Consider the following 230,686-nt stretch of genomic DNA (forward strand, 5'->3'; position numbering starts at 1 on the left):
CCTGCTCGCCGCAGGAGATGCCGTGGGCGCAGACGCACGCCTGCTGGAGGTGGCGGCGCTTGAAGTGTCCGAGGCTGCCCTGACCGGAGAGTCACTCCCCGTCGCCAAGCAAACCGCCCCCCTACCCAGAGCTACTGGCCTGGCAGACCGGACCAACATGGTCAGCTCCGCCACCCATGTCACCGCCGGTCGCGCCCGGGCCCTGGTCGTCGCCACCGGGCAGCACACCGAGGTGGGCAAGATCGCGCACATGACCCTGCAGGGGACCGAGCCGCAGACCCCGCTGGAACAGCGGCTCGCCAGCTTTGGCCAATGGTTGACGGCCAGCGCCCTGATTCTGTTCGCTCTGATCCTGGTGCTGGGAAGTGCCCGTGGCCTCCCGCTTGGACAGCTGTTCATGGTGGCTGTCAGTCAGATGGTCTCCGTCGTGCCGGAGGGCTTGCAGGTTGCCATGACCGTTGGCCTCGCCGTCGGCATGCAACGAATGGCCCGCCGCCACGCCCTCGTTCGCCGTCTCGCCGCAGTGGAAACCCTGGGGTCCACGACGGTCATCTGCACGGACAAGACGGGCACCCTGACCAAAAACGAAATGACTGTCACACGGGTCCATCTGCCCGCAGGACGTGACCTTGAAGTAACCGGTACTGGATATCATCCGGAAGGTGATCTTCTGGAGAGGGGCCACCCTCTCTCCTCGACAGACCGTGCGGCTCAGAGCCTCCTCAAGGCCGTCGCGTTATGCAACGATGCCCAACTGGTGCCGCCTGACAGCCACGACCTCCGCTGGAGGATCGCAGGAGACCCCACCGAGGCAGCGCTCCTGGTGCTGACTTACAAAGGCGGCCTGAACCCAGATGCCCTGCGTCGCCAGTTCCCCCGCGTGGGTGAGATCCCCTTTGATCCCGCCACGAAGCTCATGGTCACCCGGCATCGCACGCCCGCCGGGACCCTCACCGTGGTGAAGGGAGCGCCCGAGTCTGTGCTGCACCTCTGCGATCCTGCCTCATTCGACGCACAGCTCGTCAAGAACGCCGTGGAAACCCTCGCCGCCCAGTCCCTGCGGCTCCTCGCCGTGGCCTCGATGGAAAATGGACGGCTTGAGGAGACAACCGACAATTTCCCCCTTCAAGGTAAAGTTCATTTCCTCGGCCTGGTGGGGCAGATGGACCCGCCCCGTGCGGAGATAGCCTCCGCCGTGGCGAAATGCCGCGCCGCTGGCATCCGCACGGTGATGGTGACAGGTGACCACAAGGCGACCGGGCTGGCCATCGCCCGCACTCTCGGCATCACCCTGGCGGGTGAGATGGCAGTGGACGGCACTGAGCTGGACCTCATGCCAGAACAGGACCTCCGCGCCGTGCTGGACCGCATTTCCGTTTTTGCCAGGGTGCACCCGGCGCAAAAACTTCGTATCGTGGAGGCCTTCCAGTCTCAGGGCCAGGTCGTGGCCATGACCGGGGACGGCGTCAATGACGCCCCGGCGCTCGCCGTGGCAGATGTGGGCGTGGCCATGGGTATCACCGGCACAGAGGTGGCCAAGAGCGCCGCCAAACTGGTCATCATGGACGACAACTTCGCCACCATCGTACGCGCCGTGGAGGAGGGTCGGCTCGTCGCCCAGAATCTGCGCAAGGTCGTCCTCTTCCTCTTTGCCACCTCTCTGGACGAGGTTCTCGTCCTCCTCCTCGCCCTGCTATGCGGTCTCCCCCTGCCCCTTGCCGCCGTTCAGATCCTGTGGATCAACATCGTCACGGAAGGCACCGTCACCGTGAACCTCATCATGGAAGGGCTGGAAGGCGATGAAATGTCCCGCCGGCCACTCACCCGCTCCGAGCCTCTGCTCAACCGCTCCATGGTCGCACGCCTGCTCATCATGGCCGGCGTCTCCGTGGCCGCCACCTTCGGCTTCTATCTTTGGAGATTGTCCACCGGGGTCAGCTTCGAGCTCGTTCAGACGGAGACCTTCACCCTGCTGGCCCTCTGCCAGTGGTTCAATGTGCTAAATTGCCGCAGCGCCCGCCAGTCCGCCCTGAATCTGGGAGTCTTCCGCAACCCCTGGCTGGCGGGCGGCCTGCTTCTGGGCAATCTCCTCCACCTCCTGGTCGTCTATGCCCCGCCCATGAACCGCATCTTTCACACCGTCCCCATTCCTCTGGCCGACTTCTTCCTCATTGGCCTTCTCGGCAGTCTCGTCCTCTGGGCAGAGGAGATACGTAAGTTCTTCGCGCGTAGAGACCTCTCCAACCCCGGCCTCCGCTGAACCGGCTTCCGCCCGGGCCCGAAGCGCTCACTCATCAGCGCGGGAATGTGATCGGTTTGTTTTACGACTGCACTGCACCGCTTCAGCAGGTAGTACGGAGACCTCACGGTTTGCTGCTCCATGGCTCCGAAAAACAATCGATGCTAAAAGACGCCCCCTTAGAACCCTTTTGGATAAAAACGCCTCACAACCTACCGGGGTGGACCGTCATCCCGACAAAGTCGCACTGGTCATGTTCCCTTTAAGCAACCTGCCGCACCCGGGTGTTTTTATTCCAACAGGTTCTTAGTCTTTGAGCTCCATGTCATACTTCGCCTTGTTGCCGAAATACATATCGCCTGGAATGGTGGAGCCGTCGTTCTTCACGATGGTAAACCGGCCCCCGGTCTTGTCGGCGATCTCATTCATGAGTGGCGCGCCGGCACTGGTATGCATGAGGAAGGTGTTGAGCCTCGCCTTGGCCTTCTTTTTGTTGTAGTCAAGAATGAGCTCCACGTTTGAGCCGCCCAATCCGTCCGTCATGAAATAGACGACCTTGGGTGGCGGCTGCATGTTCAATGCCGTCTTGAACGCCCAGCGCCAGTCGGTGCCGCTCCAGGTTTCCTTCTTGTCCAGTTCCTCCTTGGTGCGCCCGACATTTACGGGGTTGGCGTTCAGCCAGTCGTCTTTGGGCAGTTCGTCGTCCCTTCCGTCGAAGGCATAGTCTGTATGGGACTTCGTCGGCGAGAAGAAGCGATACTTTGTCTTCCCACGGTGCACCATGACGCGCTCAAACGTCCCCGGTTGCTCAACCTTCCAGCTCCGGTCCGCAAACTTCGCACCGCCCGCAAACTGTATCACTTGGTATTGAGCCCTCATTGGCAGCATCTTGAGCGTCCTGCCCATTTCATTCACCACCAGTTCCACCTGGTTCTTTTTCATTGAAGCCGAGAAATCAAGCACGAACACCACCCGGTCCAGGGGCGAGGCCATGCCGAAGAACGTCACCCCCTTCATGCCGCCGGTGCCGATCCCTGCACCAAATCCACCGCCCGCACCTTGGCTGCTAAATCCTGCACTCCCAGACATCCCGCCCATCACGCTGCTCATCTCCGGCATCTCCATGCTCTCCATGGGTAGATCCGAGAGTGCGATCGCCGCATTGCTGCTGGTGCTTACCACCTTCTGCATCGGCACCGTCTTGCTCAGCGTGGATCGCTTTTTCTGCTGCATTTGATGCGCAAGATCGCGCGAAGCTTCCTGGCCTGCCTTGCTCCCGCCTCCCGACAGGAAGTCCACTTTTTTCTCCAGCACAATCGTCTCCACCAGAAAGTACGCCGCGACCAGAATCCCCGCGTGAATGAGCAGGCTCACCACCAGTGACCCACCACCGGCTTTACGCCAGTACCTCACCAGCATATTGGGCTCGAGGACGGCAGCATCTGTGGCCAGCGCCTGGGGGACAAGCGATGAGACTTGCGCCAGCAGCGGGTCCGGGGAGTCAGCAGAAGTTCCATCCACCAGCGGCACAGAGGCGGTTTGTCGCATGCTCATTTTTAAGGTCTAGTCCAGGACAATTAGGAGATGCTTGCAGAACCCGCACAGCATTACCCGGGTCCAAAGTCACCTATGTCAGATGCGGCTCGTGGCACTTTAGTTACAACGAATGCCAACTTTTCCCGCGTCATGGGCAAGGGCTGGCACGAAAGGCCACCACCCTGCCCATCAAGGATCCCCCGTCCGTTCCTCAAAAGAAAGCTGCTCGTAGTTTCCAAACCACAATGAGGTGCACACGGCTTTCGTGACGAGCTCCGCCGCCCGGCTGAAGAACACTGGCCAACCTGAAGCAAGCTTCAAACCGCACCGCCGTCACCAGGGCTGCGACAGCTATTCAGCGTTTATATTGCTTCCTGAATTGTAGCGGAGTCATACCCATCCGTTTGCGAAAGTGCTGCGCAAAGGTGCTCTGATCGCAAAAGCCATGGCGAATAGAGTAACGCCGCAAACGATCTGAGAAAGAATTGCAGCGATCTGAGAAACTTTCACGTCGCGACTCCACTTTCGTAGCCATCACCCACCCACCTTGCAAGGCCCTTGCAAGCCGTCACGGCGGGGTCGGTGGGCGGCCGAAGAACTTCCCATTGGACTTCGGGCGGCCGTAGATGTGTGCAGGCTCATAGGCACCAGGAATGAAGCCTGGCGCGAACAGGGACTCCATCCCGTCGAAGGGGTACTGCGGGTAAAGAGCCAGCAAGGTCTTGTGAGGCCACACCCAGTCCATGAAGGTCTGGCCCTCATTGGTATTGGTGATCCCCACTCCCGGATCGGCAGGCTCAGGGACTGAGGGCAGTGGCGTCTCCTCCCAGTCCGTGCCTGGCCAGGTCGCGTCGTCGCCAGGATCATAATCCTCGGGCACAGCGCCCTTCCACCAGTGTTCGTTGGTGCCACCCCAGGTGGTGCTCGGCACACCATTCTCCGTCAGCCGTTCCTCATAGCGCCAGCGGATGTGCACCATGCGCCAGGCCATGGGATGATCATCGATCTCCCAGATCCAGCGCCAGCGCACCTGCTCTCGCTGGGTGGTGGTGACGATATCGCTCTCCTCACTGAGCTTCTGCTTGCGCCAAAGCAGCCGCCCCAGCCGGAACGTGATCAGCGGGAAGATATCGGTCACCGTGACGTCGAGCGTATCCCATGCCGGTGGCGTCTCATCGTCTTCCCAGTTGCGGATCTGGTAGACAAAGATCATTCGCGCATAGCGGGCGCGCCATTCCCCCGTGGCCAGGGGCACCGTCAGCGGCGGCGGCGGGTACCACTCCCGCAGCAGGTCCACCGCCGTCATCTCCGTGTAGAGCAGCTCGTCCAGCATGGGCGTCAGGGATCAGGCTCGCACGCGGATCAGGCCACCTGGCGGGATGAGGAGCATCACCACGTTGCCATCGTTCTCAGGGTTCACCGTGGGGGCATCATCTTCGACCGACCAGGTCGCACTGCCGATGGCCAGCGCCAGCTTGAGTGTCAGGTTCACCTCGCCCGTCTCATAGTCGAGGTCCCACATCTGCTCGTCTGGCATGACGTTGCGAATGCGGCATTGGTCGAACGTGATGGGCGTGGTGGGCCTGAACTCCACCACCTCCGCCCCCTCGGCATCCGTGAAGGTGAACTCTGTCATCGTGGGCGTGATCTCCAGCTCCAGCCACACCGTCACCGTCCCGCCTTTGCCCAGGGCAATGTAGGGCGGCGGGACAAAGTCGAGGTCCGTGGTGTCCAGCGTAGGGGGCACCTCGTCCTCTGTGGTTCCCAGGTGAGAGGCCGAGACCCACCCGGGCGTCACGCGGATCTCACAGGTGCCAGCCTCAGGATCCACGGCCGCTGCATACAGCGTCAGGGCGGTGGGCGGCACTGCATCGGTGATCTCCTCTGGCGCATACTCCTGCACCTCCCCGCTGTCCACCGTGTCCACCCGCTGGTCCTCATGCTGGCGGCGGGTGATGGTCCACATCGTGGGCTTGTAGCCGCAGTACTGGGGCAGGCCCAGGGCCAGGTTGACGAAGCCATTGTCCAGGGACTCCTGCACCGTCTGCACCATCGCCCCCATGCTGGCCCAGCTCGCCTGGTCGCTGGTGATGTTGAGGCTCTGGCCCGGGTGCAGGCCCGTCACGCCATCAGCCGCCCAGAGCTGCACGCCGCCCTCCCAGGGCATCACTGCGAAGGCATCATAGAGCCTCCGCGCATAGCCTGGCACGGCGTGCTCACCCTTCTTCAGGGTGATCGTCATGGCGATTGCATCCAGCACGTCTGGCTCAGATCCGGGCGGGTAGGCATCCACCAGCGCAGCAGGCCGCATCCCGTCCGTGCTCACGGCCGTGCCACTGCGCTCATAGCGCACCACCACGCCGCTGGGCACCAGATCCGGGCGGGGTTGCAAGTTCACGGCACGGAGTGGCGGTGTGCCCTTGGTGAAGGTGACAGTTGTTCCCTCGTCCCCACGCGTGGTGAGTTTGAAGGTTGGCGGCTCGGTCGAGTAGTCGAACCACACGGCCGCATCCGGGTGCGCCGTCAGGGCGCTGCGGATCAGCTCGTCACATCGGCGGTCCTGCTTGGTCAGGCGCGGCGGGGTGAACTCTGGGAGCACATACGGCTCCGCCTGGAGCTGGAAGCCCAGGCCCTTGCCCACTGCATAGGTCAGTACGATTTGCAGCATCTCCAGGCTGGTCAGATCTGCCCCGTCCACCACAGAGTATCGGTATCGGTAGGTCTTCTCCGCCTCCAGCGTCAGCTTCACATACGGCATCCGGCTCAGCTCCCACCAGGGGCCGCCCACTTCGATTGCCATCGTGTCCCCCGCCGCCTCCCCCCGCACCACGCGGCTCATCACCCGCCCGCGGAAGTACGGCTCGCCATCGCGTTTCAGCGTGATGACCTGGTCGTAGTCGAAAGGGACCACCGCATCGGCCGCCCGATTGATGGGCAGGGACAGCACGTCCACCGCCTGGTTGTTGCGGGTCAGGGTGCCCAGCGTCACCCCCCAGTGTTCTGGGGTCTCGTCATTGATGAGCCATTCGATTGCCATGGTGCTGAGGTGTGTTTACCGTTGGGCGTCGTTGGCGGCTCGGATCTGCTCCACCTGACGCTTGGCCGCCTCTGCTGTTTGCATGGAGCCTTGAGCGATCTGTGCGGCGGAGACCACTGCGCTCGCTAGGTCCCTCACGGCTTGATTGACGGAGTGAATCAGATTCTGTTGTGCGTTAGCGATGGCTTTCAACTCGCCGGGATCGACACCGTCATTGAGGGAGTCTCGCAGCTCTTGCAGCTTCGCTGCCGTCTCTTCGTTTCGGCCCTTTGACATGGCGATCTGCTGATCGAGCGCCTTCTTGATGACGTCTGTCTGCTTCTCCAGGTCGCCTGTTGACTCCTGCACCTTTGTCTGTGCATCGGCCAAGTCCTCTTTACCCTTCTGCTGCTCAGCCTGCTGCGCCGCCTTGTCATCTTCCATGCCCGACCTCTCCTGCCACTGCTCTCCCTCGTTGGCCCGGTCCTGCACATTGCGGTCCACGGTCTTCTGCCATTCGTCGCCCACTTTTTGCGCATCTTCCTTGGCCTTCTTGGCCGCCTGGTGCAGCTGTTCCAGGACCTTGCGGTATTCCTCCATCGCATCCTTCAGGGGCAGTTTTCCATCGCTTACCTGTGCGTCGATGCTCCTCAGCTCATCCTTTACCTCATCGGGGAGATTCGGATCGGCGAAGAGGCCCTTGGCTTTGTCATTCACCTGTTTGAGCCTCTCCTGGCCCTGCGCAATCTGCTTCTTCACTTCCTGTTTCGCAGCCGCCACGCCCCCAGGCTGCGCCGCGTCTGTGATGCTCGGCGGGGCGAAGAGAGTCGCTCTGTCCGCAGTAATGCCACCCTCCACGATGCGCTTGAGTTCCAGTTGCCGGACCAGCGCCTGGGCCTGCTGCAGCCGGTATTCCGCTTCTGCCTGGCTCTCCCCGGCCTGGGTCGCTTTGGCCGTGACTTTCTCCTCATCACGGTTCCTTGCCGCATCGTTGATTTGCAGCTCATCCCAGCCCGCATCACGCTGGAGCTGGCGGCGTTTTGCCGTCTTCTCACTCTCTGGCAGGTCTGCCTTTTCCAGGTCGGACAGGTCTTGCTGGAGCATGAGCTTCCTCATCTCTTTGGCGTGCTCCAGCTCCCGCTTCAGGTAGTCGGTGCGCTCATCCATCTTGCCCTTCCACCTGTCGATCGCGTCGGACTCCTGTTGCAGCACTTCAGCAAAGGTGGTCTCGCGGACGGTGGCCGAGGCCGTGCCCATGGCCTCCACCACATCAGCGGCGCCCGTCATCATTTTGGAGAAGCTCTCCAGTTTGCTCACGGCGTTCGCACCGAAGGCCCACTCCACCGCCGTGGTGAACTTCTGCCCCAGCTCCGTCTGGGCCACGGCCGCGAGGCGGCTGATGCTCTTCTCCACCTCTGGGTTCTGATCCAGAAACCCCCGGAAGGCGGACCTCGCCACCGCACCGGCGGCGAAGACGGCCGTGCCCCATGCGGCCATGCGCATGGCCCCGGACTTCATGGCCTCATCTGCCGCCTGCTGCTCCTCCGCCATCCGGCGTTGCCGCCGCTCGGCCAGGGCTTCTTCCGTCTTTTCCTTGGCCGCTGCGATGGCCTCTGCGGCCCGCTGCATGGCATCCTGCCTGGCCGTCTCCCGGTTGACCTTCAGCTCAGCATTCCGCTCCGCGGCAGAGACGTCACCCTCGCCCCCGTTCATCCCCTCCAGGAAGCTGTCGAGGTCATCCTCATCATCCCCCGCAGCCCTGGCCAGGGGCGACCCGGCCACTGCTCCCATTTCTTTGGCCAGCTGGTTCCAGTCCTTGGTCGCCTTGGCCGCCCGCTGGATCGCGCCCTCCGCCTCCGTGGCCTTGTCACCCACCTTCTCCATCCCATCTGCCGCCGCCTCAGCGGCCTTGGCAGATTCCTCCAGGCCCTGCGTCACCTGTTTCAGGGCGGCAGTGTCGGCTTGAGTGGTGAGCTTGATGACGTAGGGCACGGGGTGTGGAGCAATTCGGAATTGGGAATGAGGAATGAGGAATTAACAACGCTACGGAGCCAGATAAGTGGTGATGACGACGATGCCGTTGCCCCCGTTGCCTCCAGCGCCTGAGAGGAGGTCATTGAGGCCAGCGCCACCGCCACCACCGCCGGAACCGCGCTGGCCGTTCCCGCCAGCTCCAGCCGCTGCGGTCGTAGATGATGCGCCGCCACCACCACCAGAGCCGACGCCAAAAGCATGTAGTCCACCATTGGTGCCTGACGCGCCAGTGGCGCCCCCCGCGCCCCCTGTGACGCCACCAGTGAGAGCATAGGATGTAGATGGGACACCAGTAGCGCCCGAGAATGCGACACCACCAGAACTGATCCCGCCGCCACCACCACCGCCGCTGGGCACGCATGTGTTAGTCGTGGAACCTGCCGCTGCGGCAGTGCCTGCTACACCTGTCCCGCCAGCCGTGCCTGCGATGGTCGCTGTCGCAGTCCCACCTGGGGTGACAATTGATGCTGATCCGGTGACAGAACCGCCGCTGCCGCCGCTTCCGGTTCCTCCGCTACCACCATTCCCACCAACTGCCACAATTGCGCCAAATGAGGATTGTGTGCCAGCACTTCCGGGATTGCCATTGGTGGTGTTGGCTCCAGGTTCCGGGCCGCCTGTACCGCCTGTACCCACGACGACCGCCACCGTGTCAGAGAGAATGGATGCGTCAATGGGCAGAGACACAACCCCCCCGCCTGCGCCCCCACCGCCCCCGCCAATCGTCACTCCAGCGACGCCGCGTCTTCCACTGCCACCGCCACCGCCACCACCAACCACAAAGATATGTGCCCTGGAAGCATTGGCAGGCTTGGTCCAGGTGCCGTCCGCAGTAAATACTTGCACATCCACCTGTTGAGCAGGGGCGCTATGGTACCCCTTCACCCCGGAGCCATCTGTCCCATAGACCTTATTGTTACCCGGGCTCGCCGAGTCTCCACTTAGGCGCAAGCCATCGGCATCCTGCACAATGGATTGCTGCACCTCCAGCTTGGTCCCATCGATCACCGAGCCCTGCCACACCCCGGTGGAGATCGTGCCCAGCGTGGTGATGTTGTCTGTGCCCGCCCAGGTGCTCAGCGCGGTATTTTCCACGTTGCCCAGTCCCGCCGCCGTCCTCAGTGCGGCCGCATCTGCCTGGGTCAGCAGCCCTCGGCCAAAGCTGGTCGTGGTCAGCGCTGCAATGGCAGTGAGATCAGAGTCCAGGTCCTGCTTGGCCGCCAGGTCACTCACCAGGTTGGTGATGGATGATTGACCGATGTTGGACAGCGTGTTGCTGCCGCCATCGATGGTCTTGCCAGTGAGCGTCATCGTCACGCTGTCCAGCCATTCACCGATCTGCGTGATCGTCGCCTTGCGGCTTGCGGGGGTGCCGTCTGGGTCAACCGTGACCTCGAAGATATCAGTGCCTGCCAGCGAGCTGGCGGCCGTCAGGTCCCTGATCTTCTTGGGGGTTTGGGCATGGGCATCAGGGGCGACGAACGAAAACGCCAGAGCCAGGCTGGCGGCCAGCAGGGTGGGTTTGAGGAGGTGTTTCATCATGGGTTTCTCAGGTTGGGTTGGCTTGTGGTTATGGGTGGAAACTTGCTGTGGGTGGAGCTGCTCGGGCCAGGTCAGGCTTCGTCCTCCTGCACGCGGATGCCGCCGTCCTCGGTCTCGCGCTCCTCGTCGCCCTCAGTGATGCGGGCTCCCCAGACGCCGGTGCGGTTGGGAGAGATGGCCCCGCCCAGGATGCTGTAGTGCAGTCGCAGGCTCACTCCCATCGGGTACATCACCGGCGGGGTGATGATGCAGTTGGCAATGTCGAACTCCGTCCAGGTGCCAGGCATGGGACCGTCTTCGCGAAAGGTCACGGTGCCCTCCCAGGCATGGGCCGTCGAGATCGACCGCATGAACTCATGGACCTCGGCGAAGCTGTCGAAACGGCGGATGGTGTCGAACTCCACCTGCTGGGCCAGGTTGCCCCGGTCCGCGAACTGGGGCACCTCCCAGTTCCAGCCTTCCACCTGCTGCTGGATTCTGCGGGGAGTCATGTTGAACTCCCCACAGGAGGAGCTCCGGTGCTCTCCCAGGACGGGATCGCCAGCGAGGTAGAATGAGCCAATGTAAACGCGCATAGAGTGAGGTGGTGTGGGTGGTGATGAAGGGGTGGGTTGCTAACGAGGAAATTACCGTGGGGCATTGATGCGGACCTGCTGCATCTGATGCTGTGCGGCACTGGTCGTCTGGCGGGTCCGCGCCTGGCTGGCCCGCATCTGGGCCATGGGCATCGTGTGGAGATTGCGGGGGCGTCGTGAGCGGCCGACCGGCAGGGCCTTGCCCCGGTCTGCGGCCGCACTTTGCTGTTGGGATCTGCGGACGAACTCAGCCCCGGGAGCTTGCCGATCCATCCGCTCCCCCTGCGCCTGGGACCGGGCCACGAAGCGGCTGCTCTGGGCCTGGGATGCCTGCTGGAATGCCGCGCCTGGCGAACGCTTCACAAACTCCGCAGACTGCTCCCTCGAGGCCTCTACAAACCCCCGGCCTGGCGAGCGGCGGAGCAGCTCGGCCGACTGCCTGCGGGAGGCCTCCAGGAAGCGGTTGCTCTGGGCCTGGCTCGCTTCCTGGAAGCGGTTGCCAGGGGACCGTCGCACCATCTCCGCAGAGGCCCGCTGGGATGCCGCGATGAAGGCATCACTCTGGCGCTGCGACGCCTGGCGGAAGAGCCCCCCCGGTGACCGCCGCGCCATCTCAGCGCTCTGCCTCCGCGAGGCCTCAAGATACAACCCGCTCTGCCGCTGGCTCGCCCGGGCGAAGGCACGCCCCGCATCCTTCTGTTTCCAGGTCGCCGTGCGACGTGCACTGGCGGCCTGGAACTTGGAGGAGCTGCGGGCGCTGTAGTCGGAGAGGGATGCCATGGGAGGTCATTGCAGGGGCCTTGCAAGAGGCGTTGCGTCAGGGCCTGTCAGGCCTCTTCATCGGGGTCTTCCGTCCCCACCACAAAGAGCGGATCCACCACACCGCCAGTGAAGGTGCGGGTGGCCCGGAACTCCATCTGCCCCACCCGGCGCACACTCGGACCATAGGCCTCGTTGCCCAGGATCGGAGCTGTTCCACTGAGGGAGACGAACACACCCGTGCCTGCGATCTTGAGCTTGTTGGTGGTCGCGGTACTCCGGCCACGCACGGCACCAGCGCCCTGGTGCTTCAGCAGGGCCAGCACCTGTGCGGGGGTGACACCTTCTGGGATCAGCTTGGCCGAGACGTCCAGGGACTGGAAGGTGTAGTCGAACAGCCCCTTGTGGTCATTGGTCTCCGGGTTGAGCTGGAGGTTGAACTCCACGGCAATGCCTTCCTTCGTCTGGAAGGCATCCCACGGTGCATCTCCACCCCATGCACAGGTATAGGGCTGGGTGATGATCTGGGCCGCGTTGAAGGCGGCATCGCCCGGGTAGGCCTCGGCCGAGTCCGTGAACAGCGAGTTGGCGTCAGCCCAGGCGCTGGCCTCCGCATGCAGGCAGGTGAACTGCACATCGCCAAACAGCGTCTTCGTGGCCGCCAGCATGATGTTCGGCATCTTGGTCACCGCGCCTGCTTTGTACACGCGCTTCTTGCCGTCGATGGTCCAGATGGTGATCGTCTTGTCTGCGCCAAAGACGCTGGACCCAATGAGCGCCGATGCATAGGGGAAGAGCACGCCCAGGGCCGCCCACTGGCCCGCAGGGGTGAAGCTGATCTGGTGCATGACCTGGTCAACACGGTCGTCGACCTTGCCGAAGTTGGCCACGTTCACAGCGAAGGTCTCCTGGCCCAGCGTGACCGTGATGTCGCCCTGGGAGTAGAAGGTCTGGGCCTGGTACTGGATGATCGCGGGGCCGCGCAAGATATCGGTTCTAGACATAACTTTTTAGTAGGTGGGAGGTGGGTGGTTGGGGTGGGCTTATTCGTCAGCGATGGGGGCCCAGTTGCAGTCGGAGGGGATCATCCCTTCCAGGTAGGCCACAGTCTGGAAATCGACGGGAAACACCGTCTCAGGGGGCAGCGTGATCGGGCCGGTATAGAGCGTGGCCGTGGCGTTGGCCGGGCCGGGGTAGCTGCCGTCCGCCGTCCAGTAGATCTCAGCTCCACCAGTGCCACAAGTGAGAGTGATGGTGTCGCCCGGAGTGATCTGCGGCTCCAGCACCTTTCTCACGCGGTCCAGCCCCGTGAGCAGTCGCAGCACCACCAGGTAGTGCACCTCCCCTTGGACTGGGGCTTGCAGTGGCCGCATCGGCTTATTGTCGGCCATGAGGACGTTGCCCACTCTCCGCGCCACGTAACGGTGCAGCAGGTTGAGCACATTCACGCCGATCTGTTCGGCGTTCTTCCCCACGCCCCCGCTGGCGGTGTCATCAGCGATGAGCGGTCGCACAATGACCTGGAAGGACTGCACCACCTCAATGACCGGGCCGGGGGATTGTCCCTCTGGCGCATCCACCTCGGGCATCAGCACGATCACGCAGGAGCCTGCCTTGCCATCCTTCTCATTGAGCCCGCTCAGGGCCAGTTCGACGTCACTGTCCACCAGCCCCTTGCGGGCCAGCAGCACAGGGATGTCGCGGAAGAACGCATCATTGGCCAGGCGGCCGTACACGTCCTCTTGCAGGAGGCGGATCACATCGTCGTTCCAGGTGGTGCTCATGATCAAGATTCAAGATTGCAGTTGAGCGAGGTCCTCTCGCAGCATGTCAGCCGCCGCCCCCTCAGCGGCCACCGTGTATTGCTCTTCGCTCGGCAGCAGGCCCCGGTCCTGGGGCAGCGTGACCGATTCCTTGAGCCAGTAGTGCACCACGATCTTGCGGCCAGACTTGTCGCCTTTGATGGGGCGTCCGCTGTCGCTCTCCTCCACCAGGGCCAGGTGGCGTCCCAGGCGGATCGGCTTCAGCCCCTGCATCTCGCGGGCGCGACGGCCGTAGGCCTGGGCACTGGCGGGAATGGTCAGGTACTGGGAGTTAACAGGCTTGATGGTCACAGGCCCTTCCACCCGGGCGAAGATCTCAGGCGCACCGCCCAGGGTGACCGTGGCCCCCTCCGCATTGCTCGCACTCTCTATCGCGTTGCCCCTGCGTGTAAGGTACCCCGTGGGCTGTGCTCCCAGCCGGTCGGCAGTCGTATGGCGGGTGGGGGCAGCACGAAAGAGGATGTGCTCACGAGTCACCACCTCAGCAGCATCCGCGATCCTCTTGTTCAGCGGCTTCAAATCCGTCAGATCCCCCAGGAGGAACTTCAGGGCCTGCGTGACCGTGTCATCGATCTTGATGGTGATTTCAAGCATCGACTGGCCCTCCCATGGAAAAGACGGTCGCAGAGGTGATCACCCCATGCCTTGCCTCACTCTTGCGCAGAGCCGCTGCCAGCCGGGCGCGACGGTCATCATCCAGACCCCGCACACTGAACTTGCTCTTCGGGATCGCTGCCTCTGGCTTGGTGGCTGGCACCTTCTGTGCCTGCTCAGGCTGGCGGGCCACCTGGCTGGGTGCGGGCGTATCGAGCAGCTCACGAGCCTCTCGCCAGTGGATCTCACGCCAGCCCATGCCGCTGTTGAAGGCGAAGGGCGGGTGCGAGACATCCAAGGCGTCACTGAAGGTGGAGCTATCACCCAGGGCATCCCAGACCGGGTCCGTCTTGAGCGCGATCATGCGACCCTTGCGGAGCTCGCCACCGGCCTCGACCCACCGCTGGGGCCAGCCTTTCGTGCGACTGTCACGGGACCCACGGGGCACCTGCCTGGGGATCAGTCGCACCAGTTCCCACGCTGGGAACTGGTCAACCCTCGAACCATCCAGACCACGGGCGCGGAGAGCTGCTCCACGCATGAGCTCCTCCTGCGTCTTGAGGATCAGATTGAGGCGCAGGTCAGAGGAGAGGTCACGCAGGCTGCCAGGCTCGGCAGGAGGCACGCCCCGGGCGGCATCGCCAGGGAATCCTTTCTCCGGGGTGTAGCCCAGTCGTTGTAGGAGCATCCGCAGCTCCAGCCGGATCTGCGGCCAGTCATTACCTCGACCCCCTTGCAGGAGCCTTTCCACCGCCGCCTTCAGAAACTGCACGTAGAAGGCATTGGTCGTCCGGGCGGAGAACACCGCATTGCGCACGATCTGCTGGGCCACCTGGTCCCGGATCTGGGCCGTCCCCAGGGCAGTCGGCATCAGGCCACGCTCTGCGGCGCGGGCCAGTGCCTGGCTGATGGGTTGGGCTTTGATGGAGAGGGCCATTTGTTTAGAGGAGACCGTGGGTGTCTTTGCGGCTGGCGATGGTGGGCCGGCTCTTCACCAACTGGATGGCAGGGCCGCCCGCCTGCTCGGCGTCCGGCGTCTGGGGCGCGACAATGGCCAGCTTGCTGGCCGCCACATCGCGGAGTTCATCCACCGCACGTTCTGTTTCCTTCTGGCGTAGGTCATCGTTGAGGGACCGCATCCCAGGGAGGCGGGTAAAGAGGTAGTCACGCACCAGGGCCAGGGCGCTGGCCTTCAGTTCGGAGGGGATGGTCTGGCCATCGCCCAGGGTATTCTTCTGGCAGGCTGCCACGTAGCCACGCACTTTGCCGGTGATCTCCGCGAGGGCCTCGGCCACCAGATCTGCGGGATCCTGGCTGGCCTGCTTGGCCGCATTGAGCAGCGCCGTGTACTCCGCCGCGGCCAGGCGGCGTTTCAAGTCTTCATCAGTGAGAGTGATCCAGGCCATGATATCAGATGGTGGAGAGCTGCACGGGCTGCATGAGCGTTGACCAGGCCAGATGCCCTGGAGCCACCTCTGCGGCTGGGATGCGGGCCAGCAAATCCACCCCGGCATGGTGCAGGGCGGCGAAGACGAGCTCGGAGCAGAACCAGCGCTCATTCTCCCGGGCGGAGACCCGCGAGACAAAGCGGGCCACGGACCGGTAGTCATACCCCATGCCGATCTGCGCCTCGGCAAACCGGAAGGCGTCACGCCACTGGGCCTCGGTCATGCCAGGCACGATGAAGGCATCCACGCCTTCCCAGTCGGTGATGGTTTTCTTACGCACCCCCGCGCCCTGCCAGCTCTCAATGAGGGTGTGGGTGTCGGGGTAAAGCAGGGCCGCGTGGCTGTACACGCTACGGGTCTGCAGCCGGATCAGGCCACTCACAATGCCCCGCCCTTTGAAGAGCAGGATCACACCTGGTGAAGAGATCTTGAGTGACATGGTCAGGATGCAGTTCAGGAATCAACAGTTGAAGAGAAGACAAGGGGCGCGGAGCAGCCACGCCCCTTGTCGGTGTCAGCAAGCCCGATGATCGGGCGGAACAGGCTTAGGCGGCCGGACTGAAGGATACGGTCGCTTTGCGGATGCCAAGGTCGCTGGTCAGCACAATCCGGCTCTGGTGCCAGACGGTGATGACGGTGCGCATGGGCTTCTGCTCGATAAAGACCTGGAGCCCACCACCAGCCGCAGTGTTGACGAAGCGCTTCAGGTTGGACGGGTCATCCGTGGTGGCACTCCGGCTGTTGTAGAACGAGTACACCACATCGTTGAGCACCTTGGCTTTGGCGTTCTTGGCCGACTGGCGGCGGGCGCTGGCCTTCACCACCTTCTCGACACCGAAGAGGTCCTTCAGCTGATCAGGAGTCATCATGGAGCTGGTGAACCGGCCCGCGTTGTCGCCCGTACGGAAAGACCGGAACCGCTTGAGCCACGCACCTCCCCCATAGATGACCGTGTTGGCGTCGATGCCACGTGCATCGCCACCAAGGTCGATATCCTCAGCGATATCGGCGTCTGGGTCAGCATCGGGATCCAGCGGCCCCCACTCCTTGGCATCGTTGGTGGCCGCCCCGTCGATGATGGCCAGGGCACGCATCATCTCCGTCCGGAAGAGCCGGTTCTTAAGGTGCTTTACCCAGTCACGCTGCACGGTGGGATTGTCACCACCACGGCTGTTGAGCAGAACCACACAGAGGGCCTTGTTGTCCACAGAGCCGTCCGTGCGGGTGCCCTTGCTTTGCACCTTGGCAGGATCCCCACCTTCAGCGATCAGGTCGCCGCCGTCACCGTAGTCGTCCATGAACCCATTGCGTTCATTGTGGACCAGATAGTTGAAGGTCTCCCCTCCGACGTTCACCGGAGAGCAAAGGGAGTTGAGCAGCTCCTCCAGGTTCTCACCGTCACTCACGCCAGTGGCGTAGGTGGTGAGGTCCTGGTTGAGGGAGTCGGTGCCAAAGGCCGCCGCGTTGGCAGCCATGATTCTGCCCGCCTGGGCACCGTCAGCATGGCCGTTGTAGGCCGGAAAGAACGCAGAATTGTCCAAAGCGATGGTCTTCATAGAAAAAAGATATGGGGATGAAAGTGCGTGTGTGCCCCACACGCGAGGTTGTTAAGATCGTGAACCCGTAAGGGTGGGTGGGTTAGGCGATGACCAGCTTCTGTGGCACGCAGTCATTGCCCTCAATGAGGTCTCCGTCTGCACCGGCAGCGCTGATTGCCACGCCGAGGTACCAGTAGGTGCCAGCACCTGCTGGCCGGTTCTGCACCTTGCCGTTGGCCGCCGTGAAGAGTTCCTCCCCGATGGCGATGGCTTCGCTCGCGACGAACTTTTTGGTAGGGCCACGGCCCAGCAGGTTGATGGTCACACGGTCACCGATGGCCACGGCCGTCTTGCCAGCCGGGGCTTCGGGATCCAGCACGCCCAGTGGGCAATCCGCAGCTCCAGCCAGAGCCACATGATTGTCAGAGCTGCCTTTCTTCAAGTTCAGCCAGGCGGTGGCGAAGGCGGCATCAGCAAGCTTCGTGATGGCACGATCATGCTGCTTGACGGCTTCTTCGTAGGTGTTGGCAACAGCCACCCGGCGAGGGCGGCCAAAGATGGGGGCGAGGCCGGAGACCAGGGCGGTCAACACAGCCACGAATCGGGAGGGACGATGTGTTTTCATGGGTGGGGTACTTGGGGTGTGGGTGGGTTGGTCCGGAGCTGACCGCTCTGGAAAAAGCCAGGTCGTCCAATCAGGCGACCTTGGTGAAGAGCTCGGGCTTGGTGGCCTGGAGATTGGTCCAGGCCAGGTCGTAGTTTTCAGGGCGTTGGCCGAAGAGGCCGTCGAGACGCTGCCGCTCAGTGGCCACGGCATTCTCCAAGGCCACGCGCTGCGCATCCTGCGCCTGCAACTGTGGGGACTTGGCCGCCGCCTGGTGGCCCGCAGGGTTGCCGATGGAGGAGGTCGTCTTCACCAGCGGGGTGCGGGCATGGAGCTTGCCCAGTTCTGTGGTGACGTCTGCTTCGTTGGCCAGGGCCAGCAGGCGAGTTGTTTCCGCAGGCCGGTCAGCGATCACCACTCGACCAGTGGCCACCAGGCTGTCCATGGCCATCTCCACGCGGGAGGACCGGGCAGCAGCTGCTGCTGCATTGGCAGTCTTCACAGCGTTTTCCGCCTGTGTCTTGGCAGCCTCCGCATCCATCTTGGCCTGCTCCGCACCAGTCTGGGCAGACTTCAGGTTCTTTACTTCGTTCTCCATGCTGGTGCATTTTTCCTTCATGGAGGTGATTGCCTGGATCACGGCCGCTTCATCAGCGGTCTCGGTCAGGCCCAGTAGGGCGAGGAGCTGTGGGCTCGGTTTCATGGGATCTTCAGTGGGTGGGTCGGGGTTGGTGGGCGCGGAGTTGGCCAGCGGTGGCACAGGGATGTTGCTGCGGTTGGTCAAACCAAAGGAAATAACGCTGGCGGGGTGCAGGCCATCATTGCGCTGCTCGCAGTTCCAGTGGGGCGAGTAGAAGCGGTACTTGGCATTCGCCACCAGGGCGGCCCCTTCAGGCCCCCACTTCACCTGGAACCGCGCTCCGTCATTTTCGGCGGTGATGTTCTGGATCCAGCCATAAGCGGACTTGTCGGGGTACTCCGCCTCAAGGCCCGGCACGTCGGGATGGCCGATGTAGACCGGGCAATCCTCAAACCAGCGGCGGGCGCGGCCAATGACCGAGTTCCATGCCCTGGCCATGGCTTCAGCCTCTGCCCGGTCAAAGATCTGCATCCCCAGCCGGTGCGGATACTTGCCATAGGGCACGAACATGGACTCGGCTTGCAGCACCTCGAAAGGACCCGCCAACACGGAGTTGGCCACAGCCGCATTGGCCACGGCCACCCGGATGGGTGCAAAAGGCTTGCAAGCCCCTTTCAGGAGGCGCATAATGAGGGAGCCAGTCTGGCTTGCGTCGGAGCCCTTTGGGGCTGCCGTGATGATCCCGCTCACTCTCGCAAGAGGTGTTCGCAGAGTTCGCGCAGGCAGACTGGTTTCTTTGTTCATGGGGAGCGGCATGGTTATTTGCGAAACATGGAAAGGAGGGACAGGGTCTTGCGGCCAGTGCGCAGCTCCTCGACGACGTAGAGCTCTCCTTTGTCGTCGATGGTGGTCTCCAGGATGGGAGGCTTGACCCCGTGGCGGGTGATCCACTTCTGGGCCTTGGGTTTGGCCAGAAGTTCTGGCAGCTTGTCGAAGTCACTGGGACGAACGGGGCGTGGATCTTTCCAGTGCTTGCCGATGATGTGGCGCGCCTCGCCCGCCGTGACCACCCGCTTCCAACCAGCTTCAATGGGCAGATCAGCCGGGGCACCAGGCAAAGCCTTTAGCTTGGCAGCCTCGATGTCATCGATCTGCGAGTACTCCACGTAGTCCCGGCTGTCCGGCTCATCCATGGCCGATTGCAGCACCTCGGAGATGGAAGTGCGGAGGGACGCGGGCGTCTTTTGATGTGGCTGGCCCGTCTTGGTCGGTCCACGCATGAAGCGCCCGGTGGACGAATCGTGGTACGGGTTGGCGTTGGCAGCAGCCAGAGAATCCCGCGCGATCCGCTCAAGGTTCAAGCCCCCAACAAATGCCTCACCCAGGATGCGGGTCATCGCAGCTTCGACAGCCTCACCTGCCAGCACAGCATCGGTGATCTCGGCCCAGTTGCCGTTCAGTTCACGGAGCCTCCCAAAGGACACCTCGTCATCGTCTTCATCCTCATCCTCTTCATCCAAGACTTTGGCGATGGCCTCATAGATGGGGGCCAGATCTGCGACCACGGCCTCACGCAGTGCCTCGTCTTCTGCCGTGGCCTCATTGGCCAGACTGGTTGCCGGAGATGACGCTGTCGCACTCTCAGCCGCCCGGGTCGCCGCCTGGGCCTTGCCAGCCTCGCCGACCAGGTCTTCCCCGGCCTCCGGAAGCGGACGGCCATAGCGCTCAGCAATGGCGGCCTTTGACTGCGGGATCCCGAGCTTCTCGAAGTGGTTGTCCACCTCCATCTCCAACTTGATGTCCTGGTTCGGAGTGGGCTGGATTTCGATATAGACCAGCGGCTCGACTTGCGACCCAAAGGTCATCGCAATGACCTTGCGCACCAAGTGCACCTGGAGATGGGAGCTGATGAGTTTGCAGTCGTCCTGCTCCAGGATGTCGGTCTCATCTCCCTGGAGGCTGGCCCCGACGCCGTCCTTCTTGCTGATGGTGGAGAGGTCCCCACCACGCACCAACCGGGCAATGGCCGCATCCATGCGGTCCACCATCGGCTGGAACGGAGCTTCCCCCGTCTTGCCTGCCTCAATGAGCTTGATCTCATCCCCCTTGGCCGAGGCCATGATCCAGTCGTTGGCAAACTTGGAAAGCGCCTCGATGAAGTTGTCCCACTCAGGCGTGCCCATCTGGGCTGACGTCATGCCGTGGATTCCCGGGATCCCAAATCGTTCGGAGAAGTTCAGCCAGTCGGACAGGGAAAGCTTCTTGAACATCCAGCAAACGCTGATGGCCTGCATGAGGCAATCGCCCACGGTAACCATCCAGTCGTCGTCGAGATCTACACCACAGATGCCCCCAGCGGGACCCGTGTAGCGCAGCTTCCCCGTCGTGTTCTCGAACAGGTAGAGCTGCACAAACTTCAGCTCTGCCCGCAGCTGCTTTCCTGGCTTCCAGATGATCTCATGAGCGGCATACCCTTTGAACTGGGCATCCATCATCTGCCGGATCAGCAGCGAGAAATCGCCGCGCACATTCAGATCCAGAGCGTCCGTGACGGTGAGGTGGTTGAAGAACGCCTCCACCGCCGCGAACTGGGCATCGGCAGCTGGAGACTGGTCCAGCTTCACCACTGCCCAGGGGCGGTGGCTGACCGCTTTCTTCCGCTTCGGAATGACGGTGGACGCCATGTCATCCCGCTTCTCGATGAACTCCCACGCGAGAGCCGCATTGCGCACCCAGCCGATGTCATACTCATCCAGCCACTGGGCGAGACGCTGCGGGGTGCAGTTGCGCAGCGGGTTCCACCGCATCTGCCGCCAGATCTGCGCGACATCGGTGGTGATGCCTTTGATCAAGGCAGAGAGATTGGAACGGCGGTCAGACATGGCTATTGGCCCCCTTTCGGATCACGAGTTGCCCTGGTCGATGGGCTGACCGTTCATACGGCCTTGCATTCGCTTGCAAGGACCTTGCATTTTGGCGCAGGACAAAGCGCCCGGTCTTCGGGCGGGGATTCGCCCCGACGCAGCAGCGGCCGTTTCTGTGGCTGGAAATGTGCGATGAAACAATCATGCTACCAACCTCCTGCCCCGGGGGCGTTCAGACTTCACCGAGCGCAGGCCACCAGCAGCCCCGCCAATGCCCGCAGCGCGATTGCAGAGTGCCAGGCCCGTGCAGCGGTCCGCGTGACCGTTGGGCGAGTGCGGAGCGCGGTAGGTCACATTGCCCGCCGCTGTCACCACCCGGTACATGGAGTGCAGGTCCTCGCGGATCTCGCGGGTGGCAGGTACAAGGAACTCACGCTGCTCCAGGGCCACCTTCAGACTGGGGAAGATGTCGCGCTTCAGGCTGTCGGTGAAGGTGCACAGCTCCACCTTGCCAAACTGGTGTTTGTCGAAGTTCCATTCGCCAAACTTCTCCACCAGGAGATCGCCAGCGCCCACACCCGCTCCGGTGTAGTCCAGGCACAGGCGGGTGATGTGCTTGAGCCGGTGGCTCACCAGCTCCACCTGGGCAGGCGTGCTCATACCACGCATGATCAGGACTTCCTTGGTCACCTTGATCGGGCCGACCTTCTGGGCCGTCCACAGGACGGAGAGATCCTTCTTGCGGGCGAAGTCCCAACCCGCATACAGCGGGAACTGCTGACGGGCATTCCAAAACGCATCAGCCTGCGTGGTGGTGGCCTCGGCTGCTTCACAGGTGGCAATCAGCTCATACGGGAGAAGCACCCCGGCAGAGTCAAGGAACTCGCACTCGTACTCCTGGGCCCAGCCCTCTGGATCATCCAGCATGGCCCGCAGCTCCTCGGGGTCCACAGGCAGGCCCGCTGCGACAGCGTCATGGATGGTGACCTTGTGCTTGCTCCACTTGTGCTTGGTGGAGTTCTCCTTGGTCCACAGGTCGTGCGCCTTGTTGCCCTGGCCATTGGGCGTGGTGATGAGGCGCACCTTCTTCTCGCCGCCACGCAGCGGGTTGGTGATGGAAGGCAGGATCGCACGCCAGGTCGCGTCGGGATCTTCGAAGAACGCAAACTCCGTCATCAGCACATTGGCGCTGAATCCACGCACCGTGTCCGGCCGGCCCGGCACCGCGATCACACGGGAGCCGTTGGCAAACTTGATCTCGCCCTGCTTGAGCAAGGCCTCGGGGCCGTCACGCTCTTCACGGATGCCTTCACTGGCCAGGTCGAACGCCTCAGACCACTCACCGCACTTTGCCAGCGTCTCCAGGGACTGCCGCTCAGACGGGGCAGCGATCATCCAGGTCGTCTTGTCCCGCAGCTTGCAGTCACGCACGATCTCAGCCGCAGAGCTGAAGTCCTTGCCCGTCTGACGGGACCACAGCCCATACTTGAACCGCGATTCATCATCCACCCACTTCCGCTGGTAGGGCAGCAAGAGATCTATGGGAGACATGCTCATGACGAGATTCCAAACACCGCCTTCATCTTCCGATCCCGCTCCTCGGGAGTGAGCGCCTTGTCGCCGAGCAGCTCCTTGGCCTTGTCGGCCTGGGCCGCCTTCTGCTCCAGGATCGCCACCTTGCGCTCCTCCACCGCCACCTTGCGGGACTTCAGGAGCAGCTCCACGGCCGCCTTGTGTTGTTTCCAATCCCCGCTGCTCCGAGCCTTGAGAAGGAACAGCGTGTTGCCCAGGGATTCGAGCTGCTGCGTATCGAGGCTGTACTCGCCCTCCTTGATGAGCTGCATCAGGGAGGTCACCTCGGAGTCGGCCTCCTGGAGATCCCGCCGCAACCCATACCAGGAGTAAAACTCCGACAAGGCCCCCAGCGAGGTGGCAATATCCATCTCCTGCTGAAGCCACTTGCGCACCGCCGCATGGGTGCCCTTGCCAAGGCGCTCCCAGATCTCCTCCTGGAGCTCCTCTGGCAGCGTCTTGAGTTTTGCGTCTCCGCGTGGTTTCCGTGATGCAGACATGATTCATGCCAATCCCTCGTGTTTGCGGCCGCGTTCAGTGAGACTCCATTCGTCCACAGCCATCTCCTCGTTGTGCTGGTAGGTGACCAGGCCCTTGCCCTGGTTGTAGATCAGCGCGGCATTGACCAGATCCACATCCGCCACCAGGGGCGTGTCGGCATTGATCTTGGATGCCAGCCACTCACCAGTCGCCCGTCTGCCATCAGGCAGGGCACTCAGGATCCTGCGCACTTCGCGGATCAGCTCACCCGATGCTCTCGCAGTGTTGCTCATGACGAACGGGCTCCTTTCTGCTTCATCATCTCCACCGCGCCCGCCGTCCGGTTGGCCTGGTCAGACACTTCATTGATCCGGTCGAACGCCGTCTTGATGGAATCCTGGTGCAAGCGGGAAATTTCCTTCGTGTGTTCCTCCACAGACTTCGCCACCGAATCCATGTGGCGGTGAAGGTTCTGAATGTCCTCGCTCCGTGACTTTTTTAGATCATCGAACGCCTTGCCAATGGTGGTCTCGAACCGGTCCATCCGCTCCACCAGGTCAGCGTGCTGCTGGGCCGTGGCAAAGGCCGGGGCGGTCTGCACCTGCACCTGCACCGGATTGGGCTCCACGCTCACCTTGCGACTGGCAAAGCGGCCGTAGATGGCGAGAGCAAGCCCCCCGACAAACACCGCCATGGAGATCCAGTCTTTGAAAAAGCCTGAATCTACAGGGGGCGTCTGCGGCAAGGCCTCAGCGAGCAGCGGGAATAGCATAGATGGGAGTGGGAGTCGTGTTGAGGAGAGGTCAGTGTTGGAGTCCCGCCTTTCGGCGGTCAGTCCTTGTAGCCCCGGCGTGGGATCAGGCGGGCCAGCGCATCCAGGATGATCGCCACCAGGGCGCACAGGCAGGCCACCGCGAAGAGCAGGGCCATCTGGAGCCACTGGGGAAGCAGCAGCCAGAGCAGCATCAGGCCACCAGGTGTCACTTCACCCAGCCCATACGGCGGGCTGTTGTCATGAGCGTACATGGGGCGGCACTCCCAGACGGAGATGGCGAAGAGGGCCACCAGCACGATGGCCACGACAGCAAAGAGGGTGTTGAACACTTTCATGATGGATCAGAATCAGGGTTGGAGTTCCGCCTTTAGGCGGCTTCACTTACTTTCCTTGAACCGCCTCACCCCCACCACATCCTTGCGGGAGTACGGGGCGATGCTGACGGCGTTGCCCTGGTTGCCGCCCAGGACCCAGACCTTGCCGTCTTCGTGACGGTTGAAGAGGGCCACGTGGTAGCCGCCCGCGCGCTTGAACACGACGGTGTCGCCTTCGATGGCATCATCGAGATTCACCACCACACCCCAGTTGAGCCAGCTTGCGGCCCGGTAGTGCTGGGGCGGGATCCCAGTGGCCGTGAGGTGGCCCACCGTGCCCCGGAAGATCCCGCACCAGGCGGTGAGGCTGTCGTCCTGGTCGAGCCAGGAGGGGGCCAGGCGAAACATCGCCGCAATCTCCGGGTTGCTCTTCGGCCCGGGCCATTCCTTGATGCCAAGATATTTCCTGGCCTCAGCAAGGAGGCGTTGATTGGCGGTGGGAGTAGGCATGGCTCAGGGCAGCGGGGTGGAGGTGGTGACAGGGGTCAGGGCCATGCGCTCCTTGCTGGCCAGCTCGGCCATCTGGAGGGCATGCATCTGGCTCTGGGCCTGCTGCTTCGTGAGCTGTCCCGCCTGGTACTGGGCGGAGATCTCCTTGGCCTTGGCAATGGCGGTCTGTGACCAGGCGGCCACCGAAACGCCCACCATGGCGAGGAAGTCCTGGAAGGACTTTTGCAGGTCTGCGGTCACCGTGGTGCCAGTTGAGCTCGTGCTAGTCGCCGCCCCGCCCACCTGCCCATAGAAGTAGGTGTAGGTGGAGCCATCGGGCCGGGTCATGCGCTCGCCCTGGGTCACACAGGACGCCAGCAGGACAGGCAGACAGAGAGAGGAAACAACACCTTTCACGGCTGCACCCCCTGGCTGGCATTGCCTGGGCTTTGCAAGGGCGCTGCAAAGAACGATTGAAAGGCCGTGGTGGGCACTGCGCCACCCAAGGCCCTGGCACCAATGCCGCCCACGAGCCCCGACTCTGGCACCACCAGGGCTCCCCGGATGCGATCCGCGATGGCCTGTTGAATGGGCGAGTTCTGCGTGGCGCAGCTGCTCAGCAAGCAGCTTGCCAGCAGGAGCGCGGCGACGGTGCGCGCCACGCCTGGCCCACCGTCCGCCGCCGCGCTTTTCCCGCTGATGTCCGCAGGGGAACCTTGTGAGGCCCGGCCTTCCTCCACATAGGGGTCGATGCCAGGCTCGATGATTTGAGCGAGATTGTCCTGACGCCAGTTGCGCCGGATCTTGCCGTAGGCCGCCAGGGCCAGACCGACGAGCGTGCCGATCACCTCCCAGTTGTCAGAGGCCGTCTGGGCCAGGGCCTTCAACTCCTCAGCCGGGACCACAATCCCAAAGAGGCCGCCGATCAAACTCAGACCCGTGAGCACCAGGCCAAGCTTGGTCATGTGCCCCTGGAGGAACTGGGGCTTCTGGATGGCCACCTGCTCAAGGGTGGCAAAGGAAGGCTCAGGAGCCGGGGCGTCCTGACGACGGCGCGGAAACGAATCAAGGTTGGGCGGCATGGGCGGCGTGGGTTGAAGTGGGACGTTCGGTGGAACGCCCGCCTCTTAAACCCACTTGGTACGAGGGTCTAACAACCCCGCCAATGCCGCATGATCCGCAAAAGAAATCTACACTTCGGCGCGCCTTTCGTAGGACTCGCCTGTAGTCGCGGCGTCCTTATCGCACGCTTTTGAAGGCTTTGCAATCCCGCCTACGTCGCCCATATCGAAGACGGTTTTAGCTGTGATACGACCATACAAAGCTTCACTTTTACGGAGCGCTTCTCTCAGCCTCTCTGTACGCCTTTCAATGTCTGAATCCTTCCACTTCAGGTTCTTACTCACGGCTTCCACTCCTTTAACCTGGTGGTCAAGTGCCCAACATTCGCCACCACCGGGCTGACCGTGGCCTTCCACTCCGCCCTGGCGTCAGCTTCAGGCTTTTTGCTTTTTAGATGGCTTTCATATTGAGCGCTCGCATGCGCGAGCGGGGCAATTATCCCGTCCACTTCCTCCATCAGATTCAGTAGCGACTGATGTCGCGCTGTGTACTTGGCCATAGTGAGCTCCACACCAAAGTCGTAAAGATCCTTGCTTGGCGGAACCACCAACATAGAGGCACAAGCCGACGATGCACCATCAAGGGCGGCTAACGCCTTCTGACGGCCCTCCTCTTCCGACGCGGCCTTTGCCCAGTCATCAGGCTGGAAGACTTCTGTAGGCGATGGCACGAGAATACGAGGAGGCAACTCCCTCTTGCAACTGGTTGCAAAACTAGTGGCGATGAACAGGGCGACAACGATTGCAGGTCTCATGGTCTTCTGAATTTCTTGGTTACAGAGTCAACAGGGTACAGCCACACAAAATCCTCACGCCTGAACTCAAGCGGAGGATGCACGGCGGAATTGTAGCTGGTAAGTACAACCTTGGCCCCTGCGTCTTTGGGGGTGTAAACCTTGCACATCACCCCGCCACCAGCCTCCTCAGAGAGGCGAGCAACCACCACCTCTCCCCCTCGGGGAGCACTGCTAGGCACCAGGATGGCTACATCCCCGTCATTGATCACCGGGACCATGCTGTCCCCTCGAATGGTGACGCCAAACGCCTTGGGATCTGTCATATCGAAGGCGATGTGGCCAGTGTATTCGTAGGCGGCGTCCTCCCAGGAGCCCATCTTGCCAGCCTGTGCAAAGCTGATAAGCGGCACATACCGGGCAGTTTTGATGCCAGGGCCAAGCTCGACATTGGGTGAGGCTCCCAATGTCCCGGTAAGCCCCGACTCATCGATAAACCCGGGCTCGACGCCCTGCATAAGGTCCTCGAACGGGACATCCAGTGCCGTTGCAACCTTCTTAATCTGTCTTTCACTGCCTCTTCCATTGCCTTCTTCGAGTGCTTGAAGCACACCAATCGAATAACCCGTGGCCTTGGCAAGGTCTTTGATGCTCCATCCCTTAGCCTCCCGGGCTTTCCGCATCGTGGCCCTAGCATCACCCGTGCTCTTGCGACCATCCTTGGCCTGCTCTTCGAGGTCTTCGATCAGCAGCACAAGTGAGCGGGATGGAGGGCGACCGCCCTCCATCATGCTCACATAGTTACGTGAGACCCCTAGCCGTTCGGCTAATTCCGCCTGTGTGAGCCGCAACTTGTGTCGCAGGTGCATGAGCCGCTGAGCAATAGTGAGTGAAGTTGTCATTTTTTTCTTGCCACATGTTGCTCACAATAGTAACAAGTGAGCACCTGCCAATGACAACTGTTAATCACAGCAACCACAAAGCGCAAACGGATTTCACTGTTCGGGCGAAAGTCCGCCTAGTGGAACTCGGTTGGTCCGTCACTGAGTTGGCACGTCGCGTGTCCCGGTCCCGCACTGCTGTTAGCATTGCGATTAACCACCCGACGATGTTCCCCAGAATCCAGCAACTGATTAAGGGGGAGCTAGGCCTGTGAACCTCGCTGTCAAAAAACGGGAGCTACTTGGCCCGCTGATCCGGGCGGCCGTGGCCAATGCCGCCGAGCAGCCACCCGCCACCCGCGCCGACATCTACGACGGCATCGCTGAGATCACCAGGGCCTGTGACCCGAGGCTCTCAGGACAGGCCCGGGACTACGCCTCCGCCCTCCGAGAATCCGAGACCCTACAACTTCATTTTCGCAACCTCTTCATTGAACGCTCATGACCACCTCACTTACCACCCAGCCCGCCGTCACTCCACCTGCATCAGCATCGTCCACTGATCCCGCAGGACGTCCCGCCACGTGTCATTCAGCAATTCTTGAATCCCTGAGGGAGGGAGGTCGGGGGCGGGTCTTTCGGGATCATCTACGCAGGTCCTTAGCGCAACAGCAAGGCTCAGGCACCTCACCACTCACCCCTGATGACATTCAAATTGAGACCATCGGCGTCACCCTCGTGGATGCGATCCTCTATGATCTGGCCACGCGCCACGAACTGGGCCAGCTCCTCGCATCCTGCGATGACCTCACTCTCGGCGAGATGACGGAGACGCTTGAACTCATGGCCCTAGTCGCCCTGCGTCAGGCCCAATCGTCTCCCACACAGCCAGCAGCCATCTCAGACTTTGGGCGGCGGCTGCATGATGACGGGTTCCATCATCCTCACGCTCCAGACTGCGAAGCTGCTGCAAGACAGCGGCATGCAGCCCTGGCGGCACGTCGGGAAACACTCGGCTGCCCGCTGACCTTCCCCGCACGAGTGGCGGCTCTACGAAAGGACCCTGCTTCGCCAGTTCCAGCAACTCCCTGGCCAGATCAGGTGCCCCAGGTGCCAGCAGCAAAATGATTTTCCCAAGCACATCCGCATTCATGAAGACCACCTTAGCCACCACCCAGAGCCCCACGCAAGACCTGACCGAGGGGCAATCCGAGCACTTCACCTACGCTCGTAAGCTCCAGACCAATGTCCGCCTCCACCTGATCGCCGCCAGCGGCTTCATGGTGCTTATGGGGCTGGAGTTGAAGCGCCTCAAAAAGGCCCTCGGGGAGACCCGGGGCCGAAAAACCCAAGACGGTTTGGGTATTTCCTGGGAGGCCACCGTAAAAGCCAACCTCGGCATCAGCGACGAGACCGCCACCAAATACATCGCCATGGCTGATGGGGTAAAAACGAGGGTCGCCATCCTCCAGGAGCTGGAAGCCAAACTGCTCGCCGCGCCGCTCTCGGATCTCAGCGATCAGGAGCAGGAGCAGGTCTTCGCCGCCGTCAAGGACTCCACCGATGGCAAGACGGCCAAGGAGTTGATGCAGGAGTACGGCATCGCCCGCAAGGACGCAGGAGCCAACCTGGACAAGGACCGCAACAAAGGGGGCAACTCCACCAAGCCCGTAGAGACACCGGAGCAGCAGGCCCAGGGCTGGTTTGGCAGCGTCACTGAAACCATGATCGGGCTGCGGGCTGCGGATGCCACCAAGTGGCACACCCTGATCTACAGCCTGCCCCTGACCCGCGAAGAGGGCAAGGAACTCACCGGGAACGTCTCCATCGAAGACCTGGAAGACGAGCTCACCCACTGGATGGAGGTCGTCCAGCAGGCCAAGGCCCGCATGGCCAAGGCCATGCACGCCTCCAAGCTCAAGGACGCCAAGGCCCGGGAGGAAGAAGCCCGCAAGAAGATTCTGGAGGGCAAAGCCATCGACGCCGCCACGGAGGTGATCGCCAGCACGGAGCAGTATGACACCGAAGCCGAGGCCGTTGAGGCCGCCAACATGCACGGCAAGGAGGAACTCCAGATCGCGCAGTTCAATAGCTTCCCCCACTTCCACATCCTGGTGACAGCCGAGGAGCGGGCTGCTGCCGCGCTGCTCTACGCGGACGCAACCCAGGTCATCTACAGCGGCCCGGGCAAGGGAGCCGGAGTCAAGCTTACCCATGTCCTTGCCAAACCCACCAAGAAAGGAACAGGGAAATAACATGATCACCGATCCCATCTGGTCCCAGTCCCGCATCTGCCGCGAGGCGGAGTCCGCCGCCCAGGCGGCCATTGCCCAGGCACCCCGCCGCGCCTTGCAGAGCATGTCCCACGGAGCGGCCCCGCGCAAAAAGCAGCTCTGTGAACCGAGAGGGCTCTCTGGCCAGGTGCTCCAGATGATCCAGGATTCGCCCCTGCCCATTTGTTCGCAGGACGTGGCCAGGCTCTTCGGCATCAACAAAGTCCGGGCCAGCAACCTCCTCCAGAACCTCTACCTGCACGGGCACATCAACCGCACGGGTCGCGGCCACTACGTCGCCGCCGAGGACTGAGCCGATCCCCACCACTCAACCACCCACTTGCAAACGCCATGCAAAGCCACGCCAAAACCATGAACCACCACGTCCGCATCCTCCATGACAACGAGGAGTACTTCGTCTGCCTGCACAACTCAGAAGGCCCCACCGGGGAAGACATGATCCAGTTTCAGGCATGGGCTCCCACCCTCCAGGAGGCGATGCAGCGCCTCTCGCAGAAGCTCGAAGCCTGTGACCAGCCCTGGAAGCCTGAGATTCATGTTGGCTCCTATGCCGCCATCATCCTCTCCCGGGATGACGCCGCCAGGTTCTACCTCAAGTCCCTCAGCGTGCCTGTGTTCTATGAGCCAGCGGACAGCGCACCGCCCGCCGAGCTGGTGGACCTGGGAAACCTCAGCAGCGAGGACTACATCACCACGCTCTGCCACCTCAGCGACGCCCACATCCACCGCCTGCTGGCCAAGGCCGCCGTCAGTCGCGGTCGCGGTGCCTGGGCCACCCTCCACCGCCGCTGCCGCTCCATGGCCGTGCAAGCCGCACGCCAGAAGTCAATCGCCTGCGCTGCCTGATCGCATCGCCTCAACCGCTTCCACTCCCATGCTCTCCACCATCACCGCTTCATGCCTCCCCCCCGAGGCCCGCACCCATGTCCAGCTCTGGACCGCCCGCATGGAGCAGCTCACAGCCATTGGGCGCGGATGGACCAAGCAATCCCGCACCCTCGCCCAGGCCTGGGGCGTGAGCCAGGCCACGCTGACCCGCTTCTTCTATGCCTATCAAAAGGAGGGCGTGCTCGGCCTCATCGACAAGCGCAAGTACGCCAAGTACCTGGGGCAGGGTGATGTGCGCGGGTTGCCCCCGGCCTTCATCAGCTACTGGCAGGGCGAGTACGAGCGCTTCCAGCGCAATGGCGGAGCCAAGCAGACCTACCGCGTCCTGATGGACCGTCTGCGCCAGTGGCGTCGAGGAAATACCGCCTCGGTCATCCCTGGCTACAGCGAGCCCCCGGCCAACCAGCCCGGATGCCTGCACCCTCGCGGGTGGAGCTATGAGAACCTGACCAAGCACCTCCCTGACCAGGTGGAGCGCACCCTGGCCCGCCAGGGGCGCAGCAAGGCCAAGGCTCTGCTCTCCAAGGTGTACACCACCCGCGTCGGCCTGGACGTCGGCCAGGTCCTCATGATTGATGACCAGTACCACGACATCAATGTCGCCTGGTCCAACGGCCAGGTGGCCCGCCCCCAGTCCTTCAACCTGCTCGACTTCTTCAGCGGCTACGAGATCATGGATGGATTCCAGCCCCGTCTGGAAAAGGAGGACGGCTCCAAACTCGGCCTCAAGGAAGAGGACGCGTTCTGGATGATCCTCACCCACTTTTCCACCAACGGCTACCGGGCCGACCTCGGCACCCATGTCATTGTCGAGCGTGGGACCGCCACGGTCCGCAATGAGCTGGCCGAGGGATTCCTGGCCGCGACCGATAAGAAGATCATCATCGACAAGGGCGGCATGGACAACCGCGCCCTCAAAGGCCTCATCTACGACGGTCCTGCCAAGGGCAACTTCAGGTTCAAGGCATCACGTGAATCGGTCTTCAACCTCTGGCGAAACATGATCGCCGCCCTTCCCGGTGCCACGGGCCGCAACCGCGAGGAATCCCCGGAGGAGCAGAAGGCCATCATCTCCTACGTGGAACGGCTGCTCAAGAAGGTGCCCCAGGACCGCTGGCACCTGCTCAAGCTGCCCCTGCTCGCCGAGGACCAGTTCATGGCCATCATGGCCGACTTGAAAGAGGCCCTCCGCGACCGCCACTGGCACACGCTGGAGGGCTGGAAGACCCTCGGCCATACCAAGACCCTCTACCGTCTGCCGGAGTGGGGAGACGACCAGTTCATCCCCATTGAGGAAATGCAGCAGCAGATGCTCATGCTCCCGCCCGAGCGGGCCGAGCTGCTCAGCCTCGCCTTTGCCAGCCAGGCGCAGAAGGACAAGCTCATTGAAGTGCGCAACCTCAGCCCCCGGGAGGTGTGGGATCGCGGAAAGCACAAGCTCACCCGCCTCACCCCCTGGACCTGGAACCAGATCCTCCCCGGCCGCATGGCGCATGTCCGCCATGTGGAGGACCGCGAGATCCGCGTCTATGGCGGCGGCGAGATCCTGCGCTACGACGCCCACGCCAAGACCGCCACGGGCCGCGATATCATGCTCCGCCCAGGTGAGCAGTTCTTGGTCTTCTCCAATCCGCTCTCTCCTGATATCGCCCTCTGCTGCGACACTACGGGCGCGGCCATCGGCCTGCTCCACCGCATCGCCGTCAGCACCCGCATTGACCACGCCGCCGTCATCAGCCGCATGGGCCGCGTCAGCCAGATGAATGCCGACGTCGAGGCTCCCGTCGCCCACCGTGCCGAGGCCCTGGCCGCCGAGCGTGCCGAGCAGCAGGAGCACAACGCTCGCGTCATCAAGGGTCTGCCTGTCACGCCCCAGGAGCACGAGGCCCGCACCAAGCGCAAGGCCGTCGCCCGCCAGGCCGCCAGTATCCTCGACGAGGAGCCGGTGCTGGAACCCCCCGCCTTGCAAGCCCTGTCCTCTGACGACGGGTGCAGCTTCTTCGACATGTGATTTCCTCAACCCATACGCCACGCCACGCCATGACACCGCCCACCGCCACGCCCGCCAACGACCGCGTCAAGCCCATCGACCAACAGCTCCGCCAGCAGCTCCAGAAGTACAAGGACCGCGAGAGCCTTTCCCTGAAGGATCTCGGCAAACGCATTGACGCCTCTGAGGCCATGGTCAGCCGCTACCTCAGCGACCGTTTCGAGGGGGACGTCGGCGGCATTGAGCTCAAGATCCGCGACCTCATCAAGCTCGATGAAATGCGCGCCCTGGTCATCCAGGAGATCGAGACCTTTCCCACGCTGGTCACCAAGCAGGTCCACAACGCCTTGGAGCTCATCCGCAAGAACTCCCATGTCGGCCTCATCTTCGGCGACGCGGGTGTGGGCAAGAGCCGCGCCATCCAGCTCTACACCAGCAAGAACCCGCTGAGCCTCCAGATCACATTGAGCCGGTTCAGTGGCTCAGATACCAACGGCATCATCACCGCCATCTGGCGTCAGATCGACACCAGCGCCTACCGCCGCAAGCGTGATGGAAATCGCGGCTCGTTCCTCGTGGAACGTCTCAAGGGGTCGGGCCGCATGCTGATCATCGACAACGCCCACCGTCTCACCAGGGTGGGCCGTGAGGCTCTCTTCGATTTCCATGATGCCACCGGGTGCCCCATTGCCCTGATCGGCAATCCCGAGCTGCTCGATGCCATTGAGGAGAATGACCAGCAGTTTAGCCGCGTCGGTGTGCGCATAAAGGCCGACCTCAAGGACAAGGCCGGAGAGGCCGCTGGCGAGTTGCTCACCCGCGTCTGGCCCGAGGCCGCCACCGACCTGCTCGACTTGGCCACCACCGTCGTCACCCACCACGGCCGCCTGCGTGCCCTGTGGCACCAGATCCGCATTGCCCGCGAGCTGATGACCAAAGGGGCAGCCAAGACCCCGAACAAAGCCTTCCAGCTCGCCCACGAGCACCTGGTGCGGAACTACCGTCTCCTGGAAGACCCGTCCTAAGACTCCTCGAACCCATCACCACCCACACCTCCACGCCATGTCAAAGCGCCCAGCCATGAACGTCACCGAGGCTCTCGGTATCACCCTCGCCGTCGCCGAGACCGTCCTCAGCGACATGAATAAGGATTGCGAGCTTCGCCCCACGCTCCATCGGGCCATCAAACTCCACCGCGCCCGCTTCTACCGCATGAACGCCCGGCTCCAGTCCCGTCGCCGTCGTGATGCCTCCCGTCCCAAGTGCCTCCGCTAACCCTCAGCCCATAGAACGCCACCCCATGCCCATCGAATACGACATCAATGAAATGCCCGGGGCTGAACAAGTCCTCAACGGCACCCGTACGCTGCTGCAATACTTGCACGGCTCCAAGGTCACCGTCGCCACGGCCCTGGTGCTCGTGGCCCTGGCTCAGAACGTCCTGCGCATGAGTGAGGACCGCCTGCGTGAGGACCTCGGCATGAGTGAGGCCGAGCTCAACGGCGTCCTGCAATCCCTGCACCGCCGCCAGCTCATCGTCTCCAGCAGGGGATCCCACATCATCACCGATGAAGGCCGAATCCGCGTCACCGCCCTGATCCAGGCCGTCCTCATGACCGCCGAGTAACTCGCCACCACCAAACCCATACCACGCCACGCCATGACCCTCACCGAAATCCAAGTCGTTCAGAACCTCCTCTATTGGGCCAAGTTGACCTGCGAAGAGGTAGAGGCTCAAACCCGCAATCAGGACGAGCCACCCTCCTGGTTGCCCGAGCTGCGGGCAGCATGTGATGCAGCGGAAACCGAGCAGTTCGAGGCTCTCGCACTGGACGGACAGCGCATCTAAAACCCACCACCATTCACCCTATAACGCCACATACCACATGAGCACCCGCACCACATCCAAGCCCGTCACGATTCCCGCCCCGACCGAAGCCCAGGCCCGCGCCGCCCTGGCGACCTACATCGAGTCCCACCTCCAGGCCGAGGCCATCCACAACCAGGCCAAGCAGGAGATCGAGCGCATCAAGAAGGAGGCTGATGACAAGGCCCGCGCCTTCGAGGACACCAAGGCGCTTCAGGAAACCACCCTGATGCGCTTCGCCGAGGCGCACCCCGAGCTCTTCCAGAAGCGCCAGAAGTCCGAGCTCTATGGCGGCCACAAGATCGGCTGGCAGATCTCGCCGCCCGCCGTGGTCCTCATGCGCGCCACGGGGGAGAAGAAGAAGCAGACCTGGGATGGCTTCGTGGACGCCTGCCGTCGCGCTGGCGGCTGGGCCATGGAGTTCATCCGCACCAAGGAGGAGCCCGACAAGGAGTCCATCCTCGTCTCCCACCGCACGGCTGTGGAGCACTCGCAGCAGACTGGCGATGCCAGCAACACCACGGAGCTCACGGCCTATCTCGCCCGCCTCGGTGTCCAGGTCGCCCAGGAGGAGCGCTTCGTCATCGATCTCAACCTCCAGCCCGAGACCGTCCAGCAGACCGCCTGATCACCCGCAACCTCAACGCACCCGCCTTGCAAGCCCTATGAAAACACTGCTCTTGCTCGCTCTCATCGCCTTCGGTGGCGACAACGCAACCGGCACCATGCCGCCAATGGATGTCGCAGAGGAACCCCTCTACGTCATCATGGACGCACCACCGCCCAACCTCAGCGCAGCCGCCGTGCCCCCTGAGGTCCCGCAGGCCGACAGCCTGTGGGAATGGCCCCGCCAGTTCTGCGGCCTCCTCTCCGAGGCTCCTGCGGGCATGACCTGGGGATTCATCGCCCTGGTTGTCTCCCACTGGGCCGCCCTTACGTGGGTGGTGACTTCTCGAACCCGTCTCCGCGCCCTCTATGACGGCCGTTCCGAGGTCCTTGAGGAGCAGCACCATCACCGTTGCACCGCTCCCTTGCGCCTCGTCGGCGGAGACGCTGAAAAGGCGGCTTGGGATCGTTTCGGCGGAAAAGTCAAAACCCCCAACGCCCTCTGATCTATGACCAGCAAAGAAGCCTCTCTCGGAGCCATCCGCATCATGATCGAGCAAATGCCAAAAGCCCAGCAGAAGCGCATTCAAAAGGCAGCGGAGGACATCAAGGCCACCCTCAAAAAACACGGCCCCGATGGCCTCCGCGCCCTCGCCCTGGTCGGGGCAGAGCTCACCGAGCTGGAGATCCCCGGCTGACCCTTCACCGGAGCAGCTCCCCGGAGCTGCTCCATCACTCATTCACCACCACCAACGCCACGCCATGCCACTTACCCTTACCTGGATCCCTGTCAGTGAATCCGTGCCGGACGACAACACCAGCGTCCTCGGCACCTCACCCCTGTGGGACTCAGAGCCCGTCTGGCCCTGCTACCTCGAAGAGGGGGACTGGTACAGCGTCGACGGCTCGCTCCTCTCCAGCCCCGACCTGCTGGCCGGCACACCGCCCACTCACTGGATGCACTTTCCTGAACCTCCCACCGCCTGAGTTATGCCCAAACCCATCCCCACGCTGAGCAAGCCTCTCAGCAATCTCCAAAAGGCCACACTCTCGCAGTGGGCCAAGAAGGGCTACACCCGCGCCAGGGATCTCGACCTCACTGACGAGAAGGAAGCCGACTGGCGCGGCCAGGAGTCCATTGCCGCCTGTGGCCGCCGCATCAGCGAGGCCACCAACGGCGACTACCTCGTCTTGCTGGCCCATTTCAAGAACCTTGCAGGCGACAGCGGCGGTGCCTTCCAGGCCACCATGCGTGCCCAGAGCGACCCCAAGCGTCAAGCCCTTCACAAGCTCGACACCGAGCTCACCAAGGCCGGTCTCGACCGAGCCTATGCCGAGAAGATCTGCATGGACACCTACAAGTGCACCATCGCCCAGGCCACCGCCAAGCAGATCTGGAATCTCATGTACACCATCAGAAACAGGAGGAACTCCACCCATGGCCAAGCCTAAGCCTATCAAGCAGTACGACTGCATCCATTGGTTCTGCAATGGATGCAAGTCAGACCTCTACGTGCCCAAAGTCTTCCCAGATCACAAGCCGCCCGTGTGCTGCGGATCTCGGGCGGCCTTCCTGGGCCACGAGTTCACCGAGCCTCGGCAATGCCGCGTCTGCCACTGCACCGACATGGATTGCCACGGCTGCACCGACCGCACCGGCAAGGCATGCCATTGGGTCGCGGCAGATCTCTGCTCGGCTTGTGTGCTTTCGTTGGAGGGCACACGCACTGCCGACATGCTCGTCAACACCAGCGTCGACGACTGCCGTTCCAGCCTCGTCCACACCCACGACCCCGCCACCATCGTTGAGGCCATCCGCTTGGCCAACGCCAAAACCGCCAACCAGAAGAGCCGCATCAAGCTCCTGGAGGCAAAGCTCAAACAACTCCGCAAGTAGACCGCCATGCCACACCGCGCCTATACCAATCTCATGAGCACCGATTGCCTCGGCTGTGGTGGCTCCAAGAAACGCCGCATGAGCTTCTGTGCCCCGTGTTTTCGCTCACTGCCTCCAATGGCCAAGAACGCCCTCTATCGCAAAGACGGCTACCCTGAAACCTTCGAGACCACGCTCCGCTACCTCGAAAAGCAGAAAGGGAAAAACTGACCATGCCCCGTCCACCCCTAGAACCCATTCCGCTGGCCGAGGAGCTACGCCGGAATCGTGTCTCGCTCTACTGGGGCGACTTCCGTCTCCGCGTCGATGTCGATATCGCTGCTGCCCATGGTCACGTTCCAGCTGCGGACCTCACCTGGGACCAGGCTCTCACCGTCCTCCGTGCCCAGTACGCCCGGGCCGTTGAAGAGTTCGAGAAGGTGACAGCAGCCAACCGCAAAGCCAAGGAGGCACTCAAGCCATGAATCGAATGTCCTTTGCCCTCACGACGCCACAGTTTAGGGCGCGTACCAAAGACGTCACCCGCCGCCTCGGATGGCTTACCCTCAAGGCGGGTGATATCGTCATGGCCATCGAGAAGGGCATGGGTCTCAAAAAGGGCGAGAAACACGTGCAGCTCGGCCGGATCCAGATCGTCAGCGTCATCCGGGAACCACTCGACAAGCTGCGGACCCGACCGAACGAAACCGCCCGTGAAGGTTTCCCAGACATGACACCAGACGAGTTCATCGCCTTTTTCTGCAAGACCCACAAGGGCTGCCGGCCTCAAACCACCATCACCCGCATCGAGTTCGAATACCTCGACTCCTGCTTCAAATACCACGACCTCTGATATGGACACCGCCATCGACTACTCAATCGAAACGTGGGAGAGCCTCCAGTCTCGCCTCAGTGAGCTGCGGTTGGCGGTCTATGAGGCGTGGAAACAACACGGCCCCGGCACGACCCGTCAGATCGCGGCCAAAGCCAACATGGATATCCTCACGTTTCGCCCCCGCACCACAGAATTGCTCCAGCTCGGCTTTATCACGATGTGGCACGGTGCGGGCGATCAGCGCGGCCGTGAGGGTGTCTATCGTGCGTACAGCTATCAAGAGGCGCTTGCACACTTTACGGAGCAACAGCGCAAAGCCCTTGACCCACAGTTGACCTTGCTCTGATGCCCGTCCCCGGATCACAGCTTGAATTTCAGTTTCCCACCATCGCCCTTCAGCGGAGCGATGGTGCCTGGGTGATCAAGGCCGGAAAGCCCGTCCCCAAGCTGCCCCAGATCTCGGCCAAAGAGGCCGCCGTGATCCTGGGCTGCTCCCAGTTCAGCGTCTACCGCTACGTGAAGGAAGGACTCCTCACAGCCAAGCAGACCAAGCCCAAGGCCCGCCTCCGCCTCGACCGCTCCGAGGTCGAAGCCCTCGCCACGAAGACCACGGCGGAGTAAAGGTTTGGATATTGAACAGGTGGTATTGGTGTCAGTCAGTCGCTTCAATGACGACTCCAAGAACCAAACCGCTCATCCGTTGGGCGGGCGGAAAATCCCGCTTGCTCAAGCACCTTTTACCACTGCCAGAGCACACCGCCTACGTCGAACCGTTCGCCGGTGGCCTCGCAGTACTCCTCGCAAAATCAAGGTCCACCGTCGAGGTGGTCAATGACCTGAATGGCGACTTGGTCACGCTATACCGCTGCGTCCAGTTCCACCCCGAGGCCCTGATCGGCGAGATCCAGTGGACGCTCAACGCCCGCCAGAATCTCAAGGACTTCATGGCCCAGCCAGGCCTCACGGATCTCCAGCGCTCGGCTCGCTGGCTCATCCGCAACAAGATCGGCTTCGGGACATCCATGACCAGCTACGGCGTTTCCCGCACCAGCGGCGGGGCCGCCACAGGATCCCGCGAAAACGTGCAGCAGGCCATCAGAGACCTCAGCGCCCGCCTGGACAAGGTCAGCGTCGAGAACCTGTCCTACGAGCGCATGCTACGCCTGTACGACGCCCCAGGCACCCTGTTCTTCATGGACCCGCCGTACTATCAGTCCAAGGCCGACTGCTACGATGGGTGGAACGAGGCCCAGATGACCGAGTTCGCCACCCGGGTGCAGCAGCTCAAGGGCGACTGGATCGTCACCGTTGACGACTCCGACCTCAACCGCCGCCTCTTCCATGGCTGGCACACCACGGCCGTGAAGACACGTAACGGAGCGCTCAACCAGGCCCAGGCCAAAGGCAAGCAGACCTTTGGAGAGATCATCATCCGCAAGACGCCTGCACCTGCCACCTCGGAGCGCACCAAGTTGGTCCAGCTCGCCGCCGCCTGCACCGTGTAGGCCCTCAATGCACGGTCGCTGCAAGAGGCTTGCAAAGCCCATGCAGCGGCCCTTAGAATCGCCCCATGTCCACGCCATCCATCGCCACCTACATCGACGCCAAAATGGCCAGCACAATCATCAAGGCGGTGCAGGAGGCAGGGCTCACGGCCGCGCATGAAACGTTCGCGACCGCCGTCACCTGGCCGTTCGTCCCTCTTGAACAAGCGCAGTATCCCATCACGGTCACACCCGAGGTGACCGCCGCCATGATCGAAGTGGCCACCGCAGGTCAGCTCTTCGCCTTCGCCATGTCAGGTGTGTCGGCCCAAGAAATCCAGACCCAGGCCGTCGAGTGGCAGGCCGATCTGAGTGGCCCCGGCACAGACACCGGGTGGCGCTGAAAGTTTCTCAGATCGCTGCAATTCCATGCAAACCGCCCCAAAGTTTCTCAGAATTGCCCCGGGCGGTCGTCCTCGCCGGATCGTGCTGATCTTCAGCGTTTTTCACCCTCTATCGGGGTTTTAGGGTCTCGTGCTAAACCTCTATAGCCAGATCGATGATTTGAAGCTTGGACTTTACAAGTGCCTCTGCCGCCATCTGAATGCGGACGCGGATCATTAGCTCATGTGGGCTCACCCCCAGCCGTTGACGCACGCGGCGGTGAAGAGTGCGTTCCGACATGGAGCACGCCCGCGCCAGCTCCGCTGTGCTCATGGCACGATCCACGTTGTTTTTCAGATAGGTGAGGATCACTCCAACCTCCGAGTCCGGATGGGCACCAACGTTGCTGGCTTCCCGTTGGGTGATGCCCATCAACCCCACGACTGAACCATCAAGGCCCACGAGAGGAATCTTGGTTGTCAGGTACCACTCATGGCGGTGTTGGTCGTCGGACCACATCTCCAACCGGTTCACGAGCGGCCTTCCGCTGGCAAACACCAGTTGGTCGTCCTCTCGAAACAAGTTTGAAGTCTGCGGATCAAAGAAATCCTCGTCCACCCTGCCCACGATTTCGGACTCCTGCTTGAGCCCAAGCCTGATCAGCATGCTGCTGCTCGCGGCCATCAGCCGGCTTTGACGATCTTTGGCAAAGTAATAGACCTCCGGCAGGTGCTCAAACAACTGCCGCGCCGCCTGCCCGTCCGCGATGCTCGCGAAGAACCTGTATTGCAACGACTTTTCCATCATGGCGGATCAATCACATTGAATCGCAGTTTTGAGACAAATCCAAGCGACCCAAGGGGGCTTATTTCTTCACCTCCCCCGCAGCTCCAGCGAATCCACTCCGGCGAGGATGCCGTGCCACCTTTTAAACACTTTCACAAAGTCTTCCAGGTCGGTGTGGCCACAACGATGCGCAACATCTTTATCGGAGAACAAGGCACAATCTTCCCATGCGCTCCTTCATCAGTTCATTGCTCACAGTGGTCGTTGCATTCAGAAGACCTGAGACGATAACTTCGAGAATCTGTGGAGCACAACGTTGCTGGAAGTTCTGCTTCAGAATCTCATCAAAGCAATCTTCCGCAGTCATCACGTCGATAAAGCAAATCACCACGACCGACCATGCGGCAAAGACCTTTCACGGGGTGGAAACCCTTGTCAGGGCGGAAGTGCGCAGAGCTTCATCTGTGATACCTTCTGCGTAGAGGCGAGCAATGCTCCGGTCGGTATCCGCCAAGATCCCCGCCATTGCTACGGCCGCTTCATCGCGAAAACTGCCTGCAGGCTCGCGCAACCACCATTGGTAGAGCGTTCCCGCATTCTGCTGCGCCCACACCCGTAACATCGCGTCCAACCCCTGAGTCCGCAGCTCTGCATCTGGAATACCTGCAACCCATGCTGCGGCCGCCACTGGGTCCCGCTGAGCCCACCGTTGGAGGATCGCTGGCACCACCGCCATCTGCAGGCCTGGCTGGTCGATCTGCTCCGCCACATAGGTGGCGGCCAGCACTGGGTCTCGGGAAGCGATCGCGGGGAGAAGTCGCTGTTCGGCCGCCATCCGCAGTCCGGCATCATTCAATTCCGATGTCCATTGCAGCATTTCCCCCGGATTGCCGGCTGCCCACTGCGTCATCACAAAAGCAGCAGTCTCGTTCCGCGTCACGCCCGTCTCCATGGCGAGCGCGAGCTTCAAAGCATACTGTGGATCCTCCGAGACGAGTTCCACGGCCAGTGTTGCCAAACCGGCCTCGCGCAAACTCCCCTGCAAGGACAGCACCCAGCGAACCGCGGCATCGGCATCCCATTCTACCCAGGCCGCCGAGAGCGAAGCGACCGCTGCGCTTCCCAGCTTGAGCGCCTCCTGACACGCCCTCTCCGGATCGTGCAAGACAAGAGCACGAAGGGCCTGGATATCTGCTGCCAACTCCAGCTCCTCGACATCGGGCGCGGTCTTGAAGCTGGGCAGTTTCCGAACGGAAACCGGGCGGGAGGAAAACGCTTCAGCCCCCGCACCGCGCCCCTCTGGGGGAGGAGATCCCCCCCCTGACCAACGGAACACGATGACTCCGCCCACTGCCAGCGCCCAGAGAGCCAGAGCCGTCAGTTGCGGGCGCTTCACGTTCATGGGACCACCGTGACATTGTCAAAGACTGCAGTAGTCGCCGCCGTAGCGTGCCGGCTTGTTGTCATCAGCCCGACGGTAATTTCTCCCGTCATCGAGATCGTCTGAGAAGAGGCGCCAGTCCAGGTTGTTCCGTCCGTGCTTTTGTAAGCGGTCAGTACATTGCCCACCCGGGCAATCCTGACCCACGTCGGTGCTGCTGAGGTCCCGAGAATCGTCGTGGAGACTCCTCCGCCGGTACTGGCCCGGTGTTTGGTGTTCATCACTCCTCCGATATTGCGGCCAAAGAAGTGATACTTCGAACCCGCGGCTGCGGTTTCCCGCACCATGATGCCCGCTAGTGGATTGCCATGGTTGCTCATGCTGACAAGCCGCGCCGTGATCTCACCATCGCCGCTCAGGGTCTGCAAAGCATACCGGAACCCATCGCTGGTGGAGTCAACCCCCATGCCCGAGCCTCTGAGGGTAAACACGCTTCCAATGGCCGTGGCGTAGCCCGGTGCCCCCACACTCCCAACGTTTCGCGTGCTCCAGCCAGCGGGCAACATGATGGACGGATCCGCCTCGGCAAAGGTCGCCCCCACCTTGATATTATCATGGTAAATCACTCGTTTCGAGCTGCCAGTCGGGTTTGTCCAGTTAGCCTTGTACATTCCCCATTTCCAATAACCATCTTTGTTCATGGACAGTGTGGGTCCGATCCATTGCAGTCGTTTGACATAGGTGCTCTCGCTCGCTTTTTTGCAATAGAGACGGATCTCGCCACTCCCCATGTAGGAGGGAAGATGTTCAAAAACGAAATCATACCATATCCCTCTCTGGAAGGTCATGATGTTGGTGCGCCGGCGCACACCATCATGATTTTGCGTCCAACATTTGAACCAGTTTTCATCGGTAAGCAGTTGGAACACGGCACCACCGTTTGCATGCTTCTGCTGCATGATCACTTCACTCGTGCTGTCGTACTCGTAGTTGCCCGGCTGCGGGTCAAGCAGGACAGAGAACCCGTAAAAGCGGCGCACTCCCCTTTGAACCATGGGGATGGTGCTTCCAGCACTGCTCCTCAACAAGCGCTGGTTGCATTCCGCACGGATGCCAACGTCCGTCGTCTCTCCATAGTTCAACTCCGATCTCAAGGACCACATTCCCCAACGCGCGTAGTTCTGGCTGGCCACAACGCTCTCAGGTCTGGGCTCAACCACACCGATATATATGTCATTGTCATTCTGTTGCCCGGTCTCGTATCCGGTGACTGATTCCGTCTCAGCCATCGCGCTGATGGACGCAAGTCCCCAGATTCCCAAGGTACCCCAGCCGGGCGCTCCCCGTCGCAGCATGTTGATCGCTGTGGCAAACGGCGTCAGGACCTTGCTTTGGAGTTTGGCAATGCAATTTCGGGTCAGATGCAGGATCCATGTGCCTTTCCCGCGGCAGGCACCGGAGGTGTGGTCTTGAAAAAGGCGCATCGGATCACTAACGCTCATGCATGCCATGAGATTCCTGAGTACAATCGCTTTTTTTCATAGGTCGCATCGGTTGTGGCTCGTGGACGATGGCACATGGATGCTGTCATGGGAGGTGCTGTAGCCATTCACTGCCCCTCTCGCAACGCATCAACCGCGGTACGAATACAGCGAGAGTCTCGGAGTATGACGTGCAGGTGGAAAAAGGTTTCAAAAAAAACGAGAAAAAATTGCCCTTTTTTTTCATGGAGTGTGGGCACGTTGGAAAAAGAACGGAAGGCCAATTTAGCACCGTTCGAAGATACGATCAGAGGAGTCCGCTGAATGTTTGCCCGTCCCCCAGGGCATGACGCTGCCGGCCGGTCCGCAATGCACGATCCCGACATATTTCATAAATTTTCGCACAATAAAACGGGATGCGACATATCAAGGGGCGTGATCTTCGAGAGCCTTCCATACTTCACAACTATTATAGACATCGCCTTCTCGTGCCCGATTGCTTCCATTTACGCGTATGAAAGTGAAAAATCTCCACCCGGCCATCAGAAGGGATGGAGGAGTGGCAATTGCATCTCCCGCCACTCAACACTCTGCTCAAGAGAAAATTCATTATTGCGATAGTCCAGGCGTCTCCTGAGTGACCTGCCGGCCAATCCATTTCTTCATCATTGAAAACATTTATGCCGACTATGACACCAAACAAACAGGAGACCTCTTCATTAGCGACCGCTCCCGGGGATAGCTCCCTTAGCGGGCAATGGAGAGAGTGGCCTCGGAGGTCCCGACAATGGTCAGCCAAAGCGATCTTGCTCACGGCATGCGTGGGCAGCATGGCTCTAGGCAGTGAGCCGCTGAACATTAGCGGGGTGTATCCGGGACTTGCGATGTTCAACAATGAGGGGGAGTGCGGCACGGGCGCTGTGGTGCCTTGGGCAGGGAGACTTTGGGCGATTACCTACGGTCCGCACATGCCTTACGGCTCTTCAGACAAGCTGTATGAAATCACGCCTGACCTGCAACAAATCGTGCGGACAGAGAGCATCGGCGGTACTCCGGCGAATCGCATGATCCACCGGGAGTCCAACCAACTCATCGTTGGGCCATACTTTATCGATGCGGAACGCAACGTCAGGGTAGTGCCATGGCAGCAAATGCCCGGCCGATTGACTGGCACGGCACGCCATTTGACGGCTCCTGGGGACAAAATCTACTTTGCCACGATGGAGGCCGGACTCTACGAGGTGGATGTCCACACTCTTGAGGTGGGCGAGATCATGACGGACCGGAATAAGAAAGTGCCAGGGCTTGAGCAGAGCAAGGCAGATCGCCCTGCCCCCATCACGACGAAGCTTCCAGGCTGGCACGGGAAAGGCCTGTACAGCGGCCAGGGGAAACTTGTGTTCTCCAACAACGGGGACCACGGAAGACAACCGCAGAGTGATCCAGACGCAGTAAGTGGGGCGCTCGGAGAGTGGAATGGGACAGGTGACTACAAACTTGTCAGCCGCAATCAGTTCACTGAAGTGACAGGGCCTGGCGGGATATACGGCAATGAACACCCCCATTCGGATCCCATTTGGGCGACTGGATGGGACAAGCGCTCCCTTATCCTCATGTGCCTGGATCAGGGTAAGTGGCACACTTATCGCCTTCCAAAAGCTTCGCACACCTATGACGGTGGCCATGGCTGGTACACCGAATGGCCTCGCATACGGGAAATCGGCGAGGAAGATCTTCTCATGTCCATGCACGGCACCCTGTGGCGCTTCCCCAAGGCCTTCTCGCCACGTAATTCTGCGGGCATCGTACCCCGGTCAACTTTGCTCAACATCGTAGGGGATTTTTGCCGCTGGAATGACCGTATTGTCTTTGGCTGTGACGTCACTGACGTCAACGTGGTCAAGGAGTGGGGTGGAGCAAGCAACAAAATCCTCCGGCCGGGTCAGTCTCAAACCAATTTATGGTTTGTCGATCCTCAAAAGCTCGATGATATGGGCGTCCCCCTCGGCGAGGGGGCGGTGTGGTTGGATGACAGCATAAAGGCCCATACGCCCAGTGACCCAATCCTCTTCAGCGGCTACGCGCAGCGGGGCCTTTGGATCCACCATGAAGCGGCTTCACCTGTCACGTTTACACTTGAGGTGGACGCAAAAGGCGATGGCCAATGGACGCGGCTTCGTGAGATCGAACTGCCTGCAAAGGCGGCAAAGCAGCTCGTCTTCGAGCCTTCAGAGTCAGGCGTGTGGTTGCGGGTGAGCGCGAATATCGATTGCTCAAGCGTGACAGCGCTCATGAACTATCGCAACGCAGACAACCGGAGTGATGTCCCATCGTCTGCCTTTGACGGCATCGCAACGCCCAAGGATGCTGATGTGTCTGGAGGTCTTCTTTACGCCCGCGGCGGTAACAAACGCACGATGAGTTTCGTAACGGCGGATGCCCTCTATGAACTCAATGGCGACCTGAAGCTGACGCGCGTGGAGGATCCAGCTTCTGCTGCTGCACTGCGCAAAGGTCTGGCCGTCGCACCGGGTGCGCTCACATTTGATGCAGCTTCAGTGATCTACATGAGCTCGACAAACCAGCGCTGGCGGCTGCCCAGAGGCGGTGCAGCGTTCGACACAGCCAGCGTGTTGGGCGATGAGCGGACCAACCGCATGGTCGTGACGGAACGCAGCTTGTTCAACTGTGCAGGCACCTTCTACGAACTGCCCGCTGCAAGCGCTGGCGGATTTGGGAAAATTCGGCCCATCGCAACCCACAACCGGCGCATCAAAGACTTTGCCACCTACCGCGGTCTGCTGGTGCTCAGCGGCATAAACGCCCAAGCGAAGGGTAAGCACATCATCCGGAGTGAAGATGGCAAGGTGGCTCTCTGGGCGGGCGCGATCGATGACCTATGGCAGTTTGGCAAACCTCGGGGCGAGGGGGGTCCCTGGAAGGACGCCCCAGTACAAGCCGGCGTGGCAAGCGACCCCTATCTCATGTGGGGCTACGAGGAGCGCGAGTTGAAGCTACACCACAAGGAATCAAAACCCATCACGATACGCATTGAAGTTGACCCCCTGGGCACGGGAAAATGGGTGACGCACGATTCCGTAACGGTACCCCCAGGGGAGGCAGGCTTGGTGATGCGCTTTGACCCGCTCATGCAGGCCCACTGGCTGCGCGTGGTTGCTGCTGAGAATTGTACTGCAACCGCATGGCTGAGTTACCGTTGAATATTGCTGCCGGGTAATCTGCCCGGAGAACCGCCCATTCACCGGCTGCCGGGAAGTCCGGCAGCCGCCCTCAAAATCATCTAGAACCGGCACCTGCTGCTCACTCCAGACCCGGATACCCCCAATGAGTTGCATTGCGCCCCTCCTACTACCGTAGATCGTGAAATTCTTCCTTCCATTGTTGCCCCTGCTCGCAGGTGGATTGCTGCATGCAGATGTCCAATCAGATGCGGGCGGTGCAATACCAACGACTGCTGCTAACGCTGATCGCCCACTGGCGTCAGCAGTGGGGCGATGATTAAAGGGATGTCAAACTGGAAGCTCCCCAGCTGGAAGCTGCACGGTGCTTTTTGGAAACTCTCCGTGCGGGCTCTGGCAGGGCATGCTGTGTGCCGGGCTTGATCTTTAGCGTGACGTGAAACGCAAAATGTAAGCACTGCCGCCCGGTGTCACCGGAGACCCCCTCATCAAGTCCACCCTCTCCGAAGGACAGCTCTCACCGTCGCAGATGTTGCTCAATGTTGCGCGCCAAAGTTGTACGAAGACGAAAAAGGCGGGAACGGAGGACGGTGACAGGGAGACCATTCGCAGCGGCATATTTCTGAAGTGAGCTGCCGTTGAAGTATCTGGCCTGGAGGAGCAGTTGGTCTTCCTTCCCCAACTGTTGGATACAAAAAGCCAGGGCCGAAAGATCATCATCAATGTTGGGCACCGGTTCCTGCTTCCAACATTCGTCGATGTGATCTGTCATTTCCTCGTCCAACACGGTGGTGCGAGATCTCGCCAGCCGGCGCTGTTGATTTTTCACCAGAAAACGGGCGATCTGAAAAGCCCAGGCCTTGAAGTTAGTCCCTGGACTGAACTCTGCCCGCTTTTGCCAGATCTTGAGAAGGGTTTCCTGAGCCACGTCATCAGCACCATCATATCCAGGCATAAGCGACCTCACATAGGTCCGGATACGGGAAGCGTGCCGGGCAATTTCATCATTGATGTGCTGCTCATTGGCCAGATGTGGCGGAAGGCCCTCATTGAAGGGACGGGGAGAAATCGAGTGCGAGGGGGCTTCACGAACGTTCAGCGGATTGCCGAAAGTGCTGACTGCCGGCTGGGAGGTAGAGGGACGCGGTGGAGATGGGTGCACGAGGAGCATGACGAAAGAACGCCCCTCCGTCACAAGGATTTATTGCCCGACTGCCAAAAATTGTTCCAATTCGGCCATCCAGCCTCTTGTTTTGCGACCAGTTTGGTGCCGACGGATCTCAGCGTTGGCCGTAGAAGCAGGAATCCTCATCGCCTAATCACCAAGGCCCCCCCTCGAAGTGGCGTTTATGCCAGTCGGGACTTTGGGTCGGCGTTGAGATCGCAGGTCCGTCAAATTCGCGCGACGGCACAGTCCCATCTTGGGGGCCCACGAATTTGTTCACAGTCCTGCTATGGTTGCTGAGTACCGGGGTCTTGTGGCGGCCAGTGAGGCCCAATGTTTACCTTCTCCCCAGGATAGTCTGACTGCTTGTTTTCCGCCTCAAGCTCAATGAGCATCAACACTCTTGCCACCGCCTCCTTTACATAGGAACCAACCTTCCATCCGGGGGCGAGGTTATCTGTAGGTGTGTTTAATGCCACACTGTCTGGCAAACCCCTGCGTCGTGCCATGTAGAGCGCCCGCTCATTGTGCAGCCCATGGGACACGATGGTCATGTCCCTTTGACCAAAGACTTTGCGAGCCCGCACGACACTGTCCAGCGTGCGCCCCCCACCGAAGTCACAGTAAACCCTGTCGGCGGGAACTCCGCCCGCCACCAGCGCCGCCTTCATCGCCAGTGGTTCATTGCAGCCATCGCGATCAGGATCTCCGCTGACAAGAAGGAACTGCACCTTCCCGGCTTCCAACAAGGCCTGTGCGGATTTCACTCTCTCCACAAAAAAGGCGTTGTCCTCTGTGCCCACCTTCTCAGGACATCCCAGAACCAGTCCAACATACTTGACGGGCACGTCATTCACCGAGTCATAAACCTGCTTCTCAGCCAGCGCCCAGACCAAGGCATAACATGCAACCAAACCTGGTATCAGGAACATGGCAAGCTTGAGGAGTCTTACCAGCCACCTTCGAGTGAACTCATCCGCCCAACGCCACTCTCGACGCACAACTTCACGGAGTGAGACTGCACTATTGCAGACATCCTCAGGAATCTGATCCTCGTTTTGCAGTGCGTGTTGAAACATTCGGTTTAAGTGGTTAAAACGTTACCTCGAAGAGCTGGAGAGGGATGCCGTCGCACCCCCACTGCCGCCAAGGTCGGCGATTCTGGCAGTGATGGAAAACTGCTCATTGGTGCATTCAACTTGGTTCATCTTGATCTGAATGCCCCCCCCTGGCGAACCTGTATGGATAAAAACTACCTGGACGCACAAGATTGCGAGGCCCGTGATGAAACTCGCTCCTGATGGTCATCATTTTGAAACAGTCGAAAAACTTCATAGCGCACCCAGCCTGACAAACAGGCTCCGCTCTTCCTGCCTGGACCAGATATTCTGTGACATGACGGGACCCTTTCGTAGGACGAATTGCGCCCCGCCCTGGCAAGACCGCGTCATTTTCAGCACAAAAGCCCGTCATTCCGCACACTCCTAGAACGCCCCGAATCACATCTGTGCGGCATCTGGCAATCGGGCCGCCCTGCCCGTCCCTAGGGAGACAGCATCCCCCCCTAACTCACTCAAGGCAGGGCTTTGACAACAATGCCGTACATGGCGGGCTTGTTCTTTGATCCAGCGTATTGGGGTTCACCGAGTTCCACTGTGCCAGCCCGGTCAATCCGTCGCTTCCACACACCGTAGATCACGTAGAAGGACACCAAGTCCTCATTTTCCTCGCTGCCCTTCCACCACGGTCCCGACTGCACCGTTAGACCGGTATTGGTGAACTGGGACTTCAACCATTCAGGCGCAGGGGCACTGACATCCGCCAACACGTACAAATTACAAGGTCGGTTAATCAACATCTTGAGACGCAGTTCCGGTTTGGTCCGGTAGCTGGGGATGGTGCAGATTTGATCAGCACCTTCCAATTCCTTGGGAAAGATATTGCCGGGGGATGCCCCCCAGACGCGATTGGACCTGGTGGTATAAGCCCTGGCACCAATACCCATACCCCCTTGCACAATGCCGTAAAAGCGGTTCCCCCCTCCAATGCCTCGGTTGTCCCAAACGTCCGACACCAGGTCAATGTCTGAACCATCGCGCAAAGTGCGGGCATTGCTGTTCAGGCGCACCATTCCGAGCCGCTGCGGCTTCTTGAGAGTATCGATGCGGATGCCCTCACCCTCATTCAAAGTGACCTGGGGCCCGCTGTCTTTGTGATCCCCAGACGATTCATAGACCTCCACCTTCCCATCGAGCACTGCCACTTGCGTCCCATTTGCCCCCCCTGCCGAGACGGCAAAACGGGTGCCCAGGTCCACGACCCGCGCCTCGGGGGTGTCTATGACAAAACCCTTCAGCCCGTCACCGATGTCTGCAGTGACGGAACCACGGAGCACACGCAAGTGCATGGGCGTGAACAGATCCAGCTCGGCGGGCCCCGTGACTTCCACGACGGCACCCGCCGTGGTGCGAAAGCTCATCGAACCTTCCGTCAAGACCAGCGATTGGTCGAAACGCGATTCCCCGGGTCTGAAATTGACGTTGTCAGAGGCAATGACATGTATCTCCACCCCTTCCTTATCGGGTCCCACAAGCCACCATGCCATGAGCCCCACCATCACCAGGGCCAGAGCCCCGGCCAGAACCAGCCTCCACCGCGCATGGCGCAGAACCTTGTCAGTGGCATGGGGCACCACTGATGCGCACTGTGAACGCCCATGCTGCCATGTGAGCAGGGCATGCACCCGCATTTGCTCAACATAGAGGTGCCGCAACAAGTCGTGCTGACGCAGCGCTTCGAGCAGTTCAGCGCGCTCGGCATCGCTAGCATGGCCCTCTATCTGTGCATGACACAGACTCCTGAAGCGGTCCTCTGCAATCATGATGCGGCCTCGCTTCCCAGAGTGGAGGCCATACAGTCCGCAAGCCCTTTGCGGAGGCGGTAAAACAAAGCAGCTGCCGCATTCTCAGACAGCTGCAGCCGGGCTGCGATATCCTGAACGGCTTCCCCAGCACCGTAGCGGGCAGCGACGAGCTCTCGTTGCTTGGGTGGCAGTCTATCCACACATTTCTCCAGTGCGACCAGCTCCTGCTCAGAGGTGACTTCCGCCGAGTCAAAGCACCCCGCAATCTGCTCGACCAGTTCATCATCAAAGATCAGGTGTGATCGCGCCTGCCTCGTCCGCCACGCCATCACTTCGTTCTTGGCAAAGGCAAAAGCCCACCGCAAAAACGGCTGCTCAGGGTCATACTCCGCCGCCTTCCGGCAGAGTTTGAGATTCGTCTCCTGCAAGACGTCATGCGCCGAATCCAGCCTCCCCATGAGCGAGGCGATAAAGCCATAAAGCGCCCCCTGGCTGGCAATCAGCCTGGTGCCAAACTCCATGGGCAGAGTGTCTGGACTCGTTGGCAGAAGTGGTTTCACAAATGGTAGGTCCACGTAAATTTGCCAATATGACGGAAATTTCCAAAAAAAAGACAGCGACAGCCTGTCACAAAAAAACAGATGCCTGCGATCCGCTGGAGGCAACGAATCGCAGGCATTGAGGCCGGGGTGAGATCTCGCAGGAAGCTCGCATCCCCTGTCAGGGTTTCCTCAGAAATAGCGGTTACCGAATTTCAGGGAGTCCGGCAGTTCATCTGTCTTTTCCTGGAACACCTCCCCTTTGGCTGTCTTGGTTTCCCAGAGCAGAGTGCTGCCCGGCTTGGCGGCGGGACGGCGGTTCCCTCCCAGCAAGATCTCCTGGGCGGCCTGGCCTGTGACCAGAGCGCATGTTCCGCCGATGTCGTTGGCAGACAAATAGGACGGTTTGGTGGGATCCAGCTCCACGGAGACGAGGTAATCACCCACCTTAATTCTGGTGCGGCCATCCGCACCAGCCGTGGCGACCGGCTCTGGCACTTTCATCTCCAGGCTTTTACCCGGGGCCACACTCAACACAGTCAAGAAACGAGTAGCAGGCAGCGCCTCCTGCGTGGTCATCTTGCCATGCCAGTTAGGTGGATTTTGGCCCTTTCGCTTGTTCTCATCGTCCCTGGCCTCACCCATGAATTTGTCTGTGAGGGAGCCCTTCATCGAAGCCATACAGTAGAGTTTGGCCGTTCCCAGCCCATGACCGTTGGCCGTCGCAAAGCTGGAGTCGCTTAGCATTTTCATCTCCTGGCGGGCTCCGAGCTGAAAGGTCCATGTAATGGGCTTCTTAGCCTCCAGCTCATCATAGATCAGCACATGATGAGGACGCAGCATTACCATGTGCCGACGGAAGCGGGTGACTCCTGGATCACCAAATCCGTTCTCACGGGTGCCTATGCGGTAATTTCGGCGCAATTCGACCTTGTTCCCGGTCTTGTTCGGGTCATAAGGGATGCTGAAGAGGTGATGCTTCGCATTGTAGGCGTCTGAGGCATCCCCCACCGTATAGCTGATCCGTTCACCATCTGCGAAACGGGCGATCCAAGCATAGGCACTTTGATGAAAGCCCTGCACCAGACCGTCCGCCATGATGGTGTTATGTGCACGGGAGCATTTGTAGCTAAGTATATTGTGCTCGGGTCCGCCATTGTAGTACCCAGTGCGCCAGAACAAAGGCTCGCCTCCATAGGCAAGAGTGAACGCATTTTGTGCCGGATGCGTGTGCCCCTCTGATCCATAAGGACCGGCACGGAAGTTTAGCATCATATTGTTGGATGCATTCTCAAGATCCGTGTGCATGCAGACCAGGCCCACATCTTTGAAGGCGGCCGATTTTTCGACAGGCAGCTTCACTTTTGACAGATCCGGGGCGGGGAACTTTTTCCACACGGAAAACATGTCCCAGGCTTTGGCACCTTTGCCCAAGTCAGCCGCAAAGTGCAACGGACTCCTTCTACCGACCGTCTTGTTGCGCCAGAGATTGAAATCGTTCTCCGGACACATGCGAGACATGATCTCGGTCAAGTAGGGCACACTTGTCCCCCCATCGTCACCTGCATCTTCAAATGAAATCCCAGGATTTCCCGGCGGGCTGGAATAGGTCATGAAACGACCGAGGTTCCGGAACCAGGGCTTTTCATTGTAGAAATTGAATCCGGTCAGTTTATAAAGCACCCAGGGCACATGGACCATCTGTTCCTCATGCACTCCAAAGTAGCCATTGCCTTCACTGCTCCCACCATCGGTGCGACTAAAGGCGGGGCAACGGTATAAGAACAATTCATAGGCATACTTCACCCAATCATCCATTTCCGGCTTGTGCCGGCACAGGATGATTGAGCCCATCAACAATCCCGGAAAGCGCCCTTGCCACGCATGGTTGTCGTACAACGCATGCTCCAGGTACTCGTGCAGCTCAGGGCTGACCCCTTCATCTGCACACATGGGCATGTACACCGCCTGAAGATACTTCTCCTGCAGGTTCTTCGGCAGGTCGTCATAGAAGGCGTCCACCAGCAAAAACTGATGCTCCCCCGCTGCAGGCTTTCCCGGTGCCGGTCCTTGAGGCTCTGTCGGCTTGGGCTTTGAATTTCGTCTGGCGCTATGCAAACGCTCCAGTTCGATCTCACGCTTGATCGCCAGGTCCTTGTATTTGGTATCGCCCGTCATCAAGTAGCCCCGCAGCAACCGGACGTTCATCCGTGCCTCCACAAGGGGATCGTCGATTTTCCCGTCCGCTCCTTTTCCCATGCTCTTTTCGAGATCTTCCTTGATCTGCGCAGCCAAAGCAGGTGCTTCTGAGGTGGGCAGCATGTTGCCTACCTCATCAAGTGAGCAAGTCACCAAGGGGCCTGTTTTCCGGGCCTTGACGGCTGCCAGCAAAACCTCCGGTGTTGGAGGAATTTTCCCGGAAAATTCGTCACCGCGAATGCGGAACGAATAAGTGGTGCCGATCCACCTGGGCTTGTCCGGCGCCTCAGCGTCCGCCACGCCGTACGTCCAGTACCAGGTTCCTGGTGCCAACTTACGGTAGGGATTGAAGAACGACCACCGCTTGGGGCCGCTTTCCATCACGCTCTTCTGCAACTGAGGATCCTGGGAAAGTTTGAAGTAGAATCGACGGTTCCACTTCTGGCTGGAGATGCGAGCCCTCTTCTCAGACTTGGCCTGTTCGTTTCCCGTCAGGATTGGCACCACGACATGCAGCCAGGGTGGATTGTTGTCCACCTCCCCCTGCGGTGCTGGCTTGTCCAGCCATCCGGGTGTGATGAAATCACGATCAACCCGCAATTCGGACGGGGTGACACGGGTCACCCCTGCGGGCAACTTCTCCACCCCGTGAACGGGTGAAGCCACCTGTGCAAATGTGGTCGATGACAAGAGCAATAGAGCCATGGTGCTCCCTATTTTGGCAAGAAGCTTGGGTATCATTTAGGAAATGGAGAATGAGACTGCTGAGGGGTATCCACGCCGAACCGAAAATATGACGAAGATTTTTCACCCTCCTTCTTTCACCCCACGTCCTGGTTGATTCTCCGCGAGCACGAGGCAATCTAAAAGTAAATGCTTTGCCTGCGCAATATGCCTGCAACGCAAAGCTTCACGCAACTGGACGCATTCCGTCATTGAGGTGCAGCTCAGCTTTCTATTATACTCGCTAATTAGGACTCTGTGGCAATCTCAAAAAGAGACTGCTGCTGCCACAGAATTCCAAGAACACCCTGCCAGTGCCAAGTTCCTGCATCCTCAGGAGCCTGGGGTGCGACGTTGATTCACCATCCACGTGACGGTCACGGTTCCGGGTCCATCGGCCTGGCTTCGTCATGCGCCACGCAGTTCAGGGGGGTGGACAGCGCCAGCATGCTCCTACCGTCCCGGCCTTCATGTGGCCTCCACATCCATTCAGTAAAACATCTATGAAACAATCCACTCAACATTCCACCCCTGTGCACCGCAGAAGGCGGGGCATGGCACTGGTGATGGTTCTGGTGATCGTCTCACTCCTCATGACCCTGGTGTTGGCGATGCTCACCATGGGCTCCTCAGAGGCTCGTTCCGCAGCCGCGTTCAGTCAGACCAACCATGTGCGAAGTTTGGGCGAGATGCCTTCCACGATCGTCATGGGGCAGATTCGGGAGGCAACCTCCAAGCTGGAGATGACACACACCTGGGCCTCGCAGCCCGGCATGATCCGCGTCTTTGGCACCGATGAAACCCCAATTCCAGGAAGGGCGGCTTTGAAAAAAGTCTGGCGTCTCTACTCCTCCCCCAAGATGACGGAGGATGGCACAGCATTTGACGCGACGATGGAGGCAGGCACCCTTTCTTCCTGGAGCACAAACCCGGCGCTTTTCACCGACCTCAACGAACCCGTCGCCACGATTCGTGCCGATGGATCCGTCAGAAAGGTCTATCCCATTCTCGACGAAAATGCCCTGACCACCACAGACGGTGTTACGAAAGGGAAGATGGCAGGCTTTGGGCTGGCCTCCAATGCCGGACCACCGGGCGCATCTGAGTTGCATCCATTGCCGATGCCCGTCAGTTGGCTTTACGTCTTGCAGGACGGGAAGATGATCGCTCCTGTCAGCGGAACCGGATCCACCGCAAAATTCAAATCTGGCGACGTCACTGCCACCAACCCCATTGTGGGCCGAATCGCCTTTTGGGCGGATGATGAGACCTGCAAAGTCAACATCAACACCGCGAGCGAGGGGACCGGATGGGACGTGCCGCGAACCACGAGTTGGACGGACCGCACCTTTGCCTTTTACCCGCCGGGCTTCAATGAGTTTCAACGGTTTCCAGGCCATCCGGCCATGACCTGCCTGAGCACCGTCCTGCAGGCATTTGACACCAAGTACGATTATCAGTTTCCGAGAACCCAGGCGGGTGGGACCGTCTCCAACAAGGATGCCTACCAGTCCTGGCTCAAGAGCATCTACAGCCTCACTCCCAGAATCAACCTCGGCAATGAGAACGTGAGTTCCATGGGAGGCACAGTGCCCTACAAGAGCCTTGCGGGCATTCCACTCAAGAGAGAGCGCCTCTTCAGCTCGATTGATGAATTTTTCTATGGCTCCGGTTATGACGCTCCCAGTCAGCAAAGACTCCCCATCTCCAACGATAGCACCATCAATTCCCAGGACCTGGAGATGGGGCGCTTCTTCCTCACCGCCCACAGCCGGGCTCCTGAAGTCAACCTCTACAACCGTCCGCGCATCTCTCTCTGGCCCGTCCAGAATGAAACAGGCAAGCGCACAGCCAAGGACAAGCTGATGGTCTATTGCGCCACAACATCCAATCAACTGGGTGCATTCCAGCGGGCGACCACCTGGGACAAAACCTCCAGCGACACCAAACCGTGGTCTGCTCTGAGCCCTACTGAAGACTTCCAGATCCAGGGCAACCAGACGATCTTCTGCTATTTGCAGGAACTCACCAAGGCAGGAGCGCCTGGGTTTGGCTCCAGCAGTTTCGACGGCAAATACGGGGCACTCAATCGAAACCAGATTCTGCTGAATATGTTCGACCTTCTGCGCTGGGGGGTGAACACCCGAAACAAAAGGGATACGCCGGAGTACTTTTACCTTACTCCCGATAACTATCCAGGCGTCAAGGGAGAGCCAGCAGGTCAGGGATCGGCCGCGCCGGTTGTTGCAGCGAGCACTTCTGTAGAAACTTTCAGCCACAAGCTCAAGACGTTTGGCCGTTTCCCCTCAGTTGTGGAGGCATCAATCGTATTCATGGCCACGGACATCAAGAAAAAAGCGACTGACCCAAGTGTTCCACTCCCTCCTTCAGACGGGGACACCAACGGAGCACAAGCCAATAAAATGCGCGCTTTTTTGATCCTTCAGCCTTTCGCCCCTGTGGCCGGCCTGCCCAGCTACACCCCCTTGCTGCGCTACCGCATCAAGGGTTTGGATTCATGGAAAGTAAACGGTCAGGAGATGGGGTTCCCCGCAGACGCCGTCAATCGTTGTTGGACTCCTGGTGCCAAAGATAATGGGCGGTCATCTCCCTATTCCGGCCTGGTCGAACAGTTCCACGGGAAAACCATGGCCCCCAGCAGTGGGGGTGATGAAACTGCAAATTTCCCATTTTTCAGCGAGGAGATCGACCTCTCCTCCACGACCAAGGAGACGTTCGATTTCACAGGTGGACCCATCACGATTGAAACGCACATCGTCACCGGGCCGTCGGGCGCGGTGGGCGAGTCCACGCTGGTCCAAACCTCAACCATGGACTTTCCCAGCGCCTCTGGCTGGCCCTCACCTTCGCTCAGGTGGAACTTGAGCAAGATGCCCGCCAACACCTCTCTCGATGTTGCCAAGATGTACATGGACCTTGACCGGCGATTGAGGAGGACAAGCGCGGATACAGAGGTGTCGGCCGCGTGGATTTCAGAATATGTGATCGTCAAGGGTGACACTGTCCGCTCTGTCGTCGTCTCAGCCGCCTCTGATTCGACAACCAAAGGTGACTACCGCATGCTCTGTGCCCTGCGGGAAGTTCCCTCCCAGGCCTTTACTCACCACCCTGATTACTTCAGCACCACCAAAGCTGAGGCTCAATCCCTCAGGAATGGCGCAAAGACATCAGCCCCTCACTTTGGCCGGAGTTACGTAGGGCCAGGGACTATTTTCGGCCAGCAGCACGCTTGGCAGATTGCAGGCTACGACTTTGATTCGAAGAACAAGGTCACAAAAACCTACGGATTGCTCAAGGATGTGCAATACAGTGACGTCTGCCAGTCAGTCGGACCGATCAAACTGGATGGGGCGTTCAATGCGTTCGATCTGCCTGGTGACTGGGATACAGGAAGTGGCGGCTTCGAAGATGGGCCGTATGTCAACAAGCCGGATGACAACGGCATGACCACAGTGGGAAAGAACGGTGCAGGGTATTATGGCCGCATGGCCGGCCTAGGCCAAGATTACACCGAAGCCTCCTCGTTCTCCCCAAACCGTCAGATATGCTCGGCAGTGGCATTTGGATCCTTGCCGTCAGGGGTTTACTCCATGCCCTCCCCCGTGAATAAGGCGGTCCCATGGCAAACGCTCTTGTTTTGCCCCAACCCACCATCTCGCTCCACAGGAGCGGGGCAGGAACCGTCGGAAGCGGACCATTGGGGATTTAAACCGCCACGCGACCACTTGTTTCTCGATCTATTCTGGATGCCCGTGGTGGAGCCCTATGCGATCAGCGAGCCTTTCTCAACTGCCGGAAAGGTCAATCTCAACACCCAGATCATGCCCTTTTCATACATTCGCCGGGACACGGGACTGTGTGCCACGCTGCGAAGCCTGAGAATCACCGCTTTAACCCCCGACCTCGCATATGGAGGTGGCACACCTGCAAAGTGCTATAAGGATGTCAACTCGAGTCTGAGCTATGAAACAGCGCACGAGGTCAACATGGACGAAACGCTCAAAGGGCTCGCCCGGCGCTTTGACGCCGGAGACATCTATAGAAGTGCTTCGGAGATCTGCGACATCTTCCTTGTCCCCAGAAAAATCATTGGCCGAGACTATCCGCCTCATGACCAAACAGCTGCAAATCCCACCTATGCACAGATGGTCAACTGGTGGAACGGCTCCCTCGACAACCAGAAAGATGCGCACGAGCTCACGGGTGACAACCTGCGTGAATCGCCCTACAACCAGATCTACGCACGCCTCACGACGAAATCGAACACCTTCACCGTCCACCATCGTGTCCAAGTGCTGAAGAAGGCCCGCTCAACGGCGGCTGACGAGTGGGATGAGAGCATGGACCGGATGGTCGCGGAAACCCGCGGCTCCACCCTCATCGAGCGATACATTGATCCCAACGACTCCCAGGTCCCCAACTTTGTCGCCAATCCCAAGCAAAGCGGTGCCCTCGACGACTACTATCGCTTCCGCGTCATTCTCAGAAAAACGTTCGCCCCGTAGAATTTCCGTCACCTGCGGGTGTCGCGCGACATTTCAAGCCCGGAACCCTGTGGAGCCAGAGTTGGTCTCCACAGGGTTCCTCCTGTCCGGGCGCGCATCGCCGCTCGGGTCGCACACACTCCGTCTATGAAACACTGGTTACTCCCCATCGTTGCCGCATTCGTGGCGTCACTGCCCCTAAGAGCGGATCCGCTCGTCTATCAAGGGACCGAAGGGCCGGGCAAAGGAAAACACATTGTTTTCCTCGCCGGCGACCACGAATACCGGTCAGAGGAAACTGCACCCGCCCTGGCGCGGCTGCTGGCCAAGCACGAGGGCTTCAAGTGCACGGTCTTGTTCAACCTCAACCCCACGGATGGAACCATTGCCGCTGGCAAGTCGAACATGCCGGGCATGGAAGCGCTGGGCACCGCCGATCTGGCGGTGGTGTTCCTCCGGTTCCAAGTATTTCCCGACGAGCAGATGAAGCACTTGGACGACTACCTGAACCGTGGTGGGGCGGTGGTCGGCCTGCGCACCTCCACCCATGCGTTCAAGTCCGAAAAGGGCGGCGTCTTTGAAAAGTACAGCACCAACAGCAAAATCAAAGACTATGAGGGCGGATTTGGCCATCAGGTGCTCGGGCAGACTTGGGTCGGCCACTATGGCAAAAATCATGAACAAAGCACGCGGATCACGGTGATCCCTGACAAGTCTGCGCACCCCATCCTGCGCGGTGTCAAAGACGTCTGGGTACACGCCGGTGCCTATGTCGGCAAACCGGCAAGTGGTGAGGTGTTGACCATGGCACAGCCCCTCAACGGCATGACGCCAGACTCTGCGGCGGACACGACCAAGGCTCCAATGCCTTCGGAATGGACTCGCACCTACACATCTCCCTCCGGCAAAGTCGGAAGGGTCTTCACCTCCCTTTACGGTGCCTCTGAGGACCTGACCAACGAAGGGTACCGTAGGTTGCTTGTCAACGGATGCCTCTGGGCGGTCGGTCTGGAAGCAGACATCAAGCCTGACCTCAACGTTGCGCTGGTCGGCCCCTTCAACCCCAGCCCCTTTGGCATGAATTCTCACGTCCGCGGCGTCAAACCCGCGATGTATGAAGGCTTCTCCAGCCCCATCCCTGCGGCAGGCCCCAAACGCGACAGCGCGACCAGCAAAAGCGAAGAACTCAAGGGCGCATTGCCCATTCTCAATGTCGCCTTGAAAGCAGAGGCTCCCGCCAAGACCAAGGGAAAAGGAAAACAAAAGCCCGCAGCCGCTCCCGAGCTGCCGCCCGCTAGTGTGCCCGAGGGTTATCGCGACCCCCTCCCATTCACGTTTCAGCAAAACGATGTGGTCGCCATTCTGGGCAACGGCCTCGCCGACCGGATGCAGCATGATGGATGGACGGAGACTCTCTTGTACAGTCAGCTTCCGGGCCTGGATTTGCGCTTCCGCAACATGAGCACCAGCGGTGACCGGCCCGAGCGGCAGCCACGCAGTAAAGGCCAGATCTCCATGCCAGCCTACCTGCGCAAGGTCCAGCCCACGGTGGTCTTCGCCTTCTTCGGCTACAACGAGTCCTTTGACGGTGCCGGCAAGACAGACAAATACCGCCAGCAACTGTCTGACTTTGTCAAAACCACACGAAGCGCGCGGGCAGAGGGTGCCAAGGTGCCCCGAATTGTTTTATTCAGCCCCATCGCCGCAGAAGACACCAAAGATCCCAACCTGCCGGACAACAAAGCTCTGAATCGCCAGCTTGAGATTTATGCAAAAGCCACAGAAGATGCTGCCCGGGAGTCGGGTGTCGCCTATGTGGATCTGTATCACCCTTCCCTGGAGCTTTATCAGAAAGCATCCTCACGCCTCACGATCAACGGGGTGCACCTCAGCAGCGAGGGCAATCGCCAGCTCGCAGAAGTCATTGCCAAAGCTCTGCTTGGCAAGGTGACAGCGGCTCCCGCATCTCTCGAAAAACTGCGTCAGGTCGTGCTTGAGAAAAGCCTCTTCTGGCACAACCGCTATCATGCCTCCAATGGGAACGATGTCTGGGGCAGCAGGTCCACCCTTGCCTTCGTGGACGGCCAGACCAACGCAGAAGTCCTGCAGCACGAACTCAACATGCTGGATGTGATGACATCGAACCGCGATGAACGCATCTGGGCCTGTGCGAAGGGCAAGGACAAGCCCGTGAGCGACAGCAATGTACCGGCCCCGGTGCCCGTCATCTCCAACCTTGGCGGGAGAAAAAGTGCCAAGACTGCTGGCGCAGACCCCACCTATCTCAGCGGCGAACAAACCGCGAAGTCCATCGCGGTGGCAAAGGGCTTTGAGGTCAATCTCTTCGCAGACGAGGCGAAATTCCCCCAACTGGCCAACCCCGTGCAGATGCAGGTGGACACCCGCGGCCGGCTCTGGGCGGCCGTCTGGCCCACCTATCCCACTTGGGAACCTCTCAAACCCATGAAGGACGCCCTGATCATCTTCCATGATGACAATGCGGATGGGAAGGCGGACCGGGCGACCGAGTTTGCCAGGGTGCAAAACCCGCTGGGTTTTGAGTTCTGGAATGGCGGAGTGATCGTCACCTGCCGGTCAGAACTGCTCTTCCTGAAAGACACCAACGGGGACGACATCGCCGACAGCCGCACCATTCTCCTTCAGGGATTCGACACGTCTGACACCCACCATGGTGCCAACAATCTCACCCTCGGCCCGGACGGTGGCATCTATTGGCAGAGCGGCGTCTTCATGGTGCACAACTTCGAGCAGCCCTGGGCCTCCTCGCTGCAGACCTCAGCCTCGGCCATGTATCGGTTCAATCCTCGTCGCTTCAGCGTTGATGTGGTCGCCACCAACGCCCCCAACCCTCACGGCACGGCATTCGACTATTGGGGCTATCAGTACGCCACGGACGGCACCACCGGCCGCGCCTACCAGGTGCGCCCCAACGGCGGCAAGTTCAAGATGTTTGAACTGCTGAAGAAGGAAGTGAGGCCGGTGGCGGCCTGCGAGGTCGTTTCCAGCACCCAATTCCCGGATTCCATGCAGGGCGATTTCCTGATCTGCAACGTGATTGGGTTTCTGGGCCTCAAACACTACCACCTGGAGCGCAATGCCACTGAAGGCACGGTGTGGGGCGAACCTGCAGGCGACGAACTCACCATCCAAAGCAGCGGGCCCAATGGAGAAGTGCTCCAGGAGAAGTCCCGCGGCTTCCTCATGAGCAGTGACAAAAACTTCCGCCCCTCCGACGCCATCTTTGGAGCGGACGGCGCCCTCTATGTGAGCGACTGGCACAACACCATCATCGGTCACATGCAGCACAACGTGCGTGACCCCAACCGCGATCAGATTCACGGTCGCATCTACCGCATCACTGCAACAGGCCGCCCGCTGCAAAAGCCCGTGGCCATCGCGGGACAGCCCCTGACGGCACTGCTGGAAAACCTGAAGAATCCCGTGGACGGCATCCGCCACCGCACCCGGATCGAATTGAGCGGGCGCGATTCCAAAGAAGTGATCGCGGCGGTGCAAAAATGGACACAGCAGTTTGACCCCAACAAGGCTGAAGACGCCCACCCCCTCCTGGAGGCCCTGTGGTTGCACCAGCAGCACAACGTCCAGAATCCAACACTGCTTGGGCAATTGCTCAAGTCTCCGGAGTTGCATGCCCGCAACGCTGCCCAAGTGGCGCAAACCCTCTGGTCCAACGCGGGAAGCGCCCAGAAGGGCGGCACCATCCCCGAGGTGGAAGAGGAGGCACCGGTCAAAAAGTCAGGCGTTATTTCCGATGGCCCAGAGCTGACGGAAGTTCGCGTCGGCACCATTCGTGAAAAGCTGATGTTCGACATCAAGGAATTCACCGTGAAAGCCGGCAAAAAAGTCCGCCTCACTTTCGCCAACTCAGACTTCATGCCGCACAACCTGCTGGTGGTGAAGCCCGGCAAAGCGGACGAGATCGGCAATCAGGCCGTTGCCATGGGTGCCGCTGGCTTCGCGAAAGGCTTCATCCCCGACAGCCGTGAGATCCTCTGGTCCAGCAAACTGATTGAGCAGGGCAAGGAAGATGTGGGTGAGTTCCTCGCACCCACCCCGCCCGGAGACTATCCGTTCATCTGTTCCTTCCCCGGGCACCACATGGTGATGCGCGGCGTGATGAAGGTACGTTGAGTCAGGGGTAAATGTCAGGGTAAGCGAAAGCTGGACTGCGGTCAGAGGGTGTGTGAGGCGTTAGCTCATCCCCCTCTCCGCAGTCCAGTGGTCAGCAGGCAGTACGTCAGAATCAAAGGCGTTGACGATACCGGTTGCTCAATGGACCTCCGTAGCTATTCACTCCTGGGGAAGTAGAGGTGCCAGCCGGGTGTTATGAGGATGGGTACGCTATCTCCGGCGGTCACCTCAGTCAGCGACCCTCGTGGCCTTGGGGCGACTCTTGAGCCCGCAATGGTCCTCCACCGGCCAGATCCCGCTTATGGGAAAAACCAACCCTCCCAGGAACCCGGGTGGTGAGATTTCCTCTAGCCTCCAATCTCCCGGTGAAGCCGGCGTTGTGTCACGTGCTGTTGCCGGTTGATTGTACACCTCACTCCTCGTGGGCAACGTCTCCCACTCCGCCATGCCCCAAAGGCGCGACGTCATCCGGCGTGCCGAACTGTTTGTCCGGGCCTGCGGAAATAACCGTCATCTGTTTGCTGGACTGTGCGTGAAACCAGTAGGGGGTGCCCCATCGGTCCAACAGTTCACCCTTTGGAGAAAGGGCAACGTGCTGGGATGGAAAGACCACCAACCCCCGAAGGTTTCCCCCTTGGAGCGCTGCAACGACTTGATCATTCATTCCCGTCGGTACCGAACCCAATGAGCGCCGGTAAGATTCGAGAAGCACCTCGAGAATTCCAATGTCATCCTCGATCCCGGCATCGGGTGAGCCCAGTCGGGAGGTGGTTTCAATGACGGGGTCCGTTGTCTTCACGGAGGGGAAAGGAAGGGGCCGTGGAATGACGGGGTGATTGCCGGCTTCCGCCAACTTCGAAACTTGACCCGGTCCAACGTTCTTGGACACCGGCTTACCACCTGAGCCAGCCTGATTCGACTTCGCCAGCGGACCGAACTGCCACACCAACAACAGCAGTCCGGCTCCCGCAGATGCGAGTGCCGCCCCCCCGATTTTCATCTTCATGTTGATCTTCACTTCAGGCCCCTTCCTTTCAAACGTCTTATGCTCTTAGAAAAGCCCAAGGTTGGCCGTTGAGGTGGTCAGCGGGTTGTCAAAATGCGGCAGGTTGGGCAGGATCGCATCCATCGCACTGGATTGAACCCCAAACCAGTTCGCCAGCACGGCGGCATACTGGTCCACCGACACATCCGGGATGAGCAGACCCCGACCACTATGGGAGTCGATCGATCCAGGCTGGCCGCCCAGCTTGAGCGCTGGATAGTGGCCATACAGGTTCCTTCCCTTGACCCCTCCGCCCATGATGATGGAGTGGCTGCCCCACGCATGGTCAGACCCACTACCGTTGGAGAGCAGGGTGCGGGCAAAGTCAGAGGCGGTAAACGTCACCACCTTGTCAAAGGCGTTGATCGCCGGAGCCTTGAGCGCATTTCTAAAGCTCAGCAGCGCTTGACTCACATCGGCCATCAGACCCGAATGGGCCGCCAGCATCCCGGAGTGATTGTCGAAGCCCGAGACATAGATGAAGAACACCTGCCGCCGGTTGCCCAACGGGGCTCGGCCTGCAATGATCCGCGCAGCCATCTTCAGGTAGTTCCCCAACGGGGTCTGGGCATTGGCAAAGTAACTGTCAAAGTTCACCCCGGTGGCGGCCGCCGCAGCCAGACCCGCCGCCACCACCCCTTCTGTGTTGCGCGCCTGGCGGACAAACTCGTTGTACCGCTCCTCCAGCAGTTGGTCATGAGTAAGGCGCATGATGTCTTCGAACGCCTTCAACTGGCGTCCCAGCGCGCTGTTGATGTAGCCCCCGGTGACATCACCGGGGATGTTGTAGGCAAATTTGTAGTTCAACCCGTAGGAACCCAGGGACACCGGGCCATCCTGACCAATGATGTACTGCTCCACTCCGTCCCCTGACCCGGATTGGAAGGAGTTCAGGCCCGTCATGGCAACTGACATGGAGATCTTGCCCCCCTGGTTGTACGAGGCATTGATCAAGTCCGCCACCCGCCCGCCCCAGCCAGAGCTGAACGGCTTGTCTGAGATGGATGACTGCCACTGAACCTGCTGATCAGAATGGGAAAAGAGCCCCATGGGCACCGGCACCGTCCGGTTGATGAAGTCCGCCCGGCTGGCAATGGGATGCACCAGCGTTCCGACATTGGTCACGAAAGCAAGATCACCTGCATTGAACATGTCTGCCAGCGGCCTGGCGTTGGGGTGGATGCCCATCTGGGGGAACGCCCCTCCGTAGTACTTCTGGAAGGCACGGGTGGGCACGTCAGGAGCGGCGACGGGCAGGTTCAAGGAATGAAGCCCCGCCCGCGGTTGCACCAAATTGCCACGCGCGGCCTCATAGTCGCGGCGCGCCTCATCACTCGCCGGATCCCCCATGGGCACCAGCATGTTGTTGGCATCGTTGCCCCCGCCGAGAAAGACGCACACCAGCGCCTTGTAGTCGTCCGTCCCGGGCGGCGGATCTGCCGCCACCGCCAGATTCATGAGCCGGATCTGCGCCAGGGCGTTCACCATGCCCGTGACCCCCATGGAAGCACACGCGGTGCGGCTGAGGAAGGCACGTCGGGTGTCCATCTTCTTGGTAAGTGAAAGGTTCATCTTGGTGATCTTGTAATGGCTTACTTCTGAATCATTCCGCAGGGGGAAGTCATGACGAGGGCAGACGCCAGCCGCAGACGCTCCTGTAGAGCCGACATCTGGGTCTGATGGTTGGTGCTGGCATCCGAGGTGGAGTTCAGGTACACCGTGTGAATGATGATGTCCCTGGGGTTGTCCCCCCTTGGCGCTGCCGTTGAGAAACCGGCTCCATGCCTGGCCTTGAGCGCCCCGCTGCAATAGTAGAGGTCAAACTGGTCCACCAGCGCAGCACAGGCCTCAATGATGCTGTTACGCTGATTGAAGGCTGAGTCAGCCGGGCTGATCGTCTCGTCCCCGTTGGTGTCCATGATTTGCATGTAGGGCTCTTCCAGTCCCGTCGTGCTTGTCACGACATTCACATCACCGGGCCTGTAGCCGAACGGATTGTAAACCGGGTGGGGGTCGCCATTCGCATCCACGTTGTTCTGAGTCCGCAGATCGCGTCCCACAAAGCTGGACAAAAAGAACCGGTTAATCTGAGAGATCGACGTGATGGCATCGACCGTCTGAAATTCAGGCACCGCCAAACCGGCATCTGCGATGGCACCCGGAAGGGTGAAGTCAGGCAGGAACCAGTTGAACACGGAGGGTTTGCCAAACGGCAGCTGTTCAAGGGTCTCTTTCTTGAAGCGAATGAAGGTGGGTGGCGTTTCAAACTTGGCCAGCTCTGTGGGGAAGCGATTGGCCATCGCATAAGCAGGCCCGTACCACGCCTTGGCAAGGACGCCGGTATCCGCGAGGTGCGAAAAAGGAATGTCACTGTGCGCTTGCAGCACACGGAGCCAGCCAATCGCCTGAACGACAGGCTCTTTCTTCCGACCATAGGCAGCGCTGCCGGCAACATCCAGAGAGCGGGCCTCATAATCCAGCAGAACCGCCTTGATGACGGCACCCAGATTGCCCCCGGTGTTTTTCCATACCTGGGTCACCCTGTAGATGTAGCCGGCGGACGGGTTGGAGGTCACCAGGCGCTGAATGATGCGGCGGATGATGAACGGGGCAGTGCTGGGGTGATTGGAAAGGAAGTCCATCACGGCATCCAGATCTGTCTCCCCGGTGCCTCCTGCCGGGATATTGAACCCAAGCACGGGGAAGGTTTTGGCTCCCGTGTCGTGATAGTCACTGAAGTTCTTCATGCGCTGGGTGACACGCTCCTGGTGGGGAGAGCCGCCGTCGCCCATGAAAAAGTTCGCATTGTCCCGCATCACCCCGTTTTTCAACTCCCTCGAATAGCCCCATCCTGTGAAAACTTTTGCCATTTCCGTGATGTCTGTCTGCTCATAGGTGGGCAGGGGCAGGCCGTTCTGGCCCAGCACCAGCGAGCCGTCTTCATGCAGATGCAGGAGACCTATCGAGAAGAGTTGCATGACTTCACGGGCAAAGTTCTCATCGGGCAGTGAGATGGGATTGCCGCTCGCGTCATACCGGGCTTTCTGATTGCGCAGGTGGGAGAGGAACAGTCCCATCGTGGGATGGGTCGCAACCCCTTCCAGAAGCGTCCGGAAGCTGCCCGTACAGCCATTTTTAAGCATGTCTTCGAAGTGACTCACCCCTACGTGCTTCTCGTACAGCCTGTCATCGTCGTTGATGACAAATATCTCTGAGAGCGCGAAAGCACTGCGGCGGCGCAACTGGTCAGGCGCATAGATGGCGTAAGTATGCCAGCATTTGGTCTGGTTGCCCGGCAGCGCTTTCGTGATGCTAGGATCATCCGAGGGGGCGCCCAGGGTGTTGAGATAACGTTCATGGGCATCGGCCGCATCCACCGCGGGCGCAAGATCCGGGGAAGGGCGTGAGAACTCATTGTCAATCCAGGCAGAAAACGCCGCCATCCGGTCCCCATTGTAGGGAGGGGACATGACCATCGCCTTCATCGCCTCTACCGAAACTTGTGTAGGGCCAAATGTGGCCTGAGTCAGGAAGCGGAAGATGTCGCGCTCCAGATCCGATCCTGTCAACGCTGGCAGGGCCGGAGGGGCAGGTGGGATCACCAGCTCCGTGGATCCACTGATGGGCACAAAGGGACCACTGATCTCTCCGGAGGGGTTGGTGATGGAGGCAATGTTGAGGTGGATCCCCGCGTCGAGCAGTTTGTCGAGCACGGCTTGATCTGTGGTCAGGATCTGTCCCGCAATGATGTCCCAGGAGGCATCTTCCGCCTGACCTCTAGGCAGACTCTTGAGGTGCGTGCCCAGCGGGCTGTTGATGGTCAATATCGCCGTGGCCTGGGAGGAAGTAAGACCATAGAACCTGATGTTGACCAACGCCGAGGCGTTGTCCCCCTTGAGGCGGATGGTGGCAATACCCGACCCCTCTGAGGTGACGCCTGCCATGGGTGCGAGCTGGGCCACAAGCAGCTTGTCATTCGCCGGCACGTTCGTGGCATCATGGATCTTGACCAGTGTGCGCTGGGTGCTTCCCAACGGCCCGCAGGCCAGGGTTTCAGGCACTTCCACTGCACCATCCTGCACGGGTGCCACGAGCACCTCCACACTGGAGGATCCGGCAGGAATCAGAACGGCCCCTGAAATGGGCGCGCCACCCATCGACTTCAGGACAAAGTCGCTCGTGGAGGCCGATCCCTTGGTGCCGTCTGGATCGCCCCCATAGGTCAAGATCACAGGAAGTGCGCGAGCGCTGGATCCCGTGCGCGAGATTCTGATCACCGCAGGGGTCTGCTCTTTCTCATACCCCAGAGCCGAAACCGTCGATACAGAGACAATCTGGTTGGTCACGCCGGCAGCCCAGTCCTGAGCGAGGATGAGATCTGCACCAGGTTGCCCGGTGCCAAAAGAGTCAGGATTAGTCGGGTCAAAGCCCTTGATTGCCCTTTCTTCCCAGTCTGTCAGTTGATCGCCGTCCTGGTCACGATCCACCACCGAAACCCAAAACTCGGTCTGGCCTGCGCTGACATTGATGGTGATGGGAAGCTGTCCACCCGTGCCCGGCACCGGATCCCCGATCCGGCTCCAGTGGATGCCTGTCACGTCAGCAGCATGAACCTGGTAAGCCTTGCCCAGCAGGCTGTTCACAGTTAAGGTCACCTGGTTGGCCGCCGGCCCGTTGCTCACCACCACACTCAGTTTCGAGTTCACGTCACGGGGATTGGTCCCCGCTTTCATCTCCTCATAGTTGGACTGCCCGTCTCCGTCGGCATCCGCGGCACGTGCCTCAGGCGTGGCCACCAGCATCCCCGCGTCAAAAACCGCACTCCACACCTTGCTCAGCCTTCCATAGGAAGAGACCGTCGTCTCTCCCGGCACATCGTTGTCCACGATCAGAGAGTTGACGGGAACCTGCGTCGCGCCATCCAGGCGAATGCGGCCCGCAGTGAGCAGTGGCCCGAAGTTGAAGTTTTCCCCGGCAACAGTGATGGTTCCCCTCCCCCCACTGAGAAGGTTGATAGAGCCGACACTAAAACGGGAGTCAGGCATGCTCCGCACGATCAACTGCCCGCCATTCAGCGTCGTGATACCACTCCCTCCACGATACTCACCGCAGATGAGCCGGGAAGCCCCGGTGAGTTGCAACGAAGCACCCGTGCTGTCCAGGCTGAAACGGGTAGCACCCAGATCCAGTTTGGCATCAGCCTGAAGTGAAATCGTAGCCGGCCCCAGAGGGGCCAGGGAAAGACCGATAGTTCCCTGAGTGTGAATGAACGCGCTCTGTCCCTTCAAGTTCAAAGTGCCCCCACTCAGCTTGATCGTATCTGTCGTTCTCGAAATCAAAGTGGCATCCCCTTGCAGGGTGACCACTTTGTTGGAAAGCGCATGCTGTTCAGAGGAGTTCGCAGGGTTGTTCAAAATTTCCGCGCGACCTCCGCTGCCAATCACCCCTGGCTTGGTTGAACCTGGAATCCCAAGGGTCCAATTGCTGCCAGCCGAGAAGTCGTTGCTCGAAACTCCGGTCCAAATCGTGTCGGCAGCAGCCAATGTGCCGCCCCACGTCATGATGAGACATACCAGACTATTGATGGTTTTCATAGGAAGGTGGGCATTGCAAAAAACAAGAGGTCTTGAGAATTTCCGTTGTCCCCGGTGGGACATGAGAGCGACGCTACCCAGATGGCTGCAGCGTCAGTGGAGGCGTTGAGACAGGGGCTCCAAGGATGCCAGCCGCCGGGGTAGAAGTCATCCCCGCGGCAGCGGTCGCACCACATAGTTTCCCATCATCAGCATCCCGTAACAGGCGGGATGGGCATTGAGGACGCCCAAACCAGCACCATGATGTGAGACTTCGACGATCAACACAGATCTATCCGGAACAACGCGCAGGAAAAAAAGTATCATTTGCGCTAATCTATATGCATCTTTGCGTTAATATTACCTTCCAAAAATGCACCAGGCTTGCTGCACCGGAATGAAGGGCCTTTTGGCATAAGATGGTTCCTCCGAGGGCTGATCGCAACCAAGACGTGAGGTGAGACATGTAGTTTTAGAGCATCCTAAAATGAAGCTTCATTTCCTCTAACCCCATCACCACCCCAATTCACCAGCATGAAAAAAGAAATGGTGTTACCAAGATCGTTCCAGTCCTCTTTCTTTGAGAAAATGGGCGGCGAGCAGCAGTTCCTGATGCTGATCGATCAACTGCCAGACGTGGAATATTTCGCCAAAGACAAAGACGGCCGCTTCGTGGCGGCAAGCAAAAAGACCCTGCACCGGATAGGCATGAAACGGGAGGAGGAACTTCTGGGGGAGTTTGATTCAGCCATTCATCCTCCCAACGTCGCCCGGGCCATCCGCCTCGATGATATCGAAGTGATGACCACCCGCCAGCCGTTGGTGGACCGGGTTGAAGCGCTCTACGCCCACAGCAGAACCCGAGAATGGTTTCTCACCACCAAACTGCCCATCGTGGGCCCTGACAACGAAGTCATCGGAGTCATGGGGTTCGTGCGCCCCTACCGACACCTTCCGTCAGGAGGGGACCGTGATACCCACCTGCAGAAGGTGGTCGCCTACATTCGAAAAAACCACCGCACGCGCATCCTGGTCTCCAGCCTGGCAGACATTGCCCGGATTTCCCAGAGACAGCTCAACCGCAAGTTTCAGGAGTGTTACCACATGAGCGTCCAGGAATTCATCATGCGCACTCGCATACAGGCAGCAGGTGAGGAGCTCATTCACACAAACAAAACCATCGGTGATATCGCGCTGGACCATGGCTTCTACGACCAGAGCTTCTTCACCCGTTACTTCCGCCGTCAGACAGGGCAGACACCCCTGGTCTATCGCCGCAACGGACGCAACAGCACGGCGGCCTAGCAGGGTGAAAATTCCAGCATGGAACAAAGCCGGATACGCGCCCCCGCCGCATCCGGCCCGACAAGACCTACGACCGCGGGACTTCTGGTGTCTCCCCCGCCCGCCAGCGGGCTTCCGTGACTTCAGGATCTTCTCCAGTCTCCTCCACCATGGCTTTGTGCATCGCCTCCATCCTTGGCATGTTTTCCTCTTTTCCGGCGAGATTGTGCAGCTCCCGGGGATCTTCTCGAAGATTGTAGAGTTCCCTTTCCGGGCCATGCAGTTCGTCCGCGCGTGTGTGGTACACATACTTCCAGTCGCCCTGGCGGATCATGGCGAAGCCGGATGCCACATAACTGGCATAGTACTCGCTCACCGCCAGGTCTCTCCATGGTGCCGAATGGTCATCCAGCCACGGGATCATGGAGACGCCCTTCCAGTCAGAAGGCACCTGTGCCCCTCCGATGGCGGCAATGGTCTGCACCAGATCCAGCACCCCACAGGCACCAGTACGATGCTGCCCCCCTTTCCATCGTGACGGCCAGCTCACGATGAGCGGAACACGCGCACCGGAGTCAAACATGCAGTTCTTCCACCAGAGCCCGTGTTCACCGAGATTCTCGCCATGGTCAGAGGTGTATATCACGACCGTATTCTCCGCGAACCTTGAGTTCTTGAGAGCCTCCAGCACCATGCCGATCTGGTCATCGATCCATTCCACCCGTGCATAGTATCCTTCAAGGGCGCGTTTGGCCAATGCAGGTGGGACGCGTTCAAATTTTCGGTCATTTCTCAGGTGCCGGTAGTTGAGCGGCAGGGTGTCCACGTAGCCGGGAGGGACCTCCGGAAATGGCACCTTGTCCCTGAAGTGCTCAAGGTACTCCGGCGGTGCCACAAGCGGGTAGTGTGGCGCGATGAATCCAATGGTGAGGAAGAACGGCTTGTTGTTGTCCGCACCCCGTTCTTTCAAAAACTTGATGGCGTGATCGCGTCGGACGACATCCACGAATTCATCCATGTCTGCATGCTCTCCCGCATGCTCAAACTCCTCCCCCAGTTCGTCACCGCGATCTTCAAACCGCCCGGCCGCCAGTCGCTGCCTGGGTTTGATGGCGTTTGAACCGCGCGCAGCCCGCTCTGCTCCTGGTTCCTTGCCCGGGGTTATCCTGCCGTCTTTTTCTGAGATGATCTGATAGCCGTGGGTCATCCCGCCCTTGTAGTGCATCTTGCCATTCAGGTAGGAATCGTAGCCCGCAGCATTGAGGATGCGTGCGAGGCTGGGTGTTCCTTCTGGAACGCCCGGCGTGTTGCTCCAGACTCTGTGGCCGGACACATACTTGCCGGTGGTGAAAGACTGGCGCGACGGAGTACAGATGGGAGAGGCACAGTAATGAGCGTCAAAGAGAACGCCCCGCTCTGCCAGCGCATCCAGATGGGGCGTACGGGCCACCTTGTCCCCGGCGCAGCCCATGACACTGGCGTTGTGCTCGTCCGTCATAATGACAATGATGTTGGGGGGGAGCGGTCTCGCTGCCCTTGCACCAGTAACAGCTGTACCCACCAGAAGACAAATGGCGGCCAGAAAACCACCGCATGAGGCGATCGCTTGTTGATGAAGACCCTGCCGGACAGGTCGTCGCGTTTTCGTAGGTGAAGCATTCATATGATTTCCAAATGTCCCACTGCCGCAGTTCGGTTGCCTAAATCATCGGCACCAGACATCGGAAACTGCACTCTGCGCCCCGTTGTTCCCCGCACTTGTGGACAACGGGGCGCTGTTCTAATGCCGCATCCAATCAAGGAAAGACAGGCTGCTGGCGCCAGGCCTGACTCAAAGCGAGAATCTCCTGCTGGCTGAGCGCAGTGTTGTACATGCGCACATCATCGATCCCGCCTTTGAAGTACCGGCTGCTGTTGTAGGTATCGCGGCCAATGTAGAGCGGTTCATTGAAATTCGCATTTACCGCCGTGGCACTCCGGGTGGCGACCAGGAGGCCGCTCCCACCGTCCATATACACCTTCACCGTCGTGGGATCGACGACCATCGCAACAAAGGTCCATACCCCGTCTGGAAGAGCAAGTCCTGTGGCGGTGTTCGCCCCGCCCCCTTGCCAGGTAGATCGCAACTGGTTGCCAACCACTCGCAGACCGGTCAGCGCGCTTCCCCGGCTGAAGGCGATGCCCGCGTACTCTGGCTGGTTGCCATTGCGCTTAACCCACCCGGTAAGGGTGAACTGATTCCCTGTAACCGGGGGCACTGGTGCCACGATGGCGTCGTTCACGCCATCGAACATCGCCCCGCCCTGGATCACTCCACCTGACCAGGCAGCTCCCTGCACAGCCCCATCGAGCCCGTTGCCAGACGAGTCCGCTGCGACCACACCGGTCGTCTCGTCCAGAGCCCAGTGTCCCACTGTCGAGGTGGAAGCGGGGCTGACCGGGATCGTGACATGAACGGGCGCCCCTGCATAGAGAGCGGCCTGATAGTTGCAGCTCGCGTCGTCGCTGGGATCAGGCAGGTTTACCGTCACAAGAACTCCGTTGGCGATGTCTGTCACCTGCACCGTCTCTCCAGGGCGTGGATAGATGCCCGGCAGGGTATAGGCATAGGAGCCAACCTTAAGCGGGGCATTGACGGTGATGTTGAGCTGGGTCGCCAGCAGATCATGTGTCGGATCCGTGGCGGAGAGATCCCAAGAATCTCCATTTCGACGCAATTGAACCAGTGCCGGACGGTCAACGCTCACCTGAAGTCCAGAGGACGTAGTGACTGTCGCGGCAGAATGGAATGCCAGTTGCACCACCCCCAGGGTGTGGTCACAGATGCCCTGCACGTTGTTTCCGTTGCTCACCACCTCCAGATTGCTCTGCAGATTAGCCAGGTAGCCGGGCATCTCGGCGGCAGTAATGTTCGGCACCACCACATAGAAGTACTTTGTAAGCCCTGAGGTGGCCGGGGTCACGCCGTGGCCGACGGCCAGGTGAATGATCGGAACCGAGGAGGTGTCCGCTGGATGGGTGTCCACAACGGCCGCCCCACCACGGATGTAAAGAGGCTGAGCCCCCTGAGGAAAAACCAGATAGCCAATGCTGCCCTGGTGCAGCCAGGTGGGCCCCGTGAGATTGACCGTCTGGTCGATAGATGTACCCGCGGTGATCGTGACCACCGGTCCACCGTTCACACTGTAGCTAAGACTTCCGTCCCACCGTGTCTGATCCACCGTAGTGATGATGTTCCTGTTCTGCCCCGTCTCCACCCGTCCAACGTTGGATCCCAGTGCGATGGCTTCAGCACCGGGAAAGAACCAGGCCTTGTCCGCCTGGGCGGCGGAATAGTGCGGGCTCACGGTCGTGAGGGGGCGGTAGCGCATGGCGGCAAATCCACAGGAGCCGTCGGACGCCATGCCTGCGTAGTTGCTGCCTTTGGCCGCATTGCTGCCTTCCGTCGGAATGGCATCCGTCCGCCATTCTTCCGTCAGGCCTGGCAGAGCATGCCAGTCCCAGCGGCGCTTGACATTGATATCGTATTCATTGCCTGTCACCTTAGTCTGGAGAATGCCGCTGCCTGCATGCCAGGACTTGCCTACGGCCTCAAAATCTTCCGCTCCCATGGTGCGATCATTGGCCATTTTCACTGAAAAATAGAAGGAGTCTGTGCTCGCCACCGCACCTCCTTCGCGATGAACCATGAGATTGCCCACCCAGAAAGGGAAATTGCCCGTGACGGACTGGGTACCGGCCGAGAGGGCGTTGCGCCAGTTGATCAAAGCGGCCTCGTTTGTGATCACCGTGGTTGGCTGTTTGGCGTTCAGCAGCGCGGTGACATTCCCGGGCAGTCCGGCCGTGAACTTGGTTTTGGAGTCTCCGTAGTAGGACCGACCGCTGACAGTGAAATCAAAGTCCTTTTTGTAGATCATCTTGTCGTAGGCATGGAGATACCGGTCTGCGATGAACTGATAGCCTTCGCTCCCCAGATCGATGCCGGTGTCTTTGAGCATCTTGTAGCTGATGCTGGGTTCGATAAGCCACTCCCCACCATAGGCCCACATGGCCGCATCGCTGGCGGAATCGGTGTGATGAGATACCGTGCCGTCGGGCTGGAAGCCAGACTGGCCAAACTGGTGTGCATTGCGGAACGCGTGGCGAACCCAGAAGACATAGTCATCCAGCACCCCATGCGGCGTCCAGCCGGGCATGTACAGCGCGGAGGGGAAGGAACTGTAGTAGCCTGCGTACCAATAGGGAATGTAGGTGATGGGCCGGTTGTAGTCAGCCCAGATCGCCGGCAGTGTCACCCATCCGCGGAATCGATGCCCCAAGTTGGCATCAGAGAAGGCACCCTCAGTATGATTGGTGTCGGTCAACTGCCCCCATCTGGCCCCCGGCGAATTAATTTCCCGATACGAGACCGGATTGCCGAACGACAACTGAAAGAACCTCACGAGGTGCTCATGAAGTGCCGTGGCCACAGCGTTTCCACTGCGAACATCCGCCAGCAGGTCCGGCATGAGCCAGACGGCGGGGCCGGTCATCGGATCCGTAAAGCGCCACTGGTGGGAAAGATCGTTGAACTTGATCACCCCTTTTTCATTGAGGCGGAAGAAGCCGTCCCCATAATCCGTGCCAATGGGGGTGCCATTGAACAAGACAGTTGCAGGGTCCACCGGGAACTTTTCCAGCAAGGCAGTCATGGCCGAGTAGAGCGCCAGCTTCAGCCTCGTGTGATTCGCAGGCGTTCCGCCCGGCCCATACATTGCCGACTGCTTGTACGCCTTGCCCAGCCCACCGATCTTTTTTATCACTTCCACCCACTGGTTCCCCAAGGCTCCATTCGTGTTGACAAAGTTGCTGATGGGCAAGGTGTAAAACGTGTACCCGCTGAAGCGGCCATTGTTGGCCTCGATCTCCGTCAGCATGGTGCCCACGGTCGCATCACTGTAGTTCCCCCCGCCCCAAAGATCCCCATCTGCCAGGGCATGGCTGCTGGCGAAGCTGAGGAACCCGTTCAGCAATGGTTGGGTGACTCCGCGAACCACCAGATTTACCGTGGCCAGGGTGCTGGCACCGCTCGACAGGGTGACCGTGAGCGGGTAGTCCACGGGAGAGGCTGACACCGACTGGCCCGCCTTCACCTTGAGCGCGCCAAAGAGACGACTCACCGAGTCACGCTGGTTCACCAGTTCAAACACGCCAGAGGGATCCGATGCGATGGCCAGGGTGTGGGAGGCAGGTATGGGAACCTGATGTGCGTTCTTGTTCTCCAGCAAATGAATCTTCCCGTTGACCTCCGCTCCCGCGGGGCTCCCCGTCTGAATGTCAAAATAGCCTGCGAACAACGTTTCTGCCGTGGCGGAAACGGGAGAACAAAAAAAAGCGGCCGCCCCGAGGAGGGCCGCCGCCAGTACTTTTCTGATTGGCTTCATTCGATTGTGGTTTGGGTTGAAGTTGGCTGCAATCACCACGCGCCCGCCCCCTCACCACCATTCCTCACGGGTTCACTAAGTGATCTGACAGCGACTCCTCCAAATGTCTGACTTCACCCTGTAGTTGCATAAAACCTCAGATCACCTCACCACAGACCAAAAAAAATCACGCCACAGGTGCACACCAGGTTAATAGAGCACCACCGCCCCCGTGTGGGCATTGATCACGAGGGTACGATAGTTGTCCGGCAGCGTCATTGGATCCGCTTCTGCGGACTTCGCCACATCTTTCTCCAGTGCGAAGGTTATGCACCATGTCGGGTCCGTTTCGCCTCGCGGCAACGTGGTGCCTCCTTCAGGTTTGAAGGCGAATACGGGCGGAGTTTTCACGGCATCTTCCACAGCATCCTCTCCCACCATGGAACTGCGAGACAGGATGTTCGACCACTCGCTGCTCTCCACCATGATGGTGGAGTTGTCCAGCAGGTTGACTTCCCCGTAAGGCCGCCACTTCCCGGTAGTGCGGTCCGGCAACATCAACTGCCAGCCCTGATGTAGCAGCGGGGCTTCCGGGCCCGGTGCCACCTGCCTTCGCAAGAACCGCACCCCGACCATCCGGTTTTCCCGCACGGCAAGCTGTGCGGCATAAGCCATCTCGTTGGTAAACCGGTTCGATGAGGACGTCAATTGCTGGGCCGCAAGCATCCCCCCCACCGACATTGAGGAAATCACCATAAGGAGAGATATCAATGCCACGACCACCAACATCTCAATCAGAGTAAAGGCTGGCAGGCACCGGGACTTGGTGGGAATCAGATCAGTTTTCACGGGAAGTTTCGAGCTTGGCGGCAGGAATTTGCACTATGGTGGTGAAGATCCTGTGACTGAGCCGGAGATTCGTCAGGTCAGCCCCCAGGTTCTTGATGTCTTCGTCGTATTTCGAAGCGGCGGTGAAGTACTTCGAAGTGGTCCATGTCCGGAGCTGGTCCGCAAGAGCATCCGCCTTGGTGTTGTCGAGCGCTGCCCAGTCCTCTTCATGCAGAGCCACCAGAGTCAATCTCACCATGGGGGGGAGCTGGTGCCGGCACTTTTCCGCCAAGGTCGTGGCGTCCGGCCACTGGTGGCGTCGCGTGTCATAAATGTAGGCGGGCGCGAAGGAAGTATCGACGCCGGAGACTCCCACGATCGATGGCGACAACGGCTGCACAACAATCGCCAGAATGTTGTCAGCGAGGGGTTGGGAGTCTTTACCCAGATTGGTCTTGAACCACTGATAGAGGTCCTGTTGCGACTTCTGGGCTTCTATCCAAGGCACCGGCAACGCGTCAGCCGCCGCACCAATGAGGGAAGTGGCTTTGAAAAGTGAAAGCCTCTCCGTTGGCTGTCGAAACTCCATCAATCGGAAGCGCTTGCGTTCGGGGCTGATGAGTGAGGATGCGAGAAATCCAGGGCGTCGGGGCAAATCCGTGTCGTAGGTTACATACCATCCCCATCCGTTGAGGAGGCTGTCCAATCCCTCAGGCCCGGAACCCGCTGGACCAGTGCCAGGCTGGAGGTTCTCCCCCAATGGTGCCTGGAAAAACACTGCGTGCCCTGAAGACGGCTGTTGAGAGCCAAGAAGAATCGATGACGGGCCACTCACGTAATGAAGCTCGGACTGCCGCTGATAGAGCACAGGGTTTCCGCTCGCATCTATCTTGTAACCCCAGTAGGAGTTCAAAGTGGCCTGTGAAAGACGGGCAGAGATCGCCTCAAACACCGCCCGGGCCTCCCGATACTCCTCCGTCCGGGCCTTGGCATGGCCCCAAGCCCTCTGAGTACCCGTCAGCACTTGTGTGAGCACCAGCATCAAAACAGCGATCACCGCCACGGAAACCAGCAGTTCCACAAGCGTGAACGCCATCCTCCGGCTGGAGCAGGGGTAGGGAGACTGGATCATGAACATGAGCGTGGGTGTTACTTGGAAGCTACGGTGGGCGCCGGAGGCGCACTGTCTGTTTGGGCCACCAAGGTTTGCGCGTGGCGGCACCGCTCAGGTTTGAGGAAAGCTGCGTCAGGCCGCGGGCTGTTCGTCACCATGATGCGCACCGCCCGAAGACCTTCGTTGGACCCCGTGGCCCCGGGGAGCGGTTCCGCATCCGTCACATGGACCCGTGCTGTGAAAATAACTCCGGAATCGCCCTTGCTTACGCGGGCACCCTGGCTGTCAAAATGGAAGTCCACCCCGGCGGCATCCGCATCCAGCTTGGTCACCTCCGACCAGCTTCGCATCCGAAAGTCCGCAGAGATGGATTGGACAATTCGAGCCTCGGCCGTGGTATTGCCGGCCTCTCGCATTGTTTCAAGTGAGACGGGCACAAGGCCTACCAAGGCCACGAGCACCGTGGCAGCAATGCCGACTGCAATGGTAGTTTCCACCAGGGAAAACGCCTGGGGGCGGCGAGATGGATGATGGTGCATGGTTCTCATGATCAAAAGCGGGTGTCATGCTGCGACACGGCAGCGAGTGATTGAACTGGTTTGTCTTGTCGATGGGGCAATTGTCGTGCCTTTGTGATGACATGTGCAGTTGCGTGTGACGGTTACAAAGAATCTTCTCCACTGCCGACTCCCAGCGGAACTACCGTCATGCAAATCCGGCCGAAGCTGGATCATTTATCCATTCAATTCACCCCGACCGGGCCCGGTATGAACGTTGCCGTCCTTTCCTTGAGCTATTGCGTGATCCAATTGCCCGCCAGCACTATCAGGCATTTGCGGGCAGGGCGTGTGCGCCCAAGGCTCTCCGGTCGCAAAGCTGCCCCTTGCACCGGGGCAGATCCATCCATGGCATTTCAAACACAATCTCCCATCGTGTTTTCTAATACTAACACTGACAGCAACTTGGTACTGGAAGTCGCGCTGAATGACGGTTTATACTGTGAACGCCAGCAAGATATCGTCTATTGAATCGTTCCCACCGGGGTCAGACTACCTATGGGCAACCTCCTCCCCAACCCAGCCACCGGCCCTGCCGCCCCATCGCCAGACGATGGTGCAGCGCATGGCATGGTCTCGTTCGACCAGGAGCTAAACCGCCATGCGGGCACCTTAAAACACTATGTGCGGTCATTGATGCCGGGGTTCCACGGGGCGGATGATCTCGCCCAGGAAGTATTGCTCAAAGTGTGGGAAAAAAAGAATGAGTTCACGCCAGGCACCAATTTCAAAGCCTGGATTTTCCAGGTGGCGCGTTTCTATGTGATGAACCAGCGGCGCAAACTCGCCCGTTCAAACGTGATCCTCCTTGATGATGAACTGCTTGACCAGATAGAGTGGCAGTGGATGCAGGAGGATATGCCCGACTCGGAGGCCGAACTGGAGGCTTTGCAGAAGTGCATGAGCTCGCTCAGCCAGTCGGATCACCAATTGCTTCACATTCGCTATGCAACCAAGACCCCGCTGGAAACATATGCTGAACAGGAGGGAGTGCGCACTGGCACCCTGAAAGCCCGACTGTTCCGGCTTCGGGATGCGCTCCGGCGCTGCATTGAACTTCGCCTTGGCACACCATGAACTCTGGTTTTACCGAAGATCCCCACCACCTTGAACGTGCCCTGAACCTCCTTGTTGAGGGGCAGCTTTCTGAGGTTGAATCTCGCGCGCTGCAAGAGCGAATGAAGTCAGATCCGGCGCTTCTGGCCAAATATTTGGGCATTGTGCGGATGGATTCCCTGCTGCGAGACTTCGGCTGGCGGACGGAGGACGAGCCCATGGCAGCACCGCTCCAAAGGACTCAAAACAAACACCGTACCCGTTGGTTGCTGCTGGCGGCGACGGTGGCCGTGGTAGCAGTGATTCCACTTGTTGCCCTCTGGCGCACCTCGCAGCGGCACGCCCCTGCCGTGGCAACGCTTCCGTCGGTCAAGTTTTCCCCTACTTCAGTATTTGAGACGGTCTCGCCCCAGGCCACCGATGATGGACAACTGCGTTTCGGCGATGCGGTGGCGATGAGCGATGGCACTGTCTCCATCCGGCTTCCCAGTGGGGTGGAAGCGGTCATCAAGAGCCCGGCCCGCTTTGCCATCACCGGGCAGAATCGCATTCAACTCGACAAGGGGATCGCATGGTTCCGGGTGCCTCAACCGGCCAAAGGATTTGCCGTGGACCTGCCTTGGATGGAGGTGGTGGACCTCGGCACCGTCTTTACCACCCAGGTGAGTGAGGAGTCTCATGAGGTACGGGTGGATCAGGGTCATGTGGAAGTGCGGGTAAAGAACCCTTCGGCAGCCCAGCTGCCGATTGCCTTGGTGGGTGGTCAAACGCTCGTCCAACAATTCCGCGACACCGCCCCTCAGGTGCAGTCCACCTCCAGCGCCACCACTTCACACGTTCATGAAGAGGAAGCAAAGGTGGTGTTTAAGGAGATGCTCAAACATGTGCCTGACCAGTCCTTTGCAGAACGCCAGGCTCTGGTGGGGAGCTGGACCATCCGGGAAGGCATCGCCAGGATCCGGAACGGCCGTTTTAACGCAGACTCAGACTTAACGCATCTGGTGGGCGAATTCTCTGCACCCGTGGAAAAAGATTCCAATGCCATTGTGATCCTTTCGTTCAAATCCGTCTCGCCAACCTCCCTGTTCCACTCCAAGGGATTCGCTGGCGTGAGCTTGTTTGATCACGAAGGCGAGATGTTCTTCATAGGAGACCGCAGTACCGACACCTACTCCTGGGAAGTGGTCACCTATGGCAAAAACTTCCGCGGGCCGATGGACATGCGGACCGCGTTCAGCCTCTCCACGCAGGGCAGCGAAGCCACCTTCACGCTTCGTTACCGTCAGCGCACCGGAGAATTCGATGTCTTTAAGGGATGGGGCGTAGAAGGCATGCCCATCCTCAAAGGAAAGTCGGATCCGAACATGAGGATCGACCGTGTACGCATCGCCAATGGAAGGGGCGGCGACTTCTCCTTTGAGAACATCCAGGTCTCCGTGGTTCACGAAAAGGTGTCCGAATAGGAAACCGGGGAGAGATACCCATCGGCAAATCCAGCGGCCTCACTATTCCTTGTCCCCAGCGGTGCCGCCTCCGCTCAACACAGGGTACCATGTACGCCCCTCTTTGACGGGAGGCGTAACGCCGGTGGGCGGGAAGGTGGACTGGACCGCCTTGTGCAACTGGTTCTTGAGCGTGGCCACTGTTTGAGCCAGTTCAGGGCGGCTGGCCAGATTGGCAAGCTCCTGTGGATCGGCCTCGTGATCGTAGAGTTCTGCTCCCGCGCGACCTTCATCCCACTCCGTGTACCGCCAGCGGGTCGTGCGAAGGCTGTATCCCACAAAGGAGTGCTGAGGTGATTTGCCTGAAGCAGGTCTGATGCGGACATCTACCGCGTTCGCACGTGTAACCTGGGTGAGCGCCCATCCCCTGCCTTTGGCGAGAGGGTCCTTGAGCAATGGTACCAGGCTCTGCCCCTGCAAACTGGCAGGTGCGGGAACTCCGGCCAGCTCGGCCAGGGTGGGATACAAATCCACAAGACTCACGGGCTCCTTGACCACAGCCCCCTCCCGCGCCACCCCCGGTGCAACGATCATCAAGGGCACCCGAGCACTGGCCTCAAAGAGGCTCATCTTCTGCCACAAGCCGTGTTCCCCCATGTGATAGCCGTGATCGCTGGTGAAGACGATGATGGTGCTCTCCGCAAGACCCAGTTGCTTCAGCTCTTCCACCACCCTGCCCACCTGCGCGTCCATGAAGCTGATGCTCGCGTAGTAGGCTTGAACCGCCTGCTGGCGCAGATCGTCCGTGAGCTGGTCCTGTTCTTTTTTGTAGCTCACCAGAGCGGCCGCCGGCACTTCAGCAGGCACTTTCTCGACCGGAGGATACAACGGCATCTTCTCCACCGGATAGAGGTCGAAGTAGGCCTTGGGTGCGACATAGGGCGTGTGGGGGCGGAAGAACCCCATCGCTACAAAGAAAGGCCGGGACTTGTCAGCCGCACACCGTGACAGCAGCCACCGAGCGTCATCAGCCACCATGCCATCCGTGTGCCGGGCGTCCGCGCTGGGAGAAGCCAGCCAGCTCAGCGTGGCGCCATACTGTCCCGGCACAAGGGAGAAGATATCCCGCTCCTCGTCCAGATGGTCCACCCCCACCGGGTTCGCGGTAACTTCCCACGAAGCGGGATCATCGTGCCCCGCAGTACCAATCGACTTGGGAACCCCGTAGTGGTACAGCTTGCCAACGCGACCCGCGAAGTATCCGGCGTGCCGGAAGGCCTGCGGCAGACTTACGTGGTCGGGAATCGTCTGTCGGAAGGTCGTGTGGTTGCCTGTGACGCCGTTTGCGTTGGGATACAGCCCCGTCAGAAAGGAGTTGCGACTCGCCCCACAGACCGGGTAGGCGCAGTTCGCACTTTCAAACCGCACCCCACTTGCGGCCAGCTTGTCCAGATTCGGGGTCTTGGCGATCGGATCCCCATAGCACCCGAGGTAGGTGTTCAAGTCATCGGAGACGATGAACAGCACGTTGCGCGCGCTCGCAGCGGAGGCCGCGGGCATGACAGATAAGCAAAGCAGGGCAGCGGCGTAGATGAGGGGAGGCTTCATGAGAATTGAGTGGAGGGATGCATGCGTCTCCCTCTGTAATGTCTGTGGCCCATCCACGGTTGCGGCGTCTAGCTGCACCAGTTTGGAGGGGGCAGGTGCGAGTTCTGACGTGGTTCGTTGCTGGCCGGAGATGCGTCCCCCATGGCGCAACTGATCCCTGCACCGCTGACTAACCGGGCCATCAAGGCTTGGGCTCGCGGGGCAAATCCCTCAACCGTGTCCCCGGCACGAGGGAGTTGTGGTGCCACGCGACTCGGTGGCGTGCCCGTCAAAAAGCGAGCCGCCACAATGAAAAGGAACGGGTTGAAAAGTGCGTGGATCTTGAGGGATATCCCCTGCCAAAAAGTGTCCAGTTTGCGGCGGCCGGAGCTGCTCCTCTGAGCGGCCCTGACTTGTCACGCGCCTTGCTCAGGCCGCCTGATTGGGACAGGAGGTTCGAGGAGGTACCTCGCTCTGCGCCAGCAACAGCACCGGGTGGTTCGCAGTGCGCACAGGCGCGATCAGCCCCCCAATCCCATGCACCATAAAACGACGCCGGACTGTCTCCACACGAGTGGGGGTCACACCAAAGCAGGCGGCGGTTTCCTTGAAACTCCTCCCTTCTCCGATGAGGAGAATCATCCTGGCAGCACAGGCTGCATCCAGAGAGACCCCTTGGGGCCGGGTGGCAAGATGTTCCAAGCGGCTGGCGTATCGCGCCAGCAGTTGAGCAAAGCCGGTGGTTGATTTTTGCATGAATGTCTAAGGTTTGAGTGTCACTTCAGGCTGCCGTCCTCCTGCGTCGGCGGAACATGACGGCCGCTGCCCCTGCGGCCAATAGCAGCATCCGGGAGGGCTCCGGCGCAATGGATGCCACCAGCGCTCCACCTGTGGTGCCGTCTTGAAGGGCGCTGATCTCCCAGTACAATCCGCTTGAGGCAATGTCCGGCAGGTCGAAGTTGCTGCCGGCGTCTCCGCTGCCATCACGCTGCAGCAGGCCGAGGTTCCAGCCGATCAAAGTCAATACCCCCGTCCAATCGATCAGGGTCCAGCTTTGACCCGCAGTGGCAATGAAACCATCATCGAATGTCACCACGATATTGCTTTTGCTGTTCAGCGAGAGGTCCCCGGTGATGTGAATCCGGTCACCGGTCTGATTTGCCAGCGAAGTGCCGTGGATGAAAAGACTTGCAATGGTGACAGCCCCGGTTGGATTGTCCACGGTGGGGGTGCCCCCTACCGGATTGAACGTCAGGCCGTTGCCGACGTTCAATGTGCCTCGGCCCACAATCGCGGCAACTGGACAGCCACATTTGAAACGAGTTGACGTGTTGGAGCGCATGATGGAGTCGATGGGATAAGACTGCTCGCGATTCCGTCTTCGCGATGAAGGACGCATTGCGCCCGGATGAAGAAGAATTGCGTCAGTTCAAGAGCCAACATTTTCCCGCCCGTGGCGGCAACCGCCAGCCGTGGACATAGGAGACAACTTAACGGTTGCACCTTGCAACCCTTCCGCTACGAAGAGAGCATTCTGAAAGCCGCATCCCTGCCGGAACGCCTGTCAGGGCAGCCATGGGAGGCCCCCGCCCGGGACATCATGCGCCGCCAGTTCCTGCGATGCTCGCCTGGAGGGTGGCCCACCACTTTTTTGAAAACTTTGCTGAAGTGCTCGAGATGCTCGTATCCACACTGCTCCGCCACATCCACCATGGGAATGTCCGTCGTCTCAAGCAACTCCTGGGCACGCCGGCACTGCACTCTCCAGATCTCAGCGAGGAGTGTGCGGCGTACGGCCGCCTTGAACCTCATCTCCAACTGACGTCGGGCCAGGGGCACGCGCCCCACCACTTCTGCAACACGCAGGCCGGCACAGGCTTCCTGCTGTATCATCCGCAGAGCCTTTGCCACATAAGGGTCCTCCACGGCAAAAACATCTGTGCTGCGCCGCCAGGCCACTCCCGCTGGCGCCAGCTGGTAGATCTTGCCCGTCACAGCGGGCTCCCCTCCCATCCAGCGGTCCAAGAGCTGCGCAGCCCGGTAGCCGGCACCCTCGCCGTTGAGAATGATGCTCGAAAGCGGCGGCGAGGCCAGTTCTGCGATGGATGCATCGTTATCCACTCCTAGAACCGCCACATCCTCCGGCACACGAATGTTGCTGACCAGGCAGGCGTTCAGCACCTGCAGACCCATCCCATCATCTCCGGCCCAGATGCCCAGGGGCCTGGGCTGGCTTTCCAGCCACTTTGCAATGATCTGCACCGCACGCCCGGCCCCAGACTCCCCCGGGTTCAGCAGAAGATTCCCACACCTCTCGCCACGCGCTCCCAGCAGCCGCCGGAATTCCTCCCACCGCTCAAGAGACCACTGCTGCAATGAGTCACCAACAAACGCGTGATGCCGGAAGCCGCGATCGTCAAAACACTTCAACGCCAGATGAGCTGCCAGCAGCGGATCCTGCGACAACGTCGGAAAGAACGGCTCCTTGAGGGCTCCGCTGATGTTCACCACAGGCAGGCTAAGTGACTTTAGCTCTGCCTCCACTTCCTGGGTGTCAACCCGCGCAATGATACCCTGCCCCCGCCATGACCTCAAACTGGGCGGCGGCATCTCGAAGCGGCGGCGATGGATGATGTAGAGAGCCCACGGTTTCTTGCTTTCACGCTGGTACCTCCCAATGCCTATGAGGAGATCACGCGAGTATGAGCCCGCGTCATCAATCAATACCGCAACCTGCTGGCTCCCTGGGCCAGAATCACCTTGGGCCCTCACCCCATAACGGGATGTCGGGAAGCCATTAGGATGGTTCGTCGTTTGCATTTGAGTCAACGGTCAATGTTCTGCGAGAGAATTCGGTTGCAAAAATCTCATCTCGATCTGGTCCGGCACAATCCGCACGCAACCACTTCACAGCCTTGGACATGGTAAAATGTCGGGTAACCGACGTGAGGAACGCCCTCCGTCCCCGACACTTACTTCAACCATCCCATCCCCATGCAACTTGGCTTTGTATCCGCCATTCTCCCTGAACTCACTTTGGCTGAGGTCATCGACTTTGCCCGCGGCGAAAACTTTTCCACGATCGAAGTCGTATGTTGGCCCACGGGCAAAGCCGAAAGGAAATTCGCCGGCGTTACCCACATCGATGTCGCAGATTTGACCGGGGCACGCTCTCATGAAATCCAGACACGCTGCCGTGAGGCTGGAGTCGGCATCAGCGCATTGGGCTACTATCCCAACATGCTCGACCCTGACCCCGGCATCGCCAGCACTGCTGTCACACATTTCAAGAAGGTCATCGCGGCGGCGGCAGCACTGGGGCTGAATACCGTCAATGGATTTGTGGGGAGGGACTGGACCAAGTCCATCGACGAGAACTGGCCCACCTTCCTCTCGACCTGGCGCCCCATCGTGAAGTACGCAGAGGACCACGGGGTGAGGATCGGCATCGAAAACTGCCCCATGTCCTTCACACGGGATGAATGGCCGGGAGGCAAAAACCTTTTCACCACGCCGGTCATCTGGCGACGGGCCTTCAACGACATCGACTCGCCCAACTTCGGCCTCAACTACGATCCCAGCCACTTTATCCTTCAAGACATGGATCCGATCAGCCCTCTGGCAGAGTTCAAGTCCAGGCTTTTTCACGTCCATGCCAAAGATGTGGCCATTGATCGCGCCGCCCTCAATCAGGTGGGGCGCTTTGACTTTCCCCTGAACTGGCACCAGCCCCGGATACCCGGATATGGCAGCATCAACTGGCCGCAGTTCATGGGAGAACTCATGCGCATCGGCTATGACGGTCCCGTGTGCATAGAGGTGGAGGACGACACCTTCGGAAAATCACTCAGCGGAAGGATGCAGGCCCTGCGAGTGTCTCGTAATGTCCTACAACCCTTTACAGTGCCTGTCCGTCAGGCTGCCTGACACTGGGGAAGGGACAGGGGCCGGGGCAGCACAGCCTCCGGTCCCCGCACCTCAGCACGTGACAGGTTGTTACACCGGGCTTTCCCAGCCTTTGCGGTACGCGCGCTGGATCCAGCCCTTCGTTTCGGGACGCCCCTTCACCTCCAACTGACCCGCATCCCACTCCAGCTTCTGCCCGGGAATCCGCTGGGCCAGTGTGCCCACCAGGATCATCTCTGTGAAGGGCCCCGCGACCGCGAAGTCGGACTGGCCGCGCTCCACCTTTCCCGTGATAGCGTCGTACCATTCCTGGTAGTTATCCTGGCGGACTGCCCGGGGAATGGTGGGTTCTGGCCATTTGAACCCGTCCAGCTTGTGCACCGCCTTCAGCGTCCAGGTGGCACGCTCGCGGGAGAAATAGAGACGTCCATAGTCGCCAACAATGACGGTGTCGTAGTTCCTGAAACCCTCCCCACTCATGACGGCGTCATCGGGGTGATGGTACTCCTCATTCTTTTTGGCAAGCGACCATGAATTCCGGTCAAAGCTGGCATTCAAGTAGCCGTCGTACCAGAAGAACTTGCACCCGGCCGCTGAGCTGTGCCTGGAAGGGGCGAACTCCCAGGTGATTTTGGAACTGATCGGCGGGGACCAGTCCGTCCCCCCCTGCTGCTCGGCCAGGACTGACACGGGGTCACCCGGCATCGTGGCCCACCAGCCGAGGTCGAGAATATGGCAGGCCATGTCACCCAGCGCGCCGCATCCGTAGTCCCACGCACCCCGCCAGCCAAACGGGGCCAGCTTGCTGCTATAGCCCGTTTCCGGAGCGGGACCAAGCCATTGCTCCCAGTTCATCCATGCCGGGACGGGCTCCGGCTCTGGAGGTGTGGCGATGCCCTGCGGCCAGATGGGACGGTTCGTCCACCCATGCACCTCACGCACGCCGCCAATGACGCCGGCTTGAATGAGTTCCACGCAACGCCGCATGTGATCCAGCGCATGAGCCTGGTTCCCCATCTGCGTCTTGACCCCGGTCTCACGCGCCACACGTGCCAGCGTGCGGGCCTCCCAAAGGCCATGAGTCAGCGGCTTCTGACAGTACACGTGCTTCCCGGACTTCATCGCCAGGCAGGCGGCGTGGAAGTGGTGGTGGTCTGGTGTGGAAACGGTCACCGCATCCACCCTGTCCCCAAGGGAGGCGAGCATCTCACGGTAGTCCGTGAAGAATGGTGCCTGAGGATGCATTTCCCGGCTCTTGCCGGAGCTGCGCTCCACCTTGTCATCGTTGATCTTCCGGGAATCGACCACGTCCACGAGCCCCACGATCTCAAATCCCGCGTTCATCGCTCCCTGAAGGTCCGCCGCCCCTTTGCCACCGATGCCGATGGCCGCCAACGTGGGCTTCTGAAGCTTGCCCCATGCCCGTGACGGGATGAACTGAAAGCCGAATGCCGTGGCGGCAGCTGCCGCAACCCCTTTGACAAAATGACGCCTGTCCAGACTTTGAATTGATGGTTGTTTCATAGTCATCCCCTGATTTCAATCCCTTTTTTTCACCGGCTGCAGCACCATGTTCCGGTAGTCGATGTTGGTGTGGTCTCCCTGCAGCATGATGGGCCCGGGCTGGGACTCATCACTCTGCAGTGCCCCGCCAGTGCAGCCCAGAACGGGTTGATTGTTGATGAGTGTCTGGCCGTTGAGGACCACTGTGACGTGCTTGTCCACCAGCGTGATCTCCAGCTTCTGCCATTCCCCCACCGGCTTTTCGGCGGCGACCGCGGGAACGATGCGGCTGTAGAGCGCCCCCATGTTGTGTGAGTCCAGCGGCTTCCCGAATGTCTCCGCAATCTGGATCTCGTACCTGCCACGCAGATAGATCCCGCTGTTGCTGCCCTCCAGCGTGCGCACGTCGGTGGTCAGTCGGAAGTCTTCATACTCAGCCCGCGTGCGGACATTGCCGAAACGCCGCCCCTTCTCCTTCACCACGCGATTGGACAGGATGCCGCCCCTCAGGGTCCATCCGCTCTCCTCCTTCCCCTCTACCAGCGTCCATTTGTCAGGGAAGTCGTCGTCAAGGAGAGGCTCAGGGGTGCCGTACTTCACCTTTGCCAGATCCGGCGTCGGCGGCAGGGGTCCGCTGTCCCGTCCCTCAGCCCTTGGCCCGGCCTCCGTTTCGCCGTTGAGTTTGAGGATCGAACTCTCCAGCTTCAGTCCGTCACTATCCCGGCGGGCCACCACCTTCAAGGTCGGAGACTCTCCGCCGCGGCTGGCCACTGGACGCTCCACGAGCAGGGTATCTCCCTGGAGCTCGATCTTGCTCACTGGCAACACGCTGCCCGTGCCCCACATGAGCGCTCCGGTCAGCCCGGACTCTTTTTCCTCCACCCCCAGCCATCCGGTGCGGCCGTCCTCCAGGGTGAGCGCCCAGCGACCGGCAAACGGGTTCTGTCCCGCTTGCAAGGGCAGGACGGCAGCGATGAGAGAAAGAACGGAGACAGCAAGGTATGGCTTCATTTGAATGGCGCGGTCAATTGGTGGGTGCGGGTTTGTTTTGAGCAGGTGTCATGAACCATGCGGGAGTGCCAAACCACTGGTCCATCTCCCGCGCAAAGGGCTCCACCACGCCATCCGCCTCCGGTGTGGCACCGCGGTCGCCAGTCTCCACCATCCAGGTGTCCAGCGCCGCCCTCAGGCGGATCAGCGCCTCACGGTGTGACGGTTCTGTGGAAGCAGCCAGATTGCGAATCTCATGCGCGTCTTCACTGGTGTCGTACAGCTCCTCGCACGGGCCGGTGCGCTGCATGAGCTCCAGAGCCGGTCCGGTCAGCGTGCCCTCCGCAAGCATCTGCCTCATGACAGGCATGATGGCGAAGCATTTTTCCTTGTACCGGTTGAGCGAGGCAAAGGTCGGGCCGGTGCTCAGGGTGCGGATGTAGTGGAAGCGCTCGTCGTGCACAGAGCGGATGCGTTGTTTTGTTTCATCGATTCTGTCCCGCGCGGCGAACACATAGCTGCGTGCGTGCTGCGCCTCCGGCCCAAGGAACACACGCCCCTGCATAAGAGGCGGGCGATCCACGCCTGCCAGGGCCAGGGTGGTGGCGGTCACATCAATGAGGCTGAGCAGACGCCCGTCCACCGTGCCGGGCTTGATCTGCTCCGGTGCGGGGAAGTTCTTGGGCCACCTGATGATCATCGGCACCCGCAGGCCGTTGTCGTAACACCAGTGGATGCCTCGGGGCTCAAGCCGTCCGTTGTCGCCAAAGAAGAGGATGATCGTGTCATCTTCCAGACCGTCTGCCTTCAACTGCGCGAGCACCTTGCCGAAGCGTGCATCCATGCCGGACACAGAGTTCAGGTAGCGCGCCCACTCTTCACGCACCACCGGATGGTCCGGATAGTAGGGAGGCGGCTGCACGTTCTCCGGCGTGGCATGTTTCACGTGCTCCCGCTCGCCCACCCACTCCACGCGCGGCTTCTCGGCACTCTTGCGGTCGTAGATGTCATACTCCGACTCCTCAGCATTTACCACGGCGAAGAAAGGCTGCCGGGACTTGAGCTCGCTCCAGTCCTGGGTGCCGGCATCATAGATGGGGCCCTCATTTACGAAGTTCAGATCCAGCTTGCCCGTGCCAACGGTGCCGTTGCCAAGCGTCTTGATGTTGGCGGTGAAGAACCCGGCATCCTTCATCCAGTGGGTGACCGGTCGCACCCCGGTTGGGAGGCGAAACGCATCATTGCGGTGTGACCGCATTGGATGAGTGTCCGTCGTAGTCTGGTACATCCCGGTGAAAAATGCGGAGCGACTGGGGGCACACGCCGGGTTCGTTGAAAATACCCGGGTGTACCGCACCCCTTCCGCGGCCAGGCGGTCCAGGTTGGGCGTATGCACCTGCCCCGCCCCGTAGCAGCCCAGATCATGACTGAGGTTCTCCCCCACCAGCCAAAGAATGTTCGGCCGCCTCTCGGCAGCAGGCAGACCCCCAGGTTGCAGGAAACCAACCAACACCATCAACAGCAGATTTTTTTTCAATGACATCCTTTTTCTCCTCCGTTTACTTGCACTCCTTGAGATAGGCGGCCAGATCCGCAAGGTCCTGCGCCGTCAGGCCGAGCTGGTCTGCGGACAGCATGAGGGACCGGTTGAGCGGCAGCGTGCGCTTGCTCAGGAGGGTTCGCGGAATCATCTGTGTCATTCCGCCCATGGACCGCACTGTCAGCGGGTCCGCCGCACTGATCAGGATGCCCTGCACCTCCCGCCCGTCAACCAGCGGAACGCGCTCCCCTTCAAATCCAAGCGCAATGCTCTCTGATGGATTCGTCACGGCAGTCAGGAAGGCCTCCAGGCCCTGGTTGGCCACCCAGCCGTCCAGATTGGGTCCGTAGTCCACTCCCTGCCCTTGAATGGTGTGGCACATGACGCAGCGGGAGGAGAGTACCTTGCCGTTGGCGGCATCCCCTTTGAGCTGCGCGATAGCGCTCACTGGGGGCAGAGCGGAGTTCTTGGGTGGCTCAGGCACCTTCACCTCCTGAATGACCACTTTGTCCGGATCATAGATACCCTGCTCCTTGAGCACCTCGCGCCCACCGAACTCCTCCCACTCATCTGTGGCCCGGATCAGCAGCCACGCATCTGCCATCTGGGCAATTCCAGGGTCGGAAGAGCGCAGTTTCACCATGGCCTTAATGGCCGGCCTGCTGCGGGTAAAGGCGATGCTGTCCACCGCCAGTTTGCGGGCCTCAAAAGGCAGCGTTTTGCTCTCTGCGCGCTGGATCAGGGCAGGGATGGCTTCCGGTGCCTGCAACCTCCACGTGATGCGGGCGAACGAGGGCGTCCATTCCAGCGCCTGTGGCGCTTTCTGCGACTCAAAGATCTGGGCCCACAAAGGTGCCTCAATGCCTTCAGCCGCCAGACCACAAGCTTCCAGGTAGGTGCGGTCTTTCCCGTCATAGGTCTCCAGCAGCTTGGCCACCAGAGGCTGCTTGAAAGGTGCGGGCAGTTCCCGCAAGGCTACCGCTGCCTCACGGCGCACGGCCGGACTGGGATCGACCACCAACTGTTGCAGGATGTCCGGATGCGCAACCAGGTCATACCCGCTGCTGCGCAGGATGCGCAACGCCAGGAGACGCTGATCCGGCTCTCCACCTGCGAGTTTCTCCCGCACGCGAGCCAGTCCACCCTCGCCCAAAGAGGGGAGCAACCACGCCCCGCGTGCCCGGATGACGGCGTTCTCATCCGCCAGCAGCTGGCCGATCGCCTGCTCAGCCGTGGCGGACTGCTCTGCGGCCAGTTCACGAAGTTTCGTTAGACCCTCAAACCGCACATTTGTCGCCGGGCTCTTGATGAGGGCGATGGCCTGCGCAGCCGGGGATAGCGAGGCCAATTCCTCCTTCTCCGTGGCCACCTTTGGCTGGAAGCCCTTGGGGGCAATGCGGTAGATGGCACCAGAAAGCGAGTCATCCTGCGTGCCATGGCCGCCCACCTTGAGGTCAAACCAATCTGCCACATAGAGCGCCCCATCCGCACCCACCATCACATCACTGGGACGGAAGGAGGTTCCTTCCTCCCCCACCAGGAAATCGAACCGCTCCATCTTCTTGCCCGCCCCTTCGGCCTTGGGGTAGTAACCATAGAGCGTTTGAAGACGGGACTCCGCGCTGACCAGCATGCCTTGATATTTGGCGGGCAGGGCTCCGTTCTCATAGTACGCAATGCCCGTGGGCGCACCCCGTCCATAGATGTCTCCCGGCGGCAGCGTACCCGGGTCTTCCTGCCGCCACTCTGCGACTGCCACGGACTGTCCCCGACGCCGGTCTGCCTCCCACGTGCGTTTGCCGCTGCGTGAGAAGAAGCCCATGAAGCTCCCCTCCATCAGCCAGGTGGTACGGCATGCGGGCGGGTCGTCGTTGTCGTTTTGATAGACATCTCCCAGGGAGTTTACACAGTGCTCATAGCTGTTGCGGAATCCATGCCCAATCATGCGCAGCTTCGTCCCGTCCGGCTCCATGGTGGCGGCGAAGCCTCCCGTCCAGATGCGGCCGTCGTCACTCTTAGCACCAGCGATTGCGGCACCCGGGCCATAGGGCCCACCCACCCGGTAGGTCACGCCGTCCCTGGTGGTGAACTCCGCGCCAGTGTTGCCCTGGTTGATATGCCACCGTCCGTCCGGCCCGGCCACCACTGCATGCAGGCTGTGGTCGTGGTTGGCCCCCATAAATCCCGTCAGCAGGTTCTCCCGTTTGTCCACGGCCGGGTCAAAGTGCAGGTCCCCGTCCACATCCGTGTACACAATCAGGTTTGGCGGCTGGGCTACGACCACCTTATTTCCAAAAACCGAAACTCCCAGCGGCGAGATCAGCTCCGGATCCTGCACGAAGACGTGCGACTTGTCGGCCCGTCCGTCCTGGTCGGAGTCTTCCAGCACCACAATCCGGTCACCTTCCGGACGGCGGTTTTTTTTCTTGCGATAGTTGACACCTTCCGCAACCCAGATGCGCCCCTCCTTGTCGGTGTCCATGTTGGTGGGGTTGAAGAGCATCGGTGAAGACGCCCACACCGTGACTTCGAGGTCGTCTGGCACCTTGATCTTGGAAACAGGCACCAGTTCGGGTTTGGTCAATACTGACGGTTGCAGCGGGGGAGAAGCAGCCTCGGCAGGAGCAGCGGGTTTCGCGGGAACGGGGGCAGCGGGTTGGGGGATCCCCAGTGCGTCGGGCTGCGCCTCTTGCGGCTCAGGCTTGGCAGCTGGTGCTTTCTTCTGCTTCTTTTCCACCGCTGCCTTCCGTGCGGCGGCGTGCTCGGCCACGGTCGGCACGCTGCCGCGGGGAAGCTCGTCCAGCTCTCCCGGTTTTGGCAGGGAAATGCGGCCGGCATTCTCGCCCTTTTTATCGAGATTGGCGTTCAAATCGTCCTCCGTCAGGGGGAGTGATTTCACCCCACCCTCCGGCACCTCCATGCCAGCACACCAGACGATCGCGTTGAGCACGAGTTTGCGGTAGTCATCCAGCGCCCAGTTGCGGTGATAGTGCCCGCCCGTGAAGCCCACCCCGCGACCACCATTTTCGCGTTGGGTGCCCCACATCAGGGTCTGGCTCTTGCCCAGTCCGTCATACCCTGCCTGTGTCCAGAGGTTGTTCACCGCCACCATGTTCTCCCGGCTGGGCGTGGCCGTGGCCAGGTCCAATACCCCGGCCTTTTCCGGGCGGAAGCGGATGTTGTAGTAAAACTCATCCCGCGCGCGGATGGGCGCGGAGATGCCACGGGCCACCGGGTGATCCGGCATCGCCGTCAGATCAGCCACCCAGAATGGGTTCACGGAAAAACCCGACTCAAACGCCCCCCCGGTCCATGGCCGGTAGTACTTCTCTCCCATCTCTGGAGTGGGATGCACGGCATAATGCAGAAACATGAGCCCGGTGCCGGAGTTCGCCAGCGCGTCCATCTCCTCCCAATGTTTGCCAATGACCTTTGTGGCCGAGTCATACACCACCACGGCCGCAGCTCCTTTCAGCAGGGAGTCATCTTCCGGCCAGCCGGAAACCACCTCCGCCTTCACCGGCAGGCCACTTTGTTCATTGAGCGCCCTTGCCAGCAGCAGGCCTCCAGCGCGGTACTCGTGGGCTCCGGGACCATGGCTGGGAGCACCCGCCAGAAAGATCACCCTCTTCACCGCCTCCTGCGCCGGCAGCACCGTCGTTGCGGCCAGGGCCAGAAGACAGGGCAGCCATGGTTTTGCGATGAGATTGCATCTCCGGTCCCTGAATATCAGATGTCGTGAAGTACTCATGAGAAATATTGAGGAGACCTTGTAAGGCAGGTTTCCATCCATCGAATGTTTCGGACGCGATTCTGGTTGCATGCTTTTCATCAGACACTGGCGCATGCCCCGGGTTGGGACGCCCGCACGGTGGTTTGGCACCGGAGGTGGCATGGCGGATCTTTCCATTTGAAGAGGCAGCCAGGAGGCCTGAGGCGACCAAAAAACAAGGAAACAACAGCCGCCTTTCAGGGCTCCGGACCAGCTGGGTTCCCCAGCTCCGCAGAGAGCCGTTGCCGCATTTCGGAGAGTTTCTCCTGGCTGGCACCGTCCCCGGCCAGGTTTTGCCACTCATGCGGATCCCGCATCGTGTCGTAGAGTTCTTCCTCACCAGTGCGATAGCGGATGTAGCGCCACCCGCGGGTGCTGAGAGCATGGTTGCCCGGATCAACGGTGGTGAGTACCGCCCGGCCAGTGTGGCTGTCTGGGTCATTCACCAGCGGCAGCAGGGAGATCCCTTTCACCTCAGACCGCACCGGGGCGTGGCAGATCTTCATGATCGTTGGATAGAGATCGATAAGACTCACCGGTTCGGCACAGGTTTTCCCCACAGGGCCACCCTGCTGCCGGGGCGGCACGATGATCAGCGGCACCCGCGTGGCCTGACGCCATGCCGTCCACTTGCCCCAGTGTTTCTTTTCTCCCAGGTGCCAGCCGTGATCGCTCCAAAGGATGATCCAGGTGTTGTCTGCATGAGGTGAGGCATCCAGCCTGTCGATCAACCGCCCCACCTGACGGTCCACATGCGTGATGCAGGCCAGATAGGCCCGCACCGCCTCCTTCCACTGGCCGTGCCGCACCACCAGATCATGGGTGCCCGCGGTGATGGGGTCCAGCGCCGTCTCGCGGCCCACCGGACCGAGATCATTAAGGTCATTTCCAAGAACCTGAGGAACCTGGATGTCCTGCACCGGCGGCAGGTGCTTGAAGTCCACCTCCGGGGCAAAGAGGGGAATGTGCGGCCGATAATACCCCACCCCCAGAAAGAAGGGCTTCTGATGCCGGGCTGCGAGCTTCTGAAGCGCCCAGTCCGTGATGCGCACATCACCCATATCCTCATCTGCGACGGGTGCCGCCCCCCAGTCAAAGGACTCCCCCTCCCGCCCTTGGGCATTCCTTTCGCTGGGTAGCCCGTTCAAGGGCAGCACCCAATCCCTCCCACCTGGCCCGGCCTTGATCACATGCCGGGGGGCCTCGCTGCCTTTGGTCGGCAGCTCCTCTTCGTCATACTTCGACTGCGTCTCCGTGAAGGGACTCCAGCGCTGCTCCGTGCCAAAATAGTCATCGAACCATTGCGACTGGGTGCTGTGGTAGAGCTTGCCGGTGCCTAGAGTTTCGTAGCCAGACGCCGCCAGACGCACTGGTAACTGCTGCTCTTTGACGAGCGGGCCGCCCCTGGTCTTGCCCCAGTTGCTGTACACACCGCTCTGCTCCGGCTTCAAGCCCGTAAGGACGGCCGTCCGGGAGGCGAGGCACACCGGAGCCGCGCAGTGCGCATTGGTGAACAGCACCCCCCTCGCCGCCAGACGATCCATGTTAGGCGTATGAGCCTGCGGATGCCCCTTCATGCACCCGATCCAGTCATTGAGGTCATCCACAGCAACGAACAGCACATTGGGCCGTGCGACAGGCTCGTCCGCATCCTTCGCCAGGAGTGGCCCCACCATCCATGCCACCATGGCGGTCGCGGCCAGCCGCCTCCGTGCGAGGTTTTTCCACGCTACACTTTTGAGGATCATCATTCCCGAGGCTCCAGTTGAAACTCCAGCCCTTGTGCGTCCGCGCACCTCAATGTGACCCGCGTGGTGCGGCCTTCGACAGAAGCGCTGACGCCCTCAGTGCTCTTCCCGACTTGCCACGCCCCCTTGAGCACCAGAGTCAAAGGTGTGGGCACCGGTGCCATGGGCGTATCATCCGGCCTGCGGGATTTGTTGGCGTACTGCCGACCTTCGGTCCATCCCAGATCCGGATGACATGCGGAGACGCGCAGCCGTCCAGCGCCCAGGTCCCTGGTCATGACCAGACAGGGGGCGCTGGCCTGGCTCAAAAACTCATCACCCAGCAACGCATCCGCCTTCGCCACCGCGTAGCCCGTCACTCCCAGCCGAAGTTGGCGCACCACGTGCGCCATTGCGTCCTGTCTCAGCACCCGGTACTCCTGCTCCGCCTTGCCCGCAAAGTCCTCCAACCCGTCCCGACCGGACCGCACCAGCACCACATACTCGCAACTCGCGTTTTCAGGAGAGGCTCCATGATCGACCCAGGCCGTTGCGACAGGCCCGCGAGATTCCCGGCTGGCTGACTGGTTCATGGATGCCTGCAGGGACCGGGACACCACCACCTTGTTGCCGGCGGGGATGTAGTAGCCGTTGCCGGCTGCATCCACCAGCCGGGAGGCTGCGGCATCAACAGCTTGCGTTGTTTCCGCAAATCCCGTCACCATCCTCCCCTGTTCGAACGTCGGCGTCTCCGCACCGCTCAAGGCTGTCTGGTAAAGGGTGGTCGTCACCGGATGTTTCCCGTCACCATTCCGGATGCCGCTGGTCAGCATGACGATCTGGTTGTCGAAGAAGAACGCCGTTTTCAGCGCCTTGAGCGGAGCATCACGTTGATCAGGCGTCGCCTCAGTGTAATCCATGACGAACATGCCCTGCCGCTGCTCCAATGACAACCCTCCTACGAAGGTCGCATCACTGTAGGGGCGGTTGAACGAGCCCCCCTCCTTGTCCATGGCCAGCATCTCTGCCGGGGTGAGGTGGCGCGTTGTCGTACTCGGCACCCGGCACCAGTCCCACCCTGCAGGGGCATAGCCACTCTGTACAGCGTTGACCCAGGGTTCGCCTTTGCCAAAGATCATGAGGCTCCCGGCCCCGTCATGAAAGCCAAAGACATTCTCCCGGCGCGGGTCCTTCCGGGCGTCTGTAAGCGAGCGCTCAAAGGCCCACCAGTACCGGCTTGCTCCCTTGATGCTCACCATCCAGTCCTCCCTCCGATGTACGGAGAGCGGCCCATAGTTGAAGGCCCAGTGTCCGGTGGGGTCCGGCTCAGCCCCGAGCCCCATGGCACGCTGCCTCACTTCCAGAAAATGTGCGATGCATCCGGGCCCGGGAGTCACCTCATCACGGTGCCCGGAAAAGGTGCGCCGGGGCAACCCGGATGCCATGTACGCCTCGTCCGCCAGTCTGGCCAGCATGCCCTGAAATTCGCTCTGTCGCGGATGCTTCAAATCTGCCAGATAGCCATAGCCCAAGAGCACGTCAGGGATCACTGAAGCAGAGGAAAAACGCCCTCCCAGGGCCTTGTGCATGTCGTACTTCTGCGAAATGACGCGCAGCACGTCCAGACCGCGTGCCACGTGACTCACCGTCTCCGGGGGGCAGGCAAATCCTGTGTCCTGCAACAACCAGGCGGCAAATGCTGCCTGCGCCATGGTGAAAGCAGCGTAACCCGCCGGATAAACGCCCATGTGATGATGCCCCAGTCCATCCGGCTTCAGGGTGTCAAACGTATTGGACTCCGGTAACATAGACCGGCGCAGTTGCTCTCTGAGCATCTTCAACCTGGCGGCATTCCCCTCCGCCAAAGCTGCGGGCAGGCTGACATTCATCACCACCCTCACCCCGTCTGCCTGGAGATAGTCCGCCCGCAAATCACCCGTTTTTTCAGGATGGCTCTCAATCTCCCAGCAAGTGTCGATCGCACGCTTGAGCCGGTCAGACTCTTCCAGCTCTTTGCGCATCAAGAAAGTGGCCAGAGCATAACCGGAGGTGCGCAGGATGAAGTCCACCACCATGGCCTGGTTGGGGTCCCGCACCGCCACCTGCTGTGGCTTCCACGGCAAATGCATGGGATGACGGAAACCACGCTCATGCAACCGGTCGAACACCCGCATCAGCACATCATGCACCTCCTGGCTCCGATACCAGGGGTTGGGAGTCTTCCGACTTCCTTCCAATTGATAGGCAATGCTTAGCGCTGGAAGGGCTGAGGTGACCAGGAACCGCACCTCCTGCTCATCACCACCCCGCTTGGTGGTGTCATACAAGGCACCAGCCGGTACGGAAGCCAACAGAGGACGCAGCTTGCCCATGGCCTGCTTCGACTCCGCCAAAACCTGCTTCAAGCGGGCCTCCCCAAAAGCATGGGCGTAAGCTTCCTCGCTACCGCCCAACACCCAGTTCAGGTAGCGCGCACGCACCGTCTCCAGATCCTGCGCCTCACTCCCCGCCAAAAGGCTGGTGCCGAGCAAAAGCAGCAGCAGGACCGGCAGCATCCTGCCGGCGCGATAATGTGGATGGTGATGGCGGCACCCCAAATTTGAGACTGTAAGTACTTTCTTCTTTTCCATGTTGGATCATCCCTGTTGCCAACGAATGTTTGGACCGGGACTGCGGTTGCCATAAACTGCCGCCAAAACCGCCTGCGGCCAGAATTCTGCCGGGGAGCCTCTTCCCCAGAGGGGGCCCACCCTAGGGGTCTGACGCCACCATCGCCGTCAGCGCCGCACTTTCCAGAGCAGTCGCCCTGTCCTGTCGTCGGCGCGGTCCGCTGGTGCTTGCCGGGGCGGAACCAGATTCCAACTCCCGGGTGCCAGATAGAGGAACGGGGACAAAATCCTCCGCCTCACGCAGGCCAGAGATGTTTCTCCCCTCCATGTGTGCCTGCATGGCATACACCGCCCTGCGGAAGATGAAGCTCTGGTTGGCACCACCTCGCGGCATCGCGGTGGTCGTCGTCTCGCCCAGCAGAAACCGCCGCAGCCTCATGGCGGGATGGTCCTGCGTCAGCATGATCCCCCTGCGCACCCCATCCAGGAACTCACAACACTTCGCCGCGTCCATCTCATGATACAACGTGGCAGCGGCCAGGAACGACGCCTGGCTAAGCCCCCGCTTGCTTTTGTTCGCCCCTTTCATGAGCGCGATGACGGCACGGATGTGCTCGATGTGGCAGTCCAGCGTTTGCTTGACCAGATGGTCAGAGGGCTGCACGCCGCTCTCGCTGCGCACCAACCGCCGGGTCAGGCAAGTCGCGATCTCCACCTCCTGGCGGTTCGTCGCCAGTCCTGCCAGGAAAAAGGCATCAAACAACGTGCGCCGCCGCTGGCGGTCCACCTTCTCCTGGCTGGCAGAGGGAAGGCCAAAGGTGACGAGCATCGGCACCGACTTTTGGGAGCGCACAATCGCATGCAGCCGGTGCTGCCCGTCCACCAGGTCCCCCTTGTCGTCCAGAGCAATGCAGCCCGGCGTGAGACGCCACTCATCCGCATGAATCTCCGCAACGTACTTTTGCACCACCTTCTCCGAAAGTTTCCGGTTGTGCACATTCCTCTCCAAAAGACGCTCAGCAGCCACGGGGGTCAATCGTACGGCGATCGTCTGAACGCCGGGGATCTTCTCCAGACTCTGAACTTCGTTCAGCGGGAATCGTTCGTTGAACCGTGTGCTGGGATTCATAAGTTGCGAAAAAGGGTGGAGGGCTTGCCCTGAGCGCCTGCCAGCAGGTGCTCCAAGGCGGAATCATCGAGCGATCATAGGCCAAGGGGATCAACTTCCAGGAACAGCCGCAACAACCGGGCTCGTACGGCTGCTTACAGCTGGCTCCTCAGATCGTGACACTCATGGTATCCCAACCGTCGCCCTTTGGAATGAACCTTTGCGGCAAATCACTGTTCGCTTGCGAAAAAGCATTCTGCAGTCCCATCCTGCTCCATGAACACACCCTATGCATTTTTCAGTTATTTCCTCAGGCAATAATCTCCTTCACCACGTGACCGTGGACGTCGGTGAGACGGTAATCCCGGCCTTGGAAGCGGTAGGTGAGACGCTCATGATCCAATCCCAGAAGGTGCAGGACGGTGGCCTGAAGGTCGTGCACATGCACCTTGTCCGCCACCCCGGCGAATCCCATCTCGTCCGTGGCACCATACTCAAAGCCTGACTTCACTCCGCCGCCCGCCATCATGATGGTGAAGCAGTCGGGATAGTGATCGCGTCCCAGAATCTTGCTGCCCGCCGTACGCCCTTCACGGAATGGGGTGCGTCCAAATTCCCCGCCCCAGATGACCAGGGTATCATCCAGCAGCCCGCGTTCCTTCAGATCTCGGATGAGTGCCGCCACCGGCCTGTCGGTGGCGGCCATCTTGTCTGTCAGTCCATCCCGGATGTCTTCTTTTGGATTCACTCCATGGAAATCCCAACCCCAGTCAAAAAGATGGATAAAACGGACCCCTTGCTCAACCAGGCGACGGGCCAGAAGGCAGTTGTTGGCAAAGCTGGATTCACCAGGCTTCGCGCCATAGGCATCCATGACGGCCTTTGATTCTCTAGAGATGTCCATCACGCCAGGCACACTCGTTTGCATGCGGTAAGCCAGCTCATATTGGGCTATCCGCGTGAGCGTCTCGGAGTGGCCGAGTTTTTCGAGCTGCCGCTCATTCAAGACGCGCAGGGCGTCCAGCGTTGTACGCCGCAGCTCCCGGGACATGCCGGCAGGATCTCCAGCAAACAGGACGGGATCCCCCTTGCTGCGGCACTGCACCCCCTGATACACAGAGGGCATGAAGCCGCTCCCCCAGCAGCTCTGCCCGCCGCTCGGCAGCGTGCCGCTGGAGATGAGCGTGACAAAGCCCGGCAGGTCCTGGTTCTCCGTGCCCAGACCATACGTCACCCACGACCCCATGGAGGGCCGCCCCTGCCTGATGTGTCCCGTGAAGAGGAGCAGCTCTGCCGGAGCATGATTGAACTGGTCCGTATGCATCGCCCGTACCAGCGTTATTTCATCTGCAACCTCTTGAAAATGGGGCACGGCATCACTCATCCACATGCCGGCTTTGCCATATTGCTTGAAGGTGCGCGGGGAGCCCATGAGGTTGGGCACACCGGTGGTGAAGGCGAACTGGCGCCCCTTGAGAAAGGAGTCCGGGCAGGGCTGCCCGCTGTGCTTTACCAGCTCCGGCTTGTAGTCAAAGATGTCGAGGTTGGGGGGGCCTCCCGACATGTGCAGGTAGATGACATTTTTCGCCCTGGCAGGTTGGGGGGGGCGCCGGGCTGCCAGGGGGTTTCCTTGAACTGCAGTTGCCGCACCACTTGCCTTTCCGCCCATGGCCTGCATGGCAATGGCCCCCAGGCTGAACTGGCCCGCACTGCTCAGGAACTGGCGTCGGGTGGCGAGCTGCACCTTCGCAAGATGATCGAGGGGATGGGAATTCATGACCTTCATTTCTGGACGTTTGGATGGATGCAAAGGGCGGTTGGCTACCGGCGCATCTGAAATTCATCGAGGTTCATCACCACGCCTGCGACAGTGGTCCAGGCAGCAAGTTCCGGCAGATCGAGACCTTTCGGTGCCGGACCAACAGGGTCCAGGGCCATGCTGGCTGCCAGCTTGGCATCACTGCGGTAGAGGGCCAGCGCTCGCTTGTAAACCTCTGCCAAAGTTGCAATCTCCGCGGCATCCGGCTCCCGGGACAAGCAGACCTTGAAGGCGAACTGGACCCGGCTGGACCCATTGAGGCCGCCCTCTGCCAGGATGCGTCGCGCCAGGGCTTGGTGTGTTTCCACAAACACGGGATCGTTCAACGTGACAAACGCCTGCAGGGGTGTGTTGGAACGGCCCCGGCGGATGATGCACACCTCTCGATTCGGCGCGTCGAAGGTGGCGAAGCTCGGATAGGGGCTGCTGCGGCGCACCTCCGTGTACACGCTGCGACGGTGGCGGTCTTCACCAGGGCTGGTCTCCCAGTCCCCCCCCCCTTTTCCGCCAAAGGCTACCGTCAGGCCAAGGCTCGGCCGAAGAGGACGCACGGGGGGGCCGAACATCTTGCCGCTCAACAAACCACTCACAGCCAGCGCTTGATCCCGCAGCAACTCCCCCGACGGGCGAAACCGAGGCCCCCGTGCCAGAAGCCGATTGTCTGGATCACGTTCATTCAGCGTCGGGTTGCTGGCGGAGTCCTGGCAGTAGGCACGGCTAGTCATCATCAGGTGAAGCATGCGTTTGACGTTCCAGCCACTTTCCATGAACTCGGCGGCCAGCCAGTCGAGCAGCTCAGGATGCTCAGGGAGATCTCCCTGACTGCCAAACTCCTCACTGCTACGCACGATGCCGACGCCAAAGAGGGACTCCCACATACGGTTGACCACCACCCGGGCAGTAAGAGGATTGTCCCGGCTCACCAGCCAGCGGGCCAGACCGAGACGGTTACGTGGCATGTCTGGCTTAAGCGGATTGAACGCAGACGGCACCCCAGCGCCGACCTCATCACCTAGGGCCTGCCAGTTGCCACGGAGCTGCACATGGGTTTTGCGTCGCTTTGCGACCGCCAGCTCCATCATCACCGGCACGGTCGTGGACTTGAGTCCAGCAAGCTGCTCCAACTCATCCGCCTTCTCACGCAGCACTTTCGTCGCCGGGGAGATGTTGCGGACGTAATACTGCTCAAGGACTTGAGCCTGCTGGGCACTGCGCTCCCCCTTTGGCACCTGAACTGCCGCTTGAACATTCGACCATTTCTTGTCTTCCAACTTGGGTTTTGTGGCAACCCACTCTTCCAGGCCCACCAGCCACTCCGGCTTCGGCGCTAGAAAATGGGCGTCGATCGCCGCCCTCTCTTTCAACACCTTTTCCTCCAGGCCCTGCCCCAATGGCCGCACGATCTTCAGAAAAGGTGATTCATCCCGCTTGTCTGCGTCTGCCGATTGATTGAAAAAGGCGTAGCTCTGGTAGTATTCGTCGATTGTGATCGGATCATACTTGTGGGTATGGCACTGGGCGCAGGCCATGGTCGTGCCCATCCACACCGCAAAAGTCGTGTTCACACGGTCGATGACGGCGGCATTGCGAAACTCCTCATCATTGGTGCCGCCCTCATTGTTGGTCATGGTGTTCCGATGGAAGGCGGTGGCGATTCGCTGGTCCTCAGTCGCATTGGGCAACAAATCACCGGCGATCTGCTCGATCGTAAACTGGTCAAAAGTCATGTTCGCATTCAGCGCGCGAATTACCCAGTCGCGATAGACCCAGATCTCCCGACCAGGATCACTCGGATACCCCGCACTGTCCGCATAGCGGGCGAGGTCCAGCCATTCCCGGGCCCAGTGCTCCCCGTACCCGGGTCTATTGAGAAAATACGTCACGATTTCCCCAGGGCTCTTTTCGGACAGGGACTTCAGTTCCTCCAGCGTTGGCGGCAGCCCCGTGGCATCCAGCGCCACCCGGCGGACGAACGTGCCCCGGTCGGCCTCGGATTTAAAAGAGAGGTTCTCCTTGATCAGTCTCGCCCTGATGAACGCATCAATGGCGTTTTTCTCGCCATTCGCCGGCACCTGCGGACGCTGCACCGTCTCATAGGACCAATGATTGCCCCAGATCGCACCCTGCAGGATCCACTGTTTCAGCAGGACTCTTTGCTCTTTGGTCACGGTCTTGTGAGCCTTGGGCGGCGGCATCACCTCATCGGGATCGCTGGTCTCAATCCTCTGCAGGAGGGTGCTAAGCTCGGGTTTGCCCGGCACCACGGCGATCGCCCCGTCGTTGTCCGCCTTCGCAGCCGCTTCCATGTCCAGCCGCAGCCCCGCTTTGCGCCCCTTTTCATCCGGGCCGTGGCAGGAAAAGCAGTTCTCCGAGAGGATCGGACGAATCTCCCGGCTGAATGAGATCTTCCGGGCGGCAGGAGCCGTTTCTACAGACCATCCTGTGGTCACCAAGCAAACCATGGCCAACGCCACCGTCCACGGCACAACCGCAAACTTGTTTCGGATAATGGTAATATTTTGCATTCTGGAAGCACTTCAGTTCAGTCAACTTGTCATATTCAATGTCCTGCCAGGTGTCCTCGGTTACAGCCAAATGCTCTGACCATGTCAGTCGCGCCCCCCCATTCCCGTACTGTGCTGAGCAGACCAGGTAGCCGCGCCCCACTGGCCTTGGGTTCTTTCTCTGGGGCAACGCCCCTGCACGTACATGCAGGTCACCGCGACGAAGGCGGCAGGAGACCAATGCCCCTTGATCTTCCTCCGCTTAACCCAGACTGCCGAACTTCGAACACTGGCGGATTGCGCGCCAGCTGTACCCGCTTCGCAAACTCGTCATTGTACAGGCGTCTGGTATCGGACATCTCCAGCTTCGTGGTGGTAAAAACCGGCAGAATGGGAGTGCCATCTTCGCGGACCTCGTATTTCTCATTCTGCTGCTGAACCAAGAGCAGCCCACCCACCTTGCCGCCCGGCCTCTCCCCAACCAAAATATCCAGCCGGAAGGGTTCGTTGAGACTGACCCACTTGCCACAATAAGCAGTGCGACCACCGGAGATGGCAGGACCCTTGAAATCCTGTCTCATATCTTTGTCCTTGTCATACCCCTCCGCCATCGGCACCCAGGACCCATCCAGAACCGGTTTGTTGTTGATGTACACAATGAGAAGATCGTCAAAGAAACCCACGAAGCGCCACATGCCCGGTCTCGGAGGAACGACGGTGCCTCCGTAGTGCACGAACCATCCGCTTGGCTCCACCTCCTTTTCGACATTGAAGCACTTGGGCCCTTCCGAGGCTTGCATATCGGCAGGCACCAGGAGGTAGGTGAAGTTTATCTGCTGCTTCGCCTTGTAGTATCCCCTCATGGAGTCGTCAGAGAATTTGGCTGCGGACACCTTGTGAACGGCCTCGATAAAAGCCCCCTTCGTATATCCGGTCGGCTCCCGCTCAGGATTCTGCTTGAGATCGTAAAAGGCTCCTGCCAGACCTCCGCTGTCACCCGCACGGCCAAAGACTGTCATGGGCGCAAACCCCTTCCCCCCGCCCATTCCTACCCCATTGCCAAACCCACCTCCTGAACCGCTTCCTCCAAAGCCCCCGCTGCCAAACGCGCCACCGCTGAGCCCTCCGCTCGTGGGACTGCTCATCTCCGGCATGTCCAGACTGTCCATAGGAAGGTCCGGCAAGGCGATGGCAGTGGATGAGGCGCTCGACACCACCCGCTTCAAGGGTGGGGACTTCGTCAGGTTGGACTGCTTCTTCTGCTTCAGTTGGGCATTCAACGAGGCTGACGCCGCCTGCCCCGCTTTGCTTCCCCCTCCCGGCAGAAAATCCACAGGAGTTTCTTTCTGAACGACCGTCTGCACCATGAAATAAGCACCCACCAGGATCGCCAAATGGATCAGCAAGCTTAGCCCCAGCGAGCCGCCACCGACCTTGCGCCAGTATTTGCCAATCACTCCTCGCGATCCTGCCGGAGCTATGGGAGGTGCCGCCACTTTGTCGCCCCCACTCAGCGAATCGCAAACCGGCAACGTTTCATGCCGTTCAGACTCAGGTGAACAGGCAGCAACAACTGAATGACCAGCAGGCGTCAGTGCCGGGGTGGTGCCCAATACAGACGGAGACGGAGTCAGCGGTTTGATTTCAATTCTCATGGAATAAACCCAAACAATTCCCACCACGTCTTCTTTGAAATAGGGAGCATTGCGACCTTTCATCGGTTGATTGCGACAACTCCCCAATCCGTTGAACAATGGAAAAATAAAGTTCCATGAAACCTCATGAACCACTTGAGTAAAACGGAGAAGGATTCCTTGCGGCGGCAAGTCTCTCCTTACTTTTTTTACAACCCGTTCGTGAATCGGCACATAAAGACAGTGACTGCCAACACCTTATGAGCATCGCCAAATCCATCAGCCCTCTCCTCGTCCTACTCACTGTCACGGGAGCCATGCACCCCTCGCGGGCGGCGGAGGAAAAACTGCCAGACGGTGTTCGCCGGGTGGGTCCGGCGGAGTTGCGGATTGATCGCGACTACATTGGCGCGCCTGGGCTGGAGCGTCCGACGCCGCAGGGCCTTGTCGATACGAACCCGCCCTGGCTGCATGTGCAGGTGCCGCTGCCACAGACCAAACAGGCGGTGCGGGAACAAAAGTGGCAACGGCGTTTTTACTTCAAGCTGTCTCAAGACCCCGGATTCAAGCGCGACGTCATTGAGAGCGGAGCGAAGCGCTGGTCCTTCTTCAACCCTTATCGCAAGCTAGCGACGGGCACCTGGTACTGGACCTATGGCGTGGCAGCGGCAGAATCGCCCAATGCGCCTGTCTGGCAAAAGGAGGTGTTCTCGTTCGTCGTGGACGACCAGGCTTTCTCCCCGCCTGCCATTCCTCCCACTCCAGCACAGGCACTTGAGGCAATTCGCAAACTCAAAACGGGACCCGTGGCGGTCTGCATGAGCGAGGATATCGGCCACATGCTGCCGGATGAAGTCTGGCCGGAGGCAGCCGCGCGAATGCGCAAGGACGCCGAGCTTGCCCTGCGCAAGGGGGAGAGCGCGGTGAAGGTTGAGCTGACGGAAAAGAGCATCCCCGCGCATCTGGGTAAGGAGCCCAAAAAGAGCTTCTTCATGGTGAAGCTGCGCTCCCTTTTCACCGCTGAGGAGCGGCGTGTGGATGACCTCCTGCGGGGCTATCTGCTGACAGGTGATGAGCGCTACAAGAAACTTGGCGTGCAGCGCGCCATCGAACTGGAGAACGAGCGACTGCACCGCGTCTTTGACACGCCAGCTGGAAAAATTCCGCTAAGCGGCCCGGCCTTCTACAACACGGTGCCGATGCTGTTGCTGGATGCGTTTTGGGATGATCTGCCCCAGGAGCAGCGGGACACTTTTGTTGCACTAGCCCTTGAGTTGATGGACAAGCACGGCAGTGGTTTCCCGCATCTGTTTGACCAGCTTGAGCACGCCCACTTCAACCAGCATGACTGGCAAGGCGACATCAAAAATATTCTCATTGGTTCCATCATCCTCTCCAGACATCGCAAAGAAATGGACGAATGGTTCGCCTACGCCTATGAACTGTGGCTCTACCGCAGCCCTGCCCTCAGCCGGACAGACGGCGGTTCCATGGATGGCAACGGATACCTCAGCGTGCATGACGAGCCGCTCACGCACCTGAACTGGATGCTCATGCGCCTCACTGGCTACAACTTCTTCCGGTCCAAACGGTGGTTCGCCAACTTTCCCGTTTACATGTCCTACATGAATCCGCCCGGCAACCCCGGGGCACCGTACAGCGACGGCGGTGATGGTGCTGCAGGCGTGCCCTACCTCACCCAGATGCTCGCCTATGTCTGCCCGGAAAATCCGGCGAACCTCTGGCGCCTCAAAACGATGGGCCGCCGTGATGCAGTGGATTTCAGCAATGATCTTGTAAAGGGATACAAGGCGATGGCGCTGCTGCAAATGTGGCATCAGTTCAAAGCGCCTGACGTGAGCAAGGCGCGTCCGCCTGAGAATTCCGCAGCCGCCTTCCGCGATGTCGGCATGGCCGGGATGCACAGCGACATTTTGAATGCGAGCGACAATCTCGCGGTCAGCTTCAGTTCGGCGGTGAATGGCTCATTCCAGCATCTGCATCCGGCGCAGAACGCCTTCTGTGTCGGCTACGGAGGAGAGCCTTTGTTCTGGCGCAGTGGCTACTACAATGGCGGTCAGGCGCATGACGCGATGAGCTACAAAGCCTCGCGTGCGCACAACACCCTTCTTGTCGATGGCCTCATGCAGGGCTTCGACCTCGGTGCCTATGGCTGGATGCCGCGCTTCGCCACCGGAAGCCGCATCAGTTACGCGCTCGGCGATGCCTCGCACGCCTACAACGGGATGTTCCCGAAATACAAAGTCACCGAGCCAGACCAAGCGCTCCCCCCCGGACTGGAAGCCCTCGGCGTGCCCATCACACGGGAGAACGGCTTTGGGAAACCTGGCGTCACCCGCTTCCGCCGGCACGTCGTCATGCTGCGCCCGAGCCACCTGATCATCTACGATGAGCTCGAGGCTGCAAAACCCGTGACCTGGACCTTCCAGCTGCACGCCCTTAAACTGATGCAGCAGCGCGGCAACGCGTGGTTCACCACCGCGAACAGCAAAGGCACCGGCAGTGCACGTCTGTTCTGCGCCGCACCCGTGGAGGGCAGCGTCACGGACCAGTTCTTCGCCGCACCCGTGGATGAGGAGAACAAGCGCGGCGGCAAGAATCCGCCCAACTGGCACGCCGCCATCTCCACGCGGGACAAACTCGCCGCCACGCGCTTCCTCACCATCATTGAGGTGCAGCCCGGGGAGGGCAAGTTGCAGGAGCCAACTCGCACAGGCGAAGGCAAAACGAGCTGGCAAGTCGGAGATTACCTCGTCAGCGCCAATCTGGATCCAAGCCGCCCCTCCCTGCTTGAGATCAAAGACCTCGCCGGCACCTGCGCACTTGTCACGGGCCAGGCTGCCGAAGGAATCAGCCTTGGCTCAGACCGCCGCCCTGCCACGGCCAAAGGCAGCACGCTGCTCTGGGAGAAGCTGCCAGGACAACCAGAGGTCTTCCGCGAAGCCGTGGACCAGCTGCCACCCGTGCTAATCTACGGCAATCGCTACTAACTAAAAACCCTGTTTCTGCGCTAAACTCTCTGTCGCGCAGTCGTCTGCCTGCATTCCCCATGAAACCAAGGTGCCTGATCCTTCCACTGGTCTTCCTACCCCTCGCCGGCACCATGCACGCCGCCACCGTGCCCAAGTCTCCCAACATAGTGATCCTCTACGCGGATGACATGGGATATGGGGACCTTGGCATACAAAATCCGGAGTCCAAGATTCCCACCCCCAACCTCGACCAGCTCGCCAAAGAAGGGATGCGGTTCACTGATGCGCACAGCTCTTCAGGGATCTGCACGCCATCGCGGTTCGCGCTCCTAACCGGCATGTATCACTGGCGTCGTCTGCACGGCATCGTGAACAGCTGGGACAAGTCGGTGTTCAAGGAAGAGGACGTCACCCTGCCGGAGATGCTGAAGCAGAACGGCTACACCACCGCCTGCATCGGGAAGTGGCATCTGGGATGGGATTGGGAGGCTTTGCGAAAGCCGGATGCCCCCAAACCACTGGTAGGAAACAACAAACAAGTTCGCGCCGCTGCGGAATTTGACTGGAGCAAACCCCATTCCCGACGGCCCCCTGGCTCACGGGTTTGATCACTACTTCGGTGACGACGTGCCCAACTTCCCACCCTACACCTGGATCAAGGACGACCGGGTGGCGACACCACCCACGGCCCCCTTTGTGGCGAATCCAAAACCTGAAGAAGGGAGTGCGGAAGCGCGCCCCGGCCCCATGGCGGAGGGATGGCGGCTCGACGCCGTCATGCCTACCCTCACCAAGACGGCGGTGGATTGGATCGCCTCGCAGAAAGGAAGCGACAAGCCCTTCTTTCTCTACTTCCCCTGGACCTCCCCTCACGCCCCCATTGTGCCAACGCCTGAGTGGAAGGGGCGGACTCAAGCCGGGCCCTATGGCGACTACATGGCACAGAGTGACTGGACGGCCGGTGAGGTGCTCAAAGCCCTCAAGGAAAATGGCTTCGCGGAAAACACCATTGTCATCTTCAGCGCCGACAATGGCCCGGAACACTTTGCCTATGATCGTGCCCGCGAGAAGGGACACCGGAGCATGGGAGAGTTTCGTGGGTTGAAACGCGACCTTTGGGAAGGCGGGCACCGGGTTCCATTCACCGTCCGCTGGCCGCGCGTGGTGCCGAAGGGCAGCGTCTCCGACGGGCTCCTCAGCCAGACGGACCTCTTTGCCACACTGGCCACAGCCATCGGGGCCAAACTCCCCCCACAGTCCGCGCCGGACAGCTTCAACCAACTGGAGCTCTGGAAGGGCACGGGATCCAGCACCCGCCCAAGCATGGTGCACAATACTTCCAAAGGCAGCTACGCCATCCGCAGGGGTACCTGGACCCTTGTGGATGCCCCGTCAGGGGCAGGCACCAGAGTTCCCAAAGGGTGGGACGAGGCCAACGGCATCGATGCAGACGACCAACCTGCCGCCCTGTACGACATGCGGACAGATCCCGGCCAGAAGCACAATCTTCTGACCCAGCATCCCGACGTGGTGGCGGCGCTGAGGCAGGAGTTCCGGCAGATTCAGGAGAGTGGGCGCAGCAGACCTGCTCCTACTGAGTAGGGCGGATTCCGGGGGGGGCGCGCATCACTTTGTCATGGCTGGGCGTGGTTTGGGATACGGCGTCTCAGTTCTTTTTTGCAGATGCTTGTGCGCCCCCTTGGGATGGGTGGCCTCGGTCATGCTCTGATGTGCAACGGTCCTCCGGTCCTTGCTCGATCCCTTGAGCTCATCGAGCAGGTCGCCCACCCCCTCAAGGACGCAAGTCGGCTGGTAAACATAGTTCCCCAGATCTTCAAGCCGGGTGGAACCCGTCAGTACCAGACAGGCCTGCATTCCCACCTCGATGGCACCACGGATATCAGTCTCCATGGTGTCACCTACCATCATCACCTCTTCAGTCCGGCGTTGAAGCAGCCGCCTTGCTCTTTGAAACATGTAGGGGTTGGGCTTGCCCAGGAAGTACGCACGTTGTCCCGTGCTGGCCTCCAGATACGCAGCCAGAGCCCCTGCACCTGGCCGGGTGACTTCATTCTTTACTGGGCACCAGTTGTCCGGATTCGTCGCTACAAGCCGGGCCCCGCGCTCAAGCAATTCATGTGCCTTTGAGAGCTTTTCCGTGGACTGCATCCCTTCCCCCACCACGACATAGGTCGGGCGTATCGAGTCATTGGGGATTCCGGCCTTCTGTAGCGCCAGATTAAGACCCGCATCCCCCATGACAAAGGCAGTACAGCAAGGATGAGTCCCGGCAAGAAACTCTGCCGTGTTCATGGCCGCCGTGTAAAAGTGCCTGACGGAGAGTCCACTGATGCCCAGATGACTTAGCTTCACCACCAGATCCTCCGGCGTGGGGGCGGAGTTGTTTGTCACAAACACGAAAGGTGTGGCGCTCTCGATGAGGAAGTGCACAAACTCAGCCGCCCTGGGGAGCAGGTGATTCTCGCGGTAGATGACTCCATCCATATCAATCAGAAGTCCTTTGGTCTGTGGCATAGCAATGTTTGGGGTGTCAGTTCAGGGGAGAGGTCGTTGCTTCTGTCTTTGACTATAAAGAACCGCCTGCGTGCGCCGCCGGAAGGAATCTCCCGCGGCATTCGTCAATGCGGTGCCCCTGATCCACTTCGACCGCCTTTTGTAAACAGAGCGAATGAATCCGCGCCGAAGCATCGCTTCGGCACGGAAGGGCAGCCCACGCTTCAGCAGGACTGAGTCCAGCAGCCCCCCTCAATGCCTGACGCATTGCGTCAAGGTTATGACAGATCGCGCAATGTCACACTCCAACAAAATAGAGGAAACAATCTCCTTCTTCGATGCAGGCGGTTGAACGCCCGGCCAGCCATCAAACAAACCTTCTCCCGCCTCAGTCTCTTCAGCAGACGACAAAATGCCCGCACATCCGTCCGCTGTTGAGGCACGGCTACGCCCAGTGCGCCCCCACAGTAAGAACCTGTTGGGATCAAATAAACCGCAGGGGCAGGCCTTCATCCCGGCGGAGCCACTCTTATCTCATTCCCTCCACTGAACCTGCCGCACCCGGATGTTTTCATCCAAACAGGTTCTAAAGGGTGGAATAGAAACGGGCGTGGTCACGGAAGCTCACGAACGCGCAAGTTGCGAAACTCCACCGGCGATCCTTCACTTTCCAGGCAGAGATAACCCGTGAGGGGCGAGCACCGGGTCCCACCCGAGACTTCCTCCCCGTTTACCCACAGGCGCACCTCGCCATTGATTGCGCGCACATAGTAGTGGTTCCATTCGTTGACACCTTTGCTCAGGCTCTTGCGGGGAAAGCTGCGCTTCTTGTCCGGTGCAGTCGGAGCAAAGGGTGTCATCTTGGCAACCCCCACGGGGAAAACATCACCATGAGTGGTGAACCAGTCGGCGGGCTTCTTGTAGGCCTTCTCGTACTGCTCGGTGTAGCCATGGTCGAGCACCTGCACCTCGATCCCGTGGGGAAGAGACCGTTTGCCTTGCTCGACGAGGGCAATCGACTCCGGAGATGTCCACAAGAAAATTCCTGAATTCCCTCCTGCCTTCAAATGCCGCCACTCCACAACCAGCTCAAAGTTGGTGATCATCTTGACGGTTCGGATGACGCCCGTGGGTTTACCCGTGCAGGAAATAAGTCCGTCTTTCCATTTCCACGTTTCCGGTGGGCAGTTGACCCGGGTGAAGTCTCCTTCGACCATGGCGCGCCAGCCTTCTTCCGTACCGTCAACGAAGGCTTTGGAAAGCGGCTCAGCCCCATGCCCGCTTGCAGCCACGGCCAGAGCACAGGCAAGGGAGAAAATTTCAAAAAGATGTCGCATGAACTATATAAAATCGATTGGGGCTTCTGCTTTCATCCCGACGTTGCATTTTGCGCCGTCACCGATCTTCCAACCGGATTCAGGATCACAAAAGACATCGGACTCAATGGAAAAATGTCACCACCGAGCGGAACGTTCCGAAAAAAGCCAGTGGGGACTCAACCTGTAGGCGCAAAATGCATTCGCGACGCACCGGCTCAAAGTAAGCGACCCGCTCTTCTGTGCTGCTGAAACGATTCTGCAACCAGATGCCCTCTCAAAAGGGAGGGCACCCAAATGCCTTCACGTCACCTCGCGGTTGTTACCCAAGGATGACGATCATGCGGTCTTCAAGCTTTCGGCTTGGCCAGCATTCGCAGGATTTCGGCCTGTGGAAGACTCTGAAACTTGCTCGCGATTTTTTCTGCCTCAGCTTCGCGATCTGGATTGGGGCTCTTGCCTTTCTCGTAGAGAGCATAGTGCTTTTTTGCGAATTCATTCACAGCCTCATTGGCGGCGCGGCCCGCAAGAACCTCCGGGTCCTTCGCCAGCTTGGCCATTGTTTGAGTCGCAGTGGTCTTGATGAGAGGTTCACCAGGAAACCCGGCAAGAACAGCCATCCAATCCGCCTTGTCCCATACACGGAGGCCCGGCGCCATGACCCTCAGCCAAATGGCGCGAGAATAGCGCAGCTGTTGCTCCCGCAGCGCAGGTGTGGGTTTGGTCACATCTTTCAGGGCCACACCAAGGACAAAGGAGAATCCGTCAGCGATCAACTCGGAACTGGCCCATGCATGCTTCCCTGGAAAGAAGGTGAGTTTGCTCCGCCCCGCATCAAGGTTGACCTGACTGCTGACGGCCTCATCCCGGTTGAAGCAGTTCGTGCCCATGAGACTGCAAACCGGCAGGCCGGACCGCAGCTTCGCGATCCGGCACACTTTGCTGTTTTCTTCATCCGGATAGACGCCCATCCCAGATCCGCAGGCAAGTATTCCCGCTATCGAAGGATCCGTCTCTGCCAGCAGGTAGGCCATGCGCGAGCCGCCGGAAAAACCGGAGGCAAACGACAACTCCGCGAGCACCGGAAGGCGGCTCTTCACATCTGCCACCATGGCCTGCACCGCCTCGTCCGACGGTCCAAAGCCATTCTTGGCTTCCTTCGAGGCGACGAGAATCACACCATGGCGCTCGGCTGTAGCCACATAGCGCTGCACGGTGCTTGCCTTGCCGCCACCCGGATCCATCAAATAGATGACCGGGTACTGGCGGGACCTGCGAAAGGTCTTGGGGAGATAGACAAAATAAGACCACTCTCTGGACAGTTTGCACGGGATGGCCGCGCTGATTTTTCCCGGTTCCGCTGGAAAGTCGGCGATCACCTGTTCCCCGGCAGAAGCGGCCTCTTCAGGCTGGAGCAACTTCTCAATCGCGGCGTTTTTCGATTCATCAATGAACCGCCGGTCATTCTCACTCAAGAGTTGAGAAGACACCGTCAGACGTTTCCCAGTCCGCAGTTCCAACACCACGGCAGTTTCAGATGCCTCCAGCAATCGTGCCTCCATTTCACTCCCTGCCGTGCTCCTCCATAGACGCCAATCTTCCCCGTGGACGATCGAGTTACAGAGGCAAAGCGCGAGAAGTGAAAATTGAAAGAACGACGTGCGGGGCTTGCGAATCATACAGACACGATGGCATGACGCCGGCCTGCATCGTGGTACATGACTAGATACGATAAATTTTTGTCCGAAAGCGCGCCATCCACAGAACCGGTCGGAGATAGCTGCATGGCACAATCGCCGACAGTTGAGGCGGCAAAGGCTAAAGCCTCACCACGGCAGTGAAAAGGTCTTGACGGTTGTCATGAACTTCATCGCCTCGATCACACCCTCCTTGATCCCCAGCCCGCTGTCTTTCACGCCGCCAAACGGGGAAAGCTCGAGACGATAACCGGGAATTTCATTCACGTTCACCGTGCCGACTTTCAACGTCTTGACCGTTTTGATCACGGCATCCATGGAGTTCGTGACGATGGCGCTGGAGAGCCCGTACGCGGTGGCATTGGAGAATTCCAGAGCGTCATCCAGATCCTTCACGGGAAAGATGGGTGCCAGGGGGCCAAAGCACTCATTGGTAGCCAGGTAGGCCGACCGTGGCACATTCTCCAGGATGGTCGGCGCCATCTGGGCCCCCTGGCGGCTCCCGCCGAGGAGCACGGCCGCCCCCTTGCCCACAGCCTCCAGCACGGCCCCTTCCAATGCGATGGCCGCAGGCTCGTCGATAACGGTACCCACTACGGTTGACTCCTCCGCCGGATCCCCGTGAACGTAGGTCGCGGCCAACTTTACGAACCGGTCCGTAAACTCCTGAATCACCTTCTCATGCACCAGCAACCGGCGCACGGCGGTGCAGCGCTGGCCGCTGTTGCGGAAGCTGCCTTCACAGGCCAGCTTCGCGGCGAGATCGAGATCCGCATCCTCCAGGATGATCATCGGAGAGTGCCCCCCCAGTTCCAGGCAGAGCTTCTTGTACCCGGCCGTGGCGGCGATTTTCTTGCCAACAGATGCGCTGCCAGTGAAGGTGACCAGCTCCACGCGCTCATCTTGAATAAGAGGGGTGGTGATCTCTTCCAGCGAACCATGCACGACGCTGAGCATCCACCCCGGCAGCCCTGCCTCGTAGAGTACCTCGGCCAGACGGGCTGCCGTAAGCGGCGTCTTCTCCGAAGGTTTGAGGATGATGGGTGCTCCAGCGGCAATGGCTGGGGCCAGCTTGTGCGCCACCTGATTCAGGGGATGGTTGAAGGGAGTGATCGCGGCCACAAGAGACAGCGGTTCACGGTGCGTAAAGATCTTCCGCGCCTTGCCCGTGGGTGAAATGTCGCAGGAGAACGTCTGCCCATCATCGCGGAGTGCCTCCATGGCGGCGAACGAGAAGACGTCACAGGCTCGGCCCACTTCATACCGCGTTTCCTTCAGGCAGAGACCCGCTTCACGGGTGATGATCCGCGCAAGCTCCTCACGTCGGCCGTTGAGCAGATCATGGGTGCGGTTCAGGATCGTCGCCCGTTCATACCGGGTGAGTGGCCCATGCGGAGCCAGGTGCGAGGCAATGACTTCATCAAGCTGGCTGCGCGTGATGCGGGCCACGCTGCCGACGCGGCTGCCGTCCCAGGGGTTGAAGACTTCAAGACGGTCGGCCGACTGAGTGGCGACGCCCGCCAGATAGGATGGAAGTTCGAGATTCAAAGGATTGTACAGGGGTCGGGTTCAAGGTTTCACGGCAACACGCTGCCAGACTCGGGATCGGGTGAGGGAGACGGCCTCCTCCAGGGAGGCGAGCGGCAGGGCCGGGCTGACCAGCTTTTCGTAGGGCAGCTTGTGCAGGGTGGATTCGAGGAAACTGAGCCCCTTGGCCAGATGCAACGGCGAGTAGTTGTGCATGCCCCGGATGGTCAGGCACTTCCGGATGACGGCCTCACCCGTGAGCTGGAGCACAGTCTCCGGGTGAACCATGCCTGCCCACACATACATGCCGCCGGGGCGGAGCATCTGCACTCCCGGCGGGACCACGGATGCCGAGCCGGTCACCTCCACGACCAAGTCCACCCCACCGGGACATTCCACGTGCATGCGCTCCCGGGAGCGGCTCCAGTTTGCATCATCGCCGAGAACGGGAAGGCCGCCAAAGTCGGCGACGAGATCCAGCCGTTGGGGTTGGATGTCCGAGCAATAGACCTGCTGCACGCCGCGGTGACGCAGCCATGCACAGGCGTACAGACCAAGCAAGCCACCGCCCTGCACCCAGGCGGAGTCGCAGTGGGAGGGGAGGTCCGTAAGGGCACTGACCACGGTGGCCAGTGCACAGTTGGCAGGGGCGACGACCGCATCCGGCAGGGTGTCAGGCACCTCCAGCACAGCCGTGCCAGGACGCAGCATGATGTGGGTCGCATAGCAACCGTTGAGTCCGCTGCCATTGTTCAGTGCCGCATGACCATACTTGAATAGATGATCACACTTCTGCGGCAGGTGCCAGGAGGCACAGGCCGGGCAATGGCCGCAGCTGTCTGCCAGGCTCCATGTCACCCGCGTGCCAGGAACGATGCCCTGACGTCCGCTTTCCACCACCACTCCCACGGCTTCATGCCCCAGGACGCACGGGGTGGGGGCAGAGCGACGACCGTCGATGGTATGAAGGTCAGAGCCGCAGATGGTGGCCAGCGAGATCTCCACCAGCACCTCCCCCTCGCCCACATGCTTGGGCAGCACCTGCTCGTGAAGCTCGAAACTGCGGGATGGACCATGAAACAACTGAACACGTGCCCGGGATGCGCAGCGAGACTTTTTTGATCCGACCGGGGCCGGAGAACGGGGAGGGAGGGTGACACTCATAGGTTGCAAAAGGATGCCAGTCAGTTCAGCGGCGGATAAGAAGGGCGAGCAGCGCGCTGCAAACGGCGAAGGCGGAGACGATGGGGAAGACGAGGGTGGTGTTTTCGACCCCGGGAACGGTGGCAAAGGGGTTGTGCTGGACCATCCAGCCGATGAAGGGTTCCCCCAGGCCAGCCATGGCATAGGCAAAACAGTTGATCATGCCCACCGCCGTGCCCGCGCGGGCGCGCCCCAGCAGGTCGGGAGCCAGTGCCCAGAAGGCCGCCTGGGGACCATAGGCAAAGAAGCCGCACAGGAACAGGACAGGCAGCCCCAACCAGTGCCCCTTGGGGAGCAGATACATGCCCATGGCGGTGACAGCGGCCAGACCCATGAAGGTGGCGATGATGCCGGAGCGGCGGGAGCCGCAGAACCGGTCAGAGATCCAGCCCGTCGCCACGGCCCCGAGAGCCATGCCCACCGGCAGGGCGATGCTGATCCATTTCCCTGCGGGGTTGCTCTTGAAATCGGGGCCCAGGAAATAGACAGGCACCCAGATGAGGAGCCCGTACCGAACGGAACTCTGGAATCCGATGGCAAGACCAGCGAGCATGAGCTTGCCATTGCCCAGGGCGGCGCGGTAGCGCTGCCAGGAGGTTTCACCGGTGACAGCGGGAGCGGGCGTGCCATCCTCCTTTTTTTCATCGGTAAAGTCCGCGAACCCCAGCTTCGCCGGGCGGTCCCGGGCGATAAGCCATACCACCACACCCCCCAGGAGCATGAGGATCACCGGCAGGCGGAAGATCCAGCGCCAGCTCAGGTGCAGCACATCCAGAATCAACAGGGACGTAATGTAGGACAGCACGGAGGAAAGACCGGCGGAAAGCAGGTAGAAACCGAAGGCCTTGCCACGCTCATGGGTGCCACACCAGTTGGCCACCAGACGGCTGCCCGGTGCCCAACCCATGCTTTGAGCGAGCCCGTTGGCACTCCAGGCGACGGCCAGCGACTTGAGTCCGGTGCCCAGGCTGGTAGCCCAGTTCAACGCGAACGAAAGCACCGTGCCCAGGCTCATCATCCGGCGTCCGCCGAAGCGGTCCCCCAGATTACCATTGATCGCCTGACCTACAGCATAGGCCCAGAGCATGCCAGCGCTCACCCAGCCCAGCGTCTGCTTGTCCAGACCGAGCTCTGCCTGAATGCCGGGAATGGCAAACCCGAAGGTCTGCCGCCCGGTGTAGTAGAAGAGATAGCAGAACATCACCGCACCGAGCACGCGCTTTTGTGCGCGCCGGAAGGCGGGGTCCTGATGAGTTACAGCGGCGGCCATGGTCAGAGAGTTCCGTTGCAGGTGAATTCGAAAATGTCGAAGTTTCGCGGATCCGCCGTGGCCCGGGCCGCATATTCCGGCTTCAGAGGCTGGCTGAAGACGAAAGGCACCATTTCCTCATACCTGCCGCCATGGCTGCGCAGGCCGCCCGCCAGAGCTTTCAGGTCGTGGTAGGCTGGAGTGCGCCCCAACACCACGTCCCGGGCGCTGGCCACCACAAGGTCGCCCATGCGATCCTCCGGGAGTTCGAGGAGTTTTGCCCCCACTGCCCGGGTGTGGCATTCGGTCACGCCGCTGCGTCCCAGCAGCCAGGTCTGTACGGCCTGAACCTCCACGCTGGCCGGCACGTGCACCTGGGCAAAGGAGCCCAGGGCACCGTGATGCACCACATACGGGTCAGTGATGGGAAGGATCACGCGAAACCCGCCCCCGAACTGGGCGTCCAGTTCACTTTCCAGGTAGATCACGTTGGGAGTGCCATCGGCCTTTTGTTTGGCGTTCATGCCGTGGTCCGCTGTCACGCCCACGACTGCGCCCAAGGCCACCAGTCGGCCGAGTTCGGTATCGATTCCCGCGTAGAAGTCCAGCGCCTCCTGCTCCTCCGGCGCATGCTTGTGCTGCATGTAGTCCGTGGTGGAGAGGTAGAGGAAGTCCGCGATGCCGCGCTCCAGCAGGACCACACCTGCCTTCAGCACATATAGGCTGGCATCGCCGCTGTAGATCTCCGGGGTAGGGCCCACTATGGACTCCACTTCATCAATGCCGTGGCTGGCTTTGACCGCCTGCGCCGCTTTCTCTGCAGAGAAGGCGATGCCGCCTTCATTGATCAGCCCCGAGGCGAAGATGTCGCGCAGCTTTTCCTTGGCGGTGACCACCGCCACCTTGCGCCCCGCTTTCTGGACGGCGGGGAAGATCGTTTCCACCCGCAGGAACTTGGAGGAGTTCATCATCACCTCCTGGTCCTGGGCGGTGTCATAAAAGAAGTTTCCGCCAATCCCATGCACGCTGGGCGGAGTGCCAGTGACAATGCTGGTGTTGTTGACGTTGGTAAAGGTGGGCATGGCCGCGCGGGCAAACCCGCGCCAACCATTGAGGCTCATCCTGGCCAGGTTCGGCATGAGACCGCGCACGAGGGCGGCGTCGAAGTACTCGGTGGCGGAGCCATCCAGGCATACGACCACAACGGGACGCGATGGCAGGTTGTAGGCACGCTGGTTGACGGTGACGGAAGCAGTGGAATACATGAGTCGGGTTCTAGGAAGTTCAGGCGTGGGTGAGGTCGGCCAGGGTGAGATTGTAGGTAAAGACCCTTTCACCGTGGCGGTTGATGAGCTCGGCGGAGACCCGGGCCGGAGTGACCGTGCTGTCCACCTCCATCACCATGAAAACGTGCGGCTCCACGGCGCTGCGCACCAGATCCGGGTGATACGTGTTCAGCTTGGGGATGACGCTGCTGTGGATGGGGGAGGCAATGAACTGCACCAGGTCGTAGCCCACGGTTTTCTTGGACTTGTAGTGCAGCACCCGGCTGGCGTGGATGTCCCCGCCCACCAGCATGACCCCGGGGATCTTGTTCCGGGCGATGAATTCCTCCAGGGCCACGCGCTCATGCATGTACGTGCCCCAGTCGTCTTTCTCGCTGCTCTGCTTGTCATCCCAGATCACCCCGCAGGCCAGAATCTTGAAAGGTGCGGTGGAGGCCTTCAGTCCACGCTGCAGCCACTCCCACTGGGCGGCTCCCAGCAGGGAGGACTTTTGGGGGTCGGCATAGGATTTTTCTGTTTCCGAGAACCAACGGGTGTCGAGCAGGAACACTTCCACCGGGCCGTGGCGGAAGCTGGTGTAAATTCCTTGATCCTTCTCGCCAAAGGTCCACTGCGGCCGGTAGCGGCAGTACACCGTGCGGCTGTTTTCCTTGCCCTTGGCGCGACCGTCGCAGTCGTTCCCGGCAAAGTCGTGGTCATCCCACGTCCACCAGCAGGGGCGGGACTGCAGCAGGTTTTGGTATTCCGGCACTGCCGCGAAGGCACGGTGGCGCTTGGTCTGCACTTCGAGGGCGGTGCTGTCGATGTACGGGGTGTCACCGATAAGGATCACGGCATCCACCTTCTCCTCCGCCATTCTATTCCAGACGGCCCGGCTGCCCGCGTCTTCCTTGGCGCAGGAACTGATGGCAAAGCGCACCTTGCCCGGTTTGTCAGGTTCGGGAGCCGTCTTGAAGCTCTGCTCCGGTGCGTTGGCCACTGGAGCGGAGTTGGACAGGACCCGATAGCGGTAGGCAGTGCCGGGGCGCAGTCCCTTCACCTGCCAGTGCAGGCAGAGATCCTGGTCCACCGTGGCCTGGGCAGATACCGTCACCGGCGCGCCTCCGCTGATGGGAGCCACCTCCAACACATACGCCCCGGGGGCGGCCGCCCTCATCCAGATCGCGCTCTTGTCCGTTTCTGTATGGCCCACGATGGGGCCGAGGAAGCCGCTATGGCTCCCAGAGGCGGCAGCGGCCTGATCAAGAGCGGAGGCGGCGGTGCAGGCGAGGGTACCCGCGACGAACTGCCGGCGACTGACCCTGCCAGATGGAAGAGAAGGCGTTTTCATAGAAGGTGACGATTGGCTAAAAAGACACTTTTGTTTCTAGAAAGCAACTTTTTACGCTTTTCTATCATCCGCTATTTCTTTTGGGAAACAAATCGGTCACCCAGCAGTGGGACCTGAACCCGGTGCGGTTGAGGGCATAACGCCCCCTCTCCAGAACCGCACAGGGCGAGTTCAGGAGGTCGTCAGTGGGTTTGCAACTACTTGCTATTGTGCCGGTTGGCAGCCGTCAGCGCTGCCGGATCCATACACATGACGCAGAGAACTCGCGCATCTTTGTCGGTCTCATTGAAGACGCGATGGTCCGTTTCAGCGTCGAAATAGAGGCTGTCTCCCGCATCCAGGCGGTAGAGATCATTGTCGTACTCGAAGGTCACAGTGCCCTCCAGAACAAGGAGAAACTCCTCCCCCTCGTGCTTCATGGCCTGCTGGCGCCCGCCCTTTGCAGGGACACGTACTTCGAGCGGGTCCATGGTCCGATCCGCACGCCGGTGGGCCAGGGACTCGTAATAGTTGTTCAACTTGTTGCCCGCCTCGGAGGGAATGTAGTTGCGCTCGATCGGCTTGCGCTCGCTGCGGCGCACCACGCTGATACGGGGCTTCTCATCAAGTCCTTCAAGAAGCTCTGAGAGCTTGATTCCCAGGGTTTCCGTGAGTTTTGCCAGCGTCGTCAGCGTCGGGGTAACACGGAAATTTTCCACCTTGGAGAGCAGCCCTTTGGCCAGACCTGAGGATTCCGAGACTTCTTCCAGCGTCAATCCGCGCTTGAGTCGGGCATTTCGGATTCGTTGGGCGAGTTCTACCAAATTCATAGGGCTGTGGTGGTTACACAGATTAGCACAGGAGCCGGTTGGAGCAAAGCGGGATGGTGTATGAAAAAGGGTCTGGACTTTCTCAAAAGAAACATTTTGTTTACACAAGAGCACTTTCCTTTCTTTTGAGAAACATTAGCCTCCGACCGCGATGAAAAACCTGCTGTCCCTATTGTGCGCTACAGGAATGCTGGCTGGCCTGGTCCAGCCCGCTCTTGGCTCTGTCTCCCTGCTGGACGGACTGAGCTTTTATCTCGATTTCGAGGGCAGTGCTCCGGTGGACACTTCTGGCAAGAATGTGGTGGTGACCAACTCAGGCGTGACCTCCAACACCCTGACTGGGCACTATGGTGCGATCGCCGGGGTGGCCGGGAACGCCGGCTACTTCAACCGGTCGGAAAAGGACTGGCTCCAGATCGGACTGGGATATGGCAAGCTGGCGGCAGATCCGGCACCACAACCTCTGGCCTACAGCTTTACCATCAGCGCTTGGTACTACCTGCAGCCTGAAAGCGCCCCCACAGACCGGCTTTTCCTCTATGAGGGCGACGTGGACTATGATTTATCATTTGGCATCCGCGGGGATCTGGCCTCGTCGAACGGGTCCTATGTGGGCACCGCCTACACCCCCGGGAAGACCAACTACGATGTATCAAATGCGGCCTACTATGACACGACGACCAACGAAGGGGCCTGGCAGCAGGTGCTGGAGACATTCTCGTCTGACGGCACTACGATCACGAAGAAGCTGTACCTCAACGGCGAACTGGTTGGCACCACCTCCACCATGACGGAGAGCTCGCTCTACTCTCCAGCGATCAATCTCGGCACTTATCGCGACAACAGCGGCCGCTACTGGGACGGCTTCATGGATGAGGTTGGCCTCTGGAACCGTGCGCTGACCGATGTTGAAATATCCGATCTCTACGATCTGACTTACATCGACGGGCTTTCAGTGACCAGCCTGGCACCCGAGCCCTCAAGGGCAGTCTTGCTGCTGCTTGGCATCGTCGGGCTGCATCTTCGCCGATCCCGCCGCAGAGCCTGAGATCAGTCGCTCTGCGTCGAACTGTTGGGAAAACCATGCCCCCACGTCATGAAAACGCCACCGACGTTCCCACGCACCCATGCTCGATTGGCCGGCTTCACGTTGATCGAACTGCTGCTCGTACTGGCCGTGATGACGATCCTGCTGACGCTGGTGGTGCCGGCGGTGCAGAGCACAGGGGCCGCGCGACTTACCGCAGGAGGCAAACAAGTGGCGGGACTCGTAGGGGCGGCCCGCCAGACTGCCATGTCCCACAACACGCTGGCAGCCCTGGTGCTGCTTACCAGCCCAAACCAGCCCCAGGCTTACCGGGCCTTTGCCATCATCTACTACAAGGAAGGCCAGGGCTGGGTCCAAAAAGGCAACTGGGAAATGCTGCCGGAAGGCGTGGTGGTGGATGCGTCCAACACCGCTGATAGCACCTTCCTTCTTCACTCGCCCGAACCGTTCCCCTTCTTGAGCGAAGAGCAAGGGCAGGCGGCGCCTCCCGTGCGGTACCAGGGGGAGGGAGTTCAGGGCAACAACGCCATGGCCGCGCGCATCTTCACTGCCGGGGGCGGTTTGCTGGATGCCTCAGTGCCCTCCCAAATCCGCCTGGTGGAAGGGCATGTAGTGAGCGGCACCGTGCAATACGGCAGGCCCGGTGTTGACGGCAGGCCAGACAACTTTTTTGACATCGCCATCCTGGGGGCCACCGGCCTGCCAAAGATCAGTCGTCCACAACTCGAACCATGAAACCGATTAAGCGCCTTTCTTCCGGCTTCAGCCTGGCTGAGGTGGTCCTCGCCATAGGAATCTGCTCCGTGGCCCTCATGTCCCTCATCGGAGTGTTGGGAGTCTCCCTTTCTGCGGAGCGGGATTCTGCACGGGACACGGCCCTGACAGCCATGTCCTCACAGATCGTGGCCCGGCTTTCCAAGCAGCCTTTTGATGAGTTGCTCAAGAGCGTCGGGTCTGCCTCGGCCTCCGCAGAGGGAGACAGCGCCATGCCAGATGCCGGTCCTGTCTTCTACTTTGACTCCCAAGGCATGCTGCTCGCCGACGCCAGTGACCCAAATGAGTTGAGTGCCGCCTACCGATGCCTGGTCACACAACGCCCCTGCGAGGATACCAAAAATCCCACCACCGGCGCCTGCAACCTCGTCCGTGTGGAGATGGCCTGTTCCTGGCCCGTGACGAGCGGAAGCGGATCGACCAGCGCCCAGTCAACCGGCCAACAGCGTCTCTATGCAAGCATCGCCCGATACTGATCATCGCGCCAGCAGCGCGAGGCGGGCTTTCACCCTGGTGGAGCTCCTGGTTTCCATCAGCGTGCTGGCCCTCATCGTAGCCCTGCTCGGCAGCTCGCTCACGGAGGTGAGCCGAGCCTGGACTCGCGGGGAGGGCAATGCGGAACGCCGCGGCAGCTCCCGGGCATTGGCAGATTTCCTGGCATCGGAGTTGCAAGGAGCCCTGCTTCCCGTGGAGGGCACAGACCCACGGGGGCAGGGCAATCTGCAATTCCTTGCCAGTCCTCCGGCGGCCCGTTTGCCTGCAGGGTGTGCCTGGTCCGACTCGCTCTTCTGGCAGACACCCCAGGCCATGGAGACCACCTTTGGAGAGATCGCCGTGGTGGGTTATTTCATCAAATGGACAGACGGCCGCCCCATGCTATGCCGTCTCTTCATTCCGCCGTCGGCACGCCAGGATGGCGTTGTTTCGAAGAACCCAGATTTCAGAGTCTATGACAGCAACCCCGATGCCTGGCTGGACGCCGGGATTGTATCGCGAAACGCGGCCCCGGATGACAAGGCCGGAGGCTATCGGGGGCTCTTTGCGGATCTTGTGCCCGGATTCTGGGTGCAGTGCTACGGGCTCGACGGTCAGGCACTGCCCCGCACCTATGACTCCCGCCAGGGCTATGACTGCCGCTTCCAGCCCGAAGGCAGGCTCAGCTACACAGAGAAGCGTTACCTGCCCGCCACAGTGAGAGTGTCCCTGGCCCAGGTGGACTCAGGTCATGAGTTTGAACTGGCGCAGGCGGCCGACGAGGTGCGCGCCATCGCGGCCGATCCTGCCGTCAGGGACGCAGCCACCTTCCTCCAGCGCATTCAGTCAGCGGCGGAAAGTTCGCCCACGCTCGCGGCGCTGCTCCCGGGGCTGCGCACCTACACCACGGAAATCCAGATGCTGCACTCCCGATGAAGTCTTGCCTTCCCATCCGCGCTTCCCGCCCAAGGGGAGCTGCCCTCATCATCACACTGCTGATCATCGCCCTGCTCACGGTCATGGTGGTGGCGTTTCTGGACACCTCCCGCATTGAGCGCAGCGTGTCTGCCCATCACATGGAGCGATCACGGGCCGCCCTGTTGGCCAGGGAGGGCGTGAGTCGCACCGTGGCCCTCTTGCAGAAGGAGACGGTGGACGCGCCTCGTCAGGAGGGTGAAACCGAGGAGCAGTTTGCCCTTCGCAAGAGGAACTGGATCAGCCAGCCCGGTGCACTGCTGGTGCCGGATGCGCTCCCAGCCAGCCAGAAAGAGATTCGCCGGAAGGTGGAACTCTCCAGCGGCACGCCCCAGACAACTGCACCCACCTCGCCCGTCTTCGAGCCAGCCAACCTGAATGTTCAGATCCTATCAGACCCGAAGCCCGGATCACGGCTCATCACCGATATCAAGGACCCTGCAACGGGCAAGCCGGTGCCATTGAAGCTGCGGTGGATCTATGTGCGGGAAGATGTAAAGGGAGGCGGCCTCTCCTATGACACAGCAGAGGAGCCGGACCTCCGTGACAGCGCCCGCCCCATCGTGGGGCGCTTCGCCTACTGGGTGGATGACGAGAGCAGCAAGATCAACTGCAACCTGGCCTGGAAGCGCACCCCGTCTGGCACTCCGCCCGCGCGTGCCAATCAACATCCGGCATCCCATCCGAGCCGCATCAATCTCACCAGTTTGATGCAACCGGATGGCGCGCGCCTCGACGAGGCGGCAGCAGATGCCCTGCATCAGGAGGCCGCCACCCGGCCGTTCAACTCTTTCACCGACGCCCGGAGAATCGAAGAAATGGCACCCGGCATCTCCAGCCTGCTTTCGCACAACAAGTTTGAGCTGACCCACTACAATCAGGACCCTGACACCACCTTCTTTGGCGAGGAGCGGATCATGCTCACCACCAATCCTGCACTGGTGCCCAAGAATGCCGACGGCACATATGCGCGGAAGTTTCTCGACATCCTCCGGGATGATCCCGAGACGCTGGGCCTCACCAAGGAGCAATTGGATCCGGGAAACTACGATCACCTTGCCGCCGGCCAGCCTGACTATGCGGGTGCGGGCTCCAATGTGCTGCTGCCCAACAAGCTCGACGGCGTGGTCCGTGATCTGATGCGCTACATCAGCTCCCGCGAATGGCCGATATCCCCCGGGGTCAGTTTTAAGGACAAGTACTACCCCGGCGCTGCCAGTGACTCGGACGCGCAGCTTTCCCAACTGGCGGTGAACATCATCGACTATGTGCGCGCGAAGGAGTCTGCCATGGACGTGTTCGCGCCCATGCGTTTTGGCCCGAACCCGGCGGGTGAGCTTACCACCCATCCTTCCTATGGCTACGCTGGCTCCAATACCTTTCTGGGCATCAGTCGGGCACCTTACATCACTGAAGTGGGCATGTACATGAAGAATGACCCAGTGCCGGTTCCCAATCCGGTGCCCTCAGGCTGGCCACGGGATACCCAGGGCAAGCCGAAGAATCTTTACCCGTTGCACTATCGGTTTGAGGTCTTTCTCCCACCCAACTATGGCGTGGACGACGGCGTGGACCTGGTGCCAGACAAGGACGCAGAGCCCACGCCAAACTCGTCCTATGGCTGGCATTTCAGTAACCCTGACATCACTGCCTCAGACAGCACCTTCACGCAGTATCTCCCCGGACCCGGTGGCAGAGTGACCAGTACCAAGGGTCGCTCCATCACAGTCCGCATCTTCAAAGAAGACATTGAAGGCGGGCAGACGAAGCTCATGCCTGGCCAGCGGCTGGTGGTGAACAAGGTGCTCTACCGCGATGCCCCATGGTCCGTCCGCAAGTATTGCCCCTGGCGGTTGGCCATGTATCTCTGGAAGTCGGACGCGGAAGGGTTCATGACTGGGCCTCATGCACCGCGCATCGTCATCACTCCGGAGCATGGCACCATCCGCTGCGACATGGGCGATCCTGGCACCACCACCCCGGCCAACATGGTCTCCCATGAGTGTGATGATCCCCGGGCCAGCGTGCATACCAGCGACTGGAAACCGAACAAGAACAACGGCAACACCTTCGGCGCCCCGAACTCCCGATCCACGGTGGGGGCGAATCCACTGAACGTGCGCCCGCAACAGGACGTGGACGCCGGTGGGAAGATCTCAGATGCCAGCTTCTACATGCCGCCTCCAAAGGGGCGAGGAACCAACGGACCAGATGGTGACAACGGCCGCCTCGGCTCGGTGGCCGAGCTGGGCTATGTGCACACGGGCAACAACGCGGCCACGGGCAGCATCCCCTGGCGCACCCTGCGTCTTCAGGTGAACAACTACACGACTGCCAATCCTTCCCTGCCGGACTGGGCGCTTCTGGATCTGTTCAGCGTGGCCAACACCGGCACCACCTCCAATGGCGGACTCTACAAGCCACATGGCACCTCCGTGGGAGGCCGCGTGAATGTGAACTCCCGCACGCTGCCGTTTGAGAACCTCACCCGGTCCCAGGCCCTGGTGGCGCTGCTCACCGGGGCCAATGGCATGACCTTGGAAAAGGCGACGGAGATCGCGGGCAACATTTACCGGCGTGAACTCTCCCCGCTGAACAACCGGCTCGGCAAAAGCTTCGGCAAAAGCTATGGCTTCCCGTGGAAGGCGGCACCCGTGGCCACGGACGCGAATGCCTATGACATCCCGTGGGAGATCTGCGAGGTGAAGGGCGTGGCCGATGAAGGCGAGGCCAGTGAGAGTCTTGTGCGCGAGATTGGCAGCCTCATCACCTCCCGTGGAGGTGTGTTCACCGTCTATACCGTGGGCCAGGCGATGAAACAAACCTCCAGCGGCCAACTGACGGTCACCGCAGAACAGCGTCAGCAGGTCATGCTGGAGCGTTACGTCACGAATCGAGGCACCGCCAATGCGGCCGATGATGAAGTGCGCTTTCGCGTGGTGTACTCACGCAACCTGACGCCATAATCGGTGCCATTGGCGTCGGACGCTTCACCAACAGCCGGAGACGAGGCCCTGTCCGCCCACCTTGCACCCCTGGCCCCATCTGGATTGCCACTTACGGAATCTTCTGTTAAACAGGGGGATCCTCGGTGGAGGGAATTCATGGGGCCGTCAGCAGATGCTTGAGCCCCGGAGTCCTTCACCCTGCACGCGAACTGAATCTACGGGTGATCCGGCAAAAACGTGCCCCGCGCGCGCCCGCTCAGGGAGCAAAGGTCCTCTTGGAAATAACGCGGAAACCATAGTGATCATCCAGCGCATCTTCGGGAAAGTCATTCTTGATGAAGTCTGGCAGCTTCTCGTTATTAGGGTCAAGATACCGCTCCAGAAGCACAGAGCCTCTTTGTTCTGCTGAAACAAAATCCACCGCTTCATCCCAGGTGGCGGCAGAGCTGGAACGGGCTTTCTTCAATGTCTGCACCCGGTAGTGCACAGTGTAGGTGTTCGACTTGGTGGTCAGTCGGGGGTAAAGATGGTTGTAGGGCGATTCGCGTACATTGTCCCCCGTCAGCTCATAGCCGTCTTTTTGGGTGCCCAGATCACCATTCCACCAGGAGACCATGGACTCGTACGTGGGTGAAGAACTGGGCAGACCGCCAGGATGGGTGTAATAGGTGCGGCCCGCAAAAGGCTGGGGCACAAGGAAGATCTCGCAAATCTCCGACGCGCTCCGAAAGATGTCCCCCTTCAAAAAGCGGTTTCGGATGCCTTTCATCGTCTCCGCTGCGTTGACGCCGTAAACAGTTTCATAGTTCAACCATTTGTCCCGTGACTTGTAACACCCCTCCCCCTTCGTGGGATCGTCATCTCCTGCCAGGGCATCCTTGGCCCAGGCCAGGTCAGCGGGGAGGGCTGAGATCCGCGAGCTGCGCAACACGGCATGAATGCCGGTGTTTCTCTCAATATAGGAGAAGGGCATGATCTGGCTGTTCAGATTGATCTTGCCCGCCGTGGATCCTGGCTCGCTGATCGCATAAGGCTCCACCACTGGCATCCAGAAAAAGTCGAGTAGGAGGTGGTCATGCGGAGGGCGGAATCCAAAATGGTCCCCAGGCTTCGGCTCCTCAAGAGAGGGAGTCTCGCGAGAAGGCGGATTCGGGCAGAAAAGCAGCGTCTGCCAGGGCGCGGGGGCTGGGATGCCGTCAAGAGGATCGGCATGGATCACGGACGGAAGCGAGCCAAACGCCACCGCGGAACAGATCTGCCGGTTGGGAGAGTAGAAACGGCCCGTTGTCTCCTCGGTGAAACCAATTCTGGAGAAGTATCCATCGTCCTCCTTTGTTGTATTTCCAGTGACTCCGGCGTCATCAATCTTGTTGATATAGGGCCCGTCTTCGATTCTTCCAGTGCCCGTATCCCAGTCCCCCGGACGCCCGTCGGTATTGTAGGCCCCATTCAGCTTTCTGGGAACCGCAGGCTGGCAGTCTTCCCAGTACTTTACATCGCGCAGCAAACCATAGGACTTCAGCACAGCCTTGTCCGGACCAATTTCATAGCCGGCCATTTTCCACACATGCTGCCTGCCCTGGTTCGTTGTCAGATAGGGCACCTGGTGACTGCGACCATAGTGTCCGGCGTAAGTTGACCCTGCATGCCGGAGGGATTGTGCTTCCTCAATGGGGCTGTTGTAGTCCTCATGAGGGGCGAAGTACTCCTTGGGCACCTCCTTGAGGGCACAAAGCAGGCGGTAGTCTCCTTGAATCGGGCTGGACGAGCCGGAAACGACCGAACGCACCGTGTCTCCGTAGCAGATGATGTTGTTGAGGATATTCTTGGTATTCAAACGGGCCTGCAGATTCATGCGATTAACGGCGGTGGCCCAGTTGGCATTGGAGCTCATTGCGGAATCCACTCGAACCGTGGGCACCGGCCAGGGTCCGGCTGTAGGGAAATCCAGGTGGAAGGTCTGAACCAATGTTTCGTCACCAAATTTCCCAGCAGGGCCTGAACCCGTATGAATCTCAATGGTCAGGTCCCCTCCCTCAAATAGGAAGGTCTTGCCGGCAGAGACGTCCACCTCCAAGCTGACAAATGGGAATGAGTCTGTTTCATCGGCATCCACCCCGCCAGGGGCAACGGCCTTCATCATTTTTTCGGCATTTCCAGTACGAGCCTTGTAGAAGTGCGAGTTTAACGAAGTGTAAGCCGTGGCAGACCCGGCGTCGCCCGTAGCACCAGATGCCACCCAAGTGCGGTTGACAAGCTGCGCACCAAAGCCCAGAGAGATGCCGTTTACCTTCCAGTTCTCCAGCCCCAACACCCGATAGCGCACATTGGGATTTCTCGGCGGCATACCCACGGCGGGGATGAAGGGCTGTAGGATCAAAAACGCCTGCATCTTCGTGGTCTTGTCGGACACGTTGGTGGGAGCTTCCACATCTTTAGGTTTGTTGGCAGACGCCATCTCCACTTGAGTCGCCATGAAGACGACTGCCGCCTCTACCACTGAGGGATAGTGGCCGAATGACTTCAGCTTGAGCGCATACGGCTCGGTCGGGGTGCCGCTCGCAGTCAATGGCACCGCTGTCGATTCAGCCATCCACTCAGGATTAAGCTTCGTGTAGGCCCGGGGCGGCAGGTAGTGGTATTTGGGTGTTTCGTAAGGATTGTGGCCATTCACCCCCCACCGGATGAAGTCGAACATGTTCAACAAGATCTGGTTGCGGTTCAGGCTCCCATACTTGTCATCAAACGTGTCACTGCCAAATCCCGGCGCAGCTTTCTTGGTCAGTCGTTGCAGATAGCTGAGCAGTTCCTGGTTCCGGGCAATCTGAAAGTCTGCCGTCTGACTTTGGGACGACCCTTGCTTGGTCGAGTTATTCTCCCAGGTGGACGCTCTCTGGAAGCCACCTGGGAGGCCAGCAGTGGTGGCGCAAAAGTTGAGCAGCTTGTCTTTGGCCGTGCGCTTGGCCTTGTCCGCCTGCACAGGCCACAGGGAGATGCGCGGGCGGTTGTAGAGATTGACCTCCGGGGCACGGCTGTGGGCTGTGAGGAAGAAACGACTGGCCTCCAGCTCACCACTGTCAATAAGGCCCCCGGCTGCATTGGGCAGCCTCATCCCCTGACTGTCGAGCGTTGATCCGTAGAAGAATTCATCCACCGTGCTGAAGAGTCTCTCGCGCTTAAACGGAATGCCTGTCGCAGATTTAGGCTCCTCCGTGCCCCCACGGGAGCCCTCGCCGGGGGCGCCAAGCTGAAGTCTGGGAGTCAAAGCGTAGAGCTTCCCCAGCCATGCTGTGTAGCTCTCCTTGTTGGCCACCATCCCGGAAGCGATGACCTGGGGATACTGATACTCATAAGACTCGTCAAACGCCTGGAGAACCACCCCAAGACTCGTCATGGCTGGATGTCCGGGATATCTCTGAAACTCATTTTGCGCAGGAGGGAAGTAGGCAAAATTCCGATCCGACCAGCTTGATGTACGCGGCAAATTCCAACCCGTCCCTTCGCCCGCCGTGTTGATGTTGACCTTGCAGCTTTCATCATCAGTCCAAAACGCAATCCGGCTGACTATGGGATTGCTGGCCGTAACTTCCGCGGCATTGAAGACCGCCTTGCCCCCCTCTCCTCCGGTGGGCACCACGATGCGCCCGTCCTGCAGCACATAGAGCCAGCGCACCGGCATGGGAAGGGGCTGCTGCGGAGTCGCCCCCGGCACTGACGCAGACGCGGAAAGGCTAAAGCCATCCATCTTGCCGACGGCCGGCTCCCCCTCTCCGCCCAGCAAGCTGTGATCGACGATGGGGTAGCGGTATTCCACCGTCCCGCTCCCGCTGAGTTTAGCCACCGGCTCATTGAGATCAACGAACTGGGCAGGCAGTTCCCTCCACTGAGCCAGACTCTCGACCTCTTTAAGAGCATCGAAGGTGTCACCCGCTTGAACCATTTTCTCTGCCGAATACAACCGCCACACAGATTGCAGATCGGACCGTCCAGGGATGGAGCCCGCCTGGTTCCCGAAGACACGGATCATTCCCGGCTGGGACGCCCAGGTCTTGGCCATGCCCAACTCCGTCGTGGCCTGCCTGATCTGGCCCATGACGATACTGACCGGCATGTCTGTGAGCTGGCGCACCTGGGCAATCTGGCTGAAGCCAGCCGACGCCCTGGATTCTGACGAGCCCATGGACAACATCGCCAGCACAAGCCCCATCAGCAGCGTGACAATGACCAGCACCAACACCAACGCCATGCCGGCCTGGCGGCGGCCCCCTTTAGACTGTGGCATATTTTCGAAAGAGTTAATCATAGAAACTAGAAGATTGATGGTGGGAACACTGGCGCAGGCTGTCTGCACAACTCCCAACTTGAGATGATGCCAGTACGACGAAAGCAGCGGTCGTATCCCTCTCTCTCAGCACAACCTCAACCGAGGCTGCTCATACGAGCGGGAGAAAAATCGGGATCAAAAGCCCATGGAATTGCAGGTGACCTAATTCGATTTCATGGACAGCGACCCTCGTTAGGGTGCATCGCCGAAACCAACTAGGAAAGGATTGATTGCGAGTTAATCCTGAATCATTGCGTCTACATTGTATTGTCTAAGGCCGCACTCAGGCCTGATGCAACCGGGATACACGGCCCATCGCAGACGTCAGATTCAAAGTCTGCCGCAGACTAGAAAACAGCTTCTTGGGGAATGCGGAACGTTTAAAGCCTCAGCACCGCAAAAACTCTCACCCACATCCAGAAGTGCGAAGCTGCAATCTGTAACGACAGGCTATACGCAAACCGCGTTCCGGGCAGCAAATCAGCACTCTTCCTGGATACGAGTCCACGGAGATTCTCCAGGGTCTCAATGCTCCTTGGCCCCCTATTCCCGCATGCACCAGCCACCCTGCTTTGCGGCACCCCTGATTGCCCTCACACCACCCCGACTCTCGGCGCTCGAAAGGCAAACATTCCGGCAAAACTTCCGCCCTTCATGGGGCGGGCACCTCGTTGGCGGCGGGCATCAAATTGTTCACGGCGCGCCTCAAAGAACTCATCCACAAACCCCCGGCTTCCCAAGGCCACACCTAGCGTGAAGTACGTCACCCGATGACGCAGCGTCTCCGCGAGCGTCAGCTTGCCGTCTTCCTCGCGCACCTGCTCCACCACCTCGCGCTTGATCCCCTTGCGCAGCACCTGGCTGTCGGAACCGTGACCGTCCCGAACCTCCTCCCCCTGGCCAAAGAGCCATACCCGGTAGCCGGAAAGCACTCGATCCGCACTCGGGATCCGTTGTGACCCTCCCGTCTGATTCTGCTCATGCAGCCGATGCTCATTGGTGATCGTGTACAAGGCTGACAACGCCTTGCGCCCCCCCGCCACCGCCTCCGCATAGCTGCACCACCGGTAGTCCTTGGGGTCCTGCACCAGTCCGGCCCGCACCGGGTTGAGGTCAATGTAGGCACTCATCACCGAGAGCGTAGCGAGCTCACCTTCCAGCAGCACACTGGTGAACCGCTCCTCCCAGAGAGTGCCCTTGCGATTCTCCCTCTTGTTGAACCACAGGCTGAAGCGCTGTTTGAGCTCCTTCATGAACTGGCTCACATCCCACATCCGCCCCAGGTATCTCTCCTTGAGTTCCTCGGCCGCCGCGTCATGCCCCTGGCTGCGAAAGGTTTCCAGCGTCTCCTTGAGCAGCCGCACCGCCGGCTTGGAATAGATCAGTGCCGCCTGCTTGAGCAGCCATGCATCCGAGAACTTTTCCGCCTCCGGTCGCTTCCGGACCTCCACCATGATGTGGAAGTGGTTGGACATCACGCAGTAGGACAACACCCGCACCTGGCAAAAGCCCTCATAGGCCCGCATCAACCGCACAAACTGCTCCTTCTCCTCCGGCCCGAACGCCAGCCGCCTCTCCACCACCCTGGATATGCAGTGGTAGTACGCAACCGGAACCATCTGATCGGCAAAATATCGAGGCGAGGCCATGAGGTCCCCATCGCATTAAAAGACTGCGCAGTCAACTTCCTTCTCTCGTAATAGCCTGTCTCTTCGTACTCCCCTCCCAGAGGGTCCCCTTGCGATTCTCCCTCTTGTTGAACCACAAGCTGAAGCGCTGTTTGAGCTCCTTCATGAACTGGCTCACATCCCACATCCGCCCCAGATATCTCTCCTTGAGCTCCTCGGCCGCCGTGTCATGCCCCTGGCTGCGAAAGGTTTCCAGCGTCTCCTTGAGCATCCGCACCGCCGGTTGGGAATAGATCAACGCCGCCTGCTTGAGCAGCCATTCATCCGAGAACTTTTCCGCCTCCGGACGCTTCCTGACTTCCACCATGATGTGGAAGTGGTTGGACATCACGCAATAGGACAACACCCGCACCTGACAGAACCCCTCATAGGCGCGCATGAGCCGGACAAACTGCTCCTTCTCCTCCGGCCCAAACGCCAACCGCCTCTCGACCACCCGAGAAATGCAGTGGTAATAGGCAACCGGAACCATCGGATCGGCAAAATATCGAGGCGAAGCCATGTCCCAATACTGACAGGCCCAGCCTAAATCGTCAACTTATCTCTTTTACAAATAGCCTGTCTATTTGTACTTCAGCTATTCTAGCCTGTCTAATTGCATTTTCTGCACATGGTGGATCTAGAACAAATAAGTACCTATCCCTTCACCGTCCTCTGCTACGAATCGGAAATTTGTGAACTTCGATTTCTCCACAAGATTCTTGAATCGCTCACTGCACAACAGAGTCCTTGATCTAGTCGTGGAAAAGTACAACAGGTCTTGCCCATCCCAGTCACTGAAATCGAACTTCCATCTTCTGAGCCCCCCCCCCCACTGACAAATCATAAAAACCCGTTTCCGGTTCAATAGGGCACGGAGTGACCAAGTCACTCATCGAAGGAATCGCGGGCACCCCCATTTCCGGAAGCACCCATCGGTAACACGGATCTGGCAGAGCTGAAAGACCCTTGTGATCCACAGCCCTCAATTCTAGGGGGAAGTGATGGATTCCTTTCAGGCCTGACGCCAGGAACCCCCTCACGAGACGGTCACTCCAAATGGTTCCCTCCAAACAGTAAAGGTGATCTGGCCAAGCCCTCGCTCGATAGTAGACATCAATTTGGCCCGCCCCTGGAAGGTAATCCCCCATGACTTTTCCAGCCCGGTAGACATTGCCCCTCTTCATTGAGACAAATTTCCCGCATGGGCTATTATTTAGGTATTCCATCACATAAAAGTTCATGGCGTTGCGAAATTGAAAGTTCTAGTGCTGCCGTCTTTAGTTACGAAAGTGTATCCCGTTCCCGATCTAATTTCATCCAATTTCGATCGGATTTGCGATTCAGTTGCTTCCGGAAATTGTCGAAAGAAATCTCGCCAAACTTGATTAAAACATCCGCCGCGAGCGATGTCTTTGCCGTTGTGCCAAGAGTCGTGGATGCGTTTATCAACAATCCTGCTGCCATTCTAGCCTGTCTATTTGTACTTCATGCAGAGAAGTATATTTGTATATTTCCAAAACTGAGTGCACACACATTAATCGGACGATGCACTAGCTCATCTCTTTGCGCTTACGATAGGTTTTCCATGCTAAGAATGCACCAGCGACCGAAAACGCAGACCAAAACAAAATTGCGCGATGCCGACGATTGACAACTTCTTTGATACTAATTTTTGAAGCAGGTTCCGAGATTGCGACAGGAGGTAGTCGTCCCGCTCCAGTCAGATCTTCTTGTTTCGCATTCTGGTGGCTGGAATTTGAAACTGCACCAGACACAATTTGACCAGCAACGTTACCCTTGTGATCCAAGATCAAAGATCCGGGGTTCGTTTGCATTTCTGAGGCATGCCTGGTGTTCGGTTGAATCCACATGCCAGAATGTGGAAGCTGTTGTTGCGCACGATTGAAAATCTCTTCAATGCTCTGCTCTGTCCTCCATTCAAGTGAGAACCTGCTATTCTTGAACCATATCACATATCGGCCATCCTCATCACTTCTATCTTCTCTTATGCTATTGTTTGAAACACAAACAACGAGCCCCTTTTCTTCATCTTTCGGCCCATTTAGACCGAATAGAGTGTAGCGATCCGGAAGGGATCCTCTCACTTTCATCTCTAAGGCATCTCGACTAAAAAACCTTCCCTTAAAATCATCCCACGAATCCGCGATTTCGCCGCCATTATATTTGGCGTAATATTCAAGCGCTGATCTTATGACTCCAGCTGAAGCGCTTGCGGGAGTGTCAATAACCACTCCCTGCAGTGGTCCGATTAAAACGCAAATCGCACCTAGTATCACCAACGGGCATCTAAGATTGTTCAGCATATCGTTCAATCTCTTACTGTAATTCTCGACTATTCCAACTCGGCAATGCGAAAAGACAGGCTACACTCAAGCCTCCTTTGATTTGAAGGAGGCGATCAAGTCTGGGAGCCAGCCGCCCAGGAGAACGCCCAACTGGCGAAGACAAAGGGCGTCAACCTTGGACCTGGACTGGCTGAGCGCGGAGTTGCGACGGGAGGGGGCGCGGCCAAAGAGGATGCGGTGGACGCCTGGAAAGAAAGGGGTGGATGGACGCATTTAAAGTAATACATCGAACCCGTTGAAAGTAAACTAGCGCGTCGCGCAAACTTGTCCCAAACCACCCTAAAGTCGGTGCCATTCTAGCCTGTCTTGTTGCACTCAAAATTATTCGCAAGCAGCGCAGCAATTTCCGCATTAGTGGCTCGAACGATGCTCGCAAATTTCAACTAGCCTATGCGTCTAAGCAGTGGTTTTTCGAACTCTTCATTTCCTTTCAATGCCGGATAGCCATCAGTCTCAATCATCCGTCTCATCCATGCATCGAGATCCTCATCATCTTCGCCTCCGTCCATCTGAGCGTCTTGAAAATAGGCTGTCGATTCCTCATGAGACACATACATAACACGCCATTTCTGGTCCTTTGTGCTCTGCCGAAGAGCCAAATAGTCACCTGCACCCCACACCTCAGCGAACCTAATTAACCTCACTGCCGCGCTTTTATTGTCGTGCCAATCGCGATGCTCCTCTTCGACGAGAATAATGCTCTGCGGATGAAGGAGATAGAACATATTTCGCCAAGTAAGCACTGCCGTCTCGACCTTCGAGTAGAAGAGGAGGAACCACTCTGGCAATACGATATTCCAACGCTTCTCAAGAATCGAAGCGTCTCCGCACCCCCAACGCACCATGTGCTTCACCGAAATGTCATAGGTTGGCCCATCTAAAGGATTGTACTTTCCAGGCTCATCTTCAGACAGCAGGCGCATACTGTCTTGCCAATCTTGATCCGGAAATGCTTCCTCGAAGCTGCTTTGATAGTCCCTCAACCATCTACGATACACTGACGAGGTGCGATATGTCCGCTGTTCGCGAGAATCCTCAAGGAGTAGATTTACTGCGTTCATATGATAGCGTTGTCAGAGCGTAAATCCACCACCAATCAGTCCGGAGGGCATAAAATCACCTTCTTTATACGAATCATACAGGGCTCCATTGAGCCCCTGAACTTTCTCGGGAAGGCGGACTCTAGTTCTCACAGAACTGCCCCTATGTTTAAATTCCACAACAAGTTCCACCACACCTGCCGTTGATGTCAACAAGATATCTTCGACCGAAGCCTCAATGACAGCTTTAATTCGATTGAACGGACCTTCCACTTCATAAAGCTTCCACGACATCCCAATAAAGATCGGGTTACCATCGCTCAGAATGTGACACTCCTGGCCATTCAATGGCGGCGCCCCCCCCAACTCAGCTCATTTCTGGGTCTTCGAGAGTTCCCGTGGGATTTTATGTGGGACTGGAAGGCCAGCATTCTTTGTGAAACCCGATAATTGCAGGCTTGCGTCGGGTTTTGCAGAGAGTGCTGGTGCGGTGCGGAGCGCAACAGGAGCCAGACTGGGCGCATCTTTGATCGTTTGAGTTGTACTTGCCTGTGTCCGAACGTTTTCCACGGCTGATCGCGCCTCGAAACCCCAAGAAATCCCACGCTATTCTACGAAGAGCCTCATTTCTCCGATAGCCTTCAACAATACCTTGAAGGTCAGTTTTCGATATGCCTGTTTCATCCGCAATTGCCTGCAATGGGTCTGAAACGGCAAGAATTGCTGATATTGAGGTAATAACCGGAGCAAGATTTCTAAAAGCAGACGATGCCACATTCTTCCCAGTCGCATCTCTGGCACGGAAATGCGCAAAGACTGGCTATACGCAAACTCCTTGGGCCCTATTTCCGTATGCACCAGCCCCCCTGCTTCGCAGCACCCCTTATCGCCCTCACACCACCCCGACTCTCGGCGCTCGAAAGGCAAACATTCCGGCAAAACTCCCGCCCTTCATGGGGCGGGCACCTCGTTGGCGGCGGGCATCAAACTGCTCCCGCCGCGACTCAAAGAATTCATCCACAAACCCCCGGCTTCCCAAGGCCACACCTAGCGTGAAGTACGTCACCCGATGACGCAGCGTCTCCGCGAGGGTCAGCTTGCCGTCTTCCGTGAGTACCTGCTCCACCAGCTCGCGCTTGATCCCCTTGCGCAGCACCTGGCTGTCCGGACCGTGACCGTCTCGAACCTCCTCCCCCTGGCCAAAGAGCCATACCCGGTAGCCGGAAAGCACTCGATCCGCAATCGGGATCCGTTGTGACCCTCCTGTCTGATTCTGCTCATGCAGCCGATGCTCATTGGTGATCGTGTACAAGGCTGACAACGCTTTGCGTCCCCCCGCCACCGCCTCCGCATAGCTGCACCACCGATAGTCTTTGGGATCCTGCACCAGTCCCGCCCGCACCGGGTTAAGATCAATGTACGCACTCATCACCGAGAGCGTCGCCAGCTCCCCTTCCAGCAGTACACTGGTGAAGCGCTCCTCCCAGAGGGTCCCCTTGCGATTCTCCCTCTTGTTGAACCACAAGCTGAAGCGCTGTTTGAGCTCCTTCATGAACTGGCTCACATCCCACATCCGGCCCAGGTATTTTTCCTTGAGTTCCTCCGCCGCCCTGTCATGCCCCTGGCTGCGAAAGGTTTCCAGCGTCTCCTTGAGCATCCGCACCGCCGGTTGGGAATAGATCAACGCCGCCTGCTTGAGCAGCCATGCATCCGAATACACCGCCCCTTCAGGCCGCTTCCTGACTTCCACCATGATGTGGAAGTGGTTGGACATCACACAATAGGACAACACCCGCACCTGGCAGAACCCCTCATAGGCCCGCATCAAGCGCACAAACTGCTCCTTCTCCTCCGGCCCAAACGCCAACCGCCTCTCCACCACCCGAGAAATGCAGTGGTAAAACGCGACCGGAACCAGCGGATCGGCAAAATATCGAGGCGAAGCCATGTCCCAATACTGACAGGCCCAGCCTAAATCGTCAACTTATCTCTTTTACAAATAGCCTGTCTATTTGTACTTCAGCTATTCTAGCCTGTCTAATTGCATTTTCTGCACATGGTGGATCTAGAACAAATAAGTACCTATCCCTTCACCGTCCTCTGCTACGAATCGGAAATTTGTGAACTTCGATTTCTCCACAAGATTCTTGAATCGCTCACTGCACAACAGAGTCCTTGATCTAGTCGTGGAAAAGTACAACAGGTCTTGCCCATCCCAGTCACTGAAATCGAACTTCCATCTTCTGAGCCCCCCCCCCACTGACAAATCATAAAAACCCGTTTCCGGTTCAATAGGGCACGGAGTGACCAAGTCACTCATCGAAGGAATCGCGGGCACCCCCATTTCCGGAAGCACCCATCGGTAACACGGATCTGGCAGAGCTGAAAGACCCTTGTGATCCACAGCCCTCAATTCTAGGGGGAAGTGATGGATTCCTTTCAGGCCTGACGCCAGGAACCCCCTCACGAGACGGTCACTCCAAATGGTTCCCTCCAAACAGTAAAGGTGATCTGGCCAAGCCCTCGCTCGATAGTAGACATCAATTTGGCCCGCCCCTGGAAGGTAATCCCCCATGACTTTTCCAGCCCGGTAGACATTGCCCCTCTTCATTGAGACAAATTTCCCGCATGGGCTATTATTTAGGTATTCCATCACATAAAAGTTCATGGCGTTGCGAAATTGAAAGTTCTAGTGCTGCCGTCTTTAGTTACGAAAGTGTATCCCGTTCCCGATCTAATTTCATCCAATTTCGATCGGATTTGCGATTCAGTTGCTTCCGGAAATTGTCGAAAGAAATCTCGCCAAACTTGATTAAAACATCCGCCGCGAGCGATGTCTTTGCCGTTGTGCCAAGAGTCGTGGATGCGTTTATCAACAATCCTGCCGAATTCTTTCGAGTTCGGATCAAGACCAGCTCGCAGGAAATTTCTCAGAAATTCTTTGGCGATAGGCAGGTCGTGATGCGCAACATTGGAAGCTCCATCTGCAACGTTAAGAACCGATCTTAAATATGCTCTGCTAGAAGAATTGCTCACAAAAAGCAATCCGGAATCCACTAGTTTATCTAGAAACACACCGTCAATAGTCCCATTCTGAATGAGTGGTGCTAAATGCTGCATGAACACAACCCTCTGCGCCGCTGCACTACCGGCGGTGCGTGCAGCGACACGGGCAGCTGCAAATGCCTCACAAACTTCTTTTGGAATCTCGACAGTCCCGAATTTCCCAGAGATCTTCAGCCCTTTCTCAAGTTTTATCAATCTTGAGCTAACAACTGGCATAAGCATCAATGCAGCTTGTAAAGATGCTTGCTTATACTCACCGTCTTCAAACCCTTCAACAAGGTGAGGCAAAGTAAGCACCCAATCTGCAGGCTCCGCGATGAGGGATAGACCTATTTCAGCCGCCGTAGCCGCCAAATCCATAGCCTCCGCCCAGCGATTGAAAATCGCGTAGTAACTCTCAATCAGCGTTCCGTCATAGTCAATTGTCTGATAGTCGTACCTCCAAGCTTTCGCTTTCACTTCGAGAATTGCGTTAGCCAATGTTTGAGCAGCCTGGAGCTCCGTAGAGAAATCGTCGTCAATCTGAATAGTCAACGCCCCTGTTTCCGTCCAATTGTTCTTGAAATTATAGCCCGACCAATTGAATGCATCCCATAGATCTACAACCTCAATTTTAAACTTTCCAGGGCCGAGATCTTGATAAATCGACAGATGCCGCATGACATCGCCACCTGCAATTTCATCGATAATCTCCAACCACATCAGAATCTCTTTTAGATCGTAAACACTATCTTCTACAGACTGCGCGGCACGAGAGGCCGCATCAGTGGGAGCATCGAGGTCTGTAACAATGGACACAACACTTTCAAAAACTGTCTCATCTCTCAGTTGAAGCGCAGCGCTGATTTCTTCGATCGCCCAAGCATCATTTGGGAGAAGAGTATCCGAGAGTTCTTTCACTGCAGCGAACAATCTAGGCTTTCCGCTTGATGAAATGTAGAAATGAGTCATTCCGGGGGGAGGAACGTCGTCAGCAAACTGGTCATCTCTGACGATGTCGTGCAATTGCGAATTGATTCGTGCCCGCAATTTCCCATCTTCATTCCCTAATTGATCTGCCAAAATTTCAGGGATTGTGTAACGCACCACAAACGGTTCGAATGCTCCATTTTTTGACTTCCCCCCATTTTGTATTGACGTAACAGCAAGTTCCGAGGAGCCAGAATTGTCCTCCATGTACCTGCCAGAAGCCATCTTGAAGACTTTAGAGTCATTGCTCGTTTCGGACCAAACTCCGCCAGCCATATATGCTGAACCGGTCGAATCCACCAACCAAACATTCGCACGAAACGAATCAACTGCAAAGGCGTTAAACGTTGGGATGGATTCGAATGAAAAAGACACCTGTCCATCGAGCGAAGATCCATGAAACTCTCCAGAGTTTTTTGAATCCGGAGCCTCTTTAGCAGCGAGTGTGAATCCACTCCTTGAAATATTAACTGTGTCATCATTCGATGGGGATGGGGCATTCTGAAAAGAAGCCGTGATTTCTACATACCCAGCAATTGAAGAAACATCTTGCTCCGCCGATGGAATTGAAGTTTGACTGAATTGCAAATCGCCTCTTCCAGCAAAAACGGTTACCTGATCCCATCCGATATTTCCTGCTGCATTACTGCTTGATTGAACTCTCAACACATGAGGACCGAGCCGTGCCATGGGGACGCTAACGCTACGGCTGAATTCAAACCGATTGGGATTGGGAGACCAAACACTATGAGTCGTCCCTGAAGGAGAAGTCAAGTTTACCGCTTCTAGAAGAGTTCCGTTGAGGAATATCCGTGCAACCTGAGATTCGTCGGCCCCTGTTATGCCGACCAGAGGATCCGTGACGGCACAGGCAAACTCGATTTGCAACTCCCCATTAGAGGCGATTTCTGCACTGCTGATTTCCAAATCCACTTCGGGCGTAGGTTGAGACTCCGTCACTAAGCCTCCAACTGCGTAGGTTTGCCCATTTACAGGGTTGCGGGCAAGGCGCTCAATTCGTACGGGCGTTAACAATGCATAGCTCTTTTCAAACTTCGCTTTGAAGTCTTCCTCATCAGACCAATCCGATAGGATTTTCGTTTCCTGAGAAATTCCACCGGCGTCGGCTGAAATGGAATCAAACATTACATAACCCAGGTCTCTAAGCGCCCATTCCGTATTGGCAACTGATACTCGAGAAGTCCCATCAAAGTCGGGAGATGGCAAGTCCGCCTTGGGGTCCGTCCCGCGATGTCTAATCTCAAACTTGTAAGCCTGACCAACTCTAAACTGCGAGTACACTCGAGTCTCAACAACACCATAGTTTGGTGCTCTGTGCGTCAGAAGTTTCCTACCACTAGGCACTTCTGTAACAACTAAATCATATCTTTCGGAATGGCTGCCGCTTGGATCTCCCACAACAAGTTCTAACTCGAACAGGTCTCCGTCGTTTGGCAACGGCTTCCCCCCCCCTGGCGACGACGAGGGTATTGAGGGAGGTTGACCACCATCTGATGGGCTGTTGGGCTGCCCATTCTGAGCAACTTCGTCTCCATCTCCTGTTCCATCTCCATCGGTATCAGCATGCTTTGGATTTGTGCCAAAAATGGTCTCATCAAAGTCTGTCAACCCGTCGCCGTCCGTATCCGCGAACTTGTCATTCAGCTTAAGAGGATCAAAAGGAAGCCCTTGAGCGATTTCCCAATCGTCCTCAAACAGGTCACCATCTGTATCAAAATTATTCGGGTGAGTTTTATACCCCTGCTCTTGTAGATTGGTAAGATTATCCCGGTCGGGGTCACCATCCGCGCCGTTATCACCCACGGCACTCTTAGGATCAACGCCGTAGGCCACCTCCCACCCGTCCAAAAGTCCATCGCCGTCAGTGTCGGGATTCCAAGGATCGGTGGTCATGATGACCTCCACGGCATTCATTAGGCCGTCATGGTCAAAGTCGTCTGCAATATCGATGGTAAACGTGTAGCCGCTTCCGTGAGGGCCGGAAGTGTAGCCAGTCAATGTATACTCAACGTTGTTTAAGAACCTGAGATCCAGTTCAAAAGAATTGCCGTCGTCATTCCCGTCTTCAATGAGCTCAAAGGTGAATGAACCAGTGATGCCGACAGGGAGATAAAGGATGTTTGTGTAGTCAAAATCACTCTCGGACCCGCCTGATGTCAGATTTCTCCCAATATAAATCCCGTTGATGTAAGCACGCCACGAATCATCGTCGGCCTCCCCGGGTCACGAATCCCAAGTTGCAATTCAAGATCAAGCCCCCCAGACTCCTCAAAAATGTCCTCCAAGGTGGGCGGATTGCCATTGTAATAGTCATGGGGATCACTGCAAATCAGTGCCATTCTAGCCTGTCTATTTGTATTTCTACTCAGACAATCCGCACAGGAATGTATCTCACATCAGTCAGTCCCAAACTACGACAAGTCTCCCTGAACTTTTGAGAAACGATCAAAGACCGCCCTCCGTCCCGGGGTTCATTAGGGTTTCCCAAAATTTCCCTTGTCCAAGCAGCATTAAATTTCCCTATCGACTCCACCTCCGAACGCAGGAACTTCAGCTCCTGGGGCTCACAACCTCCATCATTGAAATGTCTGGCCCCCATTTCGTCGGTGAACACCGAGAGCAAACAATTAGGCATTAGATTTGGGGTATCAACCTCCCAATAAGCGCCCAATGCCAACTCAGGCTTGTCCCAGCCTAGCGGGTGAAAGGAAAGGTCAAGCCCACTTGCCTCTAACCCTCTTTTAATCTCGCTGTTGACGAAATAGTTCCTCCATCCATCCAAAGATCCGTAAGTTTGCCCCCACTTCAAGCCAGAGCGGCGGCCCACATTTGTGGATATACCAACCCAACGTTGTCCCGACCTCGCGTAAAATGAAGTTAACACCCCCTTCCCCCATGTGTCCGCAATCCGCAAGTACTCCGCCTCTTCTATGTCCCGCTCGTCATAGGTTACCACCTTACGCAGATTGAAATGCGTAGAGCGCAACGCCGCTGGCGGCGGGCCAGGATGCGGGTTCCAACCAAGTTTCCTTAGCGCCTCAAGAAAGTAAGGCCATCCGGCATGATCTTCGGACGCCTGAATGTCAGGAGAAATGTGAGAGCCTGGCGTTGGCTCACTACAAAGGCCGACTTCAACGGCGACTCTCAACAACGAATCGCATTGATCGTTGTCGAGAATTGTGGGCCCCCACTCGTTGGGGTATCGATACACATAAACACAGATCTTCCTTTTCATGTTTAAACAAGCGCTGCTCGAAGGCGCCTTCGCCTACCGGTTTCTATGAAATCGCCACAAGTTTGCTCTCACAAGGTCAGCAATTTTTTCTTATTTTACACACAGCCGTCCCACAGCGAAACAAAAAGGTGACTGGCGGCCTACCCCACACAGGGTAGGCCTGAGATGAAATTCAAACCAGCCAAAGTCATTGGAAGCGTTCTGGGGCAGCTTTGCAAGCTCATTCCCGGGCACTTGGTCGCGAACCTCTGCGCTCAACACCACCACGGCAGCCAGCCGCGCACCTTCAGTTCCTGGAGTCACGTGGTCAGCCTGCTCTACGCGCAACTGACACACTCCATCAGTCTCAACGATGTGTGCGACAGCTTGAGGCATCATGCCGGGGCCCTCGCTGCCATCCGCGGAGCGACACCGCCAGCCCGCAACACCCTGTCCCATGCCAATAAGAATCGGGACAGCGACCTGATGGAGACCCTCTTTTGGAAGATGTTGGATCATCTCCAGCATCGGCACCCCGGGTTTGGCCTGCGCTATGAAGGACTGCCCCGGCGGTTTAGACGGGCCATCTACGCCATCGACTCCAGCACCATCGCCCTGGTGGCCAACTGTATGAGTTGGGCCAAGCACCGGCAGCGCAAGGCGGCGGCCAAGCTCCATTTGCGTCTCAACCTGCAAACCTTCCTGCCAGCCTTTGCCATCATCGAAGAAGCCTCTCATCATGATGACTCGCGCTCCCGCGCGCTTTGTGCCAGCCTCAAAGACGGGGAAATTGCCTTGTTTGACAAGGCTTACATCAACTTTGCCCACCTCTGGGAGTTGACTGGGCGGGGCATCTTCTGGGTCACCCGTGCCAAAGACAACATGAGCTACCGGGTGACGCGCAAGCTCCAGGCACGGCCGCAAGGCAAGGTGCTGCGCGATGACCTCATTGTGCTCAAAGGAGCCAGGAGCCTTTCGCAACATCCCGGCCCGCTGCGCCGGGTGGAGATGCTCGTGGAGCTTGACGGCAAGGAAGTGCGCATGGCCTTTATCACCAACCAGACAGAATGGGCCGCCAGCACGGTAGGAGAACTCTACCAGAGCCGCTGGGGCATTGAAGTGTTCTTCAAGCAGATCAAGCAAACGCTCTGCAGGGATGGCGTAATAGCCTGTCTCGTCGCATTTCCGCCCGCAAGCATGATCAGTTGCTGGAGGCAAAGGTTGTCGACCTTGCTCTTGAACAAGTGGAGGGCAGAGTTGGTGGCGCGAGGTTTGCGACCAAAAAGGATGCGATGAATGCCCGGAAAGAAGGGGGTGGAGGTCCGCATGCATTGTATTACATCGAACCCTGTAAAATTCAACGCGTTTGTCGCCTAAAACAGTCCAAAACACCCCTTAAGTCAGTGCCATTCTAGACAGGCTATTTGCACTCCAACACAAAGGCCCTCGCCCGCATGCCAATCAAAGCTATCTGCGTTTTTTCAAAAAAAGCCAAGTGAGAAGTGTCACCACTAGGGCCAGTGCTCCGCCTAAAACTCCCCCCCATCTTCCTCGATACCAATCCAGAGATTGCACTGAAGTTTGCTGGTTCGCCCCATCGGACTCATTGCTTGAATTCGTTTTCTTTTGCGACTGTATTCCGCCGCCAGAATTGGCTTTTACATCCTCCATCCCCAACCGCCTCCTCAAGACGACCTCTTCCATCCCAACATTGTATGTTTTTTGGATATCTCTCAAAAGATCAAGATGACCAGCATCCCCAAGTTTGGCAGCAAGTCGAGCGATGAACCGAATGTCCGAGTGTTCGAGATTCCCCTTGTCTCTTTCATATAGCTCAGCAGCTTCATCAAGGACCCGCCTTGCCCAGCTTATCTCAGAGTGATTGTACACCCAATCGATCACTCCTGAACGGTCATTGAAATCCACGGGTTTCGCCAGCAATCCCGAACAAACATCCCCCGCTGCCGCTCGCGTTAGAATATCCTGATCAATCATTTCCTGCCACGGAAAATTTACCTCGAAAATGCTATTTAGCCTATAGGCGTACAGCTCACGCAGCTCTTGCGAACTGTCTGAAAGATCACGAAGGCGCTCCTTGTGTAAGCAGATCAGCAAGGCCGTCTGGTGCGCGGAGCGCAGCCGGGCAAGTTTGCGCGTATGCCTCGATATACAGCCCTGCAACGTCGTCGTCTAGTGCGCCAGTTTCAATCCAGCGGTCTGACCCTGGCAACTTTTTGCCGGCTTCATTCTTTGAGTGTCTCAAGCCTTTGTGCCTGGCGTCGCCATGTTGAACTTCAGAAGCGCTCCTCTGATCCTGCGCCGCCTCCATGGCTGCCGGTGGAAGTTTCCTCACCTCCGGGGAGCACTGCTGCGGGACTTCCCGGCTTGGATTATCTCATCGAAGCGGGTCTCTGGCGTCTGCACGTCCCTTCAGGCTTTGGCCGCGATGAAGTGGCCGCCCTCCTTGAACTTCTCCATGCCAGGCAGGGAGGTGCCCCATGCTAAGCCTGGGTCCTGCCACCAAAGTCCATTTGCTGGCAGGTGCCACCGACATGCGCCTTGGGTTTGAGGGGCTGCTCGCCCTGGCTTCTGGTCTGTTGCGCGAGGATCCTTTGAGCGGTCACCTCTTTGTCTTTTGCAACAAGCACCGCACCCGTCTCAAGGCCCTCTACTGGGACGGCTCGGGCTTGTGGGTGTGCGCCAAGCGGCTGGAGAAGGGGCGCTTCCACTGGCCGCAGCCCCCAGCGCAAGGAGCTTCACGCAAGGTGGTGCTCACCCAGGCGGAGCTCACTTTGCTGCTGGCGGGCATTGACCTGGAAGGCACCCAACGGAGGGCCTGGCACCGGGTCGGGTGAGGGTGCGGGAAGAGGTGTTTTTTAGGGTTCGCGGTAACAACTTGTTGCAACGAGCCCGCTGCTGGGCATCATGCAGCTCCCGCTGCTCATGCCCGCCACTCCTGCCACCCCGGATCTGCCTGAAGCCCTGTTGCTTTCTTTGGGACCCCGGGAGCGTCTTGCCCTGGAGGAGATCCTGCGTCAGCGCGATGAGCGTATTGCCACCCTGGAACTGGAAGTGCGCCTGCGTGAGGAGCAGTTGCGGCTGGCCCTCATCAAGAAGTACGGTCCCAAAGGCGAGGGCCTCGGCAAAGACCAGGCCCTGCTGCTGGATCTGGAGCCCGGCGTGCAGGAGGCCGAGGTGGCCCTTGAAGTGGGCCTGGCCCTGGCGGACAAGACCCTGCCCGAGGCTGGACGCCTGGAACAGGAGCAGGCCGCCCGGCTCAAAAAGAAAAAGCCCGGCACCCCGCGCTACGCCCAAGTGCATCCTGGGCGGCACGAACTGCCCGCGCATCTGCCGCGGGTGGAAGTCATCCTACCATGCTTGGAAGCGGCGCAAGGCGAACTGGTGGGCTATGAGATCAAGGAAGAGCTCGTCATCAAGCCTGCGGAGTTCTTTGTGCGGGTGCTCAAGCGCGAGAAGCGAGTCATCCAGCTGGGGGACCGTCGCACGGTGGCCACAGCCGCCTCCCCTGGGCGCATCGTCGACAAAGGGCAGCTGGCCAACGAGACGGTGGTGGAGCTGGTGGTGCGCAAGTACGCCGATTATCTGCCGGTGTACCGTCAGCTACAGGGGTGGGAGCGCGATCACAGTGTGACCGTGCGTCAGGCCACGGCGACGCGGGCGGTGATGGCCGCAGGAGCGTTACTGCAACCTCTGGCGCGGGCCATCGGCCAGGAACTGCGGCAGGGGCCGCTCATTCAGGCCGATGAGACGAGGCTGCCGGTGCTGCAAGATCTGGGTAAAGGCCGCAACGATGTGGCGTGGTTGTGGCAGTACTCCATCCCCGGAGGGCTGGTGTACTTCGAGTACCAGGACAACCGTGCCCAGGCGGGGGCGAGGGCCTATTTGAAGGACTACGGAGGCATCCTGCAAAGCGACGGCTATGTGGTCTATGACTGTCTGGAGGGGCAGGTGCAGCGGCATGCGGGATGTTTTGCCCACGTGCGACGCAAGTTCGTGGAGGCGTGCCAGGCCGCCCCCAAGGAAGTGCCGTGCGAACCGGGGCTGGCGGTGGTGGCCAGCATCGGCGCGTTGTATGGAGTTGAAGAGCGGGCGCGGGAAAAGCAGTTGAAGGGGCAGGCCCGTCTGGACTACCGGCAGGAGCAGGGTGTGGCGCAAAAGCTCTCCAGCCTCAAGGCGCAGATCCTGGAGGTGCGGGCCAAGGCCCTCCTGCCGCAGAGCCTGCTGGCCAAGGCCTGTGACTATGCGCTCAACCAGTGGGAGAAGCTGGAGGTGTATGCCAGCCACGGGGAGGTGGAGATAGGTAGAGTCGGAGACAGGCGCGGTGGTTTTAGGAAAGAGGAGTTGCTGTTGCCGGCGGCTTTCGCCTGATGCCGGTGCCTCAGTCTCTTCCCTTGACTCCGTTTCCTGCCCCCGCTCATCGAACCGGACTTGCAGCTTTACCGCATCCGGCTCTCATCACCGACTTCTGTACTTTCGCATTCAGCGTGCCTGGGCGCTCGCATTGCAGTTTGTACAGGCCAAGCTCCTCGTAGAGGTGCTTGTCGGGATACTGGCGGTAGCCCGTGCCTTTCTTCTGCCTGCGCCGCATCAGCCACCTGCGCAACCGCCTCTCTGTATAGGCTTGGATCTTGCGATACTCCTTGAAGACCGGGCCTTGGTTGAAGTAACCCGCCCAGCCTCTCAGTTTCCGGTTGATCACCAATGTCCTCACCTCGGGTTCCGAGGCGTGCCACAGTGAGGTGGTCTCGTCATGGATTGCCTTCATCAGTTTTTGCACAGCCTTCTTGGAAGGCCGGGTCCCTTCATATGACTTTCCGTCTCGTCCGTAAAACCGTCCGAAGCTGTAACCCAGGAAGTCAAACATCCCTCCCGGCACCTGCACCAGCCGCGTCTTGCGCTCGTTTACCTTCAACCCAAGTTTCTCCATGATCCCTTCCATGGCCTCGAGGGCCGTCGGCCCGTTTCCGGGTTTGCAACAGATCACGAAGTCATCAGCGTAGTTCACGATCACCGATTGCGTGGCACGGTCGTGCCCAAACTTCTTCCAGGCCAGCAGGAACCTCCGAAAGTAAAGGTTGGCAAGCAGGGGCGAGATCACCCCTCCCTGCGGCACCCCGCGTCGGTGGTTGCGGCTTTCAGTCGCTTGGACAGTTCGGCTGCCTCTGCTTGGTTCTTTGACGGGGACTTTGAGCCACATCCGGATGATCCGGAGCACTTTGCCATCAGCTATCCTCCGGCTCAGGCACTTGAGCAGCGCTCCATGGGGGATGGTGTTGAAGTAATCGCTCAGGTCCGCGTCCACCACTTCACTGCGTCCTTTCTGCCTCACCTGATAATAGACAAGGCGTACCGCAGTTTTAGCGTCGCGTCCCGGACGATACCCCATCTGCTCTTCGCAGAGGTCGGCCTCAAAGATTGGGGCCAGCACCAGCACCATCGCCATTTGCACCACTCTGTCCTTCACCGTGGGAATGCCCAGCGGTCTCTGTCCTCCTCCTGCTTTGGGTATCCACACCCGGCGGAGGCGTTGCGGGCGGTAAGCACCGCTTCGCAACTCCTCCCGCAGCTCCCTCAGCCACACGCTCACATCCTGTTGTTCGATCTGTTGGAAGCTGGTGCCATCCACTCCGGGTGCCCCCGCTTTGCGGCGGCAGCGGTCCCAGGCTTCAGCCAGCACATCCTCGCGCCAGACCTTGTCCCACAGACTGTAAAACCGGCAGCCGGGCTCGGCCTTGGCTTTTGTCAGCAGTGCACTTTGCAGCTTCCCAACCGTCCCGGTCTTGCCCGGTTGAAGTTCGTAGATGTTGCCATCAATCCTCATGGTTCTCGCTGCTTGGTTCACTTGCCAGTCATCAGGGAGCCTTCCCTCCACCCGCATTACCAGGCTTCCCAGGTACTACACCCCCATCCGTCATCTGCCAGGACCCACCGTCTCCCTCGCGGGCCGATGGTTGGGCTCCGGATGCCACCCCGGCTGTCCATCCCAGCAGACTTCCCTCGTTGCGTTGAGCCCCTTCCATGCGTACTGCCACCACTACCCCGGTGGAATCCAGGACCTTCAACCGCTCAGAGCGGCCCCAGACGACGGCCTTCCCCGTTATTATGGCGGGTCGGCTCCCACAACAGTCTTTCGAGGCCTGCACGGTGTTCACACTACATTGCAGCCCGCATGATCGCTGACTCCCTACGGAGCCTTTTCTGGAAGTACTTCGATTCATTTGTCACCTCTTGAACCGCCCCCAGTGCTTCTGGCCGGAGCGATATAGCCAGCCGGGACTTCCACCCGGTGATTCTCAACGCCTTTCCGAGGCATACACAACAACTGGTGTGAGAATGCCATGAGGCCGGTGGCGCTGGGGCGCAAGAACTGGCTGCATCTAGGAAGCCACGAGAGCGGGCCCAAAGTAGCGGCGATCCTGACGGTGCTGGCCAGTGCTCAGCGGCTGGGGCTCAACGTGCGGGAGTATCTTGGGGAGGCGCTGGAGACCCTGTGTGACGGTGAGGGGTTCAACATCACGCGCATCGGGGAACTGCTGCCCAGCCGCTGGAAGCCCAAACCTGCGTCAGGGCTCGAACCTGAAGCTATGCCACGGGATTGCTGAACTGCATACCTTCAACTCCTTCATGAACTGGCTCACATCCCACATCCGGCCCAGGCATCTTTCCTTGAGCTCCTCTGCCGCCGCGTCATGCCCCTGGCTGCGAAAGGTTTCCAGCGTCTCCTTGAGCATCCGCACTGCCGGCTTGGAGTAGATCAGAGTCGCCTGTTTCAGCAGCCATTCATCGGTGAACACTTCCCCCTCCGGTCGCTTCCGGACCTCCACCATGATGTGGAAGTGGTTGGACATCACGCAGTAGGACAACACCCGCACCTGGCAAAAGCCCTCATAGGCCCGCATCAACCGCACAAACTGCTCCTTCTCCTCCGGCCCGAACGCCAGCCGCCTCTCCACCACCCTGGATATGCAGTGGTAGTACGCAACCGGAACCATCTGATCGGCAAAATATCGAGGCGAGGCCATGAGGTCCCCATCGCATTAAAAGACTGCGCAGTCAACTTCCTTCTCTCGTAATAGCCTGTCTCTTCGTACTTCTGCTGAGCCGGATGCCGACGCTGACCAACCGTCAGATCAAGGACGTGACACCGGCGGCTGTGGCCGGGAAGCTGGCCTGGCAACGGCCCCTGGCCGCCTGACCCCCAGAGCCGTCAAGTGTTAGAAGACGGAACCGTCGGTGACGTTTACGGAGAAGTTGTGCGATCCGGTGGGGTTCAACATCACACGCATCGGCGAACTGCTGCCCACCCGATGGCGGCAGGATGCACTGTCACCCCTCGAACCTGACCCGACCCGACGGGATTGCTGAACTGCTTACCATCAAGCGCACAAACTGCTCCTTCTCCTCCGGCCCAAACGCCAACCGCCTCTCGACCACCCTTGAAATGCAGTGGTAATAGGGCGACCGGAACCAGCGGATCGGCAAAATATCGAGGCGAGGCCATGAGGCCCCCATCGCATTAAAAGGCTACGCGGTCAACTTCCTCCTCTCGTAATAGCCTGTCTCACCGTAAATTCTGCCTGTCTATTTGTACGACATGAACTAGTTATCCAGTATATTTCGAGACTAATTCAGCTGGCACACGTCTGTAAGGCATGGGTTCGAATTCTTCATTCCCAATCATCAATGGGTGCCCATCGGTGTTCAGCATCCGCAACAACCATGCATTAACATCCCGATCGCTCAAACCGGGTTGCTCCCAAATAGCAGATTGATACTCCATTGCAGTGTATTGCGGTCCGGTGGGAACAATCTCCCAGCTATCGTCATCCAATCTCTGCCGAAGCGAGAATCCAGTTCCATCATCTCCCCCATCCGCGAATCGAATCAGACGATATGGCAGCGCACTTTCGCCCATGCTTTCCCTACGAGCCTCTTCTGCAGCCACAGCTTCTTCAGGTGACATGATGTAAATTTGATTCAGCATGGGCAGCAGCGCACAGGTGACTTTGCTATAAAACTCCTCCATCCATTCAGGGACAGAAACCCCCCAACGTTTTCTAAAAATCGAGAAATCTGCACGCCCCCACTTAACGATTCTTCGCACTCCCCACAAAGGGTATTGATCTCTTTTACCCTCGGCCACCTCGACCAGATACCCATCCCAAGATTGATCTGGGAAGCGAACCCTAAAATCTTTCAAGGTACAGTCCACCACGGCCCGAATGTCTGAACCCATCGCATAAAATCGGTATTGCAACTCCTCAGACTTAAGCAGATCAAGTGCAGTCATCACTCGCAGTCTATATTGTTTCAGCACTCACGGCAACCCTGGGATTACAAAGTTACCAGCATAGGGAATCAAATCACCTTTCTGGAAGTTGTTCCAATACGAAGGATCAGCCTGACGCCTAAACGGCATTGGAGACTTGATTTCAATCTTAACTTGTGAATTCTCCTCTGTGACAATGTAGGTGGCTTTGTAACCCCCTCCAGAGGCTTCTATGTCATGCACAGTGCCACTGTAAATTCTATCTATGATCCCTCCAGTATTACAGCCATAAAACCTTACAGATTTGCCAATATAGAGCAACTGCCCGTCATCTAATACAACCTGCAGCACCCCCCCTGTGGGCGGGCGCGTGCCCATGTGTATTTCCTCCCACGATGAATTCATTAAGTCTTCCACACTTCCTCTCTGGAGCCCGGTTGTATCGGCAACCCAACCCACCGGATCTTCGGCCGCTGAAACTGCATTTAATGCTTGCAGGTAGATCCCCAAACTGAAGAGCATCTTGATAGCAACCCTCCTGCCAGCCTGCTTTGACAGCCGCTCAAGTGTATCTGCGCCCCATCTCTTCATGATGTCCTTGAATTTACCCGGATTTCCGACCCTCAAATCATCAATATCGAACATGTCAAGCTGCATAAGCCTAGAGCGAGATTCGCCAATGTTTCTTACCACGCCATTTGTGACATTATAGCGCATGACTTTTTCATATGGCAAATTAAACCTTTTATCATTAACTTGTCCCCACATCACGTCTAGGGCTTTCCTCTTAATCTCAGCTGGCGAACCAACCAGTCGCCCTGAAGAATCCGAGTACTCCTCAATAAATTCAGTCCATTGCTGATTTAATCCGCCTGCCATCGTATGATACGAAGAGTTTTGCACACCTGCTATTGGAATGACAAAATCATCCACATCAATACCCAAATTCTTCCAAAATTTATCAACCCTGGCCTTCAGGACCTTGTCGGGCGAATTTCTGAAATTCTGAAAAAGATGGTGTAGAATCACGCCCGTCGTTTTTTCGTACGGCTTTCCATCAGTCATGGATTCAAGCGCTGATATTACAGCGGCACTTGGCTCCACGTTATGCACAGCCAAATAGCCGGCTTGTCTCAAACTCTCCCATTGCGAATCCGTAATTGTTTCACGCCCTGGAGATGAATGATATATGACGATCTTGCCTTCGCTCACATGCATCCCTGGACCTTGTGCTTGAAGAATCGCTCTGCGCTTCATCTGCGATGCCTGAGCGTCGCCAGGAAGACTCAACTCAAAACCATCAAATGTAAATTCAGGACTCTGAACAATCACGCGATTTCCCGACTTGAGCCCTCTCACCGAGATTTTTGCGCAAGCATCATCAGGTATTTGGACACCGTCATGAGTCGCACTCTCAAGGAACGTAACGAGTGACTGAGCGCTCAGTTTGTAAGTAGAAACAAGAGGCTCTCCACTTAGGTTCTGCCACTCGATATCCCAAGTTTCAATGGGGAGCAAATCGATCATATCACTTCCTGATCTGCCAACCCTAGCCACAATCGAATTCAACTGCCAAGGCGTTCTAACTATGTCCCCACTTGCTTCATTGTAATATAGAAGCTCGTCGCCGCCGCCATCACCCCCTTTGATCCGAAATCCCACAAAGGGGCGCCCATTGGGAAATACGGGGACCGAACTGACGACCTCAACTCCATCGTCAATGAACACGAAACCCAACTCTGGTCCTTCTTGACCAACAGGCATCAACGAGAGCCCCTTCCCATCTTGAATGCTGACGGTGAAGCCACAAGCAGACCCACTGGGTTGAATGTTTTCGTCGGCAATTTTTGACAACTGCCATCCCGTGAATTCTTTCGGCATTACCTCGTCATACGCAGTCCTTTGAAAGTGAAAGGTATTTGTGACAGCCCCCGACTCAACACATAGTATACTGCTTGCGGCCGGAAATTCCAACCTTCTACCCACTCTCGCCTGAAATACCTGCGCATGCAATAAGTCAATACCTAATGTGGGTGTAAATAGACCATAAATCTGAACTATTTGCCCGCTTTGCGTTGCAAAGATCTGACTGGCGGGTCCAGTCTCGACCGCGACCTCAGTTGCGGCGTTTGGAAATAGGTTAAATGCAACAACATCAATTGCATTGGCATTAAGTGGACCGCTTACTGTCAATGCGCCAGCGAGTCCTGGAGTCACGATTTGCCCTTGTTCTTGGAATTGAGGCGTAAATGACAACTCAACTTTTTCTTCTCCTTTGACTCCAGCGAGGTTCTCGGACGTTTCAAGCCTGATGGTCACATTCGATTCGATCTCAAATTGTATCTGCGTCGGGTTAATTATCGCATCGGACGGGTTGGAGCCCCCCCCTTCGCCTCCAGTCAACGCCACATGCTCCGCAATCAACTGGTCATTTGCATATATATTGATATATTCAATGTCCGCGCCGTGCCCGACTGGAATTGAGCTCGTGAATGCATCCACCACTCTCCCTGATAGGGTTAACGTTGCCAAGTTTCCCTCAACTATCACGCTAGATTCTTCTATATCATCCAGCCTTATATCAGGCTCCCTATTGGTAAATGCAACTCTTTCAATCGGTCGCATCTGCCCATCGCTCGCGGTAACGAGATCGACTGGAGACAACTTCACTTTGGTTTCAATCCCTTCTTTAAGCGTCGCCCTAAGTTCTACCTCTTCTGAACTTGCCCCCCCTTCCGGAATTGTAAATTTGACGGTCTGAACTTTGTCAATAATTTCGCTACTGGAGATCTCCTCGGTCTCACGTGAAGAATCGATCTTTATAAAGATCTTCTCAAACAAACCGCCGACTCCATCTTTTCTTTGGAGCTTTACTTTCTTGGCTTCATGTAAAGCGGTTTCATTGTGACAGCTATAGCATTTTGATTTGTTTAGCAGATAATGAGACTTCACTTCCACTGCGCCAATACCAACTTTGTCGACATACTTGCCTTCGTTGAATCCGTTTAGCATCGACTCAACACCTCCGATCCCGACAACCTTATTCAATTCATTGCCGTCATTTGTGCCGTCTTCCCGGACTAGATAGTAAGACCCTGCCGGTTCCCTCTTACCTTGCGTCGCAACAGCAGTAGTTAGCGATTTCCCCGCCACATACATGTGAACCGCGTTGTCAGTTGGTGGTAGAAGCTCAATCTCATCGGGAGGCCCTTGGTTGGTTGGCTTGCTCGTTGGGTTCGTAGGTTGAGAGCCACCGGCTACCTCACGGCCATCGCCATAGCCATCCCCATCCGAATCCCGAGAGTTGGGATTGGTTCCATGGGCTACCTCTTCCGAAGCGCTCAGCCCATCGCCATCCAAGTCGGCTCTTCCGTCGAAGCTGTCACGGGGATTCATGGCAAGCATCAGTTCCTGCTTGTCGCCTATACCGTCACCATCCGTGTCGGCCTTGTGCGGATCTGTGCCATGCTGTGATTCTTGCAGGTTGGTGAGGCCGTCATTGTCGAGGTCGCCATCCGGATTAACATTGGTGAGGTCGTGCTTCTTCTCATAGTCATCCGGAATACCATTTGCCGGAGCCACGTCTGCAGCGCTGGTGGGATCGGTGCCCAATTCGAACTCTTCCCAGGTCAAGACGCCGTCGTTGTCTGCATCAGCAAAGACATCAAGAGAGTCCAGAGGGTCCAACCCGTGGCCTACTTCCCAGCCGTCAGGCAACTCGTCGAAATCCGTGTCCGCAGAATGAGGGTCAGTTCCAGCCTGCCATTCTTCGAGGTTGTTCAGTTCGTCATCATCTGGGTCCAGGGTGGCGTCATCGTCCAGGGGCCGCAGACCGTTTGCAACCTCCCAATCGTCAGGCATGCCATCAACATCCGTGTCCGGCAAAGCGGGATTGGTGCCGTACACATGCACTTCCTCGCTGTCGAGCAGGCCATCATTGTCCGTGTCGGTTTGGTGATCATCTAGCCAGATTAACACGGATTCATAGCGCGCTGCCGATACCTGGAAATCGAGCTTGTCAGTCCAGTTGGTAAGCACGACGGGGTCCTTTGACAGGGAATGCGTCTGAGGATCAAGAGCGTCGAACAGACGGTATTTGAAGTCTACCCACGGAGTCCAGGCAGGCACTGCAATGGGCTTGACGGAGGCGATACCATCAAAGTCTGGTTGAGAAAGATTGAGCTTGGGATCGGTGCCGTTCCAGCGCAGCTTGAACTTGTAGGTTTTGCCGAAACGGAACTGGGAATACTCTCTCGCTGCAACTTCGCCGAAAGTGCCCCCTTCATGCTCAAGGACAATGTTGCCCGTGTCCGCGTCAATGACGACTAGGGTATAACGCTCAGAGTTTCCACCTGTTGGATCCCCCACTTCCAGTCGAAGCGGCCAGGCTTCACCCATCTGAGGATGGGCCGGGTCGACAGCAAAGACTGGAGCGAGCCCACCATCGCTGTCGTCATTGGGCAAGCCTCCCTGACTGACTTCATCCCCATCGGAGGCGCCGTCGTTGTCGGTATCGGCTACCAGCGGGTTGGTCTGGAAGATCTTCTCATCGAAGTCGGTCAACCCATCGGAGTCCGTGTCGGCAAAGCGATCGTTGTAAACCAGCGAATTAAAGGGTGCACCTTTGGCCACTTCCCACCCATCGGGGAACAGATCCCCATCGGTATCGAAGTTGTTGGGATGTGTTCCCAAATCTTTCTCCTCCAGGTTTGTCAATCCATCCCGGTCTGGGTCGCCGGACGCTCCCTGATCACTGTCATCACTGGTGGGATTGAGATCATACGCCACTTCCCAACCGTCCAACAGGCCATCTCCGTCGGTGTCTGGATTCAGTGGATCCGTGGTCATGATCGTTTCCACGGCGTTCATTAGGCCATCATGGTCCAGATCGTCGCTGATCTTGAGAGTGAATGTGTAGCTTCCTCCCTGAGGCTCGGCGTTAAAGCCAATCAGCTCATAGGGAATGCTGTTGAGGAAATCCAGGTCGAGCGCAAAGGAGCTACCATCGTCGTTGCCATCCAGGATGAGTTGGAAGGTGAAGGTGCCAGTGAGACCTACGGGAAGATAAAGAATGTCACTGTATTCGAACTCGCTCTCCGAGCCGTTGGCGTAGTTTCGACCAATGTAGATGCCGTTGATGTAGGCTCTCCACGAGTCATCGTTGGCAAGGCCGGGATCGCGAATTCCCAGACGAAGCATCAAGTCCAGACCACCCGAAGGGTCGAAAATGTTGCCCAGGACCGGTGGGTTTCCATTGTAATAATCCCACGGATCACTGCCCGCCAGGAACTCCTGCACATTGGTACGACCATCACCGTCATGGTCCGCTTGTGGATTGGTCACATGATTGGCGGTCTCCCACGCGTCGGCCATACCGTCCTTGTCGAGGTCCGTCAGGTCCTTGAGACGAGGTTGCCACAGGGCGAGAGTGGAAGCTTCATCCGCAGAAAGCGCCCGCTGGTAAAGCCGGACCTCATCGAGGAATCCGCGGAAACGCTGAAAGGGCTCGTAGTCGCCAGTCAGGGAGTCGGCCTCATGTCCAAGGACCGCAAGATCAATGTCTGAGGTCACGAATGTCGCCGTGCGTTCGCCTTGGAACTGTCCATCCACATAAAGCCGGGCCTTGCCGGCGGAGCCCTCTCGCACCACCACAACATGGTGCCAGTTGCCATCAGTCAACCCAGGTTCCCACTCCACATAGGTGTTGGAATAGACGCCTGTGTAAAGACGAAGGAACTGATCCTTCAATAAGACGAGGTATGCGTTGTGGTTGGTGGCCGAGGGGGCGCTGACCACCCCCATCTCACCCTGAGTAGATGAACGCATCCAGAAGGACAGTGTGGTATCTGCCTGCATTTCCAGCAAATCCGGAGGCAACATCACTCTGGAAAGGTTGTTGAGACCCATTCTGAGTGCGGCAGTCTCGGCGATACCAGCTTCGTTCTCCAATCCGGCTTGCATCAGTGCGGTTCCATGGGCATGCGAATTGGTCTCATCTTGAATTTCTTGTCCGAGGTCCCCTGTGATGTCCATCTTCCAATAAGCTGCCAGACCGAATGCAGAAAGCTTGTCCCGCAACGAGTCTTCGTCGGTATCGGGCGTATCTGGGTTGGTGCCCGTGACATATTCTTGATAGTTTGTCAGACCATCCTGATCGGGGTCGGCGTTGGCGTCACCGGCATAGTTGGGATTCAAGGAATTGGCGATTTCCCACGCATCGGGCATGCCGTCGGAATCAGCGTCCTCTTGCTCGAAAATCTTGATATCCTTGAATTGAGTCGAGGCCAACGGTGACAAGCGATCATCGTCATTGGCCAAGACCAGATAGCGCATCAATCCAGCCGGATAGGTTCGACCCACAGGCAAATGATACTGCCGCCAAGACCCTTGATCACGATAACGTTGCGATGGCGGAGTGGTGATCGTGTAGCTGGAGGCCTGAGTACCGTGAATACGGAAGACACGGGCTGCGTCGGCCAGCTCTGTATTCTCGTCCAGCCCCAGTCCGTGGGTCTCGCCTTCTGCGTCGGCGCGGTAGCTGAACTCTACCACCGTGCGAGGCGTCACCGGATAGTCCACCAAGACCTGAAGCCAGCGATTCCCGGCGATGGAAAGTTCACGACCATTGTTAGCCGGAGTGACGGAGCCCGACTTGGGCACATCGCCATCGTTCGTCGGCAACCCGTAGCCGCTCCAATAGCGGAGATCCACATAACCCTGCGCGTCGTTGATCGGGGCTTCATAGAAGCGCACCTTGCGGATCGTCATGGACGCATCGTGGGGAGCGTTGTCATCGTCGTTCACCACGAAGAAATGATGCATGGCCCCGGTGGTGAGGCGACCCACGCGTATCCGGTAGGTTTTCCAATCAGGGGCATGATGCGAGTAGCCATCGTAGTCTCCTGGCTGGAAAGCATTGGACCACACGTCTGTTCCCCAGAGCTGGCACAGTTGTTTGCCGTTGGCATCCAACGTATCAACATCCAGGCCCACCGCATGGATCTCCCCTTGTTGGTGGCCCTGCAACTCGAATTCCATGACCGTGTTGGGCGTTACGTTGTAGTCGTACGGTACACGCACCCAACGATTGCCCACCACCGTCATGCTCTCTCCCTTGTTCTCGACAGTGATCGTTCCGGCTGAAGGAACATCCTGACCCGTATGTGAATTGTACGGGCGCAGGTCCAAATAGCCGGCGAGAGTAAGGGGACCCTCTGGATCCAACGGATCGCTGTTGTTCTGATACTCTTGATAGTTGCTCAGGCCGTCATTATCTGAGTCAAGTCCAGCATCCTTAAATGCGACGTCTGTTCCCCACTGGTTCTCCCACCAATCTGGAATCCCATCTTTGTCGTAATCTTCCGCGTTATAGAGCTTGATGTTTTTGATGCTGGCCGTCGCGTTGGGCGTGGTGACATCATGGTCATTGCCCACGACCAGGTAACGCATGAGGCCAGTGTAGGACTTGCCCACCTCGATCCGGTAGTCCTTCCAGGTGCCAGAGGGACCCGCGTACCAATCTGAAGCTCCGAGCCGGCGGGCCTTGTCCCAATACTGGGTGCCATGGAATTGAAAGACGCGAGGGGCGTTGTTCAACTGGGTGTCCTCATCCAGGCCAAGGCCATGGATCTCCCCCTGGACGTCATTTCTGTATGAGAACTCCACGACCGTCAGCGGGGTAACGGTGTAGTTCACCAGCCACTGGAGCCAGCGATTGCCGGTGATCTCGATCTCTTTCCCATCGGTGGTGGCTATGGCCGAGCCCTGCTTGGGCTTGTCTCCGTCATAGGCCAGTGCGTAGCCACCAAAGGGACGAAGGTTCACAAAACCCTGACCATCCATGATGGGCGCTTCATAGACGCGAATCTTCCTCACCTCACTGCTGCCATTTTGGGGGGCTCCATCATGATCATTGGCAATGATCAATTGGTGTATGGCACCTGTATAAGACTGGCCGATGCGTACCCGATGAGTGGCCCAATCGTTGGCGTGGTGTTTGTAGGCATCAAAGTCACCGGGCTGGAGGGCGGAACCCCAAATATCCTTACCCCAAACTTGGACAAGGCGCTTGGCGTTGCCCTCGATCACATCTTCATCCAATCCCACCCCGTGAATCTCACCCTGCACAGTACCGCGAAACTCAAACTCCAGTACGGTATCGGGAGTAACGGTGTAGTCGAAAGGCACCCGCACCCAGCGATTGCCGGTGAAGGCGAGCCCCTGACCACCATCCATGACCGTGATGGTGCCTTCTGCTGGTTTGTCTTGGGAGACAAGGGATGCATAAGGGCGAAGATCGATGTAGCCCCCCATCAAGAGGGGGCCCTCGGGATCCATGGGATCTGTGTTGCCGGTATATTCCTGGAGATTGGTCAGCCCATCTCCATCGGGATCTTGTCCCGCATCGTTCACCAGAGGATTCAACCCGTGACTCGTCTCCCAGGCATCCGCCATCTTGTCGTGATCGGCATCTGCCACGGCCCCGGTCACTTCCACCTGGAACAGCCGGCTGACGGGCGCGTTTTCACCGTCGGTCACCGTGAGTTCGAGGGGATAAACCCCGTCGAGCAGGGTTGCGAGGCTGCTTTTTGCGCGGAGTTCGCCAGTGGAGCCAATCTCAAAGTGGGTGCCGTACGGGTTGTTGCTGGTCGGGATGTTCAACGTCAGGGTCTCATCCTCGGCATCCGCTGCCACCAGATCACCCACCCGGCGAGGCGTCTCCACGCTGCCCACCACGGCACCTGGCTGCGCCTGGATGGCTTCCAGCGCATAGTAATGAACCGGAGCATTGTTGACGCGCTGCCCCGTCCGAATGCCAAAGTCCACGTTGCCGGCGGCTGATTCGACATGCTCACCAAAGCGAGCGCCAGCAGGGAGCTCCGCATGGGAAAATGAGGTGCGAACAAAAGCCTCATCCGGGGACATTTCACCATTCCAGTGCATGACCATGACGAGCCCTGAATCCCAGCCCGTCATGTTGTCCATGGAGGTCCAGGAAGAGTCCGGCATGCTCACCGCCACGCGCATATGGTCATCCACAGCAACAGACCAGCCAAAATGGGAGCCCGTGAGGCCAGACATCGTCGCCTGCACAGGTGCATAGGTGGAGAACAAATTCTTGTAAGCCAGCAGGCCAGCAGGCGCATCCCAACGGCCCAAATAGACCGCGCCCGCATCGCTCAACACGGTGGGCGTACTGCCCACGACATACTCGCCATCCTCATAGGGAGCCCCGACGGCGAACCGCCGGCCCGAAAGACCGACGGAGAATCCAAACTGGGCGCCGGCCTGGGGCTGGCTGCTCCACGCGGTGCGAACCAAGCTCCAGGTGCCACTCAACTCATGGAAATAGACCGCGCCGGCATCGGCAACCGTGCTGCCCCCGTCCACCTTGTCACGCCCGGGAGCCCCGACCAGCAAACGCCCGCCTTCCACAGCCAGGGCGGCACCGAAGCGGTCACCGGCCACCCCATCTGCCAGTTCAAGGGTCTGCACGGAGGTGAGGGTGGTGCCATCAAACTCGTACACATAGACCACACCACCCGCCACAGAGGAGCTGTTCACCGCACCAGGGGCACCAATGAAGAGGCGGTTGCCCGAGGCGACCACAGACGCCCCGAATTCAGACGTCCCACCAGCGGCCAAAGGAGCCTGCAGCGTGGTTTCATAGATCCACTGGCCGGCGGAATCGCGCCGATGCAAATCGACTTCATCCAACGGGCCAGGGGCGGGAATTGATGAAGACGTGGGGGTGTGCCGAAGAGCCCAGAGCACCTGACCCGTGGCTGCCGTGACGAACTCACCGTCGGGAGCAGCATCCAGAAGGTTCGCACCCGCAACCGTGATGGCCACGCTGTTGGCCGGACCGTAATGGACCCCCACTTCATCGGGAAGAATGCCGAAACCATCCGGTGGCGTATTGACCTGGCCCCACCCGGAAGAAAGCGGCATCGAAAGAGCCGCGCCGAGGATGGCGATACAGAGGGAAATTCGGGAAGACAAATGATTCATGATCAACAACATCGAAAAGTAAGAAAACAACACCGTCCGCGATCCGCGCCGCAGTGTGGGGAAGCAATCCTCGTCTGGCGGCCAGTTAAGGGTCCGCCCCAGGGGCAGGCATCGCGGCAACAGTTCCCGCTCGCAATGGAGCGGTTTGAAGCACATGGGCCTCCTGGAGCACGCCTGCATTTAGAATGGCAGGCAATTCTTCCATTTGTCTGGAAGGCTCCTGTTTGGTCCGGATCCTTTCCACCGAGGATTCCTTCATCCCATGATCCCGCTTATCCGTGACGATCAGGGAAGATGGAACGGGCACAGAGGGGTTCTCTGTCACCAAGGTCTTATGGTCAGATGATGGTGCCACGACAGCTGGTGACTCGGCTGCGGGCTTGCGCGAGCAAGCTCCAAGCAGGCACGAAGTCCAAACAACGGCTCCGAGGCACGAAACATTAAGGATGGCGTTCCGCCACCTCAGGATTTCTCTCATCGTTTATAGGGGGTGTTCACACCATACCTACATGCCGCCCTTATGGTTGCAACTCAAAAAAATGGATCCATTGCAAATACTACGAAACATTCGTAGCTACCATGCGGGGCCTGGCCTGAGCCAAAGAGGATCACCCATCACTCCGCCCCGTGATCCTCACTCGTCACGCGCACCACTTCCTCGAGCGTCGTCACGCCATCGAGCACCTTTTGCCAGCCGTACTCGCGCATGGAGATGAACCCATCGCGGCGGGCTTGCCTGAGGAGGGTGTTGGCGTTGGCCTTCTGGGCAATGAGGTCCTGGATGGCCGGGGTGACCATGACCAGTTCGTAGATGGCGGTACGGCCGTAGTAGCCGGTGCTGCGGCAGGCGGGGCAGCCGCTCTGGGCGGCTGAATAGATGATGTGCCCCACAGGAATGGCAAAGCCTGCGGCGGAGAGCTGCTCCGGGCTGTAACTCGCCGGCTTGCGACACTGCGGGCACAGGGAACGCACGAGGCGCTGCGCGATGAAGGCGCGGACAGAGGAACTAACCAGGAAAGGCTCCACCCCCATCTCCACCAGACGGGTGATGCCACCGACGGCGTCATTCGTGTGCAGGGTGGAAAACACCAAGTGACCGGTGAGGGATGCACGCACGGCAATTTCCGCGGTCTCCAGGTCACGAATTTCTCCCACCATCACCACGTTCGGATCGCCGCGCAGGATGCTGCGCAGACCACTGGCGAAGGTGAGACTGATCTCCGGCTTCACCGCGATCTGCACCACGCCAGGGAGCTTGTGCTCCACGGGATCCTCAATCGTGACAATACGGCGGGAGATGCTGTTGAGCTGGGAAAGGAAGGTGTAGAGCGTGGTGCTCTTGCCACTGCCGGTGGGGCCGGTGACGAGCACGATGCCGTTGGGCCGCGCCAGCAGCGTGTCCACCTTGCTCCGATACTCTGCATTGAGCCCCAGCTTGGCCAGGGTGAAGCGCTCCTGACCCAGAAGACGAAGGCTGATGCTCTCCCCCTCCACACTGGGGATGCAGGCCACGCGCACGTCGATGCTCTGATTGTCCAGCTTGAGGTTGATGCGGCCGTCCTGCGGCAGGCGCTTCTCGGCAATATCCAGCCGGGCCATGACCTTGATACGGGCCAGCACCGAGGCCTGAAGCGACTTGATGTTCTCCGGAACGGGCACTTCATGGAGCACACCGTCAATGCGATAGCGGATGCGCAAGTTATCCTGCACGGGCTCCACGTGAATATCCGTGGCGCGCTGGAGCAGGGCCTCGCGGATGACCTGGTTCACGAACTTCACCACTGAGGCTTCAGCGTCATCGGCGTCAATGACATTGGCCTCATCGCGCAGGTGGCTGTCGTCCGCGTCCATGTCGCGGGACTTCATGATGTCATCAAAAGTGTCCGCCCCCACGCCGTAAAAGGCCTGGATGGAACGCAACACCTCCCCCCGGGGAGCAAGGCACCAGCGCACTGGCAGCGACACGGTGCGGGCCACCGCCTGACGGGCCATGAAATCAAAGGGATCATAACAAGCCAGCAGCAGCACGCGACCGGGAGCAGCTGGTTCAGCGGTCCCTTCCCCGGACGCCAGGGCGGAAGCAGCCGTTTCCTCTACCCCCAGCGGCAGCAACCGATGGCGCAGGGCCAACCGGGCCGGACAGAGACGCTTGAGTTCCGAGGCTTCTTCCAGCTTCGGTTGCAGCATGGGCTCCCAGGGCCAGCCCAGCTCCTCCGCCAGCGGTTGAAGCATCGCCTCCTCAACGAGACCCCGCTCCAGAAAGACGTCCACCAATGAGAGACCCGCAGCATTGGCCTCCTGTGCGGCGACTTTCAGATCCTCAGGATCAGCCACGGTCGGGAAGGCAGCACTGAGGGCGAGCGCAGGCATGGGACGGGGAGTGAGAGGCAAGTCTGCCGGAGCAGGTCAATGGCGGATCGATTCAGCAACGGAAGGCAAATCCCTACTCCGTGACCGTGGCATCTTCCTCCCCGCCATCATCATCATCGTCGTCATCTCCATCCGCATTATGAAAGCCCTGGCGCTCCAGCAGGAGGCGGATGGCCTCTGAGGCCTGGCTCAGGCTCTGGCCCTTGCCGTTTGCGCGGTTGGTCTCCTCCTCATCCAGGCTGGCTTTGATTTCCGAGAACCCGGCGGCTCCGATGCTGCCGTTCAGGGCGGGGCCTTCCGCTTCGCTCTCGTCATCCGCGCTCACAGACATGCCGGTGAGGGACTTGGCCACCCGTGCATCCAGAGTGTAGGTCGGTCCGCGCACCTGCACGGTGTGATTGATGTCCCCCATGGCCACCAGGGCACCCATGGCAGTGCCAGCCCCCAGGCTCGCAGAGATGACCGACTTCTTGTCCCCACCGCCACTGATGGCGGTGAAGAGCCGGCCGCCCTCGGCAGCCTCCACGTACACCCGTTCATCATCCGTGCTGGTCAGGAAAAACGTGCCACTGCCTCCCAGCAGGGGGGCTACAAAGTACCCTCCGGTGAAGGGATGGTAGTTGATGCCCTTGTCCTTGCGGAAGTCGAGCTTGTAGATGAGCACCTGCGCTTGCACGGAGGAAACCGCAGTCAGGGTGAGAAGCAGGGCCAGAAAAAATGAAAGGGGGCGGATCATTTGTCAAAACGCTACCGGGCGGGTTTCCCCATGTCAAACCTTGTTCCGTAGCAGTTGTGGTAAAAACAGGACATCGATTCCTGCTTGGCATTCGCAGCACTGCCGTGGAGAATGCCCTGTTGCGCAAGCCCCGCTTCTGACGCCGATGTTCCGGCCCCTTTCCTCCTTCCCCACCCCACGGCGCGCCACTGGCTCGGCGTTGCTGGTGGTGTTATGGGTCATCGCCCTGCTCTCCTTTCTCGTGGTCACGACCATGATGATCATGATGCAGGACGTGGAGACCGGCATCTCCCGCAAGATGGTCTTCCGCGCCCGGTTACTGGCCGAGATGGGCGTGGCCGTGGCGAGCCATCCGATGATCAAGGCCCAGGATCCGCTCCTGCGCCGCAAGGTGAGCGACGCGGAGGGCTACCAGGTCAGGCTCACCACTGAGGAGGCCCGGATCAATCTCAACTCCCTGCTCACCGAGGAGAAGCGCCCCACCTTGCAGCGCGTCTTCACCCGCTGGGGCCTGCGCCCTGCCGATGCCAGCGAGCTGGTGGAGAGCCTGATGGACTGGAAGGATGCCGATGACCTGCGCCGGCTACAAGGCGCAGAGCGTCAGGAGTATGAGCGCGCGGGTTTTGCCGACCGGCCGTATAACCGCCCCTTTCACACTCTGGATGAGGTGCTGCTCGTGAAGGGCATGGCTGCCTATGCGGAGACCCATCCTGAGTGGCGGGAGATATTCACCCTCTGGGGCGATGGCAGGGTGGATGTGAATGAGGCGTCCGCCGCTGTCATCGCCGCCACAGCAGATGTATCCCTCTCCGTGGCGGAAACGGTCGTGGCCGTGCGGGATGGTCGCGATGGCGAGCACCAGACGGAAGATGATCAGCTCTTTGAGAATGTGGAGGATGCACTCACACTGCTGGGTCTGGGGGGGGAGCAACGCACGGCCGCTGCGGCGTTGTTCAGCCTGCGGGGCAGCACCCTGCGCATCGAAAGTGTCGGTCACGTCAATGATCTCTCCCGCGGCATCGCCGTCATCCTGAAGAAGGATCCCGTGCGGCCAAAGGTGTTGGAGTGGCGTGAGTTCACCGTGGAGCCCGATCACCGCAGACAACTGGACTGAAGCGCGAAATACGTCAAAAAAACCACGAAAATTAGACTCGCTCCTCATAAGAGTATCCCCTAGCTTTCGGACTACTGCAATGGGAACCCCCTCACCATCTCAGAGCTTGCGACTGCCCGGCGAAGAAGGCTGGGAGTGCTGGCTGCTCGACGCCCGGGGAGCCTGGCAGAAGTCCCCCAAACCCGAAGCTGCGGCTGGCGGCATTTTCGTCATCCCCTTGCGATGCCTCGACAGCAGCCCCTTCTGGGTGCCGCAGGCGAGCGAAGGCCGGCTGGCAGAGACCACGGACCTGCGGTGGGAGGCACTGGGCATGGAGCCCGGAGCCGGCGGCCAACACTGGGCGCAATGGCCCGTCGCCACCGTGGGAGACAAGCTGCTCGTCGGCAGCGTGGCACTGGCGGACGATGCGTGCGAGGAGCTGTGGCACCGCAGCCTGCCGGATTCGTTTGAGATCAGCGCCCGCCTTTATCCCATCTCGCATGATGAGGCCGCCATCTGGCGGGAACTGGGGCGGCTGGTCATGGCCGTGCAGCGCAATGGTCAACTTCTGCACACGACTCTTCTATCAGCCCGGCTGCTCGATGCCGCAGCAGCGAAAGAGATTCGAGACTTGCTGATGGCCCTGGAAATGCAGGGTCTCCTGTCCCCTCTCCAAGCCGTGCACGTCTGGACGGAGAGCGCGCCGGGATTTGCGGATGCCCTGCAGGCCGCGCTCGGAGTGCGGATCCACACGGGGCCCCGCCCGGCCCCACATCCGCCGCATGCCCGCAGCCACCTGCTTCCGGCCGCGGCAGCAGCGATACGTCGTGACCGTGAAAAGGCGCGACGGCAGGCGATGATGCTCACCGCCACCACGCTGGTGGTCCTCTTGTGTTTCGCCGCATGGGCAGGCTGGCTGACCTGGCGGCAGCACAAGCTTGATGCCGCCCTGGCGATCCTGAGGGTGGATGAACCGCGCGTGGCGCAGGTGCAGGAGGCCCAGCTCCGGTGGCGCGCGCTGGAGCCCGCGATCGACCCCGCGACTTATCCAGTGGAGATCTTCGATCAGATCGTCAACCTGCTGCCGGAGGAAGGCATTCGTTTCCTCGACTTTTCCATGGACCTTGAGACGCTCGTCATCAGCGGCGAAGCCACCTCGCCCATCCATGCCTCCAAGTTCCAGGCGGACCTGAAGGCCAGCCCCGCCCTGGAGCGCTACGCCTTCAGCACGCCCGTGCCCACCATCCGTCCGGACAATCGCGCGATCTTCCGTGTGGAAGGCAACATCAACGGCGGAGGTGAAGATGAAGCCCAGTGAGCGCCGCCTGCTGCTGTTGTTCTTCGTGTTGCTGGCCGTCATCTCCGGCCTGCTGGGCACCCGGGAGCTGCTCTCCTGGCAGAAGCGCCTGGGCAAAGCTGAGGACCGCCTGACGCTGACCCAGATGGAGTCCCGCCTGCTCCTGGAGGAGGCGGACGTGTGGAACGCCCGCAATGAATGGATCTACCAGAGCCAGCCGGCGATGAAAGACGCACTGGAGGCCAACCAGGAGCTGACCCGTGCCGAGGAGATGGCCCGCGACCGGGGCCTGGAGACGCTCAACCGGCAACTCCTCGAACCCGAGTCCACCGGGCTCTACCAGCAGCTCGGCTTCACCATGACGGTGAAGGGCCCGCTGCAGGAGGTCTTCCGCTGGTTGCACCGGCTGCAGGCACCGGCTGATTTTCGCGTGATCCCCTCCCTGAAAGTGGCCCCTGACAAGCAGGACCCCAATCTCGTGGTGGCCACCGTGCAGGTGTGGCGCTGGTACCGGACTGCCGGCCAGCCAGCCTCCGCATCCGGCCCGCTCACGGCCGGCACCACCCGCCCGTGACCGGCCCCCCTTCCCAAATCGCCCGCTTATTATTTCATGAATCTCCGCCTGCCCCTCCCCCGGCTGCTGCGTGGCTGCATCGTCATCGCCAGTGTGGCGACGCTGACGGCCAGCGCCCAGACTCCCGGCCCCACGCCGCCCGTGCCACCGCCCACGGGCCCGGGCTCTGGACCCAGCCCCGCGCAGGGCCCCGTGCCCGGCGGTGCCCCGCCCTCCATCCGTCCGCAGCCCGCCCCGGTGCAGCCCCCCGGCACCGTCACCAGCACTCAACGCCCAGGCCCCCGCTCCGGTCGCGGCCATCGCATCCAGTTCACCGCCGCCCCGCTGGGGGAGGTGCTGGAGTTCTACCAGCAGCTCACGGGCAAGCGCATCATCCGCGATCCCAAGCTGGAAAACGCCACGGTCACCATTGAGACCTCCGGAGAGGTGCCCACCCCGGAGGCGATTGAGTTCATCGAAAAATCCCTGCTGCTGGCTGGCTATGCCATCGTCCCCAGCGGGAACAACATGCTCAAGGTGCTCGGTTACGAAGGGGGCCGCATCCCCGCCAGCGAAGGCGTGCCCATGATCCTCTCCGATGAGGGGCTGCCCCAGTCCGACCAGGTGGTGAGTTATCTCCTGAAACTGGCCTATCTGAATTCCGAGGAGGCCGCCCAGGCCTTTGCCCAGATCATCCCGCCCCACCCGTACGGCAAGATCACCCCCGTGCCCAACGCGAAGGCACTGATCATCACAGAGAACTCCAACACCATCCGCGCGTACATCGACCTGACCCGCCAGGTGGACGTGCCCCCAGGTGAGGTGAAGCACAAATCCATTCATCTGGAGCGCGCAGATGCGGAGGATGTCGCCAGCGCCATCAGCGAGCTGCTCGGCCTGGGCAGCCAGGGAGGTTCAGGCGGCTCCAGTTCCGGAAAGGCTCCACGGCCTGCACCCGTGGCTCCCCAGGCAGTGCGACCGACCAACCCGCAAGCCGCCGCTGCCATGGCCGCAGCCCAGGTGAACGTCACCTCGCCCGTCGGAGGGACCGAAGCCGAGGCTACGCCTGCCAAGATCCAGGCCATCGCCCGTACCAATACCCTGCTGGTGGTAGCCCGGCCGCTGGACATCCAGTACATCGAGAGCCTCGTGGCAGAGTATGATGCGGCGTCTCCGCACAAGACGTTTGTTTCCCGGAAGCTCCGCTACCTGAAGGTGATGGACTTCCTCGAAGTCGCGCGCAATGCGCTGTTGCGCGGTGCCAAAGATGATGGTGGCGGCGGTTCCAGCCCCTCCTCCAGCAGCGGCAACCAGACCACCACGAGCACCACCTCTTCCCGCAGTTCCCGCAGTGGGTTCGATGGGATGGGCGGCAGTGGGAGCGACAGCGGGTCAGGCGGCTTTGGTGGCGGTGGCGGCTTTGGCGGTGGCGCTGGATTTGGCGGGGGTGGCGGTGGCAGCAGCCAGCCAGCTGACGTGCAGCCCCGCAGCGTATTGATCGGCAAGACCCTGGTCATTGCTGACCCCTCTGCGAGCCAGTTCTACGCCAGCGGACCGCCAGAGCAGCTGCGCATGCTGACCGAGCTGGCCGATGAGCTGGACAAACGCCCCCGCCAGATCCTGCTCACCGCGGTGATAGGGGAATTCACCCTGGGCAATGACTTCTCCTTTGGCGTGGACTGGCTGCACACCCTGGAAAGCGTCGGCAAAGACGGCCTCATTGCCGGGGCATTGAACACCTCCGGTGTGGAGCCGGTGGACTTCACCAAGTTCGGCGGCATTGAAGACTTCGCCGCACCGCAGGGTCTTGCCGTCTATGGCCACATCGGCAAGCACTTGAACGTCTTTCTGCGTACGCTTGAGCAGAACAAGCGCTTCCATGTGCTGCAAAAACCCACTGTGACCGCTCTGAATCATGAAGAGGCCAACATCTTCATCGGCCAGGATCTCGCCATCGCCGGGCAGACACTGACCACCGGTGGCACCACCGTGAACGGTGCCTCCGTGGCCAGCACGACGGACTACGTCAAAGTCAGGCTCGAACTGCGCATCACGCCCCACATCTTTGCCAATGACGAGGTTCGGCTCGACTTCGAACAGACCAACAACGACGTGTCTGGCTTCACCGAGATCAGCGGCAACCGTGTCCCCAATCTCAGCGTTCAGGGCATGCGCAACACCATCATTGTGCCCAACCGCAGCACCGTGCTGCTGGGCGGCCTCATCACCGAGCGCGACAGCAAGAACAAGAATGGCCTGCCCTTCCTCGTCCGTGTACCGGTGCTCAAGCACCTCTTCGGCAACACGTCGAACAGCAAGGAACGACGCGAGCTGATGATTTTTGTGCAACCGCAGATTCTGACCGACGGCGTGGACCACCTCAATTCGCAGTCCAAGTGGGTGGAGCAGACCCAGTCCTATCCGGTGAACAAGCAGTTCGCGGATGACACCATCCATGTGCCTCTGGAGGCAACTCCGCCATCACCCGGGCAGGGTGTGACCTCCCCCTTCCTGCCGCTTCCTGGCTGGACGCCGGAGAACGGTGGAGCGCCTGGCATGTCCAATGACCTGCCTCCGGAAGGCTCCACGACCACCGTCACCACCAGCGTCCAGCAAGCTCCGCCTGCCCGGCTGACCAGCGCCCCCCTCCAGGCGGCCCCCGCGCCGGTCCCGGTGGATGGAGACATCCCCACGGCCCGCACTGCCAAGCAGAAGGCCAATGAGCGGACCAAGATGCTGAAAAAGTAGCCGCGGCACCCGCCTCGCCACGCGAGCAGTTCAAGGAACTCACCCCCTCATGCCCGTCTTCCATTTTGAAGCTGTGAATCTGGCCGGCCAGGCGAGCTCCGGCACTCTGGAGGCGATGGATCGCGGGGACGCGCTGCGCAAGCTCACCCGCCGCGGCCTGCAGCCCTCCAGCGTGCGTGCCGGCGAATCGGGAGCAAAAACACCCGCAACATCCGGCAACGTCAAGGCGGGGAAACCCGGCAAAGACACGGATGCGCGGCCCGCCGTGAAGGCCGGAGGTCGGTCCGCCGGCAGCCCAGTCCCCGGCACCGGCCCCATCAAACTCAAAAAAGCGCAGGTCATCCAGTTCACTGAGGAGCTGTGCGATTTGCTGGCCGCCGGACTCCAGCTGGAGCAGGCGCTGCACGCCATGGAGAACCGCAGTACACTGGTGGTCCGTGAGCTGGCCGTCCGGCTCCGTGAGAAGGTGCGGGACGGCATCCCCTTCTCAGTCTCCCTCCAGCATGTATCCCCCTCATTTGGTGAGCTTTATTGCAATCTGGTGGGCGCAGGGGAGGCCAGCGGGTCTCTCCCCTCCATCCTCAATCGTCAGGCCATCTACCTCACGCAGATGCAGACGCTGCAGGCACGGGTGACCACCGCGCTAATCTACCCCATATTCATCATCACCTCCGGCCTGGGGCTGGCAGTGATGTTTCTCACCTACCTCCTGCCAAAGCTGGCCGTGCTGATCAAGAGCACGCATGGGGATCTGCCCGGCATTGCCGTCGTCCTCATGGCCGCGAGCGATTTCTTCATCGCCTGGTGGTGGGCGTTGCTGGCAGGCGTGGTACTCACCGTTCTCACCATCGTGGTGCTTTTTCAGGACAAAGGCCGCCAGGCCTGGTGGGACCGCGTCCAGCTAAACCTGCCCATCTACGGTGGCGTGCTCCGCACACGGTTCGAGGTCCAATTCCTTGAAACCCTGGGCAACCTGCTGCACAATGGTCTGCCGCTGCACCGCGCATTGGAATTGGTTCGCAAGGCCACCGTCAACCAGTTCCTCCGCACCCGCCTGGGTGACGTGGAGGCCGCAGTGGCCGACGGCGGCTCCCTGAGCCGTGCGCTGGAGAAAGCCAATGTGGTGCGCCCGCTGGTCATCGACATGGTGCGGGTGGGTGAACAGACGGGTGAACTTTCGACCGCCCTGCAGAAGGCAGGGACGCGATTTGAGAGCCATTTGAGCAAGGCCATGGACCGCGCCACCGCGCTGCTTCAGCCGGTCATCATTCTGGTGATGGCCAGCATGGTTGGCACCATGGCGTGGATGATGATCAACGTCGTCTGGGCCACGCTCAACAATCTGCAACGCTGATCACCCTGATTGATTGCTGATTTTCAGCCTGCCATTTAGATTTTATTCCCCCACACGCTCGTACCTACGATGAAAACGCAACCCAGAATCCCCCGCCGCCAGTCTGGCTTCACCCTCATGGAGATCATGCTCGTCATGTTCATCATTGCCCTGATCATCGGCAGTGGCGTGTTCATGATGCGAAACGTCAGTGAGGGAGCCCAAATTTCTCGTGCGGAATCCGACATAAAGACATGGGAGACCATCCTTCTGCGCTACCGCACCACCCACCTTTCCCTGCCCACACAGGCCCAGGGATTGGAAGCCACGGTGAGACGGCCGGATGGCGTCAAAAAATGGATGCAGCTGGCCACGGAGAATGCGCTGAATGATCCCTGGCAGCATAAATACCAATACCGCAATCCGGGTAAGAAGAATGTCGGCAAATACGACATTTTCTCCCTCGGACCTGACGGTGTAGAGGGTACGGACGACGACATTGGCAACTGGGAGTAAGGCTCCCCGGGTTTCCGACCACCGCTGCGCCCGATGCGCCTGCTCATCTCACCACCAGTGCGTCGTGGCCCCCAGGGCTTCACGCTCCTGGAGATCAGTATCGTGCTGTTTATCATGGCGCTGCTGGTGGGCCTGTGCATTTACAGCTTCGGCGGTCTGACTGCGGAAAGGGAGCTGCGCAAGCCGGTCATGGAACTACAGCGCATGACCATGGAGGCGGTCCGACGCGCCGCGCTACAGGAGAAACCCCAGGTCATCCTGTTTGAGCCCACCGGTTTTGCCATCCGTTACCGGCAGGATCCAGACGGCATCCGCCGGAAAGATGAGGATGAATTCTACATCCGCCGCGTGAAACTGCCCCCGGCCATGAAGCTCACGCTGCGCCGGTGGGGCGCAGAGAAATTCGCCCCCGCCCCCGGGCAGCGCCTGGTGGTGGCGGCCAGCGGATTGTGCGAGCCTCTCACCGCCCGGTTTGAGCTCGGAGCGTCCTGGCTGGAGGTGACGGTGGATCCGCTGAGCGGTCGTGTGATGGATGAGGGCATGCACATTCCTGGAGATTCATGAAATCACGTCCACCCCTCCTCCTGCGAGGCGCCCCGGCCTTCACCCTGCTGGAGGCTCTCATGGCCTTGATGGTGTTCAGCACCGCCGTGATTTCCCTGGTGGCGGCCATCAACGGGATTGGCACCGCCTGGAACGACATCCGCGAGGATCTGTCAGTGCAATCCCGGCTGGAAAGCCTGCTGGTAGAGGCCACTCGGAAGCCCGATCCCAACCAACCCTCGGGGCATGTCGCCCCCGGGGAACGAAAGATGGAGGAGAATGGCGTGTCCTACCTGGTGAAAATCGAGCCCCTGGAGCTTGCCAACAGGGAGGGGCATGAACTGCCACAGCTCATGCGGGTGCGAGCCATCGCGAGATGGAATGATGGCGGTCGGGACCGTGAAGAGACGGCGGAGACCTGGATGTGGCCACCTCTGTACGCTCCCAATTTGAACCAGCCATGAAATGGGGGCCGCCGCATCGACGACGCCCCGCCGGCTTCAGCCTGCTGGAGGTGATGATGGTCATGTTCATCCTGGCCATCCTGCTTGGGGCGGTGTTCGGGGTGGTGCGGGCCACCATCCAGCTGAGCAACGACATGACCGACGCCCAACTCGCTGAAAGCCGCGTCAATGGCTTCGCCCAGTTCTGCGAACGGACCTTGCGCAACCTGCCGGCCAATGCCGTGGTGCGACATCGCGTGAAGCAGAAGGGCAACCACTACCTGTCCCAGCTCACGTTCAAGGGATCGCCAGGTGCCTTCTCCACCCAAGGAGCCGGCGGCAGTGAGGTGATGGTGATCGAGACAGATGAACAGGTGGACGGCTACCTGACGGTCACCCTCCGGTCCATGACCGCCACACAGGCCCTGGCTTGGGAAAAAGGCGACCATCGTGTGGGCCGACGCCTGAAGCTCCTGGAGGAAGTGTCCAACCTGGAGTGGCGTTTCTACCGCGTGCAAAGCGGCGAGTGGGAACCCGTGTGGAATGAGCGGCTGGAACTCTACCCACTGGGCGTTATCACCGCGAACCCGGCGCAGGATGACCCTTCCGCAGGCGGACAGCCCCCTGTTCCCGGGCAGCCGGGAGCGGGTCTGAACACGTCACCCACCATTCCACGCAAACAACGTCCACAACTAATGGAACTGCGGCTGACCATGGCTGCCAGCCCGCCACAACGCTGGACCTTCTGGGTTCCCCCCGCGGAAACACCCTCCGGCAGCAGCAGCCCCACGCCCCCGGCGACGCCGCCGCCGGGCACCCCGGTGACGCCCTCCCCGGATCCTGTGCCTGCTCCTGCCCCCGAGCCTCCTCCTTGATCCAAATTTGCCCCTGTATTTTCCACAAAATCACTGGAACAATTGGCGGTAGCAACGGAAAGTTGGACCCCGACATCCCAAGGCATGATGATCCCCCGCAACGCTTCTCACACCGGCACCGCGATCCCGCTGGTGACCAGGGGGCGCGTCATGCAGGCCGCAGCCTGGGTCTTGATACATACAGGCTTTTTGACCGGGCTTTCAGCGGCAGAGCCCTGGGCTCCGCCCACCCCCTTTCCAGAGCAGCGGTACGAAAACGGTTGGAGGAAGAATCCGTTCACGCTGAAGACCGCCCCCGTGGCGATCCAGCGCGAGTCTTTTGCCAAAAATCTCGCTCTGGGCAGCATGTACGACGACGTCGATGGCGTCACCTCGGTGGTCATCGTCAACACCAAGACCCGTGAGCGCTCCCGCCTGCGTGGTCAGGAACCCGCAGCCAACGGCATGCGTGTTGAAGAGTCTGTCATCGCCGACACCCGGCGTGACTCCTATGCTGTGGTGATGATGGGTGGTGAAAAAGCCACCCTCCGATATGACGAGGCCTTTCTCAAACAAATGGCAGCAGGCGGCGGGGCCAGCCCGACCGGAGCCGGAACAGCCCAGCGTCACCCTGCCGCCAACGGAGGCGAGCCTGCTGGCGAAGGCCAACCCGCCCCAATGACCGCCCTGAACGGAGCGCCTCCCATGGGTGGCGGAGCCGCTCCGAATGCGCCCATGTCCAACGTCGCCGGAGGCGGTCCAGCGCCCACTCCAACGGGAGTGCGCACCCCATATCCCAACGGACGGCCCACCATTGCCAACCGTCGTCGCCTGACAGCACCGCAAGGCGCACCCCAACCGCCACCGCCACCGCTCGCACCCACGGACAATCCATAGCCAGGATGCTGCAGCAGGTTTGGACTTGATGGAGCAGCCGGGCAACTCGGATGCAGCCTCCCCCGCAGCCCAGCAGCCCGCTCATTGGCAATTATTTCCTAGAATTAATTAATAATTCACCGGGTGCCCCGCTCCGTATCTGCGGACTCCCCCTCTGCCCTCTCCCCAAACGATTGGAGGCGCGGCACCGGCTTTCACCAGCTTCCGCGCCTCCAGCAATTGTTTCCTAGAATTAATTATTATATCACAAGCCGTTGTAGAGGGTGTTGGGCACCATCTTGACGTTGGCAGTGGCACCGCGGCGCTCAAAGCTGAAGGCGGAGGGGAAGGGCGTGCTGCCCTTGTCCACATCCCCCTGGCCCACCTGCTTCCAACCAGCGGTCACCGATGGTGGGGAGGCGGTGGCATAGTAGAACTGATCCCAGCCACCGGTGGCATTGGGGATCCACACAATGTCGGCCGTGGTTTCCGTCCCTTGAAGCACCTGGGTGCTCAAACCGCTGTTGGCCAGGGTCGAACCCGTGGGATACACGGTGTTGAGAGGGAGGTTGGTTCCGTTGGCGACCGGGAAGAACGTGGGCGTGGTCCGCAGCGATCCGGTGAAAGTGATGGTCAGGTTCGTGAAGTCATTCCGGGTGATCCAGAGACCATCCACGTGATAGACCGGTGTCCCGGCAGCATCCGCCGCACCACTGTTTACCTCACGCCAACCAGCCGCCGCCGTGGAGTAGAACACATACTTGTACCCGCCTGCACCGTCCGGCACATAGACCAGGTCTGCACTGCCATTCCACGTGGCCGTGGGACACGGCTTCAGGCCGGCGGAGTTGGTGGCTCCAAACAGCGTGGTGATCGTGTGCGCAGCTCGAACCTCATAGGTGTCCCCAGGAGCCGAAAAGCTGGAAAGATCATCCTCCGTCGTGAGCACCCGCTGGGCGATGGTCGTGACCGGGCTGGCGATGCCCTTGTTCGTTCCACTGGTGATCTCCACCCAGAGATTGCTCTGCCCCGCCAGTGCCACGTTGAAATCAACGTTGTTGTCGGTCAGGCTGTTTGCCGCCTCCGCATCGAGTTTGCCAGAGGCCAGCACCGGTCGGACAAAGTTGACCCCCACCAGTGTGGTGGACCAGGCGCGCGCAGTAACTTTGTGAAATCCCGCCAGTTTTGACGGAACGGTGGACGGGGCTTGCCCCATGAGGTTGGTGACAGCGGCAACCACGGTGCCGACGAGGAAGAGCGATTTATTCATGATTTTTGTTAATAAATCACGCTGAAAATAAGGGGAATTGACCCCGTCTGTCTATACTAAATATAAAACGTATAGATCTGCGCAAAATGTATTGACCGTTCTAAGCAAAATTCATAGACCTAAGCGCAGGATTATTTTTCATTAATCCCACTAACGCGTCAACACATGGTTATGACACGCTTCCATACGTCTGTGAAAATTGGGTTCGCTGTGGCCTTGGGAATGGCCGCTTCTGACGGGTACGCTGCCACTGACTACAACAATGATGGTTACGACGACGTCTGGCAGCAACGCCACGGCATCACAGTTTCCTCATACCCGCTCACCAGCGACTACGATGGTGACGGCGTCACTAATCTGGCGGAAAGCGTCGCTGGCACGGACCCAAAAAACTCGCTGGATGTCCTGGCCGTGACCAACATTGTGGTTTCAGGTGCCAACATTCAGGTATCGACCAAGACCCAGTCGGGCAAGCGTTACAAGCTGCAAAGCAGTGCCGCCCCGAACGGCCCCACCTGGGCGGATGAAGGCAGCCCGCTGACCGGCAACGGCACCGTGCAAACCTTCACAGTCGCGATGGGCAGTGGCACGGCACCCAAGTTCTACCGGGTGCAGGCCGAAGACCAGGATACAGACGGCGATGGCATCTCTGACTGGGCCGAGGGGCTCATGGGAACCAACGCCACGCTGGCCAACTCGCCCAACAACGCGTCTGGCGGAGTCGCCTCTGACAGCGAAACCCTGCGCAGCCTGATGTCGATCACCACCAGCGTGGTCACGGCCAGTGCTTATGAAAAGGAAGCCACCACCGCCCGCCTGCGGCTGACCCGCTCCTACGGCACGATGCCACTAACAGTCTCCTACACCACGGCTGGCAACACAGACACCATCAAAGGATCCGCCGCCGCGGGTGACTACACGTTGAAAGACGCCGCCAATGTCGCCATTGGCAGCTCCTTCACCATTCCCTCCGCAGCGACTCAGTACGATGTGCAGATCGCCCCGGTGCTGGACACCGCCAACGAAGTGCCGGAGATGCTGCGCCTCACCTTCCGCAGGGTGACAGGCAGCGTGACCACCCAGCTGGGGAACACCCAGGCGGTACACATCCGGGATGCCACGAACACCACGGCCAACCGCAAGCTCTTTGTGGCCTATCTGGGGCGTGAAGGCGGCGCAGTGACCACCGCCACTGGCGTAGCCACGCTACTTCTCAACGGGGACAACACTTCCGCGGAAGTGAACTCCACCTTCAACAACCTGACCTCCCTCCAGAGTGCCTCCCACCTGCATGCGGCTCCCGCGGGCACCCCGCAGGCAAGCGGCCCGATCATTGAGAGCCTTGAGCTTGGCCAGGTAACAGCCCACGTGTACCCCATCACTGCGGAGTCGGTGGCTCTATGGAATACCGATCAGGCCACGTTGGACAATCTCTACAACGGGTACATCTACATCAACGTTCATACCGCGAACTACGGAAGCGGTGAAATCCGTGGCAACTACGCTCTGGCCAACGGATCCGTCGCGCCGCCTCCGGCACCTGCGGCTCCCCCCACCTATGGCAGCACGGAGTTCCCGAACCTCGCGGCCAGTGGAGTGAACAACAATCCGGCATTGGATCGGGACATCGCCCGCTTCCTCACCCAGGCCAGCTATGGTCCCACGCCGGAAAGCATCCAGGAGGTGAAAAACCTCATCGCCGCCAATGGCAACAACGCCATCAACGGCTACACGGCCTGGATCAACAAGCAGGTCGATCTGGCCCAGACGCCCTCACCATCCCTGACCACCCTGGTGCAGGCCGCCGATGTGGAAGAGTTCATCATCCGCAACAACAAGCCGGTCACCTACGGCAACGATCCGCAGTTTGGTGGCAACTCCACCCAGTGGAACGGCACCACCCGGGCCTGGGATGCCAGCAGCATCTGGAACAACAACTACCCCTTCCAGAACAACCGCCGCCGTGAGTGGTGGACATTGGTGCTGCAAAGCAAGGACCAGCTCCGTCAGCGTCTGGCCCTCGCCCTGAGTGAGATCGTGGTGATCTCTGAAAATGACGGCACGGTCTCCACCTACCACTACGGTGCCTCAAACTACTGGGACATGCTGGCGCAAAACGCGTTTGGCAAATACCGCACCATCCTGGAGAACGTGACCTACAGCCCAATGATGGGCATCTACCTGAGCCACCTGAAAAACCAGAAGGCAAACGGCCAGATCAGCCCGGATGAGAACTACGCGCGTGAAATCATGCAGCTCTTCTCCATCGGTCTGGTCCTGCGCCACCAGGACGGCAGCCTCCAGCTCAGCACGAGCGGCCTGCCTGTCTCCACCTATGACCAGACGGACATCACAGAACTGGCGCGCGTCATGACGGGACTCAGCTTTGGCAAACGCAACGCCACCGTGGTGGGCGCCCCCACTTACCCGACTGCCACAAACCAGGCAATCGGTGCCGTGGAAGACAACACGAACTTCTTCCAGGGCGGTGGCCACCGCTTCTGGCAGGCCTCCTGGGTGAACCCCATGAAGATGTTCGACGCCTACCATGACTTTGCCGCGAAGACCCTCTTCGCAGGCAAAGCGGGCGCCACCACGATCCCGGCCCGGACCAACAACACCACGCCTGAATCGGAAGGCAATGCGGATGTGATCGATGCGCTCAACGCGCTGGCTGGCAACCCCGCCAGCAGCACCTACAATGGCCACCCGAACACCCCGGTGTTCATCAGCCGTCTGCTCATCCAGCGGTTTACCACCTCGAACCCCAGCGCCGGCTACCTGTACCGCGTCACACAGAAGTACAAGGACACCAACGGCAATCTGGGTGAGGTGATCAAGGCCATCCTGCTGGACTACGAAGCCCGCAACCTGAACACCGCAGATTCCGTGGTGGCATCTGGCAAGGTGAAGGAACCGCTCCTGCACTTCACCGCCATGATTCGCGCTGTGAAGAGCTACACCGGCTCTCCGCTGGCTGCGCTGAACACGATGCCCGTGGCCTTCACCGCCACCGAGTCCCCGGTGACCACAGCCTATCCGGCCACAGAGCTCGCCAAGTTCCCGGCTGGGGCCGTGCGCTTCCGATTCTTCGACACCACAGGCTCCGTCACCCAGTCTCCACAACGCGCGCCCAGCGTGTTCAACTGGTTTCTTCCGGACTATGTGATGCCCGGGCCGCTGGCCACTGCTGGCCTCTTTGCCCCCGAGCTGCAGGTGGCTACTGAGTCCAACGTGGTGAACGTGGTCAACTCGCACTACAACATCCTCTTCACCTCGGTGCCACCAACGGTGAAGGCGGGTCGCGGGCTCGACGACTACTTGAACCTCGCCTCCTATCGCAGTGCGGCCGGGGTGCAACTCACCGTGCCAACCTACGCCGTCTCTGCCGGATACTTCAGCGCGAACACCTTCGATCCCGCAGGTGCCACCACGCAGCCCGGAGACATCAACAACCAGGTGGACAACTTGATTCCCAAGTTCGACGACCTGATCACGCTGTACACCAACACCTACACCACCACGCTCGCCGCCCAGTATGCGCCTGCTGCGGTCCCGGCCACTCCGGGCACCACGCAGAAGCAGGCAGCCCATGCCGAAGCGGTGAAGGTGGTGCTGGACCAGTGCGACCTGCTCTTCACCTCCGGTTATCTGAAGGCGAAGTTCGGCAGCGCCGCCGCTCCGAACCCCCGCCAGTCCATCATTGACGGCGTCAACCTCATCGCGGCCAACAACCGGCACACGACGGATCCGACGAACTTCACCAATGATGCCCGCACCCGGGTGCGCAACCTCCTCTACCTGGCGGTCAGCGCCCCTCAGGCCATCGTTCTCAAATGACCGTGTTCCGCGTGATGTTGTTTCAAGTATCCACCAACCTTTTCCAGGCTTCCAAACATGAATCTACTGTTTCGTCGCAAAAATGAGCCCAGCCGCCGCCAGTTCCTCGTTCAGACGGGGTGCTCCGCCATGGGCATCACCAGTGTGGTGAACACGCTGGCCCACCTCAAGCTCATGCAGGGTGCGCTCAATGCGCAGTCCGGCGGCAGTGGCTACAAGGCCCTGGTCTGTGTCTTCCTCAACGGGGGCAACGACTCCAACAACATGCTGCTGCCCTTCACTGGCACCGCCCGTACCGACTATGAAGCGGGTCGCGGGGTGCTCACCATCCCCACAGCCAACGCCAATGCCGCGCTTAATGCCCTCCAGATCAATGCCACCAACGTTGCTGAAAGCGATCCGTTGGGCGGCTATCTGGGCACCTTTGGCGTACATCCAAAGTTCAACCACGTCAAAACCATGTTTGACACCGGGGAGCTGGCCTTCGTCGCGAATGTTGGCACCCTCACCCAGCCCGGTGTAACTCGCGCCAACTACGCCACGGCCTCCAAGCCTCCGCAGTTGTTTTCGCACTCGGACCAGCAGGTGCAGTGGCAGAGCTCCATCCCAGACAAGCCCTTCACCAGCGGCTGGGGCGGTCGTGTCGCGGACCTGCTCGACCCGGTGTACAACCCCACCACGGGGAATGCTTCCATGTCGGTCTCCATCTCCGGCGTGAACAGCTTCCAGGTCAGCCCCACCGGTGTGGTGGCTCCCTACGTGATGACTAGCAGCGGGGTGGTGAGCTTTGGCGGTTATGGCACGAACTACGCGAGTGCGGTGAACAACCCCAGTCTGCTCTTCCAGGCCGCCAACTACAAGACGGGTGAGCAGGGCCGACGTCTTCAGGCGTTTGAGAACATCCTGCAGATGACCCATGCCAGCCTGCTGGAGAACGCCTATAATGGTGTGGTCATGAACGCCCGTGTCACAGAAGGCATGGTGGGCACCGCCCTTCAGGGCACGGCGGGGGCCACCGCCGGCACCAGCACGCTGGACACGGTCTTCAATGACGCATTCGTGGGTTCAGGGTTTAATGCCAACAACGACTTCACCAACCAGATGAAGCTCGTGGCCCGCCTCATCGCCGGCCGCTCATCCCTCGCCAACACGCGCCAGATCTTCTTCGTCCAGCAGGGTGGCTTTGACACCCACACCACGCAGATCCCGGCTGGCAGCAACACGGGCGGCCACACCGGCCTGATGAACAACCTCAATTGCACGCTCAAAGGCTTCCGCGACGCGCTCACCTCCCTGGGGGTGTTCGACAATGTGGTCACCTTCACCGCTTCCGACTTCACCCGTACCTTCACGGCGAACAAGGGCGACTCCTCTGCGGGCAGCGACCATGCCTGGGGTGGACACGCCATCGTCATGGGCGGTGCGGTCAAGGGCCAGCGGGTGTACGGGAAGTTCCCCGTGCTCAAGCTCGGTGCTGCCACTAACAGCATCGACTCCACCGGAGCCAGCGGTCGCTGGATCCCGAGCTCCAGCGTGGACCAGTACGCCTCTGTGCTGGCCAAGTGGCTGGGCGTGGGCGATGCGCAGCTCGCCAACATCTTCCCAAACCTGAGCCGCTTCAACAGCCCCTCCAGCGCGGCGGCCAACCTGGATTTCCTGGACTTCGCCGTCTGAGATTTCTGAAACCTCCAAGGCTCCGGCAAACAATGGTTGCCGGGGCCTTTTCTTTTCTTTCTACTAGCTGCCATGCCCTCCTCTCAAAAGTCGCGGAGCACGTTATTGTTGATCATTGCCGGCATCGCTGTTGCTGCAGTGGTGGCGGTATTTATAATCCGATCCTCCCCGGACTCGGCCTCGCCTGCCATGCCCGGCAAACCCATCGCAGAAGCTCCCAAACCTGCCCAGCCAGTGGTGGACCTGGGGCCCATAGCCGTCCACCCATCAGCGCCTGAACTGGCCGCCCAGCTCACCCGAAATGACCTGGACACCATGGCGCGAATTGAGGCGGTGAACCAGATCCTGTATGTGTACCGCCAGGGTTTTGGCGGCAATCCCTCCGGCCAGAACGAGGACATCGTGGCCGCGATCTTGGGCGGGAACGAAAAGCGCACCGCCCTGCTGCCCAGGGATTGCCCCGCCATCCAGGACGGAAAGCTGGTGGACGAATGGGGCACCCCTTACTGGTTCCATTCCGTGACCGCCAAGGTGATGGAGATTCGCTCTGCCGGGCCTGATCGCGAACTTTTCACCAATGATGATGTCTTCGTCCAATAACTCCATGTCGTTACTGATCCGGAAGCTCCGGCGGCTACCTCTCGCCCTCTGCTGGGGAGCCGGTGCGCTGGCGGCAACTGCCGCCGAGCCGCCGCCCGCCTGGCGTTGTCTTTCCGCCATGGCCTGGCAGCGGGAGCAAGAGTTTCAAAAACCTGCCAACGAGGAACAGGCCTTTCGGAATGGACCGTTCGACCTGCCCGTGATTCCTGATCCCGGCCCGCGGGCCGCCTTCCTGCCTTGGGCAATGACAGGCGTCTCCGCAGAGGTGAAGGCGCGGCTCGTGGAGGGCGTGCGACACCTGCATGCGCTGGACGACACAGCGGCCGAACGTTGTTTCCGCGATGCCGCGCGGCTGGATGCAAAATGCGCCGCCGCTTGGCTGGGGCTGGCCATTGCCAATGAGAAGCTGCCCTCCCGGGCCCTCTATTTTCTGGATCAAGGAACTGCCGCCGCAGAAGGCAGGCCCGAGGCAGCATGGTACGATCTGTATCGCGCCCTTTTCCAAACCGTACAATCCCGCGATCTATCAGACCGGCTCATCACCCTGGCCGATGGCATTGAAGCCACACAGAAGTCAGGCAAGCCCCTGCCAGGAGCCCTGGCCATGGCGCTGCGCTACCGCATGCTCGCCTCACATGTGTCCGGACTCCCTGTGAAGAACGTCGAGTTAGCCGATGCCCAACTGCTGGCCTGGACGAAGCAACCGGGCGGCGACATCCTGCTGCCCTACACGGTGCTCTTGTGGACGAAGACGGATCCGGCCCGCGCCTCCTCACGGGTGGAGACACTGGTGCAGAAGTGGCCTCAGCCAGCCATGCAACGGCTCGCGGCCGACCCTCTGCTCGCCGCCGGGAATCTCCGCGGGGCCATGGGCCACCTTGAGGTCGCCTACCAGGCAAAGGCACCGTACGAAGCTGTTGCGTTGGAAACCACCGGTCAGACCCAGCAGAGATGGGACCGGGGCGCCTCGCTGGCCTGGACGCTCTATCACTCCGGCGCGGCAGCTTCGGCATTGGATACGGCCAGCAGCCTGCTTGGTCAGGCCCGCAAGCCCGGCTTCACTGGCCTGGAGGCGGTGGATGATGACCCGTCCGGCATCTACCTGGAAGGCCTTAAACTACGGGCCCAGCTCATGATGGCCACTGGCGACTGGGCGGGGCTGGCAACATGGATGCAGGAAATCACCACGAACTCTGACGGGCTGGTGCAGAAGCTGCACAGCCAGTACTTCGGCATGCTCGCCGCCGCTGGTTCAGGACGGCGCGCGGAACTGGTCAAACTGCGTCCTTCTTTGAAGCAGACTGCGGACCTGGTGCAGGCCACCCCCTATCTCAACCGCCATGGGCCGCTCGCGATTCGCATGGTGCGTGGCGCCGATGCTTTTGCAGATCTGTGCCAGGGCCGGGTGTCTCCCTTTTTGAAAGATGTGGTGGACGTGCCTGCCTTGGTGCTGGCACCAAAGGTGGCGGCCGCCGGGGCCAAAGACGGAGCCATCGCCATGCTGGAGGAGGCACTGGGAAAACAACCCGGCTCCAAGCCTCTGCTGGCGGCGCTGGAGAACATCAAGAACCCAGGCGCGGTACAGACAGCCTCCCCGGGGGCCGATGCGGCAACAGCAGCCGAAGAAGCCAAGTATGGTTGGCTGGCACCGATGGCTCCGCCCCTCGCACTGCCGGACAAGAATGGCTCCGTCGTGGATCTGGCTGCCTATCGTGGCCGACCCGTGCTGGTCATCTTCTTCCTGGGCGGCGGATGCCCCCATTGCGTGGAGCAGCTGCAGAAGTTCCGGCCTCATGTGCCATCCTATCATCTCGCAGGCATTTCGTTGCTCACAGTCAGCACGGATCCTGTTTCAGACCTGGCGTTGACGCTAGGAGGCAAATCAGAGCTGGATCCCGACCTCCCCTTTCAGATCCTTTCTGACTCGAGCCTGAGCACTTTCAAAGCCTGGAAGTGCCATGATGATTTCTTGAACAAGCCCATGCACGGAACCTTCCTGCTGGATGGCGAAGGACGGGTGCTGTGGAGCGACATCAGCCATGATCCGTATGTGCAGGCGGGTTATCTGCTGGGCGAGTGCAGGCGGTTGTTGAAGGTGGGCAGTAGTGAGGTGCCTGGGGGCAAGGGTAAAGGGTAGCAGCCCCCCAAGGTTCCTGGTCCGCAAAGAGGTCCGCTATCAGGGTTGGAGTACTTCCTTTAGCCCGCATTTCTCATACCCCCTGACTTGACAACCCAAGATCAGCGGGTTTTGGGGTGTGCGCCTTCTGTGGGGGGTGAGACTTGGTGGGCGAAATGGGTCGGGCCAGGGAACTGAAGGCTCTCAGGGCGTGTTCAAGAGGCCTGGATGCTCTTTGCCCAGGGTTCGAAGGCATAAGCATCCCTCTGCATGGGCTGCAGATGTCCCTTTGAGTGAAAAGGCCCCGGTCTCAGGGGCTGCATCCAGCCAGTCTTTGCTGGGCCAGACCATAGACTTCTTTGAGAGTGCAGGCACTTGGCAGCTGCACATAAATGCGCCTCACGCTCACGGTGATCAGGGCCGCGATTTTGAGCAACTTCAGCCGGATCGTGCCCACCGTGGCTGTAGCCAGAGGCGTGCCGTGCAAGGCCACCGCACGCATCTGGCTCAACAGCAAATAGGCAAAAGTCGAAAACCACAGACGCAACTGGTTGCTGCTCTTCCAGGCAGTGGAAGTGCGGTCGGCAAACAGGTCCAGCTGCTGTTCCTTGATGCGGTTCTCCATGTTGCCCCGGGCGCAATAGAAGCGTTCATACAACCCGCTGCCCGTGGCAAACTGCTCCTCCCCCTGCGCCCATGGCTCCCTGGAACTGATGTTGGTGACAATGAAGCGGGGGTTGGTCTTGCCCTGGGTTATTTCGGCCTTGCCGATGACACGCCGTTCCCGGCTCCAGGTCTTGAGCGTGCGGTAGCTCAACTCCTCAAACTCCCGTGCGGTTCCTTCCAGTTCGGGCGGAGCCTTGGCTCCGGCAGCTTTTGCAAGGCGCACCGCCTCGGCATCGAGCTTCGCGGCCGTCCGCCAGAAGGTGGGGACGAGCATCTCCTGCAAGCGGATGTTGCGGGCCAGTCCAAAAACATAGTACAGCTGCGGCTGGGTCTCGATCCAGCTCATGAGCTCATCGCGGCAGAACCCGCTGTCGGCACGCACAATGATGACCACCTGCCTGCCAAACCGGCCGCGGATGGCCTTCACGATCTTCTGGAGGGCCTCCAGGGTGCCGCCTGCCGCATCCCCGTCGGCGGTGCGCAACTGTGACCACAGAGGCACATCCCCACAAAAGCAATAAAGGGGCAGGTAACAGTAGCCTTTGTAGTAACCGTGATAGAAGCGGCCTTCCTGGTGGCCGTGAAGCAGGTCGTCGGTGGCATCAAAGTCCAGGACAATGACCCCGCTTTTGCGTGGGATGGCCGCCACCGCCATCTGCAAAAGCAGGTCTTGGATCCTGTCGGCATCAGCGTGGATCTTTTTGGTGAGCGCGTGTTCCTGGGCACCCAGCTCCATGCGGTTGAGGGTGCTCTTGCCCGCCAGGGGGCAGCCTGCATCCTGCGCATGATGCCGCTCCTGCCCCAAGACATCGGCCCGCCCGCAAGCGGCAGCCAGGAGGGGATCTCGGCGCAGACAGTCGTGGTCATTGAGGTCTTCGTAGCCCAGGGCCAGACCAAAAAATACGCTGACGCAGCATGCCCGCCAGATCGTGTTCGACGAAGCGCTGGTCGCGTCGGTCCGTGAAACAACCCGCCAGCTTCTCACACAGGCCCAGCTTCTGGTCGATCTGGCGCAACAGGAGGCTGCCCCCTTCACTGGAGAGGTAACCTCCCGAGAAATCCGCCTCCACACGCCTGCCACCCAGCGCTTGAAACTCCAACTTGGCCTGTGTACACTGTGTCGCTGCTTGAGTCTGGTGCATGCCTTGGTTTTTGCCTTGGTAATCAAAGACTAATGCGCCGCTGCACCCGGCTCAAGCTTCTCGCGTATGAGAAATGCGGGCTAGACGATGCGTTTTCCCTGATGGCATTGGCCTTTAGGCGGCGTATTTTGGCGATTGGCCTCCCTATCTTGTGTTGGATGACAGGAGACGTGCGACTGATTCCGCCTAAAGGCGGTACTCCAACAATGCCGCCTCCATCGACGTCAATTGCTTCCTTGAACCCCAACTGACGCACCGCCCCCTACTCCTTCACATCCGGCACGACGTCATCATCCGTAAAAAGCTCCCTGTCCGGCCCCGCAGACCTGACCTCCATGTCCTTGCTCGTGACGGAGTGAAACCAATAGGGCGTGCCCCATTCGTCCACGAGTTCTCCTTTGACGATGGCGGGGCAGTCTTTGGGCAGGAGGGCGGCACCTTTTTCGTTCTCCCCGAGCAGGGCGTTGACCACCAGCTCGTTGTGGCCAGTGGGAATGCCGCCCATCACCTGGCGGTACATGTAGATGGCTTTCTCCACATACTGGATTCGCTCCTCGGCAGGTTGGCCAGGCTTGCAAATCAGGCCAGAGAGTTCCGCGGCGGACTCATGCAGCACGACGGGAGGTGGCTGCGGCAGCACGGGGGACTTTACCGAAGGGCTCGAAGGTGCAGGCTCCGGTTTGGGCGGCCCGGACCCGTCCTGTCTGGTGATGTACCAGAGGACGACAGCCGATGCGACCACCACCAGCACGGCGATGACCGGCAACGCGCGCCCACGCGGAGGAGGAGAAGATGACATGAGATTCAGGAAATGACAGCACCCACCAGCCGGCCGCCGTCACCCCTCGTAGGCGGACGGCAGCCGGAGTCTTCAGCACAATCGCACAGGCCCGGGTCAGGCTTCAAGGAAGTCCATGTTGCCTGAGGTGATATTTGGCAGCGTCACGAAGCGGCTCAGGTTCGGGAAGATGTCGCCAAGAGTGCTGGCGTCCACCCCAAGCCAGCGCGCCATGATGGCGGCGTACTGGTCCACCGGTGTGCTCGGGATCCACAGGCCGCGGGTGCCCGTGGCATCGATGGAGTCCGTCACATTGCCCAGCTTGAGCACGGGGTACTTGCCATAGACCCGCTGTCCTTTGACAGCACCGCCCATGACGATGGCATGGCCGCCCCAGGCGTGGTCGCTTCCTGCGGTGTTGTCCGTCTTGTTGGGCGTGAAGGTGCGGGTGAAGTCGGAGGCGGTGAAGGTGACCACATTGTCCCAGACATTCCCCACTTCCGCGCCTTTGAGCGCGTCGGCAAATCCCTTGAGCGTGCAGTTCAGATTGTTCATCAACCCCGTGTGGCCTGCGGTGTTGCTGCCTGCGGGAATCTGGGAGATATGGGTATCGTACCCTCCATGCTGGACGAAGAAGATCTGGCGCGTGTTGCCCAGTGCCGAGCGCCCCGCGATGAGGCGGGCCACGAGCTTCATCTGATTGGCAAAGTCGTTGTTCGCGCTGAGGCCGGAACCGCTGAAGGCATTGGTGAAATAACTGTCCAGCGTCGTCGTGCCTGAGGCACCCACCGTGGACTGCAGCGCAGTGCCCACCATGCCCTCCGTGAGCCGTGCATTGAGGGCCACGCCGTTGTAGGCGTTTTCCATGAGGCTGGCATGCGTCATCTGCAGCACGTTCTCAAACGCCTTCAACCGGTGCCCCTGCTCGGTGTTCTTGTAGTTGCTGGCCTGGAAGAGCAGGCTCGGGTTGGTCACAGCGCTGGCGTAGTTCGTGCCATAGCCGGTGAAGTTCACCAGACCGCCGCTGGTCATGATGTATGGGGCCACCTGTCCCGCCGGGCTGACCTGGAAGCTGTTCACCCCGGAGATCGAGATGTTCATCGAGGCGTTGCCCGAAGAGGGGTTGTACGCCGGGTCGAGGAGCTCGGCCACACGTCCACCCCAGCCGCTGGTGAAGGGCTTGTCGGGAATGGAGCTCTGCCACTGCACCTGCTGGTCCGAGTGCGAGTAGAGTTGCGGGGGCTTGGGGGCGGAGGAGTAGTTGGCCCGCGTCACTCCGGGAAAGGTGAGCGTGCCCACGTTGGCGATGAAGGCGAGGTCGCCCGCATCGAACATGGACTTCACGTGCGTGAACTTCGGGTGCACCCCCAGCGTGCCCAGATAGCCGCCCAACGGATCGCACTCGGCGATGTTGGTGGCATTGAGCTGGAGCGCATTGAGCGACGTGGTGGCATGGGTCGTGGGAATGGTCAGCATGCCGCGGCCGGCTTCGTAGTCCGTACGGGCCGTGCCACTGAAGGGCAGCAGCATGTTGTTGGAGTCGTTGCCCCCGTTGAGGAAGACGCAGATCAGGGCCTTGTACCCGCCTCCGGAAGACTGCGCATTGAGCGCACCCTGCATGAGGTTCAGGTGGGCCAGGGTATTCACCATGCTGGTGATGCCCATGGCAGAGCAGCCGGTCTTGACGAGGAACTGACGGCGGTTGGGCTCGTTCTTTTTGGGAAAATTGAGGTGCATGGAAGAAACAGGTTGGAATTGAAGTCTGGACGGTGACATCGGGACCCGCCGTCCGGCACATCCGGGCGGCAGATCATTCCGGTTATTTCAACACCACGGCCTGGGGCAGCGTGGCCAGGAGGTAGAAGGTGTTCCTCACGCGGGTGCGCGCATCGTTGGCGAAATTCGTCGCATCTGTCGTGTGCCGGTTGTTGGCCGCGATCAAGTTCACACCATCAATGATGGACTTGCGCGGGTTGGACGTCGAGGAGCTCCCGTAAGCCGACTTCAGATAGCCAGCGGAGAGGAGGCTGTCGCCGAAGTCCACAATCACCTTCACCGCCTCCGCGTGGGCTGCCTGCTTCTGCGTGGTGCCCGGGGTGGCCGGCACCGCCGCAGGTGCATACTGGGCCGCGAGCGCCGTGGTGTAGGTGGTCGTGTACAGGGAGATCAGCTCATCAAACTTCGGAATCAGATTGTCCACCTGCTTGTAGAGACTGCCCGGGGAGTTGGTTCCAGGAGTGAACTGGGTGGCCGTGAAGTAGCCCTTGTCCACCGCCCACTGGGGAATGGAGAGCTGCACTCCTGTGCCTGTCTGATAGCCGGCAATGTTGGGCAGGTCATCCAGGTTCCGTCCGGCATTGGCCGTGGGAGGCACGGAGGCGAAGATGGTGTTGTAGTGGCCGTTGACCACGTTCACCACATTGGACTCTGTCGCCACCTGGAGCTCAGGTGCCACCAGGCCTGCGGAAGCCAGCGGTCCAGGCATCACGTAGTCCGGAAGGAACCAGTTGAACACGCTGGGGGCGCGCTGCGGAGACTGGGTGATGGACGACTGCGTGTCGAAGAACCGGAAGCGCAGGGCCCCCGCCGGGAACTTGTTGTATTCCGATACCGGATACGCCGTGGTGACCGGGGACTCCAGCGAGGTGAAGGCGATCGGCACCGTGGTGAGGTTCACCAGAGGAAGGCCGGTGTAGCACTTCAAGGAGCGCAGCATGGAGGTGAAGTGGAGCAGAGGCTCCTTCACCTTTCCAGATGCCACCGTCCCATCCGCGATGGAGAGGCTGCGGGCCTCATAGTCCAGCAGGATGGCCTTGATCACCTCACCCAGATCTCCGCAGGTGTTCTTGTACACGTTGGAAACGCGATACAGGTAGCCGGAGCTGGGGTTCGAGGTGGTAAACCGCTGGATGAGCAGACGGCTGATGAAGACCGGGGTGTTCGGATGGCCGTTGTAAGTGCCGCCGGAGAGGGGGCCTGCCAGGGCGTTGAGGGCATCCGTGATGTCCGCCAGGCCTTCCGACTCCGGCGTGGTGTTGTTCGTCCGGGCGGGGATGGCCACCTGACCGGCCTTGCCGTTGAAGAGCGTTTTGGCGCCAAAGTCATGATAGGCATCAAACATCTTCAGCGGGTTCATCCACGCGGCCTGCCAGTAGCGTGTGGAGGTGCTGGACTGGAAGAAGTTTGTGTTGTCCTGAAGCGCACCCACCGTCTGGCTGGAGGGGTTGGGATAGGTGGGTGCCGTCACGCTGGCGTAACGCTTGCCAAAGGCAAAGCCGGTGAAGACGCGGGCCAGCTCCGTGATGTCGGGCTGGTCATACGTGGCGATCGGCAGGCCGTTGTTGTCCAGTTTCAAGCTGCCATCCAGATGGCGTTGCACCAGACCAATGGAGAACAGCTGCATCACCTCACGGGCGTAGTTTTCATCCGGCCGGATGTTGCCCGTTGCTTTCTGATTGCGCAGGAAGCTCAGGTAATAAGCCATCACCGGGCTCTGGCTCACGTTGGAGAGGATCTGGCGATACCGGCCAAAAGCACCCTGCGACAGCATGTCCCAATAGTGGGCCATCCCGTAGTGGTTGGTCTGCAAGGTGGAGTCGTTTTCCGACACCACCACGATTTCACTCAAGGCCAGGGCCATGCGCTGACGGAGCTGGTCCTTGCTCTGTAGCACCAGCGTCCACCACTCCCTCCGGCGGTTGGCATAGTTGGGGTAGTTGTTCTGGTGGATGGTGCTGGCCACCCAGGCGGTGCCATTCCATGAAAAGGAACCGGCTCCGAACTGCGGGTCACGGTTGTAGTTGATCGGCTTGTTGCCCCGCAGATAAAAGTCCTCCATGTCTGCGGCCTGCACCAGGGTGGTGAAGGAAGGCGAAGGGGTCTGCCCCAGGTCCATCTGCTTGTTGATCCAGGCGGTGTAGCCAGCGAGCGCGTCGTTGCCGTTGGCAGCAATGAGGTCCTTCACCTCCTGGATGCTCTCCGGCGTAGGGCCATAGGTGGCCTGAAGCAGGAAACGGACGATGTCGCGGTCCAGGTTGGATCCCGTGAGGATCGGCCAGCCTGTGCTGCCATAGACCGGCGGGGCGGGTGGGGCCGGAGGCTCGGCCACGGAACCGTTGGCAGGGGCAAAGTTTCCTCGAATCTCACCGCTTCCGTAGTTGGCCGTGTGCACGTTGATGTACACGTACCCGTTGAAGAGGGCGTTGAGCGTGGCTTGCGCGGTGTTCCAGCCACCGACGGGTTCCGGCACGATGGTGTACACGTGGTCGGTCACCTGGCCGAGCTCCAGGCTTTCCACGATCGGTCCACTCGCCTGAGCATCCGCCGCAGGCGCCGCATGCAGGTGGGAGGCACTCTGGAGGGAGGTCAGGTTGCCAAAGGATGAGTTGACCACGGCCAGGGTGTTGTCCCCGTTCAGCATGAGGGTGGCCACCCCGGTGGCCGTGGTGATTGCCCCGCCCTCCCGGCCCAGGTAGGCCACAAAGAGCCGGCGGTTGGCCTCGGTGTTGGTGGCATCACGAATATCCACCTGCGCCGTGCCCAGGGGAGTGGTCACGCCACCGGACACCGACTGGAAGGTAAAGCGAAGCACTTCAGGAACTTCATTGCTGGAATCAGTGGTGGGTGTCACCCGAACATCGTACTGCGCCGCCCCAGCCGGGATGGTGAAGCTTGTCCCGGAGATGGCGCCACCCGCACCATCTTTCAGGACATAATCCGAAGCAGAGGCGGAGCCGAGTGCGGCGTCAGAATTGCCAGCAAGGACAAATGATACCAGAAGCGGCATGCTGCTGTCGCTGCGGGTCAACCGCACTACCGCTGCCGTACCTTCTTTTTCATAGGCGCTGGGTGTGACCACACTGGCAGAAATGGAAAGCAGACTGTTCAGCGTGGCACCGTCTGTCCCCACGCCGCCAGAGGCGTTGTTGGGTGAGTTGGCCAACGTTGGAGACGTGGTCATTTGCCCCTCCGCCCAGTCAGACACGCCATCTCCATCTGTATCCTGGTCACCCGCAATGACGCGGAAGAATTTGGGGGCTGTGCCAGACCCGAGTGGCACAGTGAAGCTCTGCGACACTCCGGTACCCGTAAGCGGGGATCCCTCCGCCGTCCAGGTGGGTCCATTGGGAGCAGTGCTGCTTTCCAGCACATAGCGCTTGCCCGTCTGGGTCTTCACCGAAACCTGAAAGTTGCCTCCCGAAGCGCTCACCTCCCCGACCTTCAGCACGTCCAGTGGATCGCTGGGGTTTGTCCCCGCAACACTCTCTGCCAAATTGGTGGCACCATCACCGTCCGCATCTTCCGCGAGTGGGTACGTCGCCACAGTAATGCCGTAGCGGTTCTGCCACACATCATCGTACCCGTCGTTATTGCTGTCGGCGGCTCCATGAACCAACAACACTGACGTGGCGGCCAGTCCCAATGCCGCAGTCATTCCTTTTATTTTGCACAGTGAGGAGGGGCGCATCATGGCGGATTAAGCGTTGAGAATTAGTCCCTTGGCTGAAGTCGGAGTCCCCGCGAGGCTGCCAATTTGCGAAAAAACAATCAACGCAAAATTGCAGAAATTATAATTTATATATTTTCATTACGGCATTATGCAGAACAGCAGCTTATCTCAAAAAAATAATTTAATTGCATGGCTTACTGTAACCCAAGCGGTTTCCCCGCTCATTCTACGGGCCGGACACCGCAAGTCCCAGCCGTCCGGCCGGGCTGCGGACGGTCCTGTTCGCAGGCATGGAAAGGCCCCCGCAGCGCGCCGCGTCGCACTGGATCGGACGCAGGCAAGTCATGGTGGCACCCTTGCAGTTCTACCGACCCTCTCAAAAAATTCGGGCTGCATCCTGCTCATCCAACCAATTGACCGCCGCCCCTTCACACATCCGGGAGCACTTCATTGGGGAGTCGCGATTTTGTCATGGCCAAGGCGCGGCCAGCGAAGGATGATGCCCCTCATGACGGCCGGACGAATCTTCACCAAACACTTTGTGGTGCGACCTCAGGACCTGAACCACGCCGGCACCGCCTTTGGCGGCACCATGATGGCCCATGCCGACGAACTCGCTTTCATCGCCGCGACCTTGACCTACCCCGGCTGCACCTTTGTGACCAAGGTGTTCCGCGAATTCAACTTCATCCACGGGGCAGTGGAGGGTGACATCGTCCAGATCGAGGCCGAGGTGCTGCAGAAGGGCCGCAGCTCTGTCAGGGTCGGCGTAAAGGCCAGCCATGCCATCACCCACCGGGAGTTGTTTCAAACCGAGGCGGTGCTGGTGAATGCGCGTGGCGGAAAGAGCATGTCGATTCCGGAGAGGGAGGGCAGCTGAAACTCAAAGTAGTGGCGGGCTTCAGCCTGCCTTTGTATGACGTAGATGGCGCGACGGAACAGGCTGAAGCCTGTGACTACTTTGCTTGGCGAGGGTATGCTTCCAACGCTTGACCAAGGAGCCGCGGTTTGTGCTTGCACAACCGCCGATGGTTAACGGAGCGATTGATGAATTACTTCGATGCCGCAACTCACGACCCAGCGCCATCATCGGGAAGTTGGCTTGTCAACTTTGATGATCTGATGGTGTCCCAGCCCGGATTGCCCGATGCCGGAGGCATCAAGGCCATTAGACGGTTGAAGGAGCCTAGCGACTGATACCTCCGGAAGTTCAGATTCCGTATTGCATCCCGGAGCGGATGCCCGCGACGTCGCCTCCGGCATCTCAACTTCCCTGGAAGACTGTTCCGATTTTAATCGGCTATTGACGCTGTAGGGCAAGCGCTCCGCTTGCCGCGAATGACTCCTGACGCGACACTCGAAACAGATGGCCTGTTGAGGGAGCAGGCGGACATCAGGGGGTAATTCGACTGACGAGCTGAAGCTCTGCACTACCTTGCAGGCAGCGATGCTCAAAGTAGTGATAGGCTTTAGCCTGTCGTTGTGTGACGTCGATAACACGACTGAGCGAGGCTGGGAACCCACGCCTCCTTTATTGCGAGAAGGGCGTGCGAAGGGAGGCCTGGAAACGTGTCACTTTGGCAACCAGGCCGACTGAAGTCGGTACTCCAACAATGCCCGCTCCGCCGATACGACAGATACCTCGAACCCCAACTGACGCACTGACGCACTGACGCACTGACGCACTGACGCACTGACGCACTGACGCACTGACGCACTGACGCACTGACGCACTGACGCACTGACGCACTGACGCGCCGCCCCCCTAATCCCGAACCTCGCTCCAGCGAATGTTCCGCCTCACTCCCACGACATGAAAGTGATCGTCCGAGTTCTGAATGTAACCCTGGGCATCGATGGTCATGCCTTCGCCCTCCAGGCGGCTGCGCTGCACATTGGACAATTCCGTCTCCATGTTCTGACTGATCCGAGCGTCGGCACTGACCACCCGATGCCAGGGCAACACAGCAGACTCTTCTTCCGTCAGATGGCTCATCACTGTGGCCACGTGTCTCGCCACCACATTCATGTGCACCGCGATGCTGCCATAGGTGGTGAACTTCCCCGCCGGGATCAACGCCACCAACCGGATGACCTCCGCCCGAATCCGGGCAAACGCTGCGGACCGCGCCTTGGGCTTGGCTTTCTTCTTCGGGGGTTGGGCTTCGGTACTGGGCCTGTCTTGACGTTTTGGCATGAGCGTTGGCAAGAGTCTGCCGCAATCCCATGCGCTCTGACAAGCCCTTATCCCTCTCCCCTACGGTACCGTCGCCGGCCCAAGCTTTTCCTTCCGGCCGGAGAGTTCCTTCCAGCGCCGATAGGTGTCCTGCTTGATCTTGTCGAACTCTGCGTTCTGCTCTGGGGTGAGGTGCTTGGCGATGTCGCTGTGCGTCACCTCGAGTTCGAGAAGAATGCTTTCAACCGCATCGGCCACGATGCCATGAAAACGCTCACCCGTTTTATCGAGAATGGGGCGGATCTCCTGCCGCTGCTCCGGAGTAAGTTTGAGCCGACGCTGAAATTCCGCCATACGGGCGTCCCCCCATCGCTTCAGGGCAGAGCGCTCGGTCAGTGCCTTTTTCACCCCCTGGAGGGTGACTACAACACCGGAGAGCGCACCAGCTCCAAAGATGGCGGTCATGCCGAGCACGAGTTTCCAGTGGCGGAGAATCTTCATGAAGGGAAGGACGTATTAAGGAGCGGCAAACGTGTTCATGAAAGTACCCGCCAAGGCCGTGTCGCCGCTCCAAAGACCGAGAAGGAGGTCATAGTTCAAGGCCACGGCAGCGAAGGTAATGGCCATGGCGATGGCGGCCCCACGCCAGGCAAAGGTTTCCCGAGTGCGCCAGATGCCTGCCTCAATTTCCGCCATGCCAGCCTGCCAGCCCGCCACCACGCGGGTGGTGAAGCCATACGGCAGGGTCTCGTCCTCTGCCGGGGCCTGGGCCGCATGGCGGGCCAGGCGTGACCAGGGCGATGAGTTGCGAGGGGATTCGTTCATAAGGTCTCTGTGTCTCTATTCTATATGGCGAAAATCAAACCGAAGTTCCGCAGGAGTCGTCAGATCCCCGCCTTCTGTTGCCGATTTGGGGGGGTGGCTTCAAGTGCTTCCATGGCTTTGCGCAGCTTCCGGCGGGCGCGAAAGGCCCGGACCTTCACCAGCGTGGCGCTCCATCCTGTGGCTGCCTGCACCTCCGCGACCGACCTCCCTTCCATGTCCATCATGGTGAGCACCAGCCGGTCCGCCGGCTTCAGAGTTTCCAGGAGTTTGTGTGCCAGCTCCCGGGCGCTGACCGCATCGCCAGAGCTGGTCTGGGAGTGGTCCTGCAGCACCTGGTCCAGCACCTCCACCTCCCGCTCGCTGAGATCTGCCCAACGCAGTTCGGGCCTGCGCTTCTGATGGCGCAACGCATCCAGGCATGTGGTGACCGCCACGCGGGAGACCCAGTGCTCAAAAGGCATGGGGCCCCGCCACTGATCGATACGGGCAAAAACTTTCATGAACACCTCCTGTGTGAGATCCTCCTCAGCGACGCGACGCGGCAGATGCCCACGCACAATACGAACCACTGCGGGATAAAGCAGCTCCACCATGGTGCGGGCCGCTGCCTCGTCTCGATCATCCCGCACCCGTGCCACCAATGGGGCAAAATCGGGTGGAGTGTCACGAGCGGCAGGCATGGATGAACATGGGGCACGACCCATGAGACGCCACCGTCAGGTCGCCGGTTACGTTTCTTTGCGCGAACTCGCAGGACCCTGCCATCAAGAATCTCGCCACCCCAGCCAGGGCGATTGCCTCACCCCAGCCTTTCTTCGCTGCCACCCACCTTCCCACACCCAAAAAAAGATTGGGCTGGGGAGAGCCTACTCCATTTCACGGGCGACCTGCAGCGTGCGCTGCAAGGCATCCAGAAACTCCTCGGCGTTCTCCATGGGCAGCATGATGGTGTCGCGACGCCCTCGGACGTCCTCGGTGATCTTGATGAACCGACCCCGGTCGTTCTCCTTCAGGTCCAGGAAAAAGATTTTCCTTTCGCCGACGATTTTTTCACTGTGCAGCGGCGGAGCTCCGCGCTGCGGTTCTTCACCATAACCATACATGCTCATGCCTGTCCTCCATAACTGCGAAATTCTTTCGTAATCAAAGAATTCGCTTATTTCGGCGAGTCTAGTGGCGTGCTCCCCAGTTTGTCCAATAAATTCGCAGAGGCGCGTCGCAAGGTCTCAGCCCAGTCCTACGGCATGGCGTACGCGGTCCAGAGTACGGCGGGCAACGACGCGCGCCTTCGCGGCACCGGCCTGCAACACATCATCCACATAGCCCGCCTGGGCCACGATCTGCGCCCGACGATCACGAGCCTCGGCAAAGAAGTCCCAGATCTTCTGGAATAACTGCTTTTTGTAGTCGCCATAGCCACGGCCGCCTTTCTTGAAGTCCGCCACCAGTGCATCGTATTCCTCACTCGTGGCGACCAGCTTGTAGAGCTTGAGGATGGAGCTGTCGTCCGTGGGCTTGGGGGCCTCCACCGGCGTGGCATCAGTGATGATGCGCTTCACCTTCGTCAAGAGCGCCTTCTCCTCTTCGAAAAGGCCGATGGTGTTGTTGTAGCTCTTGCTCATCTTCCGCCCATCCAGACCAGCCACCACCGCGGTGTCTTCCCGGATCAACGCCTCGGGCACTTTCAGCGTCCCTTCACCGTAGGCGAGATTGATCTTGGTGGCGATGTCGCGGGTCACCTCCAGATGTTGCTTTTGATCCTTGCCCACGGGCACACGATCACTGTCATAGATGAGGATGTCCGCTGCCATCAGCACCGGGTAGGCAAAAAGGCCGTGATTCGGCGTAAACCCATTTGCCACCTTGTCTTTGTAGCTGTGACAGTTCTCCAGCATGGGCATGGGCGTCACGGTGCTGAGGATCCACGCCAGTTCGGTGTGCTCTGGCATGTCACTCTGGCGGAAGAAGACCGCTTTTTCAGGATCCAAACCACAGGCCAGGAAGTCGACGGCGAGGTTGCGCACGTTCTCTCGCAGCACCTTCGCGTCCTGAATGCTGGTGAGGGAATGATAGTTGGCGATGAAGTAATAGGCCTCCCCTTCGTGCTGCAGTTGCAACGAGGGCTGCATCATGCCGAAGTAGTTGCCGAGGTGGAGCCGCCCGGTGGGCTGGAGGCCGGAGAGGATACGCATGGGATGGCGAAAGTGCTTGCGGACGGGGCAAAGTCAACCTACGGAAAACCCTGTAATGATGATCGCCCGCCAGTTCTGTGGCCGCACCATTTCTCCGGGGTCTTGCACTCCCCCGTGATACGGTGACATTGCCCATTCTGCTTGCAGCCCCGACTACGATCAGGCGCTGCCGTGGGTCTGTCTGCTGGTCATACGACCTTTTTACCACGCTGAGCGCTCTCGACGCCGATTCCCAGGCGAGACCGCCCCCAATACATTGCCCCTCTTTTTAAAGTGCTTTTTATCCCCCGCTCTCTCCCACTCCGCCGCCATGTCCTCGCGGCCTGCGCCCTGCCCGTCATCCTGCTCGCTTCCTGCAAAGACGAGGACAAAGGCAGCAAAGACAAACCGGGCCAGATCAAGCTCAAGGTGCTAGATGGCCCTAAAGATGACCTGTCCAAGCAGGTGGAGGCCTTCACCGGCAATCACACCCGCGTCGTCTGGACCCAGGCCCGAAAGAAAGGGGCCTCAGACACCTTCGCCGTCTCTGAGGATCTCGTCCTCGTAGGCATTGACACTCGCAACGGTCTGGGCATCCGGGAGATTCTGGAGAAGCCGGGAAACTACTCCCGCCCACTCATCAGTACGGATGGGAACACCATTCTCTTCACAGACAAAAATACCGTGCGCAAGGGCGGGAAGAAGCACTACAAGCCCTACATCTACAAGACGGACTGGCGTGGCACCAAGCCCGTGCGAGTGCTGGATGGCTATGCCACCCAATGCTGGCGGGATCCTAAAACAGGGACCGAATGGGTGTATGCAGTGCGGAATCTCCGCGCCACCAAAGGCCTGTCTCTAGAGGCCCAACGACTGGTGCGCTTCCAGCTTGAGGATCCCACCAAGGAAGAGCTCATCTACGACGACAGCTACATCACACCAGACAACATTCAGTTCTCCCGCGATGGCACCCGGGCCAGCGCCCTCTTCCCCTGGCCAAACGCCGGCATCCTGGTGCAGAAGAACGGTCAGTGGCAGGCCAAGAAGCTCCTCAATGGGTGCTGGACGGCTTATGCTCCGGACAACAGCGGCCTGAGCTGGGTCTTCGATGGCGAGCACAAGAGCGTGACCATGTACGCCGATGACGGTGCCAAGGCATGGTCTCTGAAGTTCAACGACGCTCCAGGGGTGAAAGGTCGGGAAATGTACCACCCGCGCTGGACGAACCATGCCCGCTTCATCACGCTCACTGGCCCTTATTCTAAAGAGAAAAACTCCTCGGGGAACGTCATCAACAAAGGTGGCGGCACCGCAGAGATCTATCTGGGGAAACTTTCCCCGGGGGCGGACAAAGTGGAGTCGTGGCTCCGCGTGACTCAAGACAAGCAGGGAGATGCGTACCCTGATGTATGGATCGCCGGCGCACGAGAAGCCACCCTGGCGGGACACCATATCGGCAGCAGTACCCGCTCCGCTGCTGCTGTCGGCAACTGGCCGGCGGACAACAGCGGATTGCTCCTGGTCTGGAGGGACCGCGAAGCACTCAACACCTTCCGCGACCGTTCGGGCCAGAAGCTGGAGGCCCGGCTCGACAGCCAGGGAGCCGCCCGTTTCGGCCGCTGCAATGAGATGCTGTTGGATGGTGGCAGTTTTATCATGGAGGAGGAGTCCGCAGCACCGGTCATCACGCACTTCCGAGATCGCGTCCCGGCCAGTTTCGAAGCAATCGTTTTACCATCTGCTTTTGAGGCGACTACCGATACCAGTACGAGTGAGCGCTCCGCAGACCAAGGCGCTCAGATATTCCGCGCGCCCGGGATGAATCTCCATTTGCGCAATGGACAGCTCACGGTGTCCAAGGGCGCTGGTGAGGCGTGGACATCCGCCCAACCCCTGCCCACCAAGCCCTTTCACCTGATGGTGGCACGCTCCGAGGCTGGCTTCACGCTGTATGTCGATGGCCAAACCGTCGAGCTCCAGTCATCTCCCGCCGAGGCCGCTCCCGTGCCTGGTGATTCCATCACTTTTGGCGGCGGATGGCAGGGCGGTCTTTTGCAAGTGGCCCTGCACGACCATGCTCTGCCCGCAGATCAGGCCGCCGCGCATGCGGCCAGTGCCCAAGTCCGCATCAACAGCCTGCCCCCCACCCCGCCGCGCTTGCGAGTGAAAGCCCGCTTGGTGGAGACCTCCGCCATGCCCACCGCGGAGGGCATTGAGCCCTACACCAGCGCCCTCGTCGCCTACGTGTATGAAGTGCAGGAGGTACTCGCAGGCGACTTCCCTGCCACGGAGAAACGGCTGCTCGTGAAACACTGGGGCATGCTGGGTCGTGAACCGGTGCAGGGCTTCCCTCGCACCGAAGGCCAGACCTATGAACTCGTGGTGGAGCGGCAGTCCGCCCACAGTCACCTGAATGGTGAGCGAGTGATGGACGACACGACCGCTTTCGACCTTGAGTCGTGGTTCGACGTGTCCTCACCCCGAGTCACTGCTGCCAAATAGGGGCACCCCCGCTTATCTTCACTCGAAAGATGAAGACACGTTCATTTTTCCCGTTAATTCATCTCCTGCTCTTTTGTGTAATCGCTGCATGAAACTCCGCCTCCCCTCCTCCACGCTTGCCCTCCTCTGCGCCGCCATGCTCGCTCCCGGCGGCACCCAGGCTGACGATTTCACCTCCGTCGTGAAAGGCGCACTCGCCGCCTCAGCCGCCACTGATCTCTCCGTTCCTGGCAAGGGAGATAGCAATTGGTTCTTCCTGCGCCGTGAACTGGAGCACTTGCAGAACGGCGACCTGGCTGCTGCCGACCTCTCCAAAGCCAACAAGGAAGGCACGGACCCGGTGCCCGTCATTGCCAAGTACGCCAAGGAACTGAAGGCTCTCGGCGTGGAACTTCTGGTGGTACCAGTGCCCGCCAAGGCCTCGATCTATCCTGAGAAGCTCGACGCAAAGGTGGAGGCATCCAGCGTACCCGCCCTGGCCCCTTTCCTTGCCAAGCTGAAGGCAGAAGGAGTGGAGGCCCTCGATCTGGAAGCGGAGTTCAAGAAAGTCCGGACCGCAGAGCCTGCCAACCAGCTCTATTGCGCCACGGATTCGCACTGGTCTCCTGCGGCCTGCCGGTTGGTGGCCCACCTCGTGGCAGCCAAATATAAAACCCTCCCGGAAGTGACCGCCGCGAGGCTGGCTGGCCTCACCACCCTGCCTGCTGAAACCCGAGAGTATCACGGCGATCTCCTGACAGATGCCCAGAAGGGATCCGTCGCGAAAGAAAAACTGCCCATCTCCCGCGCTGGCCTGGGCGCAGGTAGCAGCGTGACCACCGTGGAAAGCAGCCCCGCCAGCCCCATCGTGGTGCTGGGCGACAGCCATCTCCAGGTCTTCCGTAAAGGCGGCAACATGCTGGACTCCCAGGGCGGTTTCGTGGATCACCTCCAAGTCGCCCTTGGCACTCCCGTGCAGGAATTCACCATGCAGGCCGGAGGTGCCGATGGCCCGCGCGTGGAAATCGCCCGCACCTCCGCCAAGAACCCTGACTTCTGGTCCAAGAAGAAAGTCGCCATCTGGGTCTTCACCGCCCGTGAGTTCACCCAGGGCAAGTGGCGTGAGATCCCGGCACAGGTGAAGAAGAAGTGAGCAGAGGGAAAAGTTCTAAAAGCGGTGAGAGTGGCCTGTGAGGCTGCTTCACCGCTTTTTCTTTGCCCCCACGAGGAATTACCCTGGGGAAGACAGCGCAGCCAGGACTTCGTTGGTGATGTTCTTCCCACCGCTGAAGTTGGTGATGAGGCTGCCGATGGAATAGATGGGCCCCCAAGGGATGCCCCACCAGCCAAAGAGAAATGTCAGCCCGGAGAAGGCGAGCCCTTTGACCACGGCACTCTCCCCTCCTTTGAGGAAATAGATGTCACTGGACCTTTTGAAGGTCATGATCAGCACGGAGAAGGTGTATTCGTAGATGACAAACCGACCGCCACGGTCGAGTTCATGTCCCAGCTCCTGGCCTGTCATGGAATCAATTCCGATGATTTTCATGCCGGTTATTTACGGGAAAACAATCACCCAAAACAAGTGGATTTACGATCGCCTGCAAAAACTACGGGCGAGCAATCAAATTCCCAGCTTAGGAATGTAAAATGCTTGGCCAGAAATTTCCCGCCCGCAGCAAACTGCGTTGCAGGCGGCACTTGCCCCTCTGTCCGCCTTTGCTAAGTTTTTATTCTCTTTAACCTCAGATTGCCATGTCTCTCGACGCGCTCCGCACCTTCAAGACCGGGTCCAATACGGACGGAAAGTTCTACTCATTGCCTGAACTGGAGAAGCAAGGAGTGGGGCCGGTGTCGAAACTGCCGGTGAGCATTCGGGTGGTGCTGGAGTCCCTGGTTCGCAATCTGGACGGGAAAAAGGTGACGCTGAAGGACGTGCAGAACCTCGCCAATTGGAACGCCAAGGCTCCCGGCGACTACGAAATCCCCTTCACGGTCGCCCGCATCGTGCTGCAGGACTTCACCGGGGTACCCCTCCTAGTGGACTTGGCCGCCATGCGCTCTGCCGTGCACGCCATGGGCAAGAACCCAAAGATGATCGAGCCGCTGGTGCCCGTGGATCTGGTGGTGGATCACTCCGTGCAGGTGGACTTCGCTGGCACGCAAGACTCCCTCAACCGCAACCTCGACCTCGAATTCCATCGCAACCGCGAGCGCTACAAGTTCCTCAAGTGGGGTGAGCAGGCATTCGACACCTTCAAAGTGGTGCCTCCCGGCATCGGTATCGTGCACCAGGTGAACTTGGAGTACCTCGCCAAGGGCGTGCTGGAGAAAGAGAATGTGTTCTATCCAGACTCCCTCGTGGGCACGGACTCGCACACAACCATGATCAACGGCTTGGGCGTCGTGGGCTGGGGTGTGGGCGGCATCGAAGCTGAGGCTGGCATGCTGGGCCAGCCGGTGACCTTCCTGGTGCCTGAAGTGGTGGGCATGCGCCTCACCGGTGCCCTTCAGCCCGGCGTGACCGCGACTGACCTCGTACTGCGCGTGACCGAAGTGCTCCGCAAGACGAAGGTGGTGGGCAAGTTTGTCGAATTCTTCGGACCCGGTGCCCGTGCGCTCAGCGTGCCGGACCGTGCGACCATCGCCAATATGGCCCCGGAATACGGCGCGACCATGGGCTTCTTCGGCATCGACGAAGCAACGATCACCTACCTTGCCGGCACCGGCCGCTCCGCCGAACTCTGCGGGACGGTGGAAAACTACTACAAGGCCCAAGGCCTGTGGGGCATCCAGGAAGGTGACGAGATCGAGTACACCCAGGTGGTGGAGCTCGACATGTCCACCGTGAAGCCCGGTGTGGCCGGTCCCAAGCGCCCGCAGGACCGCATCGACGTGTCCGCCCTCAAGGAGAAATTTGAGTCCCTTCTTGTGGCCCCCACCCCAGATGGCTTCGGCAAGGCTTCTCTGAACGGCCAGTATGAAGTGACCGTGGACAGCAAGGACGGTGTGAAGGACAGCATCACCCATGGCTCCGTGCTCATCGCCGCCATCACGAGCTGTACCAACACCAGCAACCCGAGCGTGATGCTGGCCGCCGGTCTCCTGGCCAAGAAGGCCAACGCCAAAGGCCTGACGGTGAAGCCTTCCGTTAAGACCTCCCTGGGACCTGGCTCCCGCGTGGTGACGGACTACCTTGAGAAAACCGGCCTCCAGACGGAACTGGACCAGCTCGGCTTCCAGACCGTGGGCTACGGCTGTACCACCTGCATCGGCAACTCCGGCCCGCTCGACCCCGGTATTGAGAACGTGGTCCGCAGCGAAGACGTGGTGGCCGCCAGCGTGCTCTCTGGCAACCGCAACTTCGAAGCCCGCGTGCACCAGAGCATCAAGGCGAACTTCCTCATGTCCCCCCCGCTCGTGGTGGCCTACGCCATCGCCGGTACGGTGGACGTCGATCTCTCCAAGGAGCCTCTCGGCACTGGTAGCGATGGCCAGCCCGTCCTGCTGGCCGACATCTGGCCCAGCAGCGAGGAAATCGGTGCCGCCATGGCCAGCGCCCTGGCTCCCGATGTGTTCCAGAAGCTCTACACGGGCTTTGCTGAGCAGAACCCCAAGTGGAATGAGATTCCCTCCAGCGTGGGCCTCGTGTACGACTGGGACCGTGACTCCACCTACATCCAGGAGCCTCCGTTCTTCGAGAAGTTCAGCATGGATCCCAGCGACATCAACGAGATCCACGGCGCTCGTCCGCTCGGGATCTTCAGCGACAGCGTCACGACCGACCACATCTCCCCTGCGGGCAACATCAAGAAGGACAGCCCGGCTGGGAAGTACCTCCTGGAGAACCAAGTCACCCAGGCAGACTTCAACAGCTACGGCTCCCGCCGCGGCAACGACCGCGTCATGACCCGTGGCACCTTCGCCAACGTGCGCATCAAGAACCTCATGGTTCCCGGCACTGAGGGTGGCATCACCAAGTACTTCAGCGGCCCTGGCGTCTCCGCCGAAGCGGCAGAAGTGCTGCCGATCTATGACGCTGCCGAGCAGTACAAGGCCGCAGGCGTGCCACTCGTCATCCTCGGTGGCGAAGACTACGGCATGGGCTCCAGCCGCGACTGGGCCGCCAAGGGCACGAACCTTCTGGGCGTGAAAGCTGTGATCACGAAGTCCTTCGAGCGTATTCACCGCTCGAACCTCGTGGGCATGGGCGTGCTGCCATGCAACTTCGTGAACAAGGAAGACTACGACAAGGTGAAGGGCCTGACCGACGCCACCTTCAGCCTCCTGGGAGTGTCCAACGACATCAAGCCCATGAGTGAAGCGACGCTGAAAGTCACCCAGGCTGATGGCGAGACCTTCAATGTGCCCGTCATCGTCCGCCTCGATACGCCGGTGGAAATCGACTACTACCGCGCTGGCGGCATCCTGCCGTACGTGCTCGCGCAGATCCTGCGCGCGAACGCGTAAGGGCGAGGTTTAGTTAATTCGCGAAAAGGCCGCCAGGAGACTGGCGGCCTTTTTTTGCCTGTCGGCGGAAGTTGGAGCGTAGTCCGGCTGTCCTCTGCCGGTTTGGGAGCGGAGGGTGAGACTTGCAACGGCGGGTCGATGTCGTCCCCGCTCGTCACCTCAGCGAACATTCGTCCTGAGCCGCATAAATGCCAATGCCATCAGGGAAAACGCATCGTCTTGCTGTTTTGCCTTGGCGCGCCTCGGAGCCGCGTTGGTGCAACCGCCACGACTGTAACTGGTGAGCCCCTTTCAGAAGGGCCGAAGGTCCGGGTTCATACCAGCCTGGGGCAACGCCCCAGGGATAGATGGCCAAACTACCCTTGAGGGCTGTAGGCCCGGTGTCATCAAGTCTGCCTATGACGAGCATCCCTGAATGACGTCGGGCCTGCAGCCCTCATGATCTAAAACGAGCGCCTGCCTTGGGCGTTGCCCAAGGCTGCAATGATGCCGGACCTTCGGCCCTCAATACTTTCACAAAAGGGAGATGCTCGACCTCTCCACTTTTCCCTGATGGCATTGGTCCCGCATGCGGGACGGGACTCCAACCCTGCCGTCCACATCATGGGAGAACTTCGAATATTCGGGACCGATGCGGGCTATCGTCCAATGGACGCCCACCTCACCCCTGACCTCAAGTCTTGCGTCTTCTGTCTTGAAGTCTTGTGTCTCCCGCGAAGCGGGAAGGGCCTGGGCCGGCCGGTGTAAGCCGGATTCTGTGCCTCCCGCGTTGCCGCAAAAGGTGGCGGTCATTTCTCTAGCCCGGGGCTTGCGCCCCGTGCTCCCCGCTTTGCGCGAGGTGCGACTAATACCCGGGGTTATCCCAACTCCTTGCGGAGTCAGTGCGGCCAGGGCGGGCCGTTTCCCCTGTTCTGTCTTGCACCGTGTGGGGTTTGTCCTGCCTCCTTCCTTTCAGTCGGAGCGGTGAGCTCTTACCTCGCCTTTTCACCCTTACCGCAGTTGCCCGCGGCGGTATGTTTTCTGTGACACTTTCCGTGACCGGAAGCTTACGCCGCCAGCCCCCGCGTTTTCACACGGCACACTGCCCTGAGGTGTCCGGACTTTCCTCTCTCAATTGCCTTGCGACATCTGACAGCGACAGCCTCCGACCGACCCAGCTCGTAAAATAAGGCCGTTTTGAGCGAAGGAAAGGGAATCTTGGTCTTCGTTTACGGGCCCAGTGGCCAGGAGGCAGTGCGTCAGTGGTCAAGGTGTTGGATCTTTTCTGGCGATTCGGCCCCACTGCTTACCATAGACCTCTCACCATTTACCGAAATGCCGGTTTCCCGGGCTGCTGAACGTGCTACCCTAGTCACCATGTCCACCCAGACCTATCCCTGGTCGAACAACCGCCGCACGGCGTTCAAGATTGAACGCTGGTCGTGGAGCCTGCGGTTGTGGCTGCTGTTTGCCTTCGCGCTGGCGGTCCTCTTTCATTGGTGGTTGTACTACTTTTTTAGCACGGTGGATTTCGGAAAGAGCATGCTGCCGGTCACCCAGACCAAGGCCAAGGCGGATCGTATCGCCATCAATCCAGAGGCGCTCAAGGAACAGCAGGCCATCCAGCACATCCCGGACCTGATCGCCCCCTCAGACAAAGCGGAGCCGCAGCTTAAGGCTGATCTACAGGACATTGCGGAGATGATTCCCGAGGACAGGCCGCTGAATCTCACGCCGGACGTGGACAAGGTGACCAACTTCCTGGCCCCCAAATCCAACCCCAACGCGACGAGCCCGGCCCACGCGCCCTCTATGGCCGCGATTGCGGACATGGCCCCCGGTCCCGATCTGGCCAGTTCCATGGACGCCATCAAGAGCTCCGCCCTGCGGCAAGCCGTGTCAGACCAACAGCTCGTGCTCCCCGCCAAACCCCTGGACAAGGAGCTGGAAGGAATGGACGGCAAACTGCTGGATCGCCTGAACAACCAGAGCAAAGCTGGTGACGGATCTCCCCGCGCCATGGCCGGGTACAGCAATCTCGAAGATCTGCTGGCCAGGGGCGGTGCAGTAAATGCCAGCACTGCGCCCATCATGCTGCCAACTGACCTCCTGTTTGAATACGGGAGCGACCAGCTCGCCGAGAACGCCCGCCTGAGCCTCATGAAGCTGGGGTACCTGATCACCAAGAACCCAAACAGCCGCTTTATCATCGAGGGGCACACGGACACGATCGGGTCAGCGGAGTTCAACCTTGATCTCAGCCAGCGCCGTGCCAACGCCGTGGTGGGCTGGCTCATACGCTCCCTGAGACTGAGCAATGACCGCATCGATGCCGTGGGCATGGGCGAATCCCGTCCCCTGGCCCGAGTGAACCCGAACGGCACGAAGGAAGAGCAAGCCCTGAACCGCCGTGTCGAGATCAAGGTGCGCCCGATCAGCCAGTAGCCATCAGAGCATTTCCCCCAAGGAACGAAGAAACCGGCCTGTACATCCGTTCAGCCGGTGTCATTAACGACCCACACACAAAAGAACAGGACTCACTCACTCACACGGCATGGGGGACAAGGAAGCGGCGGCACCGCGCAAAAAAGACGGCAGTTCAAGCCTTTTTCGATGGCTGAGCTTTATCCTGCTGACCATCCTCTTTGTGGTCGCGTACGTGAAGATGGGGGGCCTGCTCATCTCGCAGACCAACCACACTGCCCAGCAGATCCTGGGAGGTGACCAGAAGCACAACATCCGCCTGGCGCTGGAGACCAGGGAGGATCTGAGCCCGGACTTCAACAAGGGTTTCACCAAAGCCCTGGCAGATTTTTTCCCACATCGCACGGACGGCGTGGTGAACCCCCTCTGGCCCTGGGTGGCGGCTTGGCTGGCCACGCCGGATCATCCCACCCCGACAGAGGCGGATGCCGCCACGGTGACGGAGAAGGATGAGGATTACTTCAATCGAGGGCGCTGGTTCCATGTGTTCATGACCTGCACCTTCCTGGTCATGCTGGGCCTTTCAGCGTGCCGCATCTTTTCCCTGCCTGCCTCGCTGAACCTCATGCTGCTGGGCGGCTTCGGGGCGCTCCTGCCACGCTCCGCATACTTTCAACCGGAGCCGCTCTACTTCGTCTTCTTCTTCCTCACTTGGGTGGCGTGCATCTCTGCATTGTCTCATAATACCCTCTGGATCTACGGGCTCATCGGAGCGCTCTCCGGCATCGCGTACATGGCAAAGGGCTCTGTTTCCCCTTTGATCATGGTCTTCGTGGGAGTCAGCACGTTGCGTTGCCTCTGGGAACTCGTCAGCGCCCGCCGCCGGGGCTTTGTCCTGGCGAACGGGAATCTGTGGCACTGGCGGAATCATCTGATGGGGCTGCTCATCCTGGGCATGGTTCACCTGCTGACCATTGGTCCCCGCCTGACTGATGCGAAGGAGAAGTTCGGTGACTCCTTCCACTCCTACCCCGCCTACTGGATGTGGATGGACAAGTTCAACCCCGATTGCTACGAGTGGATGGGCCAGCACAACACGAAGGAGCGTCTCCAGGCACTGCGACCTGAGGACAAGCCCTCGCTCAAGAAGTACATCGACACGCACGGCACGGAGGCCTTTGCCCAGCGACTCCAGGACGGCACGTGGAATCGCGTGAGTGAGTTCCTCTGGCCCAAGCAGACCAAGCGCAGCCAGAAGGTCGAGAATCAGAAACCCTGGAAATCGCTGCTGGAATGGCGTGGAGTGTACCTCATCTGGCTGGGGGTGGTGCTGATGGCTCTGGTGGTGGTGCTATGCAGTGCCGCGCCCAAGGCAGAACACGCCGGCCACGTCGTCTTCCGCCATGGCACGGTCACGATTGTGTTGTTCGTGCTCGGCTCAGTGGCGATCTATTGTGCGGCCTATGGATTCTATGCGCCCATCGCCCGCGGCAGCGGGGATCGATTCATGCTTTCCTTGTACCTGCCGCTGGCATTCTGCCTGATCTGGGGCGCAGAGTCCATTGTGCGCCGTCTGCGCCGTCGTCAGGGGTGTAGCCCGTGGATCACCCGCAGTTATCTGGCGGCCCAGTGGCTGCTCTTTGCCGCCATTTCCTGGCGACTGGTTGAGATCTTCCGGTTCCCCTTCTTCGACAACCGTTAAGCCCGCGCTTGCCCGCCTCACTGAAGCCCTCATGGCCAAACCCGCGCCCACGCTCCTGCTCTGTTTCGACTTCGACGGAACCCTCATCAATCATGAGGGAGAGCCGGCCTTTCATCCGGCTATGGGGGACATGCTGCGCCATTTCAAAAGCCAGGGGGCAGCCTGGGTGGTGAACACCGGCCGCAGCCTGAGCCAGACGCTGGAGGGCATCGCGCAGCACCATCTCTTCATGCTGCCGGATTACATCATCGCCCAGGAGTGCGAGATCTACCGGCCCGGCTTCTTCAAGCCATGGAAGGACTTTGGCTCCTGGAACTCCCGCGCCCGCCGCGCCCACGACCACTTCGTGGACAAGCATCGCCTCTTCCTCGCGGAGATGCGCCAGCATGTGGAGCAGAACACCCGTGCAGAGTTCCTCATGGGTGACTTGGGCCAGGTGGGTATTGTGGCTCTGGATGAGCTGGAGCTCGACGATATCTGCGAGGTGATCAACGTCCGCACCGCCCGTGATCCGGACATCGGTTACCACCGCAATGGCCGGTACCTGCGCTTCACCCACTCCTCCTACAGCAAAGGGACCGCCCTCCAGGAACTCGCCCGCATGATCGGCGTGCCCCGGGAGCGCATCTTCGCCGCGGGGGACAATCACAATGATTTGCCCATGCTGGACTCAGGCGTGGCAGGCAACATTGCCTGCCCGAGCAACGCACTCGATCCGGTGAAAGCTCACGTGCAGGCGCACGGCGGCTACCTGGCAGGCAGGCCGGCCAGTGAAGGGATGATGGAGGCACTGGAGCACTTCTTCCTGCGGAACCCCAGGTGAAGCTGGAGCAAGATGCTCCAAGCAGGCCCGTTTGCATTTGGTCAAGACCGATGGGCAATTCCACCCCGGGTGGAAATGCCAACCCTCGACTCGCAACCAAGGCGGCGAGGCTCTGTTCGTAGTACAAACTTTAGTTTGCTCAGTCGATCTACCGTGACGCGTACTGAGCAAACTAAAGTTTGTACTACGAACAGCTTCCCCGGAAACGGATATTGCAGGGACGCCAGGCCTCACAAGCTCATGCCCCCACAGCGGAGACTTCATAGCATGCACGAGGCGGGGGTTCCCAGCCCCGCTCAGTTGCGGGATGACTGAGGTGACACGCGGTTAGATGAACCAACAACAAAGGTGGGCCCACCGCTTCGCTCACCAGCGGGACCGGAGATCCCGCCTCCTTTACCGGCTGGAGGTGTCTTTAGGATTTGCTGACTTAGCCCGACTTGGCGGATTGCCGGGGTTGATGATCCTCCAGCCCTTGATTTTGCGACATTGGGTTCAAAAAGTCTTCACTACATCTTCCGCCATTTCGCGACCTTCCGGGGTCTGCTTCAACCAGTGATTTTGGGCGGGGCCTGTTCAGGCAGCGTGATCTTGAGCTGGTCCAGCAGCAGTTGCAGATCCTTTGAAGGCTGCGTGTGGCGGCTCATCACCACCTCCCTTCCATCAGTTGTGGGCAGATGCACATCGAGCATCTGCACCGTCGCGAACTTCTCCAGCACACTTCGCGGTGTCAGCCCGCTGGCCGTCAGCCTCAAGCGCGCCTTGAGCGTCACCTGCAGGCAGTACGCCAGGAACGACACGAAGAGGTGCGCTTCAATGCGATGGTCCAACTGGTGGTGCACCGGCCGGATCCCCAGATCGTGTTTGAGCTCCTTGAACGCCTGCTCCACCTCCACCAGTTGCAGGTAATACTCCCAGAGCTTCGCGGGATCGGTCTCCGTCAAATTGGTGCGCAGCAGGTAACGCCCCTCCCGCCGCCATCCTTCACGCAACAGCTTGCGGTCCAGCTCCCAGCTCAGAGTCGCCCGCTGCCGGCCCTTGCCCTTGCTCTTGCTCTTGCTCTGGTCTTTGCCTGTTGCTGGCTGCAACTGCACGCTGACCTTGACAAAGCGCGCATCCCGCCCCGCCTCCTTTTTGGCGGCACCCAACGCTTCGTACATCGCATCACGGTGCAGGGGGCGCTTGCGCTTGCGCAACCCTTCCAGGGCATCCAGATACTTGCGCAGCCGGCGCCGACGCATCGAGCGTTCCTTGGCCACACGGTCCTGGCTTTGGGCCAGTACATAAGTCTCCCCTTCATGCGGCAGCAGTTTGACGCGCACCTGGGGGCGGGCCTGCTGCCAGGGTTGCCGGGCCAGTGACTCCTCCAGCTTGCTCAAGCGTCCTTTGGGCGTGCCCACCAGATAGCTCACCGGCGGAGTGCTCTGCCGCATCTGTTCAAGGGTCTCTTCAGTCGGGATGCCCCGGTCCATGACCCAGATGCGTTGGGCCTTGCCGTACTGGTCTTCGATCCTGGCCAGGAAGCTCTTGAGGGTGCTCTTGTCGGTGGTGTTGCCCGGCAGCACCTCATAGGCCAGCGGGAAGCCTTCGGGGGTGACGATGAGGGCAATGACCACCTGCACGCAGTCGCTGCGCTTGTCGCGGCTGTAACCAAAGCGGCGCAGACCGGTGGGGTTGTCCGGCGGGTTGCTTTCAAAGTAGGTGCTGGTCAGATCATACAGCAGCACCTCATAACGGGCTCCAAACAGGTCGCGCCAGCGCTCGGTGAGATGATCAAACAAGGCACGCTTGTGGGCCAGGATCTTGTCATGGCATTCGTAGAGACGGTGGATCTCGGCCAGGGCGAAGTCCGCGCCCAGCAGGTCGGCAATGGCCGTCTGGTCAAACCAGTGGCGGTGCAGCCGCCATTCGCTGCCCGGTTCGATGAGCCGGTAGAGCACCAGGGTCTGGAGCACCAGATCCCAGCGGGTGCCCTCACGACTGGGCGGCAGACGTGGTCGCCAGAAGTCAGCCAGGAGCAACTGCTCCCAGAGCAGGCAGGCCAGCCAGCAGGCCCCCCATTGCCGGGGCCGTTCCAGCCGCATGGCCGCAAGGCGCAGACGCACAATGGGCAACTCATCAACACCGACCTGCTCGGGAGCATGATCTTCGGCAAAGAGGGCCACCTGTTGAGGAGCGCTCTGGTCTTTGCCGAAGAGTTCAACCGTCTTGCGCCAGGAGGCTTCCTGACGACCATTGAGTTCACCCAGATAAAGGACGTGCCGCTGGACCACCTGCCGGGAACTGATCCGCCGGTTTTCGACGATGCTCCAGTAGAGGTGCTCTTTGCCATCCTTGAGCCGTTTGGTGGAACGCAGGAACATGATGGCCCAAGAAGTTAGCCAGCAAAACGCGCGTGCAACCACCAAGGTCTGCACTACAAGCCGTTTTTGAAACGGACCCTCGCAAAATCAAGGGTTGCAGCTCGATGGCAGGCCCAAAAATGCCAAAATCGGCCGCGAATCCGCCAAGTTGGGTTAGGCCCCTTCGTCAACGCAGCTTCCCGTGCAGCTCAAACCTCTTGCCCGCCAGCGCCTCTTTGGCGGGCTGGCCCCAAACGGGCGTGGGGGTGTAGTTCCAGTCCACCAGCATGCGGGGGCTCGCGCTGGGATGGAAACACCAGCCGGTCCAGTTCAAGCGATGCTTCTGGATCAATCCCAGAATGTCGGGCACCCAGGTTTCAGCGTCTTCCTGAACCTCGTGGGGCATGAAGTCCATCTTCTTGGCATCGGCACCCACTTCCCCCAGCAGGATGGGATACTTCTCGGCAGCATCGAGCAGGTACTTCTGCCAGCCTCGCTTCCAGGGGTAGATGTGGCAGGCATAGATGATACCCTGGCCGCCTTCGTCCTTGAGGCCGAATCCATTGAGGATGCCATCCAACTGATAGGCATAGTCCAGACCACCCACCAGCACCATGTTCTTCGCACCAGTCGAGCGCACGGCGTCCAGCATGGCCTGCATGCCGGGTGACTGAAAACCATGCTTGTTGTGCAACTTCTCCTCGGGTGTAAGGAAAGCATCCTCATCGCCGTCTTTGCGTTTTTCTTCCACGAACCCGCCATCGCGCCAGACCTCCCAGGAGACGCCGTGGGGTTCGTTCATCAAGTCAAAGATCAAGGCAGGATGGTTCTTGTAGCGCTCGGCCGCATCCTTCCAGAAATCCAGAAACTCCTTCCGCGGTGCCCGGTAGCGGTGCAGGTCCAGCACCACATACGCGCCGCGATTTGAAGCCAGGGTGATGATCTGGTCCACCACCGCTCGATAGGCTTTCCCACCGTCTTCGAGGTCTTTGCCAAACCAGTAGTCGTCTTTGATGGGCAGGCGGATCACGTTGCCCTTCCATTCTTCGATCGCCACCACCACGGACTTGAACACCTGTTCCCCACGCAGGCTCCACTCCAGGCTGGGCACGTTCAGACCCTGGAGCCAGACTTCCTTGCCCCCGTCCACCGTCACAATGCGATTGCCCTCAGCCCGGATCGCCGGCGGCCACTTGGCCTGGTTGGGTTCCTCAAGCGGGACCCGCGATTTCTCGGCCTGGATCTCGCGCTCCTTCTGTCTGGCGAGGAGCAAATTGGCATCGGCAGGCTTGAGCAGGATGTTGTCGAGCTCAAAGCTGCCGCTCTTCACTTCAAACAATGCCGGCATGACCACTACGGACACTGCCTCTGCGGGCACCAGGAACTCGGTCCGCTTCTCCACCCAGCCATCTGTGTCTTTTTGAGAATACGGCGGGGCGGGCTTGCCCGGCAGCGTCTTGCCGTCAGCACCTTTGAACTCCAGCATGATGCGCGCATCAAACCAGGGCTTGGGGCCTTTCTTCAACCCGGTGATGCGCTGTTTCCAGGTCATCTCAAGGGCCGCCGCGCCTTCAGGGACGGGGCATTCGCGATACAGAAGCACGGTCTTGCCAGGCGTGAGACTGGTAAGGCGGATGAATCGGTTCCCATCGCTCTCGTCCTTCTCCCAGGAGATGCCACCACCCTTGCCCCAACCTTCGGGCGCATCCTTCTTTTTGCTTTCGGTTTCAAAGTTGCCGTTGCTCAGCAGGGTGCCTTCCCTGGCCAGCAGAGCTGCCGCCTGCTCGCGACGTTTTGCCGCGACCTTGGCATCCATCTCCGCCTTCTTGGCGGCCCGCTCTGCGTCGGCCTTCTTCAGCGCCTCGATCTGTTCCGGGTTCAAGGGAGTAACACGAATCTCCGCAAAGTCGAGACGACCCGACTCCGCCTGGAAGAGACTGGGCATCATCTGGAGGGCTGCGGCCCCCTCCGGCACCATGTAGTTGCGGGTGATCTCCGTCCACCCGGCCGCCTTCATGGAGAAGACGATCGGCGATGGCGTGGGTTTCACCTGCTCCCGCGCCTGGTTCAGGAAATGAAACATGGCCCGTGCATCGTTCCAGCTCTGCTTGCCCTTCTTGACGTCTGCGGTGCGATACTTGAAGGCCACCTCGATGCCCATCACGCCGGCTGGAATGGGGACTTCACGATAGGCAGAGAGCATCTTGCCGGACTCGACCGCGGTGATGCGGAAGAACGGCTTGCCTGCCTCATCCTTCTCCCACGAAAGGCCCGTGCCCTTGCCCCAGCCGTCCGGCCAGGAGTCGCCATCCGCATCCTGGCTGAAGTCGCCATTGCTCACGAGGTTTGTCTTTTGAGCCGGCGCCTGGGCGTTCACGCTCGTGACGCCCACACACAAAAAGGCGAACAGCACGGCACACCAGGCAGGCTGCCAGGAAGAGCCCGCCCTCCCTGGCCGGCCCCGGCGAAAGGCGGCAGCAATCAAGGCCGCAAACGCCATCAGAGCCCGCGATGGCTCGGGAGCCGCAGCGATGGAAATCGCACCCTCTGAGTGAAGCTGGGAAGTATCCCAAGCCAGGCCCAAACCTGCCAGAAGGCCATCCACACTGGAGCTGAAAGCAAAGCTCCCGGAGGTGGCGGAAACCTGCGACCAGTCGATCAGCTTCCAGGTATCCCCCACCGCCCAGGCGGTCATGGCATCGGCCGCGTCCACATGCAGTGTCGCACCCGCAGCTATATCCACCAGGCCCTGGCCGGCACCGAAGAGCAGCAGGTCTGCATCCACCCCCGTGATGTTATTTCCAAATCCATCCCCGCTGCCGCCAAAAAGGTCAAACTCCAGGCGGGAGGTGGAACTGAAGGTGACGGTGTCTCCTCGCAGTTCAAACTCTGCTGCCGCAGGCGTGGTCAGGGTGAAGTCACCCACATCCAGCAGACCGTGGAAAGTCAGGCTGTTGCCAGCCGCAGCCACCACCAGGCCGGTGCCGCCGAGAGTGGCACCCGCGTTGACCGTGAGATTGCCCAGCCCGGTGCCGGAGCCAGCGGTGTTGTTCACCAGCAGACGGCCTTGGGTCACCGTTGTGGGTCCGGTGTAGGTATTGTCTCCCGCCAATGCGAGAGTGCCAGCCCCCGTCTTGTTCAGTCCGCCGGCAGCGGTGGCATCCGTGAGGGCAGTCTCCACCGTGAGGTCTGCCGCCGCTGCGCCATCGCCGATGTTAAAGGTGCGGGTGCCATCGAGGCGCACGCCCCCCTGATTGACCTCCGCAGCATTTGAAGAAGCGATCTTCACCGTCTCCTGGTTGCTGGCGTTGCCGGTGAAGGTGACGTCTCCGCCCAGCGTCAACTGGGCCCCTTTGTTGGTGGCATGGCTGTTCACGATGATGGCGGTGTAGGCTCCTGAAGCAACGTTGCTGATGACCAGTTCCTTCAGCGAGGTAAAGGCGTTGAAGGCACTGGAGCTGGAGGACTCCTTGGCGCGCAGCACCCCGCCGGACAAGGTGGTCGTGCCCAGCACAGTGATGTCCCCGCCTGCATTCATCCCCAGCTCACTGCTGTTGAGGGTGGCGTTGCCGTTGATGTTGAAGGTGGCATTGCTGCCGTGATTGCCAAAGTTGCCGCCGTTCATGGTGAAGTTGTTGATCGTTTCGGTATGGCCGTTGTTGCCGCTGCTTGCGGTGCTGTCCATCCAGAAAGTGCCGGCGTTGATGGTAACACTGGCAGTGTCTGCGATGGCGTTGCTGTTTTTGAGCAGGGTACCGCCGTTCATCACCAAATCAGTGGTCAGACCGATGTTGGCCACGGATTTGTTCAGACGAAGGATGCCGCTGTTCAGCGTGGTGACGCCCGTGTAGGTGTTGACCTCCGAGCCACCCAGCACAGTCTGCCCGGTGCCGCCAAAGGTGACCCCCTTCCCCCCATCGTTGGTGATGACACTGTTGATCTGCAGGGGGGCGGGCGTATTGCCCTGGTTGACCCCGTTGGTGAAGGAGAGAACCACACCCTCCTGGCCGTTGAGATCCAGAGTTGCCACACTAAGGAGCATGACATCCGTTGCCGCGGCAGTGGTGACAGCTTGACTGGCGAAGATCATGCCGCTGTGAACCCGGAGGGTGGCGCCAGCACCTGAGATCGCGACTCCAGTATTGGTCCCTGTACCGGTAAGACTGAACGAAAGCGAATTGATCGAGGTCACACCGGCTCCGAGGGCGGTGTCCTGCGAGGCGCTTCCAGATGTCCTCGCGTACAATACGTTGTCCAGCTGGGTCTGGCCGCTGACGATGGCGGCGGTGTATTCTGTGCTCGTGTTCAACAGCCGGATTCCCTTGCTGGCATCATAAGTCACCAGCCCAGTCCCGGAACCTCCCGTAGTGGTGGCACCATACACCCCTTTCACAATGCCGACGGTGGATGATCCTGCCACTCCACTGCCCGTCAGAACGGGCGATTCATCCAGCATCAGGTTCGAGGAGTCTGCCACCAGATCTGCCGCCGCATTCACCCCGAGGTTCTGCCCCCGGACCAGCAGGGTGCTGCCTGTCTCCCTCACCAGGCTGCCGGCTGTGAGCCGCGTAGTCCTGGCCGCGTTCGGGGTGAGGGTGACAATGGCGTAGCCCTCCTCCGCGGTGAGGGCATGGGCAATGGTGTCGTTAGAGTTCGCTCCGGCATTTCCTGTGACTGTCAGGAGGACCCCATCACTGCGCCCCGTTCCATTCAAAGTCACACTCTTCACCCGGGTGATGCCGGTGTTTCCACTGGTGCCGCTGTTGAACCGGAGATGAGACTGGCTGCCCCCGTTGAATTTTACGATGAAGTCGGAACTGGCGGAGCTGCCCGTGGCCCCGTTCAGAGAGAAGGTGCCGGACAGGACGGCAGTGGAGCCCTCATAGGTATTGGCTCCCGAGAAGTTCAGTGTGCCCCCGCTGGCAATGATGCCTCCGTTGGATATCGCATTAATGAACCCCAGCGTGCGGCTGCTGCCCACTGTGAAATTGCGGACCTCACCGCCGAGATCGATGTCAAGAGCTTCATTTGTACCAGTCGATCCAAAGAGGATGGTCGCACTGGCCCCCGCGGTGTGCACAATGTCCCCGCCGAGCGTGAAGGTACGATTCCCCCCCGTGCCCCGCAGCGTGATCCCCGAGTTGCCTGTGTAGTTGAAGGACAATCCGTAACCCGGTGAGAGATCCGAGTTCACAGTAATCGTCTGCCCCCCTGCCAGCGCAAGCGAACTGTGCCACACTCCATTGATGGTGCTGTCCGCCCAGTTGTTCGTGTCAGAGTATGAGTACGTGCCCCCTGCCGTCGGGCTCCAGCCGGTCGTGGCCTGCCCCCGGGCCACCATGGCCCATGCTGACACCACCAGGGTCAGCGGTATCCCCAGGGACCGGATCATCGTCCGGCGACGCATATCATTGGTCTTGCTGTTCATGGATGACTTGAGGAGGTGCGAAAGAAGGAGCGATTGCCTCCACCCATGGGGATCAGGCAGAGACGGTTTGAAATTACCTTCCGGCAGGCAAACTGACTACCTAGCCAATCGGCTAAACCTTGATGACATGCTCACGGACGGAACACACGGGCGCGACCGGTGACAGGGTCCACCTGCACGGTGCCAAAGTTATAAGGGATGCCGGTTTCAGGATTTAACGGATCGTGCTGTGAATAGAAGGTCATGAACCAGTTACCCTCCGGCGGGTCGATCGGTCCGAGGTTGGTGCCTCCATTGGGGCGGAAGACAAATCCCAGACCGTCTGTTTCAGTCGTCTGGCCCGGCAGCGTCTCCCTGGTGACAAAAAGCCCGGACCGGTTGGGATTGCCATAGTCAAACAAGGTGGAACTCTCCGCATCCGCGGCGATGATGATGGACTCCGGCAGATACCGCACACCCCCCTGGGGGCGTCCCTGCCCGGCGGCCCCCGGCTCCATGACAAACGTGCGAAAGGCACGGAACTGCAGGTCCTGGGTCGAGGCATCCGTTGCGATCTTGTAGAACCGCACCTCCACCTCGCAGTTGCGGGTCATGGCCAGTTGCCGGGCAGCGCTCAGCTCGTCCATGATCATGGTGCTGGCGCGGTTCAGGCTGGATGCGCGCAACACCGACACGCCCATTGGAGTCGCCACGGCCAGGAGGACGGCCGCGATCACACAGACGAAGAGCAACTCCAAGAGAGTGAAAGCAGCCCAATGCCGGCGGGATTCAAGTTGATGATGGCCGCGATTCATGGGGCAAATCGGGTGACGCTGCGTACGCGGAACTTGTAGGGGCCGACCATGCCTTCAGGATCCAGCTCATCCGTTGGTGTCCTGCCGTCCGCCTTCACCAGGGAGTCGGTGTTGGGCTCCAAGTAGCGCTCGACCATGAAGCTCCCCCGGAACTCACTGGTCACGAGGTCCCGGCCATCCACAAACTCCCCGGCGGGAGTCGCTCGCAAGGTCTTCAGGGCCTGCGCTTTCACATGCACCGTGAAGACATTCGACTTGGTGGTGAGCCGCGGATAAATGTGACCATAGGGCTGCTCACGCACGTTGTCCCCGGTGAGCTGATAGTCCCTCCACCAGTCCGCCATGTTCGCATGCTTCGGGCTCGCACCAGGCTGGGCCGGGTTTACACTCTTGCCCGGCACCAGATAGATGTCGCAGATCTCCGAGGCGGAACGGAAGATGTCTCCTGCGGCAAAGCGCCTCTCGAATCCCGCCAGGGTTCCCTCTCTTTCATCAAGGTTCAGCGCATAACGATAATCCGGCGTGGGAGCGGCCGCAGTGTTGTATTTGTATTTACCAGCATCACTGGCAGGAATGGCCGTGATGCAGGTGGACTTCAGCACAGCCCGTACTGCCGTGGCCCGGGTGATGTACGCAAAGGGCACCATCTGGTAGTTCATGTTTACCTTGCCTGCTGTGGAGAAGGGATCGCTGATGGCATAGGGCTCCACGATGGGCATGGTGAAGAGATCAAGGAAGGCGTGATCTGGCGGGGTGTCATACGGCGGGCCTGCAGGAGGACCGGATGCACTATATTGTTTCCCAAACCCCGGATGGGCGTCGCCCCCCAGCGGATTGCGGCAGAAAAGCAGGGTCTGCCAGGGCTTGACGTCTGCGGGACGGGCCGGATCAATGCCCGTGGGCAGGGAACCGAAGGCCACTGCGGAGGAGATCTGACGGTTGGGCGAGAAGGACGCCCCACTCTCCACCACTCCTGCCCCATTCACATAGCCTCCCTTGGCATAATAGAGTCCGGAGGAGGACTGGGATTTGTTGGCACTCGCCTGATCGGCGATGTTGATGTAGGGACCGTCTGCCGTGGTGCCGATGCCCGTGTCCCAGTCCCCCAGAGTCACCCCATCGGCCATGTACGCGCCATTGAGACCCCGAGGGGCCACAGGTGCTGTGCTGTTGCGCTTGTTGTCCCCGCGGTTCGGATCCAGATAGGGCGCATTGGGGAGCAACTTGCCACGCACATCCCCTGAGCCCCCGCTGCCGGCGTAAAATCCATTCTGATTGCTCGTGTCGCCCGGGCCGGTCTGGGCGTCGATGCGCAGGCTGTGCACCAGATTGGCCTCCGCCGTGACCCCAGGAGCGTCATACGGCTTGCCACCCAGCGCGACATCGCGCTCGCCATGACCTTCGAAGTACTCCTCGGGCACTTCCCTCAAGGAGGCATAAACGCGCAGGTCGCCTTTTGCCGGACCACCATAGCGGACCTCCACACTGCGGACAGTGTCGGTGGAGCTGATCAAGGGGAGTGGATTGTGTTTGCTGTCTTCCAGGATGCCGAAGCGACCGTTCTTCACAGCGGGGTTCGCGTAGCGCGCAATGCGATTGTCAAAGTTGACGTAGGCCGCCGTGCTCATGGTCGGACGGGGAAGGCCGGTCACCGCAGGAAACTTCAGCTTGAGCGTCTGCGCCGGAACATTGGGCGAAGAGGCTGCGGCAATCTCAATGGTGATGGTGCCGCCGTTGAAGTCGAACTTGGTGGCGTTCACCTTGAAGTCCGCAGAGCAGAACGTGTAGTTTGTTTCCTCATCCCCCTGGCCCAGGACCTTGGCGTTGGTGAAGACACCGGAGGGGCTGTAGTACTGGGTGGCCTGCTCCAGTCCGGTCAGCGCGGTGGCATTGGACTGACCGTCGAGGCCAGTTACCAGATTCCCCACCAGGCCGGGGAATGCCATGGGCGTGGTGCCAGCCATGAAGGCGTCCATCCCCTTCACGGAGTAGCGCACATGGGACGACCACACGGGCGGGCCAGGTGCAGGGTTGAAGGGTTCCAGGATCAAGACCGCCCGCACCTGGGTGGGATCCGTCTCACTCGATGCATAGAACACGAGCGCGGCCTCCGTGACGGTGGGGAATCGTCCAAAACCCCGGGTGCCGTTGGGCAGAGCCAGCGGGACAATCTGCGACTGCGCCGGGATGAGGCGATTGGGATTAAAAGGGGCATAGTAGTACGCCGGGTTGCCCGCCGTGCTGAAGGTGTTCACATGGCTGCGTACGAAGTCGAACATCTCTGTCAGGATCTGGTCCCGGGTGGTGGGGTACTTCCCCTGCAGGCTGCCGCCCAGTCCGGGGATCTGCGCTTGCGTCATGGCCTGCAAGTAGGCGTAGAGCTCCTGATTCCGCGGCACCTCATCCCAGTCCATGATGGGGCTCTGGCTGCTGGCTTGGGCAAGCTGGGCCGGGGTGGTGAATGTGTTGTAGCGCTGGAAGTAGTAAGGCTTCGGCGTGGCGCTCTTGTTGCCCAGCGTGGAGCAGAAGGCGATCAGCTTGTCCTGCGCGTTGCGGTTCACCGCCTCATGAGGCTTGTTCACGTCCGTGGTGTTGGCCTGCAAGGGCCAGAGCGTGATCCTGGGTTTGTTGAAGAGATTCACCTCCGGTGCCCGGCTGGTGGTGGTGAGCAGGAAGCGGGTGCGCTCGATGTCCTGCTCAGCAAAGGGAATGAAGGCCCCACGACTGTTCTCCTGCCGGGGCACCCCCACAGTGCTGAACATGAGCTCATCCACCGAGGCATACAGGCGGTCGGCATCCGTCACCAGTGGCAGCGTACTGCCAGTCACGTTGGCCGTGCCACTGCGACTGCCCCCATTCACCACCCGGGGGCTGTAGCTGTAGATCCGCGCATTGTAGGTCTCCAGCGGCTCCTCACTGAGCGGCGGGAAGACCGGGCTCAGGCAGGTCATGGCAGGATGCCCGGGATAGCGCTGAAATTCATTCTGGGCTGGCATGCGCAGGGCCAGCTGCCGCTCATAGCCGTCAGAAGAGCCGGCACTGCCTGTCACCGATGCCGTCCAGGGCCGGTCCCAGAAGGTCCCCTCGGAGGCGGTGTTGAGGTTGATCTTGCAGCTCTCGTCATCCGTCCAGAAAGCGATACGACCCACGATGTGATTGAGCGTCCCGTCCGGCAGGGGATCCCCGGCACCGTCCACCTTGCGGGACGTGGCATCCATCACCGCCATGCGACCATCCTTCAGCACATAGAGCCACCGCACCGGCATGGGCAGGGGATTCATCTGCGAGCTGCTGGTGGCCACAATGGCGGCTCCGGACGGGATCGTGGAATCGAGGTAACAACCCTCCACCGGTGCCACGGCGCCCACGAGGGCCTCTGCCGCCCCGTGATCCCGCGCGACCGCCCCGGGATGAATGACGGGGTAGTGGGCTATGGCGGTGCTCCCCCGCCCCACCCACACCGGAGCATTGAGATCAGTGTAGAGCGTGGTGTTGGTGGAGGCGGCCCAGTCCGCGGGGACCTCATCGGCCAGCTTGGAAACAGGATCGAAAGCCCCCTCCACCCGCATCTGGGCGGAGGAATAGAGCTTGTAGGCAGCGCTGGGATTGCCCGTGGTGTTAAACGTGCGGATCATGCCCGGCTGGGAGGCCCACGCAAGGGAGGGAGAACCGGTGGCAACCTGAACCTGGGTCATCACCATGCTCGCGGCGGAATCGGCAAGCATGCGGGCATCAGACGAATACTCCTGGCTCTTGGCGGCTTGATACTCCGTGGAGACGCTGGCGAGGAAGGTGACCACCAGAATGGTCAACAGGGCGATGAGGGGCAGCACCACCACCAGGGCCAGACCACGAGGCGGGAACTGTCGACGAATGGAAGATGTTGAGTTCATGTCAGTTCGCACTCCACTTGGCCTCACGCATCATGATCTCCGTGGAGAAGATCCGGTAGGTGAGAGGCGTGATGTTTTGGGTGAGGTTGCCGGGCTCGGCATTGCAGATGTTTTCCACCGCGCGCAGGTCCGCCTCCAGAGCAGCGGCGTTGCGGAACAATCCCGCACCGGAGAAGTCGAGCGCCGCAGGAGGTGTCGTGCTGTCGCCCTGAAGCCGGGCGGCGGAGGCTTCATCCAGCACCACCATGAGCACACGCATCAAGGGTGGCAGTTGATGGTGACGGGAGGCATTTACCGGCTGGGGCGGCTGCCCTGGAGCAGGGGCGGGCGGATGGGTGGCAAAGGTGTCGCCGGGAAACGGAGGATCCGCTCCTGCCCACGCCGCATCGTCCACGGCACTGCGGGGCACTCGTGAATTGTAGTTGTACTGCGGGGCCAGCGAGACCCCGTCTCCCTTGCCCGTGGGAGAGTCCTCGCGTGGAGACAGCTTGGGCAGCAGCACGAGGGCGATCACATTCTCCGCCAACACTCGGCCAGTGGCCTCCGCATGATTCACGAACCAGTCCTGCGGCTTGCCCGCACCGGATTGATAGACGCCCAGTCGCTCCGTGCGCTGGGTCATCTCCATCAGCCGGTAGCGATAGCGCGGCTTGTAGCCGACCGCCTCCCGCACCGGTTCCGGCACCGTGGCCTCATCACTGCCGAACTTCAGGAAATAACCACAGGCATTGAGCGATGCGCGCAGCGACTCGTGAGCTGCCGAGTGCCCAAGCGGCGCCTGGAAGAAGACGGCCTGCGTCTGGGTGGGCACTTCCTTCGGGCTGGCCGCCAGCAGGGTGCGCGCCTGCCCGGAGATGAAATGCAGGTCCGACAGGCGGTCATACACTTGGGGCACAAACGCCGCCCGATCAGCCGCCGTCAGCACCGTGCGCGAACGGTTGGCACTGTCGTAGTAGTCATAGTAGGTGTTCAGCGTGGCCTGGCTGAGCGTGCGCGTCATGGACTCGAACGCCCCCCGCGCCTCCTGAAAGGACTGGATGCGGCCCATGGAGCTCTTCCAGACCTGGCTGGTCTGCTGCGTCATCTGGGCAACCACCGCCACCACCAGGGCGAGCACCACCACCGCGAGCATGAGCTCGACAAGCGTGAAGGCCCGGATGGAACGTTGATGGGACATGGCTTGGGTGCTGGAAATTGGGTGGAGGTGCAACTACCGGCCGTTGTCGGGTACGAGGAAAGAAACTCTCCTCGCATCCGGGTTCTTCAGAATGTCCGCCTCCTTGCTGGTCCGCGGCCCCTGGGTGCCCAGGACGCTCACCGTCACCAGCGCCAGCCGCGAGGCTCCACCTCCGGTGGGGAGGGCGGCTGATGGTGTCACCTGATAGGCAGCCTTGTAGCGGGCGAGCGAGGGATTCGCGGAGCGGCCGCCCTGATCATCGAAACACCAGGGCTGGGAGGCGGAGTCAGACTGCAACTGACTCAGGCGGGAGAAGTCCGTCTGCTGCGCAGCATGAACCATCTGCTGGGTGATCTGGCTGCACACCGTGGTGTCGATCGCCTGGCGCGAAACATCCAGACCCACCGGCAACAGGCCGAAGATGGCGACCATGGAAAACGAGACGATGCCCAGCGCAAGCGTCACCTCTACCAGCGAGAAACCCAAACGAGCCCGACAGGGTACGCCTGGCAGGAATGGCAGTCTCATGGCGCAATGTTTTACTTCATGGGATGTCACTGTGGACTTCATGCCCGCAGTATGACATCCACACCCGGCCGCTGCCTACCTAGCCAGATGGCTAATTATTTTGCATGAGTTATGCAGATATAATGACGCGCATGAAATATTCTGAAAGACTGGTGCGTCATGAAGCCGCTCTTGGCATGTCACTGGAATGATCGCAACTGTATCTCGCACCCTTATCGTCTGGCTGGCCATGCTGCTGGTTGCACCTTGGCACGGGCAGATTGCACGGGGGGCGGAACCGCCGCTCACCTCCATCATCAGCATTCGTGCGCTGACGGCCGAACAGGCCGCGAAGCGACTGCCGGTGTTGGTGGATGCCACCGTGACTTTTCGCAACTCACGCCAGTCCAATCTGATCGCCAACGATGGCCGCGAGGGCATCTATGTGGCTGTGCCAGAAGGCATGGGTGCCGAACTCAAACTGGGCAGCCGCATCCGCATTGAGGGGGTGACTCAGCCCGGCGGCTTCCTTCCCATCATTGAATGCCGCCACATCACCCATCTGGGCGATGGCGTCCCTCCCCCGCCAAAGCGAATCGACGCCGCAGAACTTTTCTCACCCTCGCTGGACTGTCAATGGGTGGAGGTCGCGGCCGTCATGACAGGTGTCGTGTGGCATGACAATTCACTCGTCATCACTGCGGAAATCTCAGGCTGGACGGTGCGACTCCTCGTGCCCACAGGTGAAGACGCTGTGCAGAAGGCCTCCCAGTTGATGCAGCGGCCCGTGACCATCCGCGGCGTGGTGGGCAGTGTTTTCAACAGCCAGCGACAACTTGCTGGACGGCATTTCTTTGTGGCCAGTTTTGACCAGATTGTCCCTTCTGAGGCTCCAGCCCCAGAGGGAGAACCCCGGCTGACCCCGGTGAATGAACTGCTGCGCAGTGATTCCAACTCGAGCACCCGAGTCAGGGTACGCGGTGTGGTGACACACACCACGGATGACGGTCTGTATATGCGGGGAGAAGGCGGGAGTATTTTCGTGCATGCCGCCGTCAAGGGGCTTGCTCTCGGCACCCGGGTGGAAGCAGAGGGCTTTGCCGCAGTCGCTCCGTTTCGTCCGGTCCTACGCGCCACCAGGGTGACGCCCCTGAGCATCGCGATCCCGCCCCAACCTCAGGTGCTCAACCTGAATGACCGGCAGCTCGGTACCCAGCAGGCAGAGCTGGTCACGGTGGATGCAACGGTGCAGGCGCAGCGGGACGGACCCAACCATGAAAGCACGCTACAATGCCGCACGGGAGATTGGTTCTTTGAAGCAACACTCCCGCCCCGCAGTGATCCGTATCCCCGGTATGCACCGGATACACGGCTGCGGCTCACGGGCATCTGTGAACTGACGACCACACGGCCCCTTCCCTTCAGCGAGAGCGTGGACGGCTTCCGTCTGCACCTTCGTGGCGGGAACGATGCGGCCATCATCCAGCACCCGCCCTGGTGGACGCTGCGGCGCACGCTCTGGGCCCTGGGGCTATTGGGTGCGGCCTCTCTGGTTTTCCTGGGTTGGGCGGCCTTGTTGCGCCAGCGGGTGACGGAACAAACGCGCATCATCGGCACCCAGATCGAACGCTCTGCCGTGAAGGATGAACGGGAGCGCATTGCCCGGGAGTTGCACGACACCATCGAGCAGGAACTGGCCGGGCTCTCCATCCAGCTTCGCAACGCACGGCAGCGCATCGCCACCGCCCCGGAACAGGCCAGTCGATCGCTGGGCCTGGCGGAGCAGATGCTACGACATTGTCGCGAGGAGGCACGCACTTCCATCCGCGACTTGCGAAGCACCGCCCTGGAGCTGCGCGGCCTGCATGGAGCACTGGAGGAGATGCTCACCCCGCTGGCCACCGAAGCGGGGGCGCACTTCTCCCTGGAGGTGAAGGGAGAGCCGTACCACCTGGCCGGGCCTTCGGAGATTCATCTGCTGCGCATCGCCCACGAGGCTGTGGCCAATGCGGCACGCCATGCCTCACCCCGCCTCATTCAGGTGACGATTGAGTTCACTCCTGAAACCGTCTCCCTGGAGATTGAGGATGATGGCTGCGGCTTTGACACCGACGCCCCTGCGCCGCGGGGTCACTTTGGCATGCTGGGCATTCGCGAACGCGTCAACAAGCTGCAAGGCACACTCCAGACGCATTCTGAACCCGGCAAGGGTACCCGCATCCATGTGGTGGTGCCTTCTGAAGTCGCCAAACGCTCCAACGGCTCCACTCCTCACTCATGAAAAGAAAAATCCGCGTTCTGGTAGTCGATGATCATGCGATGATGCGCCTGGGCCTGACTGAGGCCATCTCTGGCGAGCGCGACATGATCCTGGTGGGTGAAGCCAGCAACGGCACCCAGGCGATCCAACTCTACCGTGAGCATCAGCCCGATGTGGTGACCATGGACTTCAAGATGCCCGGTCAGGATGGTGCGGAGATCACAAAGCAACTACGCCTGGAGTTCCCCGATGCTCGCGTCGTCCTGCTGACCGTCTTCGAAGGGGAAGAAGACATCTGGCGCGCGGTGCAGGCGGGCGCATCAGGCTATGTCTCGAAGTCCGCCGAGGTGGAGGAACTGCTGGAGGTGGTGCGGAGAATTTTTGCCGGGGAACAATACTTCTCCCCAAACGTGGCGGCGAAACTGGCGGCGCGGCAGGCACGAAACGCACTCACACCGCGTGAGCTCCAGGTGCTGCGCCACATTGTGGCCGGATACAGCAACAAGGAGATCGCAGCGAAGCTGCACATGTCCGAGGCGACGGTGAAACTGCATATTTCCAACACCCTGGACAAGCTGAATGTCGCCGACCGCACTCAAGCGGCCATTGAGGCCGTGAAGCGGGGCATTGTGCACTTGGACGAATGAGTTCGGTAAGCAGTGAATGGTGAGAGGTAAGTGGTCGATAGTGAATAGGCGAGATGTTGGCGTATATCGCCGCGCCCGCCTAAAGGCGGAACTCCAACCCTCTGCGCTCCAACGGCGGGGTTGGAGTTCCGCGTTTACGCGGTCAGGGCGCACTACCCCTGGCGCGCTGGGCCGGAGACCCCGCCTCCTTTACGCCGCGGCCAAGCTCTGTGAGGCCTTGGCCCCCACTTATCACTTATCACTTTTTACTCTTAACTTTTCACTTTGTCCAATCACCCCAACCATCCCCTCAGCGTCGCCACCAGAGACTGACTGGTCGTCGTGCTGTACCAACGGACATCCTGTGCCCCTGCCAGCCGGCGCAATCCTTCCCTCCACTCCGCCACGCGTCGGGCATACGCAGTGCGGATGGGTTCCGCAGCGGTGCGCAGGTGGCCGCCGGTTTCGGGTTCCATGAAATCATAGTCCCCGCCCTCGGGCAGGGAGACCTCGACGGGATCGAGGACCTGGAGGGCAAAGACATCATGGCCCTGGGCTCGGAAGGCGGCGAGTTGGGCAAAGATCGCCTCTTCCTGTTCCAGGAAGTCGGAGATGAACAAGATGAATCCCCGCTGACGGCAAAAGGGTCGCATCTCAAGCAGCGCCGCCGCCATGTCCGCGGCCCCCTCGGCAACACAGCCGCTGAGGGCTGCACAGATGCCAGAAACGTGATCCTTGCTGTTGCGCGGCGGCAGGCTCGGCCCATGGGTCAGATGCAACGCCGGAGCATCGCCTTGTCTCCGGGCGAGGTGCGCGGCTCCCGCCAGAGCCCGCTTGCCATACTGATGCTTCGAGCTGGGGCCATGCTGGATGGACATGGACGCACTGCTGTCCAGCACCAGATAGACAGGACGTCTGGATTCAGCGCGGCTCTCCCGCACATAGAGCCGCCGTTGCCGCGCCAGGAGTGACCAGTTCACGCGACGCAGATCATCGCCCGGCTGATAAGGGCGATGGCTGTGAAACTCCACCCCGGGTCCGCGCATGAGGCTCTGGTGCTGCCCGTGCCACACCGCATCCGCCAGGCCCCGGCCCACCAGATCCAGATCTTCCATCGCAAGGAAGACCTCCGGATCTTCCACCGTCATCGATGCCGCGACAGCGTTCATGCTTTCTCCTGAGACACCTGTTGCAGCAGCTTTGCGACAATCGCGTCCGCATCCACCTTCTCAGCGCGGGCGCGGAAGTTAAGGACCAACCGGTGGCGAAGCACGGCTGGAGCGAGTGCACGGATGTCTGCAAAGTCCACGTGGGCCCGCCCATTGAGCAGGGCCCGCGCCTTGCCCGCGAGCACCAGCGCCTGGGAGGCACGGGGACTGGCACCGCATTCGATGAATTCCGTGACGCCGGGCACATTGCTGGTTTGTGGCCGCGTCGCTGAGGCAAGGCGGACCGCATAGCGTCCCACGTCAGTAGAGATGGGGACAGCCTGCACGCTCTCCTGCAGAGCCTTCAGGGCCTCTGCATCCAGCACGGCATTCACTGCCGCAAGAGCGCTGCCCGGGGCGTTCATGGCGATGGCCAGCTCGTCCTCCTGGTCCGGGTAGTTCACCCGAATGCAGAAGAAGAAACGGTCGAGCTGCGCCTCGGGCAGTGGGTAGGTGCCTTCCATCTCGATCGGGTTCTGCGTGGCGAGTACGAGGAAAGGACTGGGTAAAGTGTAGGTCTCCCGTCCAATCGTCACCTGCCCCTCCTGCATGGCCTGGAGCAGCGCGGCCTGGGTCTTGGGAGGGGTGCGGTTGATTTCATCGGCAAGCAGGACGTTGGCGAAGAGCGGCCCCGGCATGACGATGCGCTGATAGCGCCCCGTGGAGGGGTCTTCCTCCAGCACCTCGGTCCCGGTGATGTCACCCGGCATGAGGTCCGGGGTGAACTGCACACGATGAAACTCAAGGTGCAACGCCTTGGCCAGGGCGGCGCTCATGAGCGTCTTGCCCACACCCGGCACCCCGAGGAGCAAGGCATGACCGCGACACAGCAGCGTGAGCAGCAGGAGCTCGGCGGTCTCCTCCTGACCCACGACGCATTTTTTCATTTCACTGCGCAGCGCTTCGCGGGCGGCAAACAGTCGGGCAGCGGGATCGTTGGAAGTGGCTGGAGTGGACATGATTCAGGGGAAGTGAGGGGTCGTGTTATTCGAACTTTGATTTGCCACCACCGATGGCGAGGCCGATGCGTGATGCTGGCTCGGCATCCTCCTCCGCCGGGCGCTGCGTGGCTTTGCCATCGCCGTTGCCATCGAGCTGGGCGTGTTCCTGCACGATGTAGCCACCCTGCTTGTAGAGAGCGAGAACGGCCTCGTTGGTGGCGAGATAGAGCTCTGTCAGACTGAGCACGCCGTCCTGGTTGGCATCACTCGCGGGAGCGGCAAGCGCCTGGGCCAGGGATTTAGGAAACTCCGTCTCACTCTCCTTGTCCCCGGCGGTGGTGGCGGTCACGACATAACGCCCAGGTCCCGAGGTCCGACGGACCAGATCCGCACTGACTGTGGAGGTACCCAGCACCACCAAAGGCACCTGGGGCGCGCATTCCTTCAGGGCATCCCCCATTTCACGCAGACTCACATCCGGCCCCGGCAGATTGAACATGGCCCCGCCCGTGACAGGGTTGGCGTGCCCTTGCAGGATGACCCATGCAGGGCCCGCTCCGGCAGTCTTGGTGTGCGCCACCACCTTCGCCAGCTCATCCAGCAGGGCCTCCCGGGTGCAGGGGCCGTCGTAGCCAGCATTCTTGGGGCCGTACAAGACGGTGATGTTCCCTGCCGGCACCCCGAAGCGCCC

At 59.9% G+C, this 230,686-nt stretch carries 165 protein-coding genes, 1 other RNA gene and 6 pseudogenes (2 of these 172 running past the window's edge); 67 read left to right on the forward strand and 105 right to left on the reverse strand.

What is annotated here, in order from left to right; all coding sequences use genetic code 11:
- A protein-coding gene (locus VSP_RS29650) for a cation-translocating P-type ATPase (RefSeq protein WP_009965304.1) crosses the window boundary here: on the forward strand, positions 1–2,260 show its 3' portion. It extends 428 nt beyond the left edge of the window; only the last 2,260 of its 2,688 coding nucleotides appear in the window; the start codon falls outside the window, past its left edge; it ends in the stop codon at positions 2,258–2,260.
- Between the two features lie 285 nt (positions 2,261–2,545).
- Here VSP_RS29650 and VSP_RS29655 read toward each other — a convergent pair whose 3' ends face one another.
- The 28 genes from VSP_RS29655 to VSP_RS40255 all read right to left on the reverse strand — a co-directional run bounded on the left by VSP_RS29655 (position 2,546) and on the right by VSP_RS40255 (position 27,539).
- The gene (locus VSP_RS29655) at positions 2,546–3,793 is read right to left on the reverse strand and encodes a vWA domain-containing protein (protein WP_009965306.1); all 1,248 of its coding nucleotides are present in this window, start codon (positions 3,791–3,793) and stop codon (positions 2,546–2,548) included.
- Positions 3,794–4,130: 337 nt separating this feature from the next.
- Positions 4,131–4,310 (reverse strand): AraC family transcriptional regulator, encoded by a 180-nt coding sequence (locus tag VSP_RS41615; RefSeq protein ID WP_081452801.1) that lies wholly within the window; start codon positions 4,308–4,310, stop codon positions 4,131–4,133.
- A gap of 33 nt (positions 4,311–4,343) precedes the next feature.
- Positions 4,344–5,108 carry a hypothetical protein gene (locus tag VSP_RS29660; RefSeq protein ID WP_009965307.1) on the reverse strand — a complete coding sequence of 255 codons (765 nt, stop codon included), beginning with the start codon at positions 5,106–5,108 and terminating at the stop codon, positions 4,344–4,346.
- 12 nt (positions 5,109–5,120) lie between these two features.
- Positions 5,121–6,812, reverse strand: coding sequence for a hypothetical protein (locus VSP_RS29665; protein WP_009965308.1), 1,692 nt, complete (start codon positions 6,810–6,812; stop codon positions 5,121–5,123).
- 15 nt (positions 6,813–6,827) lie between these two features.
- The gene (locus tag VSP_RS29670) at positions 6,828–8,783 is read right to left on the reverse strand and encodes a hypothetical protein (protein ID WP_009965310.1); all 1,956 of its coding nucleotides are present in this window, start codon (positions 8,781–8,783) and stop codon (positions 6,828–6,830) included.
- A gap of 51 nt (positions 8,784–8,834) precedes the next feature.
- Complete coding sequence (locus VSP_RS43710; RefSeq protein WP_009965311.1) at positions 8,835–10,367, reverse strand: glycine-rich domain-containing protein; 1,533 nt, start codon at positions 10,365–10,367, stop codon at positions 8,835–8,837.
- Positions 10,368–10,438: 71 nt separating this feature from the next.
- Complete coding sequence (locus VSP_RS29680) at positions 10,439–10,942, reverse strand: hypothetical protein (RefSeq protein WP_009965312.1); 504 nt, start codon at positions 10,940–10,942, stop codon at positions 10,439–10,441.
- 51 nt (positions 10,943–10,993) lie between these two features.
- Positions 10,994–11,722 (reverse strand): hypothetical protein, encoded by a 729-nt coding sequence (locus tag VSP_RS29685; protein ID WP_009965313.1) that lies wholly within the window; start codon positions 11,720–11,722, stop codon positions 10,994–10,996.
- A gap of 47 nt (positions 11,723–11,769) precedes the next feature.
- A complete protein-coding gene (locus VSP_RS29690; RefSeq protein ID WP_081452804.1) occupies positions 11,770–12,705 on the reverse strand; it encodes a hypothetical protein in 936 nt (311 codons plus the stop codon).
- A gap of 39 nt (positions 12,706–12,744) precedes the next feature.
- On the reverse strand, positions 12,745–13,485 hold the full coding sequence (locus VSP_RS29695; RefSeq protein ID WP_009965315.1) for a chitobiase/beta-hexosaminidase C-terminal domain-containing protein: 741 nt from the start codon (positions 13,483–13,485) through the stop codon (positions 12,745–12,747).
- Positions 13,486–13,494: 9 nt separating this feature from the next.
- The gene (locus tag VSP_RS29700; protein WP_009965316.1) at positions 13,495–14,118 is read right to left on the reverse strand and encodes a hypothetical protein; all 624 of its coding nucleotides are present in this window, start codon (positions 14,116–14,118) and stop codon (positions 13,495–13,497) included.
- Positions 14,111–15,055 (reverse strand): hypothetical protein, encoded by a 945-nt coding sequence (locus VSP_RS29705; protein ID WP_009965317.1) that lies wholly within the window; start codon positions 15,053–15,055, stop codon positions 14,111–14,113. The genes VSP_RS29700 and VSP_RS29705 overlap by 8 nt, the downstream gene beginning before the upstream one ends.
- Positions 15,056–15,059: 4 nt before the next feature.
- The gene (locus tag VSP_RS29710) at positions 15,060–15,524 is read right to left on the reverse strand and encodes a phage protein Gp36 family protein (protein ID WP_009965319.1); all 465 of its coding nucleotides are present in this window, start codon (positions 15,522–15,524) and stop codon (positions 15,060–15,062) included.
- A gap of 4 nt (positions 15,525–15,528) precedes the next feature.
- The gene (locus tag VSP_RS29715; protein WP_009965321.1) at positions 15,529–16,005 is read right to left on the reverse strand and encodes a C40 family peptidase; all 477 of its coding nucleotides are present in this window, start codon (positions 16,003–16,005) and stop codon (positions 15,529–15,531) included.
- Between the two features lie 106 nt (positions 16,006–16,111).
- A complete protein-coding gene (locus VSP_RS29720) occupies positions 16,112–17,122 on the reverse strand; it encodes a hypothetical protein (protein ID WP_009965322.1) in 1,011 nt (336 codons plus the stop codon).
- Positions 17,123–17,204: 82 nt separating this feature from the next.
- On the reverse strand, positions 17,205–17,729 hold the full coding sequence (locus VSP_RS29725; protein ID WP_029190872.1) for a DUF2190 family protein: 525 nt from the start codon (positions 17,727–17,729) through the stop codon (positions 17,205–17,207).
- Positions 17,730–17,799: 70 nt separating this feature from the next.
- Entirely contained in the window at positions 17,800–19,092 is a 1,293-nt protein-coding gene (locus VSP_RS29730; RefSeq protein WP_157211133.1) for a phage protease, read from the reverse strand.
- A 14-nt stretch (positions 19,093–19,106) separates the two neighbouring features.
- Positions 19,107–21,170 carry a phage portal protein family protein gene (locus tag VSP_RS29735; RefSeq protein ID WP_009965325.1) on the reverse strand — a complete coding sequence of 688 codons (2,064 nt, stop codon included), beginning with the start codon at positions 21,168–21,170 and terminating at the stop codon, positions 19,107–19,109.
- Positions 21,171–21,353: 183 nt separating this feature from the next.
- On the reverse strand, positions 21,354–22,703 hold the full coding sequence (locus tag VSP_RS38020) for a terminase large subunit domain-containing protein (protein ID WP_053332403.1): 1,350 nt from the start codon (positions 22,701–22,703) through the stop codon (positions 21,354–21,356).
- A 2-nt stretch (positions 22,704–22,705) separates the two neighbouring features.
- On the reverse strand, positions 22,706–23,224 hold the full coding sequence (locus VSP_RS29745) for a hypothetical protein (protein ID WP_009965327.1): 519 nt from the start codon (positions 23,222–23,224) through the stop codon (positions 22,706–22,708).
- 3 nt (positions 23,225–23,227) lie between these two features.
- The gene (locus VSP_RS29750; protein ID WP_009965329.1) at positions 23,228–23,497 is read right to left on the reverse strand and encodes a hypothetical protein; all 270 of its coding nucleotides are present in this window, start codon (positions 23,495–23,497) and stop codon (positions 23,228–23,230) included.
- Positions 23,494–23,976: a hypothetical protein gene (locus tag VSP_RS29755; RefSeq protein WP_009965330.1), complete on the reverse strand. Its 483-nt coding sequence runs from the start codon at positions 23,974–23,976 to the stop codon at positions 23,494–23,496. The genes VSP_RS29750 and VSP_RS29755 overlap by 4 nt, the downstream gene beginning before the upstream one ends.
- A 59-nt stretch (positions 23,977–24,035) precedes the next feature.
- Positions 24,036–24,314 (reverse strand): hypothetical protein, encoded by a 279-nt coding sequence (locus tag VSP_RS29760; RefSeq protein ID WP_009965332.1) that lies wholly within the window; start codon positions 24,312–24,314, stop codon positions 24,036–24,038.
- A gap of 42 nt (positions 24,315–24,356) precedes the next feature.
- Entirely contained in the window at positions 24,357–24,803 is a 447-nt protein-coding gene (locus tag VSP_RS38025; protein ID WP_009965333.1) for a TIGR02594 family protein, read from the reverse strand.
- A 3-nt stretch (positions 24,804–24,806) separates the two neighbouring features.
- Positions 24,807–25,199, reverse strand: a complete 393-nt coding sequence (locus VSP_RS29770) for a hypothetical protein (protein ID WP_009965334.1) — start codon at positions 25,197–25,199, stop codon at positions 24,807–24,809.
- A complete protein-coding gene (locus VSP_RS29775) occupies positions 25,196–25,864 on the reverse strand; it encodes a hypothetical protein (protein ID WP_009965335.1) in 669 nt (222 codons plus the stop codon). Before VSP_RS29775 ends, VSP_RS29770 begins: the two co-directional genes overlap by 4 nt.
- Positions 25,865–26,184: 320 nt before the next feature.
- Positions 26,185–26,658, reverse strand: coding sequence for a hypothetical protein (locus tag VSP_RS29785; protein WP_009965337.1), 474 nt, complete (start codon positions 26,656–26,658; stop codon positions 26,185–26,187).
- Positions 26,655–27,539 (reverse strand): LexA family transcriptional regulator, encoded by an 885-nt coding sequence (locus tag VSP_RS40255; protein WP_157211134.1) that lies wholly within the window; start codon positions 27,537–27,539, stop codon positions 26,655–26,657. The genes VSP_RS29785 and VSP_RS40255 overlap by 4 nt, the downstream gene beginning before the upstream one ends.
- A 250-nt stretch (positions 27,540–27,789) precedes the next feature.
- On the opposite strand from VSP_RS40255, the gene VSP_RS29800 reads away from it, so the two are divergent.
- The 23 genes from VSP_RS29800 to VSP_RS29910 all read left to right on the forward strand — a co-directional run bounded on the left by VSP_RS29800 (position 27,790) and on the right by VSP_RS29910 (position 39,762).
- A complete protein-coding gene (locus VSP_RS29800; protein WP_009965342.1) occupies positions 27,790–28,023 on the forward strand; it encodes a hypothetical protein in 234 nt (77 codons plus the stop codon).
- Positions 28,020–28,646, forward strand: a complete 627-nt coding sequence (locus VSP_RS42775; protein ID WP_157211135.1) for a hypothetical protein — start codon at positions 28,020–28,022, stop codon at positions 28,644–28,646. The genes VSP_RS29800 and VSP_RS42775 overlap by 4 nt, the downstream gene beginning before the upstream one ends.
- A gap of 23 nt (positions 28,647–28,669) precedes the next feature.
- Positions 28,670–29,773, forward strand: a complete 1,104-nt coding sequence (locus VSP_RS29810; protein WP_009965344.1) for a hypothetical protein — start codon at positions 28,670–28,672, stop codon at positions 29,771–29,773.
- Position 29,774: 1 nt separating this feature from the next.
- Complete coding sequence (locus tag VSP_RS29815) at positions 29,775–30,104, forward strand: hypothetical protein (RefSeq protein WP_009965345.1); 330 nt, start codon at positions 29,775–29,777, stop codon at positions 30,102–30,104.
- 38 nt (positions 30,105–30,142) lie between these two features.
- Positions 30,143–30,658, forward strand: a complete 516-nt coding sequence (locus VSP_RS29820) for a hypothetical protein (RefSeq protein WP_009965347.1) — start codon at positions 30,143–30,145, stop codon at positions 30,656–30,658.
- A 28-nt stretch (positions 30,659–30,686) separates the two neighbouring features.
- Positions 30,687–32,711, forward strand: coding sequence for a hypothetical protein (locus VSP_RS29825; protein ID WP_009965348.1), 2,025 nt, complete (start codon positions 30,687–30,689; stop codon positions 32,709–32,711).
- Positions 32,712–32,740: 29 nt separating this feature from the next.
- Entirely contained in the window at positions 32,741–33,715 is a 975-nt protein-coding gene (locus VSP_RS29830; RefSeq protein WP_009965349.1) for an AAA family ATPase, read from the forward strand.
- Between the two features lie 37 nt (positions 33,716–33,752).
- Entirely contained in the window at positions 33,753–33,965 is a 213-nt protein-coding gene (locus tag VSP_RS29835; RefSeq protein WP_009965350.1) for a hypothetical protein, read from the forward strand.
- 25 nt (positions 33,966–33,990) lie between these two features.
- Positions 33,991–34,317 (forward strand): hypothetical protein, encoded by a 327-nt coding sequence (locus VSP_RS29840; protein ID WP_009965351.1) that lies wholly within the window; start codon positions 33,991–33,993, stop codon positions 34,315–34,317.
- 33 nt (positions 34,318–34,350) lie between these two features.
- Positions 34,351–34,539 carry a hypothetical protein gene (locus VSP_RS29845; RefSeq protein ID WP_009965352.1) on the forward strand — a complete coding sequence of 63 codons (189 nt, stop codon included), beginning with the start codon at positions 34,351–34,353 and terminating at the stop codon, positions 34,537–34,539.
- 37 nt (positions 34,540–34,576) lie between these two features.
- On the forward strand, positions 34,577–35,185 hold the full coding sequence (locus tag VSP_RS29850) for a host-nuclease inhibitor Gam family protein (RefSeq protein ID WP_009965353.1): 609 nt from the start codon (positions 34,577–34,579) through the stop codon (positions 35,183–35,185).
- Between the two features lie 37 nt (positions 35,186–35,222).
- Positions 35,223–35,669 (forward strand): hypothetical protein, encoded by a 447-nt coding sequence (locus tag VSP_RS29855; protein ID WP_009965354.1) that lies wholly within the window; start codon positions 35,223–35,225, stop codon positions 35,667–35,669.
- Between the two features lie 3 nt (positions 35,670–35,672).
- Complete coding sequence (locus VSP_RS29860; protein ID WP_009965355.1) at positions 35,673–35,861, forward strand: hypothetical protein; 189 nt, start codon at positions 35,673–35,675, stop codon at positions 35,859–35,861.
- Positions 35,862–35,925: 64 nt separating this feature from the next.
- On the forward strand, positions 35,926–36,150 hold the full coding sequence (locus VSP_RS29865; protein ID WP_009965357.1) for a DUF551 domain-containing protein: 225 nt from the start codon (positions 35,926–35,928) through the stop codon (positions 36,148–36,150).
- A 3-nt stretch (positions 36,151–36,153) separates the two neighbouring features.
- On the forward strand, positions 36,154–36,615 hold the full coding sequence (locus tag VSP_RS29870) for a hypothetical protein (RefSeq protein ID WP_009965358.1): 462 nt from the start codon (positions 36,154–36,156) through the stop codon (positions 36,613–36,615).
- Positions 36,602–37,060, forward strand: coding sequence for a hypothetical protein (locus VSP_RS29875; protein WP_009965360.1), 459 nt, complete (start codon positions 36,602–36,604; stop codon positions 37,058–37,060). Before VSP_RS29870 ends, VSP_RS29875 begins: the two co-directional genes overlap by 14 nt.
- A gap of 33 nt (positions 37,061–37,093) precedes the next feature.
- Positions 37,094–37,270 (forward strand): hypothetical protein, encoded by a 177-nt coding sequence (locus VSP_RS38035; RefSeq protein ID WP_156346562.1) that lies wholly within the window; start codon positions 37,094–37,096, stop codon positions 37,268–37,270.
- Between the two features lie 2 nt (positions 37,271–37,272).
- Positions 37,273–37,524: a hypothetical protein gene (locus VSP_RS29885; protein ID WP_009965362.1), complete on the forward strand. Its 252-nt coding sequence runs from the start codon at positions 37,273–37,275 to the stop codon at positions 37,522–37,524.
- Complete coding sequence (locus tag VSP_RS29890; protein WP_029190873.1) at positions 37,521–37,892, forward strand: ASCH domain-containing protein; 372 nt, start codon at positions 37,521–37,523, stop codon at positions 37,890–37,892. Before VSP_RS29885 ends, VSP_RS29890 begins: the two co-directional genes overlap by 4 nt.
- A 1-nt stretch (position 37,893) precedes the next feature.
- Positions 37,894–38,220, forward strand: a complete 327-nt coding sequence (locus VSP_RS29895; RefSeq protein ID WP_009965364.1) for a hypothetical protein — start codon at positions 37,894–37,896, stop codon at positions 38,218–38,220.
- Positions 38,220–38,495: a helix-turn-helix domain-containing protein gene (locus VSP_RS29900; protein ID WP_009965365.1), complete on the forward strand. Its 276-nt coding sequence runs from the start codon at positions 38,220–38,222 to the stop codon at positions 38,493–38,495. The genes VSP_RS29895 and VSP_RS29900 overlap by 1 nt, the downstream gene beginning before the upstream one ends.
- 47 nt (positions 38,496–38,542) lie before the next feature.
- Positions 38,543–39,379: a DNA adenine methylase gene (locus tag VSP_RS38040; RefSeq protein ID WP_053332404.1), complete on the forward strand. Its 837-nt coding sequence runs from the start codon at positions 38,543–38,545 to the stop codon at positions 39,377–39,379.
- Between the two features lie 65 nt (positions 39,380–39,444).
- Positions 39,445–39,762, forward strand: a complete 318-nt coding sequence (locus VSP_RS29910; protein WP_009965368.1) for a hypothetical protein — start codon at positions 39,445–39,447, stop codon at positions 39,760–39,762.
- Between the two features lie 133 nt (positions 39,763–39,895).
- On the opposite strand, the gene VSP_RS29915 is transcribed toward VSP_RS29910, so the two are convergent.
- The 3 genes from VSP_RS29915 to VSP_RS29930 all read right to left on the reverse strand — a co-directional run bounded on the left by VSP_RS29915 (position 39,896) and on the right by VSP_RS29930 (position 43,411).
- Positions 39,896–40,549, reverse strand: a complete 654-nt coding sequence (locus tag VSP_RS29915; protein ID WP_009965370.1) for an AraC family transcriptional regulator — start codon at positions 40,547–40,549, stop codon at positions 39,896–39,898.
- Positions 40,550–40,943: 394 nt separating this feature from the next.
- Positions 40,944–41,930 carry a hypothetical protein gene (locus VSP_RS29925; protein WP_009965372.1) on the reverse strand — a complete coding sequence of 329 codons (987 nt, stop codon included), beginning with the start codon at positions 41,928–41,930 and terminating at the stop codon, positions 40,944–40,946.
- Positions 41,927–43,411, reverse strand: coding sequence for a heparin lyase I family protein (locus VSP_RS29930; protein ID WP_198141258.1), 1,485 nt, complete (start codon positions 43,409–43,411; stop codon positions 41,927–41,929). The genes VSP_RS29925 and VSP_RS29930 overlap by 4 nt, the downstream gene beginning before the upstream one ends.
- A gap of 809 nt (positions 43,412–44,220) precedes the next feature.
- Here VSP_RS29930 and VSP_RS29940 point away from each other — a divergent pair.
- A complete protein-coding gene (locus tag VSP_RS29940; protein ID WP_044133713.1) occupies positions 44,221–46,611 on the forward strand; it encodes a hypothetical protein in 2,391 nt (796 codons plus the stop codon).
- 496 nt (positions 46,612–47,107) lie between these two features.
- On the opposite strand, the gene VSP_RS38045 is transcribed toward VSP_RS29940, so the two are convergent.
- The 5 genes from VSP_RS38045 to VSP_RS29970 form a co-directional block, all read right to left on the reverse strand.
- Complete coding sequence (locus VSP_RS38045) at positions 47,108–47,761, reverse strand: sigma-70 family RNA polymerase sigma factor (protein WP_009965377.1); 654 nt, start codon at positions 47,759–47,761, stop codon at positions 47,108–47,110.
- 281 nt (positions 47,762–48,042) lie between these two features.
- Complete coding sequence (locus VSP_RS38050) at positions 48,043–48,687, reverse strand: SanA/YdcF family protein (RefSeq protein ID WP_044135142.1); 645 nt, start codon at positions 48,685–48,687, stop codon at positions 48,043–48,045.
- A gap of 641 nt (positions 48,688–49,328) precedes the next feature.
- Positions 49,329–50,636, reverse strand: coding sequence for a FecR domain-containing protein (locus VSP_RS29960; protein WP_009965379.1), 1,308 nt, complete (start codon positions 50,634–50,636; stop codon positions 49,329–49,331).
- Positions 50,633–51,139 carry a sigma-70 family RNA polymerase sigma factor gene (locus VSP_RS38055; protein ID WP_009965380.1) on the reverse strand — a complete coding sequence of 169 codons (507 nt, stop codon included), beginning with the start codon at positions 51,137–51,139 and terminating at the stop codon, positions 50,633–50,635. Before VSP_RS38055 ends, VSP_RS29960 begins: the two co-directional genes overlap by 4 nt.
- Before the next feature lie 210 nt (positions 51,140–51,349).
- Positions 51,350–54,061, reverse strand: coding sequence for a DUF4962 domain-containing protein (locus VSP_RS29970; RefSeq protein ID WP_198141260.1), 2,712 nt, complete (start codon positions 54,059–54,061; stop codon positions 51,350–51,352).
- A 521-nt stretch (positions 54,062–54,582) separates the two neighbouring features.
- Between VSP_RS29970 and vccA (VSP_RS29975) the strand changes: the two genes are divergently transcribed.
- Together vccA (VSP_RS29975) and VSP_RS38060 are read left to right on the forward strand one after the other, a co-directional pair.
- Positions 54,583–58,605, forward strand: coding sequence for a Verru_Chthon cassette protein A (vccA, locus tag VSP_RS29975; RefSeq protein WP_009965382.1), 4,023 nt, complete (start codon positions 54,583–54,585; stop codon positions 58,603–58,605).
- A gap of 126 nt (positions 58,606–58,731) precedes the next feature.
- A complete protein-coding gene (locus VSP_RS38060; protein ID WP_009965383.1) occupies positions 58,732–62,757 on the forward strand; it encodes a PVC-type heme-binding CxxCH protein in 4,026 nt (1,341 codons plus the stop codon).
- A gap of 412 nt (positions 62,758–63,169) precedes the next feature.
- Here the strand turns inward: VSP_RS38060 and VSP_RS42780 are convergent, their stop codons facing one another.
- The 3 genes from VSP_RS42780 to VSP_RS38065 are packed head-to-tail and all read right to left on the reverse strand — an operon-like array spanning position 63,170 to position 69,396.
- The gene (locus VSP_RS42780; protein ID WP_198141261.1) at positions 63,170–63,763 is read right to left on the reverse strand and encodes a hypothetical protein; all 594 of its coding nucleotides are present in this window, start codon (positions 63,761–63,763) and stop codon (positions 63,170–63,172) included.
- Positions 63,764–63,808: 45 nt separating this feature from the next.
- Positions 63,809–65,374 carry a DUF1501 domain-containing protein gene (locus VSP_RS29990; RefSeq protein WP_029190876.1) on the reverse strand — a complete coding sequence of 522 codons (1,566 nt, stop codon included), beginning with the start codon at positions 65,372–65,374 and terminating at the stop codon, positions 63,809–63,811.
- 20 nt (positions 65,375–65,394) lie between these two features.
- Positions 65,395–69,396, reverse strand: coding sequence for a DUF1800 family protein (locus VSP_RS38065; RefSeq protein ID WP_009965387.1), 4,002 nt, complete (start codon positions 69,394–69,396; stop codon positions 65,395–65,397).
- Between the two features lie 513 nt (positions 69,397–69,909).
- Here VSP_RS38065 and VSP_RS30000 point away from each other — a divergent pair.
- Positions 69,910–70,680 carry a helix-turn-helix domain-containing protein gene (locus VSP_RS30000; RefSeq protein WP_009965388.1) on the forward strand — a complete coding sequence of 257 codons (771 nt, stop codon included), beginning with the start codon at positions 69,910–69,912 and terminating at the stop codon, positions 70,678–70,680.
- 67 nt (positions 70,681–70,747) lie between these two features.
- On the opposite strand, the gene VSP_RS30005 is transcribed toward VSP_RS30000, so the two are convergent.
- The 5 genes from VSP_RS30005 to vccB (VSP_RS30025) form a co-directional block, all read right to left on the reverse strand.
- Complete coding sequence (locus tag VSP_RS30005; protein WP_081452810.1) at positions 70,748–72,322, reverse strand: sulfatase family protein; 1,575 nt, start codon at positions 72,320–72,322, stop codon at positions 70,748–70,750.
- A gap of 133 nt (positions 72,323–72,455) precedes the next feature.
- Positions 72,456–76,082: a polysaccharide lyase family 8 super-sandwich domain-containing protein gene (locus VSP_RS30010; RefSeq protein WP_009965391.1), complete on the reverse strand. Its 3,627-nt coding sequence runs from the start codon at positions 76,080–76,082 to the stop codon at positions 72,456–72,458.
- 189 nt (positions 76,083–76,271) lie between these two features.
- Positions 76,272–76,910: a Verru_Chthon cassette protein D gene (gene vccD / locus VSP_RS30015; protein ID WP_029190878.1), complete on the reverse strand. Its 639-nt coding sequence runs from the start codon at positions 76,908–76,910 to the stop codon at positions 76,272–76,274.
- Complete coding sequence (vccC, locus tag VSP_RS30020) at positions 76,900–78,021, reverse strand: Verru_Chthon cassette protein C (RefSeq protein ID WP_044135145.1); 1,122 nt, start codon at positions 78,019–78,021, stop codon at positions 76,900–76,902. Before vccC ends, vccD (VSP_RS30015) begins: the two co-directional genes overlap by 11 nt.
- Before the next feature lie 17 nt (positions 78,022–78,038).
- Entirely contained in the window at positions 78,039–78,551 is a 513-nt protein-coding gene (gene vccB / locus VSP_RS30025; RefSeq protein ID WP_157211139.1) for a Verru_Chthon cassette protein B, read from the reverse strand.
- A 507-nt stretch (positions 78,552–79,058) separates the two neighbouring features.
- On the opposite strand from vccB (VSP_RS30025), the gene VSP_RS38070 reads away from it, so the two are divergent.
- Both VSP_RS38070 and VSP_RS30035 read left to right on the forward strand, forming a co-directional pair.
- The gene (locus tag VSP_RS38070; RefSeq protein ID WP_009965395.1) at positions 79,059–79,637 is read left to right on the forward strand and encodes a sigma-70 family RNA polymerase sigma factor; all 579 of its coding nucleotides are present in this window, start codon (positions 79,059–79,061) and stop codon (positions 79,635–79,637) included.
- Positions 79,634–81,079, forward strand: a complete 1,446-nt coding sequence (locus tag VSP_RS30035) for a FecR domain-containing protein (RefSeq protein WP_009965397.1) — start codon at positions 79,634–79,636, stop codon at positions 81,077–81,079. The genes VSP_RS38070 and VSP_RS30035 overlap by 4 nt, the downstream gene beginning before the upstream one ends.
- Positions 81,080–81,121: 42 nt before the next feature.
- Here the strand turns inward: VSP_RS30035 and VSP_RS30040 are convergent, their stop codons facing one another.
- From VSP_RS30040 to VSP_RS38075, 4 genes are all read right to left on the reverse strand, one after another.
- A complete protein-coding gene (locus tag VSP_RS30040) occupies positions 81,122–82,666 on the reverse strand; it encodes a sulfatase (protein WP_009965398.1) in 1,545 nt (514 codons plus the stop codon).
- 408 nt (positions 82,667–83,074) lie between these two features.
- A complete protein-coding gene (locus tag VSP_RS30045) occupies positions 83,075–83,401 on the reverse strand; it encodes a helix-turn-helix domain-containing protein (RefSeq protein ID WP_009965400.1) in 327 nt (108 codons plus the stop codon).
- Between the two features lie 25 nt (positions 83,402–83,426).
- Positions 83,427–83,987, reverse strand: a complete 561-nt coding sequence (locus tag VSP_RS30050; RefSeq protein WP_009965401.1) for a PEP-CTERM sorting domain-containing protein — start codon at positions 83,985–83,987, stop codon at positions 83,427–83,429.
- Positions 83,988–84,163: 176 nt separating this feature from the next.
- Complete coding sequence (locus VSP_RS38075) at positions 84,164–85,465, reverse strand: AraC family transcriptional regulator (protein WP_157211140.1); 1,302 nt, start codon at positions 85,463–85,465, stop codon at positions 84,164–84,166.
- Positions 85,466–85,639: 174 nt separating this feature from the next.
- On the opposite strand from VSP_RS38075, the gene VSP_RS30060 reads away from it, so the two are divergent.
- Positions 85,640–86,572, forward strand: coding sequence for a sugar phosphate isomerase/epimerase family protein (locus tag VSP_RS30060; RefSeq protein ID WP_009965403.1), 933 nt, complete (start codon positions 85,640–85,642; stop codon positions 86,570–86,572).
- A 69-nt stretch (positions 86,573–86,641) separates the two neighbouring features.
- Here the strand turns inward: VSP_RS30060 and VSP_RS30065 are convergent, their stop codons facing one another.
- The 10 genes from VSP_RS30065 to VSP_RS30110 all read right to left on the reverse strand — a co-directional run bounded on the left by VSP_RS30065 (position 86,642) and on the right by VSP_RS30110 (position 105,778).
- Positions 86,642–88,075: a Gfo/Idh/MocA family protein gene (locus VSP_RS30065; RefSeq protein ID WP_009965404.1), complete on the reverse strand. Its 1,434-nt coding sequence runs from the start codon at positions 88,073–88,075 to the stop codon at positions 86,642–86,644.
- Positions 88,076–88,090: 15 nt separating this feature from the next.
- On the reverse strand, positions 88,091–89,065 hold the full coding sequence (locus VSP_RS30070; protein WP_009965405.1) for a 3-keto-disaccharide hydrolase: 975 nt from the start codon (positions 89,063–89,065) through the stop codon (positions 88,091–88,093).
- A gap of 13 nt (positions 89,066–89,078) precedes the next feature.
- Positions 89,079–90,587 carry a sulfatase family protein gene (locus VSP_RS38080; RefSeq protein WP_009965407.1) on the reverse strand — a complete coding sequence of 503 codons (1,509 nt, stop codon included), beginning with the start codon at positions 90,585–90,587 and terminating at the stop codon, positions 89,079–89,081.
- 16 nt (positions 90,588–90,603) lie between these two features.
- On the reverse strand, positions 90,604–94,335 hold the full coding sequence (locus VSP_RS38085) for a PVC-type heme-binding CxxCH protein (protein WP_157211141.1): 3,732 nt from the start codon (positions 94,333–94,335) through the stop codon (positions 90,604–90,606).
- A 218-nt stretch (positions 94,336–94,553) separates the two neighbouring features.
- Positions 94,554–96,107: a sulfatase gene (locus tag VSP_RS30085; protein ID WP_009965410.1), complete on the reverse strand. Its 1,554-nt coding sequence runs from the start codon at positions 96,105–96,107 to the stop codon at positions 94,554–94,556.
- Complete coding sequence (locus VSP_RS30090; RefSeq protein ID WP_009965411.1) at positions 96,104–98,638, reverse strand: polysaccharide lyase family 8 super-sandwich domain-containing protein; 2,535 nt, start codon at positions 98,636–98,638, stop codon at positions 96,104–96,106. Before VSP_RS30090 ends, VSP_RS30085 begins: the two co-directional genes overlap by 4 nt.
- A 196-nt stretch (positions 98,639–98,834) precedes the next feature.
- The gene (locus VSP_RS40260) at positions 98,835–99,821 is read right to left on the reverse strand and encodes a hypothetical protein (protein WP_009965412.1); all 987 of its coding nucleotides are present in this window, start codon (positions 99,819–99,821) and stop codon (positions 98,835–98,837) included.
- A 289-nt stretch (positions 99,822–100,110) separates the two neighbouring features.
- On the reverse strand, positions 100,111–101,586 hold the full coding sequence (locus tag VSP_RS30100) for a DUF1501 domain-containing protein (RefSeq protein ID WP_009965413.1): 1,476 nt from the start codon (positions 101,584–101,586) through the stop codon (positions 100,111–100,113).
- A gap of 35 nt (positions 101,587–101,621) precedes the next feature.
- Positions 101,622–104,144: a PSD1 and planctomycete cytochrome C domain-containing protein gene (locus VSP_RS30105; protein WP_009965414.1), complete on the reverse strand. Its 2,523-nt coding sequence runs from the start codon at positions 104,142–104,144 to the stop codon at positions 101,622–101,624.
- 191 nt (positions 104,145–104,335) lie between these two features.
- Positions 104,336–105,778 carry a hypothetical protein gene (locus tag VSP_RS30110; RefSeq protein WP_232289524.1) on the reverse strand — a complete coding sequence of 481 codons (1,443 nt, stop codon included), beginning with the start codon at positions 105,776–105,778 and terminating at the stop codon, positions 104,336–104,338.
- Positions 105,779–106,017: 239 nt separating this feature from the next.
- Here VSP_RS30110 and VSP_RS30115 point away from each other — a divergent pair, with 239 nt between their 5' ends.
- Genes VSP_RS30115 through VSP_RS43280 form a run of 3 tightly spaced genes read left to right on the forward strand, consistent with a single transcriptional unit; the run spans position 106,018 to position 110,352 of the window.
- Complete coding sequence (locus VSP_RS30115; protein WP_009965417.1) at positions 106,018–108,768, forward strand: DUF4962 domain-containing protein; 2,751 nt, start codon at positions 106,018–106,020, stop codon at positions 108,766–108,768.
- A 59-nt stretch (positions 108,769–108,827) separates the two neighbouring features.
- Complete coding sequence (locus tag VSP_RS43275) at positions 108,828–109,358, forward strand: sulfatase-like hydrolase/transferase (protein ID WP_198141262.1); 531 nt, start codon at positions 108,828–108,830, stop codon at positions 109,356–109,358.
- Between the two features lie 19 nt (positions 109,359–109,377).
- Positions 109,378–110,352, forward strand: coding sequence for a sulfatase-like hydrolase/transferase (locus tag VSP_RS43280; RefSeq protein ID WP_198141263.1), 975 nt, complete (start codon positions 109,378–109,380; stop codon positions 110,350–110,352).
- Positions 110,353–110,376: 24 nt separating this feature from the next.
- Here VSP_RS43280 and VSP_RS30125 read toward each other — a convergent pair whose 3' ends face one another.
- The 9 genes from VSP_RS30125 to VSP_RS30165 all read right to left on the reverse strand — a co-directional run bounded on the left by VSP_RS30125 (position 110,377) and on the right by VSP_RS30165 (position 121,681).
- The gene (locus VSP_RS30125; protein WP_009965418.1) at positions 110,377–111,285 is read right to left on the reverse strand and encodes an HAD-IIA family hydrolase; all 909 of its coding nucleotides are present in this window, start codon (positions 111,283–111,285) and stop codon (positions 110,377–110,379) included.
- Between the two features lie 593 nt (positions 111,286–111,878).
- Positions 111,879–112,601, reverse strand: a complete 723-nt coding sequence (locus VSP_RS30130; protein WP_009965419.1) for a 3-keto-disaccharide hydrolase — start codon at positions 112,599–112,601, stop codon at positions 111,879–111,881.
- A 329-nt stretch (positions 112,602–112,930) separates the two neighbouring features.
- Positions 112,931–114,142: an alpha/beta hydrolase family protein gene (locus tag VSP_RS30135; protein ID WP_009965420.1), complete on the reverse strand. Its 1,212-nt coding sequence runs from the start codon at positions 114,140–114,142 to the stop codon at positions 112,931–112,933.
- 264 nt (positions 114,143–114,406) lie between these two features.
- A complete protein-coding gene (locus VSP_RS30140; protein ID WP_009965421.1) occupies positions 114,407–115,825 on the reverse strand; it encodes an aldehyde dehydrogenase family protein in 1,419 nt (472 codons plus the stop codon).
- Between the two features lie 21 nt (positions 115,826–115,846).
- Positions 115,847–116,968: a zinc-binding dehydrogenase gene (locus VSP_RS38100; RefSeq protein ID WP_044133717.1), complete on the reverse strand. Its 1,122-nt coding sequence runs from the start codon at positions 116,966–116,968 to the stop codon at positions 115,847–115,849.
- A 25-nt stretch (positions 116,969–116,993) separates the two neighbouring features.
- On the reverse strand, positions 116,994–118,277 hold the full coding sequence (locus VSP_RS30150) for an MFS transporter (RefSeq protein WP_009965423.1): 1,284 nt from the start codon (positions 118,275–118,277) through the stop codon (positions 116,994–116,996).
- 2 nt (positions 118,278–118,279) lie between these two features.
- Entirely contained in the window at positions 118,280–119,521 is a 1,242-nt protein-coding gene (gene phnA, locus VSP_RS30155; protein WP_009965424.1) for a phosphonoacetate hydrolase, read from the reverse strand.
- A gap of 19 nt (positions 119,522–119,540) precedes the next feature.
- Complete coding sequence (locus VSP_RS38105; RefSeq protein ID WP_009965426.1) at positions 119,541–120,872, reverse strand: phosphatase; 1,332 nt, start codon at positions 120,870–120,872, stop codon at positions 119,541–119,543.
- A gap of 197 nt (positions 120,873–121,069) precedes the next feature.
- Positions 121,070–121,681, reverse strand: coding sequence for a cupin domain-containing protein (locus VSP_RS30165; RefSeq protein WP_009965427.1), 612 nt, complete (start codon positions 121,679–121,681; stop codon positions 121,070–121,072).
- A gap of 151 nt (positions 121,682–121,832) precedes the next feature.
- On the opposite strand from VSP_RS30165, the gene VSP_RS30170 reads away from it, so the two are divergent.
- The 5 genes from VSP_RS30170 to VSP_RS30190 are packed head-to-tail and all read left to right on the forward strand — an operon-like array spanning position 121,833 to position 127,918.
- Positions 121,833–122,729, forward strand: a complete 897-nt coding sequence (locus VSP_RS30170) for a LamG domain-containing protein (RefSeq protein ID WP_081452813.1) — start codon at positions 121,833–121,835, stop codon at positions 122,727–122,729.
- A gap of 48 nt (positions 122,730–122,777) precedes the next feature.
- Complete coding sequence (locus tag VSP_RS30175) at positions 122,778–123,464, forward strand: prepilin-type N-terminal cleavage/methylation domain-containing protein (RefSeq protein WP_081452814.1); 687 nt, start codon at positions 122,778–122,780, stop codon at positions 123,462–123,464.
- Complete coding sequence (gene vccB / locus VSP_RS30180) at positions 123,461–123,979, forward strand: Verru_Chthon cassette protein B (protein ID WP_009965430.1); 519 nt, start codon at positions 123,461–123,463, stop codon at positions 123,977–123,979. Before VSP_RS30175 ends, vccB (VSP_RS30180) begins: the two co-directional genes overlap by 4 nt.
- A complete protein-coding gene (locus tag VSP_RS30185) occupies positions 123,957–124,913 on the forward strand; it encodes a PulJ/GspJ family protein (protein WP_081452815.1) in 957 nt (318 codons plus the stop codon). The genes vccB (VSP_RS30180) and VSP_RS30185 overlap by 23 nt, the downstream gene beginning before the upstream one ends.
- The gene (locus VSP_RS30190; RefSeq protein WP_009965433.1) at positions 124,910–127,918 is read left to right on the forward strand and encodes a hypothetical protein; all 3,009 of its coding nucleotides are present in this window, start codon (positions 124,910–124,912) and stop codon (positions 127,916–127,918) included. The genes VSP_RS30185 and VSP_RS30190 overlap by 4 nt, the downstream gene beginning before the upstream one ends.
- 238 nt (positions 127,919–128,156) lie before the next feature.
- On the opposite strand, the gene vccA (VSP_RS30195) is transcribed toward VSP_RS30190, so the two are convergent.
- The 9 genes and pseudogenes from vccA (VSP_RS30195) to VSP_RS42795 all read right to left on the reverse strand — a co-directional run bounded on the left by vccA (VSP_RS30195) (position 128,157) and on the right by VSP_RS42795 (position 143,354).
- A complete protein-coding gene (gene vccA, locus VSP_RS30195) occupies positions 128,157–132,182 on the reverse strand; it encodes a Verru_Chthon cassette protein A (protein WP_009965434.1) in 4,026 nt (1,341 codons plus the stop codon).
- 635 nt (positions 132,183–132,817) lie between these two features.
- A complete protein-coding gene (locus VSP_RS38110; RefSeq protein WP_009965435.1) occupies positions 132,818–133,873 on the reverse strand; it encodes a transposase in 1,056 nt (351 codons plus the stop codon).
- Between the two features lie 73 nt (positions 133,874–133,946).
- Positions 133,947–134,414, reverse strand: a pseudogene (locus VSP_RS30205) (transposase); the annotation flags it as partial.
- 1,030 nt (positions 134,415–135,444) lie between these two features.
- Positions 135,445–136,218 carry a hypothetical protein gene (locus VSP_RS42785; protein ID WP_156346629.1) on the reverse strand — a complete coding sequence of 258 codons (774 nt, stop codon included), beginning with the start codon at positions 136,216–136,218 and terminating at the stop codon, positions 135,445–135,447.
- A 66-nt stretch (positions 136,219–136,284) separates the two neighbouring features.
- Complete coding sequence (locus VSP_RS43285) at positions 136,285–136,473, reverse strand: hypothetical protein (protein WP_009965438.1); 189 nt, start codon at positions 136,471–136,473, stop codon at positions 136,285–136,287.
- Positions 136,474–136,643: 170 nt separating this feature from the next.
- Positions 136,644–137,321: an SMI1/KNR4 family protein gene (locus tag VSP_RS30220; RefSeq protein ID WP_009965439.1), complete on the reverse strand. Its 678-nt coding sequence runs from the start codon at positions 137,319–137,321 to the stop codon at positions 136,644–136,646.
- A gap of 12 nt (positions 137,322–137,333) precedes the next feature.
- Positions 137,334–137,594, reverse strand: a complete 261-nt coding sequence (locus tag VSP_RS42790; protein WP_156346628.1) for a hypothetical protein — start codon at positions 137,592–137,594, stop codon at positions 137,334–137,336.
- A 598-nt stretch (positions 137,595–138,192) separates the two neighbouring features.
- Entirely contained in the window at positions 138,193–139,248 is a 1,056-nt protein-coding gene (locus VSP_RS38115) for a transposase (protein WP_053332406.1), read from the reverse strand.
- 716 nt (positions 139,249–139,964) lie between these two features.
- The gene (locus VSP_RS42795; protein WP_198141264.1) at positions 139,965–143,354 is read right to left on the reverse strand and encodes a hypothetical protein; all 3,390 of its coding nucleotides are present in this window, start codon (positions 143,352–143,354) and stop codon (positions 139,965–139,967) included.
- A 1,402-nt stretch (positions 143,355–144,756) separates the two neighbouring features.
- Between VSP_RS42795 and VSP_RS30265 the strand changes: the two are divergent.
- Positions 144,757–145,722, forward strand: a pseudogene (locus tag VSP_RS30265) (IS4-like element ISVsp5 family transposase); the annotation flags it as partial.
- A 315-nt stretch (positions 145,723–146,037) separates the two neighbouring features.
- On the opposite strand, the gene VSP_RS30270 reads toward VSP_RS30265, so the two are convergent.
- Positions 146,038–146,685 carry a hypothetical protein gene (locus tag VSP_RS30270; RefSeq protein ID WP_081452816.1) on the reverse strand — a complete coding sequence of 216 codons (648 nt, stop codon included), beginning with the start codon at positions 146,683–146,685 and terminating at the stop codon, positions 146,038–146,040.
- A 42-nt stretch (positions 146,686–146,727) separates the two neighbouring features.
- Here VSP_RS30270 and tnpA point away from each other — a divergent pair, with 42 nt between their 5' ends.
- From tnpA to VSP_RS30285, 3 genes and pseudogenes are all read left to right on the forward strand, one after another.
- Complete coding sequence (gene tnpA, locus VSP_RS44060; RefSeq protein ID WP_075090741.1) at positions 146,728–147,075, forward strand: IS66 family insertion sequence element accessory protein TnpA; 348 nt, start codon at positions 146,728–146,730, stop codon at positions 147,073–147,075.
- A complete protein-coding gene (gene tnpB, locus VSP_RS30280) occupies positions 147,069–147,425 on the forward strand; it encodes an IS66 family insertion sequence element accessory protein TnpB (RefSeq protein WP_009960173.1) in 357 nt (118 codons plus the stop codon). The genes tnpA and tnpB overlap by 7 nt, the downstream gene beginning before the upstream one ends.
- Before the next feature lie 217 nt (positions 147,426–147,642).
- Positions 147,643–148,890, forward strand: a pseudogene (locus tag VSP_RS30285) (IS66-like element ISVsp4 family transposase); the annotation flags it as partial.
- Positions 148,891–149,005: 115 nt separating this feature from the next.
- Here VSP_RS30285 and ltrA read toward each other — a convergent pair.
- The gene (gene ltrA / locus VSP_RS30290) at positions 149,006–150,412 is read right to left on the reverse strand and encodes a group II intron reverse transcriptase/maturase (protein WP_044133671.1); all 1,407 of its coding nucleotides are present in this window, start codon (positions 150,410–150,412) and stop codon (positions 149,006–149,008) included.
- Positions 150,413–150,902: 490 nt separating this feature from the next.
- Between ltrA and VSP_RS38120 the strand changes: the two are divergent.
- A pseudogene (locus VSP_RS38120) lies at positions 150,903–151,193 on the forward strand (IS66 family transposase); the annotation flags it as partial.
- Positions 151,194–151,202: 9 nt separating this feature from the next.
- Here the strand turns inward: VSP_RS38120 and VSP_RS30300 are convergent.
- The 5 genes and pseudogenes from VSP_RS30300 to VSP_RS30335 all read right to left on the reverse strand — a co-directional run.
- Positions 151,203–151,613 (reverse strand): annotated as a pseudogene (locus VSP_RS30300) (transposase); the annotation flags it as partial.
- Between the two features lie 581 nt (positions 151,614–152,194).
- Positions 152,195–152,881, reverse strand: a complete 687-nt coding sequence (locus VSP_RS30315; protein ID WP_029190883.1) for a hypothetical protein — start codon at positions 152,879–152,881, stop codon at positions 152,195–152,197.
- A 27-nt stretch (positions 152,882–152,908) separates the two neighbouring features.
- Positions 152,909–162,871, reverse strand: coding sequence for a LamG-like jellyroll fold domain-containing protein (locus VSP_RS30320; protein ID WP_198141265.1), 9,963 nt, complete (start codon positions 162,869–162,871; stop codon positions 152,909–152,911).
- A gap of 615 nt (positions 162,872–163,486) precedes the next feature.
- Positions 163,487–165,241, reverse strand: a complete 1,755-nt coding sequence (locus tag VSP_RS30330) for a GspE/PulE family protein (RefSeq protein WP_009965462.1) — start codon at positions 165,239–165,241, stop codon at positions 163,487–163,489.
- 73 nt (positions 165,242–165,314) lie between these two features.
- Positions 165,315–165,977: a hypothetical protein gene (locus VSP_RS30335; protein ID WP_009965463.1), complete on the reverse strand. Its 663-nt coding sequence runs from the start codon at positions 165,975–165,977 to the stop codon at positions 165,315–165,317.
- A gap of 145 nt (positions 165,978–166,122) precedes the next feature.
- Here VSP_RS30335 and VSP_RS30340 point away from each other — a divergent pair, with 145 nt between their 5' ends.
- The 10 genes from VSP_RS30340 to VSP_RS30385 all read left to right on the forward strand — a co-directional run bounded on the left by VSP_RS30340 (position 166,123) and on the right by VSP_RS30385 (position 176,254).
- Entirely contained in the window at positions 166,123–167,091 is a 969-nt protein-coding gene (locus VSP_RS30340; protein WP_009965464.1) for a type II secretion system minor pseudopilin, read from the forward strand.
- A 106-nt stretch (positions 167,092–167,197) separates the two neighbouring features.
- Complete coding sequence (locus VSP_RS30345; protein ID WP_157211143.1) at positions 167,198–168,388, forward strand: PilN domain-containing protein; 1,191 nt, start codon at positions 167,198–167,200, stop codon at positions 168,386–168,388.
- Positions 168,375–168,941 (forward strand): hypothetical protein, encoded by a 567-nt coding sequence (locus tag VSP_RS30350; RefSeq protein WP_009965466.1) that lies wholly within the window; start codon positions 168,375–168,377, stop codon positions 168,939–168,941. The genes VSP_RS30345 and VSP_RS30350 overlap by 14 nt, the downstream gene beginning before the upstream one ends.
- A gap of 36 nt (positions 168,942–168,977) precedes the next feature.
- Positions 168,978–171,668, forward strand: a complete 2,691-nt coding sequence (locus tag VSP_RS30355; protein ID WP_009965467.1) for a secretin N-terminal domain-containing protein — start codon at positions 168,978–168,980, stop codon at positions 171,666–171,668.
- 49 nt (positions 171,669–171,717) lie between these two features.
- Positions 171,718–173,022, forward strand: coding sequence for a type II secretion system F family protein (locus tag VSP_RS30360; RefSeq protein WP_009965468.1), 1,305 nt, complete (start codon positions 171,718–171,720; stop codon positions 173,020–173,022).
- A gap of 69 nt (positions 173,023–173,091) precedes the next feature.
- On the forward strand, positions 173,092–173,517 hold the full coding sequence (gene gspG / locus VSP_RS30365) for a type II secretion system major pseudopilin GspG (RefSeq protein WP_009965469.1): 426 nt from the start codon (positions 173,092–173,094) through the stop codon (positions 173,515–173,517).
- 33 nt (positions 173,518–173,550) lie between these two features.
- Positions 173,551–174,081 (forward strand): pilus assembly FimT family protein, encoded by a 531-nt coding sequence (locus VSP_RS30370; protein ID WP_009965470.1) that lies wholly within the window; start codon positions 173,551–173,553, stop codon positions 174,079–174,081.
- Positions 174,078–174,524 carry a type IV pilus modification PilV family protein gene (locus tag VSP_RS30375; protein WP_009965471.1) on the forward strand — a complete coding sequence of 149 codons (447 nt, stop codon included), beginning with the start codon at positions 174,078–174,080 and terminating at the stop codon, positions 174,522–174,524. Before VSP_RS30370 ends, VSP_RS30375 begins: the two co-directional genes overlap by 4 nt.
- Positions 174,521–175,378 carry a prepilin-type N-terminal cleavage/methylation domain-containing protein gene (locus tag VSP_RS30380; RefSeq protein ID WP_009965472.1) on the forward strand — a complete coding sequence of 286 codons (858 nt, stop codon included), beginning with the start codon at positions 174,521–174,523 and terminating at the stop codon, positions 175,376–175,378. The genes VSP_RS30375 and VSP_RS30380 overlap by 4 nt, the downstream gene beginning before the upstream one ends.
- Positions 175,379–175,462: 84 nt before the next feature.
- Entirely contained in the window at positions 175,463–176,254 is a 792-nt protein-coding gene (locus VSP_RS30385; protein WP_009965473.1) for a hypothetical protein, read from the forward strand.
- A gap of 244 nt (positions 176,255–176,498) precedes the next feature.
- On the opposite strand, the gene VSP_RS30390 is transcribed toward VSP_RS30385, so the two are convergent.
- Complete coding sequence (locus tag VSP_RS30390) at positions 176,499–177,503, reverse strand: hypothetical protein (protein ID WP_009965474.1); 1,005 nt, start codon at positions 177,501–177,503, stop codon at positions 176,499–176,501.
- Between the two features lie 192 nt (positions 177,504–177,695).
- Here VSP_RS30390 and VSP_RS30395 point away from each other — a divergent pair, with 192 nt between their 5' ends.
- The 4 genes from VSP_RS30395 (at position 177,696) to VSP_RS40265 (ending at position 185,754) form a co-directional block, all read left to right on the forward strand.
- Positions 177,696–181,343 carry a DUF1800 family protein gene (locus VSP_RS30395; protein WP_009965476.1) on the forward strand — a complete coding sequence of 1,216 codons (3,648 nt, stop codon included), beginning with the start codon at positions 177,696–177,698 and terminating at the stop codon, positions 181,341–181,343.
- A 57-nt stretch (positions 181,344–181,400) separates the two neighbouring features.
- A complete protein-coding gene (locus tag VSP_RS30400; RefSeq protein ID WP_009965477.1) occupies positions 181,401–183,017 on the forward strand; it encodes a DUF1501 domain-containing protein in 1,617 nt (538 codons plus the stop codon).
- Positions 183,018–183,089: 72 nt separating this feature from the next.
- A complete protein-coding gene (locus tag VSP_RS30410; RefSeq protein WP_232289526.1) occupies positions 183,090–183,617 on the forward strand; it encodes a hypothetical protein in 528 nt (175 codons plus the stop codon).
- Between the two features lie 4 nt (positions 183,618–183,621).
- The gene (locus VSP_RS40265) at positions 183,622–185,754 is read left to right on the forward strand and encodes a redoxin domain-containing protein (protein ID WP_157211144.1); all 2,133 of its coding nucleotides are present in this window, start codon (positions 183,622–183,624) and stop codon (positions 185,752–185,754) included.
- Positions 185,755–186,043: 289 nt separating this feature from the next.
- Here the strand turns inward: VSP_RS40265 and VSP_RS38130 are convergent.
- From VSP_RS38130 to VSP_RS30435, 4 genes and pseudogenes are all read right to left on the reverse strand, one after another.
- A pseudogene (locus VSP_RS38130) lies at positions 186,044–187,541 on the reverse strand (IS1380-like element ISVsp19 family transposase).
- Between the two features lie 262 nt (positions 187,542–187,803).
- The gene (locus VSP_RS30425; RefSeq protein WP_029190886.1) at positions 187,804–188,340 is read right to left on the reverse strand and encodes a type II secretion system protein GspG; all 537 of its coding nucleotides are present in this window, start codon (positions 188,338–188,340) and stop codon (positions 187,804–187,806) included.
- A 96-nt stretch (positions 188,341–188,436) separates the two neighbouring features.
- Entirely contained in the window at positions 188,437–190,056 is a 1,620-nt protein-coding gene (locus tag VSP_RS30430; RefSeq protein WP_009965483.1) for a DUF1501 domain-containing protein, read from the reverse strand.
- 82 nt (positions 190,057–190,138) lie between these two features.
- The gene (locus tag VSP_RS30435; RefSeq protein WP_232289527.1) at positions 190,139–193,789 is read right to left on the reverse strand and encodes a DUF1800 family protein; all 3,651 of its coding nucleotides are present in this window, start codon (positions 193,787–193,789) and stop codon (positions 190,139–190,141) included.
- 487 nt (positions 193,790–194,276) lie between these two features.
- On the opposite strand from VSP_RS30435, the gene VSP_RS42800 reads away from it, so the two are divergent.
- Positions 194,277–194,648, forward strand: a complete 372-nt coding sequence (locus VSP_RS42800; protein ID WP_157211145.1) for an acyl-CoA thioesterase — start codon at positions 194,277–194,279, stop codon at positions 194,646–194,648.
- A gap of 885 nt (positions 194,649–195,533) precedes the next feature.
- Here VSP_RS42800 and VSP_RS30445 read toward each other — a convergent pair.
- The 6 genes from VSP_RS30445 to trpS form a co-directional block, all read right to left on the reverse strand.
- Positions 195,534–195,965, reverse strand: coding sequence for an MGMT family protein (locus VSP_RS30445; RefSeq protein WP_009965488.1), 432 nt, complete (start codon positions 195,963–195,965; stop codon positions 195,534–195,536).
- Positions 195,966–196,025: 60 nt separating this feature from the next.
- On the reverse strand, positions 196,026–196,445 hold the full coding sequence (locus VSP_RS30450; protein WP_009965490.1) for a type 2 periplasmic-binding domain-containing protein: 420 nt from the start codon (positions 196,443–196,445) through the stop codon (positions 196,026–196,028).
- Positions 196,446–196,460: 15 nt separating this feature from the next.
- Complete coding sequence (locus VSP_RS30455) at positions 196,461–196,769, reverse strand: hypothetical protein (RefSeq protein ID WP_009965491.1); 309 nt, start codon at positions 196,767–196,769, stop codon at positions 196,461–196,463.
- A 59-nt stretch (positions 196,770–196,828) separates the two neighbouring features.
- Positions 196,829–197,449 (reverse strand): RNA polymerase sigma factor, encoded by a 621-nt coding sequence (locus tag VSP_RS30460; protein ID WP_009965492.1) that lies wholly within the window; start codon positions 197,447–197,449, stop codon positions 196,829–196,831.
- Positions 197,450–197,635: 186 nt separating this feature from the next.
- Entirely contained in the window at positions 197,636–197,878 is a 243-nt protein-coding gene (locus VSP_RS30465; protein ID WP_009965494.1) for a DNA-binding protein, read from the reverse strand.
- A 117-nt stretch (positions 197,879–197,995) separates the two neighbouring features.
- Positions 197,996–198,961 (reverse strand): tryptophan--tRNA ligase, encoded by a 966-nt coding sequence (trpS, locus tag VSP_RS30470; RefSeq protein ID WP_009965495.1) that lies wholly within the window; start codon positions 198,959–198,961, stop codon positions 197,996–197,998.
- 273 nt (positions 198,962–199,234) lie between these two features.
- Here trpS and VSP_RS30475 point away from each other — a divergent pair, with 273 nt between their 5' ends.
- On the forward strand, positions 199,235–201,442 hold the full coding sequence (locus tag VSP_RS30475) for a hypothetical protein (RefSeq protein WP_009965496.1): 2,208 nt from the start codon (positions 199,235–199,237) through the stop codon (positions 201,440–201,442).
- 88 nt (positions 201,443–201,530) lie between these two features.
- The gene (locus VSP_RS30480) at positions 201,531–202,574 is read left to right on the forward strand and encodes an alginate O-acetyltransferase AlgX-related protein (protein WP_009965497.1); all 1,044 of its coding nucleotides are present in this window, start codon (positions 201,531–201,533) and stop codon (positions 202,572–202,574) included.
- Positions 202,575–202,652: 78 nt separating this feature from the next.
- Here the strand turns inward: VSP_RS30480 and VSP_RS30485 are convergent, their stop codons facing one another.
- Positions 202,653–202,970, reverse strand: a complete 318-nt coding sequence (locus VSP_RS30485) for a hypothetical protein (protein WP_009965498.1) — start codon at positions 202,968–202,970, stop codon at positions 202,653–202,655.
- A gap of 206 nt (positions 202,971–203,176) precedes the next feature.
- Between VSP_RS30485 and acnA the strand changes: the two genes are divergently transcribed.
- On the forward strand, positions 203,177–205,891 hold the full coding sequence (gene acnA, locus VSP_RS30490; RefSeq protein WP_009965499.1) for an aconitate hydratase AcnA: 2,715 nt from the start codon (positions 203,177–203,179) through the stop codon (positions 205,889–205,891).
- Between the two features lie 726 nt (positions 205,892–206,617).
- Here acnA and rnpB read toward each other — a convergent pair.
- Positions 206,618–207,047: RNase P RNA component class A (gene rnpB / locus VSP_RS40470), an RNA gene on the reverse strand.
- Between the two features lie 200 nt (positions 207,048–207,247).
- On the opposite strand from rnpB, the gene VSP_RS40275 reads away from it, so the two are divergent.
- The 3 genes from VSP_RS40275 (at position 207,248) to VSP_RS30510 (ending at position 210,819) form a co-directional block, all read left to right on the forward strand.
- Entirely contained in the window at positions 207,248–208,315 is a 1,068-nt protein-coding gene (locus VSP_RS40275; RefSeq protein WP_009965501.1) for an OmpA family protein, read from the forward strand.
- Between the two features lie 109 nt (positions 208,316–208,424).
- Positions 208,425–209,996, forward strand: coding sequence for a hypothetical protein (locus tag VSP_RS30505; protein WP_009965503.1), 1,572 nt, complete (start codon positions 208,425–208,427; stop codon positions 209,994–209,996).
- Positions 209,997–210,027: 31 nt separating this feature from the next.
- The gene (locus VSP_RS30510) at positions 210,028–210,819 is read left to right on the forward strand and encodes an HAD family hydrolase (RefSeq protein WP_009965505.1); all 792 of its coding nucleotides are present in this window, start codon (positions 210,028–210,030) and stop codon (positions 210,817–210,819) included.
- A gap of 548 nt (positions 210,820–211,367) precedes the next feature.
- Here VSP_RS30510 and VSP_RS30515 read toward each other — a convergent pair.
- The 6 genes from VSP_RS30515 to vccB (VSP_RS30540) all read right to left on the reverse strand — a co-directional run bounded on the left by VSP_RS30515 (position 211,368) and on the right by vccB (VSP_RS30540) (position 224,981).
- The gene (locus VSP_RS30515) at positions 211,368–213,182 is read right to left on the reverse strand and encodes an IS1634-like element ISVsp1 family transposase (RefSeq protein WP_009959415.1); all 1,815 of its coding nucleotides are present in this window, start codon (positions 213,180–213,182) and stop codon (positions 211,368–211,370) included.
- A gap of 166 nt (positions 213,183–213,348) precedes the next feature.
- Positions 213,349–218,589 (reverse strand): cellulase family glycosylhydrolase, encoded by a 5,241-nt coding sequence (locus tag VSP_RS40280; RefSeq protein ID WP_009965507.1) that lies wholly within the window; start codon positions 218,587–218,589, stop codon positions 213,349–213,351.
- A 131-nt stretch (positions 218,590–218,720) separates the two neighbouring features.
- Positions 218,721–219,383, reverse strand: coding sequence for a Verru_Chthon cassette protein D (gene vccD / locus VSP_RS30525; protein WP_009965509.1), 663 nt, complete (start codon positions 219,381–219,383; stop codon positions 218,721–218,723).
- Positions 219,380–223,276: a Verru_Chthon cassette protein A gene (vccA, locus tag VSP_RS30530; protein ID WP_063607716.1), complete on the reverse strand. Its 3,897-nt coding sequence runs from the start codon at positions 223,274–223,276 to the stop codon at positions 219,380–219,382. Before vccA (VSP_RS30530) ends, vccD (VSP_RS30525) begins: the two co-directional genes overlap by 4 nt.
- 1 nt (position 223,277) lies before the next feature.
- The gene (locus VSP_RS30535; RefSeq protein ID WP_009965511.1) at positions 223,278–224,453 is read right to left on the reverse strand and encodes a prepilin-type N-terminal cleavage/methylation domain-containing protein; all 1,176 of its coding nucleotides are present in this window, start codon (positions 224,451–224,453) and stop codon (positions 223,278–223,280) included.
- A 33-nt stretch (positions 224,454–224,486) separates the two neighbouring features.
- Entirely contained in the window at positions 224,487–224,981 is a 495-nt protein-coding gene (gene vccB / locus VSP_RS30540) for a Verru_Chthon cassette protein B (protein WP_081452823.1), read from the reverse strand.
- A gap of 187 nt (positions 224,982–225,168) precedes the next feature.
- Here vccB (VSP_RS30540) and VSP_RS30545 point away from each other — a divergent pair, with 187 nt between their 5' ends.
- Together VSP_RS30545 and VSP_RS30550 are read left to right on the forward strand one after the other, a co-directional pair.
- A complete protein-coding gene (locus VSP_RS30545) occupies positions 225,169–227,241 on the forward strand; it encodes a sensor histidine kinase (RefSeq protein ID WP_009965515.1) in 2,073 nt (690 codons plus the stop codon).
- Positions 227,238–227,867 (forward strand): response regulator, encoded by a 630-nt coding sequence (locus tag VSP_RS30550; RefSeq protein WP_009965516.1) that lies wholly within the window; start codon positions 227,238–227,240, stop codon positions 227,865–227,867. The genes VSP_RS30545 and VSP_RS30550 overlap by 4 nt, the downstream gene beginning before the upstream one ends.
- 272 nt (positions 227,868–228,139) lie before the next feature.
- Here VSP_RS30550 and VSP_RS30555 read toward each other — a convergent pair whose 3' ends face one another.
- The 3 genes in view from VSP_RS30555 to VSP_RS30565 are tightly spaced (at most 25 nt apart) and all read right to left on the reverse strand, a layout consistent with a single transcriptional unit that may run on beyond the window.
- Positions 228,140–229,015 carry a DUF58 domain-containing protein gene (locus VSP_RS30555; protein WP_009965517.1) on the reverse strand — a complete coding sequence of 292 codons (876 nt, stop codon included), beginning with the start codon at positions 229,013–229,015 and terminating at the stop codon, positions 228,140–228,142.
- Positions 229,012–230,013: an AAA family ATPase gene (locus VSP_RS30560; RefSeq protein WP_009965518.1), complete on the reverse strand. Its 1,002-nt coding sequence runs from the start codon at positions 230,011–230,013 to the stop codon at positions 229,012–229,014. Before VSP_RS30560 ends, VSP_RS30555 begins: the two co-directional genes overlap by 4 nt.
- Positions 230,014–230,038: 25 nt before the next feature.
- Positions 230,039–230,686, reverse strand: the 3' portion of a protein-coding gene (locus VSP_RS30565) for a hypothetical protein (RefSeq protein ID WP_009965520.1). It continues 198 nt past the right edge of the window; only the last 648 of its 846 coding nucleotides appear in the window; the start codon falls outside the window, past its right edge; the stop codon is at positions 230,039–230,041.

The sequence above is a fragment of the Verrucomicrobium spinosum DSM 4136 = JCM 18804 genome (genome assembly GCF_000172155.1).
GTDB lineage: Bacteria > Verrucomicrobiota > Verrucomicrobiia > Verrucomicrobiales > Verrucomicrobiaceae > Verrucomicrobium > Verrucomicrobium spinosum.

Coding starts and splice junctions, on each gene's coding strand:
- VSP_RS29685 (WP_009965313.1), bottom strand. CDS start 11,722: ATGGCATCCCTCTCCGACTACAGCGCCCGCAGCTCCTCCAAGTTCCAG.
- VSP_RS42800 (WP_157211145.1), top strand. CDS start 194,277: ATGACGGCCGGACGAATCTTCACCAAACACTTTGTGGTGCGACCTCAG.
- VSP_RS29890 (WP_029190873.1), top strand. CDS start 37,521: ATGAATCGAATGTCCTTTGCCCTCACGACGCCACAGTTTAGGGCGCGT.
- VSP_RS29735 (WP_009965325.1), bottom strand. CDS start 21,170: ATGTCTGACCGCCGTTCCAATCTCTCTGCCTTGATCAAAGGCATCACC.
- VSP_RS30460 (WP_009965492.1), bottom strand. CDS start 197,449: ATGCCTGCCGCTCGTGACACTCCACCCGATTTTGCCCCATTGGTGGCA.
- VSP_RS38060 (WP_009965383.1), top strand. CDS start 58,732: ATGAAACACTGGTTACTCCCCATCGTTGCCGCATTCGTGGCGTCACTG.
- VSP_RS29760 (WP_009965332.1), bottom strand. CDS start 24,314: ATGAAAGTGTTCAACACCCTCTTTGCTGTCGTGGCCATCGTGCTGGTG.
- VSP_RS29725 (WP_029190872.1), bottom strand. CDS start 17,729: ATGAAAACACATCGTCCCTCCCGATTCGTGGCTGTGTTGACCGCCCTG.
- VSP_RS38110 (WP_009965435.1), bottom strand. CDS start 133,873: ATGGCCTCGCCTCGATATTTTGCCGATCAGATGGTTCCGGTTGCGTAC.
- vccA (WP_009965434.1), bottom strand. CDS start 132,182: ATGCCACAGTCTAAAGGGGGCCGCCGCCAGGCCGGCATGGCGTTGGTG.
- VSP_RS30450 (WP_009965490.1), bottom strand. CDS start 196,445: ATGAAGATTCTCCGCCACTGGAAACTCGTGCTCGGCATGACCGCCATC.
- VSP_RS30445 (WP_009965488.1), bottom strand. CDS start 195,965: ATGCCAAAACGTCAAGACAGGCCCAGTACCGAAGCCCAACCCCCGAAG.
- VSP_RS29895 (WP_009965364.1), top strand. CDS start 37,894: ATGGACACCGCCATCGACTACTCAATCGAAACGTGGGAGAGCCTCCAG.
- VSP_RS30190 (WP_009965433.1), top strand. CDS start 124,910: ATGAAGTCTTGCCTTCCCATCCGCGCTTCCCGCCCAAGGGGAGCTGCC.
- VSP_RS30185 (WP_081452815.1), top strand. CDS start 123,957: ATGCAAGCATCGCCCGATACTGATCATCGCGCCAGCAGCGCGAGGCGG.
- VSP_RS29785 (WP_009965337.1), bottom strand. CDS start 26,658: ATGAGACCTGCAATCGTTGTCGCCCTGTTCATCGCCACTAGTTTTGCA.
- VSP_RS40255 (WP_157211134.1), bottom strand. CDS start 27,539: ATGACAACTTCACTCACTATTGCTCAGCGGCTCATGCACCTGCGACAC.
- VSP_RS30515 (WP_009959415.1), bottom strand. CDS start 213,182: ATGTTCCTGCGTTCCACCAAACGGCTCAAGGATGGCAAAGAGCACCTC.
- VSP_RS30045 (WP_009965400.1), bottom strand. CDS start 83,401: ATGCAAAAATCAACCACCGGCTTTGCTCAACTGCTGGCGCGATACGCC.
- acnA (WP_009965499.1), top strand. CDS start 203,177: ATGTCTCTCGACGCGCTCCGCACCTTCAAGACCGGGTCCAATACGGAC.
- VSP_RS29710 (WP_009965319.1), bottom strand. CDS start 15,524: ATGGCCTGGATCACTCTCACTGATGAAGACTTGAAACGCCGCCTGGCC.
- tnpB (WP_009960173.1), top strand. CDS start 147,069: ATGCTAAGCCTGGGTCCTGCCACCAAAGTCCATTTGCTGGCAGGTGCC.
- VSP_RS38035 (WP_156346562.1), top strand. CDS start 37,094: ATGAGCACCGATTGCCTCGGCTGTGGTGGCTCCAAGAAACGCCGCATG.
- VSP_RS29820 (WP_009965347.1), top strand. CDS start 30,143: ATGCAAAGCCACGCCAAAACCATGAACCACCACGTCCGCATCCTCCAT.
- phnA (WP_009965424.1), bottom strand. CDS start 119,521: ATGTATTCCACTGCTTCCGTCACCGTCAACCAGCGTGCCTACAACCTG.
- VSP_RS30010 (WP_009965391.1), bottom strand. CDS start 76,082: ATGAAGCCAATCAGAAAAGTACTGGCGGCGGCCCTCCTCGGGGCGGCC.
- VSP_RS29705 (WP_009965317.1), bottom strand. CDS start 15,055: ATGGCCCTCTCCATCAAAGCCCAACCCATCAGCCAGGCACTGGCCCGC.
- VSP_RS40260 (WP_009965412.1), bottom strand. CDS start 99,821: ATGAATCCCAGCACACGGTTCAACGAACGATTCCCGCTGAACGAAGTT.
- vccB (WP_157211139.1), bottom strand. CDS start 78,551: ATGAGAACCATGCACCATCATCCATCTCGCCGCCCCCAGGCGTTTTCC.
- VSP_RS30090 (WP_009965411.1), bottom strand. CDS start 98,638: ATGCTGCCGGTCCTGCTGCTGCTTTTGCTCGGCACCAGCCTTTTGGCG.
- VSP_RS30220 (WP_009965439.1), bottom strand. CDS start 137,321: ATGAACGCAGTAAATCTACTCCTTGAGGATTCTCGCGAACAGCGGACA.
- VSP_RS38115 (WP_053332406.1), bottom strand. CDS start 139,248: ATGGCTTCGCCTCGATATTTTGCCGATCCGCTGGTTCCGGTCGCGTTT.
- VSP_RS29815 (WP_009965345.1), top strand. CDS start 29,775: ATGATCACCGATCCCATCTGGTCCCAGTCCCGCATCTGCCGCGAGGCG.
- VSP_RS30000 (WP_009965388.1), top strand. CDS start 69,910: ATGAAAAAAGAAATGGTGTTACCAAGATCGTTCCAGTCCTCTTTCTTT.
- VSP_RS30425 (WP_029190886.1), bottom strand. CDS start 188,340: ATGTCATCTTCTCCTCCTCCGCGTGGGCGCGCGTTGCCGGTCATCGCC.
- VSP_RS29990 (WP_029190876.1), bottom strand. CDS start 65,374: ATGAACCTTTCACTTACCAAGAAGATGGACACCCGACGTGCCTTCCTC.
- VSP_RS30550 (WP_009965516.1), top strand. CDS start 227,238: ATGAAAAGAAAAATCCGCGTTCTGGTAGTCGATGATCATGCGATGATG.
- vccC (WP_044135145.1), bottom strand. CDS start 78,021: ATGATCCAGTCTCCCTACCCCTGCTCCAGCCGGAGGATGGCGTTCACG.
- VSP_RS29900 (WP_009965365.1), top strand. CDS start 38,220: ATGCCCGTCCCCGGATCACAGCTTGAATTTCAGTTTCCCACCATCGCC.
- vccB (WP_081452823.1), bottom strand. CDS start 224,981: ATGAGACTGCCATTCCTGCCAGGCGTACCCTGTCGGGCTCGTTTGGGT.
- VSP_RS40275 (WP_009965501.1), top strand. CDS start 207,248: ATGTCCACCCAGACCTATCCCTGGTCGAACAACCGCCGCACGGCGTTC.
- VSP_RS30435 (WP_232289527.1), bottom strand. CDS start 193,789: ATGATGCGCCCCTCCTCACTGTGCAAAATAAAAGGAATGACTGCGGCA.
- VSP_RS29930 (WP_198141258.1), bottom strand. CDS start 43,411: ATGAGCGTTAGTGATCCGATGCGCCTTTTTCAAGACCACACCTCCGGT.
- VSP_RS30335 (WP_009965463.1), bottom strand. CDS start 165,977: ATGATCCGCCCCCTTTCATTTTTTCTGGCCCTGCTTCTCACCCTGACT.
- VSP_RS30105 (WP_009965414.1), bottom strand. CDS start 104,144: ATGCAAAATATTACCATTATCCGAAACAAGTTTGCGGTTGTGCCGTGG.
- VSP_RS29810 (WP_009965344.1), top strand. CDS start 28,670: ATGAAGACCACCTTAGCCACCACCCAGAGCCCCACGCAAGACCTGACC.
- ltrA (WP_044133671.1), bottom strand. CDS start 150,412: ATGAGGATTGATGGCAACATCTACGAACTTCAACCGGGCAAGACCGGG.
- VSP_RS30430 (WP_009965483.1), bottom strand. CDS start 190,056: ATGCACCTCAATTTTCCCAAAAAGAACGAGCCCAACCGCCGTCAGTTC.
- VSP_RS29940 (WP_044133713.1), top strand. CDS start 44,221: ATGGCTCTAGGCAGTGAGCCGCTGAACATTAGCGGGGTGTATCCGGGA.
- VSP_RS41615 (WP_081452801.1), bottom strand. CDS start 4,310: ATGGCTACGAAAGTGGAGTCGCGACGTGAAAGTTTCTCAGATCGCTGC.
- trpS (WP_009965495.1), bottom strand. CDS start 198,961: ATGCGTATCCTCTCCGGCCTCCAGCCCACCGGGCGGCTCCACCTCGGC.
- VSP_RS30135 (WP_009965420.1), bottom strand. CDS start 114,142: ATGGAGGCACGATTGCTGGAGGCATCTGAAACTGCCGTGGTGTTGGAA.
- VSP_RS38045 (WP_009965377.1), bottom strand. CDS start 47,761: ATGCTCCTCGTGCACCCATCTCCACCGCGTCCCTCTACCTCCCAGCCG.
- VSP_RS29835 (WP_009965350.1), top strand. CDS start 33,753: ATGTCAAAGCGCCCAGCCATGAACGTCACCGAGGCTCTCGGTATCACC.
- VSP_RS30110 (WP_232289524.1), bottom strand. CDS start 105,778: ATGAGAATTGAAATCAAACCGCTGACTCCGTCTCCGTCTGTATTGGGC.
- VSP_RS30390 (WP_009965474.1), bottom strand. CDS start 177,503: ATGAATAAATCGCTCTTCCTCGTCGGCACCGTGGTTGCCGCTGTCACC.
- VSP_RS30560 (WP_009965518.1), bottom strand. CDS start 230,013: ATGTCCACTCCAGCCACTTCCAACGATCCCGCTGCCCGACTGTTTGCC.
- VSP_RS30085 (WP_009965410.1), bottom strand. CDS start 96,107: ATGATGATCCTCAAAAGTGTAGCGTGGAAAAACCTCGCACGGAGGCGG.
- VSP_RS30060 (WP_009965403.1), top strand. CDS start 85,640: ATGCAACTTGGCTTTGTATCCGCCATTCTCCCTGAACTCACTTTGGCT.
- VSP_RS29860 (WP_009965355.1), top strand. CDS start 35,673: ATGACCAGCAAAGAAGCCTCTCTCGGAGCCATCCGCATCATGATCGAG.
- VSP_RS43275 (WP_198141262.1), top strand. CDS start 108,828: ATGAAACCAAGGTGCCTGATCCTTCCACTGGTCTTCCTACCCCTCGCC.
- VSP_RS30400 (WP_009965477.1), top strand. CDS start 181,401: ATGAATCTACTGTTTCGTCGCAAAAATGAGCCCAGCCGCCGCCAGTTC.
- VSP_RS38050 (WP_044135142.1), bottom strand. CDS start 48,687: ATGTTCCTGATACCAGGTTTGGTTGCATGTTATGCCTTGGTCTGGGCG.
- VSP_RS43285 (WP_009965438.1), bottom strand. CDS start 136,473: ATGCGTCCATCCACCCCTTTCTTTCCAGGCGTCCACCGCATCCTCTTT.
- VSP_RS29715 (WP_009965321.1), bottom strand. CDS start 16,005: ATGTCACTCAAGATCTCTTCACCAGGTGTGATCCTGCTCTTCAAAGGG.
- VSP_RS29720 (WP_009965322.1), bottom strand. CDS start 17,122: ATGAAGACCATCGCTTTGGACAATTCTGCGTTCTTTCCGGCCTACAAC.
- VSP_RS29865 (WP_009965357.1), top strand. CDS start 35,926: ATGCCACTTACCCTTACCTGGATCCCTGTCAGTGAATCCGTGCCGGAC.
- VSP_RS29695 (WP_009965315.1), bottom strand. CDS start 13,485: ATGAGCACCACCTGGAACGACGATGTGATCCGCCTCCTGCAAGAGGAC.
- VSP_RS29690 (WP_081452804.1), bottom strand. CDS start 12,705: ATGTCTAGAACCGATATCTTGCGCGGCCCCGCGATCATCCAGTACCAG.
- VSP_RS29970 (WP_198141260.1), bottom strand. CDS start 54,061: ATGGCTCTATTGCTCTTGTCATCGACCACATTTGCACAGGTGGCTTCA.
- VSP_RS29855 (WP_009965354.1), top strand. CDS start 35,223: ATGAAAACACTGCTCTTGCTCGCTCTCATCGCCTTCGGTGGCGACAAC.
- vccB (WP_009965430.1), top strand. CDS start 123,461: ATGAAACCGATTAAGCGCCTTTCTTCCGGCTTCAGCCTGGCTGAGGTG.
- VSP_RS30150 (WP_009965423.1), bottom strand. CDS start 118,277: ATGGCCGCCGCTGTAACTCATCAGGACCCCGCCTTCCGGCGCGCACAA.
- VSP_RS30455 (WP_009965491.1), bottom strand. CDS start 196,769: ATGAACGAATCCCCTCGCAACTCATCGCCCTGGTCACGCCTGGCCCGC.
- VSP_RS29775 (WP_009965335.1), bottom strand. CDS start 25,864: ATGCCGCCCAACCTTGATTCGTTTCCGCGCCGTCGTCAGGACGCCCCG.
- VSP_RS30385 (WP_009965473.1), top strand. CDS start 175,463: ATGATGATCCCCCGCAACGCTTCTCACACCGGCACCGCGATCCCGCTG.
- gspG (WP_009965469.1), top strand. CDS start 173,092: ATGAAAACGCAACCCAGAATCCCCCGCCGCCAGTCTGGCTTCACCCTC.
- VSP_RS30035 (WP_009965397.1), top strand. CDS start 79,634: ATGAACTCTGGTTTTACCGAAGATCCCCACCACCTTGAACGTGCCCTG.
- VSP_RS30350 (WP_009965466.1), top strand. CDS start 168,375: ATGAAGCCCAGTGAGCGCCGCCTGCTGCTGTTGTTCTTCGTGTTGCTG.
- VSP_RS30100 (WP_009965413.1), bottom strand. CDS start 101,586: ATGAAGGTCATGAATTCCCATCCCCTCGATCATCTTGCGAAGGTGCAG.
- VSP_RS29915 (WP_009965370.1), bottom strand. CDS start 40,549: ATGATGGAAAAGTCGTTGCAATACAGGTTCTTCGCGAGCATCGCGGAC.
- VSP_RS29730 (WP_157211133.1), bottom strand. CDS start 19,092: ATGAACAAAGAAACCAGTCTGCCTGCGCGAACTCTGCGAACACCTCTT.
- VSP_RS30340 (WP_009965464.1), top strand. CDS start 166,123: ATGTTCCGGCCCCTTTCCTCCTTCCCCACCCCACGGCGCGCCACTGGC.
- VSP_RS29830 (WP_009965349.1), top strand. CDS start 32,741: ATGACACCGCCCACCGCCACGCCCGCCAACGACCGCGTCAAGCCCATC.
- VSP_RS29910 (WP_009965368.1), top strand. CDS start 39,445: ATGTCCACGCCATCCATCGCCACCTACATCGACGCCAAAATGGCCAGC.
- VSP_RS30465 (WP_009965494.1), bottom strand. CDS start 197,878: ATGAGCATGTATGGTTATGGTGAAGAACCGCAGCGCGGAGCTCCGCCG.
- VSP_RS38065 (WP_009965387.1), bottom strand. CDS start 69,396: ATGAAAACCATCAATAGTCTGGTATGTCTCATCATGACGTGGGGCGGC.
- VSP_RS38080 (WP_009965407.1), bottom strand. CDS start 90,587: ATGTCATTGAAAAAAAATCTGCTGTTGATGGTGTTGGTTGGTTTCCTG.
- VSP_RS38100 (WP_044133717.1), bottom strand. CDS start 116,968: ATGAGTGTCACCCTCCCTCCCCGTTCTCCGGCCCCGGTCGGATCAAAA.
- VSP_RS38025 (WP_009965333.1), bottom strand. CDS start 24,803: ATGCCTACTCCCACCGCCAATCAACGCCTCCTTGCTGAGGCCAGGAAA.
- VSP_RS38070 (WP_009965395.1), top strand. CDS start 79,059: ATGGGCAACCTCCTCCCCAACCCAGCCACCGGCCCTGCCGCCCCATCG.
- VSP_RS30555 (WP_009965517.1), bottom strand. CDS start 229,015: ATGAACGCTGTCGCGGCATCGATGACGGTGGAAGATCCGGAGGTCTTC.
- VSP_RS40265 (WP_157211144.1), top strand. CDS start 183,622: ATGTCGTTACTGATCCGGAAGCTCCGGCGGCTACCTCTCGCCCTCTGC.
- VSP_RS30330 (WP_009965462.1), bottom strand. CDS start 165,241: ATGCCTGCGCTCGCCCTCAGTGCTGCCTTCCCGACCGTGGCTGATCCT.
- VSP_RS30170 (WP_081452813.1), top strand. CDS start 121,833: ATGAAAAACCTGCTGTCCCTATTGTGCGCTACAGGAATGCTGGCTGGC.
- VSP_RS30040 (WP_009965398.1), bottom strand. CDS start 82,666: ATGAAGCCTCCCCTCATCTACGCCGCTGCCCTGCTTTGCTTATCTGTC.
- VSP_RS30505 (WP_009965503.1), top strand. CDS start 208,425: ATGGGGGACAAGGAAGCGGCGGCACCGCGCAAAAAAGACGGCAGTTCA.
- VSP_RS29845 (WP_009965352.1), top strand. CDS start 34,351: ATGACCCTCACCGAAATCCAAGTCGTTCAGAACCTCCTCTATTGGGCC.
- vccA (WP_009965382.1), top strand. CDS start 54,583: ATGAAACAATCCACTCAACATTCCACCCCTGTGCACCGCAGAAGGCGG.
- VSP_RS29825 (WP_009965348.1), top strand. CDS start 30,687: ATGCTCTCCACCATCACCGCTTCATGCCTCCCCCCCGAGGCCCGCACC.
- VSP_RS30410 (WP_232289526.1), top strand. CDS start 183,090: ATGCCCTCCTCTCAAAAGTCGCGGAGCACGTTATTGTTGATCATTGCC.
- VSP_RS30165 (WP_009965427.1), bottom strand. CDS start 121,681: ATGAATTTGGTAGAACTCGCCCAACGAATCCGAAATGCCCGACTCAAG.
- VSP_RS29755 (WP_009965330.1), bottom strand. CDS start 23,976: ATGCTATTCCCGCTGCTCGCTGAGGCCTTGCCGCAGACGCCCCCTGTA.
- vccA (WP_063607716.1), bottom strand. CDS start 223,276: ATGAACTCAACATCTTCCATTCGTCGACAGTTCCCGCCTCGTGGTCTG.
- VSP_RS29870 (WP_009965358.1), top strand. CDS start 36,154: ATGCCCAAACCCATCCCCACGCTGAGCAAGCCTCTCAGCAATCTCCAA.
- VSP_RS30355 (WP_009965467.1), top strand. CDS start 168,978: ATGAATCTCCGCCTGCCCCTCCCCCGGCTGCTGCGTGGCTGCATCGTC.
- vccD (WP_009965509.1), bottom strand. CDS start 219,383: ATGAATCGCGGCCATCATCAACTTGAATCCCGCCGGCATTGGGCTGCT.
- VSP_RS29840 (WP_009965351.1), top strand. CDS start 33,991: ATGCCCATCGAATACGACATCAATGAAATGCCCGGGGCTGAACAAGTC.
- VSP_RS29665 (WP_009965308.1), bottom strand. CDS start 6,812: ATGGCAATCGAATGGCTCATCAATGACGAGACCCCAGAACACTGGGGG.
- VSP_RS30050 (WP_009965401.1), bottom strand. CDS start 83,987: ATGCGCTCCAACACGTCAACTCGTTTCAAATGTGGCTGTCCAGTTGCC.
- VSP_RS38020 (WP_053332403.1), bottom strand. CDS start 22,703: ATGTCTCCCATAGATCTCTTGCTGCCCTACCAGCGGAAGTGGGTGGAT.
- VSP_RS30545 (WP_009965515.1), top strand. CDS start 225,169: ATGATCGCAACTGTATCTCGCACCCTTATCGTCTGGCTGGCCATGCTG.
- VSP_RS30125 (WP_009965418.1), bottom strand. CDS start 111,285: ATGCCACAGACCAAAGGACTTCTGATTGATATGGATGGAGTCATCTAC.
- VSP_RS29660 (WP_009965307.1), bottom strand. CDS start 5,108: ATGCTGGACGAGCTGCTCTACACGGAGATGACGGCGGTGGACCTGCTG.
- VSP_RS38040 (WP_053332404.1), top strand. CDS start 38,543: ATGACGACTCCAAGAACCAAACCGCTCATCCGTTGGGCGGGCGGAAAA.
- VSP_RS30115 (WP_009965417.1), top strand. CDS start 106,018: ATGAGCATCGCCAAATCCATCAGCCCTCTCCTCGTCCTACTCACTGTC.
- VSP_RS38075 (WP_157211140.1), bottom strand. CDS start 85,465: ATGCAAACGACGAACCATCCTAATGGCTTCCCGACATCCCGTTATGGG.
- VSP_RS30320 (WP_198141265.1), bottom strand. CDS start 162,871: ATGAATCATTTGTCTTCCCGAATTTCCCTCTGTATCGCCATCCTCGGC.
- VSP_RS30375 (WP_009965471.1), top strand. CDS start 174,078: ATGAAATCACGTCCACCCCTCCTCCTGCGAGGCGCCCCGGCCTTCACC.
- VSP_RS42775 (WP_157211135.1), top strand. CDS start 28,020: ATGACCACCTCACTTACCACCCAGCCCGCCGTCACTCCACCTGCATCA.
- VSP_RS43710 (WP_009965311.1), bottom strand. CDS start 10,367: ATGATGAAACACCTCCTCAAACCCACCCTGCTGGCCGCCAGCCTGGCT.
- VSP_RS29960 (WP_009965379.1), bottom strand. CDS start 50,636: ATGATTGCAGAGGACCGCTTCAGGAGTCTGTGTCATGCACAGATAGAG.
- VSP_RS30175 (WP_081452814.1), top strand. CDS start 122,778: ATGAAAACGCCACCGACGTTCCCACGCACCCATGCTCGATTGGCCGGC.
- VSP_RS30480 (WP_009965497.1), top strand. CDS start 201,531: ATGAAACTCCGCCTCCCCTCCTCCACGCTTGCCCTCCTCTGCGCCGCC.
- VSP_RS30535 (WP_009965511.1), bottom strand. CDS start 224,453: ATGTCCCATCAACGTTCCATCCGGGCCTTCACGCTTGTCGAGCTCATG.
- VSP_RS30315 (WP_029190883.1), bottom strand. CDS start 152,881: ATGACTGCACTTGATCTGCTTAAGTCTGAGGAGTTGCAATACCGATTT.
- VSP_RS30070 (WP_009965405.1), bottom strand. CDS start 89,065: ATGAAGCCATACCTTGCTGTCTCCGTTCTTTCTCTCATCGCTGCCGTC.
- VSP_RS30360 (WP_009965468.1), top strand. CDS start 171,718: ATGCCCGTCTTCCATTTTGAAGCTGTGAATCTGGCCGGCCAGGCGAGC.
- VSP_RS29925 (WP_009965372.1), bottom strand. CDS start 41,930: ATGAACGTGAAGCGCCCGCAACTGACGGCTCTGGCTCTCTGGGCGCTG.
- VSP_RS38085 (WP_157211141.1), bottom strand. CDS start 94,335: ATGAGTACTTCACGACATCTGATATTCAGGGACCGGAGATGCAATCTC.
- VSP_RS30370 (WP_009965470.1), top strand. CDS start 173,551: ATGCGCCTGCTCATCTCACCACCAGTGCGTCGTGGCCCCCAGGGCTTC.
- VSP_RS42785 (WP_156346629.1), bottom strand. CDS start 136,218: ATGCTGAACAATCTTAGATGCCCGTTGGTGATACTAGGTGCGATTTGC.
- VSP_RS30065 (WP_009965404.1), bottom strand. CDS start 88,075: ATGAAACAACCATCAATTCAAAGTCTGGACAGGCGTCATTTTGTCAAA.
- VSP_RS30510 (WP_009965505.1), top strand. CDS start 210,028: ATGGCCAAACCCGCGCCCACGCTCCTGCTCTGTTTCGACTTCGACGGA.
- VSP_RS30005 (WP_081452810.1), bottom strand. CDS start 72,322: ATGAATGCTTCACCTACGAAAACGCGACGACCTGTCCGGCAGGGTCTT.
- VSP_RS42790 (WP_156346628.1), bottom strand. CDS start 137,594: ATGTCGTGGAAGCTTTATGAAGTGGAAGGTCCGTTCAATCGAATTAAA.
- VSP_RS38105 (WP_009965426.1), bottom strand. CDS start 120,872: ATGAAAACGCCTTCTCTTCCATCTGGCAGGGTCAGTCGCCGGCAGTTC.
- VSP_RS29745 (WP_009965327.1), bottom strand. CDS start 23,224: ATGTCTGCATCACGGAAACCACGCGGAGACGCAAAACTCAAGACGCTG.
- VSP_RS29875 (WP_009965360.1), top strand. CDS start 36,602: ATGGCCAAGCCTAAGCCTATCAAGCAGTACGACTGCATCCATTGGTTC.
- VSP_RS29885 (WP_009965362.1), top strand. CDS start 37,273: ATGCCCCGTCCACCCCTAGAACCCATTCCGCTGGCCGAGGAGCTACGC.
- VSP_RS29700 (WP_009965316.1), bottom strand. CDS start 14,118: ATGCTTGAAATCACCATCAAGATCGATGACACGGTCACGCAGGCCCTG.
- VSP_RS29750 (WP_009965329.1), bottom strand. CDS start 23,497: ATGAGCAACACTGCGAGAGCATCGGGTGAGCTGATCCGCGAAGTGCGC.
- tnpA (WP_075090741.1), top strand. CDS start 146,728: ATGCCTCGATATACAGCCCTGCAACGTCGTCGTCTAGTGCGCCAGTTT.
- VSP_RS29850 (WP_009965353.1), top strand. CDS start 34,577: ATGAGCACCCGCACCACATCCAAGCCCGTCACGATTCCCGCCCCGACC.
- VSP_RS30380 (WP_009965472.1), top strand. CDS start 174,521: ATGAAATGGGGGCCGCCGCATCGACGACGCCCCGCCGGCTTCAGCCTG.
- VSP_RS30130 (WP_009965419.1), bottom strand. CDS start 112,601: ATGCGACATCTTTTTGAAATTTTCTCCCTTGCCTGTGCTCTGGCCGTG.
- VSP_RS29655 (WP_009965306.1), bottom strand. CDS start 3,793: ATGAGCATGCGACAAACCGCCTCTGTGCCGCTGGTGGATGGAACTTCT.
- VSP_RS38055 (WP_009965380.1), bottom strand. CDS start 51,139: ATGGAGTTTGGCACCAGGCTGATTGCCAGCCAGGGGGCGCTTTATGGC.
- VSP_RS40280 (WP_009965507.1), bottom strand. CDS start 218,589: ATGAACAGCAAGACCAATGATATGCGTCGCCGGACGATGATCCGGTCC.
- VSP_RS29680 (WP_009965312.1), bottom strand. CDS start 10,942: ATGCGCGTTTACATTGGCTCATTCTACCTCGCTGGCGATCCCGTCCTG.
- VSP_RS30485 (WP_009965498.1), bottom strand. CDS start 202,970: ATGAAAATCATCGGAATTGATTCCATGACAGGCCAGGAGCTGGGACAT.
- VSP_RS42780 (WP_198141261.1), bottom strand. CDS start 63,763: ATGAAGATGAAAATCGGGGGGGCGGCACTCGCATCTGCGGGAGCCGGA.